General features: G+C 70.7%; 203 protein-coding genes, 1 pseudogene and 2 riboswitches (1 of these 206 only partly in view). Of the genes and pseudogenes, 78 read left to right on the top strand and 126 right to left on the bottom strand.

Annotated elements, in window-relative coordinates; all coding sequences use genetic code 11:
• Window positions 1-464, top strand: partial view of a nitronate monooxygenase gene (locus ABZ532_RS01055; protein WP_361278646.1) — the 3' end only. The gene continues 610 nt to the left of window position 1, outside the view; only the last 464 of its 1074 coding nucleotides appear in the window; its start codon lies beyond the left edge, outside the window; the stop codon is at window positions 462-464.
• 162 nt (window positions 465-626) lie between these two features.
• Here ABZ532_RS01055 and ABZ532_RS01060 read toward each other — a convergent pair whose 3' ends face one another.
• The 5 genes from ABZ532_RS01060 to ABZ532_RS01080 all read right to left on the bottom strand — a co-directional run bounded on the left by ABZ532_RS01060 (window position 627) and on the right by ABZ532_RS01080 (window position 5581).
• Window positions 627-2312, bottom strand: coding sequence for a DEAD/DEAH box helicase (locus ABZ532_RS01060; RefSeq protein WP_361278208.1), 1686 nt, complete (start codon window positions 2310-2312; stop codon window positions 627-629).
• 166 nt (window positions 2313-2478) lie between these two features.
• Entirely contained in the window at window positions 2479-2682 is a 204-nt protein-coding gene (locus tag ABZ532_RS01065; protein ID WP_361278210.1) for a cold-shock protein, read from the bottom strand.
• 285 nt (window positions 2683-2967) lie between these two features.
• On the bottom strand, window positions 2968-4125 hold the full coding sequence (locus ABZ532_RS01070) for an acetyl-CoA C-acetyltransferase (protein ID WP_361278212.1): 1158 nt from the start codon (window positions 4123-4125) through the stop codon (window positions 2968-2970).
• 25 nt (window positions 4126-4150) lie between these two features.
• A complete protein-coding gene (locus ABZ532_RS01075) occupies window positions 4151-4768 on the bottom strand; it encodes a TetR/AcrR family transcriptional regulator (RefSeq protein WP_361278214.1) in 618 nt (205 codons plus the stop codon).
• 24 nt (window positions 4769-4792) lie between these two features.
• Window positions 4793-5581 carry an SDR family oxidoreductase gene (locus ABZ532_RS01080; protein ID WP_361278216.1) on the bottom strand — a complete coding sequence of 263 codons (789 nt, stop codon included), beginning with the start codon at window positions 5579-5581 and terminating at the stop codon, window positions 4793-4795.
• Between the two features lie 79 nt (window positions 5582-5660).
• On the opposite strand from ABZ532_RS01080, the gene ABZ532_RS01085 reads away from it, so the two are divergent.
• Window positions 5661-6824 carry an acyl-CoA dehydrogenase family protein gene (locus ABZ532_RS01085; RefSeq protein WP_361278218.1) on the top strand — a complete coding sequence of 388 codons (1164 nt, stop codon included), beginning with the start codon at window positions 5661-5663 and terminating at the stop codon, window positions 6822-6824.
• Window positions 6825-6857: 33 nt separating this feature from the next.
• Entirely contained in the window at window positions 6858-7856 is a 999-nt protein-coding gene (locus ABZ532_RS01090; RefSeq protein ID WP_361278219.1) for an acyl-CoA dehydrogenase family protein, read from the top strand.
• A gap of 23 nt (window positions 7857-7879) precedes the next feature.
• Here the strand turns inward: ABZ532_RS01090 and ABZ532_RS01095 are convergent, their stop codons facing one another.
• The 3 genes from ABZ532_RS01095 to ABZ532_RS01105 all read right to left on the bottom strand — a co-directional run bounded on the left by ABZ532_RS01095 (window position 7880) and on the right by ABZ532_RS01105 (window position 9699).
• Complete coding sequence (locus ABZ532_RS01095) at window positions 7880-8383, bottom strand: pyridoxamine 5'-phosphate oxidase family protein (RefSeq protein WP_361278221.1); 504 nt, start codon at window positions 8381-8383, stop codon at window positions 7880-7882.
• 146 nt (window positions 8384-8529) lie between these two features.
• Window positions 8530-8913 (bottom strand): VOC family protein, encoded by a 384-nt coding sequence (locus tag ABZ532_RS01100; RefSeq protein ID WP_361278223.1) that lies wholly within the window; start codon window positions 8911-8913, stop codon window positions 8530-8532.
• A 63-nt stretch (window positions 8914-8976) separates the two neighbouring features.
• Complete coding sequence (locus ABZ532_RS01105; RefSeq protein ID WP_361278225.1) at window positions 8977-9699, bottom strand: VWA domain-containing protein; 723 nt, start codon at window positions 9697-9699, stop codon at window positions 8977-8979.
• A gap of 527 nt (window positions 9700-10226) precedes the next feature.
• On the opposite strand from ABZ532_RS01105, the gene ABZ532_RS01110 reads away from it, so the two are divergent.
• Window positions 10227-11417, top strand: coding sequence for a helix-turn-helix transcriptional regulator (locus ABZ532_RS01110; RefSeq protein ID WP_361278227.1), 1191 nt, complete (start codon window positions 10227-10229; stop codon window positions 11415-11417).
• 135 nt (window positions 11418-11552) lie between these two features.
• Here ABZ532_RS01110 and ABZ532_RS01115 read toward each other — a convergent pair whose 3' ends face one another.
• The 3 genes from ABZ532_RS01115 to ABZ532_RS01125 form a co-directional block, all read right to left on the bottom strand.
• A complete protein-coding gene (locus ABZ532_RS01115; RefSeq protein ID WP_361278229.1) occupies window positions 11553-13013 on the bottom strand; it encodes a glutamate synthase subunit beta in 1461 nt (486 codons plus the stop codon).
• On the bottom strand, window positions 13006-17565 hold the full coding sequence (gene gltB / locus ABZ532_RS01120; protein WP_361278231.1) for a glutamate synthase large subunit: 4560 nt from the start codon (window positions 17563-17565) through the stop codon (window positions 13006-13008). Before gltB ends, ABZ532_RS01115 begins: the two co-directional genes overlap by 8 nt.
• A gap of 421 nt (window positions 17566-17986) precedes the next feature.
• Window positions 17987-18715, bottom strand: a complete 729-nt coding sequence (locus ABZ532_RS01125; protein ID WP_361278233.1) for a VIT1/CCC1 transporter family protein — start codon at window positions 18713-18715, stop codon at window positions 17987-17989.
• A gap of 232 nt (window positions 18716-18947) precedes the next feature.
• Here ABZ532_RS01125 and ABZ532_RS01130 point away from each other — a divergent pair, with 232 nt between their 5' ends.
• The 7 genes from ABZ532_RS01130 (at window position 18948) to ABZ532_RS01160 (ending at window position 27248) form a co-directional block, all read left to right on the top strand.
• Complete coding sequence (locus ABZ532_RS01130; RefSeq protein ID WP_361278235.1) at window positions 18948-19964, top strand: ADP-ribosylglycohydrolase family protein; 1017 nt, start codon at window positions 18948-18950, stop codon at window positions 19962-19964.
• A gap of 29 nt (window positions 19965-19993) precedes the next feature.
• Complete coding sequence (locus ABZ532_RS01135) at window positions 19994-21163, top strand: ADP-ribosylglycohydrolase family protein (RefSeq protein ID WP_361278237.1); 1170 nt, start codon at window positions 19994-19996, stop codon at window positions 21161-21163.
• A gap of 46 nt (window positions 21164-21209) precedes the next feature.
• Complete coding sequence (locus ABZ532_RS01140; protein ID WP_361278239.1) at window positions 21210-22382, top strand: ADP-ribosylglycohydrolase family protein; 1173 nt, start codon at window positions 21210-21212, stop codon at window positions 22380-22382.
• Complete coding sequence (locus tag ABZ532_RS01145; protein WP_361278241.1) at window positions 22379-23767, top strand: ADP-ribosylglycohydrolase family protein; 1389 nt, start codon at window positions 22379-22381, stop codon at window positions 23765-23767. The genes ABZ532_RS01140 and ABZ532_RS01145 overlap by 4 nt, the downstream gene beginning before the upstream one ends.
• Window positions 23764-24675: a ribokinase gene (rbsK, locus tag ABZ532_RS01150; protein WP_361278243.1), complete on the top strand. Its 912-nt coding sequence runs from the start codon at window positions 23764-23766 to the stop codon at window positions 24673-24675. The genes ABZ532_RS01145 and rbsK overlap by 4 nt, the downstream gene beginning before the upstream one ends.
• 456 nt (window positions 24676-25131) lie before the next feature.
• Window positions 25132-26364: a CoA transferase gene (locus ABZ532_RS01155; protein WP_361278245.1), complete on the top strand. Its 1233-nt coding sequence runs from the start codon at window positions 25132-25134 to the stop codon at window positions 26362-26364.
• Window positions 26365-26441: 77 nt separating this feature from the next.
• A complete protein-coding gene (locus ABZ532_RS01160; RefSeq protein ID WP_361278648.1) occupies window positions 26442-27248 on the top strand; it encodes a CoA ester lyase in 807 nt (268 codons plus the stop codon).
• A 64-nt stretch (window positions 27249-27312) separates the two neighbouring features.
• Here ABZ532_RS01160 and lgt read toward each other — a convergent pair whose 3' ends face one another.
• From lgt to hisI, 11 genes are all read right to left on the bottom strand, one after another.
• Window positions 27313-28293 carry a prolipoprotein diacylglyceryl transferase gene (lgt, locus tag ABZ532_RS01165; protein WP_361278247.1) on the bottom strand — a complete coding sequence of 327 codons (981 nt, stop codon included), beginning with the start codon at window positions 28291-28293 and terminating at the stop codon, window positions 27313-27315.
• Between the two features lie 132 nt (window positions 28294-28425).
• Window positions 28426-29217 (bottom strand): thioredoxin domain-containing protein, encoded by a 792-nt coding sequence (locus tag ABZ532_RS01170; protein ID WP_361278650.1) that lies wholly within the window; start codon window positions 29215-29217, stop codon window positions 28426-28428.
• Window positions 29218-29415: 198 nt separating this feature from the next.
• On the bottom strand, window positions 29416-30243 hold the full coding sequence (trpA, locus tag ABZ532_RS01175) for a tryptophan synthase subunit alpha (RefSeq protein WP_361278249.1): 828 nt from the start codon (window positions 30241-30243) through the stop codon (window positions 29416-29418).
• Window positions 30240-31538 carry a tryptophan synthase subunit beta gene (gene trpB, locus ABZ532_RS01180; protein WP_361278251.1) on the bottom strand — a complete coding sequence of 433 codons (1299 nt, stop codon included), beginning with the start codon at window positions 31536-31538 and terminating at the stop codon, window positions 30240-30242. The genes trpA and trpB overlap by 4 nt, the downstream gene beginning before the upstream one ends.
• Window positions 31539-31653: 115 nt before the next feature.
• Window positions 31654-31863: a tryptophan synthase subunit(beta) gene (locus ABZ532_RS01185; RefSeq protein ID WP_361278254.1), complete on the bottom strand. Its 210-nt coding sequence runs from the start codon at window positions 31861-31863 to the stop codon at window positions 31654-31656.
• A gap of 9 nt (window positions 31864-31872) precedes the next feature.
• Window positions 31873-32682, bottom strand: coding sequence for an indole-3-glycerol phosphate synthase TrpC (trpC, locus tag ABZ532_RS01190; RefSeq protein WP_361278256.1), 810 nt, complete (start codon window positions 32680-32682; stop codon window positions 31873-31875).
• 130 nt (window positions 32683-32812) lie between these two features.
• Window positions 32813-33220 (bottom strand): DUF2752 domain-containing protein, encoded by a 408-nt coding sequence (locus tag ABZ532_RS01195; protein WP_361278653.1) that lies wholly within the window; start codon window positions 33218-33220, stop codon window positions 32813-32815.
• A 174-nt stretch (window positions 33221-33394) separates the two neighbouring features.
• Window positions 33395-33679: an HGxxPAAW family protein gene (locus tag ABZ532_RS01200; protein WP_361278258.1), complete on the bottom strand. Its 285-nt coding sequence runs from the start codon at window positions 33677-33679 to the stop codon at window positions 33395-33397.
• 154 nt (window positions 33680-33833) lie between these two features.
• Entirely contained in the window at window positions 33834-34490 is a 657-nt protein-coding gene (locus tag ABZ532_RS01205; RefSeq protein WP_361278261.1) for a TIGR02234 family membrane protein, read from the bottom strand.
• Window positions 34491-34504: 14 nt separating this feature from the next.
• The gene (locus tag ABZ532_RS01210; protein ID WP_361278264.1) at window positions 34505-36007 is read right to left on the bottom strand and encodes an anthranilate synthase component I; all 1503 of its coding nucleotides are present in this window, start codon (window positions 36005-36007) and stop codon (window positions 34505-34507) included.
• Between the two features lie 23 nt (window positions 36008-36030).
• Window positions 36031-36411: a phosphoribosyl-AMP cyclohydrolase gene (gene hisI, locus ABZ532_RS01215; protein ID WP_361278266.1), complete on the bottom strand. Its 381-nt coding sequence runs from the start codon at window positions 36409-36411 to the stop codon at window positions 36031-36033.
• Between the two features lie 84 nt (window positions 36412-36495).
• Here hisI and ABZ532_RS01220 point away from each other — a divergent pair, with 84 nt between their 5' ends.
• The gene (locus tag ABZ532_RS01220) at window positions 36496-37128 is read left to right on the top strand and encodes a TIGR03085 family metal-binding protein (protein ID WP_361278268.1); all 633 of its coding nucleotides are present in this window, start codon (window positions 36496-36498) and stop codon (window positions 37126-37128) included.
• A gap of 209 nt (window positions 37129-37337) precedes the next feature.
• Here ABZ532_RS01220 and ABZ532_RS01225 read toward each other — a convergent pair whose 3' ends face one another.
• The 9 genes from ABZ532_RS01225 to hisD form a co-directional block, all read right to left on the bottom strand.
• Window positions 37338-38513: a serine hydrolase domain-containing protein gene (locus tag ABZ532_RS01225; protein ID WP_361278270.1), complete on the bottom strand. Its 1176-nt coding sequence runs from the start codon at window positions 38511-38513 to the stop codon at window positions 37338-37340.
• Between the two features lie 127 nt (window positions 38514-38640).
• The gene (gene hisF / locus ABZ532_RS01230) at window positions 38641-39396 is read right to left on the bottom strand and encodes an imidazole glycerol phosphate synthase subunit HisF (protein ID WP_361278272.1); all 756 of its coding nucleotides are present in this window, start codon (window positions 39394-39396) and stop codon (window positions 38641-38643) included.
• Window positions 39393-39800: a RidA family protein gene (locus ABZ532_RS01235; RefSeq protein WP_361278274.1), complete on the bottom strand. Its 408-nt coding sequence runs from the start codon at window positions 39798-39800 to the stop codon at window positions 39393-39395. The genes hisF and ABZ532_RS01235 overlap by 4 nt, the downstream gene beginning before the upstream one ends.
• Window positions 39797-40525, bottom strand: coding sequence for a bifunctional 1-(5-phosphoribosyl)-5-((5-phosphoribosylamino)methylideneamino)imidazole-4-carboxamide isomerase/phosphoribosylanthranilate isomerase PriA (gene priA, locus ABZ532_RS01240; RefSeq protein ID WP_361278275.1), 729 nt, complete (start codon window positions 40523-40525; stop codon window positions 39797-39799). Before priA ends, ABZ532_RS01235 begins: the two co-directional genes overlap by 4 nt.
• Before the next feature lie 2 nt (window positions 40526-40527).
• Entirely contained in the window at window positions 40528-41178 is a 651-nt protein-coding gene (gene hisH / locus ABZ532_RS01245) for an imidazole glycerol phosphate synthase subunit HisH (protein WP_361278277.1), read from the bottom strand.
• Window positions 41175-41339 (bottom strand): hypothetical protein, encoded by a 165-nt coding sequence (locus ABZ532_RS01250; RefSeq protein WP_361278279.1) that lies wholly within the window; start codon window positions 41337-41339, stop codon window positions 41175-41177. The genes hisH and ABZ532_RS01250 overlap by 4 nt, the downstream gene beginning before the upstream one ends.
• A gap of 2 nt (window positions 41340-41341) precedes the next feature.
• Window positions 41342-41935: an imidazoleglycerol-phosphate dehydratase HisB gene (gene hisB, locus ABZ532_RS01255; protein ID WP_361278281.1), complete on the bottom strand. Its 594-nt coding sequence runs from the start codon at window positions 41933-41935 to the stop codon at window positions 41342-41344.
• Window positions 41932-43035 (bottom strand): histidinol-phosphate transaminase, encoded by a 1104-nt coding sequence (locus ABZ532_RS01260; protein ID WP_361278656.1) that lies wholly within the window; start codon window positions 43033-43035, stop codon window positions 41932-41934. The genes hisB and ABZ532_RS01260 overlap by 4 nt, the downstream gene beginning before the upstream one ends.
• A gap of 26 nt (window positions 43036-43061) precedes the next feature.
• Window positions 43062-44420 carry a histidinol dehydrogenase gene (hisD, locus tag ABZ532_RS01265; RefSeq protein WP_361278283.1) on the bottom strand — a complete coding sequence of 453 codons (1359 nt, stop codon included), beginning with the start codon at window positions 44418-44420 and terminating at the stop codon, window positions 43062-43064.
• A 301-nt stretch (window positions 44421-44721) separates the two neighbouring features.
• On the opposite strand from hisD, the gene ABZ532_RS01270 reads away from it, so the two are divergent.
• The 4 genes from ABZ532_RS01270 to ybaK all read left to right on the top strand — a co-directional run bounded on the left by ABZ532_RS01270 (window position 44722) and on the right by ybaK (window position 48922).
• Window positions 44722-46353: an oxidoreductase gene (locus ABZ532_RS01270; protein WP_361278286.1), complete on the top strand. Its 1632-nt coding sequence runs from the start codon at window positions 44722-44724 to the stop codon at window positions 46351-46353.
• Window positions 46354-46580: 227 nt separating this feature from the next.
• The gene (locus ABZ532_RS01275; RefSeq protein ID WP_361278288.1) at window positions 46581-47645 is read left to right on the top strand and encodes a hypothetical protein; all 1065 of its coding nucleotides are present in this window, start codon (window positions 46581-46583) and stop codon (window positions 47643-47645) included.
• A 5-nt stretch (window positions 47646-47650) separates the two neighbouring features.
• Window positions 47651-48391, top strand: coding sequence for an LON peptidase substrate-binding domain-containing protein (locus tag ABZ532_RS01280; RefSeq protein ID WP_361278290.1), 741 nt, complete (start codon window positions 47651-47653; stop codon window positions 48389-48391).
• Between the two features lie 30 nt (window positions 48392-48421).
• Window positions 48422-48922, top strand: coding sequence for a Cys-tRNA(Pro) deacylase (ybaK, locus tag ABZ532_RS01285; RefSeq protein ID WP_361278292.1), 501 nt, complete (start codon window positions 48422-48424; stop codon window positions 48920-48922).
• A gap of 57 nt (window positions 48923-48979) precedes the next feature.
• Here ybaK and ABZ532_RS01290 read toward each other — a convergent pair whose 3' ends face one another.
• From ABZ532_RS01290 to ABZ532_RS01305, 4 genes are all read right to left on the bottom strand, one after another.
• On the bottom strand, window positions 48980-49609 hold the full coding sequence (locus ABZ532_RS01290; RefSeq protein WP_361278294.1) for a DUF2567 domain-containing protein: 630 nt from the start codon (window positions 49607-49609) through the stop codon (window positions 48980-48982).
• A 52-nt stretch (window positions 49610-49661) separates the two neighbouring features.
• On the bottom strand, window positions 49662-50471 hold the full coding sequence (locus tag ABZ532_RS01295) for an ABC transporter permease (RefSeq protein ID WP_361278658.1): 810 nt from the start codon (window positions 50469-50471) through the stop codon (window positions 49662-49664).
• Window positions 50472-50571: 100 nt separating this feature from the next.
• Window positions 50572-51546 carry an ABC transporter ATP-binding protein gene (locus ABZ532_RS01300; protein ID WP_361278661.1) on the bottom strand — a complete coding sequence of 325 codons (975 nt, stop codon included), beginning with the start codon at window positions 51544-51546 and terminating at the stop codon, window positions 50572-50574.
• Window positions 51547-51583: 37 nt separating this feature from the next.
• The gene (locus tag ABZ532_RS01305; protein ID WP_361278297.1) at window positions 51584-52864 is read right to left on the bottom strand and encodes an NYN domain-containing protein; all 1281 of its coding nucleotides are present in this window, start codon (window positions 52862-52864) and stop codon (window positions 51584-51586) included.
• Between the two features lie 225 nt (window positions 52865-53089).
• On the opposite strand from ABZ532_RS01305, the gene ABZ532_RS01310 reads away from it, so the two are divergent.
• The gene (locus tag ABZ532_RS01310; protein ID WP_361278299.1) at window positions 53090-53263 is read left to right on the top strand and encodes a hypothetical protein; all 174 of its coding nucleotides are present in this window, start codon (window positions 53090-53092) and stop codon (window positions 53261-53263) included.
• Between the two features lie 93 nt (window positions 53264-53356).
• Here the strand turns inward: ABZ532_RS01310 and dnaE are convergent, their stop codons facing one another.
• Window positions 53357-56896, bottom strand: coding sequence for a DNA polymerase III subunit alpha (gene dnaE, locus ABZ532_RS01315; protein WP_361278301.1), 3540 nt, complete (start codon window positions 56894-56896; stop codon window positions 53357-53359).
• Window positions 56897-57130: 234 nt separating this feature from the next.
• Between dnaE and ABZ532_RS01320 the strand changes: the two genes are divergently transcribed.
• The 5 genes from ABZ532_RS01320 (at window position 57131) to ABZ532_RS01340 (ending at window position 63525) form a co-directional block, all read left to right on the top strand.
• Window positions 57131-58459, top strand: a complete 1329-nt coding sequence (locus ABZ532_RS01320; protein ID WP_361278303.1) for a DUF2252 domain-containing protein — start codon at window positions 57131-57133, stop codon at window positions 58457-58459.
• A gap of 90 nt (window positions 58460-58549) precedes the next feature.
• The gene (locus ABZ532_RS01325; protein WP_361278305.1) at window positions 58550-59236 is read left to right on the top strand and encodes a hypothetical protein; all 687 of its coding nucleotides are present in this window, start codon (window positions 58550-58552) and stop codon (window positions 59234-59236) included.
• Window positions 59237-59294: 58 nt separating this feature from the next.
• Window positions 59295-60107, top strand: coding sequence for a DsbA family protein (locus ABZ532_RS01330; RefSeq protein WP_361278308.1), 813 nt, complete (start codon window positions 59295-59297; stop codon window positions 60105-60107).
• Window positions 60108-60192: 85 nt separating this feature from the next.
• The gene (locus ABZ532_RS01335) at window positions 60193-61854 is read left to right on the top strand and encodes an alkaline phosphatase D family protein (RefSeq protein WP_361278310.1); all 1662 of its coding nucleotides are present in this window, start codon (window positions 60193-60195) and stop codon (window positions 61852-61854) included.
• Window positions 61855-61887: 33 nt separating this feature from the next.
• Window positions 61888-63525 carry a serine/threonine-protein kinase gene (locus ABZ532_RS01340; RefSeq protein ID WP_361278312.1) on the top strand — a complete coding sequence of 546 codons (1638 nt, stop codon included), beginning with the start codon at window positions 61888-61890 and terminating at the stop codon, window positions 63523-63525.
• A gap of 20 nt (window positions 63526-63545) precedes the next feature.
• On the opposite strand, the gene ABZ532_RS01345 is transcribed toward ABZ532_RS01340, so the two are convergent.
• Window positions 63546-64124 (bottom strand): dienelactone hydrolase family protein, encoded by a 579-nt coding sequence (locus tag ABZ532_RS01345; RefSeq protein WP_361278314.1) that lies wholly within the window; start codon window positions 64122-64124, stop codon window positions 63546-63548.
• Between the two features lie 23 nt (window positions 64125-64147).
• Between ABZ532_RS01345 and ABZ532_RS01350 the strand changes: the two genes are divergently transcribed.
• Window positions 64148-65236 carry a mechanosensitive ion channel domain-containing protein gene (locus ABZ532_RS01350; RefSeq protein ID WP_361278316.1) on the top strand — a complete coding sequence of 363 codons (1089 nt, stop codon included), beginning with the start codon at window positions 64148-64150 and terminating at the stop codon, window positions 65234-65236.
• Between the two features lie 90 nt (window positions 65237-65326).
• Window positions 65327-65998 (top strand): HAD family phosphatase, encoded by a 672-nt coding sequence (locus ABZ532_RS01355; protein ID WP_361278318.1) that lies wholly within the window; start codon window positions 65327-65329, stop codon window positions 65996-65998.
• A gap of 41 nt (window positions 65999-66039) precedes the next feature.
• Here ABZ532_RS01355 and ABZ532_RS01360 read toward each other — a convergent pair whose 3' ends face one another.
• The 4 genes from ABZ532_RS01360 to ABZ532_RS01375 form a co-directional block, all read right to left on the bottom strand.
• On the bottom strand, window positions 66040-67638 hold the full coding sequence (locus ABZ532_RS01360; RefSeq protein ID WP_361278320.1) for a Na+/H+ antiporter: 1599 nt from the start codon (window positions 67636-67638) through the stop codon (window positions 66040-66042).
• A 111-nt stretch (window positions 67639-67749) separates the two neighbouring features.
• The gene (locus ABZ532_RS01365; protein WP_361278322.1) at window positions 67750-68691 is read right to left on the bottom strand and encodes an RluA family pseudouridine synthase; all 942 of its coding nucleotides are present in this window, start codon (window positions 68689-68691) and stop codon (window positions 67750-67752) included.
• 47 nt (window positions 68692-68738) lie between these two features.
• A complete protein-coding gene (lspA, locus tag ABZ532_RS01370; RefSeq protein WP_361278324.1) occupies window positions 68739-69356 on the bottom strand; it encodes a signal peptidase II in 618 nt (205 codons plus the stop codon).
• 90 nt (window positions 69357-69446) lie between these two features.
• Window positions 69447-70466 (bottom strand): TraR/DksA C4-type zinc finger protein, encoded by a 1020-nt coding sequence (locus ABZ532_RS01375; protein ID WP_361278326.1) that lies wholly within the window; start codon window positions 70464-70466, stop codon window positions 69447-69449.
• Window positions 70467-71018: 552 nt separating this feature from the next.
• Here ABZ532_RS01375 and ileS point away from each other — a divergent pair.
• Entirely contained in the window at window positions 71019-74159 is a 3141-nt protein-coding gene (ileS, locus tag ABZ532_RS01380; protein WP_361278328.1) for an isoleucine--tRNA ligase, read from the top strand.
• Window positions 74160-74516: 357 nt separating this feature from the next.
• Here the strand turns inward: ileS and ABZ532_RS01385 are convergent, their stop codons facing one another.
• The 16 genes from ABZ532_RS01385 to rsmH form a co-directional block, all read right to left on the bottom strand.
• Window positions 74517-75638: a DivIVA domain-containing protein gene (locus tag ABZ532_RS01385; protein WP_361278330.1), complete on the bottom strand. Its 1122-nt coding sequence runs from the start codon at window positions 75636-75638 to the stop codon at window positions 74517-74519.
• 49 nt (window positions 75639-75687) lie between these two features.
• Window positions 75688-75984 (bottom strand): YggT family protein, encoded by a 297-nt coding sequence (locus tag ABZ532_RS01390; protein WP_361278332.1) that lies wholly within the window; start codon window positions 75982-75984, stop codon window positions 75688-75690.
• Window positions 75985-76050: 66 nt separating this feature from the next.
• On the bottom strand, window positions 76051-76674 hold the full coding sequence (gene sepF / locus ABZ532_RS01395; RefSeq protein WP_361278335.1) for a cell division protein SepF: 624 nt from the start codon (window positions 76672-76674) through the stop codon (window positions 76051-76053).
• A gap of 134 nt (window positions 76675-76808) precedes the next feature.
• On the bottom strand, window positions 76809-77525 hold the full coding sequence (locus tag ABZ532_RS01400; protein WP_361278337.1) for a YggS family pyridoxal phosphate-dependent enzyme: 717 nt from the start codon (window positions 77523-77525) through the stop codon (window positions 76809-76811).
• On the bottom strand, window positions 77522-78280 hold the full coding sequence (gene pgeF, locus ABZ532_RS01405; protein WP_361278339.1) for a peptidoglycan editing factor PgeF: 759 nt from the start codon (window positions 78278-78280) through the stop codon (window positions 77522-77524). Before pgeF ends, ABZ532_RS01400 begins: the two co-directional genes overlap by 4 nt.
• 7 nt (window positions 78281-78287) lie before the next feature.
• The gene (gene ftsZ, locus ABZ532_RS01410; RefSeq protein ID WP_361278341.1) at window positions 78288-79493 is read right to left on the bottom strand and encodes a cell division protein FtsZ; all 1206 of its coding nucleotides are present in this window, start codon (window positions 79491-79493) and stop codon (window positions 78288-78290) included.
• Window positions 79494-79770: 277 nt separating this feature from the next.
• Complete coding sequence (locus tag ABZ532_RS01415; protein WP_361278344.1) at window positions 79771-80646, bottom strand: FtsQ-type POTRA domain-containing protein; 876 nt, start codon at window positions 80644-80646, stop codon at window positions 79771-79773.
• A gap of 50 nt (window positions 80647-80696) precedes the next feature.
• Window positions 80697-81791 (bottom strand): undecaprenyldiphospho-muramoylpentapeptide beta-N-acetylglucosaminyltransferase, encoded by a 1095-nt coding sequence (murG, locus tag ABZ532_RS01420; RefSeq protein WP_361278346.1) that lies wholly within the window; start codon window positions 81789-81791, stop codon window positions 80697-80699.
• Between the two features lie 6 nt (window positions 81792-81797).
• Window positions 81798-83165 (bottom strand): putative lipid II flippase FtsW, encoded by a 1368-nt coding sequence (gene ftsW / locus ABZ532_RS01425; protein ID WP_361278348.1) that lies wholly within the window; start codon window positions 83163-83165, stop codon window positions 81798-81800.
• Between the two features lie 67 nt (window positions 83166-83232).
• Window positions 83233-84639, bottom strand: a complete 1407-nt coding sequence (murD, locus tag ABZ532_RS01430; RefSeq protein ID WP_361278351.1) for a UDP-N-acetylmuramoyl-L-alanine--D-glutamate ligase — start codon at window positions 84637-84639, stop codon at window positions 83233-83235.
• Window positions 84636-85706, bottom strand: coding sequence for a phospho-N-acetylmuramoyl-pentapeptide-transferase (gene mraY / locus ABZ532_RS01435; RefSeq protein ID WP_361278354.1), 1071 nt, complete (start codon window positions 85704-85706; stop codon window positions 84636-84638). Before mraY ends, murD begins: the two co-directional genes overlap by 4 nt.
• Window positions 85703-87148, bottom strand: coding sequence for a UDP-N-acetylmuramoyl-tripeptide--D-alanyl-D-alanine ligase (gene murF / locus ABZ532_RS01440; protein ID WP_361278356.1), 1446 nt, complete (start codon window positions 87146-87148; stop codon window positions 85703-85705). Before murF ends, mraY begins: the two co-directional genes overlap by 4 nt.
• Window positions 87149-87152: 4 nt before the next feature.
• The gene (locus ABZ532_RS01445; RefSeq protein WP_361278358.1) at window positions 87153-88790 is read right to left on the bottom strand and encodes a UDP-N-acetylmuramoyl-L-alanyl-D-glutamate--2,6-diaminopimelate ligase; all 1638 of its coding nucleotides are present in this window, start codon (window positions 88788-88790) and stop codon (window positions 87153-87155) included.
• An 86-nt stretch (window positions 88791-88876) separates the two neighbouring features.
• The gene (locus tag ABZ532_RS01450; protein WP_361278360.1) at window positions 88877-90844 is read right to left on the bottom strand and encodes a penicillin-binding protein 2; all 1968 of its coding nucleotides are present in this window, start codon (window positions 90842-90844) and stop codon (window positions 88877-88879) included.
• A 4-nt stretch (window positions 90845-90848) separates the two neighbouring features.
• Window positions 90849-91454: a hypothetical protein gene (locus ABZ532_RS01455; protein WP_361278663.1), complete on the bottom strand. Its 606-nt coding sequence runs from the start codon at window positions 91452-91454 to the stop codon at window positions 90849-90851.
• Window positions 91455-91589: 135 nt separating this feature from the next.
• Window positions 91590-92564 (bottom strand): 16S rRNA (cytosine(1402)-N(4))-methyltransferase RsmH, encoded by a 975-nt coding sequence (gene rsmH / locus ABZ532_RS01460; protein ID WP_361278362.1) that lies wholly within the window; start codon window positions 92562-92564, stop codon window positions 91590-91592.
• Window positions 92565-92932: 368 nt separating this feature from the next.
• Between rsmH and ABZ532_RS01465 the strand changes: the two genes are divergently transcribed.
• From ABZ532_RS01465 to ABZ532_RS01480, 4 genes are all read left to right on the top strand, one after another.
• Window positions 92933-93475, top strand: coding sequence for a carbonic anhydrase (locus ABZ532_RS01465; protein ID WP_361278364.1), 543 nt, complete (start codon window positions 92933-92935; stop codon window positions 93473-93475).
• 206 nt (window positions 93476-93681) lie between these two features.
• Window positions 93682-94734 (top strand): MoxR family ATPase, encoded by a 1053-nt coding sequence (locus ABZ532_RS01470; RefSeq protein WP_361278366.1) that lies wholly within the window; start codon window positions 93682-93684, stop codon window positions 94732-94734.
• Window positions 94734-96152: a DUF58 domain-containing protein gene (locus ABZ532_RS01475; protein ID WP_361278368.1), complete on the top strand. Its 1419-nt coding sequence runs from the start codon at window positions 94734-94736 to the stop codon at window positions 96150-96152. The genes ABZ532_RS01470 and ABZ532_RS01475 overlap by 1 nt, the downstream gene beginning before the upstream one ends.
• Complete coding sequence (locus tag ABZ532_RS01480) at window positions 96149-98701, top strand: DUF3488 and transglutaminase-like domain-containing protein (RefSeq protein ID WP_361278371.1); 2553 nt, start codon at window positions 96149-96151, stop codon at window positions 98699-98701. The genes ABZ532_RS01475 and ABZ532_RS01480 overlap by 4 nt, the downstream gene beginning before the upstream one ends.
• A gap of 513 nt (window positions 98702-99214) precedes the next feature.
• Here ABZ532_RS01480 and ABZ532_RS01485 read toward each other — a convergent pair.
• The 3 genes from ABZ532_RS01485 to ABZ532_RS01495 all read right to left on the bottom strand — a co-directional run bounded on the left by ABZ532_RS01485 (window position 99215) and on the right by ABZ532_RS01495 (window position 101463).
• On the bottom strand, window positions 99215-99604 hold the full coding sequence (locus ABZ532_RS01485) for a DUF3040 domain-containing protein (protein ID WP_338676176.1): 390 nt from the start codon (window positions 99602-99604) through the stop codon (window positions 99215-99217).
• 271 nt (window positions 99605-99875) lie between these two features.
• Window positions 99876-100652, bottom strand: coding sequence for a methyltransferase (locus ABZ532_RS01490; RefSeq protein WP_361278665.1), 777 nt, complete (start codon window positions 100650-100652; stop codon window positions 99876-99878).
• A 184-nt stretch (window positions 100653-100836) separates the two neighbouring features.
• Entirely contained in the window at window positions 100837-101463 is a 627-nt protein-coding gene (locus ABZ532_RS01495) for an SAV_6107 family HEPN domain-containing protein (RefSeq protein ID WP_361278373.1), read from the bottom strand.
• A gap of 162 nt (window positions 101464-101625) precedes the next feature.
• Between ABZ532_RS01495 and ABZ532_RS01500 the strand changes: the two genes are divergently transcribed.
• From ABZ532_RS01500 to ABZ532_RS01525, 6 genes are all read left to right on the top strand, one after another.
• Window positions 101626-102453 (top strand): PP2C family protein-serine/threonine phosphatase, encoded by an 828-nt coding sequence (locus tag ABZ532_RS01500; RefSeq protein WP_361278376.1) that lies wholly within the window; start codon window positions 101626-101628, stop codon window positions 102451-102453.
• A 53-nt stretch (window positions 102454-102506) separates the two neighbouring features.
• Entirely contained in the window at window positions 102507-103496 is a 990-nt protein-coding gene (locus tag ABZ532_RS01505; protein ID WP_361278378.1) for an MASE1 domain-containing protein, read from the top strand.
• 89 nt (window positions 103497-103585) lie between these two features.
• The gene (locus tag ABZ532_RS01510) at window positions 103586-104578 is read left to right on the top strand and encodes an ATP-binding cassette domain-containing protein (protein WP_361278380.1); all 993 of its coding nucleotides are present in this window, start codon (window positions 103586-103588) and stop codon (window positions 104576-104578) included.
• Window positions 104550-106637 carry a YhgE/Pip domain-containing protein gene (locus ABZ532_RS01515; protein ID WP_361278382.1) on the top strand — a complete coding sequence of 696 codons (2088 nt, stop codon included), beginning with the start codon at window positions 104550-104552 and terminating at the stop codon, window positions 106635-106637. Before ABZ532_RS01510 ends, ABZ532_RS01515 begins: the two co-directional genes overlap by 29 nt.
• Window positions 106638-106665: 28 nt before the next feature.
• Window positions 106666-107274: a TetR/AcrR family transcriptional regulator gene (locus ABZ532_RS01520; protein ID WP_361278384.1), complete on the top strand. Its 609-nt coding sequence runs from the start codon at window positions 106666-106668 to the stop codon at window positions 107272-107274.
• Between the two features lie 416 nt (window positions 107275-107690).
• Entirely contained in the window at window positions 107691-109163 is a 1473-nt protein-coding gene (locus ABZ532_RS01525; RefSeq protein WP_361278386.1) for an NAD(P)/FAD-dependent oxidoreductase, read from the top strand.
• 237 nt (window positions 109164-109400) lie between these two features.
• Here ABZ532_RS01525 and ABZ532_RS01530 read toward each other — a convergent pair whose 3' ends face one another.
• The 6 genes from ABZ532_RS01530 to ABZ532_RS01555 form a co-directional block, all read right to left on the bottom strand.
• Window positions 109401-110237 (bottom strand): hypothetical protein, encoded by an 837-nt coding sequence (locus ABZ532_RS01530; RefSeq protein WP_361278389.1) that lies wholly within the window; start codon window positions 110235-110237, stop codon window positions 109401-109403.
• Between the two features lie 52 nt (window positions 110238-110289).
• Window positions 110290-111207: a methylenetetrahydrofolate reductase [NAD(P)H] gene (gene metF / locus ABZ532_RS01535; RefSeq protein ID WP_361278392.1), complete on the bottom strand. Its 918-nt coding sequence runs from the start codon at window positions 111205-111207 to the stop codon at window positions 110290-110292.
• Window positions 111208-111282: 75 nt separating this feature from the next.
• Complete coding sequence (gene thiE, locus ABZ532_RS01540; protein ID WP_361278394.1) at window positions 111283-111942, bottom strand: thiamine phosphate synthase; 660 nt, start codon at window positions 111940-111942, stop codon at window positions 111283-111285.
• Window positions 111943-112072: 130 nt separating this feature from the next.
• On the bottom strand, window positions 112073-112438 hold the full coding sequence (locus ABZ532_RS01545) for an Rv2175c family DNA-binding protein (RefSeq protein ID WP_361278396.1): 366 nt from the start codon (window positions 112436-112438) through the stop codon (window positions 112073-112075).
• 43 nt (window positions 112439-112481) lie between these two features.
• Complete coding sequence (locus ABZ532_RS01550) at window positions 112482-113741, bottom strand: FAD-dependent oxidoreductase (RefSeq protein WP_361278398.1); 1260 nt, start codon at window positions 113739-113741, stop codon at window positions 112482-112484.
• A gap of 28 nt (window positions 113742-113769) precedes the next feature.
• Window positions 113770-114138 carry a hypothetical protein gene (locus tag ABZ532_RS01555; RefSeq protein WP_361278400.1) on the bottom strand — a complete coding sequence of 123 codons (369 nt, stop codon included), beginning with the start codon at window positions 114136-114138 and terminating at the stop codon, window positions 113770-113772.
• A gap of 52 nt (window positions 114139-114190) precedes the next feature.
• A riboswitch (TPP riboswitch) is annotated at window positions 114191-114304 on the top strand.
• Here ABZ532_RS01555 and thiO point away from each other — a divergent pair.
• The 5 genes from thiO to ABZ532_RS01580 all read left to right on the top strand — a co-directional run bounded on the left by thiO (window position 114296) and on the right by ABZ532_RS01580 (window position 119453).
• Entirely contained in the window at window positions 114296-115498 is a 1203-nt protein-coding gene (gene thiO / locus ABZ532_RS01560; protein ID WP_361278403.1) for a glycine oxidase ThiO, read from the top strand. (Overlaps the previous riboswitch by 9 nt.)
• On the top strand, window positions 115495-115713 hold the full coding sequence (gene thiS / locus ABZ532_RS01565) for a sulfur carrier protein ThiS (protein WP_361278405.1): 219 nt from the start codon (window positions 115495-115497) through the stop codon (window positions 115711-115713). Before thiO ends, thiS begins: the two co-directional genes overlap by 4 nt.
• Before the next feature lie 8 nt (window positions 115714-115721).
• Window positions 115722-116516 (top strand): thiazole synthase, encoded by a 795-nt coding sequence (locus ABZ532_RS01570; RefSeq protein ID WP_361278407.1) that lies wholly within the window; start codon window positions 115722-115724, stop codon window positions 116514-116516.
• 132 nt (window positions 116517-116648) lie between these two features.
• Entirely contained in the window at window positions 116649-118592 is a 1944-nt protein-coding gene (gene pknB / locus ABZ532_RS01575) for a Stk1 family PASTA domain-containing Ser/Thr kinase (protein ID WP_361278409.1), read from the top strand.
• A 6-nt stretch (window positions 118593-118598) separates the two neighbouring features.
• The gene (locus ABZ532_RS01580) at window positions 118599-119453 is read left to right on the top strand and encodes a deoxyribonuclease IV (RefSeq protein ID WP_361278412.1); all 855 of its coding nucleotides are present in this window, start codon (window positions 118599-118601) and stop codon (window positions 119451-119453) included.
• Between the two features lie 45 nt (window positions 119454-119498).
• Here ABZ532_RS01580 and ABZ532_RS01585 read toward each other — a convergent pair whose 3' ends face one another.
• Complete coding sequence (locus ABZ532_RS01585) at window positions 119499-120131, bottom strand: sulfite oxidase-like oxidoreductase (protein ID WP_361278414.1); 633 nt, start codon at window positions 120129-120131, stop codon at window positions 119499-119501.
• Between the two features lie 156 nt (window positions 120132-120287).
• On the opposite strand from ABZ532_RS01585, the gene bfr reads away from it, so the two are divergent.
• Complete coding sequence (gene bfr, locus ABZ532_RS01590; protein ID WP_361278417.1) at window positions 120288-120767, top strand: bacterioferritin; 480 nt, start codon at window positions 120288-120290, stop codon at window positions 120765-120767.
• A gap of 21 nt (window positions 120768-120788) precedes the next feature.
• Here bfr and ABZ532_RS01595 read toward each other — a convergent pair whose 3' ends face one another.
• The gene (locus tag ABZ532_RS01595) at window positions 120789-121085 is read right to left on the bottom strand and encodes a (2Fe-2S)-binding protein (protein WP_361278666.1); all 297 of its coding nucleotides are present in this window, start codon (window positions 121083-121085) and stop codon (window positions 120789-120791) included.
• A gap of 186 nt (window positions 121086-121271) precedes the next feature.
• A complete protein-coding gene (locus ABZ532_RS01600) occupies window positions 121272-122618 on the bottom strand; it encodes a class II 3-deoxy-7-phosphoheptulonate synthase (RefSeq protein ID WP_361278668.1) in 1347 nt (448 codons plus the stop codon).
• A gap of 251 nt (window positions 122619-122869) precedes the next feature.
• Between ABZ532_RS01600 and ABZ532_RS01605 the strand changes: the two genes are divergently transcribed.
• From ABZ532_RS01605 to ABZ532_RS01615, 3 genes are all read left to right on the top strand, one after another.
• Complete coding sequence (locus ABZ532_RS01605) at window positions 122870-123361, top strand: hypothetical protein (RefSeq protein ID WP_361278419.1); 492 nt, start codon at window positions 122870-122872, stop codon at window positions 123359-123361.
• 22 nt (window positions 123362-123383) lie between these two features.
• Window positions 123384-123458: a trp operon leader peptide gene (locus ABZ532_RS01610; RefSeq protein WP_361278670.1), complete on the top strand. Its 75-nt coding sequence runs from the start codon at window positions 123384-123386 to the stop codon at window positions 123456-123458.
• 112 nt (window positions 123459-123570) lie between these two features.
• A complete protein-coding gene (locus ABZ532_RS01615; RefSeq protein ID WP_361278422.1) occupies window positions 123571-125475 on the top strand; it encodes an anthranilate synthase family protein in 1905 nt (634 codons plus the stop codon).
• Between the two features lie 64 nt (window positions 125476-125539).
• Here the strand turns inward: ABZ532_RS01615 and ABZ532_RS01620 are convergent, their stop codons facing one another.
• The 4 genes from ABZ532_RS01620 to ABZ532_RS01635 form a co-directional block, all read right to left on the bottom strand.
• Window positions 125540-126568: a 6-phosphofructokinase gene (locus ABZ532_RS01620; protein WP_361278424.1), complete on the bottom strand. Its 1029-nt coding sequence runs from the start codon at window positions 126566-126568 to the stop codon at window positions 125540-125542.
• A gap of 165 nt (window positions 126569-126733) precedes the next feature.
• The gene (locus ABZ532_RS01625) at window positions 126734-127450 is read right to left on the bottom strand and encodes a response regulator transcription factor (RefSeq protein ID WP_361278427.1); all 717 of its coding nucleotides are present in this window, start codon (window positions 127448-127450) and stop codon (window positions 126734-126736) included.
• Window positions 127447-128688, bottom strand: a complete 1242-nt coding sequence (locus tag ABZ532_RS01630) for a DUF5931 domain-containing protein (protein WP_361278430.1) — start codon at window positions 128686-128688, stop codon at window positions 127447-127449. Before ABZ532_RS01630 ends, ABZ532_RS01625 begins: the two co-directional genes overlap by 4 nt.
• Before the next feature lie 57 nt (window positions 128689-128745).
• Window positions 128746-129474 carry a lysophospholipid acyltransferase family protein gene (locus ABZ532_RS01635; RefSeq protein ID WP_361278433.1) on the bottom strand — a complete coding sequence of 243 codons (729 nt, stop codon included), beginning with the start codon at window positions 129472-129474 and terminating at the stop codon, window positions 128746-128748.
• Between the two features lie 320 nt (window positions 129475-129794).
• Between ABZ532_RS01635 and ABZ532_RS01640 the strand changes: the two genes are divergently transcribed.
• Together ABZ532_RS01640 and ABZ532_RS01645 are read left to right on the top strand one after the other, a co-directional pair.
• Window positions 129795-130601: an alpha/beta fold hydrolase gene (locus ABZ532_RS01640; RefSeq protein ID WP_361278436.1), complete on the top strand. Its 807-nt coding sequence runs from the start codon at window positions 129795-129797 to the stop codon at window positions 130599-130601.
• Window positions 130594-131220: a hypothetical protein gene (locus ABZ532_RS01645; RefSeq protein ID WP_361278438.1), complete on the top strand. Its 627-nt coding sequence runs from the start codon at window positions 130594-130596 to the stop codon at window positions 131218-131220. Before ABZ532_RS01640 ends, ABZ532_RS01645 begins: the two co-directional genes overlap by 8 nt.
• A gap of 11 nt (window positions 131221-131231) precedes the next feature.
• Here ABZ532_RS01645 and ABZ532_RS01650 read toward each other — a convergent pair whose 3' ends face one another.
• From ABZ532_RS01650 to ABZ532_RS01675, 6 genes are all read right to left on the bottom strand, one after another.
• Window positions 131232-131990 carry an endonuclease/exonuclease/phosphatase family protein gene (locus tag ABZ532_RS01650; RefSeq protein ID WP_361278441.1) on the bottom strand — a complete coding sequence of 253 codons (759 nt, stop codon included), beginning with the start codon at window positions 131988-131990 and terminating at the stop codon, window positions 131232-131234.
• Between the two features lie 113 nt (window positions 131991-132103).
• Window positions 132104-133045 (bottom strand): ROK family glucokinase, encoded by a 942-nt coding sequence (locus ABZ532_RS01655; protein WP_361278444.1) that lies wholly within the window; start codon window positions 133043-133045, stop codon window positions 132104-132106.
• 61 nt (window positions 133046-133106) lie between these two features.
• Entirely contained in the window at window positions 133107-133568 is a 462-nt protein-coding gene (locus ABZ532_RS01660; protein ID WP_361278447.1) for a DUF5304 domain-containing protein, read from the bottom strand.
• Between the two features lie 70 nt (window positions 133569-133638).
• The gene (locus tag ABZ532_RS01665; protein ID WP_361278449.1) at window positions 133639-134850 is read right to left on the bottom strand and encodes an ArsA-related P-loop ATPase; all 1212 of its coding nucleotides are present in this window, start codon (window positions 134848-134850) and stop codon (window positions 133639-133641) included.
• Between the two features lie 17 nt (window positions 134851-134867).
• Entirely contained in the window at window positions 134868-135317 is a 450-nt protein-coding gene (locus ABZ532_RS01670) for an SRPBCC family protein (RefSeq protein WP_361278451.1), read from the bottom strand.
• Window positions 135318-135391: 74 nt separating this feature from the next.
• Window positions 135392-136153 (bottom strand): metallophosphoesterase, encoded by a 762-nt coding sequence (locus ABZ532_RS01675; RefSeq protein WP_361278453.1) that lies wholly within the window; start codon window positions 136151-136153, stop codon window positions 135392-135394.
• Between the two features lie 245 nt (window positions 136154-136398).
• Between ABZ532_RS01675 and ABZ532_RS01680 the strand changes: the two genes are divergently transcribed.
• Window positions 136399-138195, top strand: a complete 1797-nt coding sequence (locus ABZ532_RS01680) for an AMP-dependent synthetase/ligase (protein WP_361278455.1) — start codon at window positions 136399-136401, stop codon at window positions 138193-138195.
• A 38-nt stretch (window positions 138196-138233) separates the two neighbouring features.
• On the opposite strand, the gene ABZ532_RS01685 is transcribed toward ABZ532_RS01680, so the two are convergent.
• Together ABZ532_RS01685 and ABZ532_RS01690 are read right to left on the bottom strand one after the other, a co-directional pair.
• Complete coding sequence (locus tag ABZ532_RS01685) at window positions 138234-139859, bottom strand: GMC oxidoreductase (protein ID WP_361278458.1); 1626 nt, start codon at window positions 139857-139859, stop codon at window positions 138234-138236.
• 406 nt (window positions 139860-140265) lie between these two features.
• Window positions 140266-141408: a glycosyltransferase family 4 protein gene (locus ABZ532_RS01690; RefSeq protein WP_361278460.1), complete on the bottom strand. Its 1143-nt coding sequence runs from the start codon at window positions 141406-141408 to the stop codon at window positions 140266-140268.
• A 107-nt stretch (window positions 141409-141515) separates the two neighbouring features.
• Here ABZ532_RS01690 and ABZ532_RS01695 point away from each other — a divergent pair, with 107 nt between their 5' ends.
• Window positions 141516-142772, top strand: coding sequence for a glycosyltransferase family 87 protein (locus ABZ532_RS01695; protein ID WP_361278462.1), 1257 nt, complete (start codon window positions 141516-141518; stop codon window positions 142770-142772).
• On the opposite strand, the gene ABZ532_RS01700 is transcribed toward ABZ532_RS01695, so the two are convergent.
• Window positions 142736-144067, bottom strand: a complete 1332-nt coding sequence (locus ABZ532_RS01700) for an MATE family efflux transporter (RefSeq protein ID WP_361278464.1) — start codon at window positions 144065-144067, stop codon at window positions 142736-142738. The genes ABZ532_RS01695 and ABZ532_RS01700 overlap by 37 nt on opposite strands.
• A 92-nt stretch (window positions 144068-144159) precedes the next feature.
• Here ABZ532_RS01700 and ABZ532_RS01705 point away from each other — a divergent pair, with 92 nt between their 5' ends.
• Window positions 144160-144684 carry a PadR family transcriptional regulator gene (locus ABZ532_RS01705; protein WP_361278466.1) on the top strand — a complete coding sequence of 175 codons (525 nt, stop codon included), beginning with the start codon at window positions 144160-144162 and terminating at the stop codon, window positions 144682-144684.
• An 81-nt stretch (window positions 144685-144765) separates the two neighbouring features.
• Here the strand turns inward: ABZ532_RS01705 and ABZ532_RS01710 are convergent, their stop codons facing one another.
• The 4 genes from ABZ532_RS01710 to ABZ532_RS01725 all read right to left on the bottom strand — a co-directional run bounded on the left by ABZ532_RS01710 (window position 144766) and on the right by ABZ532_RS01725 (window position 150024).
• The gene (locus ABZ532_RS01710; protein WP_361278468.1) at window positions 144766-146004 is read right to left on the bottom strand and encodes a hypothetical protein; all 1239 of its coding nucleotides are present in this window, start codon (window positions 146002-146004) and stop codon (window positions 144766-144768) included.
• A gap of 41 nt (window positions 146005-146045) precedes the next feature.
• A complete protein-coding gene (locus tag ABZ532_RS01715) occupies window positions 146046-147089 on the bottom strand; it encodes an NlpC/P60 family protein (protein WP_361278470.1) in 1044 nt (347 codons plus the stop codon).
• A gap of 211 nt (window positions 147090-147300) precedes the next feature.
• Entirely contained in the window at window positions 147301-148329 is a 1029-nt protein-coding gene (locus tag ABZ532_RS01720; protein ID WP_361278472.1) for an NlpC/P60 family protein, read from the bottom strand.
• A 333-nt stretch (window positions 148330-148662) separates the two neighbouring features.
• Complete coding sequence (locus tag ABZ532_RS01725) at window positions 148663-150024, bottom strand: NYN domain-containing protein (protein WP_361278474.1); 1362 nt, start codon at window positions 150022-150024, stop codon at window positions 148663-148665.
• A 269-nt stretch (window positions 150025-150293) separates the two neighbouring features.
• Here ABZ532_RS01725 and ABZ532_RS01730 point away from each other — a divergent pair, with 269 nt between their 5' ends.
• Together ABZ532_RS01730 and ABZ532_RS01735 are read left to right on the top strand one after the other, a co-directional pair.
• Window positions 150294-151031 (top strand): rhomboid family intramembrane serine protease, encoded by a 738-nt coding sequence (locus tag ABZ532_RS01730; protein WP_361278476.1) that lies wholly within the window; start codon window positions 150294-150296, stop codon window positions 151029-151031.
• Window positions 151028-151309, top strand: a complete 282-nt coding sequence (locus ABZ532_RS01735) for an Lrp/AsnC ligand binding domain-containing protein (protein ID WP_361278479.1) — start codon at window positions 151028-151030, stop codon at window positions 151307-151309. Before ABZ532_RS01730 ends, ABZ532_RS01735 begins: the two co-directional genes overlap by 4 nt.
• A 103-nt stretch (window positions 151310-151412) precedes the next feature.
• Here ABZ532_RS01735 and ABZ532_RS01740 read toward each other — a convergent pair whose 3' ends face one another.
• From ABZ532_RS01740 to ABZ532_RS01765, 6 genes are all read right to left on the bottom strand, one after another.
• A complete protein-coding gene (locus ABZ532_RS01740; RefSeq protein ID WP_361278481.1) occupies window positions 151413-152843 on the bottom strand; it encodes an aminotransferase class V-fold PLP-dependent enzyme in 1431 nt (476 codons plus the stop codon).
• 206 nt (window positions 152844-153049) lie between these two features.
• Window positions 153050-153167, bottom strand: a riboswitch (SAM riboswitch).
• An 86-nt stretch (window positions 153168-153253) separates the two neighbouring features.
• Window positions 153254-154345 (bottom strand): anthranilate phosphoribosyltransferase, encoded by a 1092-nt coding sequence (gene trpD, locus ABZ532_RS01745; protein ID WP_361278483.1) that lies wholly within the window; start codon window positions 154343-154345, stop codon window positions 153254-153256.
• 138 nt (window positions 154346-154483) lie between these two features.
• Entirely contained in the window at window positions 154484-156109 is a 1626-nt protein-coding gene (locus ABZ532_RS01750) for a cytochrome bc complex cytochrome b subunit (RefSeq protein ID WP_361278485.1), read from the bottom strand.
• On the bottom strand, window positions 156106-157158 hold the full coding sequence (locus ABZ532_RS01755) for a Rieske 2Fe-2S domain-containing protein (RefSeq protein WP_361278487.1): 1053 nt from the start codon (window positions 157156-157158) through the stop codon (window positions 156106-156108). The genes ABZ532_RS01750 and ABZ532_RS01755 overlap by 4 nt, the downstream gene beginning before the upstream one ends.
• On the bottom strand, window positions 157155-157964 hold the full coding sequence (locus ABZ532_RS01760) for a c-type cytochrome (RefSeq protein ID WP_361278490.1): 810 nt from the start codon (window positions 157962-157964) through the stop codon (window positions 157155-157157). The genes ABZ532_RS01755 and ABZ532_RS01760 overlap by 4 nt, the downstream gene beginning before the upstream one ends.
• Before the next feature lie 65 nt (window positions 157965-158029).
• The gene (locus ABZ532_RS01765) at window positions 158030-158650 is read right to left on the bottom strand and encodes a heme-copper oxidase subunit III (protein ID WP_242334695.1); all 621 of its coding nucleotides are present in this window, start codon (window positions 158648-158650) and stop codon (window positions 158030-158032) included.
• A gap of 181 nt (window positions 158651-158831) precedes the next feature.
• Here ABZ532_RS01765 and ABZ532_RS01770 point away from each other — a divergent pair, with 181 nt between their 5' ends.
• Window positions 158832-159233, top strand: a complete 402-nt coding sequence (locus tag ABZ532_RS01770) for a hypothetical protein (RefSeq protein ID WP_361278492.1) — start codon at window positions 158832-158834, stop codon at window positions 159231-159233.
• Window positions 159234-159255: 22 nt separating this feature from the next.
• Here ABZ532_RS01770 and ABZ532_RS01775 read toward each other — a convergent pair whose 3' ends face one another.
• The 4 genes from ABZ532_RS01775 to coxB form a co-directional block, all read right to left on the bottom strand.
• Entirely contained in the window at window positions 159256-160509 is a 1254-nt protein-coding gene (locus ABZ532_RS01775; RefSeq protein WP_361278494.1) for an Ig-like domain-containing protein, read from the bottom strand.
• A gap of 120 nt (window positions 160510-160629) precedes the next feature.
• A complete protein-coding gene (locus ABZ532_RS01780) occupies window positions 160630-161028 on the bottom strand; it encodes a cytochrome c oxidase subunit 4 (protein ID WP_361278497.1) in 399 nt (132 codons plus the stop codon).
• Window positions 161025-162764: a cytochrome c oxidase subunit I gene (ctaD, locus tag ABZ532_RS01785; protein ID WP_361278499.1), complete on the bottom strand. Its 1740-nt coding sequence runs from the start codon at window positions 162762-162764 to the stop codon at window positions 161025-161027. The genes ABZ532_RS01780 and ctaD overlap by 4 nt, the downstream gene beginning before the upstream one ends.
• Window positions 162761-163708 (bottom strand): cytochrome c oxidase subunit II, encoded by a 948-nt coding sequence (coxB, locus tag ABZ532_RS01790; RefSeq protein WP_361278672.1) that lies wholly within the window; start codon window positions 163706-163708, stop codon window positions 162761-162763. The genes ctaD and coxB overlap by 4 nt, the downstream gene beginning before the upstream one ends.
• 339 nt (window positions 163709-164047) lie before the next feature.
• Here coxB and ABZ532_RS01795 point away from each other — a divergent pair, with 339 nt between their 5' ends.
• On the top strand, window positions 164048-165424 hold the full coding sequence (locus ABZ532_RS01795; protein ID WP_361278501.1) for an aminotransferase class V-fold PLP-dependent enzyme: 1377 nt from the start codon (window positions 164048-164050) through the stop codon (window positions 165422-165424).
• A 51-nt stretch (window positions 165425-165475) separates the two neighbouring features.
• Here the strand turns inward: ABZ532_RS01795 and ABZ532_RS01800 are convergent, their stop codons facing one another.
• Window positions 165476-166450: a carbohydrate kinase family protein gene (locus ABZ532_RS01800; RefSeq protein ID WP_361278504.1), complete on the bottom strand. Its 975-nt coding sequence runs from the start codon at window positions 166448-166450 to the stop codon at window positions 165476-165478.
• A gap of 130 nt (window positions 166451-166580) precedes the next feature.
• Here ABZ532_RS01800 and ABZ532_RS01805 point away from each other — a divergent pair, with 130 nt between their 5' ends.
• Complete coding sequence (locus ABZ532_RS01805) at window positions 166581-166787, top strand: hypothetical protein (protein WP_361278507.1); 207 nt, start codon at window positions 166581-166583, stop codon at window positions 166785-166787.
• Window positions 166788-166966: 179 nt separating this feature from the next.
• Window positions 166967-168454, top strand: coding sequence for a hypothetical protein (locus tag ABZ532_RS01810; RefSeq protein WP_361278509.1), 1488 nt, complete (start codon window positions 166967-166969; stop codon window positions 168452-168454).
• Window positions 168455-168531: 77 nt separating this feature from the next.
• Here the strand turns inward: ABZ532_RS01810 and ABZ532_RS01815 are convergent, their stop codons facing one another.
• Window positions 168532-168888, bottom strand: coding sequence for an iron-sulfur cluster assembly accessory protein (locus ABZ532_RS01815; protein WP_361278511.1), 357 nt, complete (start codon window positions 168886-168888; stop codon window positions 168532-168534).
• A 290-nt stretch (window positions 168889-169178) separates the two neighbouring features.
• Between ABZ532_RS01815 and nadA the strand changes: the two genes are divergently transcribed.
• Window positions 169179-170393: a quinolinate synthase NadA gene (nadA, locus tag ABZ532_RS01820; protein WP_361278513.1), complete on the top strand. Its 1215-nt coding sequence runs from the start codon at window positions 169179-169181 to the stop codon at window positions 170391-170393.
• Window positions 170394-170549: 156 nt separating this feature from the next.
• On the opposite strand, the gene ABZ532_RS01825 is transcribed toward nadA, so the two are convergent.
• From ABZ532_RS01825 to ABZ532_RS01845, 5 genes are all read right to left on the bottom strand, one after another.
• The gene (locus ABZ532_RS01825; RefSeq protein ID WP_361278515.1) at window positions 170550-173693 is read right to left on the bottom strand and encodes an efflux RND transporter permease subunit; all 3144 of its coding nucleotides are present in this window, start codon (window positions 173691-173693) and stop codon (window positions 170550-170552) included.
• A 163-nt stretch (window positions 173694-173856) separates the two neighbouring features.
• Window positions 173857-174543, bottom strand: a complete 687-nt coding sequence (locus tag ABZ532_RS01830; protein ID WP_361278517.1) for a response regulator transcription factor — start codon at window positions 174541-174543, stop codon at window positions 173857-173859.
• Complete coding sequence (locus tag ABZ532_RS01835; RefSeq protein ID WP_361278520.1) at window positions 174540-175772, bottom strand: sensor histidine kinase; 1233 nt, start codon at window positions 175770-175772, stop codon at window positions 174540-174542. Before ABZ532_RS01835 ends, ABZ532_RS01830 begins: the two co-directional genes overlap by 4 nt.
• A 171-nt stretch (window positions 175773-175943) precedes the next feature.
• Window positions 175944-176222, bottom strand: a complete 279-nt coding sequence (locus tag ABZ532_RS01840; protein ID WP_361278522.1) for a hypothetical protein — start codon at window positions 176220-176222, stop codon at window positions 175944-175946.
• Between the two features lie 25 nt (window positions 176223-176247).
• Window positions 176248-177027, bottom strand: coding sequence for a PspA/IM30 family protein (locus ABZ532_RS01845; protein WP_361278525.1), 780 nt, complete (start codon window positions 177025-177027; stop codon window positions 176248-176250).
• A 286-nt stretch (window positions 177028-177313) separates the two neighbouring features.
• On the opposite strand from ABZ532_RS01845, the gene ABZ532_RS01850 reads away from it, so the two are divergent.
• Together ABZ532_RS01850 and ABZ532_RS01855 are read left to right on the top strand one after the other, a co-directional pair.
• Window positions 177314-177910: a DUF3043 domain-containing protein gene (locus tag ABZ532_RS01850; RefSeq protein ID WP_361278527.1), complete on the top strand. Its 597-nt coding sequence runs from the start codon at window positions 177314-177316 to the stop codon at window positions 177908-177910.
• Window positions 177911-178026: 116 nt separating this feature from the next.
• A complete protein-coding gene (locus ABZ532_RS01855) occupies window positions 178027-178761 on the top strand; it encodes a methyltransferase domain-containing protein (RefSeq protein WP_361278675.1) in 735 nt (244 codons plus the stop codon).
• 102 nt (window positions 178762-178863) lie between these two features.
• Here the strand turns inward: ABZ532_RS01855 and ABZ532_RS01860 are convergent, their stop codons facing one another.
• Window positions 178864-179073 carry a hypothetical protein gene (locus ABZ532_RS01860; protein WP_361278529.1) on the bottom strand — a complete coding sequence of 70 codons (210 nt, stop codon included), beginning with the start codon at window positions 179071-179073 and terminating at the stop codon, window positions 178864-178866.
• Window positions 179074-179157: 84 nt separating this feature from the next.
• Here ABZ532_RS01860 and ABZ532_RS01865 point away from each other — a divergent pair, with 84 nt between their 5' ends.
• From ABZ532_RS01865 to ABZ532_RS01875, 3 genes are all read left to right on the top strand, one after another.
• Window positions 179158-180366, top strand: a complete 1209-nt coding sequence (locus ABZ532_RS01865) for a bifunctional adenosylcobinamide kinase/adenosylcobinamide-phosphate guanylyltransferase (protein ID WP_361278532.1) — start codon at window positions 179158-179160, stop codon at window positions 180364-180366.
• Between the two features lie 173 nt (window positions 180367-180539).
• Complete coding sequence (gene cobT, locus ABZ532_RS01870; protein ID WP_361278534.1) at window positions 180540-181655, top strand: nicotinate-nucleotide--dimethylbenzimidazole phosphoribosyltransferase; 1116 nt, start codon at window positions 180540-180542, stop codon at window positions 181653-181655.
• A gap of 121 nt (window positions 181656-181776) precedes the next feature.
• Window positions 181777-182673, top strand: a complete 897-nt coding sequence (locus ABZ532_RS01875; RefSeq protein WP_361278536.1) for a hypothetical protein — start codon at window positions 181777-181779, stop codon at window positions 182671-182673.
• Here ABZ532_RS01875 and ABZ532_RS01880 read toward each other — a convergent pair.
• Window positions 182640-183380, bottom strand: a pseudogene (locus ABZ532_RS01880) (hypothetical protein); the annotation flags it as partial. The gene ABZ532_RS01875 and the pseudogene ABZ532_RS01880 sit on opposite strands and share 34 nt — an antisense overlap.
• 69 nt (window positions 183381-183449) lie before the next feature.
• Here ABZ532_RS01880 and ABZ532_RS01885 point away from each other — a divergent pair.
• Window positions 183450-184262, top strand: coding sequence for an adenosylcobinamide-GDP ribazoletransferase (locus ABZ532_RS01885; protein ID WP_361278538.1), 813 nt, complete (start codon window positions 183450-183452; stop codon window positions 184260-184262).
• A 189-nt stretch (window positions 184263-184451) separates the two neighbouring features.
• On the opposite strand, the gene ABZ532_RS01890 is transcribed toward ABZ532_RS01885, so the two are convergent.
• Complete coding sequence (locus ABZ532_RS01890) at window positions 184452-186470, bottom strand: hypothetical protein (RefSeq protein WP_361278677.1); 2019 nt, start codon at window positions 186468-186470, stop codon at window positions 184452-184454.
• Window positions 186471-186962: 492 nt separating this feature from the next.
• Here ABZ532_RS01890 and ABZ532_RS01895 point away from each other — a divergent pair, with 492 nt between their 5' ends.
• The 6 genes from ABZ532_RS01895 to ABZ532_RS01920 all read left to right on the top strand — a co-directional run bounded on the left by ABZ532_RS01895 (window position 186963) and on the right by ABZ532_RS01920 (window position 196996).
• Window positions 186963-188516 (top strand): leucyl aminopeptidase, encoded by a 1554-nt coding sequence (locus ABZ532_RS01895; RefSeq protein WP_361278540.1) that lies wholly within the window; start codon window positions 186963-186965, stop codon window positions 188514-188516.
• Window positions 188517-188850: 334 nt separating this feature from the next.
• Window positions 188851-190239, top strand: a complete 1389-nt coding sequence (gene lpdA, locus ABZ532_RS01900; protein ID WP_361278543.1) for a dihydrolipoyl dehydrogenase — start codon at window positions 188851-188853, stop codon at window positions 190237-190239.
• Window positions 190240-190295: 56 nt separating this feature from the next.
• Complete coding sequence (gene sucB / locus ABZ532_RS01905; protein ID WP_361278545.1) at window positions 190296-192080, top strand: 2-oxoglutarate dehydrogenase, E2 component, dihydrolipoamide succinyltransferase; 1785 nt, start codon at window positions 190296-190298, stop codon at window positions 192078-192080.
• Window positions 192081-192198: 118 nt separating this feature from the next.
• On the top strand, window positions 192199-192822 hold the full coding sequence (locus tag ABZ532_RS01910) for a GntR family transcriptional regulator (protein ID WP_361278548.1): 624 nt from the start codon (window positions 192199-192201) through the stop codon (window positions 192820-192822).
• Window positions 192823-193274: 452 nt separating this feature from the next.
• On the top strand, window positions 193275-195965 hold the full coding sequence (gene aceE, locus ABZ532_RS01915) for a pyruvate dehydrogenase (acetyl-transferring), homodimeric type (RefSeq protein ID WP_361278550.1): 2691 nt from the start codon (window positions 193275-193277) through the stop codon (window positions 195963-195965).
• Between the two features lie 68 nt (window positions 195966-196033).
• Window positions 196034-196996, top strand: a complete 963-nt coding sequence (locus ABZ532_RS01920; protein ID WP_361278552.1) for a WYL domain-containing protein — start codon at window positions 196034-196036, stop codon at window positions 196994-196996.
• A 21-nt stretch (window positions 196997-197017) separates the two neighbouring features.
• Here the strand turns inward: ABZ532_RS01920 and ABZ532_RS01925 are convergent, their stop codons facing one another.
• Window positions 197018-197938: an SDR family oxidoreductase gene (locus ABZ532_RS01925; protein ID WP_361278555.1), complete on the bottom strand. Its 921-nt coding sequence runs from the start codon at window positions 197936-197938 to the stop codon at window positions 197018-197020.
• Window positions 197939-198048: 110 nt separating this feature from the next.
• Here ABZ532_RS01925 and ABZ532_RS01930 point away from each other — a divergent pair, with 110 nt between their 5' ends.
• Complete coding sequence (locus ABZ532_RS01930) at window positions 198049-198567, top strand: DUF4240 domain-containing protein (RefSeq protein WP_361278679.1); 519 nt, start codon at window positions 198049-198051, stop codon at window positions 198565-198567.
• 235 nt (window positions 198568-198802) lie between these two features.
• Window positions 198803-199459, top strand: coding sequence for a TetR family transcriptional regulator (locus ABZ532_RS01935; protein ID WP_361278557.1), 657 nt, complete (start codon window positions 198803-198805; stop codon window positions 199457-199459).
• A 51-nt stretch (window positions 199460-199510) separates the two neighbouring features.
• Here ABZ532_RS01935 and ABZ532_RS01940 read toward each other — a convergent pair whose 3' ends face one another.
• The gene (locus tag ABZ532_RS01940) at window positions 199511-200062 is read right to left on the bottom strand and encodes a GNAT family N-acetyltransferase (protein WP_361278559.1); all 552 of its coding nucleotides are present in this window, start codon (window positions 200060-200062) and stop codon (window positions 199511-199513) included.
• A gap of 25 nt (window positions 200063-200087) precedes the next feature.
• Between ABZ532_RS01940 and ABZ532_RS01945 the strand changes: the two genes are divergently transcribed.
• Window positions 200088-200990 carry a TIGR01777 family oxidoreductase gene (locus ABZ532_RS01945; RefSeq protein WP_361278681.1) on the top strand — a complete coding sequence of 301 codons (903 nt, stop codon included), beginning with the start codon at window positions 200088-200090 and terminating at the stop codon, window positions 200988-200990.
• Window positions 200991-201180: 190 nt separating this feature from the next.
• Complete coding sequence (locus ABZ532_RS01950) at window positions 201181-202527, top strand: NAD(P)/FAD-dependent oxidoreductase (RefSeq protein WP_361278561.1); 1347 nt, start codon at window positions 201181-201183, stop codon at window positions 202525-202527.
• A gap of 128 nt (window positions 202528-202655) precedes the next feature.
• Here the strand turns inward: ABZ532_RS01950 and ABZ532_RS01955 are convergent, their stop codons facing one another.
• The gene (locus tag ABZ532_RS01955) at window positions 202656-204167 is read right to left on the bottom strand and encodes a regulator (RefSeq protein WP_361278563.1); all 1512 of its coding nucleotides are present in this window, start codon (window positions 204165-204167) and stop codon (window positions 202656-202658) included.
• Between the two features lie 234 nt (window positions 204168-204401).
• On the opposite strand from ABZ532_RS01955, the gene lipB reads away from it, so the two are divergent.
• The 4 genes from lipB to ABZ532_RS01975 all read left to right on the top strand — a co-directional run bounded on the left by lipB (window position 204402) and on the right by ABZ532_RS01975 (window position 207470).
• The gene (gene lipB, locus ABZ532_RS01960) at window positions 204402-205220 is read left to right on the top strand and encodes a lipoyl(octanoyl) transferase LipB (RefSeq protein WP_361278565.1); all 819 of its coding nucleotides are present in this window, start codon (window positions 204402-204404) and stop codon (window positions 205218-205220) included.
• Window positions 205221-205341: 121 nt separating this feature from the next.
• Window positions 205342-206310: a lipoyl synthase gene (lipA, locus tag ABZ532_RS01965; protein WP_361278567.1), complete on the top strand. Its 969-nt coding sequence runs from the start codon at window positions 205342-205344 to the stop codon at window positions 206308-206310.
• A gap of 233 nt (window positions 206311-206543) precedes the next feature.
• Window positions 206544-206747 carry a hypothetical protein gene (locus ABZ532_RS01970; protein ID WP_361278570.1) on the top strand — a complete coding sequence of 68 codons (204 nt, stop codon included), beginning with the start codon at window positions 206544-206546 and terminating at the stop codon, window positions 206745-206747.
• Between the two features lie 18 nt (window positions 206748-206765).
• Entirely contained in the window at window positions 206766-207470 is a 705-nt protein-coding gene (locus ABZ532_RS01975; protein WP_361278572.1) for a DUF4191 domain-containing protein, read from the top strand.
• A gap of 90 nt (window positions 207471-207560) precedes the next feature.
• Here ABZ532_RS01975 and ABZ532_RS01980 read toward each other — a convergent pair whose 3' ends face one another.
• On the bottom strand, window positions 207561-208028 hold the full coding sequence (locus ABZ532_RS01980) for an RDD family protein (protein ID WP_361278574.1): 468 nt from the start codon (window positions 208026-208028) through the stop codon (window positions 207561-207563).
• Between the two features lie 222 nt (window positions 208029-208250).
• On the opposite strand from ABZ532_RS01980, the gene glnA reads away from it, so the two are divergent.
• On the top strand, window positions 208251-209660 hold the full coding sequence (gene glnA / locus ABZ532_RS01985) for a type I glutamate--ammonia ligase (RefSeq protein WP_361278576.1): 1410 nt from the start codon (window positions 208251-208253) through the stop codon (window positions 209658-209660).
• Between the two features lie 111 nt (window positions 209661-209771).
• On the opposite strand, the gene ABZ532_RS01990 is transcribed toward glnA, so the two are convergent.
• The 13 genes from ABZ532_RS01990 to ABZ532_RS02050 all read right to left on the bottom strand — a co-directional run bounded on the left by ABZ532_RS01990 (window position 209772) and on the right by ABZ532_RS02050 (window position 221571).
• Window positions 209772-211034 (bottom strand): tyrosine-type recombinase/integrase, encoded by a 1263-nt coding sequence (locus ABZ532_RS01990; RefSeq protein WP_361278578.1) that lies wholly within the window; start codon window positions 211032-211034, stop codon window positions 209772-209774.
• A gap of 73 nt (window positions 211035-211107) precedes the next feature.
• Window positions 211108-211353: a helix-turn-helix domain-containing protein gene (locus ABZ532_RS01995; RefSeq protein WP_361278580.1), complete on the bottom strand. Its 246-nt coding sequence runs from the start codon at window positions 211351-211353 to the stop codon at window positions 211108-211110.
• Between the two features lie 454 nt (window positions 211354-211807).
• The gene (locus ABZ532_RS02000; protein WP_361278582.1) at window positions 211808-213283 is read right to left on the bottom strand and encodes an ATP-binding protein; all 1476 of its coding nucleotides are present in this window, start codon (window positions 213281-213283) and stop codon (window positions 211808-211810) included.
• 2 nt (window positions 213284-213285) lie between these two features.
• Window positions 213286-214146, bottom strand: coding sequence for a bifunctional DNA primase/polymerase (locus ABZ532_RS02005; protein ID WP_361278584.1), 861 nt, complete (start codon window positions 214144-214146; stop codon window positions 213286-213288).
• Window positions 214147-214233: 87 nt separating this feature from the next.
• Window positions 214234-214743, bottom strand: coding sequence for a hypothetical protein (locus tag ABZ532_RS02010; RefSeq protein ID WP_361278586.1), 510 nt, complete (start codon window positions 214741-214743; stop codon window positions 214234-214236).
• Between the two features lie 12 nt (window positions 214744-214755).
• Window positions 214756-215262, bottom strand: a complete 507-nt coding sequence (locus ABZ532_RS02015; protein ID WP_361278588.1) for a hypothetical protein — start codon at window positions 215260-215262, stop codon at window positions 214756-214758.
• Between the two features lie 22 nt (window positions 215263-215284).
• Window positions 215285-215476, bottom strand: a complete 192-nt coding sequence (locus ABZ532_RS02020; protein WP_361278590.1) for a hypothetical protein — start codon at window positions 215474-215476, stop codon at window positions 215285-215287.
• Window positions 215477-215676: 200 nt separating this feature from the next.
• Window positions 215677-217794 carry an FtsK/SpoIIIE domain-containing protein gene (locus ABZ532_RS02025; RefSeq protein WP_361278593.1) on the bottom strand — a complete coding sequence of 706 codons (2118 nt, stop codon included), beginning with the start codon at window positions 217792-217794 and terminating at the stop codon, window positions 215677-215679.
• 1 nt (window position 217795) lies between these two features.
• Window positions 217796-219295 carry a hypothetical protein gene (locus tag ABZ532_RS02030; RefSeq protein ID WP_361278595.1) on the bottom strand — a complete coding sequence of 500 codons (1500 nt, stop codon included), beginning with the start codon at window positions 219293-219295 and terminating at the stop codon, window positions 217796-217798.
• A gap of 233 nt (window positions 219296-219528) precedes the next feature.
• Entirely contained in the window at window positions 219529-219843 is a 315-nt protein-coding gene (locus tag ABZ532_RS02035; protein ID WP_361278596.1) for a hypothetical protein, read from the bottom strand.
• 29 nt (window positions 219844-219872) lie between these two features.
• Window positions 219873-220211, bottom strand: coding sequence for an RRQRL motif-containing zinc-binding protein (locus tag ABZ532_RS02040; protein ID WP_361278599.1), 339 nt, complete (start codon window positions 220209-220211; stop codon window positions 219873-219875).
• Entirely contained in the window at window positions 220208-221317 is a 1110-nt protein-coding gene (locus tag ABZ532_RS02045) for a hypothetical protein (protein WP_361278601.1), read from the bottom strand. Before ABZ532_RS02045 ends, ABZ532_RS02040 begins: the two co-directional genes overlap by 4 nt.
• Window positions 221314-221571 carry a DUF6284 family protein gene (locus ABZ532_RS02050; protein WP_361278603.1) on the bottom strand — a complete coding sequence of 86 codons (258 nt, stop codon included), beginning with the start codon at window positions 221569-221571 and terminating at the stop codon, window positions 221314-221316. Before ABZ532_RS02050 ends, ABZ532_RS02045 begins: the two co-directional genes overlap by 4 nt.
• A gap of 541 nt (window positions 221572-222112) precedes the next feature.
• On the opposite strand from ABZ532_RS02050, the gene ABZ532_RS02055 reads away from it, so the two are divergent.
• Window positions 222113-222496, top strand: a complete 384-nt coding sequence (locus ABZ532_RS02055) for a winged helix-turn-helix domain-containing protein (RefSeq protein ID WP_361278606.1) — start codon at window positions 222113-222115, stop codon at window positions 222494-222496.
• 216 nt (window positions 222497-222712) lie between these two features.
• Here ABZ532_RS02055 and ABZ532_RS02060 read toward each other — a convergent pair whose 3' ends face one another.
• The 3 genes from ABZ532_RS02060 to ABZ532_RS02070 are packed head-to-tail and all read right to left on the bottom strand — an operon-like array spanning window position 222713 to window position 225669.
• Window positions 222713-223291, bottom strand: a complete 579-nt coding sequence (locus tag ABZ532_RS02060; RefSeq protein WP_361278608.1) for a flavoprotein — start codon at window positions 223289-223291, stop codon at window positions 222713-222715.
• Complete coding sequence (locus tag ABZ532_RS02065; RefSeq protein ID WP_361278610.1) at window positions 223273-224739, bottom strand: helix-turn-helix domain-containing protein; 1467 nt, start codon at window positions 224737-224739, stop codon at window positions 223273-223275. Before ABZ532_RS02065 ends, ABZ532_RS02060 begins: the two co-directional genes overlap by 19 nt.
• A gap of 36 nt (window positions 224740-224775) precedes the next feature.
• Window positions 224776-225669 carry an IS982 family transposase gene (locus ABZ532_RS02070; RefSeq protein WP_361278612.1) on the bottom strand — a complete coding sequence of 298 codons (894 nt, stop codon included), beginning with the start codon at window positions 225667-225669 and terminating at the stop codon, window positions 224776-224778.
• Window positions 225670-225849: the final 180 nt, after the last annotated feature.

The following is a 225849-nucleotide window of genomic DNA, read 5'->3' on the forward strand; positions in this document are numbered from 1 at the left end:
ATGCCGTCAAGGCCCGCTATCTGGCGGCCACGGTGAGGGACATCACCGTCACGGCCGCCGTCGACGGGTTGCCGCACCGGATGCTGCGCACCGATCTCGTGGCGGCGCTGGAGCGGCACGGCCGCATCCGCACGCTGCTGCACGCCCTCCGCAGGGCCGCCGGATTCCGCCGGCTCTCCGGGCTCTCCTGGGCCGCGATGCTGCACGACGGACGCGCGATGCGGCACGGCAAGGACCTGTCGTGGAGCCAGGTCCTGCTGGCCGCGAACACCCCGATGCTGCTGAAGGCCTCCATGGTCGAGGGGCGCACCGACCTCGGCATCATGGCCTCCGGACAGGTGGCGGGGCTGATCGAGGACCTGCCCAGCTGCGCGGAACTCGTGGACCGGGTGATGCGCGAGGCCGCACAGGCGCTCCGCGCCCTGCCCCCGACGGTCCGGTCCACCGGTTCCCCTGCCCCGTAGGGGGTTCCGCGACGTGATCGCGGCCCCGGGCCCGGACGCCGGTCAGCGGCGGAACTCGCGTCCGGCCCGCGCGGGCCGGCGTTCCGGTGTGCACCCCGTGCCGGAATCACCCGATGGAGCTACCGGTTCCGGTGCACCACGGGCCGGAGTCACCCCTTGGAGCTACCTGGCGGCGGACCGCCTGCCTCCGCCACCGCCACCGCCCCGGGTGGCACCGGCCGCACGGCTCCTGCCCTGGGCGTGCCCGCCTTCGGCACGCCCCGCCCGGCCGCGTCCTGCCTGACCGCTTCCCGCCTGGGTGCGGGGGGCACCACTCCCCTGGCCACGACCCGCCTGACCACTGGCCGCCTTGGCGCGGGTCGCGCCGCTTCCCTGGCCACGGCCCGTCTGACCGCTCTCCGCCTGGGGGCGGGCGCCGGCGCTCCGCCCACGCCTGCGCTTCGGCCGCGACGAGTCGGCCGGCTGCTGCGGCTGCGGTACGTCGATCGTGACCGCGACACCGGACGGCTCGCGAGCACCGGTCAGCCGGGCGAGTTCCTCGTCACTGGACTTCACCCTGGCCGTCCGCGGGCTGATCCCCGCGTCCGACATGAGCCGGGTCATCTCGCGCTTCTGCTCCGGCAGCACCAGCGTCACGACGCTGCCGGACTCGCCGGCCCGCGCGGTGCGCCCGCCCCGGTGCAGATAGTCCTTGTGGTCCGTCGGCGGGTCGACGTTCACGACGAGGTCCAGGTCGTCGACGTGGATGCCGCGGGCCGCCACGTTGGTCGCCACCAGCGCCGTGACATGACCGCTCTTGAACTGGTCGAGGGTGCGGTTGCGCTGAGGCTGCGAGCGCCCTCCGTGCAGTCCGGCCGCCCGCACTCCGCTGGCGAGCAGCCGCTTCACCAGCCGGTCCACGGACCGCTTGGTGTCCAGGAAGAGGATGACCCGGCCGTCACGAGCCGCTATGCGCGTGGTGACCGCCTTCTTGTCCGTCTCGTCGGCGATGTACAGGACGTGGTGGTCCATGGTGGTGACGGCGCCGGCGGACGGATCCACCGAGTGCACCACGGGGTCGCTGAGGAACTGCTTGACCAGCCGGTCGATGTTGCGGTCCAGGGTGGCGGAGAACAGCAACCGCTGACCGTCCGGTTCGACCTGCTTCAGCAGCGCGGTGACCTGCGGCATGAAGCCCATGTCGGCCATCTGGTCGGCCTCGTCCAGCACGGTGATCGCGACCTGGTCCAGCCGGCAGTCGCCGCGTTCGATGAGGTCCTTCAGCCGTCCGGGTGTCGCCACCAGCACCTCGGCACCCCTGCGGAGCGAGCCGGCCTGCTTGGTGATCGACATCCCTCCGACCACCGTCGTCAGCCGCAGATTGACGGCCGTCGCGTACGGGGTGAGGGCGTCGGCGACCTGCTGCGCGAGCTCACGCGTGGGAACGAGCACCAGGGCGAGCGGCGCACCGGACTCGGCACGCCGGCCGGCGGTGCGGGCCAGCAGCGACAGGCCGAAGGAGAGGGTCTTCCCCGACCCGGTTCGCCCGCGGCCGAGGAGGTCACGGCCGGCGAGGGAGTTCGGCAGGGTCGCCGCCTGGATGGGGAAGGGGTCGGTCACGCCCTGTGCGGCAAGGGTCTTCAGCAGGGCCGCCGGCATGTCGAGCTCGGCGAACGCCTGGACCGGGGGCAGCGCCGGTGTGACGGTCTCGGGGAGGGCGAACTCCCCGGCAGGGCCTCCGCCACGGGCGGGGGACTTCGGGGAAGTCCTCGCGGAGGGCTTCCCCGAAGTCCTCACGGCTGCCCTTCCGCGGGATTGCGACGGACCCTTGCGTGCCTGGCCGGCACCGGGGCGTTCGATACGAGTCATCGGGATTACCTTCCTGGACCTCATGAACAGCACAAACCGGGACCCGCGCCATGGCGGCGCGGGTCCCGGCTGCGAGCAAGGGCCGCGGCAGGCGGTGTCTGCCCGGCGGGGCGAACGTTGCCTGATGCGGCTCCAGTCCCCGAGAGGGGCCTGGGCGCTCTGGGTGTCAGGCGGGGAGGATGTTCTCCGCCTGCGGGCCCTTCTGGCCCTGGGTGAGGTCGAAGGAGACCTTCTGGCCCTCCTGGAGCTCACGGAAGCCCGAAGTGGCGATGTTCGAGTAGTGGGCGAAGACGTCGGGGCCGCCGCCGTCCTGCGCGATGAAACCGAAGCCCTTTTCCGAGTTGAACCACTTCACGGTGCCGGTGGCCATAACTTTTCTCCTGATCAGGTCGAGCAGCCCCATCCGGAAACTCCGGAAAACAAAAATGCGCCCGACGAACATTTCCCGTCAGGCGCACATAAAGTTCATGGGTACCAAAACTGCAACGCTGGGACAGTAGCACACCCGGCCTCGGAATCGTGCGCAACCGTGGCCGCGACCCGCCGAAACCATGGTCAGCGCGACCGGAACACGGCCGTAGCCGACCACGGCCCGCCTACCCCGGCCTGGCTGCGTCCAGCGCCGGCAGCGAACCACCACAGCGGCCCGATGACGTCACAGCCGCTCGATGACCGTCACATTCGCCTGGCCACCGCCCTCGCACATGGTCTGAAGCCCGTACCTCCCGCCCGTGCGCTCCAGTTCGTGCAGCAGCGTCGTCATCAACCTGACCCCCGTCGCACCCAGCGGATGCCCTAGGGCGATGGCGCCGCCGTTGACGTTGACGCGGGCCGGGTCCGCTCCGGTCTCCTTGAGCCAGGCGAGGACGACGGGCGCGAAGGCCTCGTTGATCTCCACGAGGTCGATGTCGTCGATGGACAGGCCCGTCCTGGTCAGCGCGCGGGCGGTCGCCGGGATGGGGGCCGAGAGCATCCGGATGGGGTCTTCCCCGCGCACGGAGAGATGGTGGACACGCGCACGCGGGGTCAGCCCGTGGGTCCGCACCCCCTGCTCGCTCGCCAGCAGCATCGCGGCGGCTCCGTCCGACACCTGCGAGGAGCAGGCTGCGGTGATCGTGCCGCCTTCCACGACGGGCCGGAGGGCGGCCATCTTCTCCGGGGAGGTGTCACGCCGGGGGCCCTCGTCCACGGCCAGCTCGCCGTACGGGACGATCTCGCGCGCGAAGCGGCCCTCGTCGATCGCCCGGATGGCCCGCTGATGGGAGCGCAGTGCGAACTCCTCCATGTCGCCGCGCGAGATGCCCCAGTGGCGCGCGATGAGTTCGGCTCCGTGGAACTGGTTGACGGGCGCGTCGCCGTAGCGTGCCCGCCAGCCCCGCGAGCCGTGGAAGGGGCCCTCGGTGAGGCCCAGCGGTTCGGCGGCCTGACGGGAGGCGAAGGCGATGGGTATCTGCGACATGTTCTGCACGCCGCCGGCGACCACCAGGTCCTGGGTGCCGGACAGCACTCCCTGCGCGGCGAAGTGCACGGCCTGCTGGGAGGAGCCGCACTGGCGGTCGACGGTCACACCGGGCACCTCCTCCGGCAGGCCGGCGGCCAGCCAGCAGGTGCGGGCGATGTCCCCGGCCTGCGGGCCGACCGTGTCCAGGCAGCCGAAGACCACGTCCTCCACGGCGGCCGGGTCGATCCCGGAGCGGGAGACCAGGGCCGTGAGGACGTGTGCGCCCAGGTCGGCGGGATGCACGGCCGCGAGGCCCCCCTTGCGCCGCCCCACCGGGGTGCGGACCGCTTCGACGATGTAGGCCTCGGCCATGGCTGCTCCTCGGGGTCGTACGGAATCAGGGTCGTCGTACGGAGATCCCGTCCAGCACCATCGACAGGTACTGGCGGGCGATCTCGTCCGGGCTGTGCCCGCCGCCCGGCCGGTACCAGGACGCCGCGACCCACACCGTGTCGCGGACGAACCGGTAGGTGAGCCGGATGTCCAGGTCGTCGCGGAAGACCCCGGCCTGGACCCCGCGCTCCAGGGTCCCCAGCCAGGCCTTCTCGAACTTCCGCTGGGAGTCGGCGAGATAGTGGAAGCGGGGCTGCACGGAGAGGTGCTTCGACTCCTTCTGGTAGATCGCGACGGCGGCGCGGTGCCGGTCGATCTCCCGGAAGGACTCGGTGACGAGCGCCTCGATGGTCTCCCGCGGCCCGAGATCTGCGCCGAGTACGGCGTCGTATCCGGCCCAGAGCTCGTCGAGGAAGGTCGAGAGGATCTCGTCCAGCATCGACTCCTTGGAGTCGAAGTGGTAGTAGAGGCTGCCCGCGAGCATCCCGGCCTCGTCCGCGATCCTGCGGACGGTGGTGGCGTTGTACCCCTGGGCGGCGAACACCTCGGCGGCGGTGTCGAGGAGTTCACGGCGCCGCGCGGGAGAGGCGGTCACCTGGGTCTTCTTCTTGGTGGTAGGCACCTGTCCATTCTCGTCCGCCTGTGTTCACGCGTGCTGGGAGCTCACGGAGACCGTCTCGCCGGTCATGTACGAGGAGTAGCCGCTGGCGAGGAAGACGATCACGTTGGCGACCTCCCAGGGCTCGGCGTACCGCCCGAAGGCCTCCTTCCCGGTGAGCTCGGCGAGCAGCTCGGACGAGGTGACCTTCGCCAGGTGCGGGTGCATGGCGAGGCTCGGCGAGACGGCGTTGACCCGGACCCCGTAGGCGGCGGCTTCGAGCGCCGCACACCGGGTGAGGGCCATGACACCAGCCTTGGCGGCGGCGTAGTGGGCCTGGCCGGTCTGGGCACGCCAGCCCACGACGGAGGCGTTGTTGACGATGGCGCCGCCCCGGCCGCCGTCCCGGAAGGCACGCAGGGCGGCGCGCGTGCAGCGGAAGGTGCCGTTCAGCGTCACGTCCAGGACGCGGGTCCACTGCTCGTCGGTCATGTCCACGAGCGGTGCCGTACCGCCGAGCCCCGCGTTGTTGACGACGAGATCGAGGCTCCCGTGCAGCCGTACGGTCTCGGCGAACAGGTCTCGTACGGCGGCCTCGTCGGTGACGTCGCAGGGCAGCGAGGCGACGGCGTCGGCCCCGAACTCCCCGGCGAGCTCCTCCTCGGTCTCCTTGAGCCTGCGCGCATGGGCGTCGCTGATCAGCACCAGCGCGCCCTCTTCCAGGAAGCGGCGGGCGGTGGCCCCGCCGATCCCGGCTCCGGCGGCGGCGGTGATGACGGCGCTGCGGCCGGCCAGCAGGGCGTGCCCCGGAACGTACTGAGCCTTGTTGTCCGTCACATCAGCACGTTAACCTACCAAACACTTGTTAGGGAACGCCTTCGATGTCTTCGATGCCTTCGACGGAAGCGGGCACCCCATGGACCTGACCCCCTCGGAAGACGAGACCGCCTTCCGGGCCCTCGCCCGCGACTGGTTGCGCGCCCATGTCCCCGCCCGCGCGCTGCCCTCGCTGGAGACGGCGGAGGGCTTCGCGGCGCACCGGGAGTGGGAGGCGGTGCTGCATGCAGACCGCTGGTCGGTGGTGTCCTGGCCGGAGGTCTACGGAGGCCGTGGTGTCGACATCTTCCGCTGGCTGGTGTTCGAGGAGGAGTACTACGCGGCGGGCGCACCCGGCCGGGTCTCGCAGAACGGGATCAACCTGCTCGCCCCCACGCTCTTCGCCCATGGCACCGGGGAGCAGCGGGCACGGATCCTGCCGCCCATGGCGAGCGGCGAGGTGATCTGGGCGCAGGCCTGGTCCGAGCCCGAGGCCGGCTCCGACCTGGCATCCCTTCGGTCCCGCGCGGTGCGCACGGACGGCGGCTGGCTGCTCTCGGGCCAGAAGACCTGGTCGTCGCGCGCCGCCTTCGCGGACCGCGCCTTCGGGATCTTCCGCACCGACCCGGACGCGGACCGGCCGCACCGGGGGCTGACGTATCTGATGTTCGACCTGCGGGCGCCGGGGGTCACGGTCCGCCCGATCGGCCGCCTCGACGGCAGGCCCGCCTTCGCCGAGCTGTTCCTGGACGAGGTGTTCGCACCGGACGAGGACGTGATCGGTGCGCCCGGCGACGGCTGGCGTATCGCCATGTCGGCCACCGGCAGCGAACGCGGTCTGACGCTGCGCTCCCCCGGCCGCTTCCTCGCCGCCGCGAACAGGCTGGTGGAGCTGTGGCGCGCGGTGGGCGACCGCGCCGACACCGCGATGCGGGACCGGGTGGCGGACGCGGTGATCGGGGCTCGCGCGTACCAGCTCTTCACCTGTGTCCACGCGTCCCGCTTCGCCGCGGGCGCCGCGATCGGCGCCGAGGCCAGCGCGAACAAGGTGTTCTGGTCCGAGTACGACATCGCGCTGCACGAGACGGCGCTCGACCTGCTGGGCGGGGACGGCGAGTTGGCGGACGACCCGGACGGGACCGGCGGCGGCTGGGCGGAGGGCCATGTCTTCTCGCTCGCCGGTCCGATCTACGCCGGAACGAACGAGATCCAGCGGGACATCATCGCGGAGCGGCTGCTCGGTCTCCCGAAAGGACGCCGCTGACCGCCCACCCCCGGCGCACAGAGGAGGCGTTCTGTGAGGTTCCTGCCCACCGACGAGCAGCAGGCGTTCACCCGCTCACTGGACGCCCTGCTGACGGCAGCGGACACACCTTCGGCCATACGGTCCTGGGCCGCCGGTGACCCGGGCCCGGGGCGCGCCCTGTGGACCCGGCTGGCGGACGCCGGTGTCTTCGCGCTGGCCGTGCCCGAGGCATGCGACGGCCTGGGGCAGCGTCCCGTCGAACTGTCCTTCGCCTTCATGGAACTGGGCCGCCGCGCTGCGCCGGGCCCCCTGGTGGAGACGGCCGCCGGTGCCGTGCTGCTCGCGGGACTCGGCGACCCCGGCCCCGCGAAGCGGCTGCTGCCGGGGATCGCGTCGGGCGAGCTGGTGACGACGCTCAAACTCCCGGGTTCGGGCCCGTACGTCCTGGACGCGGACATGGCCGACTGCGTACTCGTGGTCACCCGGGGCGAGGACGGCACCGAGGATTCCGCGAGGCTGTACCTCGCTCCCGGACACCACGCCCCGGTGCGCGCCTCCGCCGATCCGGCGCGCCGCCTGGCCCGGCCCGCCGCGGGCGGCGAACTCCTGGCCGCCGGTCCGGACGTGGCACGCGCCGCGCGAGCGGCGGAGAGCTGGGCGAGGCTGGCCACGGCGGCGCAAGGCCTGGGCGTGGGACTGGCGTTGCTGGACCGGACGGTCGCGTACGCCAAGCAGCGCACCCAGTTCGGCACCGCGATCGGCTCGTTCCAGGCCGTCAAACACCGACTGGCGGACACCCTCATCGCGCTTGAGTTCGCCCGCCCCCTGGTGTTCGGCGCCGCGCTGACCATGACTCCCGCCGATATCGCGGCGGCGAAGGTCGCGGCGGGCGAGGCCGCGTATGCCGCGGCTCGTACCGCCCTCCAACTGCACGGCGCGATCGGCTATACCGAGGAGCTGGATCTGGCGTGGTGGCTGCGCAAGGCCCGGCCGCTGCGTGACGCGTGGGGCAACCCGGCCCAGTGCCGGGCGGCGGTGCTGTCCGGCTGACGCGCGGCGCCCGGGCGTGTCCGTCAGTGCGGGACCGTGCGGGCCGGGCTGTCGTCGTTCCCACGCCGGATCGTCCGCAGCTCCCGTCCCGGCTGCCAGCTCTGGAGCACCAGCTCGTCGCCGTCGACGGCGGTCCGCACCGCCTCGCTGAGCTCGACCCGGAAGAGATGGAACGGCAGCGGCTCACCGCCCTCGGTCTGGAACCGGTCCTTCAGCTCGGGGTCGGTGACCTCCACCGCCCGCCCGGCGATGCGCACGTCCCCGTCCTCCATGGAGGCATCGGCCCCGGGATTGGCATGGATGGCGAGCCGGGGATCGCGCAGCAGGTCCAGTGCCTTGCGGGAGTTCGGCATCATCCCGAGCCACAGCTCCCCGAACCGGAAGTTCACCTCCAGCCCGGTCACCCGGGGCGAACCGTCCTTGCGGAGGGTCGCGAGGATGTGGTGGGTGTGCTTCTCGAAGCGCTGTTGCACGGTGGCGGCGAAGTCAGGCTCCGCGGCCTGGAAGTCAGTCCAGCTGAAGGTCATGAGCCCATCGAAGCGCGAATACCCGACACCTGCTGTCGTGATTACGCCGATGCGGGGAACCGCGACGAGCCCTGGTGCCCTTCGGGAGCCTACGGCGCTTCAGCCGGCGGCCCGGACACCACCGAGGCGTCCGGCGGCCTGGACGCTCACCCCCGCACCGCACTCCGCTCGGCGGCACTCCGCTCCACGCAGAACTCGTTCCCCTCGGGATCGGCGAGCGTCACCCAACCGGTTCCGTCCGCGTTGCGGCGGTCGGCGACGAGCGAGGCACCGAGCTTCAGCAGCCGGCCGACCTCCTCGTCACGGCTGCGCTCCTGCGGCTGGAGGTCGAAGTGCACCCGGTTCTTCTGGGTCTTCTTCTCGGGCACGGTCACGAAGAGAATGCCGACCCCGGGCGCCTCCACGAGTGCTTCCTCGTCACCGGGCTGGTCCTCGTCGCTGAGGGAGCACTCGAGCACACCCGCCCAGAAGGTCGCCAGTCCGTACGCGTCGGAACTGTCGATCGTCACATGCCGTACCAAGGTCGTCATACGCGCCACCCTGACATGGCGAGCCGGAACGGCGCACCTGAATTCCGGCCTCGTCCGTGCTGGTCAGGATCGCACGATGCCCATCTCCCGAGCGCTCTCCAGCCACACCGGAAACTCCGACACCAGCTGGTCGTACAACTCCGCGTCCGGCACCCGGCGCGGGTCCTGGCCCGCGTGGAAGAAGCCCGCGTTGTCCACGGGCCGCCTGGCCGGGACGGCCAGCTCGTCCAGCTTGCGCAGAAAGTCGAACTGCCTGCTGCCCGGGTCACCGAAGCCGATGAACTGCCAGAACATCGGCAGTTTCGCCGCCTTGCACAGATACCGTTCGGCGGCCAGCTTGTTGATGGGCCCACCGTCGGTCTGGAACACGACCAGCGCGGGTGCCGTGGCTCCACTGTCCAGGTAGTGGTCGATGACCGCGTCCATCGCCAGGTGGTAGCTGGTCTTCCCCATGTGCCCCAGCCCGGCGACGATCCGGTCGATGCGCCCTTCGTGGTCGGCGAGCGCGATCTCGGTCTCCGCGTCGATGTCCGTGGAGAAGAACACCACGGGCACCCGCCCGTCGTCGTCCAGGTTCGCCGAAAGCCCGAGCACCCGGTCGGCGAGGGCCTGGACACTGCCGTCCCTGTAGTACGGCTTCATCGACCCCGAGTAGTCGACGACCAGGTAGACCGCCACGCGCTGCCCGCTGAGCCCGTGCTTCCGCAACGAGACGCCCGCGCTCTTGTAGAGGCTGATGAGGGCCGGGGCGGTCTCCTCCATCTTGCGCAGACTGATGGCCGCCATGTGCGCTCCGTTCGCGGTGTCGGTGACCCCCTGGCCCAGCGCGGCAAGGGAGTTGACGCCTTCGCCGCGCTGGCCAGGGGAGCCCTCAGCGTACGCCCGCGCTCAGTCGTCCAGTGCCGGGAGCTGGGTACGCGGCACCGGGTGTGCACCGTGGCACCCCCGACCGGAGCGGCCGTACCCGCTCCGGCCCCGCCGCTTCCCACCCCCGTGTGGAAGCGACCAGGGGTGCCGCACCCCAGCCCTGCGCGATGCATCGCCCAGCCCCGGTAGGGCCGTTCGTCGCGACCGCCGGCGGCGGGTTCCCATCATGGCCGGTTCGCGGGGATGCGCCAGTGAAGGGAAAGCAGCCTTCCCCTTTTGCCGTGCGGGCACCGAAGTTGGGGGACATAGAGCTCGAACACCTCCGGGCCGGCGACCACTCTGAGCCTGTGACCTGCACGTATCGGCCGGTAGGGTGTTCGAGACCGGGTAAGGACGGGCCGCGGGCCTGCTGACATGACGTCGGCACAGGGGGAAGGTGCTGGGCGATGACCCATATCCACACGCCGAGGCGGGACGCGGAAGCGGCGGTGGAGGCCGGGCCGGAGGCGTGCAACGCCCTGGTGGCGCAGATGGTCAACCGGCTGGTGAAAGCGAAGGGCCTGACCCTGCACCGGCTGGCGAGCGAGGTGGGCATCGCGCCGAACTCGCTGCGGTACTGGCTCAAGCACGCCTACCGGCTTCAGGCAGCCCAGACCGAGCGGCTCGCCAACGCGCTGGAGATGGACGCAGCGGACCGCCATGCCCTGTGCCTCCTGACCGGAAACGCACGCCGGGGCCTGGGACTCTCCGCTCCGGAAGCCTTGGCGGCGGATGAGCCGCGTGCGCAGAACGCCGTCATCGTCGCGCTGCTGAAGCGGCTGCTCAAGGCCGAAGGGGTCACCTGGAAGGAGTTGGCGGGCCGGCTCGGCATCTCCGCCAAGTCGCTGCGGAACTGGATGGCCCGCGCCTACCGGCTCGAGACGCACGAGGTGGAGCGTCTCGCCGAGGCGCTCCACATGAGCGGTGACAACCGCAAGCACCTGTACGTGCTCACGGGGAAGGTCCCGCCGGCACCGCTGGCGAGCGAGCTGCGCCGCAGGCCGGACATGGCGCTCTACCAGGAGTTGATCAACGGCCTGGGGCACCTGTCGATGGCCCACACGGAGTGCGTCGACGTCGTGATCTTCAACCAGACCTACCGGGACATCTTCCGGCACGTGCGGCCGCACGTCAGCGCCCATCCGTTCCGCAACGCGATGCGCTACACCCTGTTCCACCCCGACTCGTACCAGATACTCGGCGCCGGAGACAGGGACGCCTGGTTCGAGGACTGGTTCATGCCGACCCTCGCCTACTTCGCCGGAACCCTCCAGCAGCTACCGGATCACCCGCGGCTGAGGGAGCTGGAGCGCGACATCCTGGAGCGCCCGGATCTGCGCCGGTCCTATCGCCAGGCTCCCGCGTGGATCGCGGACCATGGTGACATCGCGTTCAACCAGTCCGCGCGCAGGTTCTGGGATCCCCGTGTGGGCCGGGTCATGGACGCCTATGTGATCACGGAGGCCCATCAGGGGTATGGCCTCAGTCTGCAGAGAGCGACGTTCGTGCTCCGCGACCGCCAGACGGACGAGAAGGCCGAGCCCTTCGAGCAGCTGGGGCTGTTCCACGTCGACGACGGGGATCCGCTGATCCGCTGATCCCCCACCGGTTCTCCGGCCACTGCGCAATGTCCGACCCCGCACACCACGGCGCCTGCCCAGGTCCGGTCGGGGACGGGGCAGGCGCCGTGCCAGTTCCGCACGCCTTTGTACGGGACGTCTATGGGGGATGTGTCAGACCGTCAGCGCGCGATCCGTCGGACGGATCGGGGCCGGGAGGTCGCTCACACCCGTGAGGTAGCGGTCCACACCGCGGGCGGCGGAGCGGCCCTCGGCGATGGCCCAGACGATCAGGGACTGGCCGCGGCCCGCGTCACCGGCGACGAAGACGCCTTCGACGTTGGTCGCGAAGTCCGCGTCCCGGGACACGTTACCCCGCTCGTCCAGCTCGAGGCCAAACTGGGAGACCAGGCCGTTCTGGACGTCCGTGCCGGTGAAGCCCATGGCGAGGGTGACCAGCTGGGCGGGGATCCTGCGCTCGGTGCCGGGCTTCTGGGTCAGTTTGCCGTCCACGAACTCGACCTCGATGAGGTGCAGGAACTGGACGTTGCCGTCCTCGTCGCCCTCGAAGTGGCTGGTGGAGACGGAGTAGACCCGCTCGCCGCCCTCCTCGTGCGCGGAGGTCACCTTGTAGAGCATCGGGAACGTCGGCCAGGGCTGGCCCGCGTTCCGCTCGTCGCCCGGGCGGGGCATGATCTCCAGCTGGGTGACGGACGCGGCGCCCTGCCGGTGGGCGGTGCCGACGCAGTCGGCGCCGGTGTCGCCACCACCGATGACCACGACGTGCTTGCCCTCGGCGGTGATCGGCGGGGCCACGTAGTCGCCCTCGACCACCTTGTTGGCGAGGGGGAGGTACTCCATCGCCTGGTGGACGCCGTTCAGCTCGCGGCCCGGCACGGGCAGGTCGCGGGCGGTGGTGGCGCCGGCGGCGATGACGACGGCGTCGAACCGCTTGCGCAGGTCCGTCGCGCTCAGATCGCGGCCGATCTCGATACCGGTGCGGAACTTCGTGCCCTCCGCGCGCATCTGCTCGATACGGCGGTTGATGTGCCGCTTCTCCATCTTGAACTCGGGGATGCCGTAGCGCAGCAGCCCGCCGATGCGGTCGGCGCGCTCGTACACCACCACGGTGTGCCCGGCGCGGGTGAGCTGCTGGGCGGCGGCGAGACCCGCCGGGCCCGAGCCGATGACGGCGGCCGTCTTGCCGGACAACCGCTCCGGCGGCTGCGGCCTGACGTCGTTGGCGTCCCACGCCTTGTCGATGATGGAGACTTCGACGTTCTTGATGGTGACGGCAGGCTGGTTGATACCGAGCACGCAGGCCGCCTCGCACGGGGCGGGGCACAGCCGTCCGGTGAACTCCGGGAAGTTGTTGGTGGCGTGCAGCCGCTCGCTCGCCGCCTGCCAGTCCTCGCGGTAGGCGTAGTCGTTCCACTCGGGGATCAGGTTCCCGAGCGGGCAGCCGTTGTGACAGAACGGGATGCCGCAGTCCATGCAGCGCCCGGCCTGCTTGCTGATGATCGGCAGCAGGGAACCGGGGACGTAGACCTCGTTCCAGTCCCTGACGCGCTCGGCGACGGGGCGGGTCTCGGCGACCTCACGCCCGGTGGTCAGGAAGCCCTTGGGGTCAGCCATTGGTCGCCGCCTCCATCATCTTCTCGGTGGTCTCCCGCTCGGAGAGACCGGCGAGCTCAGCGGCGTCCTTGGCGGCGAGCACTGCCTTGTACGTGGTCGGGATGATCTTGCTGAAGCGCTCCACGGCAACGGCCCACTCGCCGAGCAGCCGCTCCGCGACGGTCGAGCCCGTCTCCTCGTGGTGGCGGCGCACGACGTCGTGCAGCCACTGCTTGTCGGTGTCATCCAGCGCCTCGACGGCGCCCGCGTTGCCGACGTTGACGTTGTCGCGGTCGAGGTCGATGACGTACGCGACACCGCCGGACATACCGGCCGCGAAGTTGCGCCCCGTCTCGCCGAGTACGACGGCGTGGCCACCGGTCATGTACTCGCAGCCGTGGTCGCCGACGCCTTCGGAGACCACCAGCGCACCGGAGTTGCGGACGCAGAAGCGCTCGCCGGTGCGGCCGCGCACGAACAGCTCGCCACCGGTGGCGCCGTAGGCGATGGTGTTGCCCGCGATGGTCGAGTACTCGGCCAGGTGGTCGGCGCCCCGGTCGGGGCGGACGACGACCCGGCCACCGGACAGCCCCTTGCCGACGTAGTCGTTGGCGTCGCCCTCCAGGCGCAGCGTGACACCGCGCGGCAGGAACGCGCCGAAGGACTGACCGGCGGAGCCGGTGAAGGTGATGTCGATGGTGTCCTCGGGCAGGCCCGCGCCACCGAACTTCTTCGTCACCTCGTGACCCAGCATGGTGCCGACGGTCCGGTTGATGTTGCGGATCGCGACCTGGGCGCGGACCGGCTGGGCCTCCTCGGCGCTGGCAGCGGCCAGCGCGTCGGCGGACAGGCGGATCAGTTCGTTGTCCAGGGCCTTCGCCAGGCCGTGGTCCTGCTCGATCAGCTGGTGGCGCACGGCGCCCTCGGGCAGCTCGGGCACGTGGAGCAGCGGTGCCAGGTCGAGGCCCTGGGCCTTCCAGTGGGTCACGGCCTGGGAGGTGTCGAGCAGCTCGGCGTGGCCGACGGCCTCTTCCAGGGTGCGGAAGCCCAGCTCGGCCAGCAGCTCGCGGACCTCTTCGGCGATGAACTCGAAGAAGTTCACGACGAATTCGGCCTTGCCGCTGTAGCGCTCGCGCAGTACCGGGTTCTGGGTGGCGATGCCGACCGGGCAGGTGTCCAGGTGGCAGACGCGCATCATGATGCAGCCCGAGACCACGAGCGGCGCGGTGGCGAAGCCGAACTCCTCGGCGCCGAGGAGCGCGGCGATGACGACATCGCGACCGGTCTTCAGCTGGCCGTCGGTCTGCACGACGATCCGGTCCCGCAGCCCGTTGAGCAGCAGCGTCTGCTGGGTCTCGGCGAGGCCGAGCTCCCAGGGACCGCCCGCGTGCTTCAGCGAGGTGAGCGGGGACGCTCCGGTGCCGCCGTCGTGGCCGGAGATCAGCACCACGTCCGCGTGCGCCTTGGAGACGCCGGCGGCGACCGTGCCGACACCGACCTCGGACACCAGCTTCACGTGGATCCGGGCGGCCGGGTTGGCGTTCTTGAGGTCGTGGATCAGCTGAGCCAGGTCCTCGATGGAGTAGATGTCGTGGTGCGGCGGCGGGGAGATCAGGCCGACGCCCGGGGTGGAGTGCCGGGTCTTGGCCACCCACGGGTAGACCTTGTGGCCGGGCAGCTGGCCGCCCTCGCCGGGCTTGGCGCCCTGGGCCATCTTGATCTGGATGTCGTCGGCGTTGACCAGGTACTCGGAGGTGACGCCGAAGCGGCCGGACGCCACCTGCTTGATGGCGGACCTGCGCTCGGGGTCGTACAGGCGGTCCGGGTCCTCGCCTCCCTCACCGGTGTTGGACTTGCCGCCCAGCTGGTTCATGGCGATGGCGAGGGTCTCGTGCGCCTCCTTGGAGATGGAGCCATACGACATGGCGCCGGTGGAGAAGCGCTTGACGATCTCACTGACCGGCTCGACCTCGTCGATGGAGATCGGCTCGCGGCCGGACTTGAAGCCGAACAGGCCGCGGAGCGTCATCAGCCGCTCGGACTGCTCGTTCACCCGGTCGGTGTACTTCTTGAAGATGTCGTAGCGCCTGCCGCGCGTGGCGTGCTGGAGCCGGAAGACGGTCTCCGGGTCGAAGAGGTGGGGCTCGCCCTCGCGGCGCCACTGGTACTCGCCGCCGATCTCCAGGGCGCGGTGCGCCGGGGCGATACCGCTGGCGGGGTACGCCTTGGCGTGCCGGGCGGCGACCTCCTTGGCGACCACGTCGAGACCGGCGCCGCCGATCTTGGTGGCGGTGCCGTTGAAGTACCTGTCGACGAAGGCCTCGTCGAGACCGACGGCCTCGAAGACCTGCGCGCCGCGGTAGGACGCCACGGTCGAGATACCCATCTTGGACATGACCTTGAGCACGCCCTTGCCGAGCGCCTTGATCAGGTTGCGGATGGCCTGCTCGGGCTCGACGCCCTCGATGAACGTACCGGCGCGCAGCAGGTCCTCGACCGACTCCATCGCGAGGTACGGGTTGACGGCGGCGGCACCGTAGCCGATGAGCAGCGCGACATGGTGCACCTCGCGGACGTCACCGGCTTCGACCAGCAGGCCCACCTGGGTGCGCTGCTTGGTGCGGATCAGGTGGTGGTGCACGGCCGCGGTGAGCAGCAGCGACGGGATCGGTGCGTGCTCGGCGTCGGAGTGCCGGTCGGAGAGCACGATCAGCCGGACGCCGCTCTCGATGGCGGCGTCGACCTCGGCGCAGATGTCCTCGATGCGGGCGGCCAGGGCGTCACCGCCGCCGGAGACCCGGTACAGGCCGGAGAGCGTCGCGGCCTTCATACCCGCCATGTCGCCGTCGGCGTTGATGTGGATGAGCTTGGCCAGCTCGTCGTTGTCGATCACCGGGAAGGGCAGCGTGACCGAGCGGCAGGAGGCCGCGTTCGGGTCCAGCAGGTTGCCCTCTGGGCCGAGCGAGGAGTGCAGCGAGGTGACGAGCTCCTCGCGGATCGCGTCCAGCGGCGGGTTGGTGACCTGTGCGAAGAGCTGGGTGAAGTAGTCGAACAGCAGCCGGGGGCGCTCGGAGAGAGCGGCGATCGGGGAGTCCGTGCCCATGGAACCGATCGGCTCGGCGCCGGCGCGTGCCATCGGGGCGAGCAGGACCCGCAGCTCCTCCTCGGTGTAGCCGAAGGTCTGCTGGCGGCGGGTGACGGAGGCGTGCGTGTGCACGATGTGCTCGCGCTCGGGGAGGTCCTCGAGCTCGATCTCGCCGGCCTCCAGCCACTCCTGGTACGGCTGCTCGGCCGCGAGGGCGGACTTGATCTCGTCGTCCTCGATGATGCGGTGCTCGGCGGTGTCCACGAGGAACATGCGTCCGGGCTGGAGGCGACCCTTGCGGACGACCTTGGCCGGATCGATGTCGAGCACGCCGACCTCGGAGGAGAGCACCACGAGACCGTCGTCGGTGACCCAGTAGCGGCCGGGGCGCAGGCCGTTGCGGTCGAGCACCGCACCGACCTGGACGCCGTCGGTGAAGGTGACGCAGGCGGGGCCGTCCCAGGGCTCCATCATCGTGGAGTGGTACTGGTAGAAGGCGCGCCGGGCCGGGTCCATGGAGTCGTGGTTCTCCCACGCCTCGGGGACCATCATCAGCACGCTGTGCGGCAGCGAGCGGCCACCGAGGTGGAGCAGCTCCAGGACCTCGTCGAAGGAGGCGGAGTCGGAGGCGTCGGGGGTGCAGACCGGGAAGATCCGCTCCAGGTCGCCGTTCCCGAAGAGCTCGCTGGCCAGCTGGGACTCACGGGCGCGCATCCAGTTGCGGTTGCCCTTGACCGTGTTGATCTCGCCGTTGTGGGCGACGAAGCGGTACGGGTGGGCGAGCGGCCAGCTCGGGAAGGTGTTGGTGGAGAACCGGGAGTGGACCAGGGCCACGGCGGTGGCGAGGCGGCGGTCGGACAGGTCCGGGAAGAAGGGCTCGAGCTGGCCCGTGGTCAGCATGCCCTTGTAGACGATGGTGCGGGCGGAGAGCGACGGGAAGTACACCCCGGCCTCGCGTTCGGCGCGCTTGCGCAGCACGAACGCCTTGCGGTCGAGGGCGATACCGGTGCTCGCGCCCGCGCTCACGAAGAGCTGTCGGAAGACCGGCATGGTCGAGCGGGCGGTGGCACCGAGAAGCTCGGGGGCGACCGGGACCTCGCGCCAGCCGAGGACGGTCAGCCCTTCCTCAGCGGCGATCGTCTCGATACGTGAGACGGCCTCGTCCTCCCCCGACTCGGGGATGAAGGCCGTGCCGACGGCGTACGCTCCGGCCTCGGGCAGCTCGAATCCGGCGACCTCGCGGAAGAACGCGTCCGGGACCTGGAGGAGGATTCCGGCGCCGTCACCCGAGTCGGGCTCGGAGCCGGTGGCGCCACGGTGTTCCAGGTTGCGCAGAACGGTCAGCGCCTGTTCGACCAGCTCATGGCTGGCTACACCGGTGAGGGTGGCCACGAACCCGACGCCACAGGCGTCGTGCTCGTTACGGGGGTCGTACATCCCCTGCGGGGCGGGGCGACCGTCCATGGGCGACCAGGCGTCGGAACGCATCGGCTCTCCCGTCGTCGTCGTGGCATGTGCAAGTGCCGAGGGACGACGTTGGCCCTCGCGAAATTTCGTGCAGGTTACATGATGGAGTGAATCCCGAGAAGTGGATAGCTCATTCCAGCATGCGGACACCGAGCTGCGACGACGCTGCGAAGGGGTGGGACAGCGGCGCAGGTGGGGGCGGGTACGGACCGATTTGGTGCCCGTGGTCCCGGCTGACAGAGCGGGCTTCGTTGCCCGCGGCGCTTACGGCTCATGCCCGGCGGTCATAAACTCGAAACCGCCGAGTTACAGCGCTCGCATGGAGCCAAGCACAGTGTCGCATCGAGCACGCCCGCGCGACACCCGGGCGTACGTCACAGACCGACATCACAGAAGGGTAACGGAACCCGCCGGGCAGGCGGGGTCAGGGCAGGCGGCCGGGTCAGACCGCCGCGCCCACCAGGGCACCGACCCCGTAGGTGAGCGCCGCCGCCGCGCCGCCGAGTGCGAGCTGCCGCAGTCCGCTGAACCACCAGCCACGGGCCGTCACCCGGGAGACGAGCGCACCGCAGGCGAACAGTCCGATGAGCGCGCACAGCACGGCGGGCCACAGGGCGGTGGCGCCGAGGAGGTACGGGAGCACCGGCACCAGCGCGCCGAGCGCGAACGAACCGAAGGACGAGACGGCGGCGACGGTGGGCGACGGCAGGTCGTCCGGGTCGATGCCGAGCTCCTCACGGGCATGGATCTCCAGCGCCTGCTCAGGGTCGCGTGAGAGCTGCATGGCCACCTCGCGGGCGAGCCGCGGCTCCACGCCCCTGGCCGCGTACAGGGCCGCGAGCTCCTCCATCTCGTCCACCGGGTGCTTGCGCAGCTCCCTGCGCTCGACATCCAGCTCGGCCTGGACGAGCTCACGCTGCGAGGCCACCGAGGTGTACTCGCCCGCCGCCATCGAGAAGGCGCCCGCCGCCAGGCCCGCGAGCCCAGTGATCACGATGACCTGCTGGGACACGGCGCCTCCGGCCACGCCGGTCATCAGGGCGAGGTTGGAGACAAGCCCGTCCATCGCGCCGAACACCGCGGGACGCAGCCAACCACCGTTCACGTCGCGGTGCGTGTGATTGTCGCGGTGCGCCTCGTGAAGTGTGGCCTCGGTCTCGATGATGGACACAGCTCTCCCCTTGTTCCGTGTTCCGTGCGTTGCTTTCAGCACCTCGAAAGTACGCGCGATGTAAGGGGCGCGCCAGCAAGGCAGGCTTTACTTACCTACGGTGGGCCACGGTCAGCCGGGTGACACCCGGCCATTCGGCAGAGCACCGGGCGGTGTGCGTGGCAGATATCCCGGAACAGGCTCGGATGCTCCGCGGAAATGCCGCAGGTGTGCCGCACAAAGGGGTGACACGTTGGAGTGCATCTCATGCGATCGGGCCCGCGGCGCACTGCTCGGACTGGCCGTGGGCGACGCGCTCGGCGCGCCCGCCGAGAACATGCGGCCGTCCGAGATCCGCCGCCGCTGGGGACGGATCGAGGGGTTCGTGACGGACAACCCCTCGGGCACGGACGACACGGAGTACGCGATCTTCTCCGGGCTGCTGCTGGCCAGGCACGGATCCGCGCTGACCGTCTCCCATGTCGAGCAGGCCTGGCACCGCTGGATCGCCGACCTCGACGAAGGCCCCTTCCGTGGCGCGGGCTTCAGCGAGCGGGGCACCCTGGAGAACCTCAGACGGGGCCTGGCGGCGCCCATTACGGCCCAGCACCGGCATGCCTGGAGCGACGGTCTCGCCATGCGGGCGGCGCCGTTCGGCGTCTTCGCCGCGGGAGACCCGGCGGAGGCGGCGCGGCTGGTGGCCATCGACGGCTGCGTCAGCCATGACGGCGAGGGGATCTACGGCGGCCAGGCGGTGGCGGCGGGGGTCGCGGCGGCGATGGCGGGCGCGGGCCCCGCAGGGGTGATCGGCGCGGCGCTGTCCGTGATCCCGATGGACTCCTGGACCGCGCGCTCCATGCGCCGCGCGGTGGTCGCGGCGGAGCAGACCGACCCCGATCCCCTGATGCGTGAACGCTCCGTCCGCTCCGCGGTCGTCATCGGCGGCTACCCCTGGACGGACCTCGCCCCGGAGGCCGTCGGCCTGGCCTTCGGGGCGTTCGCCGCGGCCCGCGGCGACTTCCGTACGGCGGTGCTCACCGCGGTCAACATGGGCCGCGACGCCGACACCACGGCAGCAGTGGCCGGAGCACTCGCCGGTGCGGTGTCCGGCGCCACCGCGATCCCCCGCGAGTGGGCGGAGGTGATCGGCCCGGTGCGCGGCAGCTGCCTCCCCTCGATGCGGGGCTATCACGTACTCGACATCGCCGACCTGCTCACACCCGACAACGACACCGACACCGAGGCCCTCCCATGCCCCCCGGCCCGCTAGACCCCGCCCCCGATGCCACGGCCGGTCCCGTGGACGCCGCGATGCCGCCCCCGGAGATCGTGGCGCCGGACAGCGACGACAGGGTCCGCGCCGACCCGGCCGACGACCTCAGGAGCCGGATCGAAGGGCTGCTGCTCGGACTGGCCGCGGGGGACGCCGCGGGGTGGCCCGCCGCGCGGCACCGGGCCGCCCGCATGCCGGAGTGGACCCGTCGGCTCACCCGCGAGCTCGACACCTTCGCCGAACAGAACGCGACGACGACCCTCCCGGTCCCGATCGCCCTCAACCAGGCTCCCGAGCCCCTGCGGCTCGGGCCTTCCGACGACGCCGAGTGGGCCGCCTTCACCGCCGAGACGATCCTCGCCGGGGCCGGTGGCGACGGCGTGCCCGCACGCCGGATGCGTACCGCGGTGGACCTCGCCTGGAACTCCCTGGCCGGGAAGGTCGCCGCAGCCGCCGCCCGGGCACCCGAGGTCGAGTCCGCCGTACTCCCCCTGCGGGCCCGGATCTCCGTACGCGCAGGTCTCGGCAACCTCGCCACCGGGCTTCGCCCGCCCGCGACCGGCCACGACAACCCGCACTACTTCGACGACGCCGCGTGCGTCCGCGCCGCCGTGCTCGCCGTCGTCCACCCCGGCGACCCGCTGGCCGCCGCCGAGCTCGCCGAGTTCGACGCCCGCTACACCCAGGACGGTGACGGCGTGCACGGCGCCCGCGCGATGGCCGCGGCGATCGCCGCCGCGCTGGGCGGCGCGGCCGTACACGCCGCGGTCGACGCGGCGCTCGCCCAACTCCCCGAGGCCACCGAGATCGGCCGCAACGCCCGGCACGCGGTCAGGCTCGCCCGGGACACCGACGACGCGTTCGCCCTGGTCCCCCTGCTGGAGCACCAGATCGTGGACCACGTGTACAGCTACGGAATCGCCGCCGCGGAAACCGTCCCGGTCGCCCTCGCCCTCGCCCTCGCCGCCCGCGGGCAGGTCGCCGGGGCCGTCCCCGCCGCCGCCTGTCTGTCCCGGGTCGCCGACTCCGCTCCCGCCCTCGCCGGAGCACTGACCGGCACACTCGGCGGCGCCACCGCCGTACCCGCCACCTGGCGCGACACCTGCCGCACCCTCGCAGGCTGCGCGCTCCCCCGCTTCGCCGGCACGGACCTCGTGGCACTCGCCGGACAACTCGCCACAGCGGTACACCGCTGAGCGTCGCGTCCGCGAAACCCGCCCACCCGGGGTGGACAATTCCGGCATGACACTCTCCGCGCTCCCCGCACCCGCACCCCTCGATGACCGCCTCGCCGGCGCCCTCATCGGCGCGGCGGTCGGTGACGCCCTCGGCGGCCCGGTCGAGGGCTACACCCCGGAACAGATCGAGGAACGCCACGGGGGCCGGATCCACGGCGTCGTCGGCCCTTGGCACGGGGACGAATGGTCCACCGCCCGGCCGATCGCGCCGTATCACAAGGGCGATGGGCACATCACCGACGACACCCTGATGACCCATGCCCTCGTACGGGTCTACGCGACGGTGCGCGACCACCTCGACGCGTACGCGGTCGCCGAGCACCTCGTACCCGACCTGATCACCACACCGCGCTGGATCCCCGAGCTGGAGGCCGAGGCACTGCCCGTCCAGCGGATCTTCCTCGCCGAGAAGTGGCTGGTGGCCCGGCTGCACTACGGGCATGTCGACCCGCGCGAGGCAGGCACCGGCAACATCGTCAACTGCGGTGCCGCGATGTACATGGCACCGGTCGGCCTGGTGAACGCCGCCGACCCCGCCGCCGCCTACGCCGAGGCACTCGACATCGCGGGCGCCCACCAGTCCTCGTACGGCCGCGAGGCGGCGGGGGTGTTCGCGGCGGCGGTCGCCGCGGCCTGTGCGCCGGGGGCAAGCCCGGGAAGTGTCCTCGACGCCTGTCTCGGCCTCGCCAAGGACGGCACCCGCGGGGCGATCGAGGCCGTCGCCGAAGTCGCCGCCGCCCACAGCGAATTCGAGCCCGCGCTGCGCCCGCTACGGGAGGCCGTCGCGCCCTTCGACACGGTCGGGCCCGACTACCGCGCACCGTCGCTCGGGGCCCGGCGGCCGTCCCGGCTGCACGCGATCGAGGAGCTGCCCATCGCGCTGGGGATGCTGCTGATCGCCGGCGGCGACTACCGCCGTACGGTGCTCGGCTCCGTCAACTACGGCCGCGACTGCGACTCCATCGCCACCATGTCCGGCGCGATCGCGGGAGCGCTCCACGGCGAGGAACCGATCCCGGCCGACTGGGCGAAGACGGTCGCCGAGGCCAGCCGGGTGGATCTGCACGCTCCGGCGCGGGAGCTGGCGCAGGTGACACGGGAGGTGTTCGCCCGCGACACGGAACGCCGCCGCGCCCATGAAGCCGCCTTCGCCCGGTTGACGGGGGTCGCCCTGTGAACCTGCGGCTCACCTGGGTCCAGCCCGAGGACCTGATCGGTCACGAGCTGCGCCAGGCCGCCGAGGACGGGCGCGACGCCTCGGAGATCGCCGGCCGCTGGCGCGCCGCCGGCGGCCCCTGCGCGCCCCCGGCGGCGGGCGCGTCCGCGGTCCCCGCCGCCCCGCGCCTGCGGGCCCTGGCCCTCGCGCTGCTCGACGAACTGGACCGACTCCCCTCGCCGTTGGCACGGGACGAGCCGTCCTCTCTGGCCGGGATCATCGGTGCCTGCCCTTCCTGGCCGGGCGTGACACGCCCGGACGGCGCCCTCCGGGAGCGCCTCCACGCCGCCTGGCTCGGCCGTGCCGCGGGATGCCTGCTGGGCAAGCCCGTCGAGAAGCTCCCGCTCGCCGGTATCCGCGCCTTGGCCCGTGCCGCGGGCAACTGGCCGCTCACCGGCTGGTTCACCGCCAGGGGTGTTCCCGCGGAGCTGCTCGCCGCCCACCCATGGAACCGCAGGTCCGCACCGACCTCCCTCGCCGAGAACATCGACGGGATGCCCGAGGACGACGATCTGAACTACCCGCTGCTGAACCTGCTCCTGCTCCAGCGGTGCGGCGACGGCTTCACCACTGCCGACGTGGCCCGGCTGTGGCTGGACGAACTCCCCGCCGCCCGCACCTTCACCGCCGAGCGAGTCGCGTACCGCAATCTGCTCGCCGGACTCGAACCTCCGCTCACCGCCAGCCACCACAACCCCTTCCGGGAATGGATCGGTGCCGCGATCCGGGCCGATGTGCACGGCTGGACCAACCCTGGCGACCCCGCGTCCGCGGCGGCCCAGGCCCACCGGGACGCGAGGCTCACCCATACCGCCAACGGTGTGTACGGGGCGATGTTCACCGCCGCAGCGCTCGCCGAGGCGGCGACCGGCCGCGCGGACGTCCACCAGTGCCTGCGTACGGGTCTTCGGGTCGTACCGCCCGGGTCACGGCTCGCCGGGGCCATCCGTACCGGGATCGGGACAGCCGGGCGGTACGACGACTTCGACACGGTGGTGGACCGGCTCCACGCCGCCTACGGCAACTACCACTGGGTGCATGTCATCCCCAACACCGCCCTGCTGTGCGCGGCGCTCACCCATGCCGACGGGGACTTCGGCGGCTCCATCTGCCGCGCCGTCTCGGGCGGCTGGGACACCGACTCCAACGGCGCCACGGCCGGTTCGCTCGCCGGGCTGCTCGCCGGACATCCGGACCGGTTGCCCGAACGGTGGACCGCTCCGCTCAAGAACCGGCTGGCCACCACCGTCGGCGGCTTCGACGGCATCGGCTTCGACGCCCTCGCCCGACTCACCCTCACCCAGCTCACGCGCGCCCCGATCCCCCAGGAGGACGTACGCCCATGACCGGCATCGTGGTGCTCGGCAGCACCAATATGGACCTCGTCGCCTATGTGCCGAGGGCGCCCCAGCGAGGAGAGACCGTCACGGGAAGGGAATTCCGCACGATCCCCGGCGGCAAGGGCGCGAACCAGGCCGTCGCCGCCGCCCGGGCGGGCGCCGACGTGTCGATGATCGGTGCGGTGGGCGCGGACGATTTCGGCGCCCGGCTCAGGGACACGCTGGAGCACTCCGGGGTGGACACCGATCTGCTGCGCACCGTCGATGCCGCTTCCGGCACCGCGCACATCGTCGTGGACGACGAGGGCGGCAACGCGATCGTCGTCATCCCCGGCGCGAACGGCACCGTGGACCACCTCACCCCTGGCGACGAGGCCGTGATCGCCGGCGCCGACGTCCTGCTGCTGCAGCTCGAGCTGCCGCTCGCCGGAGTGCTCGCGGGAGCCGAGGCCGCCCGCCGCCACGGGGTGCGCACCATCCTCACCCCGGCCCCCGCCCAGACCCTGCCGCCCGAACTCCTCGCGGTCGTGGACCTGCTGGTGCCCAATGAGCACGAGGCGGCTCTGCTCGCCGGTACGACGGACCCGCACACCGCCGCCGGCGCGCTGCTGCGCCAGGTGCCGGAAGTGGTGGTCACGCTGGGCGCGGAGGGCAGCCTCCATCTGGCCCGGGGTGCCGAGCCCGTGCGGGTCCCCGCACCCCGGGTGCGTGCGGTCGACACGACCGCGGCGGGTGACACCTTCGTGGGCGCACTCGCGGTGGCCCTGGTCGAGGGCAGGCCGATGCACGACGCGATGGTCTGGGCATCGGCCGCCGCTGCGGTCTCCGTCCAGCGTCCGGGTGCCTCGTCCTCCATGCCCACCCGCCCCGAGATCGACAAGGCGGCGGACAAGGGCGCCGCGACGGCCCGCTAGGCCGTGTCGGAGAACTGGCGCCGTCCGCCCGGATGGCGGGGCTCGCGGCGTCCGATGCGTGCCCTCGCGAGACGGTGGGGGTACCCCCACCGAAGGTCGGGGGGAGCCGTCCTCGTACTGGGCGGGCCTGAACGGTCCCGACCACGCAGCGAGTGCGCGGGCTGGGGGCACCTCCCAGGCGAAGTTCTGGGGGGAGTCGTGGGCCAGGCGGGACTTCTCAGGCACGGCCTGGGCCGCTGCGGTGGGGTACCCCACCGCAGGTCGGGGGAGGTCATCCTCGTACTGGGCGTACCTGGACGACTCCGACAACGCGGTGAGCATGCGTGCCCGGGGCGCATCCCAGGCGAAGCTCTGGGGAGTCGCGAGCCAGGCGGGACTCCCCGATCACGGCCTGGGCCTTGTCCGGGGCCGTGCCCGCCCAGTCAGCCGGAGTAACCGAAGGAGCTTGGAGCCCTCATGCACGACCCCGACGCCGACGGTGCCGCCGCCCCTCACCCTGCCGGGGACGGTCCGCTCGCCGGACTGCGCGTCCTCGATCTCGCCACTCTCTTCGCCGGGCCGCTCGCCGCCACGATGCTCGGTGACTTCGGTGCCGAAGTCATCAAGGTCGAGCACCCGCTCAAGCCCGATCCCTCCCGCGGGCACGGCCCCGACAAGGACGGTGTCGGCCTGTGGTGGAAGCTGCTCGGCCGCAACAAGCGCACCATCACCCTCGATCTGTCCACGTCCGGTGGGCGCGCGACCCTGCTGCGGCTCGCCGCCACCGCAGACGTGATCGTCGAGAACTTCCGCCCCGGCACCCTGGAGAAGTGGCGGCTCGGCTGGGAGGAGCTGAGCGCGGTCAACCCCCGGCTGGTGCTCGCCAGAGTCACCGCCTTCGGGCAGTACGGGCCGTACTGCCGCCGGCCGGGCTTCGGCACGCTCGCCGAGGCGATGAGCGGTTTCGCCGCCATCACGGGTGAACCCGAAGGCCCGCCGACCCTGCCGCCGTTCGGTCTCGCCGACTCCATCGCGGCACTGGCCACCTCGTACGCCGTGATGACCGCGCTGACCGCCCGGACCGCGTCGGGTCGCGGGCAGGTGGTGGACATGGCGATCATCGAACCCATCCTCACCGTGCTCGGCCCCCAGCCCATCTGGTTCGACCAGCTCGGCTACGTGCAGCCACGCACCGGCAACCGCTCCCGCAACAACGCCCCGCGCAACACCTACCGGTCGGCCGACGGGGCCTGGCTCGCCGTCTCCACCTCGGCGCAGTCCGTCGCCGAGCGGGTGATGCGGCTGGTCGGGCGGCCCGAGCTGACGAGCGAGCCGTGGTTCGCCACCGGCAGCGGACGGGCGGAGCACGCCGACGTACTGGACGAGGCCGTGGGCGGGTGGATCGCCCGGCACACCCGTGAGGAGGTGCTGGCGGCTTTCGAGCACGCGGAGGCCGCGGTAGCGCCCGTGCACGACGTCCGGGACGTGATGGCCGACCCCCAGTACCGCGCACTGGACACCATCACCGAGGTGCCCGACCCGGAGCTCGGACCCATCCGCATGCAGAACGTGCTCTTCCGGCTCTCCGCCACCCCTGGACGGATCCGCTGGGCGGGCAGGCCGCATGGCGCGGACACGGACGCCGTGCTCGGCGAGCTCGGACTCACGCCCGAGCGGATCGCCGCACTGCGCCGCGAAGGTGCGCTGTGAGCGCCCGCCCGCACACCGCCGGCTTCCTTGCCGCTGCCGCCGATGATGTGGACGCCGCTCCCGCCGCCAGCGCCCCCCTGACTCCCGAAACGGCCCCGCTCACCTGGCTGTACGCGCCCGGCGACCATCCCGATGTCGTCCACAAGGCGCTCAACTGCGGCGCCGACGTGGTGATCGTGGACCTCGAGGACGCGGTCCCGCCCGAGCGCAAGGCATACGCCCTCGCCGCGACCGCCGAACTGCTCACTTCCTCCCAGCCCGTGCCCGTCCACGTCCGGATCCATGCCGAGCGTGACATCCCGGCACTGGCCGGGCTGCCCGGCCTGTCCGCTCTGCGTATCCCCAAGGTGACACACCCCACCGACATCCTGGGTCCGGCGTCACTCGCCCCGGGCACCGGGCTGTACGCCCTGCTGGAGTCGGCGTCCGGTGTCGAGCACGCCTACGCCATCGCGACCGCGACACCCGCGGTCCACGGGATCGCCCTCGGCGAGGCCGATCTGCGGGCCGACCTCGGGGTGCGGGACGACCGGGGGCTCGACTGGCCGCGCAGCCGCATCGTGGTCGCGGCGCGGGCGGCCGGGCTCGCACCACCGTCGCAGTCGGTGTATCCCGACATCCGCGATCTGGACGGGCTCGCGGAGTCCTGTGCCCATGGCCGGGCGGTCGGCTTCCTGGGCCGTGCGGCGATCCATCCCCGGCAGCTCCCGGTCATCGAGCGGGCCTACCTGCCCAGCCCGGAGGAGGTGGAGCAGGCCGAGGAGATCGTCAAGGCGGCGGAGACCGACGCGGGGGCACTGGCCCTCCCGGACGGGCGCTTCGTCGACGCGGCGGTGGTGGCGACGGCGCACCGCACGCTCTCGCTGGCCCGCCGCGGCGCCTGAGCCGGTCAGGGGTGAACGCGAAGGCCGCCCGGCCATGGTGGTCGGGCGGCCTTCAGTCGCTGGGTCAGCTCTTCCGGGCGGTCTCCGATTCGGCCGCGTCATCGTCGCGGTCCTTGCCCAGGTCGGCGGGTGCGGGGTCCTCGGGGGTCCGCTCACCTTCCTCGGGGTCCGCCGCCGTCGAGCCGGCGTCACCGCTCGCACCGGGGTTGTCCCCGGCCTTGACCGCCTCCGGCTTCGCGGGCTCCACGACCTCCTCGCGGCCCGGGCGCAGCTTCGCCGAGACCACGATGTAGGCCACCGCCAGGGCGAAGACGATGATCGCGGTCCAGACGTTCAGCCGCAGGCCCAGGATGTGGTGGGCCTCGTCGACCCGCATGTACTCGATCCAGGCGCGGCCCGCGCAGTACGCGGCGACATAGAGCGCGAAGGCGCGTCCGTGCCCGAGCTTGAAGCGGCGGTCCGCCCAGATCACCAGCAGGGCGACGCCGACGCACCAGAGCGACTCGTAGAGGAACGTCGGGTGGTACAGACCAGGCTCGCGGTTGACACCCTCGCTGATCCTGAGGGCCCAGGGCAGGTCGGTCGCCTTGCCGTACAGCTCCTGGTTGAACCAGTTGCCCCAGCGCCCGATCGCCTGGGCGAGGGCGATTCCGGGCGCGATGGCGTCGGCGTACGCGGGCAGCGGGATTCCCCGCCTGCGGCAGCCGATCCAGGCACCGACGGCGCCCAGGGAGATCGCGCCCCAGATGCCGAGGCCGCCCTCCCAGATCTTGAGGGCGTCGACCCAGTTCTCACCCTCGCTGAAGTACAGCTGGTAGTCGGTGATCACGTGGTACAGACGGCCCCCGACGAGGCCGAACGGCACCGCCCAGACGGCGATGTCGGCCACCGTGCCGGTTTTGCCGCCGCGGGCGATCCAGCGCTTGTTGCCGAGCCAGACGGCGACGAAGACACCGATGATGATGCAGAAGGCATAGCCGCGCAGCGGTACCGGTCCGAGATGGATCACACCGGTCGACGGGCTGGGAATGTAGGCAAGGTCCATGGCACAACCGACGCTACCTTGCCGGACCGGAACCATCGCAACCCGCCCTGCAACGTCTGGATAACGAGCAGCCGAATGGCAGGTTCCGGCCATTCCACCGGAACCGCTCCGCCGTCCGGCCGGAATCGGCCCCTATGAGGCTCCCGGCGTGGCAGGCTGCTCCGACCCCGTGCCGGGCCGCTTGCCCTGGTTCGCCTCGGTGACCCACTGCTTCAGACTCTCCGGTGTGAGCTGCTCGGCGCCCTTCGCGGGGAACACCGGCTCCCCGTTGAGCAGCACCGTCGGCGTGCCCCTGTGCCCTGCGGCGTGGAAGGCCTCGGCCGACCTGTTCACCCAGTCGTCGTAGGTGCCCTTCTCCACACAGCTCCGGAACGCCGGGGTGTCCAGCCCTTCGACCTGCCGAGCGAGCTCGATGAGCTCGGCGTTGTCGCCGAAGGTGTCCTCGGCCTCCGAGGGCTGGTTGGCGTACAGGACGTCGTGGTACGCGACGAACTTCCCCGCGTCCTGGGCACATGCCGCGGCGTTGGCGGCGCGCAGGGAGCCCGTGCCGCCGAGATTTCCGTCGATGATCGTGGCGAAGCGGTAGTCGGCCCTGACCTGCCCCGAGTCCGTCAGCTCATGGATCGCGTCCCGCATCCTGGTCTCGAACTGGGCACATACCGGGCAGCGGAAGTCCTCCCAGACGGTGAGCGTGGACGGGGCGTCGGCCCTGCCCACCGTGATCGCGAGCTTGTCCTTGCCCGTGGCCCCGCTGGGTGCGGTGACGGGTCCGGTCCGCGGTGCCGTCGTGTCCTTGGTGGACTGGCTGTCCTTACGGCCCGCGTTGGCGGCGATCACGCCGATGACCGCGGCGAGACCGAGCACACAGACCACGGCCGCGCACACGATCAGCAGGCGCCGCCGCTTCTCACGGGCCTTGTCCATTTCACGTTCGCGCACGAGCCGCTCACGCGCGGCCTGCCTTCCGTCGGCGTCGCCGGAGTGACCGGCACTGTCTGGTTTGTCAGGCCTGTCGGGGTTGTTGTCGCTCACGCCACAGCAACGAACCGGGGAGGCGCATATGCGCCTCCCCGGTCAGAGGTCCACCCGTACGGACGAACCCCGGTGATCCGCTTCAGCGGGTCAGCGCCGGCGTACGCCCTGGGCCAGCTCGCCCGCCAGTGCCCGTACCGCCGCCGTCCCCGCCTCGCGGCCGTCCGCGTCGAGCAGCAGCTTCACGAAGGCCGAGCCGACGATGACACCGTCGGCGAACCCCGCGACCTGCGCCGCCTGCTCCGCGTTCGACACACCGAGTCCGACGCAGACCGGGAGACCCTCGCGGGCGCCAGGGGTGGCGGCGCGCGTACGCTGCACCAGGTCCTGGGCCTGGGCACCGACCGACTCACGGGTGCCGGTGACCCCCATCAGCGAGGCGGCGTAGACGAAACCCGTACCGGCCCCGGTAATGGTGGCCAGCCGCTCGTCCCTGCTGCTCGGCGCCACGACGAACACCGTGGCGAGCCCGTGCTTCTCGGCGTGCTCGCGCCACACCCCGGACTCCTCGACCGGCAGGTCGGGCAGGATGCAGCCCGCGCCTCCCGCCTCCGCGAGCTCGGCGGTGAACCGCTCGATGCCGTAGCGGTCGATCGGGTTCCAGTAGGTCATCACCAGCACCGGCTTGCCCGTGGCCTGGTGCGCCTCGCGCACGGTCCGCATGACGTCCGCGATCTTCACACCGCCGCGCAGGGCGATGTCGTCGGCGGTCTGGATGACAGGTCCGTCCAGGACCGGGTCACTGTGCGGCAGGCCGACCTCGACGACGTCGGCGCCGCCGTCGAAGATCGCCTTGATCGCCTCGACACCGCCGTCGACGGTCGGGAAACCGGCCGGGAGGTAGGCGATCAGAGCCGCCCGGTTCTCGGACCTCGCCTGCGCCAGGGTGTCGCTCAGCAGCTGAATGTTTCCGCTCACTTGGCGTCCCCCTCGATCTCGGCGATCTCGCCCGCCGCGTCCGCCTCGACGACGGCGCCTGCCGCCGCTTCGGTGTCGTAGAGCCCGAAGTAGCGGGCCGCCGTGTCCATGTCCTTGTCGCCGCGGCCGGACAGATTCACCACGACCAGCCCGTCCTTGCCTAGCTCCCTGCCGAGGTCGAGCGCCCCGGCCAGGGCGTGCGCCGACTCGATCGCCGGGATGATGCCCTCCGTACGCGACAGCAGCCGCAGCGCCTGCATCGCGGCGTCGTCGGTCACGGCCCGGTACTCACCGCGTCCACTGTCCTTCAGGTACGAGTGCTCGGGGCCGATGCCCGGGTAGTCGAGCCCGGCCGAGATCGAATACGGCTCGGTGATCTGGCCCTCGTCGTCCTGGAGCACGTACGAACGCGAGCCGTGCAGGATGCCCGGCTCGCCGGCGGTGAGCGTGGCCGCGTGCTCGCCGGTGTCCACTCCGTGGCCCCCGGGCTCACAGCCCACCAGCCGGACACCGGTGTCCGGGATGAAGGCGTGGAAGAGGCCGATGGCGTTGGAGCCACCGCCGACGCAGGCCACGACCGCGTCCGGAAGGCGGCCCGCGCGCTCCAGGATCTGGCGGCGGGCCTCGACGCCGATGACCCGGTGGAAGTCGCGGACCATCGCCGGGAAGGGGTGCGGGCCCGCGACGGTGCCGAAGAGGTAGTGGGTGTGGTCGACATTGGCGACCCAGTCGCGGAACGCCTCGTTGATGGCGTCCTTGAGGGTGCGGCTGCCGGACTTCACGGGGATGACCTCGGCGCCGAGCATCCGCATCCGGGCCACGTTCAGCGCCTGGCGCTGGGTGTCGATCTCCCCCATGTAGATGGTGCAGTCGAGACCGAAGAGGGCGCAGGCGGTGGCGGTGGCGACACCGTGCTGTCCGGCACCGGTCTCGGCGATGACGCGGGTCTTGCCCATGCGCTTGGTGAGCAGGGCCTGACCGAGCACATTGTTGATCTTGTGCGAACCGGTGTGGTTGAGGTCCTCGCGCTTCAGGAAGACCCGGGCACCGCCCGCGTGCTCGGCGAAGCGGGGTACCTCCGTGAGCGCGCTGGGGCGGCCGGTGTAGTGGACGAGCAGATCGTCGAGCTCGGCGGCGAAGGCGGGATCGGCCTTGGCCTTGTCGTACTCGACGGCCACCTCGTCCACGGCGGAGACCAGGGCCTCCGGGATGAACTTGCCGCCGAAGTCGCCGAAATAGCCCCGTGTGTCGGGGACCAGGCCCTCGGGATCGGGAATGAAGTAGTCGCTGGGCATGCCAGAACTCCTTGTGAGCTGTGAAGCCGAAAAAGAGTGTGGGTGTGATGACGCCGTGGACGCTGAGTGCGCTAGTGCCTCAGTGTCTGAGCACGGAAGCGCTTGGGCGCGTCACTCAGCGGCGCCATCGCATGCCGTTGACCTGACCGGGCTCATCCCCGATCACATAGCGGACACGCCGTCCATGCACCCGCCGCGCCGGTGCCCGGCAGCCGCGCGGGCGGCAGCCACGAGCCAGGGGCGCGTGCGGCAGCCGCCCGCGCGCAGCCGCACCCGGGCGGCGAAAGCCCGGGCGGGTGGCTGTGCGGCGGACGACGGCGGCCATGGACGGGAGTCAGCCCCTTCCGTGCCGCAGCGCGGGATGGGCGCCGGCCGCGACCAGATCGGCCACGGCGGACTTCGGGTCACGCCCGGTGACCAGGGACTCGCCGACCAGGACCGCGTCCGCGCCTTCATTGGCGTAGGCGATCAGGTCGTGCGGGCCGCGGACACCGGACTCGGCGACCTTGACGATGCTCGCGGGGATCTCGGGCGCGACGCGCTCGAAGGTGCCGCGGTCGACCTCGAGGGTCTTGAGGTTGCGGGCGTTGACACCGATGATCTTGGCTCCGGCGTCCACGGCCCGCTCTGCCTCGTCCTCGTCATGGACCTCGACCAGCGGGGTGAGCCCGATCGACTCGGCACGCTCGATCAGGGAGACCAGGGCCTCCTGGTCGAGCGCGGCGACGATCAGCAGGACGAGGTCGGCGCCGTACGCACGGGCCTCCCAGAGCTGGTAGGAGGTGACGATGAAGTCCTTGCGCAGCACCGGGATGTCCACCCGTGCCCGCACGGCCTCGAGGTCCGCGAGCGAACCGCCGAAACGGCGCTCTTCGGTGAGGACGGAGATGACGGCCGCACCGCCCGCCTCGTAGTCGGCGGCGAGGGCTGCCGGGTCGGCGATAGCGGCGAGCGCGCCCTTGGAGGGGCTGGAGCGCTTCACCTCGCAGATGACCTTGACCCCGTCGCCGCGCAGTGCTGCGACGCCGTCCTTGGCCTGGGGCGCCTTGGCGGCACGCTCCTTGAGCTCGTCGAGGCTGACCCGCGCCTGCCGCTCTGCGAGGTCGGCGCGTACGCCTTCGATGATCTCGTCGAGCACACTCACGCGAGCGGCCCCCTTCCGGGTGGTTGTTGGTGGATCACGATCAGCTATGTCGATGGTATCCGCAGGAGGGCGAAGGCCCCGCATCCGGTTGACGGGCATCCCACTCCGTGGAACATCACTCCGCGGAGCGTCATGGCGCGAGCACCGCCCCGAACGGCAGGTTCCTGACCACCGTGAAGGCCAGCAGGACCCCGCCGACGGCCCATCCCCAGGAGGCGGGCAGCCCCAGGCGGAACGGCCGTCCCCGGATCGCACGGACGATCCAGACGGTCCAGACCACGGCGAAGACCCCGTAGCCGAGGGTGGCGAGGGCGTTGGCTCCCAGGGCGGCGCCGAGATCGCCGTGGATGAAGGCATGGGCGCTGCGCAGACCGCCGCAGCCGGGGCAGTAGATCCCGGTGAGCCTCAGCAAGGGGCAGACCGGGTAGTGGCCGGGCTCATGGGGATCGACGGAGCCGACGTACGCGAAGGCCGCGGCGACGGCGGCCAGACCGGCCAGCGGCGTCGCGAGCCGTCGCGCGAGAGGCACCGGCGCCACGGGCGGCGGGTCCGTACGGGGCGCGGCGTGCGGCGTCCCCGGTGCGGGGGAGTCCCCCGCACCCGGTCCCGGTGCGGCAGAGGCGGCAGTAAAGGCATCCACCTGGTGATTGTCCCCCCGGCATACGGTGAGACGCAGCCCGGGCCCGCCGGACCGCGTCTCACCAGTGGCGTGTCAGGCGGCCGCGGTGGCCTCGGCCGGCGTGGCCTTCACGGGCTGCGCGGCATCGGCGGAGCCCTGGACCCGGACCGGCTCGAGCTTGGAGCCGAGACCGGCCGCCTTCATCGCTCCGCCCACGACGGCGCCCAGAAGAATCACGCCGAAGCCGGCCCAGAAACCGAGGGGGTTGTTCGCCACCATGAAGACTCCCGCGACGCAGAAGCCGATGAAGCTGATGATGACGCCGGTCCAGGCGGCCGGGGTGTGTCCGTGTCCGCCGCCGTGGCTGCTGCCCGCCATGAAGTGCTCCTCTTGGGTGTTGCTCTGTGGGTGAGGCCGTGAGGTCAGGCCGTCGAGTGGGTCGGCAGTAGGCCTCTCCCGCGCCAGTGGCGCCGGCAGACCTCCTCGTCCCCCATTGTCCCGTACGCGGACGGCTGTCCGGACGTGGGGGTCGTCACTGATCGCCGGTGGGGTCCTCGCCGCGGTCCAGTGCCTTCCACAGCTCCTCGGGGCGGTCCGGGTCGGCGGCCTGGCGGGGCTTGCGGGGGCCGCCCCCCTCGCGCTCGTAGCGGCCGGACATCGCGGGCCAGGACCGGCCGAACCGCAGGGCGAGCAGCCCCGCGAGCAGGATCAGCAGTCCGCCACCGGCGGTGACGAAGGGCCAGACGGTGTGGGTGAGGGCCTCGGCGGCGGCGTCGCTGGTGCCGGTGGTACGCCGGGCCTGCTCGTCCAGGGTCCCGCTGCCGGCGGCGCCGAGGAACGCGGCGACAGCGGCCCCCGCACCGCTGAGTGTCAGCAGCACGGAGACCAGCAGCCTGCCCGCGCGGCGCACGGCGAACACGGCGACGAGCGCGGCCAGGCCCACCACGGCGAGAGCGGCGGGCACACCGGTGACGTCACGGCCGTCCGCCTTCAGCGGGACGCTGCCACCGACGGCATCGGCCGCGCCCTGTGCCCAGGTCTGCCCCGAGGCGAGCAGCACCACGGCGGCGCCGACGGCGCCGAGCAGCAGGGCGGCGGCAAGACTGCGCCTGCTGCTGTTCGCCGCCTGCGCGGCCCGTGCGGTCTCGGTACGGGGCTGGGGTACGGATGCAGCACTCACGCACCCCACTATCCCCTACGCGCTCAGGCGCCGTTCAGCCGGTTCGCGGTATGGACCGCGCGCAGCACTGCGGCGGCCTTGTTCCGGCACTCCGCGTCCTCGGCCGCCGGGTCCGAGTCAGCCACGATCCCGGCTCCGGCCTGCACATACGCGGTGCCGCCCCGCAGCAGAGCGGTGCGGATGGCGATGGCGGTGTCGGAGTCGCCCGCGAAGTCGAGATAGCCGACACAGCCGCCGTACAGCCCGCGCCGGGAGGGCTCGAGCTCCTCGATGATCTGCATCGCGCGAGGCTTCGGGGCGCCGGAGAGGGTGCCCGCGGGGAAGCACGCGGTCAGTACGTCGAAGGCGGTGCGGCCGTCGGCGACCCTGCCGGTGACGGTGGACACGATGTGCATGACGTGCGAGTACCGCTCGATGGACATGAAGTCGACCACCTCCACCGAGCCCGGCTCGCAGACCCGGCCCAGGTCGTTGCGCCCCAGGTCGACCAGCATCAGGTGCTCGGCGCGCTCCTTCGGGTCGGCGAGCAGCTCGTCCGCGAGGTCGTGGTCGTCCTGCGGGGTCGCTCCGCGCGGCCGGGTCCCGGCGATGGGGTGCAGCATGGCCTGCCCGTCCTCGACCTTGACCAGCGCCTCCGGACTGGAGCCGACGACATCGAAGGGGCCTTCGTCGTGCGGGAAGCGGATCAGGTACATGTACGGGCTCGGGTTGGTGGCCCGCAGCACCCGGTAGACGTCGAGGGCGCTCGCCGTGCACGGGGTCTCGAACCGCTGCGAGGGCACGACCTGGAAGGCCTCCCCCGCGCGGATGCGCTCCTTGACGTCCTCTACGGCCTCCTGGAACTGCTCGCCGCTCCACATGGGCGCGGTGTACGGGGGCAGCTCGGAGGACGGCAGGGCGCGCGGCCGGGAGTCGACGGGCCGGGCGAGGTCGGCCTCCATGGCGTCGAGCCGGGCGACGGCGTCGGCGTAGGCCTCGTCCACGCCCGTCTCGAGGTCGTTGTGGTTGATCGCGTTGGCGATCAGCAGGACGGAGCCGTCCCAGTGGTCGAGTACGGCGAGGTCCGAGGTGAGCAGCATGGTCAGCTCGGGCAGCCGCAGATCGTCGCGCCCGTGCTCGCCGATCTTCTCCAGGCGGCGGACGATGTCGTAGCCCAGGTAGCCGACCATGCCACCGGTGAACGGCGGCATGCCGTCGCTGAGGTCCCGGGGGGTGTGCAGGGTCTCGACGGTGGCACGCAGGGCCTCCAGCGGGTCGCCGTGCGTGGGCACGCCGACCGGCGGGTTGCCGACCCAGTGCGCCTGGCCGTCGCGGACGGTGAGGGCCGCGTCCGACCGTACGCCGATGAAGGAGTACCGGGACCAGGACCGTCCGTTCTCGGCGGATTCCAGCAGGAAGGTGCCGGGGCGCTCCGCCGCGAGCTTGCGGTAGAGGCCGACCGGGGTGTCGCCGTCCGCGAGCAGACGGCGGCTGACGGGGATGACACGGCGGTCGGCCGCCAGCTTGCGGAAGGTCTCGAGATCCATGGCGTACGACCCTACTGGTGCCACTACCCGCCGCCGAGCGGCAGCTCGTCGGCGTCGAAGCAGGTGCGGTCGCCGGTGTGACAGGCGGCGCCGGTCTGGTCGACCCTGACGAGGACGGTGTCGGCGTCGCAGTCGAGCGCGACCGACTTGACCTGCTGGACGTGGCCCGAGGTGTCGCCCTTGACCCAGTACTCCCGGCGGCTGCGTGACCAGTAGGTGGCGCGTCCGGTGGTCAGGGTGCGGTGCAGGGCCTCGTCGTCCATCCACCCGAGCATCAGCACCTCGCCGGTGTCGTATTGCTGCGCGATGGCCGGCAGCAGACCGTCGGCACTGCGCTTGAGGCGGGCGGCGATGGCGGGGGCGAGTGCGCTGGGCGTCCTGGGCGTGCCTGTCGTGCCTGTCATGGGAGCCATTGTGCCGCGCCGCGGTCCACGCCCCGCCGTGCGTCCACTGGGCGGACGCGCGGACGCGGACGTAGGCTGACCAGCATGTCGACCCATGCCAAGCGTGAACGGCTGCTGCTCGCGGATCTGTTGGAGGCGGCGGGCCCCGGCGCCCCGACCCTGTGCGAGGGATGGACCGCCCGTGAACTGGCGGCCCATGTGGTGGTGCGCGAGCGCCGTCCCGAGGCCGCAGGGATCGTGCTGAGCCCGCTGAAGGGCAGGCTGGAGCGGGTGCAGGCGGAGTACGCCGCGAGGCCGTACGAGGAGCTGATCCGGCTGGTCCGTACCGGCCCGCCGAGGATGTCACCCTTCTCGCTCAAGCCCGTCGACGAGGCCTCGAACACCGTCGAGTTCTATGTCCACGCCGAGGACGTACGCCGGGCCCAGCCCGACTGGACCCCGCGCGAGCTGGACCCGGTCTTCGCCGACGTGCTCTGGTCGCGGCTGGAGAAGGGGGCCCGGCTGCTGGGGCGCAAGGCACCCGTGGGGCTCGTCCTGCGCCGCCCGAACGGCCAGACGGCCGTCGCCCACAGGGGCGCCCCGGTAGTGACGGTGACCGGGGAGCCGGGCGAGCTGACTCTCTACGCGTTCGGGCGGCAGGAGGCGGCGCATGTGGAGGTCGACGGCGACAAGGAAGCGATCGACCGCGTGAGCCGCGCCCAGCTCGGGATGACCTGATCCAGGCGCGGGGGCACTGCCCCGCCGGTGCCCACGCCCAGGCCCAACGCCGCCCAGGCCCGTCCTGGGCGGACCCTCGCCGGTGACAAGGACCATGCGGTCCGAGCACGTCGACCGATGGTGGACCCGGTGACCGACAGGGTCAGCCCGCTGCCTCCCAAGCCTGCGGAGCTGCTCGTCCAGCCCCCGTCCGGGCCTGAGGACAGCCCTCAGGGAGCGCCGGGGGCCGGATGGCCCGGTGCGAGGGCCGTCGCGATCCGGTTCATCAGGGTCTGCGCCGTGTTCTCGGGCGGGGACTTCGGGCCGTGGGTGGTCGCGACGGCGATGGCCAGCCCTTCGGCGGGGAGATAGGCCTGGACGGCGGCGTAGCCGGAGAACGAGGGGTTCGTCAGGATCCAGCCGTTCAGCACCAGCACCCCGAGTCCGAAGTGCTTGGCCTGGGTGTTCTTCCGGCACACCGAGGCGGGGCAGTTCTTCGTGCCGCCGCCGAGTCCGACCGTGCCTGGGTCGAGCTGGGTGCGGAATGCCGCCGGCGACAGCAGCTCGCCCGTTCCGACCGCCTCCGCCGAGCGGGCCAGGTCGCAGATGTGGGTGGTGATGACGGCGCCCGGCGCAGTGGTCCAGGAGGGATTCCAGAAGGTGGACTCCTCGTAGGGGCCCCGCTCCTCGGTGAAGGCGTGCAGCACCGGCGGCTGGATCTCCGGGGTGAAGCCGTTGCGGGTGTCGGCGAGGCCCAGCGGGCTCATGACGCGCTGCCGCAGCAGCTCGTCGAGCGGCATGCCGCTGATCTTCTCCAAGGCGGCACCGAGCAGCACGAAGTTGGCGTGCGAGTAGCTCCAGTCGGTGCCCGGCTCGTACCAGAGCGGATGGGCTTCCGGGTAGGCGAGCAGCTGCTGGGGCGTCCAGTGGCGGAACGGGGCCGCCTCGAGCGCGGCGACGAACTTCGGATCGGTGACGTAGTCATGGAGTCCGGAGGTGGAATCACCGAGCATGCGCAGGGTGATTTTGTCGCCGTGCGGGGCGTCCGGAAGCCAGCGGGACACGGGGTCGTCGAGCCGCGCCTTCTCCTCGTCCACCAGTTGCAGCAGCGTGATGCCCATGTAGACGATGGCGACCGAGCCGGCGCGGAAGTGCATCCCGGGCGTGGCCGGCACACCGGTCATCGACTGGCCGAGCCCCTCGGTGACGATCTCCTTGCCGTCCTTGGTGACGCGCAGCACGACGGCGTTGACGTCCAGTTCCCTCATGGTCCGCTCGGCGATCCCGAGGACCTCGCGGGCCTGCCCGGACACGGGCTCGGGGGAGGCGGTACAGGTACGCCCCTTCCCGGTGGGGGAAGGGGCGTGGACGGGGGCGGCACCGGCGACGGTGCCGTGGAGACTCACGGCGAGAAGGGTCGCGACGCAGAGGGCAGTGACCGACCGTATGCGTCTCATACTCGTCATTATCGGCGCAAATCAGCCCATTGACCCCCATGCCTCTCGGCACGGACAGCGGTCCGGCGCCGGGGGCTCACCTGACCGGGTGGCCCGCCTCCCGCAGGGTGTCCTTGACCTGGGCGATCCGCAGGTCGCCGAAGTGGAACACCGACGCCGCCAGCACCGCGTCCGCGCCCGCCGCGACGGCGGGCGGGAAGTCCGCCAGCCGGCCCGCGCCGCCCGAGGCGATGACCGGGACGGTGACATGCTCCCGCACGGCCGCGATCATCTGGGTGTCGTAGCCGTCCTTGGTGCCGTCGGCGTCCATCGAGTTGAGCAGGATCTCGCCGGCGCCCAGCTCGGCGGCCCGGTGGGCCCACTCGACGGCGTCGATTCCGGTGCCGCGGCGACCGCCGTGGGTGGTGACCTCGAACGAGCCCGTGGGGGTGCGGCGGGCGTCCACGGACAGGACGAGCACCTGGCGGCCGAAGCGCTCGGCGATCTCGCGGATCAGCTCCGGGCGGGCGATGGCCGCCGTGTTGACGCCGACCTTGTCAGCACCGGCGCGCAGCAGTTTGTCGACATCGTCGGCGGAGCGGACACCGCCGCCCACCGTGAGCGGGATGAAGACCTGCTCGGCGGTACGGCGCACCACGTCGTAGGTGGTCTCGCGGTCACCGGACGATGCCGTGATGTCGAGGAAGGTCAGCTCGTCGGCGCCTTCGGCGTCGTACAGCTTGGCCATCTCGACCGGGTCGCCCGCGTCCCGCAGATTCTGGAAGTTGACGCCTTTGACCACCCGGCCGTTGTCCACGTCCAGGCAGGGGATGACTCGCACGGCCAGGGTCATGACGGCTCGCCTCCCTCGCCTCGGAACGCCTCGACCTCGACCTCCACGACCAGCCTGGGGTCCACGAAGCCGGAGACGATGAGCATCGACGCCGCCGGACGGACCTCGCCGAACAGCGTCTTGTGGGCACGGCCCACTTCCTCGACGTCCCGGGCGTGGGTGAGGTACATCCGGGTGCGCACCACGTCCCCGGCCCCGAGACCGAGTTCCTTCAGCGCGCCGAGGGCGACATTGAAGGACGTGACCGCCTGGTCGTACGGGCCGCCGTCCATGATGGCGCCGTCGACCACCGAGGTGCAGCCGGACACCAGGACCAGGCCGTTCGGCAGTTCGACCGCGCGGGAGTAGCCGAAGGACTGCTCCCAGGGGGCGCCGCCGCCGATCCTGCGGACGGAGTCGCTCATCGTGACACCGCCGCGAGCGCCTCTTCGAGGGTGAACGCCTCGGCGTAGAGCGCCTTGCCGACGATCGCGCCCTCCACGCCCAGCGGGACCAGCCCGGCGAGCGCCCGCAGGTCGTCCAGCGAGGAGACCCCGCCCGAGGCGACCACGGGCTTGTCGGTGGCGGCGCACACGTTGCGCAGCAGTTCCAGGTTGGGGCCCTGGAGAGTGCCGTCCTTGGCGATGTCGGTGACGACGTAGCGCGCGCAGCCTTCGGAGTCGAGGCGGGCCAGGGTCTCGTACAGGTCGCCGCCGTCGCGGGTCCAGCCACGGCCGCGCAGGGTGGTACCGCGTACGTCGAGACCGACCGCGACCTTGTCGCCGTATTCGGCGATGACCTTGGCGACCCACTCGGGGGTCTCCAGCGCGGCGGTGCCGAGGTTGACCCGGGTGCAGCCGGTGGCGAGGGCGGCGGCGAGTGTGGCGTCGTCGCGGATACCGCCGGACAGCTCCACCTTGAGGTCCATCGCCCCGGCGACCTCGGCGATCAGCGCGCGGTTGTCGCCGGTACCGAAGGCCGCGTCCAGGTCGACGAGGTGCAGCCACTCGGCGCCTGCCCGCTGCCAGGTGAGCGCGGCCTCCAGCGGGGAACCGTAGGACGTCTCCGTACCGGACTCCCCGTGGACGAGGCGGACGGCCTGGCCGTCGCGGACGTCGACGGCGGGGAGGAGTTCAAGCTTCTGAGCCATGATCAGAGGGTCTCGATCCAGTTGGTGAGCAGCTGGGCTCCGGCGTCGCCGGACTTCTCGGGGTGGAACTGGGTGGCCCACAGCGCGCCGTTCTCGACGGCCGCCACGAAGGGCTCGCCGTGTGTCGCCCAGGTGACCCTGGGGGCGCGGATGGCCGGGTTGGTGATCTCCAGGCTCCACTCGTGCACGGCGTAGGAGTGCACGAAGTAGAAGCGGGCATCGGCGTCGAGCCCGGCGAACAGCTGGCTGTCCCCCGGCGCCTTGACGGTGTTCCAGCCCATGTGGGGGACGACGGGTGCCTTCAGTGGCGCGACGACGCCGGGCCACTCGTCCAGGCCCTCGGTCTCCACTCCGTGCTCGATGCCGCGCTCGAACAGGATCTGCATACCGACGCAGATGCCCATGACCGGGCGGCCACCGGACAGCCTGCGGTCGACGATCCACTGGCCGCGGGCCTGCTGGAGCCCCGCCATGCAGGCGGCGAAGGCCCCGACGCCGGGGACGAGCAGCCCGTCGGCGTTCATGGCCGTGTCGAAGTCGCGGGTGATCTCGACATCGGCGCCGACCCGGGCGAGTGCGCGCTCGGCGGAGCGGACGTTGCCGAAGCCGTAGTCGAAGACCACGACCCTCTTGCGCCCTCCGGCTCCGCTCATGACCACACGTCCAGTCGCATGACACCGGCCGCCAGGCACAGGGCTGCGCCGATGGAGAGCAGCACGATCAGGCCCTTCGGCATCTGCTGCTTGGCGAACGAGATGATCCCGCCGACCAGGAAGAGACCGACGACGATCAGCAGGGTGGACAGTCCGTTCACGGTTACAGCGCGCCCTTCGTGGAAGGCAGGATCCCGGCGGCGCGCGGGTCGCGCTCCGACGCATAGCGAAGCGCCCTGGCCAGCGCCTTGAACTGGCACTCCACGATGTGGTGGGCGTTGCGGCCGTACGGCACGTGGACGTGCAGCGCGATCTGGGCCTGGGCGACGAACGACTCCAGTATGTGGCGGGTCATCGTCGTGTCGTACGCCCCGATCATGGGAGCCATGTTCTCCGGCTCGGTGTGCACGAGGTACGGACGGCCGGAGAGGTCCACGGTGACCTGGGCGAGTGACTCGTCCAGGGGCACCGTGCAGTTGCCGAAGCGGTAGATGCCGACCTTGTCGCCGAGGGCCTGCTTGAACGCGGCGCCGAGAGCGAGTGCGGTGTCCTCGATGGTGTGGTGCGAGTCGATGTGCAGGTCGCCGTCGGTCTTCACGGTGAGGTCGAACAGCCCGTGCCGGCCGAGCTGGTCGAGCATGTGGTCGTAGAAGCCGACCCCGGTCGACACATCGACCCGTCCTGTGCCGTCGAGGTTGATCTCGGCGAGGACGGATGTCTCCTTGGTGGTGCGCTCTACGCGCCCTACGCGGCTCATGCGCTCTGCTCCTTCTTCAACTCACGGACCGCGTCGAGGAACGCGTCGTTCTCTTCGGGGGTGCCCGCGGTGACCCGCAGCCAGCCCGGCACTCCGTTGTCCCGGACCAGGACGCCCCGGTCGAGGATTTGCCGCCACGCCGTGTGGGAGTCCTCCAAGCGACCGAACTGGACGAAGTTGGCGTCGGACTCGGTGACCTCGTAGCCGGCCGCGCGCAGCTCGGTGACCAGACGGTCCCGCTCGCCCTTGAGCTGCTCGACGTACTTCAGCAGCGTATCGGTGTGTTCCAGGGCGGCCAGCGCGGTGGCCTGGGTGACGGCGGAGAGGTGGTAGGGCAGCCGTACCAGCTGGACCGCGTCGACCACCGCGCGGTGCGCGGCGAGATAGCCGAGCCGCAGACCGGCTGCCCCGAAGGCCTTGGACATGGTCCTCGAGACGACCAGATTCGGCCTGCCGTCGATGAGTGGCAGCAGTGAGGGACGGTGGCTGAATTCCACGTATGCCTCGTCCACGACCACCAGTGACGGTTTGGCCCGCTGGGCGGCCTCGTGGAGCGCGAGGACCGTGTCCGCCTCGACGGCTGTGCCGGTCGGGTTGTTGGGCGAGGTGATGAACACGACGTCCGGCTTGTTCTCGGCGATGGTCCGCGAGGCGGCGGCCATGTCGATGGTGAAGTCGTCGTTGCGGGGCCCGGAGATCCAGCCGGTGCCGGTGCCGCGGGCGATCAGACCGTGCATCGAGTACGAGGGCTCGAAACCGATCGCGGTACGGCCGGGGCCGCCGAAGGTCTGGAGCAGCTGCTGGATGACCTCGTTGGAGCCGTTGGCCGCCCAGACGTTCTCCATGGCGACCGGGTGCTTCCCGGTGCGCGTGAGGTACCCGGCCAGTTCGGTGCGCAGCTCGACCGCGTCCCGGTCGGGATAGCGGTTGAGGCCGCGGGCGGCTTCCCTTACGCGTTCGGCGATCCGCTCGACCAGCGGCTCGGGCAGCGGATACGGGTTCTCGTTGGTGTTGAGCTGTACGGGGACGTCGAGCTGGGGCGCGCCGTAGGGGGACTTGCCGCGCAGTTCGTCCCTGATGGGCAGGTCGTCGATGCCGATGGTGTCGGTGTCGGTGTCGGTCGTGCTCACTTGCTCGGGGCACCTTCCTCCCCCACCGCGCTTCGCACCTGGGGGATACCGCCGTCGAATCGCGCCTTGAGGGCCGCGCCGTGCGCGGGCAGGTCCTCCGCCTCCGCCAGGGTCACCACATGGTGGGTGACCTCGGCCAGCGCCTCCCGTGTGTAGTCCACGATGTGAATACCGCGCAGGAAGGACTGGACGGAGAGCCCGGACGAGTGGCAGGCGCAGCCGCCGGTGGGCAGCACGTGGTTGGAGCCGGCGCAGTAGTCGCCGAGTGAGACCGGCGCCCAGGGGCCGACGAAGATCGCGCCCGCGTTGCGGACCCGGTCCGCCACAGCCGCGGCGTCGGCGGTCTGGATCTCCAGGTGCTCGGCGCCGTACGCGTCGACCACGCGAAGGCCCTCGTCGACGCCGTCCACGAGGACGATCGCCGACTGCTTCCCGGACAGCGCCGGGACGATCCGGTCGTCGACGTGCTTGGTCGCGGCGATCTGCGGTTCCAGCTCGCGTTCGACCGCGTCCGCGAGCTCGGGCGAGTCGGTGACCAGCACGGCGGCGGCCAGCGGGTCGTGCTCCGCCTGGCTGATCAGGTCGGAGGCGACATGCGCCGGGTCGGCGGTGGCGTCGGCGAGGATCGCGATCTCGGTGGGGCCGGCCTCGGTGTCGATGCCGATCCGCCCGGTGAAGTAGCGCTTGGCCGCGGCGACCCAGATGTTGCCGGGGCCGGTCACCATGTTCGCGGGCGGGCACTCGTCCGTTCCGTACGCGAACATCGCGACGGCCTGGGCGCCGCCCGCCGCGTACACCTCGTCCACGCCGAGCAGTGCGCAGGCGGCGAGGATCGTCGGGTGCGGCAGTCCGCCGGACTCCTTCTGCGGCGGCGAGGCGAGCGCGATGGACTCCACACCGGCCTCTTGGGCCGGTACGGCGTTCATGATCACGGACGACGGGTAGACGGAGCGGCCGCCCGGTGCGTACAGCCCCACGCGCTCCACCGGGACCCATTTCTCGGTCACCGAGCCCCCCGGGACCACCTGGGTGGTGTGCCGGGTCCGGCGCTGTTCGCGGTGGACGATCCTGGCCCGCCGGATCGACTCCTCCAGTGCCGCCCTGACCCCGGGGTCGAGCTGCTCCAGCGCCTGCGCGAGGGCCCCGGCGGGCACGCGCACGCGGTCGAGCCGCACGCCGTCGAACTTCTCCGCGTACTCGATCAGCGCCGCCGTGCCGCGATGATGCACGTCCTCGCAGATGGGCCGCACCTTCTCCAGGGCGGCTTCCACGTCGAAGTCGGCACGCGGCAGCAGCTGGCGCAGAGCGGCGCCCTCGGGAAGGGCGTCGCCACGCAGATCGATTCGAGAGATCACGGGTCAATTCTCGCAGACGCGCTGCAAGGGACGGTCGTCCGTATCACCGTCTGGGACGGACGGGATCACTCCTCCGGAACGAACGGCCGCATTTCCGCAACGAACGGGTCGCACTTTGGCGAGACACTTTCCCGCCAATCCTCCCGGTCATCCGGCACCGGCCCATCGGCCCGCAGCGAGCGCTTCTCGCCATACCGGGTGTCACAGCAGTCGTTCATGACCACTAGCGTTCAGTCCGTTACTCAGCGGGAAGAACGGCTGTACGAAACCGGGGAGCAACCGGGAAAGCGAGGGGGCGGCCTTGACCGAGCCGCAGGGCGTGGGTATGCCCGACGATCTCACCGGAGCCGAACTGGCTCTGTGGACCTCGTTCGAAGACGGAGGCACCTGCGATCTGCGGGATGCGAATCCGCTGCTGAACGATCCCTTCTCGGGTCCCGTCTGGGGCCCTGAACGCCGTGTGCGCGCCGATGTGATCGCCCGGCTGCTGCTCAGCGGCCCACCCGCGCATCCCGGGCGCGTCTGCGCGCTCAAGCTGCGCGGGGCGTTCATCACGGGGAAGCTGAAGCTCGCGGGCGGGACGATAGGGCCGTATGTCGAGATGACCGGTTGTCGTTTCGAGCAGGAGCTGGAATTCCCGGAAGCACACTTCACCACGCTGAGGATGGCCGGCTGCGCCATACCCAGGCTCGAGGCAGCCAGGCTGCAAACCCAGGGCGATCTCCATCTGCCGCGCTGCCGCGTCGCACGCGGGATACGGCTCACGGACGCGCAGATCGGCACGGATCTGCTGATCAACCAGATCCAGGTGTGGCCGGACCCGCGGGGACGCGCGATCGCGGCGGACGGGCTCTTCGTGGGGCAGGACCTGCAAGCGGAACTGATGGAGACCTATGGCGAGGTCAGTCTGCGGGGCGCGAAGGTCGGCGCGTCGCTGAGCCTGCGCGGCAGCCGGCTGCGCGCCGCCGAAGGGCGGCGGGCGCTGAACGCCCCCCAGCTGACGGTGGAGCGCACTCTCTACATGAGCAGGGCCTGGGTGACCACGGCCGGCGACCAGAGTGCCACCCCCCCGTTCGGCGTGGCGGCCGGCCCCGGGAACGCCGGAAACACAGCCTTGGGCGGGCGGGCGCCCGGCTCGCGCGAGCAGCGCCTGGAGTGCCACGGCGGGGTTCGTCTCGACGACGGCCGGTTCGGTGACGGCGTCGACTTCTACAAGGCCCGTTTCGTGCTCTCGGACGCACGGCGCGAGGAGCTGTCCCTGCGCAGGATCGCCACCCCCGAGCTGCGTTTCAACGGGGAGCGCCCGGAGGAGGGGCGCGTGGTGCTGAACGGCGCCAAGATCGTCACGCTGATCGACCTGTCGACGAGCTGGCCGGGGCCGGGCGGTCTGGCGATGGGCGGCTTCGTGTACGAGAACCTCGTCCCGTACAGCCGCTTCCCGCTCGCCCGCAGACTGGAGTGGGTGGCGGCGGCCACCCCGGAGTACGCGCCCGAGCCCTATGAGCGGCTGGCGACGGTGCTGCGCAACAGCGGCGAGGACGCCGACGCCCGCGAGGTGCTGCTCGCCAAACAGCGGCGGCGGCGCGAGACGCTGCCGTTCGCCGCCAAGCTCTGGGGCTACATCCAGGACTGGACGGTGGCGTACGGCTACCGCCCGGGCCGTGCGGCGCTATGGATGGCCGTGCTGTGGGCGGCGGGGGCCCTCGCCTTCTCGCGCCACGACCCGGCGCCGATCAAACCGGACGAGCACCCCGAGTGGAACCCCTCGCTCTTCGCCCTCGACCTTCTTCTTCCGGTGATCAATCTCGGCCAGGACAGCTACTGGCGGCTCGACAGCCGCTGGCAGTGGCTCGCGGCGGTGCTCGTGCTCCTCGGCTGGGTGCTGGCGACGACGGTGGCGGCAGGGGCCACGAGGTTGCTGCGGCGAAGCTGACGCAACGGTCGGCACGGACGAGACTGACGCGACTGACCGGAGTGACAGCGGTGGACGAAAAGGACCGGAGTGCCGGCTCCTTCACACGGGCCGGTTCCTCAACCCCCGCACCAGGCACCGGAATACCGCAGTCCTTTGCGTTCTCTTGACCATCGCCAGGACAACCTTTCCAGTCCTACCAAAACTTCACAGATGCCCCCTGGCGCGGCCCTCACCTGCGGCTTTCAATGGTCCGCACCATGTCTCTGTTCCGCGCCCTGATCAGCACCGCCCGCATGGTCCGGCACACCCCCCGCCTAGGCGACGGGCTGCCCCCGGACGAGTCGGTGCTGCTCGACGCGCCCGACGGACAGCTCGGGCCCGCGCTCATCGCCGCCGCGCTAGGCGATCACCAGCCCGCGGCCAGGCTGCTCGCGGCCACGCGCGACGCGGCCGAGTGGGAGAACCGCGACCGTTATGTGGTCCGGCTCGCGGCCTTCGCCTACAACCGGGGCGACTGGCTGGCCCGCTGGCTCGCCGACACCCCACACGACCCGGACGCTCTGCTGGTGAAGGCCGAACTGGCCGTACGCAGGGCCTGGGAGTCGCCCGCCCGGGCCGAACAGCTGCGCGAGGTCGGACCGCTGATCGGCGCCGCGGCGGAAGCCGCTCCGCGCGATCCGGTGCCCTGGCGGCTCGCCCTCGACCACGCGCGGGGCACCCACGCCACCCACACCGCGTTCGAGGTGCTGTGGGAGCAGGCGATACGCCGCTCCTCGCACCACTACGGCTGTCATGTCGCCGCGCTCCAGTACCTCTCGGCGGTCTGGTACGGCTCGCACCGCGAGTGCTTCGACTTCGCCGAACGCGCGGCGGAGGACGCCCTGCCCGGCTCGCTCGTACAGGCGCTGCCGGTTCGGGCCGCCTTCACCCAGCTCCAGACCGAGGCCGTGGCCAACTCCGTCCAGGCCGAGCGCATCGACACGGCGGCGGACCGGGCGGTCGCGCTCTCCGCCGCCTACGGGGCCGGCGACCCCTGGCCAGCGGAGGTCCGCAACCTGCTGGCGTACGTGCTGATCGCGCGGGGGCGCTGGGCCGAGGCGCTGGAGCAGTTCCGGCTGATCGGCCCGTATGCCACGTCGTTCCCCTGGTCGCGGCTGACGGACGATCCGCTGGGGAGCTTCCTCGAGACCCGCGATGGCGTGCGCATCGAGGTCGCCTCCACGATGCCGCTGCGGCAGCCGTCCGCGCAGCGGTTCCGTCCGATCCGCAGACAGCCAGGACGGAGCCCGTCCGGTGGCCATTACGCTTGACCGCTGTGACCACCGCTCGCCTGCCCCTCTTCCCGCTCAACGCCGTGCTCTTCCCGGGCCTCGTGCTGCCGTTGAACGTCTTCGAGGAGCGCTACCGCGCCATGATGCGCGAGTTGCTGAAGACCGATGAATCCGAGCCCCGCAGGTTCGCCGTGGTCGCCATCCGCGACGGCCGCGAGGTGGCGCCGAGCGCGCCGGGGATGCCGGACCAGACCTCGCTGCCCGAGAAGGGGCCGGCCGCGGGCTTCGGCTCCGACCCGATCAACGCCTTCCACGCGGTGGGCTGCATCGCGGACGCCGCGACGATCCGGGAGCGCCCGGACGGCGGCTTCGAGGTGCTGGCCACGGGCACGACCCGGATCAGGCTGCTGTCCGTCGACACCGACGGGCCGTTTCTGACCGCCGAGGTGGAGGAGCTCCCCGAGGAGACGGGAGACGGGGCGGGCGCCCTCGCCGAGGGGGTGCTGCGGGCCTTCCGCACGTACCAGAAGCGGCTGGCGGGCGCACGGGAGCGCTCGCTGTCCTCGGCGGCTGACCTGCCGGACGAGCCGTCGGTGGTGTCGTATCTGGTGGCCGCTGCCACCATGCTGGACACCCCGTCGAAGCAGCGCCTGCTGCAGGCCCCGGACACGGCGACCCGGCTGCGCGAGGAGCTTGAGCTGCTGCGCTACGAGACCGCGGTGATCCGGCATCTTCCCTCGGTACCGGCGACCGAGCTGACGCGCGTGCCGACCTGCCCCAACTGACGCCCGCAAAGCCCGCAAAGGACGAGACCCTTGGCCAAGAAGCCGAAGAAGCAGCAGGGCGGCACCCCTGCGACGGTCGCCCTGACGGCCGCTGGTACGGCTTTCACCGTGCACGCGTACGAGCACGACCCGGCGTCGCCGTCGTACGGGGACGAGGCGGCCCAGGCACTGGGGGTCTCCCCCGAACGGGTCTTCAAGACCCTCGTCGCCGATGTCGACGGCGAACTGACGGTCGCGGTGGTCCCGGTCGCGGGCCAGCTCGACCTGAAGGCCCTCGCCACGGCCGTCGGAGGTAAGCGCGCCACGATGGCCGACCCCGCGGCGGCGGAGCGCACCACGGGCTATGTCAGGGGCGGCATCTCCCCGCTCGGCCAGCGCAGGCGGCTGCGTACCGTCCTCGACGCCTCGGCCTCCGGCCACCCCACCATCTGTATCTCGGCCGGCCGCCGCGGCCTGGAGGTCGAGCTCGCCCCCTCCGACCTCGCGACCCTGACGGACGCGGTGCTCGCCCCCATCGGACGGATGGTGTAAGGCCCCGCGGTTCGGTGGCGTGACACGGCTCCGGAGCCGCACTCCGTGACGCAGGCGTCAGCCCTGGCTGCCGTCCTGCGTCAGCGGGGGCCACTGCGGCTCCGGTTCCGGGTCACGGGGGCCCAAGAGGGCTGTCAGACCGAGGTGGACCAGCATGGCCGCGAAGGGCCAGGCCAGCAGGGCCGCGGGGGATTGCAGCTCCAGGGGGGCGTCGAAGGTGATGCCCTCGCCGACCGCGCGGGCGTGGGCGACCACATCGTGCTCCGGGCCGAGCCAGTAGCCGGTGAACCAGGCGAGGCCGGAGGCGAGCAGCCCGCCCAGGGCGAGTGACAGCACGATCGCGACACCGCCGCGGCGGTGGAACCAGACGACCAGTGCCGCGCTGAGCGCTCCGAAGCCGAGGGCCAGCAGGGCGAAGACGGCGTCGGCGCCCGCTGCCTGCTCACCTTCCGTGTCGACGACGAAGACCGCCTTGTCCGTGGCCACCAGGCCGACGTGGGGTGCCAGCCAGAGCCACAGCAGGCCGAGCCCGATCCCGGACAGCACCACGGCCGGCAGGATGATCAAGGCGGCTCGCAGCTCGCTCCACATGGCCTTTCCCTCCCCGTACCCGTGCGAGACGGGCTGGGCGTGCCAGGTCGTGTCCTGCGGCGGTGGCTGATGCGGCGGAGTCAGAGGTGCGGTCACCAGGACATGGTGCCAAACGTCCCCGCGCCTCGCCTCACCGGCCGCCGGTCCGTCAGCGGACGGCTGCCTTTCGGTACGCCCATGTCGCGACGCCCAGGGACACCACGCCGACCCCGGCGCAGACGGCGAGGTCCAGAACCACCGTCGGCCAGTGCGGATGCGTCTCGAAGGTGCGTGCCAGGGCCTCGACCCCGTAGGTCGAGGGCAGCAGATCCCGTGCGTACGCGATGGGCCCCGGCAGCCGTCCGGGCGGGAGCACTCCGAGCAGCAGGGCCGCGGACATGCCGAGCTGGCCCAGCAGGGTGGCGAGCTCCTGGCGGGGGGCGAGCAGTCCGAGGGCCGCGCCGAGACCGGCGAGAGCGGCGCCCGCGAGGGGGATCACCGCGGCCAGCACCCACAGATGGGTGAGCGGCAGCCCGAACAGCACCGAGCCGATGACCGCCGTCACGATCGTGCCCGGCACAGTGAACGAGGCGTACGCCCCGGCCGCGCCCAGCACCACCGCGGCGGGGGGCACGGGCAGTGTGGCGTAGTGGTCGAGGCCCCCGCCCGCCCTGAGCTGACCGAAGTACTGGGCGAGCAGGTTGAGCGCGACGAAGGCGACGACCAGGACGGAGGACCCGGCGACCACGGCCCGTGCCTCGTCACCGCCGTCCACGACGCCCCGCATCAGCACCATGATCCCCACGGACTGGAAGGTGGCCACGAACAGCAGCGGGATCCGCGCGACGCGGGCGCGGGAGAGCTGGGCCCGGTACACGGCGGCCAGCGCGGGCAGCAGCCGGGCGCGCGGCGCGAGTGGTGCGGCGGCGGGGACGGTGTGGGTCGCGGTCTGCGCGCCGCCCCGCACGTTCGCGGACACGGCCTCCGCGGGCACGATGCTCACCTGGCGCTGCTCCTGTTCGGTTCGTGCGGGGCTGGACCAGGGCCTACTGTGCCATGCGCAGGGCCGTGCGCCTGGTTCATGCCTTCACCAGGCCCTTCGTCGTATGACCGCCGAGCGCCAGATACACGTCCTCAAGGCTCGGCGTGGCCAGGGTGAAGTCGTCCAGGGCCGCGAACGCCTCACCGCCGGTCACCGCGGCCACGGCCGCTCTCGCCTCTTCCGGGGCGAGGCGCAGCACCCAGCGGCGGCCCGACTCCTGGGCGGACGCGCGCAGTGCGGCGACTTCCGGCACCCCCAGGGGCGGCTGCTCGCGCCACACCAGATCCAGCCGTACCTCTCCGGCCACGCGCTCCTTGAGCCCGGCCGGGGTGTCGCAGGCGATGACCTTGCCGCGGTCGAGCACGGCGACGCGGTCGAGCACGGTCTCGGCCTCGATGACGTTGTGGGTGACCAGGAGCACCGTCGTACCGTGCTCGGCCCGGCGCCGGTCGACCGCGGCCCAGACCGCGCGCCTCGCGACGGGGTCCATTCCGGTGGTGGGCTCGTCCAGGACGAGCACGGGCCGCTCCCCCACGAGCGCCGCCGCGAAGCAGGCCAGCCGCCGCTGTCCGCCGGACAGCTTCTTCAGGGGGCGTCCTGCGAGCGCGGTCAGGCCGAGTTCACCGAGTACGGCGTCGCGCTCGGCCCTCGCCTGGCGCACGCCGAGTCCCCTCAGCCGTCCGGTGGTCTCCGCGGCCAGCGCCACCGTCAGCTCGTCCAGCGCCGTGGACTCCTGGCCGAGATAGCCCATGAGCCGGGAGGCCCGCTCGGGATGGCGCACCAGATCGTGGCCCAGTACGTCGACCGTGCCGGAGTCCGGGCGCATCAGACCGGTGAGCTGACGTACCAGGGTCGACTTGCCCGCGCCGTTGGGTCCGAGCAGCCCGAAGATCTCCCCGGCCCGCGCGGCCAGCGACACTCCGTCGTTGGCGCGCACTTCGGGGGTGGCGGAGGTCCCGCGCCGGGCGCGGGCGGCCGGGTACGTCTTCACCAGGTCCCGCACCACACACACCGTACTCACGAAGAACGAGCCTAAGGGGTCGCCGGGGCTATTCCCGCGCCGGGGCGCCTTCGGCCGCGGCCCGTACGTCGATCTCGCGCCAGAATCCCGCCCGGATCGCGTAGCGGTCGTGCTCGTCGATCTGGTCGTCCTTGTGGGCGAGCAGCCCGAAACGGGCCGCGTAGCGCAGCAGTTCGCCGTCGATGCGGTGCGGGATCCGGGGGTACATGCTGGACAGCTTCTGCACATGGGCCGGATCGGGGAGCCGCTCCATCCAGCGACGCGCGAACACCTGCCCCACCTCGTAGGGGTCGCCGCCGACCGTGGTGATGTCCTCCTCGCGGTCCGCCCAGCGCTGCTCGGCGCTGGTGAGCTGGGCGAGGGTGGGCAGCGAGGCGCTCTCCGGGGGCTCACCGAGCGTGCCTCCGCCCGGTCGTTCGATCCAGCCCTTGTCGGAGGACCAGCGCAGGGTGGCACCGGCCTGAGCGGTCCTGTCCCCGGGCGGTACGACTCCGGGCGCCCCGGGGCCCCGCATGCCCGCGAGGTCCTTGGGGGTGGGGACGCCCTTGACCCCGGTGCCGGCAGCCCCGGCCGGGGCTGCGGCGTCCGCCGCGCGGGCGGACGTGCCGTTCCGTACGACGTCCGCGACCCGTGCGCGGGCGTCGTCCACCGCCCCGCCCGCCGCGGCCAGCGCGGCCTCCGGCAGCGGGGCGGAGAGGATCGCGGCGATCTCGGGTCGCGGGGCGGGCGGTGGGGCGCAGACCCCGCCGAGGTCCTTGGCCCTGACGGCCTGGGTGATCCAGGTCCGGTCGAGTACACGGCGCTCGTCGGCCTCGGCGACCAGGTCCTCCGACTGGTTGTAGTCGCCGTCGGCGGCCTGTACGGCCCAGAGGTGGACGGCGACTCCGTGCTCCTTCGCGGACATCAGCCCGGGCAGCAGATCGCCGTCCCCGGTGACCAGCACGATGTCGGAGCAGGCGCGGTTCCTGGCCAGCTCGGTGAGCTCGGCGTGCATGGCGGCGTCCACGCCCTTCTGGGCCCAGCGACCGTCGCTCCGGGTCAGTGCGCCCAGCCGGACGGTGACCCGGGGCATGACCCGCAGCCGCCTGTGCTCCGGTTGGGGGACACGGTCGGGTGCGCCGTCGAACCAGTAGATCCGCAGTAGCGGACGCTCGGTGTCGGCCTCGGCGCGCTCACGCAGACCGTGGATGAGGGCTGCGTGGTCGACAGTGATGCGTGATCGGGCCGGTTCTCCGGCGAGGAGGCTCGCGGCGGCGCCCAGCAGGTAACCGGCGTCCACAAGGACGACGCAGCGGTCCACGTGTTCCACCCTCTTTCGGGAACCTCGGGATCGGAAGGTGCTCGGGTGTGCTTCGAGTCTGCCCCAACGCCGGAGGGTTGACGTCCGGAACTGGATCATCGGCGTGGCGAATTGGTGAAGCCGCACCGTAACAGCGGCCGATCACTCAGGGCAATGATCCGAAATGCGGCGTCTGAACCGGTGTGTGAGGCTGAGGGCGGCCCAGCTTCTGGATCCCCTTATTGGAGGCACACCATGGCCAAGAACAAGAACCGAGAACGCAAGCAGCAGTCCGCCTCGTCCGCCGAGCGGGGCTCACAGCAGGCCCGCTCCTCGTCGATGGAGGCACAGGCCGAGCACCGGGCGGCACAGGTCACTCCCACGGACGTGGCACACAAGGGCCGCCAGAAGCGCTTCGGCCACAACTGACGCCCTCGGGCGCACTGACGCCTGAGAGACGCGTGGACGTCCGAGGGGCGCACCCGATGAGAACGGGTGCGCCCCTGAACGGTTTCCGGGCCGTCAGCCCGCCAGACAGGACGGGCCCAGCAGCACCTTCAGATCGCCGAAGAGCGCGGGGTCCGGCTGCACCCGGTGCCGGTCGAGCCGGAGCACCGTGGTCTTACGGGCGCCAAGGAGCTTGATCCGCACCTCGGTGTTGCCCTTGTGGTGGCCGAGGATCTCCCCGAGCCGGCTGATCATGGGTGGGGTGACCTTGACCGTGGGGATGGTGATCACCACAGGTGCGTTGGTACCAGCGGACGAGAGGTCGGGGACCATCAGTTCCATCGCGACCAGCCGGGGCACGTCCTCGCGCTTGTCGAGCCGCCCCTTCACGAAGACGACCGTGTCCTCGACCAACTGGGTGGACACCAGCTGGTAGGTGGCGGGGAAGAACATGCACTCGATGGATCCGGCGAGGTCCTCCACGGTGGCGATCGCCCAGGCGTTGCCCTGCTTGGTCATCTTGCGCTGGAGGCCCGAGATGATGCCGCCGATGGTGACGACCGCGCCGTCCGCGTGCTCACCACCGGTGAGCTGGGAGATGCCGGCGTCGGTCTTGTCGGACAGCACGTGCTCGAGGCCGAAGAGGGGATGGTCGGAGACATAGAGGCCGAGCATCTCGCGCTCCTGCGCGAGCAGATAGGACTTCTCCCACTCGACGTCGGAGAACTCGACGTCCAGACCGAAGCCCGGCTCGGTGCTGTCCGCTTCGCCCATGCCGCCGAAGAGGTCGAACTGTCCCTCGGCCTCCTTGCGCTTGACCGCCACCACGTTGTCGATCATGGGTTCGTGCTGGGCGACCAGGCCCTTGCGGGTGTGGCCCATCTCGTCGAAGGCACCGGCCTTGATCAGCGACTCGATGGTCCGCTTGTTGCAGACGACCGCCTCGACCTTGTCCAGGAAGTCCGGGAAGGAGGAGTACTTCCCCTTGGACTTGCGGCACCGGATGATCGACTCGACCACGTTCTGCCCGACGTTGCGCACGGCGGTCAGGCCGAAGAGGATCACGTCGTCGCCCTGGGCCGCGAAGTTCGACAGCGACTCGTTCACATTGGGCGGGAGGACCTTGATGCCCATGCGGCGGCACTCGTTCAGATAGACGGCGGACTTGTCCTTGTCGTCCTTGACCGAGGTGAGCAGCGCAGCCATGTACTCGGCGGGGTGGTTGGCCTTGAGGTACGCCGTCCAGTACGAGACGAGGCCGTACGCGGCGGAGTGGGCCTTGTTGAAGGCGTATCCGGCGAACGGGACGAGCACGTCCCACAGGGCCTGGATGGCCTGGTCGCTGAATTCCTTCTTCCGCGCGCCCTCCTGGAAGAGGACGAAGTTCTTCGCCAGCTCCTCGGGCTTCTTCTTGCCCATGACGCGGCGGAGGATGTCGGCCTCGCCGAGCGAGTACCCCGCGATGATCTGGGCGGCCTTCTGCACCTGCTCCTGGTAGACGATCAGGCCGTAGGTGACATCCAGGACCTCCTTGAGCGGCTCCTCCAGCTCGGGGTGGATCGGGGTGATCTCCTGCTGGCCGTTCTTGCGCAGCGCGTAGTTCGTGTGCGAGTTCATGCCCATCGGGCCCGGCCGGTACAGGGCGGACACGGCGGAGATGTCTTCGAAGTTGTCGGGCTTCATCAGCCGCAGCAGCGAGCGCATCGGCCCGCCGTCGAACTGGAAGACGCCGAGGGTGTCGCCGCGCTGGAGCAGCTCGAAGGTCGTGGGGTCGTCGAGTGGCAGGCTCAGCAGATCGATGTCGATCCCCTTGTTGGCCTTCACCATCTTGACGGCGTCGTCCATGATCGTGAGGTTGCGCAGGCCCAGGAAGTCCATCTTCAGCAGGCCGAGCGACTCGCAGCTCGGGTAGTCCCACTGGGTGATGGTGACGCCGTCCGTGTGCCTCACCCAGACGGGGACGTGGTCGGTGATCGTCTCGCTGGACATGATCACGCCGGCGGCGTGCACACCCATCTGCCGGACCAGTCCCTCGACGCCCCGGGCGGTGTCGATGACCTTCTTCACGTCCGGCTCGTTCTCGTACATCCCCCGGATCTCGCCGGCCTCGCTGTAGCGCGGGTGCGAGGGGTCGAGGATGCCGGAGAGCGGGATGCCCTTGCCGAGGACGTCGGCGGGCATGGCCTTGGTGAGGCGGTCGCCCATCGCGTACGGATAGCCGAGGACGCGCGCGGAGTCCTTGATCGCGTTCTTGGCCTTGATGGTGCCGTAGGTGCCGATCATGGCGACCTTGTCGGCGCCGTACTTCTCGGTCACGTACCTGATCACCTCGACGCGCCTGCGCTCGTCGAAGTCGATGTCGACATCGGGCATCGAGATGCGCTCGGGGTTGAGGAACCGCTCGAAGATCAGGCCGTGCGGGATCGGGTCGAGGTCGGTGATGCCCAGCGCGTACGCCACGATCGAGCCCGCCGCGGAGCCACGGCCGGGGCCGACCGCGATGCCCTGGTTCTTGGCCCACATGATGAAGTCCGCGACGACGAGGAAGTATCCCGGGAAGCCCATCGAGATGATGGTGTCCATCTCGTACTCGACCTGCTTGATGCGGTCCTCGGGGATACCGCCGGGGAAGCGGCGCTCCATGCCGCGCAGGGTCTCCTCACGGAACCAGGAGACCTCTGTGTAGCCCTCGGGGATGTCGAACTTCGGCATCAGGTCGCGCTTCTCGAACATCCCGGAGGTGTCGATCTGCTCGGCGACCAGCAGGGTGTTCCGGCAGCCCTCCTGCCAGGCGTCGGACGAGTCGATCGCGTACATCTCGTCGGTCGACTTCAGGTAGTAGCCGGTGCCGTCGAACCGGAACCGGTCGGGGTCCGAGAGGTTCTTGCCGGTCTGGATGCAGAGCAGGGCGTCGTGCGCGCCGGCCTCGTGCGCGTAGGTGTAGTGCGAGTCGTTGGTGACGAGCGGCGGGATGCCGAGCTTCCTGCCGATCTCCAGCAGCCCGTCTCGGACCCGGCGCTCGATCTCGATGCCGTGGTCCATGAGTTCCAGGAAGTACCGGTCCTTGCCGAAGATGTCCTGGTACTCGGAGGCCGCCTTCAGGGCCTCGTCGAACTGGCCGAGGCGCAGCCGGGTCTGGAGCTCGCCCGAGGGACAGCCGGTGGAGGCGATCAGACCCTCGGACCACTGGGCGATGGTCTCCTTGTCCATCCGCGGCCACTTCTGCAGCCAGCCCTCCGCGTACGCGTCCGAGGACAGCCGGAAGAGGTTGTGCAGACCGGTCGCGTCGGCCGCCCAGATGGTCTTGTGGGTGTAACCGCCCGAACCGGAGACGTCGTCCCGCTTCTGGTGCGGCTGGCCCCACTGGATCTTGCGCTTGTTGCGCCGGGACTCCGGGGCGACGTAGGCCTCGATGCCGATGATCGGGGTGATTCCGGCCTTCTGGGCGGAGTGGAAGAAGTCGTACGCGCCGTGGAGATTGCCGTGATCGCTCATGGCGATATGCGTCATGCCCATCTCATTGCAGGCATTGAACATGTCCTTGAGCCGCGCCGCGCCGTCCAGCAGGGAGTACTGGGTGTGGACGTGTAGGTGCGTGAAGGGCGGCTTGGTCACGGCGGAAGGCCTCCGGTGAGAGGTAGGAGACGGGCGGCGGGCGGTCTGTGTCTGCCTGCCGTCTGTCTGAAGCTGTCTGAGCGGACAGCGAGGAAGTCTACGGCTCCGCACTGACAATCGCGGGGCACTCAGGACTACCGTCGTGCGTTGAGCGGGACGGAACCCCTGTCCCTTTCGTTCGGGTTTCCCATCCGCTCTTCGTTCTGTTTCTCATGCACCAGGAGGCACCCAGCGATGTCGGTCCACCAGTCCATGGCCGGCGAGCGCGGCGAGGAGATCCTCGCCGTCTTCGGCACCGCCTTCGGCGAGCTTCTGGCCGCCGACCCGGCCGCGTTCCGGGTGAAGTTCCGCAAGATGGCCGGCTCGGCCTTCGCCTTCTACCGGGGCACGGCGTGCCTCTTCTACGCCGACCTGGAGCGGGAGCAGAACAGCGGCCCCTACCTGGACGAGCGCACCAGCCGCGTGTGGATCCACGGCGACCTCCACGCCGAGAACTTCGGCACGTACATGGACGCGAACGGCCGGCTGATCTTCAACGTCAACGACTTCGACGAAGCCTATGTCGGCCCCTTCACCTGGGACGTCAAGCGGCTCTCCGCCTCGCTGGCGCTGATCGGCTACACCAAGGCCCTCAGTGACGGGCAGATCTCCGACCTGGTGCGGACCTACGCGGCGGCCTACCGCGAGCGCATCCACGCGCTCGCCTCCGGCGCCAAGAACGACGAGGTGCCTCCGTTCACCCTGGACACCGCCGAGGGCCCGCTGCTCGACGCGCTGCGCAGCGCCCGTGCGCTGACCCGTTTCGGGCTGCTGGACTCGGTGACCGAGATCCGGGAGTACGAGCGGCGCTTCACCGAGGGCGGCGGGGCGATCGAGCTGGACGCGGCGACTCGCTACAAGGTGCTGGCGGCTTTCGACGGCTATCTGGAGACCCTGCCCGAGGAGAGCCTGGCGCGCCCCGACTCGTACCGGGTGAAGGACGTCGTGGGGCGGCGCGGCATCGGCATCGGGTCGGCCGGGCTGCCGTCGTACAACATCCTGCTGGAGGGCAACAGCGACGCCCTCGAGAACGATGTCGTGATCTATATGAAGCAGGCGCAGATCCCTGCGGTGTCCCGGCACATCACCGACGAGCGGGTGCGCGGCTACTTCCAGCACGAGGGGCACCGCACGGTGATCTCCCAGCGGGCGCTCCAGGACCACGCGGACCCGTGGCTGGGCTGGACGGAGCTCGACGGTGCCGGGCAGCTGGTCGCGGAGGTCTCCCCCTACGCGGTGGACCTCGACTGGTCGGACATCGACGATCCGGCGGAGATCTCGGCGACCGTCGCGGACCTCGGCCGTGCCACGGCCACGATGCACGCGGCGGCGGACGACGAGAGCGGCCACTCGCTGGTGCCGTTCTCCACGGAGCGCGCCATCGACGCGGCGATCGCGGCGGACGAGGACGGCTTCGGGGAGCTGCTGGTGGACTTCGCGCACAGTTACGGCGCGCAGGCCAGGGCCGACCACCAGATCTTCGTGGACCTCTTCCGCAACGGCAGGATTCCCGGGCTTCGGTAACGGCCCCGCCCTTGCCGCAGCACAGGCCGCAAACCTCCTGAACTGCGCTTAAGGGCTGCTTACAGCGGCCCATGGCACACTCACTGGTCGATGGACGTTTCAGGGACCCGGCTCAGAGGGCTGCGGGCAGCGATCTTCACGGCGGTGGTCGTGACGCTGTCCGCGGCCTCCCATGTGCTGCTCTCCCGCGCTCCGCTCCCCCTGGTCACGGTGGGCGCGGTCGCCGCGGGGGTGTTCCTGCTCGCCTACGCGCTGGCGGGACGTGAGCGTGCCTACGGCCCGATCGCGGCCGTGCTCGTCCCCCTGGAGCTGGCCGCCGACACCGTCTTCACCGCGGGTCAGCATGTCTGCTACGGCGCCGCGGGCGGCCCGGTCGCCGGCTCCCTCCGCGCGGTCGGGGTCGATGTGCTCTGCGGCGGCGGGGTCGGCGCCCCGCTGCCGGGGGTGGCCTCGCCCCAGGGGCACATGGCCACGCTGGTCGACTCACCCGACCCTGCCGTGCCGTGGCTTCTGCTCGCCGCGCACATGGCCGTGGGGCTGGCCGCCGCCGCCTGGCTGCGGCACGGCGAGAAGGCCCTCGCGGCCCTGCTGCGGGCGGTCGCGGCCTACGCCTTCCGGCCGCTGCTGATCGCGGCAGCCCCCAGGATCACTCCCGCGACCCGCCGTCCGGGTCGTCCCGTACAGACCTTCCGGCGCCGGCGCTCCGGAAAGCCCCTGCTGCTCGTTCACTCCGTGGGACGGAGGGGACCGCCGCTCCAGGCTCTCGCCCTCGCCTGAACCGGTATCCCCGGAACACTCCCCCGCCCAAGATCATACGAACACGGAGAAACCACACATGAGTGCACGTAACAGCCAGGCCAACAAGGCGGCCGCCCGTGAGCGCCTGCGCGCGGAGCGCGAGCGCCAGGCCAAGAAGGACAAGGTCAGGCGTCAGCTGATCGTCGCCGCCTCGGTCGTCGGCGTACTGGCCGCGGCGGGCGGTGTCGGTGCCTTCATCATGCACCTCAACAAGCCCACCGCCTGGGAGGCGGCCAAGAGCGCGAAGGTCGTGCAGCCGAAGAACACCGAGGGCGAGAACGGCACGAACGTGGTGATCGGCAAGCCGACCGCCAAGAAGACCCTGGAGCTGTACGAGGACTCGCGCTGCCCGATCTGCGCCACCTTCGAGCAGGCGGTCGGTTCGAACGTCAAGAAGGACGTGGACGCCGGCAAGTACAAGATCAAGTACATCGGCGCCACCTTCATCGACAACGCCGACAACGGCGAGGGCTCCAAGAACGCCCTTTCCGCGCTGGGCGCGGCGCTCAATGTGAGCCCCGAGGCCTTCCTGGAGTACAAGGCCGCCCTGTACTCGGCGAAGTACCACCCCGAGGAGCGCGACGACAAGTTCGCCAAGGACGACTACCTCATCGAGGTGGCGGACACCGTGACCGCGCTGAAGGGCAACACCGAGTTCCAGAGTGCCGTCAAGGACGGCACCTATGACGCGTGGGCGCTGAAGATGTCCGCGACGTTCGACTCCAGCGGCGTCCAGGGCACCCCGACCCTGAAGATGGACGGCAAGAAGATCACCGCCGAGGGTGCCGAGAACGCGCCCATGACGGCGGCGCAGTACGACGCCGCGGTCGCCAAGGCCCTCAAGGGGTAACGGCAGACCATATTTTCCGAACGGGCAGGCGAAATTTCGGCGTTCGCCTGCCCGTTTGCCTTACTGGTCAGTAGTCTGATCGGCCGTGACCAGACTCCTCCCCACAACTCCAAGCCGCCGCGCGGTCGTCAAGGCCGCCGCCGCTACCGCTGTCACCACCGCCGCCGTCGCCGCGCCCGCGCTCGCGGCGGCTTCCGCCGCCCACGCCGACGACGCACTGGGCACCGCGTTCCTCCATGGTGTCGCCTCGGGCGATCCCCTCTCCGACGGTGTGCTGCTGTGGACCCGGGTCACACCGTCCCCGGACGCCGTGCCCGGGTCCGGCAAAGGCCCCGCCACGGAGGTGAACTGGGAGGTCGCCGAGGACAAGGGCTTCGCCCGGATCGTGGCCGGCGGCCGTACCACCGCCACCGCCACGAGCGACCACACCGTCAAGGTCGATGTGCGCGGTCTGCGTGCCTCCACCGTCTACTACTTCCGCTTCAGCTCCGGCCCCGCGGTCTCCCCCGTGGGCCGTACCCGTACCGCCCCCGCCGTGGACGCGAGCACGTCCGGGGTGCGCTTCGGTGTGGTGTCCTGCGCCAACTGGGAGGCGGGCTACTTCTCCGCGTACCGCCACCTGGCCGCCCGTGCCGACCTGGACGCGGTCCTCCATCTCGGTGACTACATCTACGAGTACGGCACCGGCGGCTACCCGGAGGAGAAGTACGTCGTACGGCAGCACGAGCCCAGGCACGAGATCCTCAGCCTGGCCGACTACCGCACACGGCACGGCAAGTACAAGACCGACGCCGACCTCCAGACGATGCACGCGGCTCACCCGATCATCGCGATCTGGGACGACCACGAGATAGCCAACGACGCCTGGTCCGGTGGCGCCGAGAACCACACCCCGGGCACCGAGGGCGACTACGCCGCTCGTGCAGCGGCGGCCAAGCAGGCGTACTTCGAGTGGATGCCGGTGCGCACCGCCACCGAGGGCACCGTCTACCGCAGGCTGCGCTTCGGCAAGCTGGCCGAGCTCCATCTGCTGGACCTGCGCTCCTTCCGCTCCCAGCAGGCGTCGGTGGGCAGCGGCAAGGTCGACGACCCTGAGCGCACCATCACCGGCCGCGCCCAGCTCGACTGGCTCAAGTCGGGCCTGGCGGCTTCCGACGCGACCTGGAAGCTGGTCGGCACCTCGGTGATGATCTCGCCGGTCGCCTTCGGCTCCCTTCCGGCGCATCTGCTCGAACCGATCGCCAAGCTGCTGGGCCTGCCCACAGAGGGCATCGCCATCAACGTCGACCAGTGGGACGGCTACACGGACGACCGCAAGGAGCTGCTGAAGCACCTGACGGACCGCGGCATCACGAACACCGTGTTCCTCACCGGTGACATCCACATGGCCTGGGCCAACGACGTTCCGGTGAAGGCCGCGACCTATCCGGTGTCGCAGTCGGCCGCCACCGAGTTCGTGGTGACCTCGGTGACCTCGGACAACTTGGACGACCTGCTGCATGTCCTGCCGGGCACGGTCTCCCTTGTCGCACAGGCCGCGATCAAGGCTGCCAACCGCCATGTGAAGTGGGTCGACATGGACCACCACGGCTACGGCGTGCTGGATGTGACCGCCGAGCGCTCCCAGATGGACTACTACACGCTGTCCGACCGGACGAAGCAGGACGCCACGGCGTCCTGGACCCGCTCGTACCGGACCCTGAACGGGACCCAGAAAGTGGAGAAGGTGAACCAGCCCGTGCGGTGAACGGGGCGGTTCCGGTTCCTCTAACCTGGCGCCATGAACGCGCCGGGGGATGTGATCGACGCGCGGTTCGAGCTGATCGAGCCGCTCGGCAGCGGAGGAATGGGCACGGTGTGGCGGGCTCGCGACACCGTGCTCCACCGCGAAGTGGCCCTGAAAGCGGTCCGATCCGATGCGGGGGCGTCCGCGGCCGTGCGGGAGCGTGTACTGCGCGAGGCCCGCGCTCTCGCACGGATCAGTCACCCACATGTGGTGACTATCCACCACATCGTTGACGCGGATCCCCATCCGTGGATCGTGATGGAGCTGGTGCCCGGCGACTCGCTGCAACAGCGGCTCAGCCAGGGGCCGATGGCTCCGGACGAGGCTGCCCGCATCGGCCGCCAGGTGCTCTCCGGGCTGAGCGCCGCGCATGCGGCGGGCATCCAGCACCGGGACGTCAAACCCGCCAATGTGCTGCTGCGCAACGGTGTTTCAGCGGGACCCGGCGCAGAGAGCCCGCCTGTCGCCGTGCTCACCGACTTCGGCATCGCGGCACTGGAGGGCACGACCTCGCTGACCATGACGGGTGAGCTGGTCGGCTCGCCCGAGTACATCGCCCCGGAACGGATCCGCGGCCATGACCGGGACAATCCGGCGTCTGATCTCTGGTCGCTGGGGCTGGTGCTGTACGTGTGCGCGGAAGGCGTCAGTCCGCTGCGCCGGGACTCCACCCTGGCCACCCTGGCGGCGGTGCTCGACGATCCCGTACCGCCCCCGGCCCGCTCCGGGCCGCTCGCACCGGTGCTGGAGGCCCTGCTGGTACGGGATCCGGCGGCCCGGCCCGTTGCCGGAGAGCTGGACGCGATGCTGGCCCGGGTGGAGGCCGGCGGGACACCGGACTGGTCCCGGCCGACGGTGACCGGACTGGTGCCGCCGGTGCCGGGGGCCGCACGCACGGCGCCTCCCACGCCCCCCACACCGCCCGTACCCACTCAACTGGACAGCCCGCGGCCCACGGTCCCCGAAGACCCTCACCCCACGGTCCCGTCCGGGAAACGGCAACGGGAGGGCGAGCGGGAGCGCCGCCGTATGCCCGTGGCGATCGCCGCGATCGCGGTGGCCGTCGCGGTCACCGCCGCCACCGCGCTCGCCCTGACCCTGCGCGAACAAGGGCAGGGCGCCACCAAGGAGGACGCCAGAGGTCCGGCCGCGGTCACTCCGGCCGGTACGGCTTCGGCTACCCCCGCGCCCTCGTCACCGGCTCCCCTGTCCTCGGGACCCGCCCCGCCCAGCGCGCCGGTGGCGACGCCCACACCCAGCCCGTCCGCCGCCCCGCCGGACGAGGCGCTCACGCCGTCCGGCCGCTGGATCGCGCAGTTGTTCTCGGAGCCCGTCAGCTCGGGTACGACGGCCCGCGATCAGCGTCTCGCCGCCGTACGCACCACCGTGCCGGAGGCCGATGTGCTGCGCAGCGACGACTACGCCTCGCTGCGCCCCGGGTACTGGGTGGTCTACGCGCCCGGCCCGTTCACCAGCGGCGCGTCCGCGCTGGTGTTCTGTGCCGAACGCGGAAGGACCACGGCGAACGCCTGTATCGGCCGCTATCTCAGCACGCGTGCGGACGACTACGGGTTCCAGTGCAGACCTCCGGCCGACAACCCCACGGGCCAGTGCTACCGGCTCTCCTCCTGACGGTGGCGGGGGTTGTCTCCTCAGCCTTCCGCGAGCGAGTCGAGGAAGGCGAGCGACACCCGCCAGGTCTGCCCGGCGGCTTCCTCGTCGAAGTCCGGCAGGTCGGGGTCGGTGTACAGATGCCCCGCACCCGGGTAGCGGTGCACCTCCACGTCGGCCCCCGCCCTGCCCATCTGGAGATACCAGGCCGTCAGCCAGTCATGGGGCTCGAACGGATCGGGGTCGGCCACGTGCAGTTGGACGGGCAGTTCATCAACTCGGGCATCTTTAGCGATATCGGATGTTCCGTGCAAAAGGAGCAGACCGCGCGCCTTCTCGTCGCCGAGCGCGAGATTCTGCGCCACGGCGGCGCCGAACGAGAAGCCCGCGTAGACCAGTCCGCGCTCGGAGTGGGGCGCGGCGGCCAGGACCGCCCGCTTGAGAAGTTCGTCCATGCCGACCTCGTCGCGGAACTCCATGGCCCCCTCGACGGAGTCGAACGTACGGCCGCCGAACAGGTCGGGCGTCCACACCTGGTGCCCGGCGGCACGCAGTCGCTCGGCAGCCGCGTGCACCGCCGGGCGCAGACCGTACACAGAATGGAAAAGCATGATGTCCATGCGGTCAGGTTACGTTCGAGGTTATGGAGAACGTGCTGCGCCCGATGATCGTCCTGGTCGGCTCGGTGGGACTGACCCTGCTGCTGGTATGGCTTGCGGACCTGCTGCTGCGCCGAACCGACGCCCGCCACACCGAGACCCCCCTGTGGGGCCTGCTGCGCCGCTGCCGCGCGCCACTGCAGGTGGTGCTGCTCACCGCGCTGCTGAGGGGCACCTACGGCGAGACGCACATCCCGGCTGTGGAGCGGAACGAGGGGCTGATCGGCCATGTACTGACCCTGGTGCTGATCGCGGCCTCGGCCTGGCTCGTGATGCGGATAGCCGCCGCCGTGGTCGAGTCCTCGTACTCGCGGTACGCGGCCACCACCCGGGATCCGGCCCGGGTGCGCCGGGTGCGCACCCAGGTGGCTCTCGTCCAGCGGATCGTCACCGCCATCGTCTGTGTGGTCGCCGCCGCTTCGATGCTGCTGACCTTCCCGGGGATGGACAAACTGGGCGCCTCGCTGCTCGCCTCGGCGGGTGTACTCGGCATCGTCGCCGGCGTGGCCGCGCAGTCCACCCTCGGCAATCTCTTCGCCGGCTTCCAAATCGCCTTCGGTGACATGGTGCGGATCGGGGACACCGTCGTGGTGGACGGCGAGTGGGGCACCGTGGAGGAGGTCACCCTCACCTTCCTCGCCGTACGCACCTGGGACGAGCGACGGATCACCATGCCGGTCTCGTACTTCACCAGCAAGCCGTTCGAGAACTGGTCACGCGGTGGTGCGCAGATGACCGGCACTGTCCTGCTGCACCTCGACCACTCGGCGCCGGTGGCCGCGATGCGCGAGAAGCTCCAGGAGATCCTCCACGAGTGCAAGGCCTGGGACGGCCGCGACTGGTCGCTTGCGGTCACGGACACCACGCCGAACTCGATGGTGGTACGAGCGATGGTCACCGCCAAGGACGCCGACGACCTCTGGACGGTTCGCTGCGCGGTGCGCGAGCAGCTGATCTCCTGGCTGTGCGAGCACCACGCCCACGCACTGCCCCGCATCACGACGGCGATGGCGGTGGAGGCTCCGGGAGCCTACGCGGAGGAGGGTGCGTCCCGGCGAACCGGACGGGACTGACCACACACCGAGGCGACAGCAGGGCAATTCCTGCCCGATTCCGGGCAGGAATATGGAAGTTCCGCGACTCTCGCCCTAGGGTGATCGTTCATGATCGCTCTGCCCACCGGCGTCGAGGCCGTGGTCTTCGACTGCGACGGCATGCTCGTCGACACCGAATCCTGCTGGACCGTCGCGGAGACGGCCGTCTTCGCCGCACACGGCCATGCCTTCGGCCCCGAGCAGAAGGCCCTGGTCATCGGCCGCACCCTGGAGGACGCGGGCGAGACCATGGCCCGGTACCTCGGCCGCCCGGGCGCCGGCGCCGAACTCGCCGCCGAACTCCTCGGGAGAGTACGCAAGGAACTGTCCGAGGGCGCTCCTGCCCTCCCCGGGGCAGCAGAGCTGGTGCGCGCCTGCCGGGCGGCCGTCCCCGTCGCCGTCGCCAGCAACAGCCCGAGGGAACTACTGGACGCGGCACTGGGGTCGGCCGGTCTCGCCGAGTACTTCACCCACTCGTTCGCCGCCGACGAGGTGAGTTCCCCCAAGCCCGCGCCAGACCTCTACCTCACGGCATGCGAGACACTCGGTGCGGCCCCGGAACACACCGTCGCCTTCGAGGACTCGGCCACGGGTATCGCCTCGGCGCGTGCCGCGGGGCTCTACGTGGCGGTCGTACCGTCCCTCCCGGGGGTCGAGCTCGACCACGACTGGCTGGCCGGCAGCCTGGCCGACCCCGATGTGCGGGACTGGGCCAGGGAGTTGCGGCGCGGCGCCGCTTGATGCCACTGACCGCCGCATACAGGCGCAGGCGTTGGCCCGGGTCAGCGCAGACTGCGCACATCGAGATGGCGCAGCACACGGTCCACCACCTCGGGATCGGTACCCGGCTCACTACGGGCCGCCAGCACCTCGTGGCGCGCCGCTGACAGCATCTCCCGGGTGATACGGGACACGGTGCGCAGCCGGCGGTCGCGCTTGGCGTACCAGTCGCGGCGTTCCTCGTCCACGATGTCCGGGCTGATCCGGGTACCGACGTCGTACGCCGCCCGCTGCAGCCGCTCGGCGATGTCCTCGGGCAGGTCCTCGACCTCCTCGATCTCCTTCAACCGGTGCTTGGCCGCCCGTGCCGCCCTGCGCGCGAGGTCTCTTTCCAGGGCCCGCTCGGCATCCGTGTCGGCCCGCACGCCGAGGCGTTTCACCAGCCACGGCAGGCTGAGGCCCTGCACGATGAGGGTGGTCATGATCACCGCGAACGCGATGAAGATGATCTCGTCGCGGTACGGGAACGGCTCACCGGCATCGGTCCGCAGGGGGATCGCGAGGGCCAGTGCCACCGACGCCACGCCCCGCATCCCGGACCACCACATGACGACGGTCTCGCGCCAGCCGACCGGGATCTCCTCGTCGTAGTCGCGGATGCGGTGGAGCCGCTTGGCGAGCGCGGTGGCGGGCAGCAGATACAGCAGCCGTACGCCGACGACGACCGCGACCACCGCAGCGGCCCAGCCGGCCAGCGTGGCCATCCCGGCCTCGTGCCCGGCGGCCGCCGCCCCGATGACCTGGTGGAGTTCCAGCCCGATCACGCCGAAGGCGAGGCCGGTCACCAGGGTGTCCACGATCTGCCAGAACGTGTCTCCGGCGAGGCGTCCCAACACGTCGTCCGCGTCGACGGCGTTCTCGGCGAGATAGAGCGCGGTGACGAGGACGGCGAGCACACCGGACCCGAGGAGCTCCTCGGCCAGCGCGTAGCTCACGAACGGCACCAGCAGGGTGAGCCCGATCTGGAGGGTGGCATCGCCCAGCAGCCCCATCAGCCGGTTCGACAGCCAGCCCAGCGCGAGTCCGACCGCGACCGCCACCACGGCGGAGAGCACCAGCTCCCCGGCCGCCTGGGGCCAGGAGAAGCTGCCGCTGACGGCGGCGGCGATCGCCACGTGGTAGAGCACGATCGCGGTGACGTCATTGAAGAGCCCCTCGCCCTCCAGGATCGACACCAGCCGCCGCGGCAGCCCGAGCGAGCCCGCGACGGCGGTCGCGGCGATCGGGTCGGGCGGCGCGACCAGCGCACCGAGCGCGACGGCGGCGGCCAACGGCAGGCCGGGTACGACGGCCTGGGCCACGGCCGCGACCGCCGCCGTGGTGACGAACACCAGGGCGACGGCGAGCAGCAGGATGGGCCGGATGTTGGCGGTGAACTGACGCCAGGACGTGCGCTGGACCGCGGCGTACAGCAGCGGCGGGAGCAGCAGAGGCAGGATGTACTCGGGCGGCAGGGCGATGTTCGGGACGAACGGCAGCAGCGCGAGCACCACACCGATGAGCGTCATCAGCACGGGCGCGGGCAGCCCCAGCCGCGCCCCCAGCGGCACGGTGACCACGGCCCCCAGCAACAGCGTGAACAGCAAGGCCAATTGGTCCACGGGCGGACCTCCCGGGGGCGGTACGTCGACGGTCGGCCCGGTAAGCCTCCCATGCGATCACCACGAATCAGAGCAGGGGGCCGCGGCACCCCCCGCTCAAGCGCAACCCGCTCAGGCGCTCTCCGCGGCGATCCGGTCCAGCGCCGTCTGGAGGTCGTCGGGGTACGTGCTGCTGAACTCGACCCACTGCCCGTCGGACGGGTGCTCGAAGCCGAGCCGCACCGCGTGCAGCCACTGCCGGGTCAGACCGAGCCGTCGTGCCATCGTCGGGTCGGCACCGTAGGTGAGGTCGCCCACACAGGGGTGCCGGTGCGCCGACATGTGCACCCGGATCTGGTGCGTACGGCCCGTCTCCAGCTTGATGTCGAGCAACGAGGCGGCCCTGAAGGCCTCCATCAGGTCGTAGTGCGTGACGGAAGGCTTGCCGTCCGCGGTCACGGCCCACTTGTAGTCATGCTGCGGGTGGCGCCCGATCGGCGCGTCGATGGTGCCGCTCAGCGGGTCGGGGTGGCCCTGCACCAGGGCGTGGTAGCGCTTGTCGACCGTGCGGTCGCGGAACTGCTGCTTCAGCAGCGTGTACGCGCGCTCCGACTTGGCGACCACCATCAGGCCCGAGGTGCCGACGTCCAGCCGGTGCACGATGCCCTGGCGTTCCGCCGCGCCCGATGTGGAGATCCGGTAGCCGGCGGCGGCGAGCCCGCCGATCACGGTCGTCCCGGTCCAGCCGGGGCTCGGATGCGCGGCCACTCCGACCGGCTTGACGATCACGACGATGTCGTCGTCGTCGTGGACGATCTCCATGCCCTCGACCGGCTCCGCGACGATCTGCACCGGGGCGGGCGCCTGCGGCATCTCGACCTCGAGCCACGCGCCCCCGCTGACCCGCTCGGACTTGCCCACCGTGATCCCGTCGACCAGCACCTTCCCGGCGGCCGCGAGCTCGGCGGCCTTGGTGCGGGAGAACCCGAACATACGGGAGATGGCGGCGTCGACGCGCTCGCCTTCAAGGCCGTCGGGAACGGGCAGGGTGCGGGTTTCGGGAAGCGTACTCACCCGTCGAGTATGCCTTGTCCTCCCGTGTGACCGGTCCGCCGGTCAGCTCAGTCCTTGTGCACTGTCCCGTCGGGGTCCAGTCCCCGGAAGGAAAGGATCACGATGAGGAAGCCACCGCAGACGATCGCCGAGTCCGCGAGATTGAACACGGCGAAGTGCGCGGGCGCGATGAAGTCGACGACGGCGCCCTGGAGGAGGCCGGGCGCCCGGAAGATCCGGTCGGTGAGATTGCCCAGCGCGCCGCCGAGCAGCAGTCCGAGCGCGATGGCCCAGGGCAGGCTGTAGAGCTTGCGCGCAAGCCGTGCGATCACCACGACCACGATGGCAGCGATGATCGTGAAGATGATCGTGAAGGCGCCACCGAAGCCGAAGGCCGCACCGGGGTTGCGCACCGCCGTGAATTGCAGCAGATCGCCGATGACCGGGATCGGCGGCTGGTGCTCCAGCTTCGCCACCACGAGCAGCTTGCTGCCGAGGTCGATCAGGTATGCCACGATCGCCACGGCGAACAGCGCGACGACGCGGCGCCTGCCCCGGGAACGCTCCCCGGCACGTTCGTCCGAGGAGCGCTCATCGGGACCTGCCTCGGCAGCCGCGGCCGCAGCCGCGTCGTCGGCCTCGTCGTTGTTGTCCGGCGTACCGATGACGCGCTCCGCCTCTGCCACGTGAGTCCCTCGACCTGGGTACCTGAGTGGTACCTGACTGGTCACGAGGGTACGGCACACCTCCGTGAAACGGCCTGTGAAAGGGGCCGCTCAGCCCCGGCGCTCCTGCTTCTGCTTGTCCTCCACGCACAGGGTCGCCCTCGGGAAGGCCTGCATCCTCGCCTTGCCGATGGGCTTCCCGCAGATCTCGCAGAGGCCGTACGTGCCAGTGTCGAGGCGGTGCAGGGCGCGCTCTGACTGCTCCACCATGTCGCGGGCGTTGTTGGCCAGGGCGATCTCGTGCTCGCGTGTGATGTTCTTGGTGCCGGTGTCGGCCTGGTCGTCGCCCGCGCCGTCACCGGAGTCCCGCATCAGACCGGTCAGCGCCTCCTCTGAGTGGCTGATCTCTGCCCGCAGCCTGGCCAGCTCGTCCTCGAGCTCGGCGCGCGCCTCGGCGACCTCTTCGGGCGCCCACGGGTCCTCGCCCGGACGCACCGCCAGCTCTCCGGGCACCGCAGCGGCACGCTCGGTCGCCAGTGCCGTGGCCGTGCTGTCCCCGCCGGCTGTGGCTCCGGCCACGATCTTCTTCGCTCCCACGGTCCTGGCTCCCGTCTGCTTGGCGGCCTTCGCCGCCTCCTTGGCCGTTCTGGTGGCCTTTCCGGCACCGGCGCCCGCCGTCTTGCCGACGGCCGCCGTCTTCTTGCGCTTCGCCGGCGCCCTGGGGGCCGCCGCCGGGGTGGACGCCTCGGGGCGTCCCGCCGCCTCCTTGTGGGCGGGGGGCTTCTTCTCCGCGGTCTTCGTACCCGCCGCGCGCTTCGCGGGCCTGGCGGGCCCGGCTGCGGTCTTGGCGGTCTTGGCGGTGGCCTTGGTCGCGGTCTTCTTCGCGCCCTCCGGCTTCGCCGCGCCGGTGCCCGCCCTGGTGGCCTTCTTCGCCGGTGCCACGGCCCTCACCTCCGTCGCCTCATGCGCGTACGCACCGGCTTCGCCGGTCTTCGGCGTCCGGCCACCAGCCGGACGCCTCGTCGCGACGGTGCTCTTCTTGTTGCCGTCCATTCCCTCGGCCGCCGCCCTTGCGGCGGCGGTGGAGCTCATGGACGCCGTCTTCTTCACGGCGGTCTTCTTCTCCACCATGGCCGCGGCCCCTTCACATATTGTGATCTTGCGCGCGAATCGGTGCTGGGACGATAAATCGGCCCCAGCGCCGCGGCAACGTGGCACGCCGCCCGCAGGGCCCGTCCCGCGCCTGCTCGGACGCGAGCCTGCATCCGTTGTGCCCAGCTCCCCGCCTGGTAATCCGCCTGATGACCGGTACGCGGAGCCGGCGCGTGAACGTATGGCCATTCGGGTCACAGCGGAAATCCGGTCGGCCCCGCCAGGGCAGGGCCCGTACACTGGGCGGAGCGAAAGGCATGGATGGGGACCAGTAGCGTCGTACGCAGCCATGAGCGACCCGGGGACGGTGCGAGCCCGGGGGCGAGCGCGAAGCGAAACATCACCCCGGAGCCGCCGGAAGAAAGCCCGGTCACCGCATGGTGCACCGGCGAGTAGAACCGGCTTCGCGACCCCAATGAGGGGGCCCGGGACGAGTTCGTCCGGGGCCAAGGAGGGTGGTACCGCGGGAGCAGCTCATCGGGCTCTCGTCCCTCCGACGGAACAGGCACAGTCCGTTGGAGGAGCCCGTAAATGACGCCGCCGCCTCAGTACCGCCCGGTACCCGCCCAGGTCGACCTGCCCGCTCTCGAGCACGCCGTGCTCGACTTCTGGCAGGACAACAAGATCTTCGCGAAGAGCCTCGAGCAGTCCGAGGGCCGCCCCGAATGGGTGTTCTACGAGGGCCCGCCCACCGCCAACGGCATGCCCGGCGCCCACCACATCGAGGCCCGTGTCTTCAAGGACGTCTTCCCGCGATTCCGCACCATGCGGGGCTACCACGTGGCCCGCAAGGCGGGCTGGGACTGCCACGGCCTGCCCGTCGAGCTCGCCGTCGAGAAGGAGCTCGGCTTCAGCGGCAAGCAGGACATCGAGGACTACGGCATCGCCGAGTTCAACGCCAAGTGCCGTGAGTCGGTGACCCGCCACACCGACGCGTTCGCCGAGCTCACGACCCGTATGGGGTACTGGGCCGACCTCGACGGCGCGTACCGGACGATGGACCCGGCCTACATCGAGTCCGTCTGGTGGTCGCTGAAGGAGATCTTCAAGAAGGGCCTGCTGGTCCAGGACCACCGCGTCGCCCCCTGGTGCCCCCGCTGCGGCACCGGTCTGTCCGACCACGAGCTGGCGCAGGGCTACGAGACGGTCGTCGACCCGTCCGTCTTCGTCCGCTTCCCGCTGACCTCCGGGCCGCTCGCCGGCGAGGCGTCGCTCCTGGTGTGGACGACGACCCCCTGGACGCTGGTGTCGAACACCGCGGTGGCCGCGCACCCCGAGGTCACGTACGTGGTGGCGACCAACGGCCAGGAGAAGCTCGTGGTCGCCCAACCGCTGCTGGAGAAGGCGCTCGGTGAGGGCTGGGAGGCCATCGGCCGGTCCTTCACGGGCGCCGAGATGGAGCGCTGGACGTATGAGCGCCCCTTCGGTCTCGTGGAGTTCCCCGAGCCCGCACACTTCGTGGTCAACGCCGAGTACGTCACCACCGAGGACGGTACGGGTCTGGTCCACCAGTCCCCCGCCTTCGGTGACGACGACCTCAAGGTCTGCCGCGCCTACGGCCTGCCGGTCGTCAACCCGGTGCGCCCCGACGGCACCTTCGAGGAGGATGTGCCGCTGGTCGGCGGGGTCTTCTTCAAGAAGGCCGACGAGGCGCTGACCAGGGACCTGGACGAGCGCGGTCTGCTGTTCCGGCACGTCCCGTACGAGCACAGCTACCCGCACTGCTGGCGCTGCCACACGGCACTGCTCTACTACGCGCAGCCGTCCTGGTACATCCGCACCACCGCGGTCAAGGACCGCCTGCTCGAGGAGAACGAGAACACCAACTGGTTCCCCGAGTCGGTCAAGCACGGCCGCTTCGGCGACTGGCTCAACAACAACATCGACTGGGCGCTGTCCCGCAACCGCTACTGGGGCACCCCGCTGCCCATCTGGCGCTGCGAGGAGGGCCACCTCACCTGCGTCGGCTCGCGCGCCGAGCTGACCGGGCTGACGGGCGCCGACCAGACCGCTCTCGACCCGCACCGGCCGTTCATCGACGGGATCACCTTCCCGTGCCCTGAGTGCTCCGGGCGGGCCACACGGGTCCCCGAGGTCATCGACGCCTGGTACGACTCGGGCTCGATGCCGTTCGCGCAGTGGGGCTACCCGTACCAGAACAAGGAGATCTTCGAGAAGCGCTACCCGGCGCAGTTCATCTCGGAGGCGATCGACCAGACCCGCGGCTGGTTCTACACGCTGATGGCGGTCGGCACGCTGGTCTTCGACAAGTCCTCGTACGAGAACGTCGTCTGCCTCGGCCACATCCTCGCCGAGGACGGCCGCAAGATGTCCAAGCATCTGGGCAACATCCTCCAGCCGATCCCCCTCATGGACCAGCACGGCGCGGACGCGGTGCGCTGGTTCATGGCTGCCGGCGGATCGCCCTGGGCGGCGCGGCGAGTGGGCCACGGCACCATCCAGGAGGTGGTCCGCAAGACCCTCCTCACGTACTGGAACACGGTCGCCTTCCAGGCTCTGTACGCCCGCACGTCCGGCTGGGCCCCTTCGCCGGCCGATCCGGCGCCGGCCGAGCGCACGGTGCTGGACCGCTGGCTGCTGTCCGAACTGCACGCGCTGGTGGACCAGGTCACCCTGGCTCTGGAGGCATACGACACCCAGCGCGCCGGCAAACTGATCTCCGCCTTCGTGGACGACCTGTCGAACTGGTATGTCCGCCGTTCGCGGCGCCGCTTCTGGCAGGGTGACGCGGCGGCACTGCGCACGCTCCATGACGTGGTCGAGACCGTGACCCGGTTGATGGCCCCGCTCACCCCCTTCATCACGGAGCGGGTGTGGCAGGACCTGGTGGTCCCGGTGACTCCGGAGGCCCCGGAGTCGGTGCACCTGGCGAGCTGGCCCGAAGCGGACCTGTCCGCGATCGACCCGACGCTGTCCCAGCAGATGGTGCTGGTCCGCAGGCTGGTGGAGCTGGGCCGTGCGACCCGTGCGGAATCCGGGGTCAAGACCCGCCAGCCGCTGTCGCGGGCCCTTGTCGCGGCGGCGGGCTTCGAGTCGCTGTCGCCGGAGCTGCACGCGCAGATCACCGAGGAGCTGAACGTCTCCTCGCTGGCGTCCCTGTCGGAGGTCGGCGGTTCGCTGGTGGACACCACGGCCAAGGCGAACTTCCGGGCGCTGGGCAAGCGGTTCGGCAAGGGCGTCCAGGACGTGGCGAAGGCCGTCGCCGCGGCCGACGCCGCGGCGCTGTCCCTCGCGCTCCGCGGTGGCACGGCGACGCTGGAGGTGGGCGGTGAGACCATCACCCTCTCCCCGGAGGAGGTCATCATCACCGAGACCCCCCGGGAGGGCTGGTCGGTGGCCTCCGAGCAGGGCGCGACGGTCGCACTCGACCTGGAGATCACCCCTGAGCTGCGGCTCGCGGGGCTGGCGCGCGACGCGATCCGCCTGATCCAGGAGGCCCGCAAGAACAGCGGCCTGGACGTGGCGGACCGGATCGCCCTCCGGTGGACCTCCGAGGACGCGGAGGTCACCAAGGCCCTCACCGACCATGCGTCCCTGATCGCGGAGGAGGTCCTCGCGACGGACTTCGCCTCCGGCGAGGCGGAATCCTCGTACGGCTCCCCCTTCACGGACGCGGGCCTGTCCCTGGCCTTCCGGCTCCGCAAGGCGTAGGCCGTGTCATAGAACCGCCTGGCTCGCGACTCCCCCGCACCGGACGCCGTGAGCCCCGCCCTCCGGGCGGACAGCGCCAGTTCTCCAACACGGCCCAAGCGTCCACCCTGAGGCCCGGTCGGCTTCCGCCGGCCGGGCCTCTTTGCTCGCGCGGGAGTTGTCGGTGTATCCCACCGCGGTGTATCCCACCTCAGTCGCGGTGGGGCGGTGTGCGGGCGGTACCGCGGAACCCGGGCCCACCACCGCGCGGCGTCCGCACACCGTGACGCCACACAACAGGGCCGGGCCCGGGACTTTCGTCCCGGGCCCGGCCCTGAATGCCTGCCGACGGCTACGCGCGCTTCGCGCGGCAGCCCGTCAGTTGTCGTCCTCGTCGATGAGGAAGCCCCGCATCGGCGACGGCGCCTGCTGCATCGGCTGCGGGCCCTGGGGCCGCACCGGTGCCATCGGCTGGGTCATCGCCGGGGACATCTGCTGCTGGCCGCCGTAGGACGGGCCCGCAGGCGAGGGGCCGTGGCCGCCCATGGTCTGGTTGCCGCCGTAGGACGGGGCACCTGCTCCGGCCGGAGCCATGGAGGGCGCCGGGGACGGGGGCAGCGAAGCCGTCGCGGGGGTCCTCGGCGGGGCCAGGGAGTCGTCAGCCTGGGTCTCCAGCTGACGGAGCTGGCTCTCCAGGTAGGACTTCAGCCGCGTGCGGTACTCGCGCTCGAAGCCACGCAGGTCCTCGACCTTGCGCTCCAGCGTGGCGCGGGCCGACTCCAGCGAGCCCATGGCGACGCGGTGCTTCTCCTGTGCGTCCCGCTCCAGCGCGTCCGCCTTGGCGCGGGCGTCCCGCTCCAGGCCCTCGGCGCGCGAACGCGCCTCACCGACGATCTTGTTGGCCTCGGAGCGGGCCTCGGCGATGGCCTGGTCGGCCGTCTGCTGGGCCAGCGAGAGCACACGCGCGGCGCTGTCGCCGCCCGGGCCCTGACCGGGGCCGCCCATCGGACCGCCCATGGGGCCGCCCATCGGGCCACCCATCGGACCGCCCTGCATCGGACCGGGGCCCATGGGGCCCTGCGGACCGCCCTGCATCTGACCGCCCTGCATCGGGCCGCCCTGCATCGGACCGCCCTGCATCGGACCGCCCTGCATCGGACCGGCCGGCAGCTGAGGGGCACCACCGGGCAGCTGGGGGGGACCCATCTGCGGGGGCTGCTGCTGGACCGGGGGTCCGGATATGGCAGCGGGCACAGGAGCGCCAGGACCTCGGCCGTCCTGCGGCTCCGGAGGTTTACGCATGCCCTGCTGCTGGTTCTGCGCCGCCGCACGGGTCGCTGCCGCGAGCTTGGCGCGCAGGTCCTCGTTCTCGCGGAGCAGACGGGTCAGCTCGGCTTCGACCTCGTCGAGAAAGGCATCGACCTCGTCCTCGTCATAGCCTTCTCGGAGGCGGACGGTCGTGAACTGCTTGTTCCGCACGTCCTCGGGGGTCAGCGGCATCTCTTCTTCACCTCTACGTAGTCGTCGGCAGTCGGCAAGACCGTATCGCTCACATCCCGCTCCCCACCCCGCGGACGATGGAGAGCAAGATATAGACGATGATCATCAGAACGAAGAAGGACAGGTCGAGTGCCACGCCCCCGAGACGCAACGGCGGAATGAACCGCCGCAGAAGCTTGAGCGGTGGATCGGTGACAGTGTAAGTGGCCTCAAGGACGACCACCATCGCCTTCCCGGGTTGCCACGAGCGGGCGAACTGGAAGACGTAGTCCATGACCAGCCGGAAGAAGAGCACGACGAGGAAGCACACCAGCGCGATGTAGACAACCTGCACTGCGACGCCCATTACCGCGCGTACCTCTCCCCTGGCTCTCGTGTCCGGCCTCGCGGCCGGGTCGTTCGTTCCCGGTGTTCAGCTCTGATTGAAGAACCCGCCCTCTGCGATGCGGGCCTTGTCCTCCGCCGTGACATCGACGTTAGCAGGCGACAGCAGGAACACCTTCTGCGTCACTCGCTCAATGCTGCCATGGAGACCGAAGACGAGTCCCGCGGCAAAGTCGACAAGTCGCTTTGCGTCGGTGTCGTCCATCTCTGTGAGGTTCATGATCACGGGGGTGCCCTCGCGGAAGTGTTCCCCGATGGTACGGGCCTCGTTGTAGGTCCGGGGGTGCAGCGTCGTGATGCGGTAGGGCTCCCGCTCGGACACAACCTTGGGCATGATCACCGGGGCGTTCTTCTCCAGATTCGGACGTTCAGGTGTGATGGATGCCACGGGGGCGATTCGCGCCGGACGTCCTGATTCCGCGGGCGGCGGCGCGGAATGGGCTACCGGTTCACGAGGGGCGGGCGGCTGCACGGCGCGCACCGGCTCCTCCCGTTCCACCTGGTGCGGGGGCTGGTGCCGGCGCCGATCCCGCTCGGGCTCCGGGTCCATCTCGGGTTCGAAGTCGTCGTCGGGGTCGAATCCCCGGCCGTCGTACCCATCGTCCTCCACGAGGCCGAGGTAGACCGCCATCTTGCGCATCGCGCCGGCCATTCTCTGAGTCCTCCGCTCTGTGGTGGATCGGCTTCGTTCGGCTACGTCACCAAGTGCCCGCGATCCACTCGGCCTGTCCGCTATTCGACGGAAATGACCATATTTTCTACTGTGGTCCGACTTGCATCGCGACGTTACCCGAGCCGAGGTCGGACTCCGAGTACCGCCGTACCGACGCGCACATGTGTCGCTCCGGCCGCCACCGCGTCCTCGAGGTCCGCACTCATCCCCGCTGACACCATGTTCGCAGCAGGATGGGTCGCGCGCACGCCCGATGAGAATTCCATCAGCCGCTCGAAGGCGGCCTGTTGACGCCCGGCGTAGGGACCTTCCAGCGGCGCGACGGTCATCAGTCCGTCGAGCCTGAGACCGGGCGACTCGTCGACCGCAGCCGCCAACTCCGCGATCCCGTCGGGCGAGACGCCGCCACGGCCGCCCGAGCCCGACTCCACGTCGAGGGCGACCTGGATCAGGCAGCCCAGCTCACGCCCCTCGCGCACCGCCGCGGCGGACAGTGCCCGAACGAGCTTCAACCGGTCGACCGACTGCACGATATCGGCATAACTCGCCACCGATCGGACCTTGTTGGTCTGGAGCTGACCCACGAAGTGCCAGGTGAGATCGAGATCGGAACACGCGGCGGCCTTCGGTGCCGCGTCCTGGTCCTTGTTCTCTGCGACGTGCCGCACCCCGAGCTCATGCAGCAGCCGCACGTCGCTCGCGGGGTACGTCTTGGTGACCACGATGAGGGTCACTTCTTCACGCTTGCGCCCGGCCGCGGTACAGGCGGAAGCGATACGTTCCTCCACCCGCGCAAGGTTCTCGGCGAGTTCGGTCCTGCGGTCGGTCATCGCTCTTCTCTTCCACTGCCTTCGGCTTCCAGCCAGACATAGCCGGCCAGACGCCCCGTGGTGCGGTCGCGGCGATACGAGTAGTGGTCGCCCGATTCCCGTGTGCAGACCGGCGATACCTGGCGGTCCCGTACACCGAGCGCCGCGAGCTGGGCATGGACCCCGGCCGTGACATCGACGGCGGGAGTGCCCCAGCTGGTCTCCGACCATGCCTCGGGCACCGCTGCCGCGACCTCGGCGCGCATGGCCTCCGGCACCTCGTAGCACCGTCCGCAGACGGCGGGTCCGGTGCGGGCGACGATCCGTCCCGGATCGGCCCCGAGCGCGATCATGGCCTCCACGGCGGCCGGTACGACCCCCGCGACCATTCCGGGGCGCCCCGCGTGCGCCGCGCCCGCGACCCCGGCGACCGGATCGGCGAGGAGGACCGGGGTGCAGTCGGCGGTGAGTACCGCGAGGGCGAGACCGCGCCGGGCGGTCACCACCGCGTCCACCGCGGGTACATCCGCGGCGGTCGCCCAGGGGCCGTCGGCCAGGGCGACATCACGTCCGTGCACCTGGTTCATCCAAATCACGAGTCCCGGTTCGAGCCCGAGTGCCTTGGCGGCCAGCTCACGGTTCGTGCGAACGGCGGCGGGGTCGTCGCCGACCGCGCCGCCGAGGTTGAGCTCCGCGTACGGAGCGGCGCTCACCCCGCCCCACCTGTCGGTGAAGGCGAAGTGGGCGCCGCTCACGCTGTCCTGCCCCCGTATCACCGCGATGTCACTTCAGGAAGTCCGGGACATCCAGCTCTTCGGCCTGGCTGTCGTACGGGCGGGCCGTGGGGACCTGCGGGGTGGAGCCGCCGTGCAGCGAGCTGTCGCCCGCCACCGGAACCGGTTCGGCCGGGGCCGCGGACTCCTCGCGCGGGGGCACCGAGCCGAGGCCGCCGATGGAGCGGGGCTCCGGGCGGGCCGCGGGCGCGGGCTCCTCGCGCTTGGCCGCGGTGGAGCCGATCACATTGTCGCGGCGAGCCGGGGGCTGGCCCCCGTCGAAGCCGGCCGCGATGACCGTGACCCGCACCTCGTCCCCGAGCGCGTCGTCGATGACGGCGCCGAAGATGATGTTGGCCTCGGGGTGGGCCGCCTCGCTGACCAGCTGGGCCGCCTCGTTGATCTCGAACAGACCGAGGTCCGAGCCGCCGGAGATGGAGAGCAGCACACCACGGGCGCCGTCGATGGACGCCTCGAGCAGCGGCGAGGAGATCGCCATCTCGGCCGCGGCCACCGCCCGGTCGTCGCCACGGGCGGAACCGATGCCCATGAGGGCGGATCCGGCCTCGGACATGACCGACTTGACGTCGGCGAAGTCGAGGTTGATCAGACCCGGTGTGGTGATCAGATCGGTGATGCCCTGGACACCGGAGAGTAGGACCTGGTCGGCCGACTTGAACGCGTCGAGCACGCTGACCTGGCGGTCCGAGATGGACAGCAGCCGGTCGTTCGGGATCACGATGAGGGTGTCGACCTCTTCGCGGAGCTCGGCGATGCCGTCCTCGGCCTGGTTGGCGCGGCGGCGGCCTTCGAAGGTGAAGGGCCGGGTGACGACACCGATGGTCAGTGCGCCCAGCGAGCGCGCGATGTTGGCCACGACGGGTGCGCCGCCGGTGCCGGTGCCGCCGCCTTCGCCCGCGGTGACGAAGACCATGTCGGCCCCCTTGAGGACCTCCTCGATCTCCTCGCGGTGATCCTCTGCCGCCTTGCGGCCGACGGCCGGGTTGGCCCCGGCGCCGAGGCCGCGGGTGAGCTCGCGGCCGACATCGAGCTTGACGTCGGCGTCGCTCATCAGCAGCGCCTGTGCGTCGGTGTTGATCGCGATGAACTCGACGCCCTTGAGGCCGACCTCGATCATCCGGTTGATGGCATTCACACCACCGCCGCCGACACCGATGACCTTGATGACTGCGAGGTAGTTCTGCGGTGCTGCCACGTCGAAGGCCTCTCGCCTCGAGATACGTGTCGTCCTTCGCGGGGGATCCCGCGCCGTGACGACGGATGCCGATGGGACGGTCCGAAATGCCGACCCAAACCCTAACGTTGAAGTTTAGGGTTACCAGTGTCTCTTGTTCAGGACTCTCTCGAACGAGACACTAAGTCGATAAGTGGCGCGCGTTCAACGAACACGCCGAACCTCCCGTTTTTCTTTTCACCCTATGTGATCAGCCGTTGCGCTGACCAACCAGGGTGCTGGCCTGCACATATGCGCGTCAACTTCCGGACGCCGCAGGGGCGGTCGGGGCACTGACATCGAAGTGCCGGGCATCGGGCTGTGCTTTCAGCAGCGCCGCCAGCGCCCGGGCCTTGGCCTCGCCGTCGTCGCCACTGCCCCACATCACTGTTCTGCCACGCGTCAGCTTCATGGTGATGAAGTCATACGAACGGATTTCGACGGACCGAAGCGCCTGGGCGACACCCCGCGGAAGCCCGGAGGTGACACGGACCGCCTCCCGCACCAGCCGCTGCTCGCCGAAACGGCGCAGGCTCGAAGGCTGGAGGGCGGTCACCTCCAGCAGAGGCAGCCCCTCGGGGGGCGTGTTCACGGTCGCGAACCGCACCCCCTCCGCATCCAACTCGACGAACTTCCCGGCCTCTTCCACGAGGAGGACCGGCTTTCGCTCCACCACCGTCAACTCGACCCCGCGCGGCCAGGAACGGACGGCCTCGACCGAGTCGATCCGGGGCAGCTTCTGACGCAACCGCGCCTCGATCCCGTCCAGATCAACCGAAACGAGTGGTGATCCGACCGGGACCGCCGCCGCCCGTTCCACCTCGCGAGGGGTGAGCACGGTCGTACCGGCGACGCGGACTTCTGCGATGCGCAGCCAGGAAGAGCCGTACAGCAGCCAGATCCCGGCACCGGAGAGCACGACGAGTGCCGAGACGGCCAGCAGCATCCGGAGGCGGAACGCCCGGGACGGGCTGTGGCCGGGGGCTCCCCCGCTCCGGCCCGACTGCCCGGAACCGGCGGAGCCGGAGCCGGGGCGACTGGGCTTACCGGGTTTCCCGGATCCGCTGGACCCACTCGACGGGCGCCGGCCGTTCGGCTTGCGTGCGCCGCGATCGGCGGTCGTCGGTCCGGCCATCTCCGCGCCCTGCCCTTCGTCGTGCTGCCCTCGTGCTGCCCGGCCGGCACCTATCGGCGCGCCCTGGCGGCAATCGCCTCGTAGACCATTCCGACAAGCAGATCGTCTGCATCCCGGCGCCCGAACTCGGCGGCGGCGCGGGACATCTCGTACAGCCGGTGCGGATCGGCGAGCACCGGGAGCACGTTCCCCTGGACCCACTGGGGGCTCAGCTCGGCGTCGTCGACCAGCAGTCCGCCACCGGCCTTCACCACCGGCTGGGCGTTGAGCCGCTGTTCGCCGTTGCCGATCGGCAGCGGGACGTACGCGGCAGGCAGCCCGACGGCGGACAGCTCGGCGACGGTCATGGCGCCCGCGCGGCACAGCATCATGTCGGCTGCCGCATACGCGAGATCCATTCGGTCCAGATACGGTACCGGGATGTAGGGCGGCATTCCGGGCATGTTGTCGACGCGCGGCAGCTCGTTCTTGGGGCCGACCGCGTGCAGGATCTGGATCCCGGAGCGCTGGAGCAGCGGGGCGATCTGCTGGGTCACCTCGTTGAGCCGGCGGGCTCCCTGGGAGCCACCGGAGACCAGCAGGGTGGGCAGGTTGGGGTCGAGCCCGAAGGCGGCGCGGGCCTCGGGGCGCACCCGGGCCCGGTCCAGGGTCGCGATCGCCCGGCGCAGCGGGATGCCGATGTAGCGGGAGTCGCGCAGCTTGCTGTCCGGGGTGGAGACCGCGACGGCGGCGGCGTAGCGGGAGCCGATCTTGTTGGCCAGGCCCGGGCGGGCATTGGCCTCGTGGACCACGATCGGCACACCGAGCCGCTTGGCGGCGAGATAGCCGGGCAGCGCGACATAGCCGCCGAAGCCGACGACGCAGTCGGCCTTCGTGCGCTCCAGGATCTGCTCCGCCGCCTTGATGGTGCCGCGCAGCCGCCCGGGAACCGTGATCAGTTCGGGAGTCGGCTTGCGCGGCAGCGGCACGGCGGGGATCAGGGCCAGCTCATAGCCCCGCTCGGGAACAAGCCTGGTCTCCAGGCCCCGCTCCGTGCCGAGTGCTGTGATGCCCACGGCCGGATCCTGCCTGCGCAGGGCGTCCGCGAGGGCGAGCGCGGGCTCGATGTGGCCGGCGGTCCCCCCGCCGGCGAGTACGACATGCACCGAAATTCACCGCTCTCCGGACGGACGCTTCGTCATGCGCCGTCTCATCGTCTTCCATCTCACCCCGGTCCCGCGTGCGGCCAGGGCCGCCTTCGCCGCGGGATCCTCACGCGCGAACGCGATCAGCAGCCCCACGGCGAACATGGTCGGCAGCAAGGCGGAGCCTCCGTAGGAGAACAGCGGGAGGGGGACTCCGGCGATCGGCAGCAGCCCGAGCACCGCACCGATGTTGATCACGGCTTGCGCCGTGATCCAGGTGGTCACGCCTCCCGCGGCGTACCTCACGAAGGGGTCCTCCGTGCGTCCGGCCACGCGGATACCCGCATAGCCTAGAGCCGCGAAGAGAGTGAGCACCGACAGCGTCCCCGCCAGCCCCAGTTCCTCCCCGGTGATGGCGAAGATGAAGTCGGTGTGCGCTTCGGGTAGTTGGCCCCATTTTTCCACACTCGCACCGATGCCGGAACCGAACCATCCGCCGGACGCGAGCGCGTAGATCCCGTGCACGGCCTGCCAGCAGATGTCCCCCGGCCCCGGGTCGGTGGCGCCCACACACTGGAACCTGCCCATCCGGTTGGGGCTGGTCTTGATCAGTACGGCACCGATGACCACGGCGACGGCGAGTACTCCGGTGAACAGCCTGGTGGGGGCTCCGGCCAGCCAGAGCAGCCCGAAGAGGATCGCGGCCAGGATGATCGAGGTGCCCATGTCCCCGCCGAGCATGATCAGCCCGAGCAGGAGGAAGGCGACCGGCACCAGCGGAACGAGCAGGTGCTTCCACTGGGTGAGCAGCCGTTTGTCCTGCTTGCGGGCGAGCAGGTCGGCGCCCCAGAGGATCAGGGCGAGCTTGCCGAACTCACTGGGCTGGAGCTGGAAGGGACCGCCGAGGTAGATCCAGTTCTGGTTGCCGTTGACGGAATGCCCTATCCCCGGGATCTGCACCAGCACCATCAGGAAGACGCTGACGAGGAGCAGAGGGTAGGCGAGCGCCCGGTGGAGACGGGACGGCATCCGGGAGGCGGCCAGGAGCAGCACGGTGCCGATGGCCGCGGCAAGGAACTGCTTGCGGAAGAAGTACGAGGGGGCAAGCGAGTACGTCAGCGCCGTGATCATCGACGCGGAATAGACCATCACCAGGCCCAGCCCGGTGATCAGCAGCCCCGCGCCGAGGATCACGTAGTAGGCGGTGAGCGGCCGGTCCCAGGCCCTTCGCGCCTGCTCGATGATGCGCCGGGGCCCCCCTCCCCCCGGTGCGCCCGGACCGCTGCCGCGGCCCGTCCCGCCGCGTACGGAGGAACGCCGCCGCGCCGGGGTGCCCGCGGTGCTGCTGCGCGGCAGTACTCCGGGGAGCGCGGCAGTGGGGTCGTGCTGCGGCATGGGCGGTGTCCCCTCAAGAGCTCGGTTGGCCTCCGGTCGTGGGCGGTGGCGACGGGGACCTGGCCGGTCAGGCGAGTGCGCGGACGGCTTCCGCGAAGGCCTCGCCCCGCTTGTTGTAGTTGGTGAACATGTCCATCGAGGCACAGGCGGGGGCCAGCAGCACCGTGTCCCCCGGCTGTGCGAGCCCCGCCGCCGCACGGACCGCCGCCGGCATCGCCCCAGTGTCTGTCCGCTCGATGTCGACCACCGGGACCTCGGGGGCGTGTCGCGCGAGCGCTTCGGCGATCAGCGCACGGTCCGCACCCATCAGTACGACGCCCCGCAGCCGCTGTGCGGACGCGCGGACCAGCTCGTCGAAGGTCGCGCCCTTCGCCAGCCCGCCCGCGATCCATACGATCGGTTCATATGCCGCCAAAGAGGCTTCCGCGGCATGGGTGTTGGTGGCCTTCGAGTCGTCGACGTAGGCGACCCCCGCGACATGTGCGACATGCTCGATGCGGTGCGCGTCGGGGCGGAAGGCGCGCAGCCCGTCCCGTACGGCCGCGGGAGCGACCCCGTAGGCCCTGGCGAGGGCCGCGGCGGCCAGCGCGTTGGCGATGTTGTGCGGGGCCGGCGGGTTGATGTCGGAGACCTCGGCCAGCTCCTGGGCCTGCTTCTGCCGGTTCTCCACGAAGGCGCGGTCCACGAGGATGCCGTCCACCACACCGAGCTGGGAGGGCCCGGGGGCGCCGAGGGTGAAGCCGATCGCACGGCAGCCCTCGACCACATCGGCCTCGCGCACCAGGTCCTCGGTGGCGGGGTCGGCGGCGTTGTAGACGCAGGCGACCGTGTTGCCCTCGTAGATCCGGCCCTTGTCGGCAGCGTACGCCTCCATCGAGCCGTGCCAGTCGAGGTGGTCGGGTGCGAGGTTGAGCACGGCGGCCGAGTGGGCGCGCAGCGAGGGCGCCCAGTGGAGCTGGTAGCTGGAGAGCTCGACGGCGAGCACGTCGTACTTTTCGTCGCCTCGCACGGCGTCCAGCAGCGAGACCCCGATGTTGCCCACGGCCGCCGTCTTCAGCCCTGCGGCCTCCAGGATCGAGGCGAGCATCCGTACGGTCGTGGTCTTGCCGTTGGTGCCGGTGACCGCGAGCCAGGGGGGTGAGTCGGGGCCGCGCAGCCGCCAGGCCAGTTCCACATCGCCCCAGACCTCCACGCCCGCCTCGGCGGCCGCTGCGAACAGGGGCTTGTCGGGCTTCCAGCCGGGCGCTGTGACGACCAGCTCGGTGCCCGCCGGCAGGGTCGCCCCGTCACCGAGACGGACGGTGATCCCCGCCGCCTCCAGCTCCGCGGCCTGCGCACGCGCGCGCTCGTCGTCGCCGTCGTTGACGACCGTGACGACCGCGCCCAGGCCGTGCAGGACGCGCGCGGCCGGAATGCCGCTCACGCCCAGCCCGGCGACGGTGACGTGCTTGCCCCGCCAGTCCTGCGTGCTCACTTGTCGGCCGCCCAGCCCGCGTAGAAGATACCCAGACCCACGATGACGCACATGCCCTGAATGATCCAGAATCGGACCACCACAAGCACTTCCGACCAGCCCTTGAGCTCGAAGTGGTGCTGGAGCGGAGCCATCCGGAAGACCCGCTTGCCGGTGAGCCGGAAGGAGCCGACCTGGATGACCACCGACATGGTGATCAGCACGAACAGACCGCCGAGCAGGGCCAGCAGCAGCTCGGTGCGGGAGCAGATCGCGAGGCCCGCCAGCGCACCGCCGAGGGCGAGCGAGCCCGTGTCACCCATGAAGATCTTGGCCGGCGAGGTGTTCCACCACAGGAAGCCGAAGCAGGCGCCCATCAGCGCGGAGGCGACCACGGCGAGGTCGAGCGGGTCGCGTACCTCGAAGCAGGCGTTGGGGTTGGTCAGGGTGACGGCGTTGGCGCAGGACTCCTGGAACTGCCAGAGCCCGATGAAGGTGTAGGCGCCGAAGACCATCACGGAGGCACCGGTGGCCAGACCGTCCAGGCCGTCCGTGAGGTTCACGCCGTTCGACATCGCGAGGATCATGAACAGCGCCCAGACCACGAACAGCACCGGCCCGATGGACCAGCCGAAGTCGGTGACGAACGAGAGCTTCGTGGAGGCGGGGGTCTGGCCGCGGATGTCGGCGAACTGGAGCGCCAGGACAGCGAAGGCGATGCCGACGATCAGCTGTCCGGCCATCTTCGCCTTGGCCCGCAGGCCCAGCGACCGCTGCTTGACGATCTTGATGTAGTCGTCCAGGAAGCCGACCAGGCCCATGCCCGCCATCAGGAACAGCACCAGCACGCCCGAGAACGACGGCTTCTCACCGGTGATCACCTTGGCGAGGGCGTAGGCGATGAGCGTGGCCAGGATGAAGGCGATGCCGCCCATCGTGGGCGTGCCCTTCTTGCTGCCGTGGCTGCGCGGCCCGTCGTCACGGATGAACTGGCCGTAACCCTTGCGGGCCAGCAGCTTGATCAGCAGCGGGGTGCCGATGAGCGTCAGGAAGAGCCCGATGGCTCCCGAGAAGAGGATCTGCCTCATCGACCGGCTACCCGCCCCTCGGAAGAGCCCGCCGAGTTCGCGTTCTCGAGCAGCGCCAGGGCGATCCGCTCAAGCCCGGCCGACCTCGAAGCCTTCACCAGCACGACGTCTCCCGGACGCAGTTCTCTGCGCAACAGATCAACAGCCGCCTGCGCGTCGGACACGTGCACCGACTCCTCACCCCACGAACCCTCGTTATAGGCGCCCAGTTGCAACCAGGACGCTTCCCTGCCCCCGACTGCCACGAGCTTGCTGACGTTGAGCCGGACGGCGAGCCGTCCGACCGCGTCGTGCTCGGCGAGCGCCTCGTCCCCGAGCTCGGCCATCGGGCCGAGCACCGCCCAGGTACGTCCCCCGGCGGCCCGTGCAGCCGCTCCCATGGCCACGAGGGCGCGCAGGGCGGCCCTCATGGACTCGGGGTTCGCGTTGTAGGCGTCGTTGACGATCGTCACGCCGTCCGGACGCTCGGTGACCTCCATACGCCAGCGGGAGAGGGTGCCGGCCTCGGAGAGCGCGGTGGCGATCTCGTCGACGGGCATGCCCAGCTCATGGGCGACGGTGGCCGCGGCGAGCGCGTTCGACACGTGGTGCTCACCGTACAGCCGCAGGGTCACTTCACCGCACCCGGAGGGGGTACGCAGCCGGAATGCGGGCTGTCCACTCGGCGTCAACCGGACGTTCTCCGCCCGTACGTCCGCTTCGCCCGCCTCGCCGAAGAGCACGACGCGTGCCTTCGTACGGGAGGCCATCGCACGCACCAGGGGGTCGTCGGCGTTGAGGACGGCGATTCCGCCCTGCTCCGCGGGCGGGAGGCACTCCACGAGCTCGCCCTTGGCCTGGGCGATCTGCTCACGGCCGCCGAACTCGCCGATGTGGGCGCTGCCGACGTTGAGCACCACACCGATACGCGGCGGGGTGAGGCCGGTGAGGTAGCGGATGTGGCCGATGCCCCGGGCACCCATCTCCAGTACGAGATGGCGGGTTTGCGCCGTTGCGCGCAGCGCGGTCAGCGGCAGGCCGATCTCGTTGTTGAGGGAGCCGGGTGTCCACACCGTCGGGGCGTGACGCTCCAGCAGCTGGGCGATGAGGTCCTTGGTGGAGGTCTTCCCGGCGGAGCCGGTGAGGGCGACGACCTCCGTGCCGAGCCGCTCGACCACGGCCCGGGCCAGCGCACCCAGAGCGGTCTGCACATCGTCCACGACGATGGCGGGCACGCCGACGGGGCGGACCGCGAGCACCGCGACGGCACCCGCCGCGACCGCGCGCTCCGCGTAGTCATGGCCGTCGACACGCTCACCGGTGAAGGCGGCGAAGAGACTGCCGGCCTCGACCTGACGGGAGTCGATGACAACGGATCCGGTGACCTGGATGGCCGGATCCGGTATGTCGTGGGTCTGTCCGCCGACGATGTGGGCGATCTCGGCGAGGGAGAGGGCGATCACTGCTTCATCCCTGACTGTTCTGGAAACGGGCTGCGTCTGCCGTACCCGCTGTGTCCGCTGCGTCTGCTGTATCCGCTGCGCCTGCTGTCTCCTGCGCGCCGGTACGGTGCCCCGAACGGGCTTCGATCGCTTCGCGGAGCACCTGCCGGTCGTCGAAGGGCCGGACCACCCCGGCGATGTCCTGGCCCTGTTCATGGCCCTTGCCCGCGATCAGCACGGTGTCGCCCGCTTCGGCCCGTGCGACCGCCGCCGCGATCGCGGCGGCGCGGTCCTCGAACACCTGGACCTCACCGCGCTCATGCGCGGGCACCTCGGCGGCGCCGGCCAGCATCGTGGCGAGGATCGCGAGCGGGTCCTCGGAGCGGGGGTTGTCTGAGGTCAGGATGGCTGTGTCGGCGTGGCGTGCCGCCGCGGCCCCCATCGGTTCCCGCTTGGTCGTGTCCCGGTCGCCGCCACAGCCGAGCACGATGTGCAGCCGGCCCTTGGTGACCTTGCGCAGGGCGCGCAGCACCGACTCCACGGCGTCCGTCTTGTGCGCGTAGTCGACGACGGCGAGATAGGGCTGTCCGGCGTCGACGCGTTCCAGCCTGCCGGGCACCCCGGGGACCGCGGCCACTCCGTCGGCCGCGGTCTGCGGGTCGATTCCGGCCACGGCGAGGGTGGTGATCGCGGCAAGCGTGTTGGCCACGTTGAAGGACCCCGGCAGCGGCGCCCGGGCGCTCACCCGCTCGCCACGCGGGCCGACGGCCGTGAACACCGATCCGAGCGAGCCCAGTTCGACCCCCTCGGCCCGCCAGTCGGCGTCGGGGTGGCCCTCGGCGGAGAAGGTGACGACCGGGATCGGAGACTCGGCAGCCAGCCGCCTGCCGTACTCGTCGTCCAGGTTGACGACGCCACGCCGGGCCCGGGCGGGAGTGAAGAGCTGCGCCTTGGCCTGGAAGTAGTCCTCCATGCCGGAGTGGAACTCCATGTGCTCAGGGCTCAGGTTGTTGAAGACGGCGATGTCGAAGACACAGCCGTCGACCCGGCCGAGCACGAGTGCGTGGCTGGACACCTCCATGGCGACCGACTCGATGCCGCGTTCGCGCATCACCGCGAACAGCGCCTGGAGGTCGGTGGCTTCGGGGGTGGTGCGCTCCGCCTTGATGCGCTCGTCGTCGATGCGCATCTCGACCGTGCCGATGAGTCCGGTGCGGCGGCCCGCGCCGCGCAGCCCGCCCTCCACCAGATAGGCGGTGGTGGTCTTCCCCGAGGTGCCCGTGATGCCGATCTGGAGCAGGCCCTCACCGGGCTGCCCGTAGATCGCCGCGGCGAGGGCGCCCATGCGGCCGCGCGGGTTCTCGGTGACCAGCACCGGCAGCCCGGTCGCGGCGGCGCGCTCCGCGCCGGTGGGGTCGGTGAGTACGGCAGCGGCGCCGAGCTCCTTCGCCTGGGCGACGTAGTCGGCGCCGTGCAGGCGGGCTCCGGGGAGCGCCGCGTAAAGATCTCCGGGGCGTACCGCCCGGGAGTCATGGGTGATGCCGGTGACCGCGCCGGAGCCAGGGCGCTCGACCCCCAGCCGGTCGGCCAGCTCACTGAGGTCGATCGGACGGACCTCGGCCGGACGGGGTGGGGCGGTTCGGTACTGATCAGCATGTGGCACGGCGGTGAGCGTACCGGGCGTACCGGGACCGGTGCTAAATGAGGGGGGGTCGGGCGTGATCCTTGTCACGGAAGGTGCCTCCCCGGTCATGTGCCCGGTTCGAACGTCACCGGAAGCCGCGCGGGCGGTTTGCCGGTGGGTGCGACCTGAAGAGTCCTGAGGGCGAATTCCATGACCTTCTTGTAGATGGGTCCGCAGATCTGGCCGCCGAAGTAGCTGCCCTTGGTCGGGTTCTGGATGGCGCAGTAGACCGTGATCTGGGGGGCGTCGGCGGGTGCGAAACCCGCGAAGGAGGCGGTGTAGCCCTTGTAGCGACCCGTTTCCGGATCGACCCGGTTGGCCGTACCGGTCTTTCCGGCGACGCGGTAGCCGGGGATCTTGGCTCTGGTGCCGGTGCCCTCCTCGCTGCCGACGACCGATTCGAGCATGGTGGCCAGCGTGCGGGCGGTCTTCTCGCTGACCACCCGGGACTTGCCGGGCTCGGGGGCGGCGGTGAACCTTCCGTCGGGCCCGGTGGTGCCCCGGATCAGCGTGGGGTCGATGCGTACGCCGCCGTTGGCGATGGTGGAGTACACCGACGCGGCCTGGACGGCGTTGACGGACAGGCCCTGGCCGAAGGGGATCGTGTACTGCTGCGAGGTGGACCACTTCTGCGGCTTGGCGAGGATGCCGGGCGACTCGCCGGGGTAGTGGAGTCCGGTCGGGCTGCCGATGCCGAACTTACGCAGATACGAGTGGAGCACCCGGTTGGCCTCCGCCTGGGTCCTGCCTAGCTGACCGGCCGCCAGGATCGTGCCGATGTTGCTGGACTTGGCGAGCACCCCGTTGAGGGTGAGATGCCAGGTGGGGTGGTCGATGTCGTCGTGGAAGAGCCGGTCTCCGCGGTGCAGCCGGTTCGGGACGGTGACATGGGTGGCGGGGGTCGCGGCCTGCTCCTCCAGGACCGCTGCCATGGACATGACCTTGCTGGTGGAGCCCGGCTCGTACACATCCTGGAGTGCGGCGTTGCCCATGGCAGCCGCATTCGCCTGGGAGATGTCGTTCGGGTCGAATCCGGGGGCGTTGGCCATGGCGAGGATCTCGCCGGTGCGGGTGTTCTGGACCACGACATAGCCGCGGTCGGCCTTGGACTTCCTCACCTGGGCGGCGATCGCCTGCTGGGCGGCCCACTGGATGTCGCGGTCGATGGTGAGCTCGATGTCGGAGCCGGGGACGGCGGGCACCTCGCGCGCTCCCGCGGTGGGCACCCGCCGGCCACCGGACTGGGCGTAGCTGATCTCCCCGTCCTTGCCCGCGAGTTCGGCGTCGAGCATGGACTCCAGGCCGCCCCCGCCACGGCCTTCGGCGTTGACGTAACCCAGTATCCCCGCCCCGAGATCGCCGTTCGGGTAGACGCGCTTGCTGCTGGCCTCACGGAACACCCCGGCCAGCACATTGGCCCCTGGGCCGCCCTTGGCCTGGTCGGCCCTGGCCTTCTCGGCGAAGACGCCCTTGAGGTCGCTGATCTGCTTCCACACCTGGGGCGTCTGGCGCCGGGCGAGGACGGTGTAGCGCGACTTGGGGGTCTTGAGCCGGTTCGCGAGCTCGGCGGCCTCCTTGCCGAGGATCGGGGCGAGCAGCGCCGCCGCCTGCTCGGGTGCGTCCGGGGCCTTGCTCTCCTCGGGGGTGAACATCTTCGGGTCGGCGGTGATGTCGTACGCGTCGACGCTGGTCGCGAGGGCGATTCCGGACCGGTCAGTGATCTCTCCCCGTTCGGCGGTGATCTTGTGGCTCATATAGCGGTTCTTGTCGGCCATGGCCGCGTATGTGCCCGCGTCGACCGCCTGCACCTGGAGGAGGCGTACGACGAACACGAGCATGGTGAGGCTGAGGGCCAGACTGACGAGCCGCAGCCGGGGACGAGGGCTGCCGAGCCGGATCCGCTGGGGCGGGGCTGCGGGCCGGCGCGCGGCAGGGCGGGGACGGTTCGCGGGCCGGGGGCGGGGACGCTGGGCGCCGCCGGATGGGCGGGCGGGGCCGGGGACGCGGCGGCGCGGAGTTTCCTTGGGGGGCACGGCGTCACCTGCCGGAGTTCGTGGACGGCTGCTGCGGTGTCTCGGGGGCTGCGGACCTCGCGGGGGCCACCGGCCGCACAGGGGTCGCGGGCAGTGCCGGATTCGCGGGCTCCGCGCGGCCGGCGGGCGCGGCAGGGCTCGCGGATGGTGCGGGGTTCGCGGACGCGGGGGAAGAACCGGGCGCGGCAGATACGGCCGCGGACGGGGCAGGGGGTGCTGCGGAGGCACCGGGGGACGCGGCGCCGGGTGCCGCACCGGGCGAGGCGGCGGGGGACTCCGGGGCCACGTACGGCTCGGCCGTGGCCTTCCTCGGCACCCCCCTGACCTTGCCGTCCGGTTCCAGGAACGCGGGGTTGCCACCGGGCACCATGCCGAGCTCGCGGGCCCGCCGCTGGAGCGCGTCCGGGGCCGAGCGGCTGTCCACGTCCCGCTGGAGGGCCTGCTCCTCGTCCGTGGACTCAGTGGTCTTCCTCCTCAGTTCGCTCAGCTCGAACGACCCCTCGTTGAGGGAGGAGTTGAGCAGCAGCAGGCTGATGAGGCCACCGCCCAGAAGGACGACCACAAGCAGGACGAAGGGCGTACGGGCGGCGGTGCGGGGGCCGGACGGCATCAGCCCGGCCAGCCGGGCGGCCCGTCCCCTGAGCTGACCGGCGGCCTTCTTCACCACGTGCCCTCCCTCACCCGGCCGCCGGCACCGGGCGGCTCGTCGCCGGGACTTCCGTCGCAGCCGGCGCCTCGGCGGCTGTCACTGCGCGTCCTCGCGGATCCGCTCCGCGCCCCGCAGCCGGGCGGGAGCCGCGCGGCGGTTCTCGGCGACCTCCTCCTCGGTGGGGAGTTCGGCACCACGGGTCAGCAGCTTCAGCCGGGGCTGGTAGCGCTCGGGCACCACGGGCAGCCCGGGCGGGGCCGTGCTGGCCGCGCCCGCCGCGAAGACCTGCTTGACCAGCCGGTCCTCCAGCGAGTGGTAGGAGAGCACCGCGATCCGGCCACCGACCGCGAGGGCCCGCACCGCGGCGGGGATCGCCCGCTCCAGGACCGACAGCTCGCCGTTGACCTCGATCCGCAGCGCCTGGAAGGTGCGCTTCGCGGGGTTGCCACCGGTGCGCTTGGCGGCCTGCGGCAGGGCGTCGCGGATCAGCTCGACAAGCCTGGCGCTGTGGCTGAACGGTTCCTTCTCGCGCTCGCGGACGACGGCCGCCACGATCCGCTTGGCCTGCTTCTCCTCGCCGTAGGTGCGCAGGATCCGTACCAGCTCACCGGGCGGATAGGTGTTCAGCACCTCCGCCGCGCTGACGCCGGTCGTCTGGTCCATACGCATGTCGAGCGGGGCGTCCTGGGCGTAGGCGAAACCGCGGTCGGCCTCGTCGAGCTGCATGGAGGAGACACCCAGGTCGAAGAGGACGCCCTGGACCCGGGGAGTACCGAGCCGGTCGAGCACGTCGGGCAGCTCGTCGTAGACGGCGTGCACCAGGGTGGCGCGCTCCCCGAAGGGGGCGAGCCGCTCGCCGGACAGCCGCAGCGCCTCCTTGTCACGGTCGAGCGCGACCAGGCGGGCTTCGGGGAAACGGGTGAGCAGCGCTTCGCTGTGGCCGCCGAGCCCGAGGGTGCAGTCCACGACGACGGGGGCTTGTGCCCCGTCCCCGGAAGGTGCCGGCTCCAGGGCGGGTGCCAGCAGGTCCAGGCACCGCTGGAGCATCACCGGGACGTGTCGCTCGCTCAATGCGCCCTCTCAGGTCCGACGTGTTCGGATACCGGGGCCCCGGGGGGTACGTATGCCGTTGCCGGTGCCACGCCGCACACGCGGGAAAATCATGGAAATGTACAGGACGCGTCCACGTCCGTGGCCGTGGCCGCGGGCTGGACACTCCGCGTCACTTTAGTCCACTGGACGGGCCGGTCAATCAACCGGCTGGCGCGTCGCACGGCCGGCCGGACGGGCCGTCCATGATCGGAACGCTTCACTCGTACGGGCTCGGCGGGCTCCCACCTGTGGGTTACCTCACAGCACGGTTCATTGACGCTCTTTGTCGCTCTTCGTCCAGCTCTCATGGCGGGCCCGGACAGGCTGCGGCCAGTACCGTCATAGCCATGTCGACCTCTGCGCACCCACCCGCCGAAGCCGCTGTCGAGAGCGGCACCGTCACCGACCGGCTCGTCGCGGCGAACGAGCGATATGCCTCGGGGTTCAGCGACCCGGGTATGGACGCACGCCCCGTGCTGGGCGTGGCGGTGGTGGCGTGCATGGACGCACGCCTCGACCTGCACAAGGCCCTCGGCCTGAACCTCGGCGACTGCCACACCATCCGCAACGCCGGCGGCGTGGTCACGGACGATGTGATCCGCTCACTCACCATCAGCCAGCGTGCCCTCGGCACCCGCAGCGTGATACTCATCCACCACACCAACTGCGGCCTGGAGAAGCTGACCGAGGACTTCCGGCACGAGCTGGAGGACGAGGTCGGGCAGCGGCCGTCCTGGGCGGTGGAGGCTTTCCGCGACGTCGACCAGGATGTACGGCAGTCCATGCAGCGGGTGCGCACATCGCCGTTCCTCCTGCACAAGGACAATGTGCGGGGTTTCGTCTTCGACGTCACGAGCGGGCTGCTGAGGGAGATCGACCCGGCTGAATGAACCGGCGGCGCGGACCGTAGTACGTCATACGCGGCGAGTACGGCGTGCGTCCCAGTTATCCACAGGCGAGTGACACGAAGCGGCAGCGGCAACAAGAATGCGGGAGTGACACCACGGCGGCGGCTGCCGGGTGTGGTGTCCGTATTTCGGGGTGGGCCGTGCCGTTCGCAGCGCATCGGCCCATGGAAAGGGCCGAGGAGGGCCGGGTGACGACCTATGACGATCGAGCGAGCCTCACAGATCTGACCGCAACGGCGGAGCGTGTCAGCAGGTCGGTCGAGGGTGTGATCGAGGGCAAGCCCGAGGTCGTACGGCTTTCGCTGACCGTGCTGCTCGCCGAGGGGCATCTGCTCATCGAGGATGTGCCGGGCGTGGGCAAGACCATGCTGGCGAAAACGCTGGCGCGGTCCATCGACTGTTCGGTGCGGCGTATCCAGTTCACGCCGGACCTGCTGCCGTCGGACATCACGGGTGTGTCGATCTACGACCAGCAGCGGCGTGACTTCGAGTTCAAGCCCGGGGCGATCTTCGCGCAGATCGTGATCGGCGACGAGATCAACCGCGCGTCGCCGAAGACCCAGTCGGCGCTGCTGGAGTCCATGGAGGAGCGGCAGGTCACCATCGACGGGCAGACGTATGAACTGCCCAGCCCGTTCATGGTGGTGGCCACGCAGAACCCGGTGGAGATGGAGGGCACCTATCCGCTGCCCGAGGCGCAGCGGGACCGCTTCATGGCGCGGGTGTCGATGGGGTATCCGACCCCCGAGGCCGAGCTTCAGATGCTGGACGTGCACGGCGGGGTGTCACCGCTCGACGACCTCCAGCCGGTGGCCCACGCCCACGACATCGTGAAACTGATCGACGCGGTGCGCACGGTCCATGTCGCCGAGTCGGTGCGGCGCTACGCGGTGGAGCTGGTCGCCGCGACCCGCAACCACCCCGACCTCAGACTCGGTGCGTCGCCGCGTGCCACCCTGCATCTGCTGCGGGCCGCGAAGGCTTCCGCGGCGCTGTCCGGCCGGGACTACGTACTGCCGGACGACGTGCAGTCGCTCGCCGTGCCGGTGCTGGCGCACCGGCTGCTGGCGACCGCCCAGGCGCAGCTCAACCGCCGTACGGCCGAGCAGGTCGTCCTGGAGATCCTGGCCCGGATTCCGGTGCCCACCTCGGGCAACGACAGCGGCTACGGCGGCGTGACGCGGCCTTCCCCGTCCGGCGGGCTCTACGGCCACCAGCAGCCCGGGGCCCGGCGGCTGTGATGGTGTCGGGGAGCCCTGCGGCCATCGGTGGCCCTTCCCCGGAGGGTGAGGACAAGAGCGGTCTGCGGGCGGCTCTCGGCGGGCTGACCACACGCGGCCGGTCCTTCCTCGCGGCCGGTATCGCCGCTGCGGTCTGCGCGTATGTGCTGGGACAGAGCGATCTGCTCCGGGTCGGGCTGCTACTCGCGGTGCTTCCGCTGATCTGCACCGCCGTGCTGTACCGCACGCGCTACCGGGTCGCGGCGACCCGCAGGCTGTCCCCTCCGCGGGTACCTGCCGGGTCGGAGGCACGGGTGCATCTGCGGATGGACAACGTGTCGCGGATGCCAACCGGCCTGCTGATGCTCCAGGACCATGTGCCGTACGTGCTCGGCCCGCGGCCGCGTTTCGTGCTGGACCGGGTGGAGCCCGGCGGGCGTCGCGAGGTGTCCTACCGGGTCCGTTCGGATCTGCGGGGGCGCTATCCGCTGGGGCCGTTGCAGCTCCGGCTGAGCGATCCGTTCGGGATGTGCGAGCTGACCCGCTCGTTCAGCGCGTCCGACCTGCTCACCGTGATACCGCGGACCGAGCCCCTGCCGCCGGTGCGGCTTGCGGGCGAGGCCGCCGGGCACGGGGACGGACGGCAGCGGTCGCTGGCTCTCGCGGGCGACGACGACATCATCCCGCGCGCGTACCGGCACGGCGACGATCTCCGCCGGGTGCACTGGCGTTCCACGGCGCGCTACGGCGAGCTGATGGTCCGCCGTGAGGAGCAGCCCCAGCGGACCAGGTGCACGGTGCTGCTGGATACCCGTGGCCTCGCCTACCAGGGCGCGGGTCCTGACTCGGCCTTCGAGTGGGCGGTCTCGGCGACGGCGTCGGTGCTGGTGCACATGCTGGAGCGGGGCTTCGCGGTGCGGCTGCTGACCGACACCGGGAGTTCGGTGCCCGGTGCGGGCTCCGAGGGATACGCCGGGGGCACGCAGAACTCCGCGGACTCAGCGGGATTGATGCTGGACACCCTCGCGGTCGTGGACCATTCGGACGGTGCGGGTCTGTCCCGGGCGTACGACGTGCTGCGGAGTGGTAACGAAGGCCTGCTGGTCGCCTTCTTCGGGGATCTCGACGAGGAACAGGCGGCGATCGCCGCCCGGATGCGGCAGCGCTGCGGCGCCGCGGTGGCGTTCGTCCTGGACAGCGGCACCTGGCTGACGGGCGGCGCGGTGCCGGGTGCGATCGAGGAGCGGCTGCGCGGGCTGCGTGAGTCGGGGTGGACCACGGTGGCCGTGCCGGCCGGTGCGGCGCTGCCCGAGCTGTGGCGTCTTGCGGCCGGAGAGCGGCCGGTATCGGATTCCGCGGCTGCTCCGGGTGGTACGTCGGCCGACTCGTCCCGTGGTTCGAGCGTGAGTGCGAGCGGCTTTTCGGGGGGACGTTCATGAGCGGTCGCACGAGACTGGCCCTGTGCGCCTACGCCGCCACGGTGATGGCGTCGGGCGCCCTGATGCCGCTGGTCGATCCGGCGACCTGGATCGTGCTGGCGGCGCTGCTGGTGGCCGTGCAGAGCGGGGTCGGCGCACTGACCCGGCGGGTGCCGCTGGCCCGGCCGCTGACGGTGGCCGTGCAGGCGGTCGTGGCGCTGCTGCTGCTCACGCTGTGCTTCGCCCGGGAGCAGGCGCTGCTGGGACTGATCCCGGGGCCGGACGCCTGGGTGCACTTCAGCGATCTGCTGACGTCCGGCGTCCAGGATGTCGGACGCTACGCGGCGCCCGCGCCGGCCACCGACGGGATCAGGCTGATGCTGGTCGGCGGGGTGCTGCTGATCGGTCTCCTGGTGGACGCGCTCGCGGTCACCTTCCGCAGTGCGGCCCCGGCCGGTCTGCCGCTGCTGGCGCTGTACTCGGTGGCCGCTGCGCTGTCCGGTGGTGATGCGAGCTGGCTGTGGTTCCTCCTGGCGGCGGTGGGCTATCTGCTGCTGCTGCTCGCGGAGGGCAGGGACCGTCTGTCGCAGTGGGGCCGGGTCTTCGGCGGTGCGCCGGGAGCATCGGGCGCCGGGACGGGAGGCTTCGAGCTGGGCGGCGGCGGGCCGCAGGCGCCGGTGCGCACCGGCCGCAGGATCGGTGCGCTCGCACTCGCGGTCGCGCTGGCCGTCCCGGTCGTGCTTCCCTCCCTGAACGGCGGACTGCTGGGAGGAGCGGGCAACGGGCCCGGTGCGGGCGGTGGGCGCGGCGGCACGATCAACGCGGTCAACCCGGTGGTGACTCTTCAGGACACGCTCAACCAGCCCGGGCTGAGCGAGTGGCTGAAGTACAAGACCAACGCGGACGACACCAACGGGATGTATCTGCGGCTGCTCGCGCTGAACCAGTTCGACGGGGACTCCTGGAAGTTCTCCCAGCGTTCGGTGACCGACATCCCCGGCGAGCTGCCCCGGCCCGAGGGGCTCAGCGACTCCGTGGCCACGACGGAGGTCCGTACCAGCATCTCCGTCGCCGGTTCCTACCAGCAGGGCTGGCTGCCGATGCCGTATCCCGCGACGAAGGTGGAGGTCGGCGGGAAGTGGCGGTTCGACCCAGCGCGCCGGACGATCATCGGCGACCACGGTCAGACCACGAGCGGACTTCAGTACAACGTCACCAGTCTCCAGGTGAAGCCGACCCGTGAACAGCTCGCCGAAGCTCCCAGGGCTCCCGCGGAGCTGCTGAAGGAATACACCCAGGTGCCGGCGCAGCTCCCCGCCGATGTGCGGGAGACCGCGGTGCAGGTGACCAAGGGCGCCACGAGCGACTACGAGCGGGCGGTGAAGCTCCAGGACTGGTTCGCGTCGAAGGGCGGCTTCACCTATTCGACCCGGGTGCAGTCGGGCGGAGGCGCGGAGGGCATCTCGCGGTTCCTGAAGAGCAAGGAGGGCTTCTGCGTCCACTTCTCGTTCTCGATGGCCGCGATGGCACGGACGCTGGGCATCCCGGCACGGGTCGCGGTGGGCTTCACTCCTGGTTCGCCGGTGGCGGACGGGGCCGTGTCGGTCACCAACCGCGATGCCCATGCCTGGCCTGAGCTGTACTTCGAGGGCGCCGGTTGGACCCGGTTCGAGCCCACCCCTACGCGGGGCAGCGCGCCTGACTACACCAGGGCGCAGGCGCCGTCCGACACGCCCAGCGCTCCGGCACAGCCCGAGGCGAGCAGCTCGGCGGCGGCGTCGACCGCCCCGTCCAGCTCGTCGAGCTGCGCGGCCGGGGACCTGCGGCTCGGGGACTGCGGGGCCGCGGCGCCCCAGGACACAGCGGGGGCCGCGGACCAGGGTCCGTCGCTCCAGGCGGTCCTGGGGTGGGGCCTCGCCGGTGTCGCGATCGTGCTCGTGCCGCTGCTGCCGATGCTGTGGCGGATGCGGGTGCGGGCGCGCCGGCTCGGCTCGGACCGGCATGTCCGCACGGGAGGAAAGGCCGGTGGACGGGCTCCGGGGTCTTCGGATGAGCCACTCGTGGAGCCGGACGCGAGATCGACGGCCACGCAGGACGGGCCCGGCGACAGCGTGGATGCCTCCGCGCGTGTGCTGGCCGCCTGGCGGGAGATCTGCGACTCGGCCTGGGACCACGGCATCCCACCGGACGATTCACAGACGCCGCGCAGGGCGGCGGCGCGGATCGTCCGGCTCGGGCAGCTCGACGACAACACGGTCGGCGGTGCCGACGGCGCCACCGACGCCGTTCACCGGGTGGCCAGGGCAGTGGAGCAGGTGCTGTATGCGCCGGTCCCGGGTCCGGCGACCGGACTGGTGGAGGATGTGCGGCGAGTCCGCTCGGGGCTGTCCGCCCGGTCGAGCCGGGTCGGGCGCCTTCGCGCCCTGCTGCTGCCGCGCTCGTCCGCGCGGGTCATGTGGGCGTTGTCCGGCCAGTGGTCCGCGGCCGCGGACCGGTGGGCAGCCGCCCGTGACCGTGTCCTGGCCCCGGTCACGGACCGCCTCCGCCGCCTCGCACGTCAGCGCGGCTAGGCCGGGTGTGAGAACTGGCGCCGTCCGCCCGGAGGGCGGGGCTCGCGGCGTCTGGTGCGTGCCATCGCGAGGCGGTGGGGGCTCCCACCGAAGGTCGGGGGACGGTCCTCGTCCCGGGTGTACCGGGACGCTCTCGACAACGCGGCGAGTGTGCGTGCTGGGGGCACCTCCCAGGCGGAGTTCTGGGGAGTCGCGAGCCAGGCGGTAGTGCTCACACACGGCCCGGGGGGCGTAGGTGCACTCCTGGGTCCTGCCCGGACGATCTGGCTTCGAGGGGCCCGAGAAGATCGCCCGGGCAGCACACGGACCCTGGGGTGGGCCCAGCAGCACACTGTCCGGGCCCGCGCAGAGTCTGCTGCGCCGTAGGAGTGGGCGCACTGCGCCGAACGGGTGAGGGGTGACCGCTGAAACGCGGTCACCCCTCAGTCGTATGTGGTTTTCGCGTAGCCGGTTTTCCGGTCGGGACGCCGTGGGCGGCGTCCGGCGGCGACGATCAGGAATTGGCGGGAGGCCTCAGTGGCCCTGCTCATCGCGGCGGCGCTGCCACCGCTGCTCGATCCGGTCCATGACGGACCGGCGCTGCCTGGGCTGCCGACGCGCTTGCTGCGCCCCGGGGCCCTGCTCGCCCGGCTTCGGCGCCTTGCGCCAGCCGGTGACTGCGAGGACCGCACAACCGAGCATGACGAGAAAGCCCACCACACTGATCCAGATCACTGTGGTGACCATTCCGGCCATGAGGAGCGCGATACCCACCAGGAAGCCGGCGATCGCCTGGTAGACCCGTCGCCGGGTGTACGTACGCAGCCCGCTTCCCTCGAGCGCTGTCGCGAACTTGGGATCTTCGGCGTACAGCGCTCGCTCCATCTGCTCGAGCATTCTCTGCTCGTGCTCTGAGAGCGGCACGGAGTCCTCCTAGTCGTCGGTCGCTGGGGCGACCGGTAAACGGCCCTTTCAGGATAGGCAGGGAATCACCCCCGTGAAACCCGCCCAGTGCCCAATTCGCTGCTACAGGGCCGTCATGGCGGCCCGACTGCTGAAGCGTTGATTCCCCAGCCGCCGATCCGTCATGCCGGACGATGTCCCCCGATCATACGGGGCCGACGCCCCGAAAGGGGGATGAGTGACGTACTCCGTCTGCGGCTGCCGTGCTGATCAGCGGGGGCGGAGCCCCGCGTCAGCCGTGCTTCTCGCCCAGGACGTGGAGCTGAGTGGCGACCGCGTGGAAGGCGGGCAGCTCGGCCGCGGCCTCCTCCAGCTTCAGCAGGGCCTCGACGGCCCCGGGCTCGGTGTCCACGAGAACACCGGGCACCAGGTCGGCGAAGACCCGCACTCCGTGCACGGCGCCGACCTTCATCCCGGCCGCCGCGACGAGGTCGGCGAGCTGCTCGGCGGTGAAGCGGCGCGGCACGGGGTCGCCCTCGCCCCAGCGGCCGGCCGGATCGCCGAGAGCGTGCCGGGCCTCGGTGAAGTGTCCGGCCAGCGCCCTGGCCAGGACGGCTCCACCCAGGCCGGCGGCGAGCAGACTGAGCGAGCCGCCCGGGCGCAGGGCCTCCGCCGTGTTGCGCACGCCCTCCGCGGGGTCGTCGACGTACTCCAGCACACCGTGGCAGAGCACGATGTCGAAGCCACCGCGGTCGACCACGTCGAAGAGGCCGTGGACATCGCCCTGGACTCCGCGCACCTGGTCGGCGACACCGGCTTCGGCGGCCCGGCGCTCCAGCGCGAACAGGGCGTTGGGGCTGGGGTCGACCACCGTGACCCGGTGACCGAGGAGGGCGGCGGGCACCGCGAAGTTGCCGGAGCCGCCGCCGGTGTCCAGGACGTCCAGCGCGCCCCTCCCGCTCTCCCTGGTGCGGCGGTCGAGGGCGTCCTTGACGACATCCCAGACCACGGCGGTACGGAGGGAGGCCCGGGAGGGGCTGCCCTCGGTGCGGGGCCGCTGGGGGCGCATCTGGTCCGGCACGGCAGTTGACTCCTCGGCGCGGTGCCGCCCCGCGGGGCGGGGCGGGTGACGTGGCAGGCTGGGCCGGACCTGAGAAATCCCGCCTGGCTCGACGGGCGGCGCTGGTTCCTGGAACACGGCACGGTTCTCATGCACGGCCTTCCCACCCTATTGCCTCAGCCCTGCCTCCCCGTCACCCCACGGCATTCCCCGTACCACCCCGGCCGGAGGCGCTCTCCCCCGCCACTGACCCGGGCTCCCCGGCTCCGGTGGCCTCAGGCCCGGTGGCCCCGGGCTCGGCCCTGGCGGCCGGCAGCACCGGCTGGAGCACCAGCATCCGTTCGACGAGCCGGAGGAACATGGCTGCGTCACGCAGCAGATCGTCGGCGTCGCGTGCACTTGCGGCACCCTGGATACCCGCCTCCGCACGCGCCCTGCGTGCCGCGCCGGAGGCGAAGAGCGCGCTCCACTCGGTGAGCTCCGGGGTTGTCTCCGGGAGCACCTCCCAGGCGGACCGTATCCGGGCCCGGCGCCGCGCACTGGTCTCGGGACGGCCGCGGACGGCGAGCACGGCCGCCGCGGTGCGCAGGGCGGCGAGGTGGGCGGTGGCATAGCGTTCGTTGGGGGTGGGCAGTCCGGCGGCTTCTTCAAGGCCGGCACGGGCCTGGGCGAGCAGTTCGACAGCGGCCGGCGGCGCGGATGCGCGCCGCATGACCGGGTGGATGTCGCTCGCGGGGCCTCTCTGCGAGGACCCGGGCAGTGAGGGGGCAGGGCCGTCTGTGCGGAGCCGCCGTGCGGCGGCGGCGTGGGAGCTGGCCATGACGAACCTCCTGTCGTCGTGTTACGGCATCGTGGCCGTATGTGTCCATGGTGGACGGCGCCACTGACAATCGGCCTGACCTGCACTTTCGCCTGTGGAGGTGAGGTATGGCGACGGCAGCTAAGGTGAGTGGGGGGCTCAGGTGGGACCTTCGGAGCGGTCATGCGGGGACATCACTCGGACCCGCCCGACGACGCGCAGCAGCTCCTGCTGACCCTCGGGCGCCTCGTCGACCAGGCCGTGGAGCGGATCAAGCTCCAGCGGGCCAGGGTCGAGCTCGCGATGGCGCTCCAGCGACATATGCTCCCGCCCGAGCTTCCGAAGCTCCCCGGTGTGCAAATCGCGGCCCGCTACGCGCCCTCGCGGGACGGACTCGCCGTGGGAGGCGACTGGTACGACGCGTTCCTGATGCTGGACGGATCGCTCGGGCTCGCCATCGGGGACGTACAGGGCCACGACGCCGAGGCCGTCGCGTTCATGGGCCAGGTCCGGACCAGCCTGCGGGCGCTCGCCGAGGCGACGAGCGATCCCAGTGAGGTGCTGAGCCGGACCAATGACCTGCTGATCTCCATGGGCTTCGGCCTCTTCGCGACCTGCTGCTTCCTGCGCTTCGACCCGGTCAGCAGAAACCTCACCGTGTCCCGCGCCGGGCACGTCCCGATGGTGTGGGCCGCTGCCAGTGGCCATTCGGGTATCGCCCTGGACCGCGGCGGCCCCCCGCTCGGCATCGTCCCGGGAGAGCGCTATCCGGTGACGCACCGGCGGCTCACCGAGGCCGGAGTGCTCGTGCTGATCACCGACGGCGTGGTGGAGGGGCCGGACTACCCGATGGAGGCCGGGCTGGCCGAGGTGGTCAGGCTGGTGCGTGCGGGGTTCGACGCCGACCCCGATGTGCTCGCCTCCGCCGTGATCAAGGTGGCGGAGCTGACCGGCCACCGTGACGACGCCGCCGTGCTGGTCGCCCGGTACGACGGCCCCTGTGAGCGCTGACCGCCCCGGCTGTCCGACTCGCCGTGCCGCGGGCGGCGGCGCAGACTGCTGTGGTGCACAAGGAGGAGGTCCGGGACCACGGGATCGCGGTGCTGTGGATTCTCGCTGTCGCCGCCGTCTACTACGGATCCGCTGAACTGGGCCTCCTCCAGCAACTGGTGCGGGGTCAGGTCACTCCCCTGTGGCCGCCGACCGGGCTCGCCCTGGCCGCACTGCTGCTGCTCGGGTTGCGTGTGTGGCCCGGAATCGCGCTGGGCGCCTTCCTGGCCAACGTGTCCATCGGCCCCTCGCCCCTCGCCGTCCTGGTCATCGTCGCCGGGAACACCCTGGCCCCTGTGGTCGCCTACCTCCTGCTGCGCCGTGCGGGCTTCCGCTCCGAGCTCGACCGGCTGCGCGACGGGCTGCTCCTGGTGTTCCTCGGCGCGCTGACCGGGATGCTGATCAGCTCCACGGTGGGCAGCAGTGTGCTGATGCTGTCCGGGGCGGTGACCCCGGGCGCCTTCTGGCCCACGTGGTCGGTGTGGTGGACGGGGGACGCCATGGGCGTGCTGGTGGTCACACCGTTCCTGCTGGTGCTGCGCAGACTGCGGTGGCCGGTGCGGGCCCGACCGGCCCGCTGGGTGGAGGCGGTGGCGCTGACGCTCTGCGCCATCGCGGCCACGTTGCTGGCGACGCAGTCCCGCAGCTCCTCGCTGCTGTTCCTGGTGTTCCCCGTGCTGATCTGGGCGGCGTTCAGATTCCAGCTGGCCGGCGCGGCGCCCTGCGCTCTCGGCGTCTCGACGCTGGCCATCCTCGCGGCGACCCGGCAGGCAGGCCCGTTCGCGGATCAGGACCTTTTCGCCAGTATGGTCACGCTCCAGGCCTTCAACGGCTCCACCGCGCTGGTGGCCCTGCTGCTCGCGGCGGTCATCGCCGAGCGGAACGAGACCCATGAGGAGATCAAACGGGTCTGCAGGCGGCTGGAGGAGATGGTCGCGCACATCGAGCCCGGTAGCCCGGGGAGCACAGGAAACCCTGGTAGTCCTGGTGACCGGGACGGGTGAACGGGCCCTGTCGGCAGCTGATTTGTTTCCGCGGTGATCCCGCGCTAGCTTTTGGACTGACCAGTCAGTCTAAAAGTTGGAGGGGGTCCGTGGAAACGCACGGGGCGGCCGTCACCGCCGAGAACTTCGGGCTCAAGGGCCCACGCGGCTGGGCCTTCCGGGGGATGGACGTCAAGGCCGCGCCGGGATCGCTGATCGCGGTCGAAGGCCCGTCCGCCTCAGGCCGCACGTGTCTGCTTCTCGCCCTCACCGGCAGGATGAAACCGTCGGAGGGGCACGCCGAGATCGGCGGGCTGCGGCTGCCCGGCAAGATGTCCGCCGTACGCCAGGTCACCGCCCTGGGACCCGTCCAGGGTGTCAGTGAGCTCGACCCCTCCCTCACCGTCGCCGAGCACCTCCGGGAGCGGGCGATGCTCGAGCGGCGGTACGAAGGCTCACTGCGGGCCCTGCTGCGTCCGCGCCGTGAGCAGCGGGCAGCGGCCCTCAGCCGGGTCGAGGAGGCGCTGAAGGCCGCGGGCCTCGTTGTGGAGACACTGCCGAAGGGGGACCGCACGTCCGTGCGGGACCTGGAGCGCCTGGAAGCCCTGCGCCTGTCGATCGCGCTCGCGCTGATCGGGCGGCCGCGGCTGCTGGCTGTCGACGATGTCGACCTCAAGCTCTCCGAAGCGGACCGGGCCGAGGCCTGGGCGCTGCTGCGGGGCATCGCCGCGCAGGGCACGACGGTCCTCGCTGCGTGCAGCCACGCTCCTGGTGACGCGGTGCTGATCCGTACGGAGACGAAGCCGGCCGAGGCGACCGGTGAGGCCGGCACGACCCCTGAGGACGCCCGCACGGCCGACGGCGACACCGCTGCCACCGGCGCGGACGCCGACCTCGAGACCACCGGAACGACCGGGACCACGGGGGCGACCGGCACCACAGGGGCCACCGGGGCCACCAGAACGACCAAGTCCACCGGAACGGCCGATCCGACCGAGGCCGCCGAGGACACCAAGAACGCCGAGACCACCGGCACCGTCGAGGGCACCGGGGACACCAAGGAGGGGGCTGACGATGCGCTCGCCGAAACTGGCCGCGCTTGAGCTGAAGCGGTTCGGCAGGGGGAAACTGCCGATGGCCGCACTGGTATCGGTGCTCCTGCTGCCGCTGCTCTACGGCGCCCTTTACCTGGCGTCGTTCTGGGACCCCTACAGCCGTCTCGACCGGATACCCGTGGCTCTCGTCAACGACGACAAGGGCGCCACCGTCTCGGGCAAGAAGCTCACCGCGGGTGACGAGATCACCCAAGGGCTGCTCGAGAGCAAGGTCTTCGAGTGGCACCAGGTGCGCGATTCCGAGGCCCGCAAGGGCGTGGAGGACGGAACGTACTACCTCTCGCTGACCATGCCGTCCGACTTCAGCGAGCGCATCGCCTCCAGCTCCGGTGACTCCCCGGAGACCGGCGCCCTGCAGGTGCGTACCAACGACGCGAACAACTACGTCGTCGGCCAGATATCCCGGTCGGTCTTCTCCGAGGTGCGCAAGTCCGCGTCGCAGAACGCCTCCCGGTCCATCCTCGACAAGATCTTCATCTCCTTCTCCGACATCCATGACGCGACGGAGAAGGCCGCCGACGGCGCGGACAAGCTCAAGGGCGGCATCGGCCAGGCCAAGGAAGGCTCCAAGGACCTCGCCGACGGCCTCGAGAACGCCAAGGACGGCAGCGGAAAGCTCAAGGGCGGCATCGGCCGCCTCAACGAGGGAGCGGGCGACCTGGAGAAGGGTGCCCGGAAGGTCGCTGGCGGCACGCAGAAGCTGGCCGACCAGGTCAACGGCATCTCCGACGCCATCCAGCCGTACTTCAAGGACAACGGCAAGATGATCGGGGACACCGCGCGCCTTGCCGATGACGCGGCCCGGGCGACGCAGCGGCACCTGGACGATCTCGTGAAACGGGCTCCCGCGGCCGCCGCCGGATCACGGAAGGCCGCGGACGCCCTGGCGGGGTACTACGAGGAGCGCTGCGAGGACGCGCTGCTGCCCGACAAGCGCCTGTGCGATGTCCTGGGGCACGCCAAGACGGACGCCGAGGATGTCGCCGAGATCGCCGCCGACCTCAACGAGCTGCTCAAGGACAACGACAGCGACCTGAAGACGCTGGACAAGCAGCTCGACACCTTGCAGACCCAGGCGAAGGACCTCGCCAAGCGCTCCCCGCACCTGGACGAGGATGTGGCGAAGGCCGTCCGCGACATCAACCGGCTCAACTCCGGAGCGCAGCAGGTCGCCAAGGGGGCGGACCGGATCCACAGCGGTCTTGCAGGGGCGCAGACCGGCTCCGCCAAACTCGACACCGGGGTCGGCCGGCTGTGGACCGGTGCCCAGGACCTCGACGGCGGGATGTTCAAGCTGGTCGACGGCTCGACAGAGCTCGCCGGGGGACTCAGCGACGGCGTGGACAAGATTCCCGACTACGACAAGACCGAGCGCGACCGCCGTACCGAGGTCATGTCCGACCCCGTCCAGCTCGCGTCCCAGTCACTGCACAAGGCGTCCAACTACGGTACCGGCTTCGCCCCCTACTTCATCCCGCTCTCCCTGTGGGTGGGTGCGATGGTCGCGTACATGCTGATCCAGCCGCTCAACCGGCGCGCGCTCGCCGCCGGATCCCCGGCCTGGCGCATCGCCCTCGCGGGCTGGCTCCCGGTCGCCGCGATCGGACTGCTCCAGGTCGGCGCCCTGATGTCCGTGCTCCACTGGGGGCTCGGTCTCGAAATGGCCCACGCGGCAGGCACGATCGGGTTCCTGGCGCTGACGGTGCTCTGCTTCGCCGCGATCATCCAGTGGCTCAACGCCCGATTCGGCGCGGCGGGCCGGATCCTCGTACTCGCCCTGCTGATGCTCCAGCTCACCTCGGCCGGAGGCACCTACCCGGTCCAGACCAGCCCCGGCTTCTTCAACACCGTCCACCCCTATCTGCCGATGACCTATGTCGTCGAGTCGCTGCGCCGGCTGATCACGGGCGGCGGGATCGGCTCCGTCTGGGGCGCGTGCGCCGTGCTGCTCGCCTTCACCATCGGGGCGCTGGCGCTCACCGCGCTCGCCGCGCGGAACAAGCAGGTGTGGACGTTCGACCGCCTCCATCCCGAGCTGAGCATGTGAGATCACCGGACCTGTGAGAATCAACGCCATGAACAGCAGCAGCACCCGGCGGCAGGCGACGCGCGCCAAGCTCTACGAAGCCGCCGTGACCCTCATCGCCGAACAGGGATTCTCCGCGACGACCGTCGACGAGATCGCCGAGCGGGCGGGGGTCGCGAAGGGCACGGTCTACTACAACTTCAAGAGCAAGACCGAGCTCTTCGAGGAGCTGCTGCGGTACGGGGTGGGCCTGCTCACCGCGTCCCTGCAGGCGGCGGCGGAGGAGACGGAGGAGCGGGGCGGCACCCGTGTCGAGGCCCTGGACGCGATGGTCAGGGCAGGCCTGGTCTTCATCGACCGCTACCCCGCCTTCACCCAGCTGTACGTCGCCGAGCTGTGGCGCACCAACCGTGCCTGGCAGTCGACGCTGATGGTGGTGCGCCAGCAGGCGGTGGCCGTGGTGGAGACCGTGCTGCGGGAGGGCGTCGATCGCGGCGAGCTGAGCGAGGATATCGATGTGCAGCTCACCGCGGCCGCGCTCGTCGGGATGGTGCTGGTGGCCGCGCTCGACTGGCAGGCGTTCCAGCCGGAGCGGTCGATCGACGATGTCCACTCGGCGCTGTCCCGGCTGCTGCACGGGCGGGTCAGCGGGCGCTGAGCACGGCCCCCGGGCCGGCTGGAGAAACGAGAAACCGGTCCGGCGAAGCTCGATCCCCCTGAGCTTCGCCGGACCGGCGTTTCCCCCCGCTCCCCCCGTGTCCCCCCGTCCCCTGTTCCCCCGTTCTCCCCGTCTCCCCCGTGGCGTTGCCCGGGACCACGGCCCCCGTTCCCCTGTTTCCCCCGGATCCGGGCAACCCCGTCGGACCGGTACGCCGCGCCGTTCCGCCGCCCCGTGCCGGCGGTGCGGCGCCGCGCCCTTTCCATGGCCCCCACTCTTCCTTCCGCGCAGGTGGGACCCCATCCGCGCGCCTACTCATCTCGCGGCCTAGGTACGGATACTCAGAGCCCCGTGCTCATCCCCAGGCCGCTCCCCGGCGCGGTCCGCTGTCAGTGCCTGCCGATACAGTCCCTGACATGGCACGGATTGCGGTGATCGGCGCGGGGATGGGCGCCATGGCGGCGGCGGCCCGGCTCGCGGTGGCAGGGCACCGGGTGACGGTCCACGAGCGCTCGGAGACCTTCGGCGGTGCGGTGGGCGGATTCGAGCGGGACGGCTTCGCCTTCGACACGGGCCCCGGTCTGCTGCACCTGCCCGCGGTGTACCGCGATCTGTTCCTGAAGACCGGCAAACAACCGCTGGAGAGCCTGGTCGAGATGGCCCAGGTGGAACCGGCGAGCCGCCATCTGTTCGCCGACGGCACGGAGGTGTCCCTGCCGAACGCCTCACACGGTGGCGCCGTCGCCGCGCTGGACTCGGCGCTCGGCTCAGGGGCCGGTGAACGGTGGGGCGATTTCCTGAAGCGCGCGCGCGAGTGCTGGGACCGCTCACGCCGCCCCCTGCTCGAGGAGCCGCTGTGGCCCAACTGGCAGGTGCTGGGCCGTGAGCCGTATCCGGCGCTGCGGCAGCGCCGGTTGCTGCGTGTCCGGCAGGCCGCCACGCTGGCCCAGGTCGGTGCCTGGGAGCTGGACGATCCCCGGCTCGCGACCCTGCTCGACGCATGCGCCCTGTCGTACGGACTCGACCCGAGGCGGGTCCCGGCCAGTGCCGCGCTGCTTCCGTACATGGAGCAGGCGTTCGGGGCCTGGTATGTCCGCGGTGGGATGCGGTCCCTCGCGCGGGCGGTGTACGAGCGCTGCCTGGAGCGCGGGGTGGAGTTCGTCTTCAGCAGCGAGGTGACCGGCGTCCTCGAACGGGACGGCAGGGCCGCCGGCCTGGAGCTCGCCGACGGCTCCACGGTCGAGGCGGACCAGGTGGTGGCGGCTGCCGGGCGCGGCGGGCTCGGCGAGCGGAAGCTGTGGCGTGACGGCGAGGTCCGGCCCACCGCGGCGGACACGGACCCTGGCCGGTTCACGGTGCTGCTGGCCCTGCGCGGAGCCCGCCCCGCGGGAGCCGCGCACCGAGCCGTGGTGCACTCCCCCGACACCGCGGCCGAGGCCGCGGCGGTCTTCGGCGATGGGCCGACCGCGCACCCGACGGTCACCGTGCTGCGTCCGGACGACCCGGCGAACCGTCCGGACGACGCCCACGAGGCGGTCACCCTGACCGCGACGGTCTCGGGCGATCCGGCGCGCTGGGCGGATGGGGCGGTGCGCGAGCGCTGTGCGGACACCCTGATCACCGCCGCGGAGCGGGTGATCCCGGACCTACGGGAGCGCCTGCTCTGGCGCGAGGTCCTCACCCCGGCCGAGACGGGCCGGGTCCGCCCGCCCGCGCTGGCGGGCGAAGGCGGTGCGTACCTCCGCCCCTCGAACAGCACCGCCTTGCCCGGCCTCCACCTGGCAGGCGGCTGGTCCCACCCGGGCGGCGGCCTGGCCCACGCGGGCATGTCGGGTGCGCTGGTGGCAGGCCTGATCGTGGAGGGCGAGGACTTCCGCGGCTCGCAGTGAGCATGCGCCGGGCTGTCGGCGCGGCCACTCCACGGTGCCGGGCGGGCAGGCCCGGTCTGTCCTGGGGCGTTGTTGCGAAAGTAGCGCCGTCCGCCCGGAGGGTGGGGCTCGCGGCGTCTGGTGCGTGCGATCGCAAGGCGGAGGGTCATCCTCGTACTGGACGTACTTGGCTGAGTCCGACAACGCAGCGAGTGTGCGTACCAGACGCCGCGTGCCAGGCGGGGCTCGCAACACGCCTTAGTAGCGGTACGGCTGCTGCTGGCCGTTCTCGTAACCGTCGTAGCCGTATTCGTAACCCGTGTTCGGGTAGCCGTACGACTGCTGCGGTGCCTGAGGCTCCTGGTCTCCGTCGCGCTGCTGGGGCACCCAGACTCCGCCCGGCGGGGTCTCCTGGTAGCCCTGCTGGGTGGCGTAGGGGTCGCCGTACTGCTGCTGGCTCTGCTGCGCGGCATAAGGGTCGTCGTACGACCCGTAGCTGGGGGTGCCGACGTACGGGTCGGAGTATGCGGCGTACTGCTGCTGACCAGCGCCGTAGTCGTACTGCGCGGCGTATGCGTCCTGCGCCTGCGCCGCGCTCGGCTGCTCGTACGGGGAGCTGTAGCTGCCGTAGCCCTCGTAGACGCCGTACTGGCTCGTGTCATCCGGCAACGGCACCGGTTCGTACACCGGCTTCACACCCTCGTGCGGCTCACGCGGTTCGTACGGCTCGTACTGCTCATCGGCTCCCGGCTCGTACGCGAGGTCCGAGACCTCGAGCGTGGGCTCACGCTGGGCCGCGGCACCAGCTCCGGAGGCCTTGCGGCGGCGGCTTGCCCCCGGCTTCCCCCCTATGGCCCAGCCCGTCGAGAACCCTCGCCGGAAGGACAACGTCACATATGTCTGACCGACCGCGAAGCACACCGCGCCGACCCCGATGACGATCACGTTCGGCAGCAGCACGCCCAGGACGACGCCGAGGAACCCGACGAACGCGAGCAGGCGCCAGCGCAGCCGCGCCTTGTACTGGAGCAGAACCTCGCCCAGCAGCCATAGCGCGACAATGCCGAACGCGATGTAGAGCGCCGTCCAGCCCATGCCCGCCCCTCCTCATCGGCCGCCGCCGGGGGTGTAGGCGGGGTGTGGCCGGTTACGACTGCTCGTGCAGTCCGAGATTCTCGTAGATTTCCAGTGTCGCGGTGGAGTTGTTGAGCGTAATGAAATGCAGACCGGGGACACCCTCGGACAGCAGTCGTGCACCGAACTCCGTCGCGAACTCGATGCCAATGGAGCGTACAGCGGCGGGGTCGTCGCCGACCGCGCGCATCCTCTCCTCGAGCGCGGCGGGAAAGGCCGCATTGCTCAGCTGACGGAACCGCTCGATCTGCTTCACGCTGGTCACGGGCATGATCTCGGGAATGATCGGGGTCGAACAGCCCGCCGCGGCGACTCGGTCACACAGTCGGAAGTAGTCGTCAGGGTCGAAGAACATCTGGGTGATCGCATAGTCGGCACCGGCCCGGCACTTGGCCACGAAGTGCTTGACGTCCGTGTCCCAGTCGGTGGATCGCGGATGCATCTCGGGGAAGGCGGCGACACCGACACAGAAGTCGCCGGCGTCCTTGATCAGCCGGACCAGATCGGCGGCATGGGTGACACCGTCCGGGTGATCGACCCATTCGCCCATGGGGTCACCGGGCGGGTCGCCGCGCAGGGCCAGCATGTTGCGGATACCCGCGTCGGCGAACTGGCCGATCATATTGCGCAGTTCGGCGATGGAATGGCCCACCGCGGTGAGGTGGGCGACCGGGGTCAGGGTGCTGTCCGCGGCGATCTCCTGGGTGGCCTTGACCGTGCCGGAGCGGGTCGAGCCCCCGGCACCGTAGGTCACGGAGACAAAGCTCGGGCGTACCGCCTCGACTCTGCGCAGCGCGTTCCAGAGATTGCGCTCGCCTCTCTCCGTCTTGGGCGCCCAGAACTCAAAGGAGTACGAGGTCTTGCCGGTCGCCAGCAGCTCGCGCACGGTGTGGGCGCGGTCCGTCCTGGTCGAAGCTGTACCAAGGGCCATATTCGCAGGTTAGCCGGGGCTACCGGGGGACCCAACCGATGTCCACTTTTCGGACAGGAACTGTTCGCATTCAGCCTAGACCCCTGAATCACCGCATCCACGTATCCGCATGCTGAGATCGGCCGCCGCAGCGCCGGGGTCGTCGGCCTCGGTGATCGCCCGGACGACGACGACACGACGGGCTCCCGCTTCCAGCACCTGCTCCAGATTGCCCGCGTCGATCCCGCCGATCGCGAACCAGGGGCGGTCCTGCGGGAGCGAGGCGGCATAGCGCACCAGGTCGAGCCCGGGTGCCGGGCGTCCCGGCTTGGTGGGGGTGGGCCAGCAGGGCCCCGTGCAGTAGTAGTCGACGCCAGGCTGGACGGCCGCCGCAGCGACCTCCTCCGGGGCGTGGGTGGAACGCCCGATGAGCACCTCGTCACCGAGGATGGCCCGGGCCGCCGGGACGGGCAGATCGCCCTGGCCCAGGTGCAGCACGCCGGACCCGATGGCATGGGCGACATCGGCCCGGTCGTTCACCGCGAGCAGTTTTCCGTGGCGGCGGCAGGCATCGGCGAAGACGGCCAGGTGCTCGAGCTCCTCACCGGCCTCCATGCCCTTGTCCCGGAGCTGCACGATGTCCACACCGGAGGAGAGCACCGCGTCCAGGAACTGGGGGAGGTCGCCCTGGCTTCTGCGGGCATCGGTGCAGAGATAGAGCCGCGCGTCGGACAGACGGGCGCGTGCGGTGGACATGGGCTGCTCCCCCGTGGTTCGTCGGCTTGCCGGGCGGCAGCGGTGTACGAAACCGGTCGCGCCGGGCGCATGGCTGCCCGGGCGGCCGGTCGTACACCGCTGCCGCTGGTGTGGTTCAGGGTTCGGAACGTCAGACGGCGAGCGCCTGGGCCCGGCGCTTCACCTCCGTGCCGCGATTCTCGCTGAGTGCCTCCGCGGGGGTGCCCGGCAGGGTGGGGTCTGGTGTGAAGAGCCACTCGAGCATCTCTTCGTCGGTGAAGCCGTCGTCCCTCAGGAGCGTCAAGGTGCCGGACAGGCCCTTGACCACCTTGTCGCCCTGGATGAAGGCGGCCGGCACCTGGAGCGTCCGGTTCTCACCACGGCGCACGGCGATCAGCTGCCCCTCCTTGACGAGCTGGCGCACGCGCGTCACCTCGACATCGAGCATTTCCGCGATGTCCGGCAGGTGGAGCCAGGCGGGGACGAGAGCATCGATCTTTGCGTCAATCTCGGTCACAGGACAAGCCTGCCATCCCGCACTGACAGCCGGTAGCCGGGCCCTATGCGACTGCCGCCTTCAGAGGGACCCCGGGATCCCCCGCACGGGCGGGGTCCAGGCGGGCGCCCGCCTCGATGAGGCGGCGGCCCTGGGTCACGTCACGGGGCCTGCCGACCGCCAGGACCGCGGCCAGTGCGCCGTCTTTCAGCCACAGCACGGACCAGCCGGAATCCGCCGCGGGGTCACCCCGCCGAATGAGTGTCCCGGCGCCCTCGTGGTGGCCCGCGTACTGCACGAAGCGGCCGAACTGCTCGGACCAGAAGTACGGCACCGGGTCATAGGTCAGCGGCGGCTCGCCCTCAGCGCCGTGCAGCGCCCGCAGCACATTGGCTGCGACCGCGCGCGGGCCCTGGAGGGCGTTGTCCCAGTGGTGCACGAGGAGCCGTCCGCCGTAGCGCCGTGAGGGGAAGGAGGCGCAGTCGCCCACCGCGTACACGTCCGGCAGCGTGGTGTGCAGCTGAGCGTCGGCGGTGATCGATCCGTCCGGCCCGAGGCCGATGCCCGAGCCGGCGAGCCAGCCGGTCGCCGGACGCGCGCCGATGCCCACGACGACGGCGCCTGCCGTCAGCCGCCGGACCTCCCCGCCCCCGGCCTCTGCGCCCTCGGCGATGACGACCGCCCCGGGCTCGACGGCGGCGACACGTGCGTCCGTGAGGAGGGCGGCTCCGCTCTCGGCGTACCAGTCGGCCATCGGCCCGGTCACCTCGGCGGGCAGGGCACCCGCGAGGGGCCGGTCGGCCGCCTCCACCACGGTGACCGCGCAGCCGGCCTGGCGCGCGGCGGTGGCGAACTCCGCTCCGATCCAGCCCGCGCCGACCACCACGATGTCGTGCTGCCGCTCCAGCACGGGGCGCAGCCGCCGTGCGTCGTCGAGGGTGCGCAGCAGATGGACGCCCTGGACGCCTTCGGTGCCGGGCAGGGTGAGGGGCTCGGCGCCGGTGGCGATCACCAGGGTGTCGTACGGGACGGGGCCCGCCTCGGTGTCGAGCTCATGAGCGTCCGGGCGCAGCCCGGTGACCTCGCGGCCCAGCCGGAGGTCGATGTCGAGCGCGTCGAAGTCGACGTCGAGTGCGGAGCCCTCTGCGGTGCCGAGCAGCACGGCCTTGGAGAGCGGAGGCCGGTCATAGGGCTGGTGCGGCTCGGCGCCGATCAGAGTGAGGCCGCCGGTGTAGCCCTGTTCGCGCAGGGCCACCGCGGTCTGCACCCCGGCCATCCCGGCCCCGGCGATGACGACTCGACGCTGCGTGGTGTGCTCGTTCACCAGGCCAGCCTAATCATCTGACGAGCCGTCAGGAAGCTTGGCGGTCGGCCGGAGTCCCGGCCGGGAGCTCTTCGACGACGCTGGTGCCCCTGCCGTCCCGGGACTCCCACTCCCAAGTCTCCTCAAGGCGCACCCGCCCGTCCGGGAGTTGGACCACCGTGGAGACGCAGTGCCCGGATGCCGTCGTTCCGTCCCGCTTGAGCTGGACATAGCGGAAGTCCAGCCGGTCGCCGTCCCGGGTGCCGACGAGGCGCCCGCGGACCACGTCCCCGCCCTCGTACTCGGCCCACACCTGGCCGTCCCGCTCGTGGTAGGCGAACCGGGTCCGAATGCCCACCTGGCCCGGGGCCTGGTCCGCCACAGGGGCGAGGACGAGTCCGTCGAGCGAGCGGGTCACGGTGCGGGCTCCCTTACTGCGAGTTGATGACCGGAGTTAGGCTGACCACCGTACTGCTACTCGCGGGAGCCCGGCCGCACCGGGCTGAGAGGGAGGCTGAGGCGGCCTCCGACCGTACGAACCTGATCCGGGTCATGCCGGCGAAGGGAGGGTCCGGATGCCCGTGCATCCACGGACGTCCGCCGACGTCCTTGTCGTCGGGGGCGGAATCATCGGCCTGGTCACGGCCTGGCGGTCGGCGCAGCGCGGACTGCGTACGGCGCTCGCCGACCCCGATCCGGGCGGCGGGGCCGCACAGGTCGCTGCCGGCATGCTGGCAGCCGTCACCGAGCTGCACTACGGCGAGGAGACGCTCCTCGGCCTCAATCTCGCCTCCGCCCGGCGCTATCCGGACTTCGTCGCGGAGCTTGAGGAGGCGAGCGGCCAGGACACCGGTTACCGGGCCTGCGGGACGCTCGCGGTCGCGCTGGACGCGGACGACCGGGCTCATCTGCGCGAGCTGCACGCGCTCCAGCGCCGCTGCGGGCTGGAGTCGGTGTGGCTCACCGGACGCGAGTGCCGCCGGCTCGAACCGATGCTCGCCCCGGGCGTCAGAGGCGGACTGCGGGTCGACGGTGATCATCAGATCGACCCGCGGCGGCTGGCGAGTGCGCTGGTGGTGGCCTGCGAGCGGGCGGGGGTGGTCTTCCACCGCACATGGGCGGCCGGACTCACGGTCGAGGGCGACCGCGCCACCGGGGCGGTGCTCGGCCCGCCCGGGGCTCCCACCGCCGACGGCCCCGGAGCTGCCCATGAGGTGGTCGCGGATCAGGTGGTGCTGGCCGCGGGCAGTCTCAGCGGCCGGCTGGCCGGTGTGCCCGACGAGGTCCTGCCTCCGGTGCGGCCGGTGAAGGGGCAGGTGCTGCGGCTGACGGTGCCGGGTCCGCGCGCCCCGTTCCTGTCGCGGACGGTACGGGCCGTGGTGCGGGGCAGCCAGGTGTACCTGGTGCCCCGTGAGAACGGCGAGCTGGTCGTGGGCGCCACGAGCGAGGAGCTGGGCTGGGACACCACGGTCACGGCGGGCGGGGTGTACGAGCTGCTGCGCGACGCCCATGAGCTGGTGCCGGGCATCACCGAACTGCCGCTCACCGAGACCCGTGCGGGCCTGCGGCCCGGCTCGCCGGACAACGCGCCGCTGCTCGGACCTACGGAGCTGCCCGGGCTGCTGCTCGCCACCGGGCACTACCGCAACGGTGTACTGCTGACCCCGGTGACCGGCGACGCCCTGGCCGACGCCCTGGTCACGGGGGAACTGCCGGAAGAGGCCCGCCCCTTCGCTCCTCATCGCTTCTCTCCCGCACGCCAGGAGGCGTCCGTATGAGCACGACCGTGAATCCGACCGTCTCCGTCAACGGGGAGCCGCGGGAAATCGCGGCGGGTACGAGCCTCGGCACGCTGGTCGCGACACTGACCGCGGCTCGCTCCGGCGTCGCGGCCGCGGTGAACGAGTCGGTCGTCCCGCGCAGCGAGTGGCCGGGGACCCCGCTCGGTGACGGCGACCGGGTCGAGATCCTCACCGCGGTGCAGGGCGGGTGACCGGGCTCATGGCAGACGACCGTTTCGTGCTGGGCGGGGTGGAGTTCTCGTCCCGGCTGATCATGGGTACGGGCGGGGCGCCGAGCCTCGACGTCCTGGAGCGCGCGCTGGTCGCCAGCGGTACGGAGCTCACGACGGTGGCGATGCGGCGGCTGGATCCGACCGTGCGGGGCTCCGTGCTGTCGGTGCTCGACCGGCTGGGCATCCGGGTGCTGCCCAACACCGCGGGCTGCTTCACGGCGGGCGAGGCCGTGCTCACGGCACGGCTGGCCCGCGAGGCGCTGGGCACGCACTGGATCAAGCTCGAGGTGGTCGCCGACGAGCGCACTCTGCTGCCCGACCCGGTGGAGCTGCTGGACGCCGCCGAGGTACTGGTGGACGACGGCTTCGTCGTGCTGCCGTACACCAGCGACGATCCGGTCCTCGCCCGGAAGCTGGAGGAGGTGGGCTGCGCGGCGATCATGCCGCTGGGTTCCCCGATCGGATCCGGGCTCGGCATCCGCAACCCGCACAACTTCCAGCTCATCACCGAGCAGGCCGGTGTCCCGGTGATCCTGGACGCCGGGGCGGGCACCGCGTCGGACGCGGCCCTGGCGATGGAGCTGGGCTGCGAGGCGGTGATGCTCGCCTCTGCGGTCACCCGGGCCCAGGAGCCGGCGCTGATGGCCTCCGCGATGCGCCACGCGGTCGAGGCGGGCCGCCTGGCACACCGCGCCGGCAGGATCCCGCGCCGCCATTTCGCCCAGGCGTCCTCACCGGTCGGCGGGCGGGCGGTGCTGGACCCGGAGCGCCCGGCGTTCTGAGTACGCCGCCGGGCCGCGATGCTACCCAGCGAGCGGCTTCTCACACCCGCGCGTCACAGCCGCGCTTCAGTACGGTTCCGGGGATGGTCCTGGGGGACAACGGCCCCTCGTCCGGCTCGTAGACTCGCCTGCGTGGATACGACCCTTCAGGACCCCCTCGTCGGGCAGCTGCTCGACGGCCGCTACCGCGTCGACGCGCGTATCGCCGTCGGCGGGATGGCCACGGTCTACCGGGCCGTGGACATCCGGCTCGACCGGGTGCTCGCCCTCAAGGTGATGCACCCGGAGCTCGCGGCGGACGCGTCCTTCGTGGAGCGCTTCATCCGTGAGGCCAAGTCCGTGGCCCGGCTGTCCCACCCCAATGTGGTGGGGGTGTACGACCAGGGGGCACAGGGCGCTTACGTCTATCTGGCGATGGAGTACGTCCCGGGATGCAATCTGCGCGATGTGCTGCGCGAGCGGGGCGCGCTCCAGCCGCGGGCCGCGCTCGACATCCTGGAGCCGGTGCTGGCGGCGCTGGGGGCGGCGCACAGGGCCGGGTTCGTGCACCGGGACATGAAGCCGGAAAACGTGCTGATAGGCGATGACGGCCGGGTCAAGGTGGCCGACTTCGGGCTTGTCAGGGCCGTGGGGTCGGTGACGAACACCACGGGCTCGGTGCTCGGGACAGTGTCCTATCTCGCACCGGAGCAGATCGAGTCCGGCACCGCCGGCACCCAGGCCGATGTCTACGCCTGCGGGGTGGTCCTCTACGAGATGCTGACCGGCGACAAGCCGCACACCGGGGACTCCCCCGCGCAGGTGCTCTACCAGCATCTGCACGAGGACGTGCCCGCACCGTCCGCCGCCGTACCCGGGCTCGCCGCCGAGCTGGACGGCCTGGTCGCGGGGGCCACCGCCCGCGCTCCGGAGCAGCGCCCGGCCGACGCCGTCGCGCTGCTGGCCCACGCCCGCGAGGCGCGTGCCGCCCTCAGCGACGCGCAGCTCGACGCCGTACCGCCGCAGTCCAGGACCGCCGCGCACGACGGCGCCGACGACCGTACGAGTGTGATCCCGCGTGCCGTCCCGTCAGCGACGCACACCACGGCAGCGCCCGGGGTCGTGGAGCACACCAGCCGCCTGGAGCTGCCGGCCGATGCCCCGGAGGGGTTCCAGCCTTCGGGGCACGGACACTCGCGCCCGCGGCGGCCCCGCCGGGGAGTGCTCGCGGCTGTCGTGGCCGCGCTGCTCCTGCTCGGGGTCGGCACCGGGGTCTGGTACATCAATTCCGGGCAGTTCACGAGGGTGCCCTCCGTGCTCGGCAAGACCGAGTCGGAGGCCAGGAAGCGCCTCATCGACGCCGGACTCGAGGTGGAGCCGTCCAAGAAGGACTACAGCGAGGTCTTCAAGCGCGGGACCGTCATGGCCGCCGACCCCGAGCAGGGCAAGCGCATCCGGCACAACGGCTCGGTGACGCTGACGATCTCCCGGGGCCCCGAGATCGTCAAGGTGCCCGAGCTGGAGGGGCTGAGCCTCTCCGAAGCGCGCAGCGCCCTGCGCAAGGTGGGTCTGGCTCCGGGCGTGGTCACCAGGGAGTTCGACGAAGAGGCCGCCCAGGGCACCGTCACCGGCTCGGATCCGGTGACCGGCACCGGAGCGCGCCCGGACTCCGCCGTCGCGCTGGTCGTGAGCAAGGGTGCGCCGATCGACACCCCCGGGGTCGTCGGCGAGACCGTCGAGGACGCCACGGCCGCGCTCGAGGAGGCGGGACTGAAGGTCAAGGTCGCCCCGCGGCAGGTCCACTCCCCCGAGGAGGCCGGTACCGTCGCCGCTCAGTCCCCTGCTGAGGGCGGCCAGGTGGCCGCGGGCGACACGATCAACCTCACCGTCTCCAAGGGCCCGCGCATGGTCGAGGTGCCGGATGTCACCGGCGACAACGTCGAGTCGGCGACCAGCGAGCTCAAGAAGGCCGGCTTCGAGGTGAAGGTCGAGCGCAGCTTCCCCTTCCTGGGCAACGAGATCGAGAGCCAGTCCGTGGCCGGGGGCGAGCAGGCACCCGAGGGCAGCACCATCACCATCAAGACCAAGGGACTCTGAGAGACGATGCACAACCCCGTCGGCGCCCACGTTCCCGTAGCCGGCGGCCTCGCCAGGACGGGCCTGGCGTACGCGCGCGAGATCGGCGCCGAGACCGTCCAGGTCTTCGTGGCCAATCCGCGCGGCTGGGCGACGCCTCCCGGGAATCCCGCGCAGGACGAGCGCTTTCGCGCCGACTGCGCGGCCGCGGGGATACCGGTGTACGTACACGCCCCGTATCTGATCAACTTCGGCTCGCACACCCCTGCGACCGCCGAGAGCTCCGTGGAGTCGATGCGGCACTCGCTGCGCCGGGGCCGGGAGATCGGGGCGCTGGGCGTGGTCGTGCACACGGGTTCGGCCACCGGGGGCCGCTCGCGGGAGGTGGCGTTGCGGCAGGTGCGCGACCTGGTGCTGCCGCTGCTCGACGAGCTCACGCACGACGAGGATCCGGTGCTGCTGCTGGAGTCCACCGCCGGACAGGGCTTCTCGCTCTGTGCCACGATCGAGGACCTCGGGCCGTATTTCGCGGCGCTGGACGCCCACCCGAAGCTGGGCGTCTGCCTCGACACGTGTCATGTCTTCGCCGCCGGGCACGACCTGTCCGCGCCGGGCGGGGTCAAGGAGACCCTGGATCTGATGGTGGAGACGGTGGGCGAGGGAAGGCTGAAGCTGGTCCACGCCAATGATTCGAAGGAGCCGTGGGGGTCGCACCGGGACCGGCACGCGAACATCGGCGCGGGCCATATCGGCGAGGAGGCGTTCCGGGAGCTGATGGCGCATCCCGCCGCCGACGGGGTGCCGCTGATCATCGAGACCCCGGGGCCGAAGGACGCCTACGCGGCCGATGTGGCACGGCTGAAGGGCCTGCGCCTGCCCTGACGGGTGACGCCGAACCGGCCCCGGCCGGTCACCGTCAGCTCGTCGTCAGAGCTCGGGGCCGTCCCCGGGCTGCTCCTGGTAGGAGTAGCGCTGCTCCCGCCAGGGGTCGCCGATGTTGTGGTAGCCCCGTTCCTCCCAGAAGCCCCGGCGGTCCGTGGTCATGTACTCCACGCCCCGCACCCACTTCGGTCCCTTCCACGCGTACAGATGCGGTACGACGAGCCGCAGCGGGAAACCGTGTTCGGCGGTGAGCAGCTCACCGTCCTTGTGGGTGGCGAAGATCGCGCGGTCGGAGAAGAAGTCGGCGAGCCGGAGATTGGCGCTGTAGCCGTACTCGGCCCAGACCATGACATGGGTGACGGACGGTGCGGGCGGGGCCAGCTCGACGATGGTCCGGGCGGGGACCCCACCCCATTCGGCCCCGAGCATGCTGAATTTCGTCACGCAGTGCAGATCGGCCACGATCGTGGCGAACGGCAGGGCCGAGAACTCCTCGTGGTTCCAGCAGTGCTTCTCGCCGTCCGCTGTGGCGCCGAAAACCCGGAACTCCCAGCGCTCGGCCCTGAACTTGGGGACGGGACCGTAGTGGGTGACGGGCCAGCCACGCTGCATTCGCTGCCCCGGAGGGAGCCCGGACTGCTCGGACTCGCGTATCTCCCGGCTCTCCGGCTGACCCATGCCATCCATGGTGACAGACCGGGAGGGGTGGTCATGACCAGGTCTGGGCCGATTCGGGCAACTCCTACTAAGCATGCACTTACTGGACGGTCATGGATCACGGTGCGAGGATGCGGCCATCCTGCCCCAGTCACACGCGCGGAAGGAGCCTCTGCGATGCAGGGCGACCCTGAGGTCATCGAGTTCCTCAATGAGCAGCTGACTGCCGAATTGACCGCGATCAACCAGTACTTCCTGCACGCGAAGATGCAGGAGAACTTCGGCTGGACCAAGCTCGCCAAGTACACCCGGGCCGAATCGTTCGACGAGATGAAGCACGCGGAGGTGCTGACCGACCGGATCCTGTTCCTGGAGGGCCTCCCGAACTACCAGCGGCTCTTCCACGTGCGGATCGGGCAGACGGTCACCGAGATGTTCCAGGCCGACCGGCAGGTCGAGGTCGAGGCCATCGACCGGCTGCGGCGCGGGATCGAGGTCATGCGGAACAAGGGCGACATCACGTCGGCCAACATCTTCGAGTCGATCCTGGCCGACGAGGAGCACCACATCGACTATCTCGACACGCAGCTGGAGCTGGTCGAGAAGCTCGGGGAGCCGCTGTACATCGCCCAGCTGATCGAGCAGCCCGAGAGCTGAGGGCCGAGGGCCGCAGGGAACTCAGGCGGCTTCGGGCAGTGCCTGCGGGATGTCCGGTGTCTCGGCCGACGGGTCGTCCGAGGCGCCAAGCGTCGCGTCGTGGCCGAGCGACAGCGCGGCGGTGCGGTCGCCCTTCTCGAGAAGCTCGCGGCGGGGGCACGCGCCACGGCCGAGAAGCCCCTGGATGCGCCGGACGCACGATCCGCAGTCCGTGCCCGCTTTGGATACCGAGGCGATCTGGCGGGGGGTGCAGGCACCGGCCTCCGCGTGCTCCTTGACCTGCTTCTCGGTGATGCCGAAGCACGAGCAGACGTACACGCGGTTCACCTCCCGATGGGATCGGATCGTCGGATCGGATCGATAGTGGCGCCGTCCCCGATGATCGGTGAGGCTAACCTAACCTTACCTGCCGCCCCTGGGTGGCAAAAGCCCCGGACGCGACTGTGGGGCGCGGATCACAAGGATCCGCGCCCCACAGTCGTGTACAGCCGTGCATACAGGTCACTACTGGTCCCGGTACATCTCCGCCACCAGGAAGGCCAGGTCCAGCGACTGGCTGCGGTTGAGCCGCGGGTCGCAGGCCGTCTCGTAGCGCTGGTGCAGGTCGTCCACGAAGATCTCGTCACCGCCGCCCACACACTCGGTGACGTCATCGCCGGTGAGCTCGACATGGATGCCACCGGGGTGCGTACCGAGGGCCTTGTGGACCTCGAAGAAGCCCTTGACCTCGTCCAGCACATCGTCGAAGCGGCGGGTCTTGTGCCCGGAAGCCGCCTCGAAGGTGTTGCCGTGCATCGGGTCGGTCACCCAGGCCACCGTGGCACCGGATGCCGTCACCTTCTCGACCAGCTCGGGGAGCCGGTCACGGACCTTGTCGGCGCCCATGCGGACGATGAAGGTCAGCCGGCCGGGCTCGCGCTCCGGGTCCAGCTTGTCGATGTACCGCAGGGCCTCGTCGACCGTGGTGGTCGGGCCGAGCTTCACACCGATGGGGTTGCGGACCTTCGACGCGAACTCGATGTGCGCACCGTCCATCTGCCGGGTGCGCTCACCGATCCACAGCATGTGGCCCGAGACGTCGTAGAGCTGTCCGGTACGGGAGTCGGTACGGGTCAGCGCCGACTCGTAGTCCAGGAGCAGGGCCTCGTGGGAGGCGAAGAACTCGACGGTGCGGAACTCGGCCGGGTCGGTACCGCAGGCCTTCATGAAGTTCAGCGCGTTGTCGATCTCGCGCGCGAGTTGCTCGTAGCGCTGCCCCGACGGGGACGACTTCACGAAGTCCTGGTTCCAGGCGTGCACCTGGCGCAGGTCGGCGTAACCACCGGTGGTGAAGGCGCGCACCAGGTTCAGCGTCGAAGCGGAGGCGTGGTACATCCGCTTCAGGCGCTCGGGGTCCGGGATGCGGGCCTCTTCGGTGAAGTCGAAGCCGTTGACGGAGTCGCCCCGGTAGGTCGGGAGGGTCACACCGTCGCGGGTCTCGTTGGGCTTGGAGCGCGGCTTCGAGTACTGGCCGGCGATCCTGCCCACCTTGACGACCGGCACCGACGCGGCGTACGTCAGCACCGCGCCCATCTGGAGCAGGGTCTTGAGCTTGTTGCGGATGTGCTCGGCGGACACGGCGTCGAACGCCTCCGCGCAGTCGCCGCCCTGGAGCAGGAACGCCTCGCCCCTGGCGACGGCTCCCATCCGGGCGCGCAGCTGATCGCACTCGCCCGCGAAGACGAGCGGCGGATACGACTCGAGGTCCGCGATCACATCGCGCAGAGCCTCGGCATCGGGGTACTCGGGCTGCTGCGCCGCGGGCAGGTTTCGCCAGGTGTTGCCACCGGTGTCGGTGGTCTTAGCGTTCACGGTCACCCCGACAACATTACGGGGTCGCACGCGGAGTCCAGACCTCTGCTCATTTTTTGAGACAACCCTCGCCAATCCATGATCGTCTCCGCTGCTCGGGCGAAGCCCGGAGACCATGGGCCGGAGCACTCCGTATACGCTCTCCCGCGGATGGGGGACTGACAATGGACACCGGCGGCGTGGGCGGTTAGGGCGACGTGCGAGGGGCGCGGACAGCAACGGCGATCACCGGGGCAGTGCTGTGCCTCGGTATGTCGATCTGGGGGGTCTGGCTGGTCTTCGGCGCCCGGTTGACCGCGGTGACGGGGTCGGGTCCGGCCGACGGCGTCCTCACGGTGTCGGAGTGTCATGGCAACCACGACATCGGGGCCAGTCTGCTCGGCGTGGACTGCGAGGGCGCCTTCGCCGCCACGGGGAGCCGCGGACCCGCGTCCCGGGACAACGTGGTGCTGGTCGGGGCCGACGAGGACTACCCGGCGGGCAGCCGGGTCGAGGTGCGGCTGACCGACGGAGCGGCCTTCGAGCCCTCGCCCGTGGAGTTCGTCACCTACGCGACCTGGGCGGCACTGCTGCTCACACCGGGGGCGGTCGCCTGTCTGTGGATGTCCGTCGTCGCCTGGCGCGGCACGGCTCCGGGGACGCCCGGCGGCTACGCCCTGCTGGTCTTCGTCGGCGGTATCGGCGTGCTGCTGCTGGGTCTGGTGGTCCAGCTGCTGACATCGATCGTCGTCGCCCTGTTCTGAGCGCGCTGCTAAGGTGCCTCGTATGTACGCGCCGACCGACCGGAACTGGTGGTGGCCCGCTGAACCGGCGGCCCACTCCATCGCGCGTGCCCACTGACGATCTGAAAACGATCTGACCGATCACCGCGAAGGCCGCCCGAGGGGCGGCCTTCTTCCGTTTCCACGGCCGTTCCTCCCTGACGCACCCCCGCCACGGAAGGAACGCACCGATGGACATCATCAGCAGACTCCTGGACGACGACGCCCACTCCCGCCCCTTCGCCCTGCTTCGCAGGCGCACCCCGGGCCGCGACCGGGACACCGTCGATGTGCTGATCGGCCCGGTCCACGAGGCTCAGCGGCTCGCGGACATCCCGGTGGGCGGCCTGCCCTCCCTCGCTCTGGTGCCGTTCCGGCAGATCAGGGAGCGCGGCTTCGAGGTGCGGGACGACGGCACCCCGCTCGCGGTGCTGGTCGCGGACGAGGCGTACGAGCTGCCGACGGACGAGCTGCTCGACCGGCTGCCCGGGCACGAGGTCCACGTCGAGGGCGGTGGCTTCGACATCGGCGACGAGGAGTACGCCCGCACGGTGCGCCGGGTCGTCGAGGACGAGATCGGGCGGGGTGAGGGGGCGAACTTCGTCGTCCGGCGCACGTTCACGGGCGAGATCCCAGGCTTCACCCGGTCCGACGCGCTCGCCCTGTTCAGGCGGCTGCTCGAGGGCGAGCGGGGCGCTTACTGGACGTTCGTCGTGCACACCGGTGACCGCACGCTGGTGGGGGCGAGCCCCGAGGTGCACGTCCGGATGTCGGGCGGGACCGTCGTGATGAACCCGATCAGCGGCACCTACCGCTATCCGTCCGCCGGCCCTTCCGTGGAGGGGCTGCTGGACTTCCTCGCCGACCGCAAGGAGACCGACGAGCTCTCCATGGTCGTGGACGAGGAACTGAAGATGATGTGCACGGTCGGCGACAAGGGCGGTGTGGTGGTCGGCCCGCGGCTCAAGGAGATGGCGCACCTCGCACACACCGAGTACGAGCTGCGCGGGCGCTCCTCGCTCGACGTACGGGACGTGCTGCGCGAGACCATGTTCGCCGCGACGGTCACCGGCTCCCCGGTGCAGAACGCCTGCCGGGTGATCGCCCGCCACGAGCCCACGGGCCGCGGCTACTACGCGGGGGCCCTGGCACTGCTCGGGCAGGACGCGAACGGGGCACAGACGCTGGACTCCCCCATCCTGATCCGCACCGCGGACATCGCGGCGTCCGGCGCCCTGCGCGTGCCGGTCGGCGCGACGCTGGTCCGGCACTCCGACCCGCTGTCCGAGGTCGCGGAGACCCATGCCAAGGCGGCGGCGGTGCTGGCCGCCCTGGGTGTGGTTCGTCCCGGGGCGGCCGCCGGAAAGGCCGGGGCGGTACGGCCCCGGCTGGCCGCCGACGCCCGGGTGCGGGCGGCGCTCGACGCACGCAGGGACAGCCTGGCGCCGTTCTGGCTGCGGATGCAGTCCCTGCCTCCGGAAGTCACCGGGCACGCCCTGGTGGTCGACGGCGAGGACACCTTCACCGCGATGCTGGCCCATGTGCTGCGCGGGGCGGGCCTGGAGGTGACCGTTCGCCGCTACGACGATCCCGGCGTACGGGACGCTGCCCTCGCTCACGAGGGGCCGGTGGTACTCGGCCCGGGACCGGGCGACCCCTCGGACGGCACCGACCCCAAGATGCGCGTCCTGCGCTCGCTGACCGCGGGACTGCTGGCCCGTGACCCGGCGCCGCACGGGCTGCTCGGTGTCTGCCTGGGGCACGAGCTGATCGCGGCGGAACTCGGCCTGCCGATCACTCGCAAGGAGACCCCCTTCCAGGGCGCCCAGGTGCGGATCGGGCTCTTCGGCGGCGAGGAGACTGTCGGCTTCTACAACAGCTTCACCGCGGTGTGCGACGAGGCAGCGCGGGCGCGGCTGTCGGCCCGCGGTACCGAGGTCAGCCGCGACGCCCTGACCCACGAGGTCCATGCGCTGCGCGGGGACGGCTTCGCGGGGATCCAGTTCCACCCGGAGTCGGTGCTGACTCTGCGGGGCCCCGAGATCGTGCGCTCGCTGCTGAGGGGTCTGGTCCGGGAGCCTTCGGCACAGGACTGACGACGCGCCCCCGGGCCGGCCCGGCGGCTGCGGGCGGGCCCGGAGGCCGACTGCGAAGACGTGCTCAGCCGAAGAAGACGCCGGCCTCCCGGTACAGCGAGGGGTCGACCGTCTTCAGCTTGGCCGTCGCCTCGGAGATCGGGACGCGGACGATGTCCGTGCCGCGCAGCGCGACCATCTTTCCGTAGTCGCCGTCGCGCACCGCGTCGATCGCGTGCAGGCCGAAGCGGGTCGCGAGCCAGCGGTCGAAGGCGCTGGGGGTGCCGCCGCGCTGGACATGGCCCAGGACGGTCGTCCTCGCCTCCTTGCCGGTGCGTCGCTCGATCTCCTTGGCGAGCCACTCGCCGACGCCCGAGAGCCGCACATGGCCGAAGGAGTCGCGCGACTCGTCCTTGAGGACCATGTCGCCGTCCCCGGGCACCGCGCCCTCGGCGACCACCACGATCGGCGCGTACGAGGCACGGAAGCGGGAGGTGACCCAGGCGCACACCTGGTCCACGTCGAAGCGCTGCTCGGGGATGAGGATGACGTTCGCGCCGCCCGCCAGACCGGAGTGCAGGGCGATCCAACCCGCGTGACGGCCCATCACCTCGACGACCAGCACCCGCATGTGGGACTCGGCGGTGGTGTGCAGCCGGTCGATGGCCTCGGTGGCGATGCCGACCGCGGTGTCGAAGCCGAAGGTGTAGTCGGTGGCGGACAGGTCGTTGTCGATGGTCTTCGGGACGCCCACGCAGTTGATCCCGTAGTCATCGGCGAGGCGGGCCGCGACCCCGAGGGTGTCCTCGCCACCGATCGCGACCAGGGCCTCCACCTCGTGCTTGGCGAGATTCTCCTTGATCCGGCGGATGCCGTCGCTCTGCTTGAGGGGATTGGTGCGGGACGAGCCGAGGATCGTGCCGCCCCTGGGCAGGATGCCGCGCACGGCGGGGATGTCGAGCTGCACGGTGTCGCCTTCCAGCGGTCCGCGCCAGCCGTCACGGTAGCCCGTGAACTCGTATCCGTACTCCTGGACGCCCTTGCGGACGATGCCGCGGATGACCGCGTTGAGGCCGGGGCAGTCGCCGCCCCCGGTCAGTACTCCGACCCGCATGGAAGTTCCCTTCGCCGTCGGTGGTGGCATAGGGGAACCACGCTAGTAGTGACCCAGGTCACTGCGGGACGGCGCGTCAGGTTAATTCCAGTACGACAGGGGGAAGTTGGCGTCCGTCAGTTCACCCCGATTCACTCCGAGGAGTGAATCGGTGGAGGGTGGGGATCAGGCGTCGTCGAGCCCGCGCTCGATCGCGTAGCGCACCAGCTCCACGCGGTTGTGCAGCTGGAGCTTGCCGAGGGTGTTCTGCACGTGGTTCTGCACGGTGCGGTGGGAGATCACGAGCCGCTCGGCGATCTGCTTGTACGAGAGCCCCTTGGCGACCAGCCGCAGCACCTCGGTCTCGCGCTCGGTGAGCTGGGGCGCCTTCGGCTCGTCCGTGCCGGCCAGGGGCGTGGGCTCCGCGGCCAGTCGCCGGTACTCCCCCAGAACCAGCCCGGCGAGCCCGGGCGTGAACACAGGGTCGCCGACGGAGGTCCGCCGCACGGCGTCGATCAGCTCGTCCGTGCTGGCCGACTTCAGCAGATAGCCGGTCGCGCCCGACTTCACCGCTTCCAGTACGTCGGCGTGCTCACCGCTCGCCGACAGCACCAGCACCCTCAGGGCCGGGTTCGCCGCCACCACTTCCTTGCAGACCTGGACGCCGGGCATTCCGGGCAGATTCAGGTCGAGGACGATGACATCGGGGGACACGGCCCGGGCGCGGCGGACCGCCTGCGGGCCGTCGCCCGCCGTCGCCACCACATCGCAGCCGGCCGCCGCCAGGTCGCGGGCGACCGCGTCCCGCCACATCGGGTGGTCGTCCACGACCATGACCCGGATCGGCGTGTCGGCGGCCCCTGCCGGATCCGTCGCGTCCGGCCCGCCTGTCGTGTTCGTCATCGTTTCGCCTTCCCCCGTGTCCCGCGCGGGACCTTGAGCTCGACTTCCGTTCCCTGCCCCGGCACCGAGATCAGCTCGGCCGTGCCGCCGATGTCCCGCAGCCGGCCGCGGATCGACTGTGCCACTCCGAGCCTGCCCTCGCCCTCGGCCTGCGCCAGCCGTCCGTCCGGGATGCCCGGGCCGTCGTCCCGCACGGTCACGATCACCTCGTGCGACCAGTCCTCCAGCAGGATCCAGGCCTGGGCTCCGTCACCGGCGTGCCTGCGGACATTGTCCAGGGCGGCACCGACAGCGGCCGCGAGCTCCCGCGCCTCGCGCGGCGGCAGCAGCACGGGGGACCCGGGTTCGGACAGGGTGACACTGGCACCGGCATACGGCGTGAGCAGGGTGCGCAGATCGCGCGGGACCCCGTCGCCGTCGGCTCCCGGGCCCTCGTCCGCCTGCCCACCCGGCTCGTTCACGACCCGTACGAACGCGCCCTGTGTCTCGTCCTCCGAGACCCGAGAGGCGGGCAGCAGACCCCCCGCGACCAGGGTCCGCAAGGCGACTTCCTGTTCGCCCGCCATCCTGCCCAGCTCGGCGGCCTCGCCGCCGAGCGCGGTGCCGCGGCGCTGCACCATGGCCAGCACCTGGAGCACACTGTCGTGGATGTCGCGGGCCAGCCGCTCCCGTTCCCGGGTGGTCGCCTCGATCTCCAGGGCGCGAGCCAGGGTGCGCTCCGACGCGCGGGCGATCTCGACGACGTATCCGATGCCTATGGAGGCGACCCACACCAGCAGCACGTTGTGGAAGGTGTCGCGGCTGGGCTCGCCGCGCTCGATGATGTTGGCCACGGCGACAAGCGATGAGGCGAAACCGGCCCAGCGCCAGCCGCCCTTGATCGCGAAGGCGAGGACCGCACCGGCCGTCCAGATCGACGGCAGCGTCGGCAGGTCCATCCGCTGGGCGTCGGTGTCGGCGAGCGGTGTGAGAAGGATGCCGGTGAGAGCGATGGCGATGTCGGCGGCGAGGAAGCGCTTGGTGCAGCTCGCCGCGTTCGCCACCTTCGGGAGGGTAGCGAGGGTCCACAGCCCCAGGACGGCGAGATAGCCGATGGCGACCCACGGGTGCTCGAACCTGACGCGGCCGAAGACGAACAGCAGCACCGCGTAGCCCGCCGTCAGCAGACGGTACGCGGTCAGGGCGCGCCACAGCGGCAGCTCGACCGACATCCGGACGACCCGCTCACGTCTGGGCATGTCCCCCCTCCCTCGCCTGTCCTCGCCCGACTCCGGGTGCGGCACGGGCGGACGGCGCTACTCGGCGCCGTGCCGCTCCGCGGTGGCGTCCTTCGCCGCAGCCTTCGCCGCCGCTTTCGCCTCCGCCATCTGGCGCTTGGCGGCGGTGGCGTAGATGTCGACGTACTCCTGGCCGGAAAGCTTCATGATCTCGTACATGACCTCGTCGGTCACCGAGCGCAGGATGAAGCGGTCGTGGTCCATGCCGTGGTAGCGGCTGAAGTCGAGCGGCTTGCCGATCCGGATACCGGGACGCATCAGCTTGGGGACGACCTTGCCGGGGGGCTGGATCTTCTCCGTGTCGATCATGGCCACCGGAATGACGGGCGCGCCCGTCGCCAGCGCCACCCGCGCGAGGCCGCCCGGCTTGCCGCGGTAGAGCCGGCCGTCGGGCGAGCGGGTCCCCTCGGGGTAGATACCGAACAGCTCCCCGCTGCGGATCACGTCGATGCCGCTCTTGATGGCCGCCTCACCCGCGCCCCGCGCACCGGAACGGTCCACCGGCAGCTGGCCCACGCCCTTGAAGAAGGCCGCGGTCAGCTTGCCCTTGAGGCCGGGCGAGGTGAAGTACTCGGCCTTGGCGATGAAGGTGACCTTGCGGTCCAGCACAGCCGGCAGGAAGAAGGAGTCCGAGAAGGACAGGTGGTTGCTCGCGAGGATCGCGGGCCCCTCGGCGGGGATGTTCTCGAGGCCCTCCACCCAGGGTCTGAAGGCAAGCTTCAGTGACCCTCCGAGGGAGAACTTCATGGCGCCGTAGATCAACTCGAATGCCTTCCTGGTGTCCGACGCAAAGACCTTAACCCGTAAGGGGGTGGCGCCCTGCCGCCTGGTGCCGCGCTGAAGCCCCTTCGGACCTAGTCGGTGTCAGCGCCGTCGCGTACCGTGAAGGCACCTTCGGATCGCTGTCGGATCGGCGTTCGGACCAGGTTCGGACCGGCTCGGGAATCGCGCCCGGCCCCGGGACCCGGTCCGGTGCTCACAGATCCCCCTGCGATCCCTTGTGATCCCTTGCACCTCTTTCTTGCGATGACCTCTCACGAGCACTTCTCACGAACAGGAGACGCCCGGTGCCGGTACTGCCTGGAGCTGAGCCCTACCGCCACGAGGGCGGCGAAGTCGGTGTCCTTCTCTGCCACGGATTCACCGGTTCCCCCCAGTCGCTGCGCCCCTGGGCTGAGTATCTGGCGGAGCGCGGTCTGACCGTGTCGCTGCCCCTGCTGCCCGGCCATGGCACCAGCTGGCAGGACATGCAGCTGACCGGCTGGCAGGACTGGTACGCGGAGGTGGACAGGGAGCTGCGCGCGCTCACGGAGCGGTGCAGCCAGGTGTTCGTCTGCGGGCTCTCCATGGGCGGTGCGCTGACGCTGCGGCTCGCGGCCAGGCACGGTGACGCGATCAGCGGCATCGTCCTGGTCAACCCGGCGAACAAGATGCACGGTCTCGCGGCCAAGGCGCTCCCGGTGGCCCGGCATCTGGTCCCCAGCACCAAGGGCATTGCCAGCGATATCTCCATGGGGGGCTCGGAGGAGGTCGGCTACGACCGGGTGCCGCTGCACGCGGCGCACTCCCTGCGCAATTTCCTCAAGCTGGTCGACGGGGAGCTGCCCCAGGTCACCCAGCCGATGGTGCTGCTGCACAGCCCGCAGGACCATGTGGTGCCGCCGGTCGACTCGGCCCGGATCCTCAGCCGGGTCTCGTCCCAGGACGTCAAGGAGATCCTGCTGGAACAGAGCTACCACGTGGCGACGTTGGACCACGATGCGGAGCTGATTTTCGAGGAGAGCTACGCGTTCATCGGTCGGCTCGCTCCGGGTGCCAGCGGTACACCGAGTGGGGGGAGCGGCGGGAAGAAGGGAAGCACATCCGGTGGCTGAGCAGCACGATGCGGACCGGGACGACCGGGAGCCGGAGCCGATCGACGAGGAGGCCGCCTGGGCGGCGATCGTCGCGGGCTACGGCGAGGAGCCGACCGACCCGCCGGGCGCCAGACCCTTCAGGCCCATCGAGGATCTGGCACTTCCCGACGAGTCGGCCATGGTGGAGAAGCCGGACAAGCCGCGGCACGGCGCGCCGCCCGCGTCCGGGGACGACGCATCCGAGGACGATGACGACGACGAAGGCGGCCCCGGCTCCACCAGGCCGCTGGGCAGCTCGATCGTGTTCGCACCGGGCGTGGGCCCCGGCAAGGGCCCGCGGGACTACCAGGCGCCGGAGGCCGGCGACGACGACCTCGACGAGTCGGACGAGGGCCACTTCGTGCCGCCCGAGCCGCCGCCGCTGCCCGAGGCCGACACGACGGCGAAGTTCGCCTGGCTCGCCGTGATCGGCGGACCGGTGCTGCTGCTGCTCGCCGTGCTGCTGGAGTGGAACATGACGTGGTGGCTGACCACGCTCGGGGTCGGCGGATTCGTCGGTGGCTTCATCACCCTGGTGGCACGGATGGCACACGGGGACGACGAGGACGACGACCCCGGGCGCGGTGCGGTGGTCTGAGCCGGCCCGGCCTAGGCCGGGAGGCGCAGGGCCGCCAGCACCGGCAAATGGTCCGTCGCGGCCCTCAGGTCCTGGGCGCTGACCCCGGGATGGCCGGAAGGCACTCCGCAGCCGAGGACCTCGACACCGGGCGTCACGAAGATCGCGTCGATGCGCCGCTGCGGGGCGGTGGTCGTGAAGGTGTACTCGCCGCCCCAGGGGCGTACCCGCCGGCAGTCCCGGAGCTCGGCGGCGAGGCGCCGGAAGCCGGGGCCGTCCGGTTGTTCGTTGATGTCTCCCGCGACGACGGCATGCGGTGTGTCCATGGCCGCGAGCCGCTCCAGCAGCATCCCGGTCTGGGCGTAGCGCTCGTCGCCGTCCAGGCTCAGATGGCAGTTCAGCAGTCCCATCCTGGCCCGGCCGAACCGTACGACGGCGGTCGCGAAGCCCCGGCGGTGCAGCCCCGGGGTGAGCGGCAGCAGTACGTCCTCGGTGTGCTCGACGGTCGTGCGCAGTGAGCACAGCAGCAGCGGTCCCGCCGCGGTCGCGCCGCCGCCCAGCACGACCAGCTCGCTCTTGGCTGCGAGCCGTGCGGCGTGCTTGCGCCAGCGGAAGAAGCGCGGCGCCTCCTGGAGGAACACGAGGTCGGGCCGGCAGGCGCGGATCACCCGGGCGAGCGCGTCCTCGTCGTCCCGCATTGATCGGACGTTGTAGCTGAGCACCCGCACCACCGCCGAACCGTCCGGTTCGGTGCGGGAGTTGGGCAGCGTGTACGGCTCGGGCGTCGGCATGCGGTCAACATAGCGGGGCATGGGGGTGCGGTAGCCGGCGACGCGGGCCCGAGCACGCAGCGTGCCCGCCGCCCCTGCTCAAGGGGTGGCGGGCACGCGTGCGTACGGGTGGGTCAGCCCTGGCGGGCCAGGTCGGCCGCGCCCACCATGCCGGCCTTGTTGCCGAGCTGGGCGGCGAGCACCTGGGCGTGCGGGCGCCACTGGGCACCGATCAGCCAGCGTCGGAAGGACTTACGGATCGGGTCGAGCACCAGCTCGCCCTCGTCCGAGACACCGCCGCCGACGATGAAGGCGGACGGGTCGAAGAGCGAGGCCAGGTCGGCGAGCCCCGCACCGGCCCAGCGCGCCAGCTCACGGAAGGAGTCGACGGCCACCTTGTCGCCCTGCCGCGCCGCCTCGCTGACATGCCTGCCCTCGATGCCCCCGGGCGTGCCGTCGCCGAGGCCGAGCAGGATCCGCGCGTTCTCCGGGGTCGCGCCCGCACGCTGCTGGGCGTACCGGACGAGGGCGCGCCCCGACGCGTACTGCTCCCAGCAGCCCTGGCTGCCGCAGCCGCACAGCAGTCCGTCGGGAACCACCCGGATGTGCCCGAATTCCGCCGCCACGCCGAATCGGCCGCGGCGCAGTTTGTTGCCGATGATGATGCCCCCGCCCAGGCCGGTGCCGAGCGTGATGCAGATGACGTCTTCGTGTCCCTGGCCCGCGCCGAAACGGTACTCGCCCCACGCCGCCGCGTTGGCGTCGTTCTCCACGACGACGGGGAGGCTGACGCGCTGTTCGACCTTGTCCTTCAGCGGCTCGTGGCGCCAGTGGATGTTCGGCGCGAAGAGGACGTTGGCACGCTTGTCGTCGACATAGCCGGCGGCGCCGATGCCGACCGCTTCGATGTCGTGCCCCTTACCGGCTCCGGTGACGGCCGAGCAGATCGCGTCCACGATCCCGTCGGCGGTGGGCGGAGTGGGCACCGTGTGCGTCTCGAGAATGGCGCCCTCTTCGTCAACCACGCCGGCCGCGATCTTGGTGCCGCCGATGTCGACGCCGATGGTGAGTCCCATGTGTCCCTCAGTTTTCGGTCGTGCCCCGCTAAGGCCAACGGTACCGGAGGGACTCCCCGCCTCAGTCCAGGTCGATCTGCTCGCGCGGCCCGTCATCGGGGCCGTCACGCCGGTCACCGGGTGCCCCGCCCTGCGCCTCACCAGGCGTCTCACCACGGGTCCAGCGCCGCTCATGGCCCTCCACGGCGGAGCGGTATGCCGCGAGCAGCTCGTTGCCGGCGGCGGCCAGATGGTCGAAGACCTGCGGATTGCGTTCGACGACCGGCTCCACGACCGCCTTGGCCTGGCTGATCAACTGCTGTACGGCACCCTGTGCCGCCATGCCGAAGAGCGGGTTCTGCAACGAGGACATCTTGTCGGCCACGGCATCCATCAGCTTGCGTAGCTCTTCCGCCGCGGATCCGGTGCCGCTGCCGTGTCCGTACCGCTCCCGGCGGCGGGCCCGCTCGGCCTGCAGGTCCTCGGCACACGCCTCGGCCCAGGCGTCGGCATCGGCATCGGGGCGCTCGGTGGCATCGCTCATGGCGCGCTCCTGGTTCGACGGGAGAACGGGACTGCTTGCTGTCGACGGTACCCGAACGGGGCGCCGCCGTTCAGCGGCCCTGCGGCCACACGGCCGGATCCGGGGTGAACCTGACCCGGAGCTCTCCGTCCCTGAGGCCCGCACCCGAGACGGTGCAGCGGCGCAGCACCGACGGCAGGGACAGGACACGCCGGAACGGACCCACGGAGATCAGCAGTTCGTCGCCGCGGCGCACCAGACCCAGCTCCTCCTTCAGGGCACCGGGGAGCGGCAGGACCCAGTGGAACTCGTCCTCGTGCGCCTTGTTCGACGAGGTCGCCCGCCGGATGTCCCAGGGGTCCACGGGACCGGCCGCCCGTAGCTCCAGGCCTGCGGCGAGGCCGTTGGCGCCGCCGTCGCCGACCAGTGCGGCCAGGTCGTCGAGCCCGCGTGGATCCCTGCCCGCATGGGCCACGGAGAGCAGCGGTGCCGACTGTGCCCGGGACTCCTGGTGCCAGCGACGCAGCACCTTCTCCTGCTGGGCCTGGAGCCCGGCGAGCCAGAGGTCGGGGGACGCCGTCGGCAGGATCCGGTTGGCCACGAGCGCGTCCACCCGCATCCCGTACAGCGCGAGCCCCAGCCGTGCGGAGGGCAGGGCGTCCTCTGCGGCCGGCCCGGGCTCGGCGACCAGCCGGACCGAGGTGTTCCGGTCGTCGATCAGCTCCTGTACGGCACTGAGCTCCGTCTCCCAGCGGGCGGCGGTCTCGTACAGCCACTGCGCGGGCATCGGTACGCCGGCGAGCTGGGCCAGCATCGGGCGCAGTGCCCGGGCCGCCTGGCGTTCCGGTGGGAGTAGGCGGCGCAGATAGCGGCGGAGCTGCTCGGGCAGTCCGAGCAGGGCGATCGTCTCGCGGAGCGGGGGCATGTCGACCACGGCCACGTCCCAGCCGCCGCCGCGCAGGTCACGCAGCCCGCGAAGCAGCGCGAACTGCTCGCTGCCGGGCAGCTCGGTGAGCTCCTCGTCCTCCAGTTTCCGGGAGCCGAGCAGGTCGAGGGCCGCGGTGCTGCGCTCCTGGAAGGCGAGCAGCTCGCGGCGGAAGTGCGCACCGGAGTCGATACGGGCGGCCCAGAGACCCTCGGTCACCTCGCCGGGACCGGTGCCCATGGGGAGCCCCAGGGCCGGGGCGGAATCGGCCGTGAGCAGCAGGGTGCGCTTGCCGCTGCGGGCCGCGGCGAGCGCGGTGGCCGCCGCGACGGTGGTGCGGCCCGAGCCTCCGGGCCCGGTGACGAGGAGGATGCGCATCCGAGCGGGAGTCGCGGTCAGGCGCCCGCGCCGGACTCGACGCGCTTCTTCAGACCCGCGAGGGCGCGGTCGATGATGACCTTCTCCGCCTTGCGCTTGATCATGCCGAGCATCGGGATCTTGACGTCCACGGTGAGCTGGTAGGTGACCTCCGTGCGCTTGCCGCCGTCGACCGGCGCCAGCGTGTACGAGCCGTCGAGTTCCCGCAGCATCTGCGACTTGACCAGGGTCCAGGCCACCTGGTTCGCGCCGGTCCAGGTGTACGCGAGGGTGTGGTCGTCCTTGATCGCACCGGCGTCCAGCACGAGCCGGACCCGTACCGCACGGCCCTGGTCGTCCTTCTCCAGGACCTCGGTCTCCTTCACTTCGCCGGTCCACTCGGGGTAGCGCGCGAAGTCGGCGATCACCCCCATGACGTCGGCGGGTGCCGCGTCGATGGTGATGCTCGAGCTGGTGTGTTCCGCCATCGCCGGGCTCCTCCAGTGCTCTCCGGTGCTGTCCGGACAAGGTTGCGGTATGCAATCTACCGTGACCGTACCGGTCACCATTCCAGGGCCCAGGGCCGCCCCGTGGCGGCGAAGTGCCCGACGTTCACGCACTCGGTGGTGCCGATCCGCATCCGCCGGGCCATCGGCTGGTGGACGTGTCCGAACAGGGCGTACCGCGGCCGGGTGCGCCGGATGGCCTCCAGCAGGGCGCGGCTCCCGCGCTCGAAGCGGCGCGGGACGACGTCGTAGGTCAGTTCGGGCACGTCCGGTGGGATGTGCGAGCACAGCACGTCGACCTCGCCGAGTGCCTCGACCTTCGCCGCGTACTCCTCGTCGGAGATCTCGAAGGGGGTGCGCATGGGGGTGCGCAGTCCGCCGCCGACGAATCCGAAGACCCGGCCGTCGAGCTCGACGCGCTCGCCGTCGAGCACCGTGGTCCCGGGGCGGGCGTACTCCGGCCAGAGGGAGGGGATGTCGACGTTTCCGTAGGTCGCGTACGTCGGTGCCGGGAAGGCTGCGAACATCTCGGCGTACTGCTTGCGCACGGCGGCGAGGATCGCGGCGTCGCGGTCCAGGCCGGCCCACAACCGCCGGCCGAGATCCCTGGCCTCGTCGAAGCGGCGCGCGGTGCGCAGCTCGACGATCAGATCGGCGTTCGCGACCCCGAAGAGATCGGGGAAGATCCCGCGCGAGTGATCGGCGTAGTCCAGGAAGAGCACCAGGTCACCGAGGCAGATCAGGGCGTCGGCCCCGTCGCCTGCCCTGGCCAGGTCCCTGGTGTTCCCATGTACGTCGCTGACCACGTGAACGCGCATTCACATCACCCCGCGATCACCCTAAATCGAACAGCCCACACTGGATAGAGGGGGTCGGACCTGCACGAACTTCGCGGGCGGGGAGAGGGTGTCATAGGGTTCGCGATGCGGCGCCACGCACATGTGACGCAGCGAACATCTGACCGGGAACCCCTATCCGGAACCAAGTACTGGTCGGTAACGTCCGGGCAGTCCCGGTGCGTACACAGAGCCGTGGCGCCGGCGCCCGATGAGGAGCAGCAGTCTTGCGTGAGTTCAGCCTTCCGGCCCTGTACGAGGTCCCCACGGACGGAAACCTGACGGATCTCATCCGCCGAAATGCCACCCAGCATCCGGATGTCGCCGTCATGGGCCGAAAGGTCGGGGACACCTGGACGGATGTCACCGCCACCCAGTTCCTGGCCGAGGTGCGGGCCGCCGCCAAGGGTCTGATCGCCGCGGGCATCCAGCCCGGCGACCGGGTCGCGCTGATGTCCCGCACCCGCTACGAGTGGATCCAGCTCGACTTCGCGATCTGGAGCGCCGGCGGTGTCACCGTGCCGGTCTACGAGACCAGCTCGCCCGAGCAGGTGCGCTGGATCCTCGGCGACTCCGGTGCGGTCGCGGTCGTCGTGGAAAGCGACGCGCACACCGAGGCGCTGGAGTCGGTGCGGGCCGAGCTGCCCGCCCTCAAGCAGGTCTGGCAGATCGAGCGAGGCGCGATCGACGAGCTGACCGCGGCCGGCGCCGAGGTGAGCGACGCGCTGGTCGACGAGCGCAGCGCGATCGCCAAGGCCGACGACCCGGCGACGATCGTCTACACCTCGGGCACCACCGGCCGCCCCAAGGGCTGTGTGCTCACCCACCGCGCCTTCTTCGCGGAGTGCGGCAACCTGGTCGAGCGCCTGCGGCCGCTGTTCCGTACGGGCCACAGTTCCGTGCTGCTGTTCCTGCCCGCCGCGCACGTCTTCGGCCGGATGGTCGCGATCGCGCCCGCGATGGCGCCGATCAAGCTGGGCTGCGCCCCGGACATCAAGAACCTCACCGATGAGCTGGCCGGTTTCCGGCCCACGCTGATCCTCGGTGTTCCGCGGGTGTTCGAGAAGGTCTACAACTCCGCGCGGGCCAAGGCCCAGGCGGAGGGCAAGGGCAAGATCTTCGACAAGGCGGCGGACACGGCGATCGCGTACAGCCGGGCGCTCGACGCCCCGGGCGGTGTGCCGTTCATGCTGAAGCTCAAGCACAAGGTGTTCGACAAGCTGGTCTTCAGCAAGCTGCGCGCGGTGCTGGGCGGGCGAGGCGAGTACGCCATCTCCGGCGGCGCCCCGCTGGGCGAGCGGCTCGGTCACTTCTACCGGGGTATCGGCTTCACGGTGCTGGAGGGCTACGGCCTGACGGAGACCTGTGCGGCCACGACGTTCAACCCGTGGGACCGGCCGAAGATCGGCACGGTCGGCCAGCCGCTGCCGGGCTCGGTGGTCCGGATCGCCGACGACGGCGAGGTACTGGTGCACGGCGAGCATGTCTTCTCCGGTTACTGGAACAACGAGGCGGCGACCGCCGACGCACTGTCCAACGGCTGGTTCCACACCGGTGACATCGGCACGCTGGACGAGGACGGTTACCTCGCGATCACGGGCCGCAAGAAGGAAATACTGGTGACTGCGGGCGGCAAGAACGTCGCCCCGGCGGTCATCGAGGACCGGATCCGGGCACACGCTCTGGTCGCGGAGTGCATGGTCGTGGGCGACGGGCGGCCCTTCGTGGGCGCGCTGATCACCATCGACGAGGAGTTCCTGGCCCGCTGGGCCGCCGACCACGGCAAGCCGGCCGGTTCGACGGCGGCTTCGCTGTGCGAGGACCCGGACCTGCTGGCGGAGGTCCAGCGGGCGGTGGACGAGGGCAACACTGCGGTTTCCAAGGCGGAATCGGTGCGGAAGTTCCGCATCCTGGGCTCCCAGTTCACTGAGGAGGCCGGCCACATCACGCCGTCGCTGAAGCTGAAGCGGAATGTGGTGGCGAAGGACTTCGCGGGCGAGATCGAGGCGATCTACGGGGGCTGAGCCCCCGGTCGTCGTCCAGGTGTGGCGCCCAGGCCGCCTCAGGCGGCCTGGGCGTAGTCCTCGGCGAGTACGCGCTCGATGTTGCGTTCGGCGAGCGCGGTGATGGTGACGAAGGGATTGACCCCGATGGAGCCCGGTACGAGGGCTCCGTCGGTGACGTAGATGCCCGGCGCCCCGCGCACCCGGCCGTAGTCGTCGGTCGCCCGCCCCAGCACACAGCCGCCCAGCGGGTGGTACGTGAAGTCGTCGGCGAAGGTCTTGTTCCCGCCGAACAGGTCGTAGCGGTAGATCGTGACGTTGGCCTTGTTGATCCGGTCGAAGAGGGTCTTGGCCGCGTTGACGGACACCTGGCTCTGGGCCTTGGTCCAGTCGAGTCCGAGCGCGCCCGTGGTCGTGTTGTATCTGAAGCTGGCGCGCTGCGGGTTGCGGGTGATCGCCAGATAGAGGCTGATCCAGTGCTCGAAGCCCATGGGCAGCGGGGCGATCTCGGCGAACACGGGGTTGGCGGTGTTGGACCAGTCGTCGATGCCCATGACGGGCATGGTGGCCTGGTTGGCGCCCACCGTGTCCCAGATGTGGTTGGCGCGCGCGGTCATGACGTTGCCGTTGGGGCCCCAGCCGCCGCCGATGTCGGCACTGAGGTCGGGCAGGGTGCCGGTCTCCCGGGCGCGCAGCAGGAGTTCGGTGGTGCCGATGCTGCCGGCGCTGAGGAACAGCCGGTCGCAGCCGATCTCCCGGGTGGCGACGACCTTGCCGGCCAGGTCGATCTGGTCGGCGGTGACGACATAGCTGCCGTCGGGCTCCCTGCGGATGCCGCGGGCCCGCTGGAGGGTCTCGATGGTGACGTTCCCGGTGCCGAGGGCGGCGGCGAGATAGGTGCGGTCGAGGCTGCGCTTGCCGTGGTTGTTGCCGTAGATGACCTCTCCGGCGAGCGCCGACCTGGTGACCTGCCCCGCGGCTTCGCGCTCCATGTACCCGAAGTCGTACACATTGGGCACGAACACGGTTCGCAGCCCCGCCTTGGCGGCGTGCTTGCGTGAGACCCGGCTGAAGCGGTACCACTCCGTCGACTCGAACCAGGCGGAGTTGACGGTGTTGACGCCGAGCATCGCGTTGGCGCGCGGGAAGTACGTGCCGTACATGGCGCTGGCGTCGACGTTGGGCAGCATCTCGCTGAAGTAGGCCCGTTGCGGGGTGACGGCCATGCCACCGTTGACGAGCGATCCCCCGCCGACGCCCCGCCCCACGTACACGGACATGTTGTCGAAGCGGACCCGGTCGAGGACCCCGGGATAGGGGCTGATGTCCTTGTTGACGACGTCGAGCCACAGGAACTGGGCGAGCGGCGCCTCGGTGCGGGTGCGGAACCACATGGACCGCTGGTCGGGTGCGCTGGTGGTGCAGAAGACCTTTCCGTCGGACCCCGGGGTGTCCCAGAGGCGGCCCATTTCGAGTACGAGCGTGCTGATGCCGGCCTCTCCGAGGCGCAGCGCGGTGACTGCCCCTCCGTAGCCGGAGCCGATGACGAGGGCGGGGACGCGGACAGGGGCGGACCGTTCGGCGGCCCGGGCCGGGGAGGCGCCGATTCGGGTCAGGCCGAGTGCCGCCGCGGTCTGGAGGGCGCCGAGACCCAGAAGATGACGACGCGTCAGGTTTGGTGTCATGCGCGCAGCATGGGCGGAATTTTCGATTCCGCCCATAGGATCGCGCAGGAATTTTTCCGCGCGGCGCAAGAGTGCCTAATGCGCCAGGAGTGGCGCGAATGGTGTGGTGTGGCCGTGGGTGCCACCGGCCTGGCGCGAGCGGCCCCGGGCCGGTCCCTGGACCGGCTGGCCCTCCTGCCGGGGGCAGGCCCCGGCAGGGGCGCTAGGGCGTGTTGCGAAAGTAGCGCCGTCCGCCCGGAGGGCGGGGCTCGCGGCGTCTGGTGCGTGCGATCGCAAGGCGGAGGGTCATCCTCGTAATGGACGTACTCGGATGAGTCCGACAACGCAGCGAGGGTGCGTGCTGGGGGCACCTCCCAGGCGAAGCTCTGGGGGAGTCGCGAGCCAGGCGGGACTTTCGCAACACGCCCTAGAGCAGGGTCTTCAACTGCTCCGCGAGCAGGTCCCAGCGCCACTTGTCCTCGACCCACTCACGACCCCGCTCACCCATCCGGCGGCGCAGCTCAGGGTCCTGGAGGAGGGTCACGATCCGGTCGGCGGACTCCTCGGGGCGGTCGCCGCGGACCACCCAGCCCGTCTCACCGTCGAGGACCGCGTCCGGCGCGCCGCCGGAGTCGCCCGCGACCACCGGGAGGCCGGTGGCCGAGGCCTCCAGGTAGACGATGCCGAGGCCCTCGACATCCAGGCCGCGGCGGCGGGTACGGCAGGGCATGGCGAATACGTCACCGGCGCCGTAGTGGGCGGGCAGCTCCTCCCAGGGGACGGCGCCCGTGAAGCGTACGGACTCCGCGACACCGGCCGAGCGGGCGATCCGGCGCAGGTCGTTCTCGTACGGGCCGCCACCGACGATCAGCAGCACCGCGTCCGGCACCTCGGCGAGGATCGCGGGCATGGCCTGGATCAGGGTGTCCTGGCCCTTGCGCGGGACGAGCCGGGAGACGCAGACGACCACCGGGCGGTCGCTGAGGCCGAGGCGCTCGCGCACGGCGTCGCCGCCCGAGTCGGGGTGGAAGGTCTTCTCGTCGACACCGGGCGGGAGCTGCACCATCCGCCCGGCCGCCTCGGGGGTCAGCGCCGCGGCGATACGCGAGCGGGTGTACTCCCCCAGGTAGGTGAGGGTGTCCGTGCCCTCGCCGATCCGGCCCAGCAACTGCCGCGCCCCGGGCAGCTGCGCCCAGCCGGCCTCGTGCCCATGGGTGGTGGCGACCAGGCGACGGGCACCGGCGCGCCGCAGCGCGGGTGCCATCAGGCCGAGCGGGGCCGCGGCCCCGAACCACACCGATGTGCAGCCGTGCTCCTTCAGCAGCCCCACCGCCCGCCGGGTGACACGCGGGGTGGGCAGCAGCATGGTCGTACGGTCCCTGACCACCGCGAACGGCTGTTCGGCGTCGAACGCCGCCGTCGCCTCGACGCCCTCACGGCCACGCTTCCAGGTGCTGGCGTAGACGACGAGCCGCTCGGGGTCCAGGCGCAGGGCCATGTTGTGCAGGAATGCCTGGATGCCGCCCGGTCTGGGCGGGAAGTCATTGGTGACGATCAGGGTCTTGTCCATCGCCGCCGACAGTACCAACGGCGGCGAGGCCGCTCGCTCTCGCTCAGGTGTTCCCGGCATCATGGCAGCTCACGCAAACCGCAGTACGACAACCACGTGAGGTGATCATGAGAGGTGCGGCGCGCACAGCCCTCCCCGTCGCGGTGTGCCTGATCACCAGGATCGTGCTGCTGCTCTGGGTGCTGAAGGTGCTCTATGTCGCCGGGCCCGACGTGACCAGCGATGTCGAGGTGATCTACCAGGGCTGGTACGAGGTGCTCAAGACCGGCACCTACCCGCTGGGCGACGTCACCTGGCAGTACCCGCCCGCGGCAGCCCTCGCGATCCTCTCCCCCGGCGCGCTGCCCTTCCTCGGCTACGCCAAGGCCTTCTTCGTGGTCTCGCTGATCTGCGACGCGCTGGTCTTCGGGCTGCTCATGTACGCGGGGCGGCACCCGGAAAGGCCGGCACGGTCAATGAGGGGCGTCTGGGTCTGGGTCATCGGGGTGCCACTGCTCGGGCCGACCGCGTACGCGCGCTACGACCTGATGGTGACCGCGGTGGCGGTGGCGGCCCTGCTCGCGGCGGCCCGCAGACCCGCGTTCGCCGGGGTGCTCACCGGATTCGGCGCGATGCTCAAGGTCTGGCCGCTGCTCCTGCTGGCCGGGATGCGGCGCGGGTCGGCGACCCGGACCTCGTGGACCGCGGCCGGAGCCACGGTGGGCGGACTGCTGCTGGTGTTCGGCGCGGCGATGCCGGGGGCGCTGGCGTTCCTCGGCTTCCAGCGCGACCGGGGCACCGAGGTCGAGTCGCTGGGCGCGCTGGTTTTCCACGTGGCCCGGCACTACGGGTGGGAGGGGCAGGTACTGCTCAACTACGGCTCGGTCGAGTTCCTCGGCCCGTACGTGCCGCTGGTGAGCCGGGCGGCTCTGGCACTGACGGCGATGGCGTTCGCCTGGCTGCTGATCTGGCGGCTGCGGGCCCGGGAGTTCACGGCGAGCACGGCGGCGGACGCGGCGTTCACCGCGGTGCTGCTGTTCACCACCACCAGCCGGGTGATCAGCCCCCAGTACATGATCTGGCTGGTGGGCCTCGCGGCGGTGTGCCTGGTGTTCCGGTCGAGCCGGATGGCTTTGCCGGCCTGCCTGGTGCTGGTCGCCACGGGGGTCACCTATCTCGAGTTCCCCATCTGGTTCGCGGACGTGGTCGCGAGCAGCCCGCGCGGCATCGCACTGCTGGTGGTCCGCAACGGGCTGCTGGTCGCGGCCACGCTGCTGGCCTGCCGCCGGCTGTGGATCAGTACGGTCCCGGGCGCGGCCCGGCGGGGCACCGGGGGCGCCTCGCCGGATCAGCCGCTGCGGGACAGGGAGCTGCTCGGCTCCTGAGGCACCGCGGCACGTGGCGCCGTCCGGCGCAGCAGCCGCGCGAGCGCCGCGCACTGCACCGCGACGGCCAGGGCCATCGCCAGGCAGACGCCGGGCAGGCCGAGGCCGGAAAGCCCGTGGGCGAGCGGCAGTTGCAGCAGGGTGCCGGCGATGGTGACGCGCAGCAGCCGGGGGCTGCCGCCGCTGCCCTCGAAGACCCCGCCGAGCGCGATACAGCAGGACAGCAGCACGAGATACGGGCCGACGCAGCGCAGGAACAGCCCACCCACCCGCACCACCTCCTCGTCCGCGCCGAAGGCCCGCATGACGGTGGGCGCGAGGGCGAGCAGCACCAGGGCCGCGCCCGCTCCGAGCGTTCCGGAGACCAGCAGCGCCTGACGGCCCACGGCGCGCCGCTCGTCCCGCCCGGCGCCCAGGAGATGGGCGGTGCGTATGGAGGCCGCCTGCCGCACCGCGTAGAAGGCCATGGTCGCGATGTACATCGCCTTGGTGGCGATGCCGTAAGCGGCGACGGCGGTGACGCCGAGCCGGGCGACGACGGCGACCAGCGCGAAGGCACCCGTCATCCGCACGACGAAGTCCGCCGCCATGGGCAGCCCGGTCCTGGCGGTGAGGCGCAGGCAGTCCCGTACCGGCCGGGGGCAGGGGGCGCTCCGGACGGCGCGCAGCACCGCGTTGCGGCGCAGGGAGACCAGCCCGGCGGCGAGCGCGACCGACCGGCCGAGCACGGTCGCGAGGGCGGCACCCCGGATGCCGTACCGGTCGATGAGCAGCGGGTCGAGCACCAGGATCAGGCCGTTGGCGAGGAAGGAGAGGCGCATGGGGGTGCGGGTGTCGCCCGCACCCTTGAGGATCCCGTCCAGCACGTTGGTCGCGAACATGACCGCCATACCGGGCAGCGAGATGGCGAAGTACCCCGCCGCGAGGGTGCTTGCCGGGCCGCCCCCGTCGCCGAACGCGAGCCGGGCGAGGGGTTCCCGCAGCACCAGGCCGCCGATGGCCACGGGCGGCACGAGCACCGCGCACAGGGCCCAGCCTCCGCGCACGGCGGCCCGCGCCGCCGCCGGGTCCGCTGCGCCACGGGCCCGGGCGACGAGCACGGTGGTGCCGGTGCCCGCCATGAGGATCACTCCGAGGAGCACGTTCTCCACACCGGTCGCGACGGCGACGGCGGCGACCGACGGGCCGCCGAGCCGGGCCACCCAGACCATGTTGACGACTCCGGCCGCGACACCGGCGAGCAGCTCGAAGTAGACCGGGTACGCCAGTGCGACGAGCCGATTCCGGTGTTCCATGTCCCCACCTCTATCCGTGGTACCTCGCTTCGAGGTACCACGGATAGAGGTATCATGAGTCGGTATCCCTCACAACCCACCGGGAGCGCGCCGTGCTTGAGCTGACCATCCTCGGCTTCCTCGCCGAACAACCTCTGCACGGCTACGAGCTGAAGGAGCGCATCCAGGCCCTGAGCGGGCACGTCCGCCCGGTCAGCGACGGGGCGCTGTACCCCGCGATCACCCGCCTGCTCAAGGCGGGCAAGCTCGCCGAACACACCGAGCCGGGCGCGAGCGCGGCGCCCCGGCGCACCCTCTCCCTGACCGAGGCCGGCCGCGCCGACCTGCTGGAGCGGCTGCGCCATCCCAAGGAGGCCGACGTCACCGACGGCCAGCGCTTCTTCACCGTGCTGGCCTTCCTCAGCCTCCTCCCCGACCGCGCGGACCAGGCGGCGGTGCTGCGGCGGCGCAAGGAGTTCCTGGACACCCCGGCGAGCTTCTTCTACCAGGAGGGCGCACCGATCCGCGCGGAGGAGATGGCTGATCCCTTCCGCCAGGGAATGCTCCGGGTCGCCCGGGCGACGGGGGCGGAGGAGCGGCGCTGGCTCGACGAGACCCTCACGACTCTGGCCGGCTGAGCCTCGCGGCCACGGCGCGCGGGGTTCGCGGCGGGCCGCGGCCCGCGGAGGGTGTGCGGCCCACCGCGAACCACCGCGGCTTCATCCCGTCGCCGCGCCCAGCCGCTTCCGCAGGTACTCCCGCCACTCCGCCGTGAAGGCCTCCAGCGAGGTGCCCAGCACCTCGCGCAGGGCTTCCTCCACGGCGCCGCCGCCCCCGCGAGGCTTGGCGCCCACGTGGCGGTACAGCGCCGCGAGGGCCTCGTCCCCGTGGCGTTCCGCGATCAGTGCGCAGGCCAGCCAGCCGCCCTCGTAGGCGCGGCCCAGGGACTCCGCGTCGGCGCCGAAGCGGAAGTCGGTGTCCGCGGGGAGGGCGGAGGGGACGTCCCCGGCACGCACCGCGCGGCGCAGTGTGGGGGCCGCCTCGCCGGGCGGTCGGGGGGCGGCACGGTAGGCGGTCCAGTCGGCGAAGCCCTCCGAGAGCCACATCGGGGTGGCACCCGAGGTGTCGGCGCGCGTGGCGACGTGGGTGGTCTCGTGGGTGAGGACCAGTCGGCGGCCGAACGCGCTCAGCGTTCCGTACGCCTCGGGGTTGACGATCACCCGCTCCGCGGAGCCCTTGCCCATGCCCGTGGTGACCGCAGCTATACCCCGGTAGCCCGCCGCGGGCGCGCCCAGCAGCCTGCCCATGGCTCCCAGCGAGTCCGGTACCAGCACCACCACCCGGCCCGCCCAGCGACCGGGCCAGGCGGCCGTCACCTCGGGCACCGCGCGGTCGGCGTCGGCCGCGATCCGGCGCAGCCGGGCCTGGTCGCGGCCGGTGCCGAGGACCAGGGTGCGGGTGCCGCGTACCACCTCGACGTCGCCCTGTTGCCAGAGCTGCTGGGCGCCGCCCCGCCCCGCGCGGTCGGCGGTGATGTACCAGCGGCCGTCGCGCGCGGCCAGTTCCAGAGTGCGCGGGGTGGTCACGGGTGAGCTGTCGTAGCCGTCGATCCGGTAGCGCAGTTCGGCTTCCGCCGTGGCGCGGTCCCCGGAACGGCGGACACCGGTCAGCCGGTACTCCCATGACCGCAGCGGGACATCCGCGAGGTTCGCGAACTCCTCGCGTCCCGACGAGCGCAGCCTGCCGTCCAGCGCGGCGACGTAGCCCGCCTCGTCATGGCGCAGCACCGCGGCGGCCCGGCCGTCCAGGGTGCGCTGGATCTCCTGAGCCGTGACATCCGTGTCCGGCGGGGCCGGTTCCGCACAGCCACCGCCGGCGAGGAGCGCGGCGGAGGCGACGAGCGCCCAGGCCCGCCGCCGCCGTACGGTCCCGCGTCCGGGAGATCCCTGGCCAGCCACCCGGTCGATGGTACGGGGAGCCCGCCGGGGCCAACCGGTTGTCAGGGGCGGGTCACGGAGGCGATGGGCATCATGCCCACCGGGTCGTAGCGCACCGCCGCGCCGGGGTAGGGCGCGTGCACCACCTGGCCGTTGCCGACGTACATCGCCACGTGGCTGGCGTCGGACCGGTAGGTCACCAGGTCACCGGGGCGGGCCTCCGACAGGGCCACCTGCCGTCCGGCGGTGCGCTGGGCCTGGGACGTACGGGGCAGACCGACGCCCGCCTTCGCGTACGACCACTGCATGAGCCCCGAGCAGTCGAAGCCGTTCGGACCGCTCGCGCCCCAGACGTAGGGCCTGCCGAGCGCACTCTTCGCGGCCATGACGGCGGCAGCGGCACGCGAGGAGGACGGGCCGGCAGAAAGGTCCGGCGGCAGGCCGTCGCGCCCCGAGCGGGAGGTCCGGCCGTAGGCGTCGCGCTCGGCGGTCGGCAGCGCGTTCAGCAGCCGCCGCGCCTCGGCGAGCTTGGCCTCGACGGTGCGCTTGTGGCGGGCCACGGTGGCCCGGCCCTCCTCCAGCTCCACGAGCTTGCGCCCGGCTTCCGCGCGATCGCGCGCAAGGGCGTGCTGGGCGTGGCGAAGGTCGCGCAGGGCGGCCGTCTGACGGTCGCCGATCCGGCCGAGCAGCTCGGCCTTGCCCAGGTACGAGTCCGGGTCGTCCGAGAGCAGCAGCGCCAGGGCCGGGTCCATGCCGCCCGAGCGGTACTGCGCGCCCGCGACGGCGCCCAGCGCCCCGCGCATGGCGTTGACGCGTTCCTGGCCGCGCGCCGCGCTGTCGCGCATCGCGGCCACGTCGGTGCGCAGCCGGTCCACGCGTTCCCCGGCCGCGTTGTAGGCCTCGGTGGCCCGCTCCGCCTGCTCGTAGAGCCGGTCGACCTGCTCCCGGCTGGGGGCGGTCGTGGTGCCGTGCGGTTCGGCGGCTGCCGGTGCCGCGCCGAGCGCGGCCGCCGCGGTGGCGGCCGCGGCCGACAGCAGGGTGCCCCGGGCACCACGGGGGATACCGGAGACCCCCGATGACGGGGTGGTTCGGCGATGGGACGCCACAGGAGCCGCACTCCCTTCCGCTGGAGGGGCGGCCCTTCGACCGCCGCGCGGCAGACAGTAGCCGTGCGGTTACGCGTCGCCAAAAGCCCCACAGAGGGCGAAAAGTGACGCCCCGCCGCAGACCGTGAGGTCACCGGCGGGGCGCGCTGTCAGCTCCCTGCCCCGTGATTCGCCCGATCGGACGGCACGGAGGGGCGTTCGCGACCGGTCCTCAGATCCGGACGCCGAACTGGAAGGTGCCCATGTAGTCCATCGACTCGTAGCGGACATAGGCGCCCGGCTTCGGGGCGTGCAGGATTTGGTTGTTGCCCGCGTACAGGCCCACGTGGGACAGGCTGTTGAAGAAGACCAGGTCGCCGGGCTTGAGCTGGCTGCGACCGATCTTCACGCCGTCGTTCTGCTGGGTGTAGGTGGTGCGCGAGATGCTCACGCCCGCCTGGCGGTACGACCACTGCGTCAGACCGGAGCAGTCATACGAGTTGGGGCCCTCGGCGCCGGAGAAGTAGGGCTTGCCGAGCTGGGTGGCGGCGGCGTTGAGCGCCGCGGCTCCACGCTGCGACGCGGGCACCTCGTTACCGAGGTCCACCCGCTCGCCGGCGGCGCGGCTGGCGCGCTGCTCCTCCTGCTGGAGCTTCGCCCGCTCCGCTGACGTGAGGGTGTTGAGCAGCTCCCGGGCGTCGGCGAGCTTGCCCTGGAAGGCCTTCTTCTTCTCGCCGAGCGTCTTGCGGATGTCCTCGAGGTCGTCGAGCTTCTTGGTCGCCTCGACCCGCTGCTGGGCCAGGGTGCGCTGCTTGGACTGGATCTCCTGGAGCGCCTGGGTCTGCTTGGCGCCGAGCTGGTCGATCGCGGACGCCTTCTCGAGGTAGGTGTCCGGGTCCGAGGAGAGGAAGAGCTGGAGAGCCGGGTCCACACCGCCGGAGCGGTACTGGGCACTGGCCACCGAACCCAGCTTGTCCCGCAGCTCGTTGACCTCGCCCTGACCGCGGGCGACCTGGTCCTGGATCGCGTCGACCTGCTTCTGGAGCTTGGTCTGCTGCTCCTTGGCCCCGTTGTACTCCTCGGTGGCCTTCTCCGCCTCGTGGTAGAGGGCGTCGACCTTCGCCTTGACCTCGTCCTTGCTGGGCTTGGCAGGTGCGGCCTGAGCGGCCTGGGAGGTCAGCGCGACGGCTGCCGCGGCGGTCGCGGTGAGCACGGACACACGAGCGCGGCTGGGCTGCTTGGGTCGACGGTGGGACGCCACGAAGGCGAGCTCCTTCTTCCTCGAGCCGCCTGCCGGGCAGTGGGGTTGAGTCCCCGGCACCATGCAGTCATAACCCCCGAAAGGGGCGAACTGCATGAAATCGGCGGTTCCTTCACTGACACCCCGGATGGATGATCAACCGCGCGAAGGTTCGAGGCCTGACCCTAGTGACCACTCCGTGATCAGTTCAAATCCTCATGAGAAAAAAGTATCTCCAGCAACTCATTTTTTTACACTCATCACACACACGGTGATGGCCAGTTGACCGTACGTCCCGCCAAATCGGACATAGAGCACATGAGTTACGAGCAGGGCGAGCGGTGCAAGTCGGCTCTAGACGCGCGAAAGGCGCTTGAGCAGCATCGCCGACGCCACCGGCCGCGCCCCCGCCTTGGCGACACCGTCGGCGACTTCGCGGTCGGTGGAGACCACGACGACGGGACGCCCCGGCGGCTCGGCCCGGACAAGCTGGCGGATGAGCTCGTCGGCCGTCACTCCGGGCTTGGAGAACAGCACCCGCACACCGCGCGGTGGGGCGAGCAGGACCGGTGCCGCCAGCTCGGCGCCGTCGAAGACACAGGTGATCTCCGCACCGGTCTGCGCGGCCAGCATCGCCAGGCCACCGAGCAGCCGCAGCCGCTGCTTCTCCAGCGGCATCGTCGGATAACCGCTCTTCGTGACGTTGTAGCCGTCCACCAGCAGATGGACCTGGGGCAGCGCGAGCAACTGGTCGAGCAGCGCAGGATCCGTCTCGGAGAGCGCTCGCGCCGCGACGTCCTTCGGTGACATCCGGCCCGGCTCGACCGCGTCCACCGTGTCGGCGGGATGCAGCGAGGCGGGTGGCAGGGCCAGTTCGCGCCGCAGCCCCTGGGCCGCGTCCAGAACCGTGTCCAGCAGCAGCCGTACCCGCATGTCCTCCAGGGAACGCCCTTCCCTGGAGGCCCTGCGGCTCGCCTCCACGGCCGACTCCGCCTCGCCCAGCCGGCCCCTGAGCCGGCGGGCCTCGCTCTCCGCGGCCGATACCTGGGCCTGGGCTTCGGCCTTCGCCGCCTCGGTCTCGGCGGCGGCACGGCGCAGTGCGGCCTCACCGCGCTTCACATCGCTCTGGGCGCTGCGCAGCTTACGGTGCAGGGATTCGGCCTCCTTACGGGCCGCCTCCAGCTCGGACCGCAACCGGTCGACCTCGGCCTTGGACTGGGCCCTGAGTCGCTCGACCTCCTCGCGCAGCCGCGCCAGCTCCCGCCGGGACTCCTCGTCGGCGCGCTCGGCGTCCGCACGCTGGGCCTCCTCACCAGCGGCTGCGACCAGCTTGACCCAGCCGGTCGGGCGCAGCACATACGCGGCAGCGGCCACGTCCACCGGGTCGGCCGCCGCGGGCGGCGCGCCCGCTTCGAGCGCCCCGGCCAGCTCAGGCTGCGCCTCGCGCAGCCGCTCGCCGATGCGCTGCCGGAACACGGGGTCGCCTTCGAGGGCCGCGGCCATGGCGTTGCCCGCGAACTTGGCGCGGCGGGTGGGGGTGAACCGGGCGTACTGCCGCAGCTGCGCGGGGAGGTCGCCGACCGTCAGCCCGCCGAACGCGTCCGAGACCAGGGCAATCACCTGGCGCCGTACGCCCTCGGGCAGCGGACGGTCCAGCCCCTCCGCGGCGCCACCGGCCGCACCGGCCGGGTCCCCGCCGCTGTCAGGCCGCTCCACGATCCGTCACCTCTGATGTCTCCGTGCGTTCCGGGCGCTCATCTCAGGAATCCGCACCCAGCCGGTTAGATCCGTTCCACCGCGTCCCCCAGCGGCACCGGACCGACTCGATGGTCTCACTGACCACCGCGTACCACTCCCCCGGCGCCGGTCTTCGTGCCGTTCCCGTCTCATCACGCGTACTCCCCGTAACCCTACGACCTCAGGGGGCCGCCGTGACACGGCGAGGCGGCCCTTGCCCACGGCCCGGGTAAGCCATGCTCGGGTGCATGACGCAGCGGCAGGCAGCGGCCCGGGCGGAGGTCCGGGGAACCATGAGCGGCCCCGTGGTGACGTACGGGGTGATCGGGCTGTGCTGCCTGGTCTTCGTCATCGGCCCGGTCTCCGGGCTCAACCCCGGTTTCGGCACCGGGGACACCCTGCTCGTCGGTACCACCAGATACTTCGAACGCTGGGGCGTCATCCCGAGCGAGCTCATGCGCGGCTCCCCGCGCGCCCTGCTCACCCCGCTGACCGCGCTGTTCGTCCACGGAAGCTGGCTGCACCTGCTCGGCAACATGCTGTTCCTGTTCGTGTTCGGCGCGATGACCGAGGAGCGGATGGGGCGTGTGCAGTTCGCGCTCTTCTACGTCGGCTGCGGCTATCTGGCACTCCTCGCCTACGCCGTGGCGAACGCGCAGTCCACTCAGACGCTCGTGGGCGGCTCGGGAGCCATCTCGGGAGTGCTGGGGGCATTTCTGTGCCTCTTCCCCAAGGCACGGGTGACCAGTCTCTTTCCGTTCCTCTTCTTCCTGCCGCTGCGGTTTCCGGCGTGGATCGTGCTGCTCTTCTGGTTTGCCCTGCAATGGCTGGCGGAGGCGCAGGACACGTCATCGGGCCCCGGAGTCGCCTATCTGGCGCATCTGGTGGGCTTCGGGATCGGCTTCTGCTACGCATGGGCCGGTCTGCGGCTGGGGGCTAGAGTGAAAGCCCAAGCCACGGCCACCGAGGGAGACAGCCAGCCGTGATCACCGCGATCGTGCTCATCAAGACCAGCGTGGACCGCATCCCGGAGATCGCCGAGTCGATCGCCGGTCTTGACAACGTCAGCGAGGTCTTCTCGGTCACCGGCACGTACGACCTCATCGCGATGGTCCGGGTGGCCCAGCACGAGGATCTGGCGGATGTCATCCCGGGCCGGATCAGCAGGATCCCGGGCGTCGAGGCGACGGACACGCATGTCGCGTTCCGTACGTACTCGCAGCACGACCTGGAGGCTGCGTTCGCGATCGGCCTCGACGCCTAGGTGTGTTGTCCGGACAGGTTGGTGCCACGGCTGGCTGGTGTGTGCGATCGCGAGGCGGAGGGTCGTCCGGCCGGGCGGATCGCCGTCCCCTCGCTGTACCCGCTCAGACGACGGGCACGCAACGGCCGTTCTCGGTGCGGTAGTCCCATCGGGCGCCCTCGCGTACCAGCTCCCTGACGGCTCCGACGAACCGCTCGACGTGCTCGTCCGGGGTGCCGGCACCGAAGCTGACCCGGATCGCGTTCAGGGACCGCTCCCCCGCCGAGGCGTCCGGGGCCCCGCACTCCGCGGCCTCGGCCGGGTCGCTCCCCAGCAGGGTGCTGACCAGCGGGTGGGCGCAGAAGAGTCCGTCGCGGACACCGATGCCGTACTCGGCGGACAGCGCGGCGGCGAAGTGCGAGCTGTTCCAGCCCTCCACCACGAAGGACAGCACCCCGACCCTGGCGGCCTGCTCCCCGAACAGCGACAGCACCCTGACCTCGGGCACCTCGGCGAGGCCCGCGCGGATCCGCTCGGTGAGTTCCCGCTCACGTGCGACGAGACCCTCGAACCCGGCCTCGGTCAGCGCCTTGCAGGCGGAAGCGATGGCATAGGCGCCGATGACGTTCGGCGAACCGGCCTCATGGCGGGCAGCCGTGGTGTGCCAGTCCACGTCGACACCTCCGTCGGTGCGCCGGGACACCGTGCGCGAGGCACCGCCGCCCGCGAGGTAGGGCTCGGCGGCCTGCAACCAGTCCGCCCGCCCGGCGAGCACACCCGAGCCGAACGGCGCGTACAGCTTGTGCCCCGAGAAGGCCACCCAGTCGACGTCCAGATCCCGTACGGAGACGGGGTGGTGCGGGGCGAGCTGGGCGGCGTCCAGCACGATCCGCGCGCCGTGCGCATGCGCGGCGGCGGCGAGTTCCCGTACGGGCCACAGCTCCCCGGTGACGTTGGAGGCGCCGGTGACACAGACCAGCGCGGGGCCGTGGGGCTCCCGGCCGACGAGCGCGGCCTCCAGGGTCCGCACCGCTTCAGCCGGGGTGCGCGGTGCGTCCAGATAGGTGACGTCGGCGTCCCGCCACGGCAGCAGCGCGGCATGGTGCTCGGTCTCGAAGACGAAGACCCGGCAGCCCTCGGGCAGGGCCGCGGCGAGCAGGTTGAGCGAGTCCGTGGTCGAGCGGGTGAAGACCACCTGGTCAGATTCCCGGCAGCCGAGGAACTGGTGGACCGTCACCCGGCTGTTCTCGAACAGCTCGGTGGACAGCTGGGAGAGGTACCCCGCGCCCCGGTGGACGCTGCCGTAGTAGGGGGCGTACGCGGCGACGTCGTCCCACACCCGCTGCAAGGCGGGCGCGCTGGCCGCGTAGTCGAGGGCGGCGTAGCTGACTTCGCCACCCACCACGAGCGGCACGGTGACATCGCGGCCGAGCACGGGCAGCGGGGCGGGGCGGCAGGAGTCTTCGGAACCGGAGACGGTGGCGGTCTCGGTTGCGGTTGCGGTTGCGGTTGCGGTTGCGGTTGCGGTTGCGACGGAGTTCAGGCGTGCGGGCATGGCGGTGTCTCCCGGGTGACAGGGGCGAATGGCTGTGAAGCACCCGCACGGCGGCACAACTGCCGTCCGGTATACGGGTGATGCCTCGACGCGGCGACGACGGGCGCCGGCACGGAGGTGGGGAGGAAGGGGCCGGGAGGCCCTACCGCATTCGCTTGCTCACGAGAATCGCTCCCTCGAGGACCAGGACCCCAGGGGCGGCAAGGGGTCCGCGCTTGCCGTGGACCTCGCTGCCCACAGCCTGGTCTTCACCCGGGGCACCCCGCCACGGACGGAGGGTTGCCGGACAGCGGGCCGGGGCCGTCATCGCTGTCACTCATGACCTTGAAAGGCATCCTGCCACACGTCGCGAAACGCGCAAGGCGCAGTCCGCCATCCGGACTGCGCCTCGCGTCACTCCTCTCGGCTTCTCAGCGGTTGCTGGCCGCCACCCAGCGCTCCAGTGCCCGCTTCGCCGACCCCGAGTCGATGGACTCCGCCGCCTTGGCGATCCCGTCCCGGAGTTGCTCCGCCAGGGTGCCGGCACCCGGGTCCAGCGCGACCAGCGCAGCCGCCGAGTTCAGCAGTACGGCGTCACGGACGGGGCCCTGCTCGCCGGCCAGCAGCCGGCGTGCGACATCGGCGTTGTACGAGGCGTCGGCGCCGCGCAGGGCCTCCACCGGAACGAGCTCGATACCCAGATCCCGGGGGTCGAAGGCCTCCTCGCGCACCGTGCCGTCGCGTACGACCCAGACCCGGGAGGTCGCGGTCGTGGTGAGCTCGTCCAGGCCGTCGTCGCCGCGGAACACCAGCGCGCTCGAACCGCGCTCGGCGAGCACGCCCGCCATGATGGGCGCCATCCGGGCGTCCGCGACCCCGGTGGCCTGGGATTTCACCCGTGCGGGGTTGGTCAGCGGCCCCAGGAAGTTGAACGTCGTGCGGATGCCGAGTTCCTTGCGCGCCGCGGCCACATGGCGCAGCGCGGGATGGAACTTCACGGCGAAGCAGAAGGTGATCCCTGCTTCCTCGGCGACCGCGGCAACCCGGTCAGGCGTCAGCTCCAGATTGACCCCGAGCTTCTCCAGCACGTCCGACGCACCGCTCGCGCTGGACGCCGCGCGGTTGCCGTGCTTGACGACCTTGGCGCCGGTGCCGGCGACCACGATCGCGGACATGGTGGAGATGTTGACGGTCTTGGCACCGTCGCCACCGGTGCCGACGATGTCCACCGTCCGCCCGGGGACCTCGATCAGCCGGGCGTGCTCGTACATGGTGCGAACCAGGCCGGAGATCTCCTCGACCGTCTCGCCCTTGGCCCTCAGCGCCACCGCGAACCCGGCGATCTGCGCGTCCGTCGCCTCGCCGCGCAGGATGCGGTCCATCGCCCAGGCCGTGTCCCCGGCGCTCTGGTCGTGCCCGTACAGCAGGGAGTCCAGTACCCGGGGCCAGGAACGGCCCGCCGCGGTCAGCCTCACCCTCGCTCCGCTGGGGGCACCCCCACCAGCGGGGGTCACAGCGCTCATGGTCGCTCCTGGTTGGTCCGTACGAACGGGATACCCCCACCCTATCCACCCCCGGTTACGGCAAAGAGCCCCGTCCACCGGGTGGACGGGGCTCCTGCCGTGGCGATCAGCGGATCAACAGGTCATGATCAACGGAGATCAGTGGTGGCCGTGGCCGCTGGTGATCTCCTGGTACTCCTCGGCGGTTGCCTTGGGGATCTGGTTCCCCTCGCCGAAGAAGCCCTTGCTGAGCTTCGCGCGGAGCTTCTCGGACCGCTTGACCTTGCGCTCGACGCCGTTCTCGTCGACCGTCGGGCCGATCTCGACCTGCTCGTACTGCTCGTGGGCCGTGAGCTTGTACCGGTCACCGTGCGACAGCGGCTCGTGGATCTCCACGAACTCACCGTGCGGCAGGCGCTTGATGATGCCGGACTCACGTCCGTGCAGCACCTTGTCCTTGTCCCGGCGCTGGAGGCCGAGGCAGATCCGCTTGGTGATGATGAAGGCGATGACCGGTCCGGCGATGAAGAAGATCCGGACGAACCAGGTGATCGAGTTGATCGACAGGTGGAAGTGGGTCGCCCAGAGGTCGTTTCCACCACCGATCAGCATGACCATGTACGCCGTCACCCAGGCGACACCGAACGCGGTACGGGTCGGCGCGTTGCGCGGCCGGTCCGCGATGTGGTGCTCCCGCTTGTCGCCGGTGACCCAGGCCTCGACGAACGGGTAGACCGCGATCAGTCCGAGCACGAGCGGGAACAGCACCAGCGGAATGAGGACGCCGAGGACCAGCGTGTGGCCCCAGAGATTGATCTCCCAGCCCGGCATGAAGCGGATCAGACCCTCGGCGAAGCCCATGTACCAGTCGGGCTGGGCGCCGGTGGACACCTGGTCCGGGCGGTACGGACCCATGGCCCAGATCGGGTTGATCTGCGCGATCGCGGCGATCACCGCGATCACACCGAAGACCAGGAAGAAGAAGCCTCCGGCCTTGGCCATGTAGACCGGCAGCAGGGGCATGCCGACGACGTTCTTGTTGGTCCGTCCGGGGCCCGCGAACTGCGTGTGCTTGTGGTAGAAGACCAGGATCAGGTGCGCCACCAGCAGGCCGAGCATGATGCCCGGCAGCAGCAGGATGTGGATCGAGTAGAACCGGGCGACGAAGTCGTCGCCGGGGAACTCCCCGCCGAACAGGAACATCGAGATGTACGTGCCGACGATCGGCATGGACAGGATCGCGCCCTGGGTGAAGCGGACACCGGTGCCGGAGAGCAGGTCGTCCGGGAGCGAGTAACCGGTGAAACCGGTGAACATGCCGAGGACGAACAGCAGGAAGCCGAACAGCCAGTTGATCTCACGCGGCTTGCGGAAGGCACCCGTGAAGAAGACGCGCATCATGTGCACGAACATCGCCGCGAGGAAGATCAGCGCCGCCCAGTGGTGGATCTGCCGGATGAGCAGACCGCCGCGGACCTCGAAGCTGATGTTCAGGGTGGAGGCGTACGCCTCCGACATCAGCACACCCTGCATCGGCTCGTACGGGCCGTGGTACTCCACCTCGTTCATCGACGGGTGGAAGAACAGCGTCAGATACACACCCGTGAGGATGATGATGATGAAGCTGTAGAGCGCGACCTCACCCAGCATGAAGGACCAGTGGTCCGGGAAGATCTTGCGCATGTTGGCCTTGGCCAGGGAGTAGATCCCGAGCCGGCCGTCAGCCCAGTCGGCGATCCGCTCGCCCTTGGAGGCTTCGCGCCTGTTCTCGTCGTTGGTGCTCATCCGCGCTCCCAGAAGGCAGGGCCGACGGGTACCTCGAAGTCGCCGAGCGCCTCGAGGTAGCCCTCGTCATTCACGCCGATCTGCAACTGCGGAAGCGGGTGTCCGGCTGGGCCGAAGATGACGCGGGCGCCGTCGGAGAGGTCGAAGGTGGACTGGTGGCACGGGCACAGGACGTGGTGCGTCTGCTGCTCGTACAGGGAGATCGGGCATCCGACGTGGGTGCAGATCTTCGAGTAGGCCACGATGCCGCCGACCGACCAGTCGAGTTCCTTCTTGTCCTTGATCTCATCCGGCTGGATCCGGACGAGCATCAGGGCAGCCTTGGCGATCTCGGTCTGGAAGCTGTGGTCGTGCTCCTCGAGCCCGTCGGGCTTGGCGAAGCTCAGCGAACCGACGGCGATGTCCTCGGGGCGCAGCGGCTCGTTGGTGTTCATGTTGATGAGCAGCTTGCCCTTGGCCCACAGCGTCTTGCGCAGCTTGACCTCGGGCAGCGGGCCCAGGTCGCGCAGCAGCATCACGCCGGACAGCGGGACCATGGCCATCGCGCCGAACATCGTGTTGCGGATGAGCTTGCGGCGGCCGAAGCCGGACTCCTCGGCGCCCGCCTTGAAGTCGGCCATGACCTTGGCCCTGACCTCGGGCTCCGCGGCGACGGCGTGACGCTCGTCGGGGACCTCCACGTCCGACATCAGCGTGCGGGCCCAGTGGACCGCGCCGGCGCCGATGCAGAACAGCGCGATGCCGAGCGTCATGCCGAGCGCGAAGTTCAGCGAGCTGATGTGGCCGATCGGCCAGATGTAGACGATCTGGTCGACCGGGAAGATCACGTACGACGCGATGAAGCCGATGGTGGCCAGCATCGAGAGCGTGAACAGCAGGGCGACAGTGCGCTCGGACCGCCGGGCGGCCCGCTCGTCGATGTCCTGGATGCGCGGCTTGTGTGCCGGCAGCCCGGGGTCCGAGAACGGATCCTCGGTGGTGGCTACCGCTCCGCGCGCGTGGCCCTGCTCAGCGGGCAGGGACTCTTCTGGAATGTCTTGGCTACTCATGACTTCTTGGCCTTAGCGGTGTGGGCCGCGACCCAGATGGCGACTGCGATCAGGGAGCCCAGACCGAAGATCCAGGCGAACAGACCCTCGGTGACGGGGCCGAGGTTGCCCAGGGTCAGACCGCCCGGGGCCTCCGACTCGCCACTGTTGACGGTCTTGATGTACGCGATGATGTCCTTCTTCTCCTGGTCCGGCATGATGCCGTCACCGAAGGAGGGCATGTTCTGCGGGCCGGTCTGCATGGCCTCGTAGATGTGCTTCTCGGTCACGCCTTCGAGGGTCGGGGCGTACTTGCCGTACGTCAGCGCGCCACCCTCACCGGTGAAGTTGTGGCACTGGGCGCAGTTGGTGCGGAACAGGTCGCCACCACGGGCGATGTCCGCGCCTTCGGGGTTGTACTGGCTCTCGGTCGGAATGGCCGGGCCGGCGCCCAGGGAGGAGATGTAGGCGGCGAGCGCCTTGATCTCGGCCTGGGTGTAGATGACCTTCTTCTTCGGCACCTGGGCACCCGGCTGCTGCGCGGGCATACGGCCGGTGCCGACCTGGAAGTCCACGGCAGCGGCGCCCACGCCGACCAGGGACGGGCCATCAGAGGTGCCCTGACCGCCGTCTCCGTGGCAGCTGCCGCAGCCGACTTCGTAGAGCTTCTTCCCCTCCTCGATGTCGAGGGACTGGGCGGTTTCGTCAGCCTGGGCCTTGTCCGTCGGAGCGAACGCGGCGTACAGCCCCCCAGTGGCCGCCAGCGCGAGGAGTAGGACGACGACTGCCGCCAGCGGATGGCGTCGTCGTACGGAGAGCTTTTTCACGGATTACCCCGGTGTCAGGATCTTCTGCGTCGATGCTTCTGGAATGGGTGCGGGTACGGGCCCGGCTACTTGATCATGTAGATCGTGGCGAAGAGGCCGATCCAGACGACATCGACGAAGTGCCAGTAGTAGGACACGACGATGGCGGCGGTTGCCTGCTCGTGGGTGAACCTCCGGGCCGCGTACGTCCTGCCGAGTACCAGCAGGAAGGCGATCAGACCGCCCGTCACGTGCAGACCGTGGAAGCCGGTGGTGAGGTAGAAGACCGAGCCGTACGGGTCGGACGAGAGCGAGAGGCCCTCGTGCTTGACCAGCTCGGTGTACTCGAACACCTGGCCGCCGATGAAGATCGCACCCATCACGAACGTGATCACGAACCAGGTGCGGAGCTTCTTCACGTCACCGCGCTCGGCGGCGAACACGCCGAGCTGGCAGGTGAGGGAGGAGAGCACCAGGATCGTGGTGTTGGTGGCCGAGAAGGGGAAGTTCAGGGCCGAAGCCTGCTCTGCCCAGTACTCGGCACCCATCACCGATCGCAGGGTGAAGTACATCGCGAAGAGGGCCGCGAAGAACATCAGCTCGGAACTCAGCCAGATGATGGTTCCGACGCTGGTGAGGTTCGGCCGATTGACCGACGGGTGCGCGTGCCCGGTTTCTACTGTCGTTGCTGTCGCCACGACCGACATTATGTCGGTCGCTTATCCAGCCCTCACTCCCGGGGGTGCCGTTCGGTGTGTCAGTACCGCTTGTCCAGCCCGAACGGCCCAGCGAAAGCCTGTCGATTGCGGTGCTGACAGGGGGCCGACGGGGGTAGCATCCGCGCATCGGTGCACGGCCGGACGATCTCCCCGACGAAGCGGAGGAACCATGCAGGCGACCGCAAGGGTGCTGGTGTACAGCGACAACGCCAACACGCGTGAACAGGTGCGACTCGCCGCAGGCCGCCGTCCGGCCGCCGATGTTCCCCCGGTCGAGTACATCGAGTGCGCCACTCTGCCCGCAGTGCTGTCCGAGCTGGACAAGGGCGGTATCGACGTCTGCGTGCTCGACGGTGAGACCGCCCCCGCGGGCGGTATGGGGGTCTGCCGGCAGATCAAGGACGAGATCTTCCGCTGCCCGCCGGTGCTGGTGCTCATGGGGCGCCCGCAGGACGCCTGGCTGGCCACCTGGAGCCGTGCGGACGCGGCCGTCACTCTTCCGGTGGATCCGGTGGAGTTCGGCGAGTCCCTGGCGGCTCTGCTGCGCACCAGGCTCGCCGCCAACCACTGAGGTCCGGCGGGGTCGCGCGGGATCACACCAGGGGGGCGAGCCGGGCGGCGACCGCGGGTCCTGCGCCGTCCCTGGTGCCGTTCAGCACGGCGCTGCCGACCCGCCACTTGTCCCAGGCCAGGTTCCAGTCCCCGAAGCCGTTGCCGAAGGTCTCCATCGTGTCGCCCAGGCTGTTGACGACCTTCACGATGTCCCCTTCGCGCACGGTGTTGAAGAACCACTGGGCGTTGCCCATGGACATCCCGGTGCAGCCGTGGCTGACGTTGGCGTATCCCTGGGAGCCGACCGACCAAGGGGCCGCGTGCACGTACTCGCCGCTCCAGGTGAGCCGGGTCGCGTAGTAGACGTCCAGGTCGTAGGAGTCCGAAGTGCCCTCGGGGATGCCGATGCTCGTGCCGCGCATCCGGACGTAGTACTCCTTGCCGAGCACGACCTTGACGCCGTTGCGGGTGGAGAAGCCGGGCTTGCCGGTGGTCACCGGAATGGTGTTGATCACTTCTCCGTTGCGCAGCACCGTCATCTGGTGGGTCGCGGCGTCGGTTATCGCCTCTATTCGGTCACCTATGGTCAGCGTCAGCGGCTTCGCCGCGCCACCGTAGAGCTTCTTGCCCACCTTGACGCCCTCGAGGTTGCTGTGGACGACGACCGTGGCGCCCGAGGGCCAGTAGTCCTTCGGGCGGTAGTGGAGCTGCTTGTCGTCCACCCAGTGCCAGGCGCCCTCGACGGCGGGGGTGGAACGCACCGACAGGGCACGCTCTACGGCACTTCTGGACGCCTTGTCCTTCACGGGGGCGCTGAGCTCGACGGTGACGGGCTGGCCGACACCGTAGGTGCCCGCCTTGGGGCCCAGGGTGACCTTGAGACGGTTCTTGGGCACCGCCGTCTCGAAGGTCTGCGTACGGAGCCCAGGGGCGCCCGCAGCGTCCTCCGTGGCCACCCTGACGGAATAGCGCGTACCGGCCGCCAGCGGGCCCGTGGAGTGCCATCTGCTGCCGTCGGCGGAGAGTTCACCGGCGAGGTAGCGGCCGGCCGCGTCGACGGCGGTGACATCGGTGATCCGGCCGTCCCCGCCCTTGGCGGTGACTTCGAGGGGCCTCTCCGGATCCGCCTTGGCGCTTCCGGAAGGCGCGTTGAGAGCGACCTGCCGGGCCGCGTCATACGGCCGCGCCGCCAGCGGGTGGCCCTCGGGACCGCTGCACGCGGCCATCCCGGCTCCCAGGGACAGGAGCAGCACTGTGCATCCGGTGACGTTGCGTATAGGCGATATGTCGTTCATGAGCACACGCTATGGACAACACCCGGGCGCGGCGCGCCGGAAGACTGCAAACGAGGGGCCCGGACCTCACCCGACTGGGCGAGTGTCCGGGCCCCTGCGTGATGCGGAGCAGCTCGGGAGCTACTGGTTCTGGTTCTCTCCGCGGTAGTACTCGAAAACCCACCCGAAGACGCCGACCAGGATCAGCGGGGCCGAGAAGTACAGCAGCCACCAGCCGATCGCGATCGCGAGGAAGGCCAGGGCACCGCCGATGGCCAGCGACAGCGGCTGCCAGCTGTGCGGCGAGAAGAAGCCGACCTCACCGGCCTCGTCCGCGACGTCGGCCTCCTTGTTGTCCTGGGCCATGGCGTCCACTCGCCGGGCCGTGAAGGCCAGGTAGTAGCCGATCATGATGCTCAGGCCGAAGGCCAGGAAGAGCGCCGTCGTACCGGCCGGCTCCTTCGACCACACGCCATAGAGGATGGCCATGGCGAGGATGAAGACGCTCAGCCAGATGAACATCTTGCCCTGGATCTTCACTTGCCGGCCTCCTTGTCAGCGGTGATGGCACCGTGGCCGGCGTGCTCGAGCTGGTCGAGCGCCGCGATCTCCGGGTGGTGCAGATCGAACGCCGGGGATTCGGAGCGGATCCGCGGCAGGGTGAGGAAGTTGTGCCGCGGCGGCGGGCAGGAGGTCGCCCATTCGAGCGAACGGCCGTAGCCCCACGGGTCGTCGACCTCGATCTTCTTGCCGTACTTCGCGGTCTTCCAGACGTTGTAGATGAACGGCAGGACCGACAGGCCCAGCAGGAACGACGCGATGGTCGAGATGGTGTTCAGCGTCGTGAAGCCGTCGGCGGCCAGGTAGTCCGCGTAGCGGCGCGGCATGCCCTCGGCGCCCAGCCAGTGCTGGACCAGGAAGGTGCCGTGGAAGCCGATGAACAGCGTCCAGAAGGTGATCTTGCCGAGCCGCTCGTCCAGCATCTTGCCCGTGAACTTCGGCCACCAGAAGTGGAATCCGGCGAACATCGCGAACACCACGGTGCCGAAGACGACGTAGTGGAAGTGCGCGACGACGAAGTACGAGTCGGAGACGTGGAAGTCCATCGGGGGCGAGGCCAGGATGACGCCGGTCAGACCACCGAAGGTGAAGGTGATCAGGAAGCCGATCGTCCAGAGCATCGGGGTCTCGAAGGACAGTGAGCCCTTCCACATGGTGCCGATCCAGTTGAAGAACTTCACACCGGTCGGTACCGCGATCAGGAAGGTCATGAAGGAGAAGAACGGCAGCAGCACACCGCCGGTGACGTACATGTGGTGGGCCCACACGGTCACGGACAGACCGGCGATCGCGATCGTCGCGGCCACCAGGCCGATGTAGCCGAACATCGGCTTGCGGCTGAAGACCGGGATGATCTCCGAGACGATGCCGAAGAACGGCAGGGCGATGATGTACACCTCTGGGTGCCCGAAGAACCAGAAGAGGTGCTGCCACAGCAGGGCACCGCCATTGGCCGCGTCGAACACATGCGCACCGAACTTGCGGTCCGCCTCTAGGGCGAACAGCGCGGCGGCCAGCACCGGGAAGGCGAGCAGGACCAGCACACCGGTCAGCAGCACGTTCCAGACGAAGATCGGCATACGGAACATCGTCATGCCCGGAGCACGCATGCAGATGATCGTGGTGATGAAGTTGACCGAACCGAGGATCGTGCCGAAGCCGGAGAAGGCCAGACCCATGATCCACATGTCGGCGCCGACACCCGGCGAACGGACCGCGTCCGACAGCGGGGAGTAGGCGAACCAGCCGAAGTCGGCCGCACCCTGCGGGGTGAGGAAGCCGGCCACCGCGATGATCGAGCCGAAGAGGTACAGCCAGTAGGCGAACATGTTCAGCCGGGGGAACGCCACGTCGGGCGCGCCGATCTGCAGCGGCATGATCCAGTTCGCGAACCCGGCGAACAGCGGCGTCGCGAACATCAGCAGCATGATCGTGCCGTGCATCGTGAACGCCTGGTTGAACTGCTCGTTCGACATGATCTGCGTACCCGGACGGGCGAGCTCGGCGCGCATGAAGAGCGCCATCACGCCGCCGATGCAGAAGAAGACGAACGAAGTCGCCAGGTACAGCGTGCCGATGGTCTTGTGGTCGGTGGTGGTCAGCCACTTCACCACCACGTTGCCGGGCTGCCGACGCCGGACCGGGAGCTCGTTTTCGTACGCGTCACCGCGCGAGTCGCCCGCGGCGGCACCCTGGGATTCGTTGAGGATGCTCACAGTTGGTTCTTCTCCGCATTCCGGGCCGGGTTCGACTGCTCAATGCCCGACGGGATGAAGCCCTTCTGCCCCTGGTCGGCCAGCTCCTTCAGGTACTCCTGGTACCGCTCCGGGGAGACGACCTTCACGTTGAAGAGCATCCGGGAGTGGTCCACACCGCAGAGCTCGGCACACTTGCCCATGAAGGTGCCCTCCTGGGTGGGAGTCACCTCGAACACGTTGGTGTGACCGGGGATGACGTCCTGCTTGAACAGGAAGGGAACCACCCAGAAGGAGTGGATCACGTCACGCGAGGTCAGGATGAAGCGGACCTTCTCGCCCTTGGGCAGCACCAGCGTGGGGCCGGGGTTGCCGGTCTGCGGATTCCGGTCGCCGGGGATACCGGCCTCGTAGACGCCTTCGGCTCCCTTGGGGAAGTCGTTGGTGTACTTGTCCGGAATCGCGTTCAGTTGCTTCTGGGCCGCGGCGTCGCCGGTGGCCGGGTTCCCGTCCACGTCCTCCAGGTAGTTGAAGCCCCAGCTCCACTGGTAGCCGACCACGTTGACGGTGTGGACCGGCTTGTCGGAGAGAGCGAGGAGCTTCGACTCATCGCGCGCGGTGAAGTAGAAGAGCACCGAGACGATGATGAGGGGGACCACGGTGTACAGCGCCTCGATGGGCATGTTGTACCGGGTCTGCGGCGGGACCTCGATCTTGGTGCGGCTGCGCCGGTGGAAGAAGACGCTCCACAGGATCAGACCCCACACCAGCACGCCCACGGCGAGCGCTGCCGCCCACGAGCCCTGCCAGAGGGAGAGGATCCGCGGAGCTTCCTCCGTGACCGGGGTGGGCATTCCGAGGCGGGGGAAGTCTTCCCAGTTGTACGAGCAACCGGTGGCTGTCGCCAGGATCAGGCCCGCAGTCAGCACCTGCGGCAGCTTCCGCCGCATCGGGCGCCGCGGCATGGGGGTGCCTCCCACGCCCTGCGGGCCGTGGGGGAGGTCGGAGCCGTTGGGACTCACGTAGCGCCTTCCCGAGAGTCTCGCCCGCGCGGTCGGCTGCGGCCGTCTCGCTGGTCGGTCGCCGGCCCTGACGCGGGCAGGGGTTTGGATGTTTATGCGGACCAAACCCTACTGGACGCTATTTGGGGTCGCGCGGGGAGGGTGCCCAACGCGCCGTCCGACGACCCGAAGGGGTGGACCGGCCGGTTCCGGCAGCCTCCCCCGACCCCCTACTACCTGCGCCGCAGCGCCTTCTGACGGCTGCTTCGCGGCCGGTCCCCAGCAGGGCGCTAGCGTGGCGGCGTGCCCTATTTCGACAGCGCGTCGTCCGCTCCCCTGCATCCCGTGGCCCGGCAGGCCCTCCAGGCCGCCCTCGACGAAGGCTGGGCCGATCCGGCCCGGCTCTACCGCGAGGGGCGGCGGGCGCGGCTGCTGCTCGACGCCGCCAGGGAGGCGGCGGCGGACGCCGTGGGATGCCGTCCGGACGAGCTCTTTTTCACCAGTTCGGGTACTCGTGCCGTCCACGCGGGACTTGCCGGGGCGATGGCGGGGCGCCGGCGCACCGGGCGGCACGTGGCGGTGTCGGCGGTCGAGCACTCGTCGGTGCTGCACGCCGCCGAGGGCTTCGATGTCACCGAGGTGCCGGTGGACCGCACCGGCGCGGTGTCACCGGGAGACTTCGGCGCGGCACTGCGCCCTGACACCGCCCTGGCCGCCCTCCAGTCCGCCAACCACGAGGTGGGCACGGTGCAGCCGGTCGCCGAGGTCGCCGGAGTGTGCCGGGCGGCCGGGGTGCCGCTGCTCGTCGACGCGGCGCAGTCGCTGGCCTGGGGCCGGGTGGAAGGGGACTGGTCACTGCTGACCGGCAGCGCACACAAATGGGGCGGACCGGCCGGGGTCGGACTGCTCGTGGTGCGCAAGGGTGTCCGGTACGCCTCCCAGGACCCCGCGGACGAGCGGGAATCGGGGCGGGCACCCGGCTTCGAGAACATCCCGGCCATCGTGGCCGCGGCGGCGTCGCTGCGCGCCGTACGGGAGGAGGCGGCGGGCGAGTCGGCCCGGCTGCGGGCCCTGGTCGACCGGATCCGGGCCAGGGTCCCCGAGCTGGTCCCGGATGTCGAGGTGGTCGGTGATCCGGTGCGGCGGCTGCCCCATCTCGTCACGTTCTCCTGTCTCTATGTCGACGGGGAGACAGTGCTGCACGAGCTGGACCGGGCGGGTTTCTCCGTGTCGTCCGGTTCGTCGTGTACGAGTGCGACGCTCGCCCCGAGCCATGTGCTGCGGGCGATGGGGGTACTGAGCGAGGGCAATGTGCGGGTGTCGCTGCCGCCCGGCACTGCCGAGGGGGATGTGGACCGCTTCCTGGAGGTCCTGCCGGGGGTCGTGGCGGGGGTGCGCACCCACCTCGACGCCCCCGTCTCCCCCGGGCCGTACGCCGGTACGGGTGCCGACGCCGGGACGCTGGTCGTCGACGCGCTCGGCAAGCGCTGCCCGATCCCCGTGATCGAGCTGGCCAAGGTCATCGGGGACGTGCCGGTGGGCGGCACGGTCACCGTGCTCTCCGACGACGAGGCGGCGCGCCTGGACATCCCCGCCTGGTGCGAGATGCGGGGTCAGGAGTACGCGGGCGAGCACCACGTGGAAGGCGGCACGGGTTACGTGGTGCGCCGCGTGGACTGACGCGGTCGCCGGCCCCCGGGCGAACCACACGCCCCGGGGCCGGGGCCGGGGCTACGAAAGGAACGTCTGGACCTCGGCGCCCGCGTCGTGGCCGTACGCCTTGGTGAAGCGCTCCATGAAGTGGGCGCGGCGCAGGGTGTACTCCTGGGTTCCCAGGGTCTCGATGACCAGGGTGGCGAGCATGCAGCCGACCTGGGCGGCACGCTCCAGGCCGACGCCCCAGGACAGACCGGAGAGGAAGCCCGCGCGGAAGGCGTCGCCCACACCTGTCGGGTCGACCTTGAAGTCCTCCTCCGGGCATCCGACCTCAATGACGCCCTCGCCCGCGCGCTCGATGCGCACACCGCGCGAGCCGAGGGTGGTGACCCGGTGGCCGACGCGGCCCAGGATCTCCTCGTCCGTCCAGCCGGTCTTCGACTCGATGAGCCCCTTCTCGTACTCGTTGGAGAAGAGGTAGGTCGCCCCGTCCAGCAGTATCCGGATCTCGTCGCCGTTCATCCGCGCGATCTGCTGGGAGAAGTCCGACGCGAACGGGATTCCGCGGGAGCGGCACTCCTCGGTGTGCCGCAGCATGGCCTCCGGGTCGTCGGCACCGATGAGCACCAGGTCGAGGCCGCCGACGCGGTCCGCGACCGACTTCAGCTCGATCTGGCGGGCCTCGCTCATCGCCCCGGTGTAGAAGGAGCCGATCTGGTTGTGGTCGGCGTCGGTGGTGCAGACGAAGCGTGCGGTGTGCAGGACCTCGGAGATCCGTACGGATTCGGTGTCCACGCCGTGCCGGTCCAGCCAGGCGCGGTACTCGTCGAAGTCGGATCCGGCGGCGCCGACCAGGATCGGGCGGGTCCCGAGCTGTCCCATACCGAAGCAGATGTTGGCGCCGACCCCTCCCCTGCGCACGTCGAGGTTGTCGACCAGGAAGGAGAGGGAGACCGTGTGCAGCTGGTCCGCTACCAGTTGGTCGGCGAAGCGGCCGGGGAAGGTCATGAGATGGTCGGTGGCGATGGAGCCGGTGACTGCGATTCGCACGGCGAGGTGCTCCTGGAGGGAGACGGCGTTGACAGCTAACGCTACCGGTTTCCGCACCCCGCATTGCAGTACGAAAACTACCCGATAGTAGGTCTTTTTTCCGTCAACCTGACGTGCTTAACGTGCCCGCATGCCCAAAACCTTCGCTCTGCACCACTCATGGGACACCGAGATCAGCCTCGCCGAGCTCCGTGGCCGCAGCGCACGGATGGCCCCGCACTGGGTGGCCGCGCCCGCCTCCGCGCCCGCCCCTGTGCCGCCGTCGCTCATCAACGGGGTGGTCGTGTCCGCCGCGTCGGCACGGCTGGTGGGCACGATGCCCGCTTTCGCCGACTAGCACGGCCTGGCACCCACCAGCACCCACCAGCGCGAGAGCCGACCCGCGTCGGCTGAGGCTCCAGCTCCCGGCACGGCACGGCACGGCACGGCACGTAAGGGAACCGCACGCCCCCTCGTACCGTCACAGGGGTGTCCTCTGAGACGGACACGTGTGACGGGTACTGAAGGAGCGATGCGGTGAACAGCACGGAGCGACCCACCAAGAGCACCGGCGCCGACGACTCGGCTCGGCGGCGTTCCCAGCTGGTCGTCACCTCGGTGGCAGCGGCAGTCCTGCTCGTGGGCGGTGGCGGAGCGTACTGGGCCACCACGGCCTCTGACGGCCCCGAAGGCTCCCCCGCCTCCCCGGCCTCCGCCAGCACACCCCCGCCGCTGGCCCTGGACGGTCCATCGGACAGCGGGCCGGGACCGGGGATCGCCCCGGGCGAGCCCGACCCGAACGGCGCCCGGTACCGCGCGAGCGGGAAGCTGCCCGAGGGCCCGGAGAGCGCCCCCGTATACCGCGCGCAGGGCGCTGTCGCCGAGGCGGACGTCACCCGGCTGGCCGCGGCCCTTGGAGTGGAGGGCACCCCGCGGGCCGTCGGCGACGTATGGCGGATCGCCGCGGAGAAGGACTCCAGCGGGCCGGTGCTGCAGGTCGGCCGCCAGGCTCCGGGCACCTGGACGTTCGCCCGGTACGGCGCCGCACCCAAGGGCGACAACTGCCTCAAGGGCAGGCCCTGCCCTGACGGCGGAACCCCGGGTACCGGCACGGACGCCGCCAGGGCCGCGGTGAGCGAGGAGGCCGCGAAGAAGGCGGCCGCCCCCGTGCTCACTGCCCTGGGCCAGGGAGGCGCACGGCTGGACGCCTCCCAGACGATGGGGTCGACCCGGGTGGTGAACGCGGATCCGGAGATCGGGGGGCTGCCGACGTACGGCTGGCTGACCGGGATCCAGGTCGGTGCCGACGGCCAGGTGGTCGGCGGCAGCGGGCAGCTGGCCAAGCCCGTGGAGGGCGCCGAGTACCCGGTGATCAGCGCGTACAAGACCCTGGAGCAGCTGAACAAGTCCTCCCGGGGCGGCGCCCCCGGGAACATCGGGGGCTGCGCGACTCCCGTCCCAGCCGAGAACCCGGATGCGCCGGGCGGCCCGGGCAAGCCGATCGCACCCTGCGAGCCCCACCCGGGCTCCGGCTCCGCTGAGCCCGTGACGATCAGCAAGGCGGTGTTCGGGCTCGCGGTGCACTCCGTGGACGGCAAGCCCGCGCTCGTACCGTCGTGGCTGTTCGAGGTGGACCCGGAGGGCGACGCCAAGCCGTTCACGATCACGCACCCGGCGGTGGACCCGAAGTATCTGAAGCAGCCGGACCCGGGAGCGTCGCCGTCGGAGTCCCCCGATCCGTCCCAGCTGCCGGAGACCACCACGCGCCAGGTCGAGTCGTACGCGGTCTCGGGCGACGGCCGCACCCTCACGCTGCGCTTCTGGGGCGGTGTGTGCAGCGAGTACGAGGGCAAGGCGGAGGCGACCGGCTCCGAGGTGAAGGTGCACATCACCGAGACGCGCAAGGACCCGGGGAAGGTCTGCATCCTGATCGCCAAGGAGCTGACGACCAAGGTCACGCTTGCTCAGCCGCTGGGTGACCGGAAGGTCGTGGACACAACGGGCCAGACGGTGCCCCTGAAGTAGGCCGGCACGCACGGAAGGGTGGTGGCCCCGGCTCGACCGGGGTCACCACCCTTCCTGCGTTCGGATGTCTGAGCGACTCAGCTGAACGAGTCTCCGCAGGCGCAGGAGCCCGTCGCGTTCGGGTTGTCGATCGTGAAGCCCTGCTTCTCGATGGTGTCGACGAAGTCGATCGAGGCGCCGCCCAGGTACGGAGCGCTCATGCGGTCCGTGACCACCTTCACACCGTCGAAGTCCTTCACGACGTCACCGTCGAGGGTGCGCTCGTCGAAGAAGAGCTGGTACCGCAGGCCGGAGCAGCCGCCGGGCTGAACGGCGACGCGCAGCGCCAGGTCGTCCCGGCCTTCCTGGTCCAGCAGGGCCTTGACCTTGCCCGCGGCGGCGTCGGACAGGAGGATGCCGTCGCTCACGGTGGTGGTCTCGTCCGATACGGACATCTGCTTCTCTCCCGGGTTGTACGGAGACTGCTTGCCGACGTTGGCAACCGGCCGGGCCGCCGATTCATTCCGGGCGCGCCCTAGTCTTTCCTCTTCATGCTCGCACACGCGCTCTCCCGGGGGCACCGACCTGCCGATCGGGAATTGCGTCACATCGACGCTATCGCCATCGTCAAAGTGACGTGAAGCGGTTATGATAGATAGCGTCAAATAGACGAAAAGGATTCCCGGCGACGCAGCCTCCGGTCCGACCGGAGCGGCTTAGCCGCGCTGACCGCAGAGAAGAAAGGGTGCGTGACGTGACCACCGCCCACACCGCCCAGACCGCGCCGGTACGGGACGTCCTGGACGTCCAGCCGACGCCGCTCGCCCTGCTGCTGCTCGGCCGGGAGGCCGACCCCCGGAGCGAGCGGGGCGTCGAGTGCCCCGGGGACCTGCCCTCCCCGTCCGACCCGGACCTGGTGGAGCGGGCCCGCGCCGCGAAGGAGAAGCTCGGACACAAGGTCTTCGTGCTCGGTCACCACTACCAGCGCGACGAGGTCATCCAGTTCGCCGATGTCACCGGCGACTCCTTCAAGCTGGCCAAGGACGCGGCGGCGCGGCCCGAGGCGGAGTACATCGTCTTCTGCGGTGTGCACTTCATGGCGGAGTCCGCGGACATCCTGACCTCCGACGACCAGAAGGTCGTGCTGCCCGACCTCGCGGCCGGCTGCTCCATGGCCGACATGGCCACGGCCGAGCAGGTCGCCGAGTGCTGGGACGTCCTCGCCGAGGCGGGCATCACCGACGTGACCGTCCCGGTCTCGTACATGAACTCCTCCGCCGACATCAAGGCCTTCACCGGCAAGCACGGCGGCACCATCTGCACCTCGTCCAACGCCAAGCGGGCCCTGGACTGGGCCTTCGAGCAGGGCGAGAAGGTGCTCTTCCTCCCGGACCAGCACCTCGGCCGGAACACCGCGGTCCGCGACATGGGGATGTCCCTCGACGACTGCGTCGTCTACAACCCGCACAAGCCGAACGGCGGGCTGACGCCGGAGCAGCTCCGGGCCGCGAAGATGATCCTGTGGCGCGGCCACTGCTCGGTGCACGGCCGCTTCTCGCTGGACTCCGTGAACGACGTCCGCGAGCGCATTCCGGGGGTCAACGTGCTGGTGCACCCCGAGTGCAGGCACGAGGTCGTCGCCGCGGCGGACTACGTGGGCTCCACGGAGTACATCATCAAGACCCTCGAGGCGGCTCCGGCCGGCTCCAAGTGGGCGATCGGCACCGAGCTGAACCTGGTACGCCGCCTGGCGAACCGTTTCGCCGACGAGGGCAAGGAGATCGTGTTCCTCGACAAGGCGGTGTGCTTCTGCTCGACGATGAACCGGATCGACCTTCCGCACCTCGTCTGGGCGCTGGAGTCCCTCGCGGAGGGCAACCTGGTGAACCGTATCCAGGTCGACCCGGAGACCGAGAGCTTCGCGAAACTCGCCCTCGAACGCATGCTTGCGTTGCCGTAACGGGGCTCTGCTCCTGTGACCCCCGCCGCCCCGTACACGGTTGTCCGCCGCGTACGGGGCGGCGGGGTTTTCGCGGTGGGGCCCACCGGGAAGCGTGAGGCCCCCGGCACCGGAAATGAATCCGGCACCGGGGGCAGGGCCTGAGAGGCCCGGGGCTCAGACGCCCGCGGGAGTCGGGGACTCCGTGGGCTCGTGAGACGCGGAGGCCGCCCGCTTGGCCGCCCGCTTCGCGCGGCGGCGCTCCTTGCGGAGCTCCACCATCGCGTACAGCGTCGGCACCAGCAGCAGCGTGAGCATCGTGGAGGTCACAAGACCACCGATCACCACCACCGCCAGCGGCTGCGCGATGAAGCCGCCCTCTCCCGTGACCCCCAGCGCCATCGGCAGCAGCGCGAAGATCGTCGCGAGAGCGGTCATCAGAATCGGGCGCAGACGGTGCCGCCCGCCCTCGATCACGGCCTCGACCACGCCCAGGCCCTGGGCCCGGTACTGGTTGATGAGGTCGATCAGCACGATCGCGTTGGTCACCACGATGCCGATGAGCATCAGCATGCCGATCATCGCCGGAACGCCCATCGGCGTGCCCGTGGCCACCAGCAGACCGATCGCGCCGGTCGCCGCGAAGGGGATGGACACCAGCAGGATCAGCGGCTGGATCAGCGACCTGAACGTGGCGACCAGCAGCATGAAGACGATCGCGATCGCCGCCAGCATCGCCAGGCCCAGCTGGGCGTTGGCCTCGGCCTGGTCCTCGGAGACACCGCCGATGGAGACGGTCGCGCCCTCGGGCAGATCCAGGCCGTCGATCTTCTGCTGGAGCGCGTTGCCCACCGCACCCGTGTTGTCGTCCGTCGGCTTCGCCTTGATCGTCGCCGCGCGGGCGCCGTCGATACGGGTCATCGAGACCGGGCCGGGCACCAGCTTGACCTCGGCGATGTCACCGAGCTTCACCGGGCCGAGCGGCAGCTTCTTCAGCTCGGCCATGGTCGTGGCCGGCTTGGCGGAGGTGATGACGACATCGCGCTCGCTGTCGTCGAGGATCGCCTTCGTCGCCGGGGTGCCGCGCACCGCCTGGGCCACCGCGAACCCGAGCGTGGTGTCGTTGAAGCCGGCATCCGCCGCCTTCGCGGTGCCCTTGACGGAGATCCGCGGCACGGACTGCGACAGGTCGCTCTGCACGTCGGTGACGTCGTCCAGCTTGGCGACCTCGGCGCGGACCTGCTCGGAGGCCTTGCGCAGCACCTCCGGGTCGGCGGCCTTCACCACGACGCTCAGATCCTGGTTGTTGAAGCCGTCACCGGCCGCGATGGTCGTGTCGCCGATGCCGTCGAGCTTGCCGAGCTCCTCGTTGATGCGGTCGCGGACCTTCTCGTAGGAGGAGGCGTCCTTGAGCGTCATCTGGTAGGAGGCCTGGTTGGCGCCGGTGCCGCCGCCGAAGGCGGCCATGAAACCGGACGAGCCCACCGTGACCTGGTAGTCCTTGATCTCGGCGATCCCGTCGAGGACCTTCTCGACCTTCCCCGCGGCCGCGTCGGCCGCTTCCAGGCTGGTGCCGGGCTTCAGCTTCTGCTTGACCGACATGACCTCCTGCTCGCCCTGGTCGAAGAAGTTCGTCTTCAGCAGACCGGCCATGCCGAACGTGCCGAACAGCACGACAAGGGACAGCACCACGCTGGTGAGCCGGCGGCGTGTCGCGAACCGCAGCACCGGCACGTAGCCGCGCTGGAGCAGACTGCGGGCTTCCTTCTCCTCCGCCTTGCGGCGTGCTTCGTCCGGGTCGAGCCCGCGCACGTCCTTGGGGGCGCGGAGGAACCAGTACGACAGGACGGGGACGACCGTCAGGGACACCAGCAGCGAGGCGAGCAGCGCCGCGGTGACCGTCAGCGAGAACGAGCCGAAGAGCTCGCCGACCATGCCGCCGACCAGTCCGATCGGCAGGAAGACTGCGACGGTGGTCAGTGTGGACGAGGTGACGGCACCGGAGACCTCCCGTACGGCGGTGATGATCGCCGCCTCGCGGTCCTCGCCGTAGCCGAGGTGCCGCTTGATGTTCTCCAGGACCACGATCGAGTCGTCGACGACCCGGCCGATGGCGATCGTCAGCGCCCCCAGGGTGAGCACGTTGAGCGACAGGTCGCGGGTCCACAGCACGATCAGCGCGAGCACGACGGACAGCGGGATCGAGACCGCGGTGACGATGGTCGAACGCAGCGATCCGAGGAACACCAGGATGATCACCACCGCGAACAGCAGTCCGAGCGCACCCTCGGTGGTCAGGCCCGAGATCGACTTGGAGACGGCCGGTCCCTGGTCCGAGACCACGGACAGCTCGGCGCCGGAGCCGAGGTCCTTGCGGAGTTCGGGCAGCTTGTCCTTGACCGCGTCGGAGATGCGGACGGCGCTGCCGTCCTTGTCCATGGTGGCGAGGACGGCGAGGCTGGGCCTGCCGTTGGTACGGGTGATGGAGACGCGCTGCGACTCCTCCTGCTTCACCGTGGCGATGTCACCCAGGCGCACCGGCTTGCCGGTCTTGCCCGCCCCGGCCTCCGGACCGGCCGCGGGTGCGATCCGCAGGTCCTCGATCTGCTTCAGCGAACGGAAACCCCCGCCGACCTGGACCGTGCGGCTGCTTCCCGCCTCGGAGAACGAGCCCGCTGGCATGGTCCCGCCGCCTGCGGTGAGCGCCTCGGCGAGCGCCTGCGCGTTCAGCCCGGCCGCGGCCAGCTTCTTGTCGTCGGGGGTGACGGACACCTGGAGGTCCTGGACGCCGTCCACGGTGACCTGACCGACGCCCTCGACGTCCTCCAGCGCCGGCACCACGGTCCGCTCGAGCTGGTCGGCCAGCGCCTGCTGGTCCTTGTCCGAGCTGACGGCGAGCACGACGGTCGGTATGTCGTCGGTGGAACCGGCGACCACCTGCGGGTCGACGTCGTCGGGGAGCTGGACCCGGGCACGGTTGACGGCCTGCTGGACATCGGCGACGAGCTGCTTGGTGCCCTCGTCCCCGTAGTCGAACGTGGCCATGATCACGGCGTTGCCCTCGCTCGCCGTGGAGGTGATGCCCTTGATGCCGTCGACGGCCTTGATGGTGTTCTCAAGGGGTTCGACGACCTGCTTCTCGACCACATCGGGAGACGCGCCCTGATAGGGGGCCAGCACCGACACCATCGGGAGTTCGATCGAGGGGAACAGCTGCTGCTTGAGCTGGGGGATGGCGATCGCTCCGAAGATGATCGCGACGATCGACATCAGCCCTATCAGGGCCCTTTGCGCGAGGCTGAATCTCGACAGCCAGGACATGGGGTCTCTCTTCTGTGGCTTCTGCGGCTTACATGGCGTACTCAGGACGGGCGCGGAGGTTGCCCGCTTATACGATCGGCCATTCGCACGGGTGAATCCGTCGCCCCCAGGTCGAGATCCTTATGTCACGCATACTCCGAACGGAGTACACGCGGGTGACCTCTCACTCCACCCGAGGACGGACCAGGCCCGATTCATAGGCGAATACCACCAATTGAGCCCTGTCTCGCGCTCCCAGCTTCGCCATCGCCCGGTTGACATGGGTCTTGACCGTCAGCGGGCTGACTTCCAGCCGCACGGCGATCTCGTCGTTGGAGTGCCCGCCCCCGACCAGGACGAGCACCTCGCGCTCACGTCCGGTCAGCGCCGCAAGCCGCTCCGGGTACGCCCCGGAGTCCGGATCGTCGTCCCAACCACCGCCCTGGGCGAGGAAGGTGGCGATGAGCCCCTTGGTCGCGGCGGGTGACAGCAGCGCCTCTCCCGCGGCGGCGATACGGATGGCGCTGAGCAGCTCGTCCGGTTCCGCGCCCTTGCCGAGGAAGCCGGAGGCCCCGGCGCGCAGGGACTGGACCACGTACTCGTCCACCTCGAAGGTCGTCAGCATGACCACCCGCACCGCGGCGAGCGCGGGATCGGCGCTGATCATGCGGGTCGCGGCGAGCCCGTCCGTGCCCGGCATCCGGATGTCCATGAGCACCACGTCGGGGCGCTGCGCGCGGGCCACGGCCACGGCCTCGGCGCCGTCCGCCGCCTCACCGACCACTTCCATGTCGGGCTCGGAGTCCACGAGCACCCTGAACGCGCTGCGCAACAGCGCCTGGTCGTCGGCGAGCAGCACCCTGATCGTCATGCGTCCCCCTCCGCGTGAGTGTTGACCGGCAGTATCGCCTGCACGCGAAAGCCACCGCCGTAGCGGGGCCCTGCACTGAGTGTGCCGCCGAGCGCGGTGACCCGCTCGCGCATACCGATGAGCCCATGCCCACCACCGGTGGTCTCGTCCGGCGTGGCCTGCGTACCGCGGTCGAGCACCGTGACCTCGACGGTCCGCCCCACCCGTACGACACTCACCTCGGCCCCGGCCGCCGCTCCCGCGTGCTTCTGCACATTGGTCAGGGCCTCCTGGATGATCCGGTACGCCGCCAGGTCGACGGCCGCGGGCAGGGTGGTGCCGTGGTCGGTCCTCGCCAGCTCGACCGGCTGTCCCGCGTGGCGGAACGTCTCCAGCAGCCGGTCGAGCCCGGCAAGGCCGGGGGCGGGCTCGGTCGGAGCCTCCGGATCGCCGGACTGCCGCAGCAGACCGACCGTGGCGCGCAGTTCGTTGAGCGCGGACCGGCTGGCCTCCCGTACGTGCCCGAGCGCTTCCTTCGCCTGGTCGGGGCGCTTGTCCATGACATGCGCCGCCACCCCGGCCTGCACATTGACCAGGGCGATGTGATGCGCCACGACATCGTGCAGGTCCCGGGCGATCCTCAGCCGCTCCTCCGCGACCCGCCTGCGGGCCTCCTCCTCCCGGGTCCGCTCGGCTCGCTCGGCCCGCTCCCGCATGGCGTCGACGAACGCCCGCCTGCTGCGTACGGCATCGCCCGCGGCGGCTGCCATCCCGGTCCAGGCGAACACCCCGATGTTCTCCTGGCTGTACCAGGGCGCGGAGCTGAACAGCATCGCTGTCGCCGTGAGCACCGTCATCGACAGCAGCCCGACCCGCCAGGTGGTGGGGCGGTCGGTGCGCGCGGCCACCGTGAACAGGGCGACCACCGCCGTCATCACCACCGGCGCGGGGGGATCCCCGACGATGCACTCCACGGCGGACAGGGCGCCCGTGACGGCCAGTACGGGCACCGGCCTGCTGCGCCGGAAGACCAGCACGACCGCGGCGAGCAACATCAGCACCAGGGCGTGCGGCTGCGGTGTGCGTGCTCCGAAAGTGGGCCCGTGCGGCCCGTGCGGATCGGCGAACGACATGCCGACCATGCAGACGAGCACACCGGACGCCAGCGCGGCATCGAACGCGAGGGGGTGCTCGCGCAGCCAGCCACGGGTGCGCTGAAGCCTGCTGGTTCGGGTCGGTAGTGCCGTCACGACAAGCAACGGTACGGGGTGCCATCCTGCCGGCGCCGCCCCGCGTCATGGCATCGCCTGAGGTCAGAAGGGGTGGCGGGCAGCGCCTTGGTGGCCAAGGTCACGGACGGCCGAGGCCACCGGACCGGGTCCGGCCCCCGCCCAAGGCAGGGGGCCGGACCGCACCCCGGATCAACCGGGAATCAGGCCGTCGTCGTTGAGCATGTCGCGGACTTCCTGGAGCGTCGCATCCGGAGACGGCAGGATCAGCTCCGAGGGCTCCAGCGAGTCGTCGGGAAGTGGAGCGCCGAGCCGGCGGACCGCGTCGAGCAGTCCGCACAGCGTGCGGCGGAAGCCGGGCTCGTCACCTGACTCCATTTCCGCGAGGAGCTCGTCGTCCAGCGTGTTCAGCTCGTCGAAGTGACCGTTGTCGACCCTCCACTGGCCCTCCCCCATGATCCTTACGATCATGACGCGCCGTCCCTACCGCTCATCATCACTGCTTGTTGAGGTTCGGCCGGTCCTGCGTCGAGCCGTCGCCGCCCTCGATGGCCTGCTGCTGAGCGCCGCTGCCTCCCGCCAGCTCGGCCTTCATCCGCTGGAGCTCCAGCTCGACGTCCGTGCCGCCGGAGATCCGGTCCAGCTCGGCGGCGATGTCGTCCTTCGCCATTCCCGTGGGGTCGTCCAGCGCACCGGAGGCGAGCAGTTCGTCGATCGCGCCGGCGCGCGCCTGGAGCTGGGCCGTCTTGTCCTCGGCGCGCTGGATCGCCAGGCCGACGTCGCCCATCTCCTCGGAGATCCCGGAGAACGCCTCGCCGATCCGGGTCTGCGCCTGGGCCGCGGTGTAGGTGGCCTTGATCGTCTCCTTCTTCGTACGGAAGGCGTCGACCTTGGCCTGGAGCCGCTGGGCCGCGAGGGTGAGCTTCTCCTCCTCGCCCTGGAGGGTCTGGTGCTGGGTCTCGAGATCGGTGACCTGCTGCTGGAGGGCGGCCCGGCGGGACAGCGCCTCACGGGCCAGGTCCTCGCGACCGAGCGCGAGTGCCTTGCGGCCCTGGTCCTCGAGCTTCGAGGACTGGCCCTGGAGCTGGTTGAGCTGCAGCTCCAGGCGCTTGCGGGAGGTCGCCACGTCGGCGACGCCGCGGCGTACCTTCTGCAGCAGCTCAAGCTGCTTCTGGTACGAGTAATCGAGGGTCTCGCGCGGATCCTCGGCCCGGTCAAGGGCCTTGTTTGCCTTCGCGCGGAAGATCATCCCCATACGCTTCATGACACCGCTCATGGGCTTCGCGCGCCCCCTTCTGACGGACTGGCTCCAGCTACTCCAGAACCCACAGTACGGGCCCTGGTTCCATTACCGCACTGTTCGAGCGCGGATGCGCTCCTCCCCAGGAACGACCTGCCGTCCACCCTGATCCAGCGCAGGGAGGAGAAGGCCCTCAGGGACAGAGACGCGCGCCGCACGGGGATCGTTGCAAGGCGCCGGACGGAGTCCGGCGGAAGTCCGGGAAAAGTCCAGGGGGACCTTCGGCACCGCTCCCTCCCATCACCCCGTACCCTTGTGTTTTGTGTTTGGTAGCCGTTCGAAGGATGAGAAGGCCCCCACCGACAAGGTGACGGCGGACCTCTCCAAGCAGCCCCGCGACCCCGAGGCCCCCAAGGGCAGGCCCACCCCGAAGCGGAATGACGCCCAGGGCCAGCGCCGCCGCGCGCAGTCGGCCCCGGTCGACCGCAAGGACGCCGCGCGCCGCCAGCGCGAGGCGCGCCGTGCCGACCTGTCCAAGCAGCGTGAGGCACTGGCCGGTGGCGACGAGCGCTATCTGCCGCCCCGTGACAAGGGCCCGGTGCGTCGCTTCGTGCGCGACTTCATCGATTCGCGCTTCTGCATCGCGGAGTTCTTCCTGCCGCTGGCCGTCGTGATCCTGGTGCTCTCCATGATCCGTGTGCCGCAGCTCCAGAACATCGCGCTGCTGCTGTGGATGGGCGTCATCGTGCTGATCATCGTCGACTCGATCGGCATCTCCATCCGGCTGAAGAAGCAGCTGAAGGAGCGCTTCCCCGACGAGCCGAAGCGCGGCGCGGTGGCGTACGGCCTGATGCGTTCCCTCCAGATTCGCCGGCTGCGGCTGCCGAAGCCCCAGGTCAAGCGCGGAGAGCGGCCCTGAGCACTGATGTTTCCGGGGCGTCGGGCGTCTCCGGCGCCTCCGATGTCTCTTCTCGTGTCTCTGGTGTTTCCGGTTTCGGTGGCGGCGCGGCGGCCTGGATCGAGGGCCTCGGCGGGCTGCGCAACACGGTCCGGCAGGAGCTTGTCGGGCGCCAGCTCGACGAGCAGATAGCCGCGCGCTTCCCGGTCGGGCAGCGCCTGCGGATCCTCGACGTCGGTATGGGCCAGGGCACCCAGGCTCTGCGGCTGGCGCGGGCCGGGCACACGGTGACGGGTCTCGAGGCCGATCCCGGGATGCTGGCGGTGGCGCGTGAGGCGCTGTCGACGGAGCCCGCCGGCATCCGGGAGCGCTTCCGGATGATCGAGGGCGACGGCCGGGACACCGGGGTGCACTTCCTGCCGGGTGCGTTCGACGTGGTGCTGTGCCATGGCGTGCTGATGTACGTGGAGGCCCGCGACGCGATGCTCGCGGGGCTGGCCCGGATGCTGGCCCCCGGCGGCCTGCTCTCGCTGCTGGTACGCAACGGGGACGCGCTGGCCATGCGGCCGGGGCTGGGCGGCGACTGGCCGGGGGCACTGGCCGCCTTCGACACGGACGCGTACACCAACCGGCTCGGTCTGACCGTGCGGGCCGACCGGCTGTCGGATCTGACGGCGACGCTGGCGGGGATCGCGGCGCCGCTGCACGCCTGGTACGGGGTGCGGGTCTTCACGGACACCATCCCGAACGAGGCGGAGCCGCCGTCCGGCGCGTCGCTGGAGCGGCTGCTGGCGGCGGAGGACCGGGCGGGCAGGACGGATCCGTACCGGTCGGTCGCGGCGCTGCTGCATCTGTGCGGAGTACGCGGCTGACAGGTACACGGCACGGATCTGGTCCCCCGGGTCGGTGCCCCGAGGCGGCGGCCGTCGTGGGCCGCCGCCAGGCCGTCGAAACGGGTAGGGGCCGGAGCCGCGTCACGCCCCTTCGGCGTGCAGACTCATGGGTCCGTAGATCTCGCTGCCGTCCTCGAAGAGGAACACCTGCTCGGCGCCGCCCTCGAGCAACTCCTTCCAGACCTCGCCGATCCAGGACTCGGCGTCTCCCTGGGTGCTGAACTCCTCCGGCTCCACGGCCGGGCTGACCTCCGTCCCGTCGGCCTTCTCGAACCGCCACGTCCACGCCATATGCGCCTCCCGGGAACTGATCGGATTGCTGCCCGCAGCGTAGCCGGGCGAGCACCGGCAGCGGCGGCGCGGGAGGATCGTCCTGTGGAAGTGACTCTGCTCGGCACCGGCGCCCCCAGCGGGCTCCCCCGCCCCGACTGCCCCTGCGCCGTCTGCGCGGCCGCTCGTGGCACGCATGCCCGCGCCGTGACCGCCCTGCTGGTCGACGCCGCCCTGCTGCTCGATCTGACGCCCGGGGCCACGCTGGCCGCCGCCCGCGCGGGGCGCTCGCTGGTGGGCGTACGGCAGGTGCTGCTGACGCATCCGCACGACGGGCCAGCGGTGGAGCTGCCGGTGGGTCTGCCGACCGCCGGGCGGGTGCCGGACGGCCAGGAGTTGACGCTGATCAGCGGGCACAGGGTGAGGGCGGTGCCGATGGACTCACCGGGCACCGGCTACGAGGTGACCTCGCCGGACGGCGACAGGCTGCTCTACCTGCCGCCCGGCGGAGCGCCCGCGGGTGTCGCGAACACCGCGAACGGGACGGCTCCGTACGACATGGTCGTCGCCGACGTCATCGGCCGCCCGGACGGTCTCGCCCGGCTGCGCGCTGCCGGGGCAGTGAGCCCGACGACGGATGTGGTCGCGGTCCATGTCGACCACGACGTGCCACCGGGCCCCGAGCTGGACCGCCGGCTGGCGGCGGCGGGAGCGCGAACCGTGCCGGACGGTACGACGCTGACCGTGGGCGACTACCGCGCGGTGCCGGATGTGCCGCTCCGCACCCTCGTCACGGGCGGGGCGCGGTCCGGGAAGTCGCTGGAGGCGGAACGCCGGCTGGAGTCCTTCCCCGACGTGCTGTACGTGGCGACCAGCGGGACCCGTGCCGGCGACCAGGACTGGAGGGCCCGGGTCGCGGCCCACCGCGAACGCCGGCCGGGCTCCTGGCGCACGCTGGAGACCTGCGACCTTGTCCCGCTGCTGGCCCAGGACGGAGCCCCGCTGCTGATCGACTGCCTGTCCCTGTGGCTGACCGACGCGATGGACCGGGTGGACGCCTGGGATGACGAGGTATGGGAGCGCTCGGGCCGGGAGGCGCTCCACAGCCATGTCGCGGACCTCGTCGCGGCAGTGCGCGACACGCGCCGCACGATTGTCGCGGTCACCAACGAGGTGGGTTCGGGTGTGGTGCCCGCGACGGCGTCGGGCCGCCGCTTCCGCGACGAACTCGGCCGCCTGAACGCGGCGTTCGCCGCAGAGTGCGAACACCTGCTCCTGGTCGTGGCGGGCCAGCCGCTGGCCCTGCGGGGCTGAGGGCCTGAGCGCTCCGCCGGAATCCCGGTGCGCCACCCGGGGCGCAGGTCCCCCGCGCGCTCGGGCGCACGGCCAGGACCTCACGGGACCTGATGACGCGGGCCGATCCGCAAAGATCACCCGGACATGGCCCAGCGGCCCGGCAGCGACGCGCTGCCGGTACTGTTCGGCGAATGAGCCCGCTGAATCTCGACGACTTCTCCGATCTGATCGAGCGCCCCGACAGCGGTGTCCGGCGCGACGCCGAGGAACGCCGTGAGCGGCTGGTCGTGCGGCCCGGCGCTCTGGGGCGGCTCGACGAGCTCGGGGAGTGGCTGGCGGCTGCCCAGGGGGCTGTGCCCGTACGTCCCGTGGAGCGGCCGAAGGCGGTGCTGTTCGCCGGGGACCACGGGGTCGCCGAGCTGGGCGTGTCGGGGCGGCCCGCGGGCAGCGCGTACACCCTGGTGCGGGCCGTGCTCGACGGGGCGAGCCCGGTCGCGGTGCTGGCCCGGCGGATGGACGTGCCGGTGCGGGTCGTCGACGCCGGGCTCGACTGCGACCCGGAGCTGCTGCCCGCCGATGTCGTACGCCATCGGGTGCGGCGCGGCAGCGGGCGCATCGACATCGAGGACGCCCTCACCCGCGACGAGGCGGAGCAGGCCGTGCGGCTCGGTATGGCGGTCGCCGACGAGGAGGCCGACTCGGGCACCGACCTCGTCGTGCTCGGTGATCTCAGTGTGGGTGGTACCACCCCCGCCTCGGCCCTGGTCGCCGCGCTGTGCGGCACCGACGCCTCTGTGGTGACCGGCCGTGGCGGTGTCGCCATCGACGACCTCACCTGGATGCGCAAGTGCGCGGCGATCCGCGACGCGCTGCGGCGGGCCAGGCCCGTGCTCGGCGACCAGCTCGAGCTGCTGGCCACGGTCGGCGGGGCGGACCTCGCGGCGATCACGGGCTTTCTGCTCCAGGCCGCAGTGCGGCGGCTGCCGGTGATCCTCGACGGGGTGGTGTCGGCGGCGTGTGCCCTGGTGGCGCAGCGTGCGGCGTTCCGGGCACCGGACTGGTGGCTGGCGGGGCAGGTCAGCGGTGAACCGGCGCAGGGCAAGGCGCTGGACCGGATGGCTCTCCACCCGCTGCTCGACCAGGGTGTCACGGTCGGCGAGGGCACCGGGGCCATGCTCGCTCTCCCGTTCGTGCAGGCGTCCGCGGCCCTGGCGGCCGAGCTGCCCGAGCGTACCCCCGACGCTCCGGAGGCCACGGACTCCCCGGACGCCTCGGACGCCGAGGACCACAAGCACGAAGTGCACTGACGCGCTCCTCGTCCGCCCGCCCGGGCGGCTTCGGAAAACACCCAGGTGACACTCAACCTCGCGGTGCCGGGACCGGTCTTCGAACGTGGCCACGTTCCGACCCATCCGGGAGCCGCGATTCATGCCGTCCGAACCGAGCGCCGACGGCGCGCGCGCCTTCGCGCGCCGCGAGTGGGGGCCGCTGTACACCGCCGTCAGGACCGCCCTCGTGGAGCGGCGGTGGCGGGCGGTCCCGATGACGCTCACGGCGGTCTGTCTGACCGCGTTCTTCCAGCTGGTCCAGAACCAGCCGTGGGGGTACGAGCCGGTGCAGGTGATCGGCTCGGTGCGGGCCGAGTACCCGCTGTGGGTGGCTCTGCTGCGCACCCCGCTTTCGCTGTTCGTACCGGCGCTGGACCTGCCGGTGTGGGGTGCGCTGGCGCAGATCCTGCTGGTGTTCGGGATCGCCGAGATCTGCCTGGGGCGGCTGCGGACGCTGGTGATCGCCTATGTGTCCACGCTGGCCGGGACGCTGTACGCGCGGATCGCGATCGCGCTGGGCCCTGAGAATGCCCTGGGACTGCCCGCCGCGGACGCCCATGTCGTGGACACCGGCCCGTCGGCCGCGGTCATCGGTCTGGCCCTGTACCTGGGCTACCGGTACCGGGCCTGGCTGACGATGAACCTGGTGATCGCGGCGATGGTGATCGAGGTGCTCATCAAGAACAACCTCGCGGGCAAGGAGCATCTGGCGGCCATCGCCGCGGTGCTGGTGGTGTGTGCGGTGACGGCGCTGCGGGGACGTCGGCGTCAGCGCGGACCGGGTTCACGGGACGTGTCCCGAGGCAGATCCCCCGCCCCGGCACCGGAGGTGTCACGAGCGCCGTCCCCCGGCCCGGCACCTGACGTGTCATGGGAACCGCCTCCCGCCGCGGCACTCACCGAGCCCTCGGCCGCGCCGCCGGCCGGGGCAGTCTGCCCGTCGCCGGACGCGGAGACCGCCACCACCCGGTCGGGAGCCCCGCCGATCAGGTCCTGAAACTTTCGGCGCGGCCCCGTCCAGCGCTTGTCGTGGCGGAAGGCGCGCAGGATCGCCCGCGCCCGGGAGCGCGGACGGCTCCGGTAGAGGCGCTTGGCCCAGAGTGACGTGGGACGGGCCAGCCGCAGCGCGCCGAAGAGGGCCACGAACGGCACGAGGGTGCCGATGACCGCCATCCGCAGTTTGCCCTTCACCAGGGTGATCAGGACGAAGCAGAAGTTGACGGCGACGAAGAACAGGAAGAGCCGCCGGTCGTCCTGCTCGTCCTCGGTGAGGTTGTCCACGCCGAGCGGGGAGAAGCCGGCCAGGAAGAGCAGCAGTACGGAGGCGGTGAGCACCACGGCTTCGACGCTCTTGCGGCCCTCGTTGGTCCAGTAGACGTCGTCGAGGTGCAGGATCAGCGCGAACTCGTCGAGTACGAGCCCCGTGCCCATGCCGAAGATCAACGCGAAGACGACGGTGCCCGCGCCGGTGTGCTGACTGCTGGCGACGGAGCCGAAGCCGCCGACCACGGTGAGGATCACGCCGGGAACCACATGGTGGATGTGCACCCCACCGGTGCTGACGTTGCGGAACGGCCCTTTGCCGGCTCTGATCATCCGGGTGACGATGCGGGTGATCAGGAAGGTCAGCACGAACGAGGCAAGCGCGAGCAGCAGCGGGAGCTTGCCCGGCTCCACGATGTTGCGGTAAAACCAGTCACCCATGCCCACTCGCTCCCGTTTTGCCCGTTATGCGCAATGTACCGCCGGGGTTCACCGGCTACCCTGCGCGCGATGAGCTCCAGGACCTCCGCCGGGCCCGTGACCGGCATACGTTTCGCCTTCGGCACCCTCACCGTGCTGCCGGTACGGGTCACCCGCTGGGACCGGGAGGCGGCCCGCGCGGGCATGCTTTGTGCACCGGTCGCCGGTCTGGCCGTCGGCGCATGCGCCGCGGCGGCGGGTGGGCTGCTGCTGGTGGCGGGCTCCGGAGCGCCGCTCGCCGCGGTGGCCACCGCGGCCGTACCGGCCGTGCTCACCCGAGGGCTGCATCTCGACGGGCTCGCCGACACGGCCGACGGGCTGGGCAGCGGAAAACCGGCCGCGGACGCGCTGCGGATCATGAAGCAGTCGGACATCGGCCCCTTCGGGGTGATCACCCTGCTCCTCGTGCTGCTGGCGCAGGTCGCGGCCCTGGCCGAGCTCTACAGCGGCGGCTGGGCCCGGGGCGCGGTGGCTGCCGTGCTCGCGGGAGCGGTGGCGCGACTCTCGCTCACCCTCGCCTCGCGCACGGGTGTACCCGCGGCCCGGCCCGAGGGTCTGGGGGCGACGGTGGCGGCGACCGTGCCACGACGGGCCGCCGCCGCGCTCACGCTGCTGGTCCTGGGCGCGGGCGCGGGCCTGGGCGCGGGCGCGCTGTCCGGGGCCCCTGTTCCGTGGCACACCGCCGCTACGGTCACGACCGCCCTGCTCATCGCACTGCTCACGGCCGAACTCCTGCTACGGCGCTGTGTTCGCCGCTTCGGCGGGGTGACGGGCGATGTGTTCGGGGCGGCCGAGGAGACGTCGGCCACGGCCGCACTCGTCGCACTCGCGACCCTGGTGTGACACCACCGCGCCATCCGGTGCGACGCCGTCACCGGCCCTGTGATCGCATCCTGCCGCTACCGGATCTCCCGCTGAGCCCGGTGGTGCACCCCGGCCGGATTCTGGGGTGCACCACCTGTGCCGCGAGCGGCGGATGACACGTGTCGGGTGCCGTCGCCCGGGGCCTGGATCACCCGATCGGGCACCCGGTCAGGCGGGCAGCCTCAGAGTGACCGCGGACTGCAGCAGGTCCGGCGAGGTCCAGTCCGATCGCTTGCCCGCGTAGGCCGTGCCGAAGACGGAAGTCCCCAGCAGGAGCTGCTTGCGGGTGCCTTCCGGCGTGGTGACCGGGATCGCGACCCCGGACGGCGCCTGGATGGTGACGGTGGTACCGATCCGGTAGGCGGTCACCCGCCCGTTGTCGAGCGCCTGCTGCCAGGCGGTACGGCGGCTCAGCTCGGTACCGATGTCGCGCTGGCGGAGGTTCACCACAGGTGCGCTGTCGGCGAACAGGGCCGTGTAGTCACCGAGAATCCGGTTGAGCACCGGGTAGAGGATCCGTCCTTCTGCCAGGTTGGACTGGTGCACATAGTGCGGACGGGGATCGTTGGCGAGGACATGCCCGAGGGCGATCCTGGCCTCCTGCGGAACGATGTGCTCCGCATAGCCGGTCTGGGCATCCAGCGGCTCGTCCAGGCAGGTGGAGGCCGCGTTGCTCTCGCAGATACCGCTGCCGCCGTCCGCCTGGGACGTGTAGATCCAGTTGTACTCGTCCGCCATCTCGGCGGCCGTGCCCGTGTTGTAGTACACGTTCATCGGGTACCGGGGCACGGTGAGCGCGCTGCCGACCGAACGCTGCTGCGACTCGCGGGAGTTGTCACTGGCGATCCACTTGACGCCGTTATCGGCGAGCGCGGGGGCGAGGTTGGGGTTGTCGACCGGCTGCTGCGGCAGGGTCTTGAGGCCCGAGTGCTCACCGGTGACCAGCTCCGCGCGATCGACCGGGAGACCCTTCTGCACCCCCCAGCTGTGGTTGTCGCGGATCTGCCCGGTGATGTCGGCACGGCTCACCCAGCGGGTGTTGCCCGCGGCGTCCTTGCTGCACTGCCACGGGACCACGGTCACGTCCTGCACACAGCCCAGGAACGGGTGCGTGTAGGTGTGGTTGACCCAGCGGTACTTGGCCCGGTCGGCGAGCAGCTGCGTGGTGAGCGCGTCCGTGTTTCCGTGCTCCGCCTTCCACTCCTCACCCGCGCCCGCGTTGTAGACCATGTCCAGTGTCAGGCCGCTGGTCTGCTGCCACTGGGCGGCGTACTGCGCGTCGGCCGCGGTCATCCTGATGTCCGGCGTGGTGTCCTCTTCGCCGCCGCCGCAGTCGATGTCCCCGGGCGTGCAGTTGCGCTCACTGTCCCAGCGGGCGTCGGCCGCGAAGACGTCGTCCACGTGCACGGCGAAGTAGTTGCGGCTCTGGCCGAGGTGGACGCCCTGGGTGAGCCATTCCACGATGCCCCGGGCCAGCAGCCGGAACTGCCGCTGGTTCTGGTTGTACGCGAAGGTCACGACCAGCTCGCGGCGCCCGTCGTGGGCGTACTCGCCGAGCAGGCTGGCGCGGTCCTCCCCACCCGGCACGGGCGCGTCGACATAGCTGGTGAAACCCTCGCGCGGGCGCGCCATGTAGCCATAGCTCTCGGGGACCGACGGGGAGTTGTCCTCGAAGGTGACCGCGCCGTCGAGATAAGCGAAGGGCCCGGAGCGGCCCGCGGTGGTCACGGCGGCGGCGGTGCCGTCGAGAGTCCCGGCCCAGCCGCCTTCGCTGGTGTAGTCCAGGCCGACACCCGGGTGGGCCCAGGTGTACGCGTCGACCTGGGGGATGCCGAAGGACTTCTCGTACGCGACCAGCGCGGCCTGCTCGGCGGCACCCGCCGCGCTCGCCCCGAACGGTGCCTCGTTCGGAACCACCACACCCTGGTACTTGGCGCGCGGCCGGCCGCTCACGGTGTCACTCAGGAATGCGGCGTCGACCTGCGGCCTGCCCGCGGCGTTCAGGTTGAGAACGCTGTACGGGACCCCCGTGCTGCGCAGCTCGGAGGTGACCGCCGCCACCGCTTCGCCACCGTCGTCGACCACCAGCACCCTGAGGTCGATCCTCGGCGCGATCGCGTCCTCCGCGGCTGCGGCGGTCGAAGCGGGGAGCGCCGTGGCGAGCAGCGCGGACGCCGTCAGCGCCATGGCCACCCTGCCGCCGCGCCTGCCGGACGCGCGCTGTGCGCCCGGCCCGCCGGGGCGGCCCGCCTGCGACCGTCCGGCCCCGGACCGCCGCCCGGCGACCTGGTCCCGCCGCGCCCCCCGCGCATGTGTCCCGCCCGTCGCGGACCCCCTCTGGTCGTGATCACTCGAACTGAATCCGTACGCCATGGCGCACTCCCCGCCCCTTGAAGGCCTCCCCTTGTGGATGTCCCGGGGAGGATCTGTGGAAATCATGCAAAGCAGCGCGTTGCCGCCTTGCGCATTCGGCCCGAGTGTGACGTAGGACTCATCGCCTCTCGCGGTGATCGCATCAGAGACACCCCGGATGGGTGAACGCCCGCTGGTGTGAGCGAACCTCTCCAGCGCGCGTAGGCTCGTTCCGGCGCGCCGACTCGCCCGATCTACGATGCGCCGGGCACGGCCGACCCCACCTCTTCGGCCACAGAACTCAAACGGAAGCGAGAAATCACCACCGTGACTGCTCTCACTCTCAGCACGGCCGGCGCGGCGACGCTGCGCGCCGACGCGATCGTCGTCGGCGTCGCGAAGAGCCCGCAGGGCGGCAGCGGACTTGTCGTCGCCGCTGGCGCGGAGGCCGTGGACAAGGCCTTCGGCGGAAAGCTCGCCACCGTCCTGGAGACCCTCGGTGCCTCCGGGGCCGAGGGCGAAGTGACCAAGCTGCCCGCGCCGTCCGGGCTGAAGGCGCCGGTCGTGCTGGCCGTCGGTCTCGGTACGGCCCCGGAGAAGGACGAGACCTACCAGGCCGAGGTGCTGCGGCGGGCCGCCGGTTCCGCGGCCCGCGCCCTGACCGGCACGAAGAAGGCGGCTTTCGCGCTGCCGATCGAGGCCACGGAGGACGCGGAGGCGATCGCCGAGGGCGCGCTGCTGGGCGCCTACGCCTTCACCGCGTACCAGGACGGCAACGGCGGCCTCTCCGGGAGTTCCAAGAGCAGCAAGAACGGCAAGAAGGAGCCCCTCGCCGAGGTCGCGCTGCTCGGCGCCAAGCCGCGCGACAAGGCGTACAAGGCCGCGGCCGAGCGAGCCGTCGCGCTCACCGAGGAGATCAACCGCGCCCGCGACCTGATCAACACCCCGCCGAACGACCTCTACCCGGAGTCGTTCGCCGCCGTCGCCGCCGCCGCCGGCAAGGAGCACGGCATCAAGGTGCAGGTCCTGGACGAGAAGGCACTCGTCAAGGGCGGTTACGGCGGCATCCTCGGCGTCGGCCAGGGCGCGGCCAACGGCCCGCGGCTGGTGAAGCTCGCGTACACCCACCCCCAGGCGGAGAAGTCCCTGGCCTACGTGGGCAAGGGCATCACCTACGACTCGGGCGGCATCTCGCTGAAGCCGGCCGGCCACAACGAGACGATGAAGTGCGACATGAGCGGCGCCGCCGCCGTCTTCGCCGCCGTCGTCACGGCCGCGCGGCTCGGGCTGAAAGTGAACGTCACCGGCTGGCTGGCGCTGGCCGAGAACATGCCGTCGGGCACCGCCACCCGCCCCGGCGACGTGCTGCGCATGTACAGCGGCACCACGGTGGAGGTGCTCAACACCGACGCCGAGGGCCGCCTCGTGCTCGCCGACGCGATCACCAGGGCCTCGGAGGAGAACCCGGACGCGATCGTGGACGTGGCCACACTGACCGGTGCCATGGTGCTGGCCCTGGGCACCCGCCGGTTCGGGATCATGGCCAACGACGACGCGTTCCGCACGTCCATCCACGAGATCGCGGAAGAGGTCGGCGAGGACTCCTGGCCGATGCCGCTCCCGACCGACCTGCGCAAGGGCATGGACTCGCCGACCGCGGACCTCGCGAACATGGGGGAGCGGATGGGCGGCGGCCTGGTCGCCGGTCTGTTCCTGAAGGAGTTCGTCGGCGAGGGCATCACCTGGGCCCACATCGACATCGCGGGCCCCGCCTTCCACGAGGGCGCCCCGTACGGCTACACCCCCAAGGGGGGCACCGGCTCCGCGGTCCGCACCCTGGTCAGGCTCGCCGAGCGCACCGCGTCGGGCGACCTGGGCTGACACAGCCCGCCGGGCCGGGGGCGTCGCCCCTGGCCCGGCGCCCGGATGTTCGGGCCGCCCGGCGCAGGAATACGGGCCGCGGGATCTCCGTTCCGTCTCACGGACTGCGGCGGATCCGACGGAATCCGCAGCTTCCTCCGGGCCGGAGAGCAGCAGGAACGGCGTCGCCGCCGTACCAGACACCATCCCCGCGTCCCGCCTGCCGTCGACAAGTGCGAAGATGGGTTCTCGGCAGGACAGGGCCCCACCACAGGGCCGAAGAAAAGCGGCCGAACACCAGCCGCCGCGCGGTCGTGACGACCGGCGCCCGGCGCACATGCATGGAGGACGTGACGTGGCGAACGACGCCAGCACCGTTTTCGACCTAGTGATCCTCGGCGGTGGCAGCGGCGGTTACGCCGCGGCTCTGCGCGGAGCGCAGCTGGGCCTGGACGTCGCCCTGATCGAGAAGGACAAGGTCGGCGGCACCTGCCTGCACCGTGGATGCATTCCCACCAAGGCCCTGCTGCACGCCGGCGAGATCGCCGACCAGGCGCGTGAGAGCGAGCAGTTCGGCGTCAAGGCCACCTTCGAGGGCATCGACGTCCCGGCCGTCCACAAGTACAAGGACGAGGTGATCTCGGGGCTCTACAAGGGTCTTCAGGGCCTGATCGCCTCCCGCAAGGTCACGTACATCGAGGGCGAGGGCCGGCTGTCCTCCCCCACCTCGGTGGACGTGAACGGCCAGCGCGTCCAGGGCCGCCACGTCCTCCTCGCCACGGGTTCCGTGCCGAAGTCGCTGCCGGGCCTGACCATCGACGGCAACCGCATCATCTCCTCCGACCACGCCCTGGTGCTGGACCGGGTCCCGAAGTCCGCGATCGTGCTGGGCGGCGGCGTCATCGGCGTCGAGTTCGCCTCCGCGTGGAAGTCCTTCGGCACCGACATCACCATCATCGAGGCCCTGAAGCACCTCGTCCCGGTCGAGGACGAGAACAGCTCGAAGCTCCTTGAGCGCGCCTTCCGCAAGCGCGGCATCAAGTTCAACCTCGGCACCTTCTTCGAGAAGGCCGAGTACACCGAGGACGGTGTGCGGGTCACCCTCGCCGACGGCAAGACCTTCGAGGCCGAGGTGCTGCTGGTCGCGGTGGGCCGCGGCCCGGTCTCGCAGGGCCTGGGCTACGAGGAGCAGGGCGTCGCGATGGACCGCGGCTATGTCCTGGTCGACGAGAACATGCGCACCAACGTGCCGACCATCTCGGCCGTCGGTGACCTGGTCCCGACGCTTCAGCTCGCGCACGTCGGCTTCGCCGAGGGCATCCTGGTGGCGGAGCGTCTGGCCGGTCTGAAGACCGTCCCGATCGACTACGACGGTGTGCCGAAGGTGACGTACTGCCACCCGGAGGTCGCCTCTGTGGGCCTGTCCGAGGCCAAGGCCAAGGAGGTCTACGGCGCGGACAAGGTCGTCGCTCTGAAGTACAACCTGGCGGGCAACGGCAAGAGCAAGATCCTGAAGACCGCGGGCGAGATCAAGCTCGTCCAGGTCAAGGACGGTGCCGTGGTCGGCGTCCACATGGTCGGTGACCGTATGGGCGAGCAGGTCGGCGAAGCCCAGCTGATCTACAACTGGGAGGCCCTGCCGGCCGAGGTCGCGCAGCTCATCCACGCCCACCCGACGCAGAGCGAGGCGCTCGGCGAGGCCCACCTGGCCCTGGCGGGCAAGCCCCTCCACTCCCACGACTGATTCAGTCAACGGGCGCGACGACCACTTCCGCAATTTCGTAAGGAGAAACCGAAACCATGCCGGTTTCCGTAACCCTTCCGGCGCTCGGCGAGAGCGTCACCGAGGGCACCGTCACCCGCTGGCTGAAGGCTGAGGGCGAGCGCGTCGAGGCCGACGAGCCGCTGCTCGAGGTGTCGACCGACAAGGTCGACACCGAGATCCCCGCACCGGCTTCCGGTGTGCTGGCGTCCATCAAGGTCGCCGAGGACGAGACCGTCGAGGTCGGCGCCGAGCTGGCCGTCATCGACGACGGCTCGGGCGCGCCGGCCGCTGCCGAGGCTCCCGCTGCCGAGGCCCCGGCAGCCGCCGAGGCTCCGGCAGCCGCCGAGGCTCCGGCACCCGCCCCGGTCGCCGAGGCACCTGCCGCACCCGCCGCCGAGGCTCCCGCCGCTCCGGCCCCTGCCGCCGGTGGCGCCTCCGGTACCGACGTCGTGCTGCCCGCGCTGGGCGAGTCGGTCACCGAGGGCACCGTCACCCGCTGGCTGAAGCAGGTCGGCGAGGAGGTCTCCGAGGACGAGCCGCTGCTCGAGGTCTCCACGGACAAGGTCGACACCGAGATCCCCGCACCGGCTTCCGGTGTGCTGCTGGAGATCGTGGTCGGCGAGGACGAGACCGCCGAGGTCGGCGCGAAGCTGGCCGTGATCGGTGCCGCGGGTGCCGCTCCGGCGGCCGCCGTCCCTGCCGCCCCCGCGGCTCCGGCTCCGGCCGCAGCCCCCGAGCCCGCCCCGGCTCCGGCTGCCCCGGCCGCGCCCGCCCCTGCTGCGGCGCCCGCTCCGGTGCAGGCCCAGCCTGCCGCCGCTGCCCCGGCCCCGGTGGCGCCCGCCGCCCCCGCTCCCGCCGCGGCCCCGGCCGCGACGGCCTCGGACGAAGGCGCGTACGTCACCCCGCTGGTGCGCAAGCTCGCCGCGGAGAACGGCGTTGACCTGTCCGCGGTCAAGGGCACCGGCGTCGGTGGCCGTATCCGCAAGCAGGACGTCATCGCCGCCGCCGAGGCCGCGAAGACCGCCGCTGCCGCCCCGGCTCAGGCCGCTGCCGCCGCGCCGTCAGCCGCCAAGAAGGCCCCCTCCGTCGAGGTGTCCCCGCTGCGCGGCCAGACCGTCAAGATGACCCGTATGCGCAAGGTCATCGGCGACAACATGATGAAGGCGCTGCACGGCCAGGCCCAGCTGTCCTCGGTCGTCGAGGTCGACGTCACCAGGCTGATGAAGCTGCGCAACCGGGCCAAGGACGCGTTCGCGGCCCGCGAGGGCGCCAAGCTGTCCCCGATGCCGTTCTTCGTCAAGGCAGCGGCCCAGGCGCTGAAGGCCCACCCGGTCATCAACGCCCGGATCAACGAGGACGAGGGCACCATCACCTACTTCGACTCGGAGAACATCGGCATCGCCGTGGACTCCGAGAAGGGCCTGATGACCCCGGTCATCAAGGGTGCGGGTGGCCTCAACCTGGCCGGTATCGCCAAGGCCACGGCCGATCTGGCGAACAAGGTCCGCGGGAACAAGATCACCCCGGACGAGCTGGCCGGTGCGACCTTCACCATCAGCAACACCGGTTCGCGCGGCGCGCTGTTCGACACGATCATCGTCCCGCCGAACCAGGTCGCCATCCTGGGCATCGGTGCCACGGTCAAGCGTCCGGCCGTCATCGAGACGGAGGAGGGCACGGTCATCGGCGTCCGCGACATGACGTACCTGACCCTGTCCTACGACCACCGCCTGGTGGACGGCGCCGACGCGGCCCGCTACCTGACGACGGTCAAGGCGATCCTGGAGGCCGGCGAGTTCGAGGTCGAGCTCGGCCTCTGAGCGACGGCTCGGACCGCTCTGTAACCAGCCTCACCTGCGGTGCCCCTGTCCGGATGTACTTCCGGGTAGGGGCACCGCCGTATTGTCTAGGAGACTTCTCTTCTTGAAGGAGCGCTCCATGACCATCCCCGTCGTCCACTCGCTGCGCGATCAGATCCGCGAGCACATCGTGGAGGGCATCGTCAGCGGCCGCTGGAAGCCGGGCGAGCGGATCGTGGAGCGCCGTATCGCGACGGAGCTGGCGGTGAGCCAGACCCCTGTACGCGAGGCCCTGCGCGAGCTGGAGTCGCTCCGTCTGATCGAGTCCGCCCCCAACAAGGGCGTACGGGTACGCAGCCTGACCGCCGCGGACCTGGAGGAGAGCTACCCGGTCAGGGCCGGCCTGGAGCAGATCGCCGCGGAACTCGCCGCGGACCGTCTGGCCGCGGACTGCTCGGCCCTGGAGCCCCATGTCGCCGCCCTGCACGAGGCGGACCGCGCGGGGGACGGTACGGCGCAGGTACGGCACACCGTGGCGTTCCACCGCGAGCTGGTGAAGGCGGCGGGGAACGGGGTGCTGCTGCATACGTGGGAGGGGCTGGGGATCGAGGTCTTCACGGCGCTCTCGATCCGCTGGCTGGGGACGAAGCAGAAGTCCTACGCGGAGGAGCACGAGGAACTCGTCGCGGCCTTCCGCCGCCGCGACCCGTCGATCGGCGCCCTGGTCAAGGCCCACGTCCTCGGCTGCGCCCCCCGCGCGTAGAGCCCGGGTTCCCCCGTTCCCGCCACCGCCCCGGGACTCGAAGGGGGACGCACAGGGGTGGTGTTCGGGACGCTTACGTGTGAGGTGTGGCGCGCGACGTGGGTGCGGTGCCGGGCTCCCGTGGCACCGGTGGCCGCCGTGAATCAGCACGGTCCGGCCATGAGCCCGGGGACTGCCCCCACGCCCACCCCGGCGGGCCCGGGCAAGCCCGCACACCCAGGGCCGTCCGCCGCTTGAGAAGACCCCCCGAAACCCGCGAGAACCCGGCACCGAGTGCCCGAATTCGCGGCACCGTGTGCCGACTTTCGCACCAGACCCCACTTTTTACCCACAACACTTTGATCGATCATCGATCGTCGGCTTACAGTCAACCCGGACCCACCGGTCCCCCGGGCCCCGTCCTGCCAGACAAGCCCCCTTTCACCACCCCTCCCCTCCGGAAGGCGGCGATCATGACCGACCCCGTAGGCACGCTGCTGTTCCCGAGCGAGCTCGACCAGCTCCCGGACCGCGACGCCGAAGAGACCGCCGAATGGGCGGCCTCGCTCGACGCCGTCACCAAGGCTGCCGGCCCGCACCGCGCCGCGTATCTGATGCGGCGCACGCTTCAGCACGCCGAGGGCGTCACCGGGCTCGATCTGCCGAAGCTTCTGGAGACGGACCACGTCAACACCATCCCGACGGCCGCCGAGCCCGCCCCGGCCGGTGACGAGGAGATGGAGCGCCGGATCACCGCCTGGAACCGCTGGAACGCGGCGGCGATGGTCACCCGTGGCGCCAAGCACGGCGTCGGCGGCCACATCGCCACCTTCGCCTCCGCCGCCTGGCTCTACGAGACCGGCTTCAACCACTTCTTCCGCGGGAAGGAACGCGACGGTTCCGGGGACCAGCTCTACATCCAGGGCCACGCCTCCCCCGGCATCTACGCCCGCGCCTTCCTCGACGGCCGCCTCACCGAGGCGCACCTGGACAACTTCCGCCAGGAGTCCGGCGGCGTCGGTCTGCCGTCCTATCCGCACCCCCGCCGTCTGCCCTGGCTCTGGGAGTTCCCGACCGTCTCGATGGGCCTCGGGCCGCTGTCGGCGATCTACCAGGCGCGCTTCAACCGCTATCTGACCAACCGCGGCATCAAGGACGTCTCCGCGTCCCACGTCTGGGCGTTCCTCGGCGACGGTGAGATGGACGAGCCCGAGTCGACCGCCGCACTGGCGCTCGCCGCCCGCGAAGGCCTGGACAACCTGACATTCGTCATCAACTGCAACCTCCAGCGCCTCGACGGCCCGGTCCGCGCGAACTTCAAGATCGTGCAGGAGCTGGAGGCCCAGTTCCGCGGCGCCGGCTGGAACGTGGTGAAGACCCTCTGGGGCAACGCCTGGGACGAGCTGTTCCAGCTCGACACCACCGGCGCCCTCGTCCGGCGACTGCGCGAGGTACCGGACGCCCAGGTCCAGACGTACCAGACCCGCGACGCCGCCTACATCCGCGAGGACTTCTTCGGCAAGGACCCCGCGCTCGTCGAGATGGCGGGACTGCTGAGCGACGACAAGATCCTCGAGTGCTTCCACCTCTCGCGCGGTGGCCACGAGCCGCGCAAGGTGTACGCCGCGTACAAGGCCGCCCTTGAGCACAAGGGCGCCCCCACGGTGATCCTCGCCCAGACGGTCAAGGGCTTCACGCTCGGCGAGGGCTTCGCTTCCAAGAACGCCAACCACCAGATGAAGAAGCTCTCGGTGGACGAGTTCAGGGCGATGCGGGACCTGCTCGACCTGCCGATCTCCGACGCGCGCTTCGCCGACGGCCAGGTGCCGTACGGCCACCCCGGTGCGGACTCCCCCGAGGTCCGCTACCTCCAGGACCGCCGCGCGGCCCTCGGCGGTCCGGCCCCGGCCCGCCGGGTCCACCCGGTCGCCCCGCTGCCGGCGCCCGCCGAGAAGGCGTTCGCCGCCTTCGACAAGGGCTCCGGCAGCCAGTCGGTGGCGACGACGATGGCGTTCGTGCGGCTGATCAAGGACCTGATCCGGGACAAGGAGACCGGCAGGCGCTGGGTCCCGATCGTCCCCGACGAGGCCCGTACCTTCGGTATGGAGTCGCTGTTCCCCTCGCTCGGCATCTACTCGCCGAAGGGCCAGACATACGAGCCGGTCGACCGCGACCAGCTGATGTACTACCGCGAGGCGAAGAACGGCCAGATCCTCAACGAGGGCATCACCGAAGCCGGCTCGATGGCCGACTTCATCGCCGCGGCGACGTCGTACTCGACGCACGGCGAGACCATGATCCCCTTCTACATCTTCTACTCGATGTTCGGCTGGCAGCGGACCGCCGACCAGATGTGGCAGCTCGGCGACCAGCTCGGCAGGGGCTTCCTGATCGGTGCCACGGCCGGCCGTACGACCCTGACGGGCGAGGGCCTCCAGCACGCCGACGGCCACTCGCCGGTGATCGCCGCGACGAACCCGGCGGCGCTGACGTACGACCCGGCGTTCGCGTACGAGGTCGCGGCCATCGTCAAGGACGGTCTGCGCCGGATGTACGGCGAGGCGAGGCCGGACGAGGATCCGGACGTCTTCTACTACCTGACGGTCTACAACGAGCCGATGCCGCAGCCCGCGAAGCCCGAGGGTGTGGACGACGGCATCGTCCGCGGTCTGTACCGCTTCAAGGAGGGCGAAGGCTCGGCGGACGACCCGCGCATCCAGCTGCTGGCCTCCGGTACGGCCATCCACTGGGCGCTTGAGGCGCAGAGGCTGCTCGCCGCCGACTGGCATGTCACGGCCGACGTCTGGTCCGCGACCTCCTGGACCGAGCTGCGGCGCGACGCGCTGGAGGCGGACGCGGCGCTGCTGCGCGGCGAGGAGCGCATCCCGTACGTACGCCAGGCGCTGGACGGCGCCGAAGGCCCGGTGCTCGCGGTCACCGACTACATGCGGCAGGTCCCGGACCAGATCGCGCAGTGGGTGGAGCAGGACTGGTCCTCGCTGGGCGCCGACGGCTTCGGTCTGTCCGACACGCGTGCGGCGGCCCGCCGCCACTTCGGTGTGGATGCCGAGTCGGTCGTGGTCGGGGCGCTGGCGCAGCTCGCCCGCCGCGGCGAGGTCCCGGCGTCCGCGGTGAAGGAAGCACGCGAGCGCTACGGCCTGTAGGCCCTGCCGGGGCCATGCCCCGCGCGGGCCCCGGCACTGCGGTGCCGGGGCCCGCGACAATGGCGGACATGCGCGCTGCCCGGCTCATCAAGATGGTCCTGCTGCTCCAGTCGCGGCCCTCCATGACCGCCGCCGAGCTCGCCCAGGAGCTCGAGGTCTCCGAACGGACCATCACCCGCGACGCCCTCGCGCTGTCCGAGGCGGGAGTGCCGGTGTACGCGGACCGGGGCCGGGCGGGCGGCTACCGTCTGATCGGCGGGTACCGGACCCGGCTGACGGGTCTTGCGAGGAGCGAGGCCGAGGCGCTGTTCCTGTCCGGGGTGCCCGGCGCCCTGCGGGAGATGGGCCTTGAGGACGCGGCGTCCGCGGCCCGGCTGAAGGTGTCGGCCGCGCTGCTGCCGTCGCTGCGGGACGCGTCGGACACGGCCGCCCAGCGGTTCCACCTGGACGCGCCCGGCTGGTACCAGGAGCCCGGGACTCCGGAGCTGCTCCCGGCCGTCGCCGAGGCGGTATGGGGCGACCGGATCGTCATGGCGCGCTACCGGGATGGCGAGCGGCGGCTGGAACCGTACGGCCTGGTGCTGAAGGCCGGGGTCTGGTACCTGTGCGCCCGCGCCGACGGAAAGTCGTTTCGCGTGTACCGGATCGACCGGTTCACCTCCGTGTCCGTGTCCGGTGAGCGCTTCGCCCGGGACGAGTCCTTCGATCTGCCGGCGTTCTGGGAGGAGCGGGCCGCACAGTTCGCCCGCTCGATCCTGCGCACCGAGGTCGTCGTACGTCTCTCCCCCGACGGTGCCCGCAGGCTCCCGCACCTCACCGACCGGGCCGCCGCCGTCGAGGCCCTGGAGGCTGCCGGGCCACCGGACGGGCAGGGCCGGGTGACCGCGACCCTCGCGGTCGAGTCGGAGGAGGTGGCATTCAGCCAGCTGCTCTCCCTCGGCGCCGAGTTGGAGGTCCTGGAGCCCGCGCGCCTCCGCGCACGCTTCGCGGAGGCCGCAGCCCTGTTGCACACCCTTTACGGCCCGCCATAGGGACGGTGGCCGCTACAGCGGTCAGCGGTAGTCGTCGACGGGGGCGTCCTTGCCGCCGTGGACGACGTCCAGGAAGTACCCCCAGGCGTCCGGCCTGCTGCCGTCGGCGTCCGTGAAGCCGTACTCCCTTGCGAGCTGCCCGCTGGAGAGCGTCTGCCCGTTCCACCGCGCCCGCCCGGGGTCGGCGGCCACGGCGGCGATGCCCCGGGCCACGTAGACCGGCGACTCGGCCACGGCGAAGTGGGGTTCCCTGGCGATGGCATCGCGCCAGTTCTCCTCGCGGACCCCGAAGGCGTCCAGCATCTGCTCGGAGCGCAGGAATCCGGGGGTGACGCAGACGGCCGTGCACCCGAGGTCCTCCAGGTCGTGGCCGAGAGTGAACGCCATCCGGATGGGGGCGTTTTTGGCCAGGTCGTAGTAGAAGTTCTCACGGAAGCGCCGGTTGTACTCGGGGGTGCCGTCGGTGATCTCGAAGAGGATTCCGCCGGGCCTTCGTACCAGCAGCGGCAGGGCGACGCTGCTGGTGATGATGTGACTGCGGACTCCCAGCTCCAGCAGCCGCAGCCCGCGGTCAAGCTCGGTGTCCCACATCTTGGTGTGCCATTCGAGCAGGTGGTCGCCGCCCCAGAGGTCGTTGACGAGGACGTCCAGGCGGTCCTGTTCGCGTTCGATCCGGGCGACCAGCGTCCGCACCTGGTCCGCGTCCAGATGGTCGGTGGGGACGGCGATGCCCTCACCGCCCGCCCCGGTGACCAGTTCGGCGGTGTCCTCGATGGTCTCGGTCGCCCGGCCGACCTCGCTGACGCGTCCCCTGGTCGTACGCCCCGTCACATAGACGGTCGCGCCCGCGGCCCCGAGTTGTACGGCGATGGCGCGGCCGGCGCCCCGGGTCGCGCCCGCCACGAGCGCGACCTTTCCCTTGAGTGGTGTGTCGGTTGTCATGCCGTGACCGTCCCACTGAATTCCGACACCTTCTGTCCGCATTTCCGAAAGACAGCATTTCGGCCGCTCCACGTGCGCCGCCGCGCCCCAACCCCGATGCTTGTCCCGTGATGGACGAGACGGAGTTCTGGGAGATCATCGACAGCACCCGCGAGGCCGCCGAGGGCGACCCCGAGGACCACGCCGATCTGCTGGTCGAACGGCTGCTCCAGCTCGACCCCGACTCCGTCCTGGACTTCGCCCGCCACTTCGAGGCGCGCTACAACCGGGCCTACCGCTGGGACCTGTGGGGTGCGGCGGCGGTGCTGCTCGGCGGGGCGAGTGACGACGCGTTCGACTACTTCCGCTGCTGGCTGATCGGCCAGGGGCGAGAGGTCTTCGAGGGGGCGGTGCACGACCCCGACTCCCTCGCCGGCCTCCTGGGGGAGTTCGACGAGGAGATCGACGGCGACGGAGAGGAGCTGGGGTACGCGGCGGACGAGGCGTACGAACAGCTCACCGGGGTGGTCGCACCCGATCTGGGGATCCCGTCCCAGTCGGCCGAGCCGGAGGGCGCGGCGTTCGACTTCGAGAGCGACCGGGCGCTGGCGGAGCGCTTCCCCGCGCTGTGGGAGCGCTTCGGGGGCTGACGGACCGCGTTCACACCCCCGGCGGTCTGCGCGCGGAAGCCCGAGTTGACCTCCCGTCACACCCTCACATGGTCATGGACCGACGGTTTCCCTGAGAGACCCCGCCGGGGAAGCCCCTGGCCGGCTCCCCTTGCGCCCGGTCGTGCGACGGGCGCACAGACCCGGGGGACCGTTTCCGCGCACTCCGGGTGTCGCCGCACGGTCGCGGTCGGCCCCCGCGCGTACGCTGCCTCCGGTGAGCACCCATGCACCGTCCGCACCGTCGCTCCAGCGGACGCGGCGGCCGTCGCTGACCGCGCGCCGCAAGGCGGCGACCGAGCTGGGTATCGCACGGGCCGCGGCGGAACTGTTCGCGGAGCGCGGTCCGGACCGTACGACGGCGGAGCAGATCGCCGGACGGGCGGGCGTCGCACTGCGCACGTTCTACCGCTACTACCGCGGCAAGCAGGACGCGGTCGCCCCGCTGCTGGCGGACTCCGCCGAGCGCCAGCGCATCGCGCTCGCCGCCACGGCGCCGGGCACCGCGCTCCCCCGTGCCCTGGAGCGGTCCCTTTCCGATGCCCTGTCAGGGCGGGACGAGGCGGCGCGCGAGAGTCTGCTGTGGACGCGGGTCCTGCTGCGCGCGGCTGCGGGCGACGCCGCCCTGCGGACGGTCTGGTACCGGGTGCACCGTGACGCCGAGGAGAGTCTGCTGCCGGTGCTGGCCACGCTGGCGGGCCCGGGCGCTGATCCGCTGTCGGTCCGCCTCACCGCGGTGACGGCCACCGAGGCGCTGCGGGTGGCACTGGAGACCTGGGCGGCGACGGGTGAGCCGCTGTCGGGGACGCAGGCGTCACCGGCCGCCCTGGCGGTGCGCTGTCTGCGCGAACTGACCGGTGGATCCGAGCCGTAGCGGAGCCCAGGCGGAGCCGAACCCTCCCGGAACGGCGGCACCGGCAGCGGCTCAGGGCGTGAGCGACCGGCCCATCAGCACGTCGTCCACATAGCGGCCTGCGATGAAGAACTCCCCCGGGAGCACTCCCTCGACGGCGTAGCCCTCCGACTCGTACAGCCGCCGGGCCGGGGTGTTGTGGCCGAGCACCCGCAGGGTGATACGGACGGCCCCCTGCCGCCTCGCCTCTTCGGCGGCCGCGCGCAGCAGGGCCTTTCCCAGCCCGCCACCACGCGCCCAGCCCGCCACGGCGAGGCCCTGGATCTGGCGTACGTGCCGGTTGCAGGCGAGCGGGGTGGGCACGCCGAGACGGACGTAGCCGGCGAGCCTGCCGGAGGTGTTCCCGGTGCTCCCGGTGCTCTCGCTGCACTCGGCGACGAGGCAGCTCACGGGGCAGAGGGGATCGCCGAAGTCGGAGTCCCGGAAGAACGGCTCGGTCGGCTGCGTGGGCCGGGACTGAACGGAGTGCAGGGTGGACCAGGTGGCATCGTCGAGCTCGCGCAGCACGGTGTCGTCGCTGGCGCGGGCGGGACGTATCCCGTACGGCAGGTGAGGTGCGGACATGACGACACTGTTTCATCTGGGCAGGATGGGACACATGCGTATTGCGATCACCGGTTCCAACGGGCTCATCGGTAAGGCGCTTGTCCGCTCCCTGACGGCAGAAGGGGGGCATGAGGTGGTCCGCCTGGTGCGGCGGCCCGCGCGCACCCCTGACGAGGTGCAGTGGGATCCCGAACGTCAGGAGGTCGACGCCCTGGGCCTGAACGGCTGCGACGCCGTCGTCCATCTGGCCGGTGCCGGAGTGGGTGACCATCGCTGGACGGAGGCGTACAAGAAGGAGATCAGGGAGAGCCGGGTGTTCGGTACGGCCACGATCGCGCAGGCAGTGGCCTCTCTGGAGGAGCCGCCGCGGGTACTGGTCTGCGGGTCCGCGATCGGCTACTACGGCGACACCGGCGACCGCGCGGTGGACGAGAGCGCGCCGCCCGGTGCGGGGTTCCTCGCGTCGGTCTGCGAGGACTGGGAGGCCGCGGCGGCACCCGCGCACGAGGCCGGGATCCGGGTGGCGTACGCCCGTACGGGTCTGGTGGTGGCGCGGGAGGGCGGGGCATGGGGGCGGCTCTTCCCGGTGTTCCGGGCGGGGCTCGGCGGACGCCTCGGCAGCGGTCGCCAGTTCTGGAGCTTCATCTCCCTTGAGGACGAGGTGGCCGCTTTCCGCCACATCATCGACACGGACGGCCTGTCCGGTCCGGTGAATCTGACCGCACCGAATCCGCTGACGAACCGCGAGGTCACCGAGGCGATGGGGCGCGTCCTGGGTCGCCCCACCCTGTTCACGGTGCCGCCGTTCGCGCTCCGTCTCGCCATGGGCGAGTTCTCCGACGACGTACTGGCCAGCCAACGGGTGCTGCCGCGCAGGCTCCTCGACTCCGGATTCGAGTTCGCCCACCCCTCGATCGACGAGTCCATCCGGGCGGCGTTGCGGTGATCCGCGTACTTCTCCGCAAGGCGGGGAGGCGCACACCTGTACGAGTTCATGCTGCCGGGCGACCGATGTGCGCCGCTGGCCGTGCACCTACCGAAGGGTTTCTACTCTCCAGTCCAAACTTCCGCATCGCACAGGCAGGTTAGGGGAATGAGGCCCCACACCAAGCCGCGCCGACCTCGGGGAGGGGCACGTGCTCAGCAGCGCACGCCACGCGGACGTCGTCATCGTCGGGGCCGGTCTCGCCGGCCTCTCGGCAGCTCATCAACTCACCAGTGCGGGGGTCACGGTCACCGTCCTGGAAGCCTCGCCCACCGTCGGAGGCCGCATGGCCACCGACCGGATCGACGGCTTTCGGCTCGACCGGACCGGGCACCTGCTCAACACCGCCTATCCGGAACTCCGGCGCACGCCAGGGCTCGCGGGCCTCGAACTGCGCCCCTTCGCGTCCGGGGTGCTCGTGCACAGCGAGGGACGCCAGCACAGGGCGGGCGTACGACGGAGTGCGCACAAGGGTTCGCCCTACGCCCCGCGGCGCGTAGAGGGAGCGCTCAGCGCCGCGCGCGCCCTCGCAAGCGCCCCCCGCACCCCGCTCGGCAACGCACTCGACCAGGCCAGGCTCGCAGCCGTGCTCGGGCGCCTCTCGGCGACCCCGACCCGCCGTCTGCTCGGGCGTCCGGAACTCCCGGCGCTGGACGCGCTCTACGCCCGGGGCTTCTCCGCCCGGACCGTGGGCGGCTTCCTGCGGCCCCTGCTCTCCACCCTGCTCTGCGACCCGGAGCTCACCAGCTCCAGCCGGGTCGCGGACCTCGCTCTGCGGGCCTTCGCCCGTGGCCGCCTGTGCGTGCCCGCGGGCGGTGCCGCCGCGCTGCCCGAGCTGCTCGCCGCCACCCTGCCGCCAGGCACGGTCCACACCGGGGTGCGTGTCACGGACGCGTCGATCAGCGGTGTGCTCACCGAGGAGCACGGCTCCATCAGCTCCCGCTCGCTGCTCCTCGCGACCGGTGCCCGCACCGCCGCCACCCTGCTGCCGGGGCTGCGCATCCCCGCGTTCCACCCCGTGACGGTCCTTCACCACACGGCTCCCGTACCGCCGCTGGGCGAACCGTCCCTGTTGCTGGACGCCGACCGCACCGGCCCCGTCTCCCACACCGCCGTGATGAGCGAGGTCGACCCGTCCCGCGCCCCGCTCGGCCGCGCCCTGGTCACCTCCACCGTCCTCGGACGGCCACCCGCGGATCTCGACCGCCGGGTGCGCGCCCAGCTCGCCGCGCTGTACGGCACCCCCACCGACGACTGGGAGCTGCTCGCCGTCCATCACGACCCGGAAGCCGTGCCCGCGATGCCGCCACCGCACGACGCGCGCCGCGCGGTGCGGCTTCTCGCGGGGCTCTACGTGTGCGGCGACCACCGTGACACCAGCACCGTGCAGGGGGCGCTGTACTCCGGGCGCAGGGCGGCGCACGCCATCCTGCGCGACTTCGGCATCCAGCCCGGCTATTCGGCGGGAGCGCTCACCGCGGACTCGGTGGCCGCCTAGCCAGGCCGTGCCCAAGCGTCCGGGACCATCGAAGCCCGCACGCCTCGATGCCTGGTCGAGGACGGGTCGGGGCCGCTGCCGAGTCGCGGGCCGCCGGCGAGACGTCGGCGGCGAGACGTCGGCGGCCCTCAGCCGATGGCCATCACCCGGTCGCGGTATCCCCGTACGGCCGCCGCGTCCCGGTAGGGCTCCAAGCGGCGCTCGAAGTCGCGGATGTAGTCGACCGCGCGGGCCGAACGCATCTCGGATGCCTGCTGGGCGGCCTCCGCGCCCAGCACGCAGGCCTGGTCGAGTTCGCCGAGACCGAGCCGTGCCGTGGCGAGTACGACACGGCAGAAGAGGCGGCTGCGGGCATATCCGGGCGGTCGCAGTTGCAGTGAGCGCTCCGCGTGCTGGACGGCGGCGCGGTACTGCTGGAGGTCGCGGTGGCAGTGCCCGAACTCGTCCGCGAGCTGTGCCTCGTCGAAGTAGCGCGCCCAGTGCGGGACCTCGTCACCCGGCCGCGCCGCCTCCAGCGCCCGCTCGGCGCGTACCAGCGAGGCCGTACAGGAGCGGAGGTCGCCGAGCACCCCGTGGCCCCGTGCCTCGACCGCGTGCAGCAGCGCCTGGACGACCTGCGGCGCGCCGGAGCCGATGCCCTGCTGGGCGACGCGGGTGAGCTGGACGGCCTCACGGCCGTGGCCCAGGTAGACCGCCTGACGGGCCATGGTGGCCAGGACGTACGCCCCGTACGCCCGGTCACCGGCCGCCTGCGCCAGCCGCAGCGCCTGGACGAAATACCGCTGGGCGAGGCCGTGCGCGGCGATGTCGTACGAGGTCCAGCCGGCGAGCCGGGTGAGGTCGGCCGCGGCGGCGAACAGCTTGCGCCCGGTCGCCTCGGCGTAGCTGCCGCGCAGCATCGGCTCGAGCTCGTGCTCCAGGTAGCGCACGAGCGCCTGGCGGGCGTGCCCGCCGCCGTAGTTCTGGTCGAGCGTCCGGAACAGTTCGCCGACCGAGCGCAGCGCCGCGATGTCGCCCACGGTGACCCGCTGGCCCGGTCCGCGGTCGGTGCCGCGCTGGCGCGGGACGAGGACCCGAGCGCCGGGCGGGGCGGGGATCCGGGCGGAGCCGGGGATGGCGGTACCCGGGTGGACGGCCCCCGGCGCGACCCCGGGCTGAACGGCTCCGGGTGGGGCGGCCGGGTCCTGACGGCCGACCCGCTCGTCGGCCCGTCCGATCAGCCAGTCCCGGCTCGGTACGACCAGTCCGGCGGGGGTGAAGGCGATCTTCCGCAGCTCCGCATGACTGCCCGAGTCCTTGCGCCACAGCCCGCTGACGATGTCCACGGCCTCCTCGGGGGCGGCCGCGAACTCGAGACCGGCGTAGACCGGCGCACAGGCGTCGAGCCCCAGGTCCTGCGCGGACAGCCGGCGCCCCAGTCGCCGGGTGAACACCTCGGCGATCAGCGCGGGTGTCGTACCGCGCGGCTGCTGCCCGCGCAGCCAGCGGGTCACCGAGGTCTTGTCGTACCGCAGGTCGAGACCGTGCTCCAGGCCGAGCTGGTCCACGCGGCGGGCGAGCCCGGCGTTGGAGAAACCCGCCTCCTCGATGAGCGCGGCGAGCTGGCGGTTGGGTGTGCGCTGCGGGGGTCGTTCCGTCATCAGCTGTGCGGTCTCCTGCCTTCCGGGCTCGAGATGCAGCCCACATGAAACGGCGCGAATGTAGCGGGCCTGACCCGCCCCACCGGCGCACCTTGTCTCCGCATTCATCCGATCGTGTGAGGATTGGGGGCGTCGCTGACGACTGCGGCGCCTGTCGTGACGAGTCGTACAGTGGCCGGGGGCGCGACGAGTGCACCCGTGAAAGCGTGAGGCAGCTTGAGGGAGGCACAGCCGGTGAGCGAGCTGCGTTTTGTCCATCTGGGCTTCGGCGAGGACGCCGTGGAGTACCAGGAGGCCTGGGACGAGCAGCGCCGCGTGCACGCGGCCCGGTTCGCCGGCGAGATCCCCGACACCTGCCTGCTGCTCGAGCACCAGCCCGTCTACACGGCGGGGCGGCGTACGGAGGACAGCGAGCGCCCCCTGGACGGCACCCCGGTCATCGACGTGGACCGCGGCGGCAAGATCACCTGGCACGGCCCGGGCCAGCTGGTGGGCTACCCGATCATGCAGCTGCCGCGCCCGGTGGACGTCGTGGCCCATGTGCGGCGGCTGGAAGAGGCGCTGATCCGCACCTGCGCCGAGTTCGGTGTGGAGACCACCCGGATCGAGGGCCGCAGCGGGGTCTGGGTGCTGGGAGACCCGATCGCGGAGCGTCCGTCGGTCGGAGGCCTGTCACTCGACTTCGACCCCCGGCTGCAGGACGACGAGTTCGACCCCCGCCTCAGCGGTCCCGAGTACGCACCCTCGAACGCGGGCCAGCGCCGCGAGGACCGCAAGCTGGCCGCCATCGGCATCCGGGTCGCCAAGGGTGTGACGATGCACGGCTTCGCACTGAACGTGAACCCGGACAACACCTGGTTCGACCGGATCGTGCCGTGCGGCATCCGGGACGCGGGGGTCGCATCGCTCGCGGGTGAGCTGGGCCGGGATGTGACGATCGCCGAGGTGCTCCCGGTGGCCGAAAGGCATCTGCGTGAGGTGCTGGAGGGCGCGGACCTGAAGCCCCGCACCGTCGAACACGACACCGCACCGGACGCGGTGCCCGCCGGCTGAGCGGTGTCAGCCCGCCTGGGAATGCCCACCCCATGGCCAGAGGTTGGCCAGGCGTAGGGGGCATCAAAACATCGGGCGTACCCTGGTGGTCGCCGAGGAATCGAAGTGTAGGGAGCCGGTCGTGTCCGCTGTCGCACCCGACGGACGCAAGCTGCTGCGTCTGGAGGCCCGGAACAGCCAGACCCCCATCGAGCGCAAGCCCGAGTGGATCAAGACCCGGGCGAAAATGGGCCCCGAGTACAACCAGCTCCAGAAGCTGGTCAAGAGCGAGGGCCTGCACACGGTGTGCCAGGAGGCCGGCTGTCCGAATATCTTCGAATGCTGGGAGGACCGCGAGGCGACCTTCCTCATCGGCGGCGACCAGTGCACCCGGCGCTGCGACTTCTGCCAGATCGACACGGGGAAGCCGCAGGCCCTCGACCGCGACGAGCCGCGCCGCGTCGGTGAGTCCGTGGTCGCGATGGACCTGAACTACGCGACGATCACCGGCGTCGCCCGCGACGACCTGGAAGACGGCGGCGCCTGGCTGTACGCGGAGACCGTGCGCCAGATCCATGCGCAGACGGCCGGCCGCGAGGCCGGACACACCAAGGTCGAGCTGCTGATCCCCGACTTCAACGCGGACCCGGACCAGCTGGCCGAGGTCTTCTCGTCCCGCCCCGAGGTGCTCGCGCACAACGTGGAGACGGTGCCGCGGATCTTCAAGAGGATCCGCCCCGGCTTCCGCTACGAGCGCTCCCTGAAGGTGATCACCGAGTCCCGCGCGGCCGGGCTGGTCACCAAGTCCAACCTGATCCTCGGCATGGGCGAGACCCGCGAAGAGGTCAGCGAGGCGCTCCAGCACCTGCACGACGCGGGCTGCGAGCTCATCACCATCACGCAGTACCTGCGCCCCTCGGTGCGGCATCACCCGGTGGAGCGCTGGGTGAAGCCGCACGAGTTCGTGGAGCTGAAGGAGGAGGCCGAGGAGATCGGCTTCTCCGGAGTGATGTCGGGCCCGCTGGTGCGTTCGTCGTACCGGGCAGGCCGGCTCTTCCAGCAGGCTAAGGACAAGCGTGAGGAGACCGCGGCCGGCACCCGGACCGTGTGAACTCCCACACAAGATATTACCGGCCAGTAGTGGCCGGATCGATGCGGCTCATACGCTCTCCGCAGGTCGGGGGCGCGTATGGGCCGCGTCTGCTTCAGGTGCTCCGAATAAAGGTTTCATCGGTGTTTGACCACTCAGTCATGCACTGGTAACACCAATCAGTGACTCTGGATTCACGCACAGCACGCACGCTCTCACTCATCGCCACCTTGCCCCCGAGGGAGACTCCCACCATGCAGGCCGCGACTTCCGTACGCGCCAACGCCTTCCCGACCCTCACCCAGGCCCTTCGTGCCGTGGAATCCGTACTCCTGCGCGGCGGCCAGAGCACCGCCCGCCGCAACGCCTGGACGGCGGTGCTCGAGAACCGGCGCCTCGCCAAGGACCGGGTCGAGGCCGAGCACGTATTGGAGGCCGCGCTGACCCGCTCCTCCTGAGCCACGTAAACTCACAGCATGGCGAGGAAGGAACAGGCAGAGACTGCTGCCTCTGCGAACCCCGGGCGACTCAAGCAGATCGCTCTGACGTACAAGATGACCCGTCGGTCGGACCCGAAGGTCGGTCTGATTCTCGGGGCTGTGGGAATCGTCACCTTCGGTGTCCTTCTCGCGATCGGTTTCCTGATCGGTCACCCCTACTATCTCGGCCTCCTGGGTCTCCTGCTGGGCTTCCTCGCGATGGCGATCGTCTTCGGACGCCGCGCCGAGCGCGCCGCCTTCGGGCAGATGGAAGGACAGCCGGGCGCGGCGGCCGCGGTGCTCCAGAACGTGGGCCGCGGCTGGACCACGACCCCTGCGGTCGCGATGAACCGCAGCCAGGACGTCGTCCACCGTGCCGTCGGCAAGGCGGGCATCGTCCTGGTGGCCGAGGGCAACCCGAACCGGGTGAAGACGCTGCTGGCGGCCGAGAAGAGGAAGATGTCCCGCATCGCCGTCGAGGCCCCGGTGCACGACATCATCGTCGGCGACGGCGAGGGCCAGGTGCCGCTGAAGAAGCTGCGCACCACCATGGTCAAGCTGCCGCGGGTGCTGAGCGGCCCGCAGGTGACGCAGACGAACGACCGGCTGCGCGCCATGGGCGACCTGATGAGCAACATGCCACTGCCGAAGGGCCCGATGCCCAAGGGCATGCGCATGCCGCGTGGCGGCAGGTCACGCTGACGCGCATCGCCTGAGCACGACGTCTGAGGGCCCCCGGCAGTGCCGGGGGCCCTCAGACGTGACGGCAGGCCGTCGCGAGCCGTGGTGCGGTCAGATCCGCACCTGCACCGCACCGGCGAAGCGGTCGTGCAGCCCCCGCCCGTCGCGGTCCCACACCAGCGCCGGGATGCCGAGGCAGAGCAGGACGCCTCGCACCACCGCGCGCCCGAAACCGAGCCGCCCGCCGTTCACGGAGATGACGCGGAGGCCGAGGAGGCGCTTGCCGGGTGTGCTGCCGACGGTGCCGACGGTGAGCGCGCTCAGTACGAGAAGGACCAGCAGCGCGGGGTTGCCCGCCGCGGACCAGTCGCCTCCGGTGAGGAGGCCCCATGCGATGAGCATGCACAGCCCCCAGTCGATGAACAGCGCCCCGAAGCGCCGTCCGAGCGGGGCGACGGCGCCAGGGCCCTCCTGCGGCAGTCCGAGCCGCTCACCCCGGTAGCCGAGGTCGGCGCCCATGTCCTCGACGGCCGCGCGGGGGCCGGACAGCCACGAGCCGATTGCTTGCCTGTTGTCCACCCGTCCACGGTACTGTGCGGGCTTTTGATCACCCCAGGCCGGGTCCGGTCACAACCGCCCGTGACACGGTTCCTCGCGGGTCCGGTTAACGTCCGCGAAACAAATGAGTCATGCTGGAGAAATCCCCGCTGCCTAGGGTCGTGTGCAGCGTGTGCCACCGCACTGGCAGCACGACCGAGCGACAACCCCGTCCCTCCCCGGGCCGGGAGTAGGAGGAGTTGGATGTTCCAGAACGCCGACGACGCCAAGAAGTACATCGCGGACAACGACGTGAAGATGATCGACGTCCGTTTCTGCGACCTTCCGGGCGTGATGCAGCACTTCACCGTCCCGGCAGCGGCGTTCGACCCGTCCGAGGAGCTCGCCTTCGACGGCTCGTCGATCCGCGGCTTCCAGGCGATCCACGAGTCCGACATGGCGCTGCGCGCGGACCTCTCCACGGCGCGCCTGGACCCGTTCCGCCGCGACAAGACCCTCAACATCAACTTCTTCATCCACGACCCGATCACCGGCGAGCAGTACAGCCGTGACCCGAGGAACATCGCCAAGAAGGCCGAGGCCTACCTCGCCTCCACCGGCATCGCGGACACCGCGTACTTCGGCCCCGAGGCGGAGTTCTACGTCTTCGACTCGGTGCGCTTCGCCACCACGGCGAACGAGGGCTTCTACCACATCGACTCCGAGGCCGGTGCCTGGAACACGGGCGCGCTCGAGGACAACCGCGGCTACAAGGTCCGCTACAAGGGCGGCTACTTCCCCGCCCCGCCGGTCGACCACTTCGCCGACCTGCGTGCCGAGATCTCCCTGGAGCTGGACAAGGCCGGCCTCCAGGTCGAGCGCCAGCACCACGAGGTCGGCACCGCCGGCCAGGCCGAGATCAACTACAAGTTCAACACGCTGCTCGCCGCGGCCGACGACCTGATGCTCTTCAAGTACATCGTGAAGAACGTCGCCTGGCGCAACGGCAAGACCGCGACCTTCATGCCCAAGCCGATCTTCGGCGACAACGGCTCCGGCATGCACGTCCACCAGTCCCTGTGGGAGGGCGGCTCCCCGCTCTTTTACGACGAGCAGGGCTACGCGGGCCTCTCGGACATGGCCCGCTACTACATCGGCGGCATCCTCAAGCACGCCCCGTCCCTGCTGGCCTTCACCAACCCGACGGTGAACTCCTACCACCGTCTGGTCCCGGGCTTCGAGGCTCCGGTCAACCTGGTGTACTCGCAGCGCAACCGCTCCGCCGCGATGCGTATCCCGATCACGGGCTCCAACCCGAAGGCCAAGCGCGTCGAGTTCCGCGCCCCGGACCCGTCCTCGAACCCCTACCTGGCCTTCTCCGCGCTACTGCTCGCCGGCCTCGACGGCATCAAGAACAAGATCGAGCCGGCCGAGCCGATCGACAAGGACCTCTACGAGCTCGCCCCCGAGGAGCACGCGGGCGTTCCCCAGGTCCCGACCTCACTCCCGGCGGTCCTCGACGCCCTCGAGGCGGACAACGAGTACCTCCAGGCGGGCGGCGTCTTCACGTCCGACCTGATCGAGACCTGGATCGACTACAAGCGGACGAACGAGATCGCCCCGATCCAGCTGCGCCCGCACCCGCACGAGTTCGAGCTGTACTTCGACATTTAAGAACGTCGCAGGTCAGAGCGGCTTTCCGCTCTCCTGGGCCGTCTGTGGGCCGTCGGCCGTGCTCTTCCGCTCTCGGAAGGCATGGCCGACGGCCGTTTCTGTGGGCGTCGCTCAGGCCGCCACGGGCACCGTTGCATCCTCATCAGCGCCCGATGAACCGAAGGCAGAGTCGACGGCCTTCCGTGCGCGGTCCTGACTGTTCGGCATCAGGTGCGTATACGTGCGGAGCGTGAAGCCGGGGTCCGAGTGCCCGAGGTACTCAGCAAGGGCCTTGATGTTCTCCCCCGCGTCCAGAAGCACCGACGCGTAGTAGTGCCGCAGCGCATGCATGCCGTGCTCGCGCGACTTCGTGAACCGCTCCCCCGGCTCGCGCTCTGGGATGACGCCGGCCGCGACGAGTGCGGGCTTCCACAGGTACATGTTGAAGTAGTTCCGGTTCAGCGCCTTCCTCTCGCGCGAGTAGAACAAGAGCGTGGCTGTGACCGGTGGTCCGTCCGGCGTCCTCCAGGGCAGCGTGATTTCGATCGGAGGACGCTCTGTGATGTGTGCGGCGAGTGCGTGCGAAACGACATCTGGCAGCGGGACGTCGCGAAGCTTGCCGCCTTTCGGCGGAGCGAAGACCAGGTGCGGGCCGACCATCTTGACCTGTCGGACGACATGGACGACACCCCCGAGAAAGTCGACTTCGTCAACGGCAAGCCCAAAGATCTCGCCCTGTCGCAGACCGCACCCGGCGCCCACATCGGTGATCGTGGCGTACTGCACAGGGAGACCGGACCTAACCGCGACTACGCGCTGATGAGTCCACGGCTTGAGCTTCCGAGGGTCCAGCTTGGGCGCCTTTACGGAGCCAGCGCGGCACGGGTTGCGGGCGATGATGCCATCGTCAACGGCCGCGGCGAAAACAGCGGACACGTTGGCAAAGATGACGCGCTGGTATGACGACGCGATCCCAGAGTCCTTGAGCGCACGTGCCCACGCGCGGACATGACCCGGCTGAAAGGCGCTGAGAGAGCGCGATCCGATGTGCGGGAAGGCATGCAGCCGGAACCGCAGCTCCATCGCCACGATCGTGGCTGCGTCCGTCGTCTGCGAGGCGAGCCATTGCGTAGCGAACTGCTGAAACGTGACCTTCCCCGCCGCTGGGTCAACGTACTGCCCGCGGGTCATATCGGCCGCCATCTGCGTCAACCACGCCTCCGCAAGGCGCTTTTGCTTGTCGGGGAACGAGCGGCTACGTTCGGTCCCGTCCGGCGCCACGTAGCGGGCGCGATAGCGCATGCCCGTTCCGTAGCGCTCGGTCTTCACGCGCGCGGTCTTCCCGGCAGGGTTCAACACGGTCTTGTACCAGCGGTCTTGGATGTGGCCGGCCATTTGAGGCGGTGCCCCTTTCTCTGCATGAACCAGGGGCGACCGCACTGCGGTCGCCCCTGGTGGTGTGGTCGCGTCAGGCCGCTGCGCGGTCGACGTCCTTGAGCCGTGTGACGTAGGCCCGTACTTCGGCGGGGTCGTAGCGCAGGTGTTTGCCAACGCGGAAGCCGGGCGGTCCTGTGCGCTTCTTGCGCCAGGCATAGACGGTCTCCAGCGGCACACCGAATAGGTCGGCGATGTCGTCGGGGGTGAGGTACCGGTCGGGCAAGCCGCCCCGGAGGGTGGCGCGGGGGTCGGGTTGAGCGGAACGGGTTCGGCTCATGGGGTCCTTGGAAGTCGTTGGCTTCGGGGCTCGGGAGGACGCGTGTGTCCGAGGTTCGGATTTCTGCGTCACAACGTCACGTGCGTCATTCGACCTTCTGACCTGCGGCTATCGGTGACGGAGCGCGGTTGGAGTGCGTCACCGCCGCGTCACCTGCGTCACGGCGACGTGACGCAGGTGACGCACGATGACGCAGACGATTCGGCTCTGCGTCACGCCTGTTCCGGCAGGTCAGGGGCCGGTTTCCGGTGCTTGTGACGCGGGTGACGCAGCGTTCCCCTACTTAGGAAAAAAAGGGGGGGGTGGTGTCTGTATGTTGTGCGCGGCTCAGGACGTGAAGAAGGAGCCGCTGCGCGGCGCGTCCTTGGGGCGGCGCGCTGCGCCGAACAGCAAGAGGAGCACGCCGGCCGGGTTGGGCCGGGTGCTCTTCTTGCTGTTGAGCGGTGACCTTGGGTCAGAACGCGGCTTCCTGCTGCGGCTCGGGCGCTCCGACGGGGTCGGAGAGCTCGATGTAGCGGGCCTCGCGGGTGCGCCCCCAGTCGACGATCAGGCCGCGGGCGGCGAGGGTGGGCTGAAGGCGCTTGAGCCGGTCGGAGAGCACTTTGCCAGTGGTCGGCCACCCCTTCGGCAGAGGCCGGCAGTCCTCGCCGCTGTACAGACGGGTGAGGCGGTGCAGCCATTCCGCGGACGTCATCCGCTCCTGCGCGCCGGTCTGCATGCTGGCTGCGTACTGGAGCACGGTCTGCGCGAGCAGGTCTCCTTCGATCACGTCGTCGTTCAGGTCGTCCAGCCCGGCCCGGTAGGCCGCCAGCGCTCCCAGGCCGGTTGCCTCGTCGAGTTGGGCGCACAGGTGGGCGAAGTCCGCCATGCGCAGGTCGGTGGGCGTCTCGGCGGTGGCGGCACGGACCTTGACGGTCAGGTCCAGCAGGGAGCCGAGCACGATGGGCAGGACTTCGGCGTACTCCGCCCACAGTTCCGCTTCGGTGCGCCGCACCTTGGGTCGTTCAAGCCGGAGCGGTAGGAGGCGTTCGGCGAGGTCGGGGCGGATGACGCCGACGTCGATGCCGGTCAGGAGGAGGGGGCGGCGGTAGCGGGCTCGGAAGACGTCTCCGTCGGTGAACAGGGCGCGTTTGACGCTCTCGGCTCCGGTGACGATGCAGCACATGGCGTCGGACAGGTCCGGGGTCATGTGGGAGAGGTTGTCCAGGGCGGTGACCCACCCGGCGGCGACTGCCGCGATCAGGTTGTCCTCGTCTTTCGGGGCGCGGCGAAGGTCACTGCTCATACCTTCGATGATCCGGATGAGCATCCGCCCGCCGGTCGACTTTCCCGCCCCTTGGGGGCCGGTGAGGAAGGGAGCGGGGACGGGCACGGAGGGTTCCAGGCAGCCGATCAGCCAGGCCATGGCCAGGCATTCGGTCTCTGCGGTGGCGAAGTTGCAGAGCCTGAACAGCAGGTCGATGCCCTTGCCGTTGGTGTCCTTGGCGGGCAGGGGCAGTTCCCCGGTGAGCTGGGTGCGCCGCCAGCACACCTCAAGCGGATCGGGGATCGCGATGTCCCAGCCGATGGGGTGGATGCGGACGGACTGTCCGTCGTCGCGGCCCAGGTCCAACCACGTCGCCCCGTCGAAGCCGGGCGCGACGCGGATGTGGATGGGCTGCACCTGCTCGGTGAGTGCGAGTGCTTCGATCAAGTCGAGTGCCTCCTTCATCGCGGTGCCGTTGAACACGCCGAGTCCGTCACGGAACAGGCCGACCATGAGTTCCTGCCGGTGGCTTCCGGTCGTGCCCTGGGAGCGGATGGGGCGTGCCACGGGGTGGCCTTTGCGCTGGGCGTAGACGGTTCCGTCGGCGGTGCGGAAGTAGCGGAAGCGCTCTTGCGCATAGTCCGCGATGACCTTCCGGGCCGGGTTCTTCTCGTCGTCCTCCATGGTCAGAGCCCCAACCGGTTGCGGGCGTTGGTCCAGGCGTCGGTGCAGTGCCGGGCCGTTTCGCCCTTGGCCTGCGCGGCGGTGAATAGCCGCGCGATGTGGTCTTCGGTGAGGCAGCCGCACCGGCCGTGCGTGGAGAGCACCGCCAGGAAGGCGCGGTAGACGGTGCTGTGTACGCCGCTGGTGGCCTCGGTGATGCGCTGCTCGGCCATGGCGATGCCGCGCTCGAGGAAGGCGGGCGTGCGGTGGCGGCACTCACCGCCACCGGCCGGCGCGGGCACCGTGACGGGCGAGAGCGCGGGCCCGGCCGGGGCAGGCTTGCTCGTGGCGAGCGCGCGCACGGCATCGGGCAGGACGGTCGGGGTGCCGGTGCCGGGACCGAGCCAGCGGGCGTAGGACATCGTGGACTTGATGTCCACGCCGGGCCGCACGCCGTTGGCGGAGGTCATGGCCCCGAGGTAGAGCCAGTGCTCACCGCGGGTGGTAGGCACGGTCTGCGTGGCGGGCAGGTGCTCGCGGGCCCACGCGATGGCGTCGGCGTTGTCGAGGTCCACGACCGTCAGCCCGGCGCCGCCCGGGTGGTAGGCGACCGCGGCCGCGCCACGCCAGGCACCGGCCCATTCCGTGGAGGTGAGGGTCTCTGGATCGGCGGTGGCGGCGGCCCAGCCGTGGCAGGGTCCGGGGCAGGCGCAGGGGCCGGGGGTCTTCATGTGGGGGCGCCCGCCGCACGAGGTGTACAAGCAGGCGAGGCAGTTGGCGAAAGGCACCTTGCCCTTCCTCAGCGGCAGCACGGGCAACCCGGAGGCTGCCAGGGCCAAGGCGGTACGCAGGTGCTCTCCCCGGATGTCGGAGGATTGGGTCATGCTGAGAGACCTCCACAGGTCTGTTGATGGCAGGTGGACAAGGGCGGCCCCGGTTCTTGGCGGAATGGGGGGCCGCCCTTGGCGTAGCTAGGACTGGTTGCGGGCGTCGCAGAAGTCGCAATCGCAGTCGTCGTCGTGCGGGCAGTCGCAGCCGCAGGGGTGACCGGCGCCGATGCAGGAGCACTGGCACATGCCCTCACCGCACGGCTCCTCCTCAGGCCCGTTCTCAGGACCGCTGTAGGTGAGCGGGCTGACGGCGCTGTGCGCGAGATCCAGGCATTGGGCGAGGCCACGCGCCTGTTCCATGCCGGTGATCAGGAATTCCTGGACGTTGGAGACGTGTCGCGCCGGGTCCTGGCCGTCGGCAGATCCCAGGTGCCCGAGGGTGGTCAGAGTGTCGAGCGCGGTGCCGATCTGCTCGATGGCCTGCGGAAGCCGCTGCGCCAGGATCTTCAGCGCCGCGATGGCGTCGTAGGCCTCCCCCGGGTACGTCAGGCCCGGAGTCCCGGGGCGGGGAAGGGTGCGGTGGTTGAACTCGCGGATGGCTTCGGCCGCCTCGCGGGTGAGCTGGGCGGGTTCGACGGTGGTGGTCGTCATGCTGCCTCCAGGTCAGTCGTGCAGGTGGGTGTGGGAGCGGGCGAACGTTCCCCGGGTGTGGGTGGTGACGTGGGTGTTCTTGGTGACCGGCCCGGTGTAGACCGCCTTGCAGACGGAGCGTCGGGCGCGGGCGAATGCGGCGCCGATGGAGAGCGCGGCGAAGGCGATGCCGGAGAGGAGGACGCCCATGCAGACGATGCCGGTCACCGACATGGAGGCGAATCCCTTCAGCACGAGCCAGACGCCGCAGCCGATCCCGGTGGTGCCGGCGCCGATGCCGATGGAGGCGACCGCGGTTCCGGCGGCCCAGGCGGGCACGGTCCGGCGATCGTCCTGCCAGACCGGCGGTGCGTCCCCGACGTTCGGGGGCTCGGTGGTGTCTCGGTAGGACGTCGGTATGGGCGCCGTGGGCGGGGTGGGGCGGTAGATGTCGTTGATGATGCGGCGGGCTTCGGCGTTGGCTCCGGCGTCGCTCATGCGCGGCCACCAGTCGGCCGGCGGGGTGCGGGTCTCGCTCACAGCCGTGCCTCCCTTCGGTGGGTTAGGTGATGTTGGATGCAGCGTTGATGAGGGCCTGTATGGCGGAGCGGATGGCGGTGGAGGCTCCGGTGTCAGCGGTGAAGAACCCGAAGAGGAACACCGCGAGCGCGGCGCCCGCTCCGACGTAGCGGGAGCGGATGAGGACGAAGGTGATGAGCCCGAAAAGGGCGACGGCGGACAGGGTGACGATCACGAACGGGCCTCCCGGGAACGGCCGGCGGGCAGCACCCGAACCGGGGTACTACCCGCCGATGGCTTGTCGTCTTGCTTGTCGCTTGTCTTGTCGTCTCGCTTGTCTTGTCGCTTGTCGCCTTCCAGGTCACAAGCCGTTTTCGACCCCCACGACGCCCCGAGGAGGGGTGTTCGTGTGGGGCGAGTGACAAGCGACAAGCACTATCCGCCCGGGGGCGGTTCGGGGGTGTGGTCGCGGTGGACGTAGCGGGCTTTGGTGCCCTCCCCGACCCGCACCGCGGTGCCGTCCTCGGCCCACGCTTTGAGCCATCCCACGACCGTTTGCCGGGTGGTGCCGTACTCATCCGTGAGGGCGCGGGCGATCGCGGATGCCCCGGTGCCGTCCGGCCCGGCGGCGAGGAGCGCGGCGAGCGCGGCCCGCTGCGCGGGGCTGTCCTGCTCCGGCTCCCTGCGCAGTGCGGAGAGGTTCAGCCTCGAGGATGCGGGCGGCGGGCCGTCCGGGTCGGGGGCGGTAGCGAACTGGGCGTCGATCTCCTCACGGAACCGGCGCAACAGATCGTCCTCCCCGCCCTGCTTCCCGGCCCGGTCGGTGCGGTGGGCGGACAGGTTCAACCCACCCCCGGCACTGGGCGCGGACTGGTCGGTGCCGGTCGTATCGGGAGTGAGGTCGCGCATCCACGCGGTCCGCTCTACATCCCACCGGCGCGCGTAGTCCGTACCGGCCGCGTTCGCGGACACCGTGTCCAGACGCGGGTGGCGGTCGCTGGTGGCGATGGTGATGTCGCGGATCTGGGAGGGCTTGATCCGCCATGCCTTGAACAGCGCGCCCGGGGATTCGGGGGTGCCCATGAACCCGGCGCCCTTGAACGGCGCCTGATCCACGCGCAAGCCCCGGCGCCCCGGGAACATCTTGGACAGGTCCATGCCCTCGGTCTCGCCGCCGGTCAGGGCGACGCGGACCTTGGCCTCTCGGCGGATCATCAGGTTGCCCAGCACGCTGCCAGTCGCCCCGAGGGCGGTGATGATCGTGCGTCCTCCCATGGAGCGGTGCATGCGGATGAACTCCAAGATGCGGTTGGCGAGTTCCTTCATCCGCCGATCGGTGGAGACGAGGATCTCCGCGCCCTCGTCGATGACCAGCATGATCTGCGGGATCTTCGCGCTCACCGGCAGCAGGTCGGTGTCGTGCTTGGCCATCAGCTCCTGGTAGGCGCGCTTGCGGTGCAGTCCGACCGCGATCGCCGCGTCCAGCAGCTTCAGCGCCTCCTCATACGTGCCGGCGAGCCAGTCCACGCCGGGCCGCACCGGATTCCCGTCCGCCTGCTTCAACTCGCCCCCGAGGGCGGGGCGCACCCAGGGCAGGCCGGCCGATCCGGCGTTCAGGTCGATCACCCACGTGAGGACATCTTCGGCACGGGCGAGTCCGGCCAGGATCGTATGGAGCATGTTCGTCTTGCCCGACCCGGTCGGCCCGACCACCAGCGCGCACTGCTCGCGCAGGTAGGCGAGCACGTCATCACCATTGGTCCGGAACCCCCAAGGGATGCCGGTCAGGATCGACAGCGGCGTGTAATCCGTGGGGTACTCGCGCGGTTCGGCGAGGACGTTGCGGGTGGTGACATCCACGATCGCCCGGCCCTGGTGGGCGCCGGGACCGACCGCGGCGGTACAGCCGTGCGGCAGCTTCGCATCCGCCGACAGGGCCGCGGCGTACTGGGCGATGCGGTCGTAGGTGATACCGCCCTGCGGTTCGAGATCCAGGGAGTAGCCGTTGCCGGTCTCCCACATCTCCACCGCCAGCACGCGCACGGTGATATTGCAGATCCGGCGGATCCGCTCCACCCACTCCGCGGCGATCTGACGCCGCTCCGCACTCATCTCCAGCGCGACCTGACGCCGCTCAGCCGCCAGGACCTCCTCCTCACGGGCCTCCTCATAGAGGGCGACAGACCGCGCACCGGCACCCATCCCGACGCCGATCGTGGCAAGCGAGCCGAGCGCCGCCCAGGACAGGGGGCCGGTGGCCATGGCCCACGTGGTCCATCCCGCGCCGACCAGCCACGATGCGGCCTTGAAGGCGAGGGTGCGGCCCGCGTTGCGGACCTTCAACCCGGCGACGGTGTGCCCGAGGGCGCCAGCACCACCGACCGCCATGGCCCACGCGGGCGGCATGGACAGGGCGGCGCCGGTGGTGGCGACGGCCAGGGCTCCGGTCGTGGCGGACAGAGTGCCGGTCACGGGGCCGTGACCGGCACTCCAGTCCAGCACCGGGCCACGGTCCGCCTGCCTCTTCTTCTTTGCGGCAGTGGTGGCCTTCATGTCAGACGTTCCAGCCCTTCTCGGCTTCCGGGCCGTTGCGGGGGTCCTCGTGGCGGGCGATGTCCTGCTCGTGGGCCTGCCGGAACAGCGGACCCATGTCCTCAGCGACCGCGACCGCGGACATCAGCGCGCCGAAGATGTCGTTGAAGCCGTCCGCTACCTCCTTCTCCAGCGGGAACTCACTGTCCGCGCGCTCCGCGAGGGTCTTCATCACGTTCGCCACCGACGTGAGCGCGGCCGGGAGTCCCTCGACCATGGCGAGGATCTCCATGGCATCCTCGGGGTCGTAGGACTGTGCGGCCTGCTCCATCTCGGCGGCGTGCTCTTCGAACTGGAACCCGGACACGTGCTCTCCTTCACTACTCGATGACGGGTGATCGCTGTGGTTCGGGACAGGCCCGGCCGGGCGCTCCACCCGGTCCCCCAGCCCATCGGTGGTGTCCTTGGCGGCTTCCTGCTCTGCCGCGTCCTCCGCTGCGGCCTGCTCCTCGCGGATCGCCGCATCGCGCTCGGCACGCTCCTCGCGGGCCGCACCTGTCAGCCGCCGGTAGAGGCGCCTACCGGGGTGGACCAGCCAGGGCAGGCCCAACTTCCGCCCAAGCGGGCTCGCCAGGAACCCGAGCAGGCCAATCGGGAGCGCCAGCAGGGCGCCCAGGACGCGGCGCCCGTGGAAGCGGGCCGCGGACCGGCGCAGCGCCTTCCTCGCGGCCCGCCGGGCAGGAGCCTTACGCACGGCCGAACGCCCGGCGGACACCTTCCGCGCGGTGGCCGCATCCCTGCGCGCCCGCTGCTTCGCGATAGCCGCCTGCTTCACCGCACGCGCCTTGCGGCCCGCACCCCCGAGCATCCGGCCCGCCAGACCACCCGACCGCGCCCGCGCCTTACCGGCAGCACCGGGCTTGTTCGCGCTGGCCTTGGACTTGTTCGGCTTCGGGGTGTTTCGGCGAGCGTCGGCCACCGCGCGCCGGGCCGCGGACGTCTGCTCCCGCTTCTGCGCGCGGGATGCACCGGCCTGCTTCTGCGCCTTGCGCAGCGCCTTGACCTGCCCCGCCATGGACAGCACACCCGCCGCACCACCGCGACCGCCACTATTGAGCCCGGAGGGCTTGTTCAGAGAGACCGGCGTACGGTTCTTGCCCGCCCCAGACCGACCCTGAACAGCCCCGCCGCGACCCGAACCGGCGCCCGGTCCGCGCCGACTCTGCCCGGGGACCTTGCCCGAACCGCCAGCTATACGGCCACCGGCTGAACTGGCCTTCCGCCCAGCCGTACTGACTCCGGCGGAACGGTGGCGAGCGGCGTGCTGACGGGCCGCGGAACGCGCGGCGGCCCGGCGTGCGGCCTGCCTCGGACGCGGGTTGCGGCTGCGGTAGGAGGCGAGCGTGCCGAACACGACTACGCCGGTTGCGGCGACCGCCGCGGCGATCGGCCCGCCGGCCAGCCCCGCCGCGGCGATCGTGGAAACGGTCGCGTTCGCACCCGACAGGGCCAGCGGGGCCACCGGCCAACCACCGGGCGCGTCCTCTACTTGCCTGTTCTTTTGCTCATCCGCTCGGTCCGCAGCCTGTGCAGGGGCCGGAGCGGGCGGAGTGTCGGTCGTGGCAGGGGCCACTACTGCTTCCGTACTGGTGTCGGTCATGCTGAAGGCACTCCTTCCGGAGTGAGAAGCAGGACCCGAACGCACCGGTTAGAGGGAGGCGTTCGGGTCCTGCGCTTGTGTGGGGAAGGCGCTGTTCAGACGGAGTGGTGGGTGGGATGAGCCGCGGCGACTTCCTGCCAGCGGCGGTTGTCGGCGGCGCTTCCGTTCTGCACGCGGACTTCGAAGGTGCAGCCGGTCGCGGTGCAGCGGTGCCGCGTGCTCGACCAGGCCTCTTCCGCGCGGATCAGCAGCCACAGCGCGGACGACAGCACCGACAGCACACACGGCGTGATCAAACCGATCGGCACGCCGTACGCGTGCAGCTGCACGGCGATCCAGGCGGCCACCGTGCCGGCAGCGGCGATGAGCGCGGCGCTCGTGATCCGGCGCCGGGTCGGACTCTGTGCCATGAAGGGAACTCCCAGTTCAGAGAGGGATGTCAGGTGGCGCGCTGTTCCTCGGGGGCGGCGCAGGAGCCGCACATGCCCAGCGAGGGCGGGATGACGTATCCGGCGTCGCGGCGACACTCGGGGCAGATACGGCGGGCGGTGTTGGCCTTGGCCAGGGCCGCCCACCGAGCCGGGGTCATCGGCCGCACCGGCTTCGCAGTGTCAATGCGGTACAGGTAGGCGACCAGCGGGCCGCGCCGACGTCGGCGGGGGCGTTCGAGCTGGGCGGCTACCTCCTGTCCGCCGGGCCGTAGGCCGAGGGCGCGGAGTTGGCGGCGGGTGGCGTAGCCCTCGGGAGCCAGGCGCCAGCGGTAGGCGGGCAGGGTCACGACGTGCTCTCGGCTGCCATGAGGGTGGTCCACGCCTCCCGCACGCGGTCCTCAGCGCCCTTGAAGCCCTGTCCGCGGAACTCCGTCGCGGCCTGCCGGTACGACAGCGGCGGGTTCTGCGAGTGCCGCAGGAACCGCAGCACCACCACCAGCTGCTCATCCGAGAGCGTGGCCCCCGGCTCGGGGACCGTCACACCCGCGACCATCGCCACGTCCGCGAGCGCCACGGCCGGGAGATGAACCTCCTCATCCCCTGACTGCCCGGTGTCCTCGGTGGGCAGTTCGGCATCCGGCGTCACGCTGTCGTCACGCCCGTCGTCACACCCACTCACCGGACCGGGAGGCAGGGCGTTGACCTGCGTGTCTTCCACGCCTCGGGCGGTGTCGGAGGGCGGTAGGGCCGGTGCCGTCGCGGGGGCGGATTCCAGCGGCGTGACGGTCGGCGTCACGGGTGTGCCGAACATGGCGGCCAGAGCGGCATCCGCGCCCTCGGTCACGCGCTCGCGCTGCACGTTCACCAGCCGCGCCCCGAGCGTGACGTCACCCACGCCGACCTTCTCCGCGAGCTTCCACGACTCCCGCTCCGACTGCTCCTGAACCTTGGCGTCGGGGTGGTTGGCGGCACGGGCCCGGTGATAGGCGAGCGCCTGAACCAGCTCAGCCGTCTTGCGTTCGGCCTCCGGGTCGCGGCCATCGCGGTGCACGACGATGCGACGCGCGAGGAACGCGGCGCCCTCGGCGGACACGGACATGCCCATCGGGGTCAGCGCGTAGATGACCATGCGACCCGCATCCGGGGCAGCCATCGCCGACATCCCCGACGCAGCTGCCGGCAGCGCCCACAGCCCGGCACGCACCGGCCACGGGGACGCCTGGCCCAGCATCGTCAGACCGAGCAGGACCAGCGCGAGCACCGCGGTGGCGCCCTCACCGGCCGCGACCGCACCGGCCGCCGTGCCCTTGCCGTACATGTGGCTGATGTTGGAGAACGTGCCGATCGCACCGAACCCGCCGGTCGCCACCATCGGCACGAACGCCGCAGCCAGCACCAGCGCCTGGCCGCGGGTGAGCTTGCGCGGTGACCCCGTTGCGGGAGTGCCGGTCATGCGGCTTCCCCCGTCCCGAGACGATTGGCGACCGTGCGGCGGGCGGCCAGCACCTTGTTCGCGGCCCGGCGCAGACGACGCTGGTCCAGCTCCGACACCGGCCGGTCCAACAGACTGATCTGGACGTCGAGCAAGTCCATCTCCGCATTGATCAGCGGACGCTCCAACTCGATGGCGTGAAGGTCCAGCCAGGAAGGTTCCGCGTCGGGAAGGCCATCGGTAACGGGCTCCTGAACAGCAACGATGAGCTTCATGGGTCGTGTCTCCCTAGCAGTAGGTACGGCCCGAACAGCACCCCCCGGAGTAGCCCCTCCGGGGGGTGCGCGCCGTACAGGGACAGGTCCTCTCGCAGAGCACGAGCGGCCGCGGCTCCCCGACATCTCACGCCGCGTACGGCAGAGGTGTCGGGGACCGTGAGCACTGGTGCTCAGGCAGGGCGTCCACCGCCCCGCGAAAGTTCTGCGGATCGCAGATCACGCAATGCCAGTCACCGCCCCGAAAGGCGGATCCGGGCAGGTCACCCGGCCCGACATGGGCGGTCGGATGGTGACCCGCACCCATCGACCGCCCGAGTGCAGGCGGCTGGGTCGGCACACTGTTGAGTTCGTCGTAGCGCTTGTTCCGGGCCATGCGTCCGGGCGCTATTTGCGCAGGTCAAGCAGGTCGAAGCACGCCGTTCCGCTCCCCTACCGGAGTGCGTTTGGCATGAACTCAGATTGACCCATGTCAATCTGCGTGTCAAGCACGTGCCCTGAAGGAGCCGGGATTGACCTAGGTCCAGCTACTCTCGGAGCTATGGATTCGAGCCCCAACGCCCCTAAGCCCACGGCCAAGGACATCGCAGCGAGATTCCGCAGGGAGATCGGCGACGGTGAGCGTGAAGCAGGAACACGCCTGCCGGCCGCACGCCAGCTCGCGAAGGAGCTTGGTGTCCAGCTCATGACGGTTCAGAGTGCGTACGGCCAGCTTCGGGACGAAGGGCTGATCCTCACCCAGCAGGGGCGCGGTACTTTCGTGCGCGACCCGTCCGTACCACTCGGCACCGAGCCGGGCAGCAGCCCGGCGTACACCGCGCTCGCCGACGAACTCAATTCGATCCATGACGCCCTCCGTCTGCTCGGAGAGCGCCTGGACCGCCTTGAGCGCGTTGTGGGCGCTGAACGCCCGCCCGCTCGATAAGGATGTCCGTACGTCGCAAGAGTCGATCGGCGATCGCCCGCGCGTCCTCCAAGCTCGCCTTGATCAAGGCGAGCTCGGCCGCCGACATGCCGCTCAATGCACCATTCGGAACGCTGATCCCTGACATGCCTAAGAGCATGCAGCCGCCAACGCCAGAGGACCCGGACAGACTGTCCGGGTCCTCTTTCCTTGCAGGTCAGGAGTATTGACTAATCGTCACTCCATCGCTGACTCCACCGCGTTCAGTACGGCATCCCACGGCAGAGCGCGTCCCGACGGGGCTTCACGGGGCTCGTAGAGCGGCCATACGTCCGGCCCGTAGACGAGCGAGACGCCCGCCGCACGCAGGGCCTCAATGTGCCCGGTCCATGCAGGGTGGCGAGCGTGCGCGGCGTTCACCCTCGGGAAGACGACCACGGGGAGATTCGCCGTCCCAATCGCTTCCCCCACCTGCGTGAGGGCTTGGTTATCCATCAAGCCCAGGGCGAGCTTCGCGACCACATTGGCCGACGCGGGCGCTACGACGTAGCAGTCCACCGGAGGGTGCGGGCTCGCATCCCGCGGGCCCCGTGGCGCATCGCGCACCGGGAGGCCGGTCATCTTCTCCAAGCGGTCTGCCTCACCGTTCTCACGGAGCCAACGCCCAGCCGTCGGCGTGAGCGTCACCGCTACCTGCCACCCCCGCTGTATCGCGGGCTCCACCAGACCCGTTCGGAGTACCTCTACGCCTCCGGCTCCCGCGCCGACGACTCCAAGGACTCCGCGTTCCCCTGAACTCACTGCACCGCCCTGCACCGTTGAGCCATCACGAACACTTCGGATGAGCGTGAGCCACCCGTCACGGGTGCCTGCTTGATCAAGTCGCGCAGGGTCTCGCGCACCCTCGGATTGTTGCGTACGAGCTGGGGCGACGTGCGCTCCGCGATCCGCAGCTCACTGAACGCGTCGTCTCCCTGACCAGCCAGGGAGAGAGCACGGGCGTAGTCGATCCGGTGCGAGACGCTGCGTTCTTGCGGCATGTGGTCGACGTTGATTCGACCGTGCTCCACCACGTACGTCACGTTGTCGAGGTCCAACTCAATGGAGAGCCTGTGAAGCAACACGTTCGTGGGGCCGAAGCCGGTTTGCCAGTAGTTCTCATCCGAACCGAGATCCTCGGCAAGCTGGTCCGCACGGCTCAGCAGGCTCGTAGCAGTCCCGCGATCCTGGTGGCGTGCCGCGGCAACAGCTGTTCGCAGGTGAATCATGCCAAGCAAGCTCAGCGCCTCAGGGTCGTTGCCCTCAACGCGGGACGCCAACCACCGGGCAGTAGTGTTCCCCAGTTCCAGAGCGTCGTCGTAGCGACCGTTGGCCAGTAGCGCGTGCGCACCGGAACGCGCGGCCGACGCGAGTACGAGCGGGTTCTCCGACGCGTCAGCCGCTTGCATCGCCCGTTCAGCAGCGAGCCACGACATGTCGGACTCGCCGATCTTCGCGAGGGTCGTAGCCGCGAGGTGGTGGGTTCGGGCGGAGACTGCCCAGCAGTCGTATCGGTCTCCTTCCCTCCGAGCCGCGCGGTCCTCCAACTCCTGGGCAGTTTGAAGGAGACCAGGAAGAGCCGCGATGACGCTCCCGAGTCGGCCGCCTTGGTAGTCGTTCCACGCATGCTCGACTCGTACAGCCACGGGCGCGGGGGTAGGAAGCTGAGTCTCCACCCCCGAGCCGAAGAGTACCCGCGAGAGGCGCCGGGGGCTCATGAGCGCATCGCGGACGGCCGGCACATCGTCCTGCTGCTTGTCGTCCTCTAGAAGGACGGCCTGCCCGAGCAGGTCCCCGAGGGAAACGCGCAGGATGCGCGAGAGCTCGGAGAGCATGTCGATACGCGGCGGCTTGCGTCGGCCCGTCTCAATCTTCGCGAGCCAGTCGGTGCTACGGCCGACCAGACCTGCAAGCACCTCTTGTGTGTAGCCGCGGCGCTTCCGGTAGAAAGCGATCCGCTCGCCGATACTGAGGTGATCTCCAAGACCACGCATTGCGTGCTGCCTCCTGCTACTTGAAGGGGCCTGCTTCACGGTACAGATGGCGCCCACCAGCGGATAGACGTACATCTGCCGGACTGAATTCAGGGTCGAAGGCGAGGCATCAGACTGCCCGGACCGTCTGCCCGGGCAATCTTCATCGCCATGGATGCCGTCCACGCGGGGCCAATGCACCCCGCTGTAGGCCGAGCGGATATGCGACGGAGTGATGAACGGGGTCTTCACGGGGCGGACGCCGTCTAGACGAGTCATTCCGAATGATCAGTGGTCGTACGCGATCAGTGATCGTGTGACCGGCTGGCGGGTCTTGTGGTTGTGCCAGATCGCGGCGGCCATCGCGAGGATGCGCTGGGCGACGCGGATGGCGACGCCCTCGAAGGTCCGCCCGCCGTGCTGCTCCAGGTCGAGCTGACCCTTGAGGGTGTCGTTGACCGACTCGATCAACTGCCGCACCGACTTGAGGAGGCTCTCGCCCTTGCGCTTCTTCTCGCGCTTGAACGAAGGCCGCAGCAGTTCCGCTCCCCGGAAGGCCAGATCGGCCTCGAACTCCTTGGACGCGAAACCCTTGTCCGCGATCACCAGCAGCCCCGGCCGGTCGGCGGCCAGGTGCGGTTCGCGGTCCAGCATCGCGGCCAGCACCTCCCGCTCGTCCACCTTCGGGTTCGTCAGCGCCCACAGGATGGGCATCCCGGTCGGGGTGCAGACCAGGTACAGCCGCAGGCCCCAGAAGAACCGGGAGTGCGAGGCGCAGTATCCGTATCCGGCCCAGCCGGCCATGTCCGACCGCTTCACCGTCGGACGCGAGCGGCCGCACTCCACCGGCGTGGAGTCGACGATCCAGTGGTTGTCGAACCAGAAGTCCGTATCCACTGCAAGCATGCGTATCGCATGCTTGACCAGCGGCAACGCGGCCCGCAGCCGCTTGTTCCAGCCCGGTTGCTTCGGGACGTACGGGAACATCGCTCCCAGCCGCGAGTGCACGAACCGCAGCCAGCGGGACTCGGACGTGAACCCCAGCAGCGCCTGGGCGACGGCGAGGCAGACCAGCTCGGAGTCGGTCAGCCGGGGCGGACGGCCCAGCCATCGGGTACCTCCGATCTCGTCATCGATCTTCACGTACAGTTCAGTCAGCAGGGCGTCCAGCTCATTCGTCACAGAACGATCTTGGACGCCCTGAGGCTTATTCACGGGGTGTCACCAGCCCTTCTTGTAGAAGGCGAGGGCGGTGACGGTTTTGGCGACGAGGGCGAAGCGGGTGAGGGGCCGCGGTAGCGGGTGGCGAAGATCTTCCAGTTCTTCAGGTGTGCGATGGCTCGTTCGACCGCGGCTCGGAGC

Origin of the sequence: Streptomyces sp. NPDC019396 (assembly GCF_040632375.1) — a bacterium.
In the GTDB taxonomy this organism is placed as follows: domain Bacteria; phylum Actinomycetota; class Actinomycetes; order Streptomycetales; family Streptomycetaceae; genus Streptomyces.

What these genes read in the sequence shown, in the direction of transcription:
- ABZ532_RS02000 (WP_361278582.1), bottom strand. Translation starts at nt 213,283, where the DNA reads ATGGAGGACGACGAGAAGAACCCGGCCCGGAAGGTCATCGCGGACTAT.
- aceE (WP_361278550.1), top strand. Translation starts at nt 193,275, where the DNA reads ATGACCGACCCCGTAGGCACGCTGCTGTTCCCGAGCGAGCTCGACCAG.
- ABZ532_RS01385 (WP_361278330.1), bottom strand. Translation starts at nt 75,638, where the DNA reads ATGCCGCTGACCCCCGAGGACGTGCGGAACAAGCAGTTCACGACCGTC.
- ABZ532_RS02045 (WP_361278601.1), bottom strand. Translation starts at nt 221,317, where the DNA reads ATGACCGGCACTCCCGCAACGGGGTCACCGCGCAAGCTCACCCGCGGC.
- hisH (WP_361278277.1), bottom strand. Translation starts at nt 41,178, where the DNA reads ATGAGCGGAGCCGGAGGGCGCAAGAGGGTCGTGGTCTTCGACTACGGC.
- ABZ532_RS01805 (WP_361278507.1), top strand. Translation starts at nt 166,581, where the DNA reads ATGCCCAAAACCTTCGCTCTGCACCACTCATGGGACACCGAGATCAGC.
- ABZ532_RS01490 (WP_361278665.1), bottom strand. Translation starts at nt 100,652, where the DNA reads ATGCGCCCCCAGCGGCCCCGCACCGAGGGCAGCCCCTCCCGGGCCTCC.
- thiO (WP_361278403.1), top strand. Translation starts at nt 114,296, where the DNA reads ATGCCCGTGCATCCACGGACGTCCGCCGACGTCCTTGTCGTCGGGGGC.
- ABZ532_RS01525 (WP_361278386.1), top strand. Translation starts at nt 107,691, where the DNA reads ATGGCACGGATTGCGGTGATCGGCGCGGGGATGGGCGCCATGGCGGCG.
- ABZ532_RS02010 (WP_361278586.1), bottom strand. Translation starts at nt 214,743, where the DNA reads ATGACGACCACCACCGTCGAACCCGCCCAGCTCACCCGCGAGGCGGCC.
- ABZ532_RS01740 (WP_361278481.1), bottom strand. Translation starts at nt 152,843, where the DNA reads ATGCCCGCACGCCTGAACTCCGTCGCAACCGCAACCGCAACCGCAACC.
- ABZ532_RS01170 (WP_361278650.1), bottom strand. Translation starts at nt 29,217, where the DNA reads ATGGACAAGGCCCGTGAGAAGCGGCGGCGCCTGCTGATCGTGTGCGCG.
- ABZ532_RS01970 (WP_361278570.1), top strand. Translation starts at nt 206,544, where the DNA reads ATGCAGGCCGCGACTTCCGTACGCGCCAACGCCTTCCCGACCCTCACC.
- ABZ532_RS01885 (WP_361278538.1), top strand. Translation starts at nt 183,450, where the DNA reads ATGAGCTCCAGGACCTCCGCCGGGCCCGTGACCGGCATACGTTTCGCC.
- ABZ532_RS01875 (WP_361278536.1), top strand. Translation starts at nt 181,777, where the DNA reads ATGCCGTCCGAACCGAGCGCCGACGGCGCGCGCGCCTTCGCGCGCCGC.
- ABZ532_RS01840 (WP_361278522.1), bottom strand. Translation starts at nt 176,222, where the DNA reads ATGATCGTAAGGATCATGGGGGAGGGCCAGTGGAGGGTCGACAACGGT.
- ABZ532_RS02055 (WP_361278606.1), top strand. Translation starts at nt 222,113, where the DNA reads ATGGATTCGAGCCCCAACGCCCCTAAGCCCACGGCCAAGGACATCGCA.
- ABZ532_RS01520 (WP_361278384.1), top strand. Translation starts at nt 106,666, where the DNA reads ATGAACAGCAGCAGCACCCGGCGGCAGGCGACGCGCGCCAAGCTCTAC.
- ABZ532_RS01400 (WP_361278337.1), bottom strand. Translation starts at nt 77,525, where the DNA reads ATGACCGACCGCAGGACCGAACTCGCCGAGAACCTTGCGCGGGTGGAG.
- ABZ532_RS01065 (WP_361278210.1), bottom strand. Translation starts at nt 2,682, where the DNA reads ATGGCCACCGGCACCGTGAAGTGGTTCAACTCGGAAAAGGGCTTCGGT.
- ABZ532_RS01200 (WP_361278258.1), bottom strand. Translation starts at nt 33,679, where the DNA reads ATGGCGGGCAGCAGCCACGGCGGCGGACACGGACACACCCCGGCCGCC.
- ABZ532_RS01110 (WP_361278227.1), top strand. Translation starts at nt 10,227, where the DNA reads ATGACCCATATCCACACGCCGAGGCGGGACGCGGAAGCGGCGGTGGAG.
- sepF (WP_361278335.1), bottom strand. Translation starts at nt 76,674, where the DNA reads ATGGCCGGCGCGATGCGCAAGATGGCGGTCTACCTCGGCCTCGTGGAG.
- ABZ532_RS01495 (WP_361278373.1), bottom strand. Translation starts at nt 101,463, where the DNA reads ATGGCCAGCTCCCACGCCGCCGCCGCACGGCGGCTCCGCACAGACGGC.
- ABZ532_RS01275 (WP_361278288.1), top strand. Translation starts at nt 46,581, where the DNA reads ATGGTCCGCACCATGTCTCTGTTCCGCGCCCTGATCAGCACCGCCCGC.
- ABZ532_RS01060 (WP_361278208.1), bottom strand. Translation starts at nt 2,312, where the DNA reads ATGACTCGTATCGAACGCCCCGGTGCCGGCCAGGCACGCAAGGGTCCG.
- ABZ532_RS01570 (WP_361278407.1), top strand. Translation starts at nt 115,722, where the DNA reads ATGGCAGACGACCGTTTCGTGCTGGGCGGGGTGGAGTTCTCGTCCCGG.
- ABZ532_RS01530 (WP_361278389.1), bottom strand. Translation starts at nt 110,237, where the DNA reads ATGGGCTGGACGGCGCTCTACATCGCGTTCGGCATTGTCGCGCTATGG.
- mraY (WP_361278354.1), bottom strand. Translation starts at nt 85,706, where the DNA reads ATGAGGCAGATCCTCTTCTCGGGAGCCATCGGGCTCTTCCTGACGCTC.
- ABZ532_RS01845 (WP_361278525.1), bottom strand. Translation starts at nt 177,027, where the DNA reads ATGAGCGGTGTCATGAAGCGTATGGGGATGATCTTCCGCGCGAAGGCA.
- ABZ532_RS01910 (WP_361278548.1), top strand. Translation starts at nt 192,199, where the DNA reads ATGACCATCCCCGTCGTCCACTCGCTGCGCGATCAGATCCGCGAGCAC.
- ABZ532_RS01930 (WP_361278679.1), top strand. Translation starts at nt 198,049, where the DNA reads ATGGACGAGACGGAGTTCTGGGAGATCATCGACAGCACCCGCGAGGCC.
- ABZ532_RS01390 (WP_361278332.1), bottom strand. Translation starts at nt 75,984, where the DNA reads ATGGGCGTCGCAGTGCAGGTTGTCTACATCGCGCTGGTGTGCTTCCTC.
- ABZ532_RS01115 (WP_361278229.1), bottom strand. Translation starts at nt 13,013, where the DNA reads ATGGCTGACCCCAAGGGCTTCCTGACCACCGGGCGTGAGGTCGCCGAG.
- ABZ532_RS01695 (WP_361278462.1), top strand. Translation starts at nt 141,516, where the DNA reads ATGAGAGGTGCGGCGCGCACAGCCCTCCCCGTCGCGGTGTGCCTGATC.
- ABZ532_RS01320 (WP_361278303.1), top strand. Translation starts at nt 57,131, where the DNA reads ATGTCGGTCCACCAGTCCATGGCCGGCGAGCGCGGCGAGGAGATCCTC.
- ABZ532_RS01375 (WP_361278326.1), bottom strand. Translation starts at nt 70,466, where the DNA reads ATGGTGGAGAAGAAGACCGCCGTGAAGAAGACGGCGTCCATGAGCTCC.
- ABZ532_RS01480 (WP_361278371.1), top strand. Translation starts at nt 96,149, where the DNA reads ATGAGCGGTCGCACGAGACTGGCCCTGTGCGCCTACGCCGCCACGGTG.
- ABZ532_RS01340 (WP_361278312.1), top strand. Translation starts at nt 61,888, where the DNA reads ATGAACGCGCCGGGGGATGTGATCGACGCGCGGTTCGAGCTGATCGAG.
- ABZ532_RS01515 (WP_361278382.1), top strand. Translation starts at nt 104,550, where the DNA reads ATGCGCTCGCCGAAACTGGCCGCGCTTGAGCTGAAGCGGTTCGGCAGG.
- hisI (WP_361278266.1), bottom strand. Translation starts at nt 36,411, where the DNA reads ATGACAGGCACGACAGGCACGCCCAGGACGCCCAGCGCACTCGCCCCC.
- ABZ532_RS01070 (WP_361278212.1), bottom strand. Translation starts at nt 4,125, where the DNA reads ATGGCCGAGGCCTACATCGTCGAAGCGGTCCGCACCCCGGTGGGGCGG.
- ABZ532_RS01345 (WP_361278314.1), bottom strand. Translation starts at nt 64,124, where the DNA reads ATGGACATCATGCTTTTCCATTCTGTGTACGGTCTGCGCCCGGCGGTG.
- thiE (WP_361278394.1), bottom strand. Translation starts at nt 111,942, where the DNA reads ATGTCCACCGCACGCGCCCGTCTGTCCGACGCGCGGCTCTATCTCTGC.
- ABZ532_RS01475 (WP_361278368.1), top strand. Translation starts at nt 94,734, where the DNA reads ATGGTGTCGGGGAGCCCTGCGGCCATCGGTGGCCCTTCCCCGGAGGGT.
- gltB (WP_361278231.1), bottom strand. Translation starts at nt 17,565, where the DNA reads ATGCGTTCCGACGCCTGGTCGCCCATGGACGGTCGCCCCGCCCCGCAG.
- ABZ532_RS01690 (WP_361278460.1), bottom strand. Translation starts at nt 141,408, where the DNA reads ATGGACAAGACCCTGATCGTCACCAATGACTTCCCGCCCAGACCGGGC.
- ABZ532_RS01605 (WP_361278419.1), top strand. Translation starts at nt 122,870, where the DNA reads ATGTCGATCTGGGGGGTCTGGCTGGTCTTCGGCGCCCGGTTGACCGCG.
- ABZ532_RS01585 (WP_361278414.1), bottom strand. Translation starts at nt 120,131, where the DNA reads ATGGGTCAGCCGGAGAGCCGGGAGATACGCGAGTCCGAGCAGTCCGGG.
- ABZ532_RS01140 (WP_361278239.1), top strand. Translation starts at nt 21,210, where the DNA reads ATGACACTCTCCGCGCTCCCCGCACCCGCACCCCTCGATGACCGCCTC.
- ABZ532_RS01730 (WP_361278476.1), top strand. Translation starts at nt 150,294, where the DNA reads ATGACGCAGCGGCAGGCAGCGGCCCGGGCGGAGGTCCGGGGAACCATG.
- ABZ532_RS01655 (WP_361278444.1), bottom strand. Translation starts at nt 133,045, where the DNA reads ATGGGACTCACCATCGGCGTCGACATCGGCGGCACCAAGATCGCGGCC.
- coxB (WP_361278672.1), bottom strand. Translation starts at nt 163,708, where the DNA reads ATGCCGCGGCGCCCGATGCGGCGGAAGCTGCCGCAGGTGCTGACTGCG.
- lgt (WP_361278247.1), bottom strand. Translation starts at nt 28,293, where the DNA reads ATGGACCTTGCCTACATTCCCAGCCCGTCGACCGGTGTGATCCATCTC.
- ABZ532_RS01975 (WP_361278572.1), top strand. Translation starts at nt 206,766, where the DNA reads ATGGCGAGGAAGGAACAGGCAGAGACTGCTGCCTCTGCGAACCCCGGG.
- ABZ532_RS01635 (WP_361278433.1), bottom strand. Translation starts at nt 129,474, where the DNA reads ATGAAGTTCTCCCTCGGAGGGTCACTGAAGCTTGCCTTCAGACCCTGG.
- ABZ532_RS01700 (WP_361278464.1), bottom strand. Translation starts at nt 144,067, where the DNA reads ATGGAACACCGGAATCGGCTCGTCGCACTGGCGTACCCGGTCTACTTC.
- ABZ532_RS01775 (WP_361278494.1), bottom strand. Translation starts at nt 160,509, where the DNA reads ATGAACGACATATCGCCTATACGCAACGTCACCGGATGCACAGTGCTG.
- ABZ532_RS01235 (WP_361278274.1), bottom strand. Translation starts at nt 39,800, where the DNA reads ATGAGCGACTCCGTCCGCAGGATCGGCGGCGGCGCCCCCTGGGAGCAG.
- ABZ532_RS01415 (WP_361278344.1), bottom strand. Translation starts at nt 80,646, where the DNA reads ATGGCCGGACCGACGACCGCCGATCGCGGCGCACGCAAGCCGAACGGC.
- ABZ532_RS02050 (WP_361278603.1), bottom strand. Translation starts at nt 221,571, where the DNA reads ATGAAGCTCATCGTTGCTGTTCAGGAGCCCGTTACCGATGGCCTTCCC.
- ABZ532_RS01675 (WP_361278453.1), bottom strand. Translation starts at nt 136,153, where the DNA reads ATGCGCGTTCACGTGGTCAGCGACGTACATGGGAACACCAGGGACCTG.
- ABZ532_RS01185 (WP_361278254.1), bottom strand. Translation starts at nt 31,863, where the DNA reads ATGGCCGCCGTCGTCCGCCGCACAGCCACCCGCCCGGGCTTTCGCCGC.
- ABZ532_RS01670 (WP_361278451.1), bottom strand. Translation starts at nt 135,317, where the DNA reads ATGGCGGAACACACCAGCTCGAGCATCACCATCGACGCGGCACCCGCC.
- ABZ532_RS01830 (WP_361278517.1), bottom strand. Translation starts at nt 174,543, where the DNA reads ATGACGATCAGGGTGCTGCTCGCCGACGACCAGGCGCTGTTGCGCAGC.
- ABZ532_RS01660 (WP_361278447.1), bottom strand. Translation starts at nt 133,568, where the DNA reads ATGAGCGATGCCACCGAGCGCCCCGATGCCGATGCCGACGCCTGGGCC.
- ABZ532_RS01620 (WP_361278424.1), bottom strand. Translation starts at nt 126,568, where the DNA reads ATGCGGGTCGGAGTACTGACCGGGGGCGGCGACTGCCCCGGCCTCAAC.
- ABZ532_RS01500 (WP_361278376.1), top strand. Translation starts at nt 101,626, where the DNA reads ATGCGGGGACATCACTCGGACCCGCCCGACGACGCGCAGCAGCTCCTG.
- ABZ532_RS02025 (WP_361278593.1), bottom strand. Translation starts at nt 217,794, where the DNA reads ATGAAGGCCACCACTGCCGCAAAGAAGAAGAGGCAGGCGGACCGTGGC.
- ABZ532_RS01625 (WP_361278427.1), bottom strand. Translation starts at nt 127,450, where the DNA reads ATGACGAACACGACAGGCGGGCCGGACGCGACGGATCCGGCAGGGGCC.
- ABZ532_RS01945 (WP_361278681.1), top strand. Translation starts at nt 200,088, where the DNA reads ATGGGACACATGCGTATTGCGATCACCGGTTCCAACGGGCTCATCGGT.
- ABZ532_RS01310 (WP_361278299.1), top strand. Translation starts at nt 53,090, where the DNA reads ATGGCCAAGAACAAGAACCGAGAACGCAAGCAGCAGTCCGCCTCGTCC.
- ABZ532_RS01220 (WP_361278268.1), top strand. Translation starts at nt 36,496, where the DNA reads ATGTCGACCCATGCCAAGCGTGAACGGCTGCTGCTCGCGGATCTGTTG.
- ABZ532_RS01355 (WP_361278318.1), top strand. Translation starts at nt 65,327, where the DNA reads ATGATCGCTCTGCCCACCGGCGTCGAGGCCGTGGTCTTCGACTGCGAC.
- ABZ532_RS01630 (WP_361278430.1), bottom strand. Translation starts at nt 128,688, where the DNA reads ATGCCCAGACGTGAGCGGGTCGTCCGGATGTCGGTCGAGCTGCCGCTG.
- ABZ532_RS01465 (WP_361278364.1), top strand. Translation starts at nt 92,933, where the DNA reads ATGTCGACCTCTGCGCACCCACCCGCCGAAGCCGCTGTCGAGAGCGGC.
- ABZ532_RS01995 (WP_361278580.1), bottom strand. Translation starts at nt 211,353, where the DNA reads ATGAGCCGAACCCGTTCCGCTCAACCCGACCCCCGCGCCACCCTCCGG.
- ABZ532_RS01105 (WP_361278225.1), bottom strand. Translation starts at nt 9,699, where the DNA reads ATGGCGGCCATCAGTCTGCGCAAGATGGAGGAGACCGCCCCGGCCCTC.
- ABZ532_RS01770 (WP_361278492.1), top strand. Translation starts at nt 158,832, where the DNA reads ATGCAGGCGACCGCAAGGGTGCTGGTGTACAGCGACAACGCCAACACG.
- ABZ532_RS01920 (WP_361278552.1), top strand. Translation starts at nt 196,034, where the DNA reads ATGCGCGCTGCCCGGCTCATCAAGATGGTCCTGCTGCTCCAGTCGCGG.
- metF (WP_361278392.1), bottom strand. Translation starts at nt 111,207, where the DNA reads ATGGCCCTTGGTACAGCTTCGACCAGGACGGACCGCGCCCACACCGTG.
- ABZ532_RS01155 (WP_361278245.1), top strand. Translation starts at nt 25,132, where the DNA reads ATGCACGACCCCGACGCCGACGGTGCCGCCGCCCCTCACCCTGCCGGG.
- ABZ532_RS01580 (WP_361278412.1), top strand. Translation starts at nt 118,599, where the DNA reads ATGCACAACCCCGTCGGCGCCCACGTTCCCGTAGCCGGCGGCCTCGCC.
- ABZ532_RS01210 (WP_361278264.1), bottom strand. Translation starts at nt 36,007, where the DNA reads ATGGATCTCGAGACCTTCCGCAAGCTGGCGGCCGACCGCCGTGTCATC.
- thiS (WP_361278405.1), top strand. Translation starts at nt 115,495, where the DNA reads ATGAGCACGACCGTGAATCCGACCGTCTCCGTCAACGGGGAGCCGCGG.
- glnA (WP_361278576.1), top strand. Translation starts at nt 208,251, where the DNA reads ATGTTCCAGAACGCCGACGACGCCAAGAAGTACATCGCGGACAACGAC.
- ABZ532_RS01650 (WP_361278441.1), bottom strand. Translation starts at nt 131,990, where the DNA reads ATGCCGACGCCCGAGCCGTACACGCTGCCCAACTCCCGCACCGAACCG.
- rbsK (WP_361278243.1), top strand. Translation starts at nt 23,764, where the DNA reads ATGACCGGCATCGTGGTGCTCGGCAGCACCAATATGGACCTCGTCGCC.
- sucB (WP_361278545.1), top strand. Translation starts at nt 190,296, where the DNA reads ATGCCGGTTTCCGTAACCCTTCCGGCGCTCGGCGAGAGCGTCACCGAG.
- bfr (WP_361278417.1), top strand. Translation starts at nt 120,288, where the DNA reads ATGCAGGGCGACCCTGAGGTCATCGAGTTCCTCAATGAGCAGCTGACT.
- ftsW (WP_361278348.1), bottom strand. Translation starts at nt 83,165, where the DNA reads ATGCCGCAGCACGACCCCACTGCCGCGCTCCCCGGAGTACTGCCGCGC.
- ABZ532_RS02005 (WP_361278584.1), bottom strand. Translation starts at nt 214,146, where the DNA reads ATGACCCAATCCTCCGACATCCGGGGAGAGCACCTGCGTACCGCCTTG.
- hisB (WP_361278281.1), bottom strand. Translation starts at nt 41,935, where the DNA reads ATGAGCCGCGTAGGGCGCGTAGAGCGCACCACCAAGGAGACATCCGTC.
- ABZ532_RS02035 (WP_361278596.1), bottom strand. Translation starts at nt 219,843, where the DNA reads ATGGCACAGAGTCCGACCCGGCGCCGGATCACGAGCGCCGCGCTCATC.
- ABZ532_RS01350 (WP_361278316.1), top strand. Translation starts at nt 64,148, where the DNA reads ATGGAGAACGTGCTGCGCCCGATGATCGTCCTGGTCGGCTCGGTGGGA.
- hisF (WP_361278272.1), bottom strand. Translation starts at nt 39,396, where the DNA reads ATGACCCTGGCCGTGCGAGTCATCCCCTGCCTGGACGTGGACAACGGC.
- priA (WP_361278275.1), bottom strand. Translation starts at nt 40,525, where the DNA reads ATGGCTCAGAAGCTTGAACTCCTCCCCGCCGTCGACGTCCGCGACGGC.
- ABZ532_RS01750 (WP_361278485.1), bottom strand. Translation starts at nt 156,109, where the DNA reads ATGAGCACCAACGACGAGAACAGGCGCGAAGCCTCCAAGGGCGAGCGG.
- ABZ532_RS01925 (WP_361278555.1), bottom strand. Translation starts at nt 197,938, where the DNA reads ATGACAACCGACACACCACTCAAGGGAAAGGTCGCGCTCGTGGCGGGC.
- ABZ532_RS01615 (WP_361278422.1), top strand. Translation starts at nt 123,571, where the DNA reads ATGGACATCATCAGCAGACTCCTGGACGACGACGCCCACTCCCGCCCC.
- ABZ532_RS01755 (WP_361278487.1), bottom strand. Translation starts at nt 157,158, where the DNA reads ATGAGTAGCCAAGACATTCCAGAAGAGTCCCTGCCCGCTGAGCAGGGC.
- ABZ532_RS01325 (WP_361278305.1), top strand. Translation starts at nt 58,550, where the DNA reads ATGGACGTTTCAGGGACCCGGCTCAGAGGGCTGCGGGCAGCGATCTTC.
- ABZ532_RS01085 (WP_361278218.1), top strand. Translation starts at nt 5,661, where the DNA reads ATGGACCTGACCCCCTCGGAAGACGAGACCGCCTTCCGGGCCCTCGCC.
- ABZ532_RS01330 (WP_361278308.1), top strand. Translation starts at nt 59,295, where the DNA reads ATGAGTGCACGTAACAGCCAGGCCAACAAGGCGGCCGCCCGTGAGCGC.
- ABZ532_RS01815 (WP_361278511.1), bottom strand. Translation starts at nt 168,888, where the DNA reads ATGTCCGTATCGGACGAGACCACCACCGTGAGCGACGGCATCCTCCTG.
- ABZ532_RS01825 (WP_361278515.1), bottom strand. Translation starts at nt 173,693, where the DNA reads ATGTCCTGGCTGTCGAGATTCAGCCTCGCGCAAAGGGCCCTGATAGGG.
- ABZ532_RS01990 (WP_361278578.1), bottom strand. Translation starts at nt 211,034, where the DNA reads ATGGCCGGCCACATCCAAGACCGCTGGTACAAGACCGTGTTGAACCCT.
- ABZ532_RS01100 (WP_361278223.1), bottom strand. Translation starts at nt 8,913, where the DNA reads ATGACGACCTTGGTACGGCATGTGACGATCGACAGTTCCGACGCGTAC.
- ABZ532_RS01955 (WP_361278563.1), bottom strand. Translation starts at nt 204,167, where the DNA reads ATGACGGAACGACCCCCGCAGCGCACACCCAACCGCCAGCTCGCCGCG.
- ABZ532_RS01685 (WP_361278458.1), bottom strand. Translation starts at nt 139,859, where the DNA reads ATGACACCAAACCTGACGCGTCGTCATCTTCTGGGTCTCGGCGCCCTC.
- ABZ532_RS01455 (WP_361278663.1), bottom strand. Translation starts at nt 91,454, where the DNA reads ATGCCGTCCGGCCCCCGCACCGCCGCCCGTACGCCCTTCGTCCTGCTT.
- ABZ532_RS01095 (WP_361278221.1), bottom strand. Translation starts at nt 8,383, where the DNA reads ATGACCTTCAGCTGGACTGACTTCCAGGCCGCGGAGCCTGACTTCGCC.
- ABZ532_RS01890 (WP_361278677.1), bottom strand. Translation starts at nt 186,470, where the DNA reads ATGGCGCTGACGGCGTCCGCGCTGCTCGCCACGGCGCTCCCCGCTTCG.
- ileS (WP_361278328.1), top strand. Translation starts at nt 71,019, where the DNA reads ATGACGCCGCCGCCTCAGTACCGCCCGGTACCCGCCCAGGTCGACCTG.
- trpD (WP_361278483.1), bottom strand. Translation starts at nt 154,345, where the DNA reads ATGAGCGCTGTGACCCCCGCTGGTGGGGGTGCCCCCAGCGGAGCGAGG.
- ABZ532_RS01940 (WP_361278559.1), bottom strand. Translation starts at nt 200,062, where the DNA reads ATGTCCGCACCTCACCTGCCGTACGGGATACGTCCCGCCCGCGCCAGC.
- cobT (WP_361278534.1), top strand. Translation starts at nt 180,540, where the DNA reads ATGAGCCCGCTGAATCTCGACGACTTCTCCGATCTGATCGAGCGCCCC.
- ABZ532_RS01765 (WP_242334695.1), bottom strand. Translation starts at nt 158,650, where the DNA reads ATGTCGGTCGTGGCGACAGCAACGACAGTAGAAACCGGGCACGCGCAC.
- ABZ532_RS01860 (WP_361278529.1), bottom strand. Translation starts at nt 179,073, where the DNA reads ATGGCGTGGACGTGGCGGTTCGAGAAGGCCGACGGGACGGAGGTCAGC.
- trpB (WP_361278251.1), bottom strand. Translation starts at nt 31,538, where the DNA reads ATGCCCAGCGACTACTTCATTCCCGATCCCGAGGGCCTGGTCCCCGAC.
- ABZ532_RS01665 (WP_361278449.1), bottom strand. Translation starts at nt 134,850, where the DNA reads ATGCGCATCCTCCTCGTCACCGGGCCCGGAGGCTCGGGCCGCACCACC.